This is a genomic window from Alkalicoccus daliensis, from assembly GCF_900103955.1.
In the GTDB taxonomy this organism is placed as follows: Bacteria; Bacillota; Bacilli; order Bacillales; family Salisediminibacteriaceae; genus Alkalicoccus; species Alkalicoccus daliensis.
On sequence record NZ_FNIL01000002.1, the window covers coordinates 1 to 230,686 of the forward strand.

Sequence of the window (230,686 nt, forward strand, 5' to 3'; positions counted from 1 at the left end):
CACTCGGATCAAGGCTGGCACTACCAACACAAAAAGTGGGTAAAAACCTTAAAGAAACATCGAATCTTTCAAAGTATGTCCAGAAAAGCAACCTGCGCAGATAATGCCATGATGGAGAATTTTTTCGGGATTCTCAAACAGGAGATGTATCACGGAGAAGACCTGGTTTCGTATGAAGAACTGAAACGAAAACTGGAGAGCTACATGGAGTACTATAATCATGAACGTGTAAAAGCAAAATTGGACGGATTGAGCCCCATCCAATATCGGAATCAAACCATCCAATCAGCTTCATAAGAAAACTCTAACTTTTAGGGGTCACTACCTTGCCGTGGGGCTTGCCTTCAGCTATTTGCAATGCCTGCCGGCATTACAAAGGATCTTCAGACTTCGCTTGAATCCCGCTGTCCCCGCCGAGCGCTATGCAGAAAAGTTATTTTCGAAGAAAAAATGTTCGTATTTATGTGGTTTCGTATAAAAGCCTTTGTCTTCTTTAACTATGCTGCAGGCGCAGAAGAGTCGACTCCTGGAGGATTTGAACGATTCGAAGATCCACTGCCGACGGCAGGTTAGCTGAGAGAGTTCCCTCCGGAAAGCGACTCTTCGGAGACAAAAGCATAAAATCGTATACTTATACAGAAAAATCACTTTTTCAACAGCCTGGAAAAAAACCTGTCCAACTTTTTGGACAGGTTTTTTTTATGTTTTTTTATTCGTCAGCGGGATTTTCCTTCAGAGATAAATATTATACGAGATTCTCCGGATTCAATCCTTTTAAATCTTCCACTACAAAGCGGCCGTTTTCCCGGATCACTTCGCCGTCAAAAGAAATGGTTCCGCCGCCGTATTCAGGGCGCTGAATATTTACTATATCCCAGTGAATAGCAGAATCGTTCCCATTATAGGCGTTGTCATAAGCCTGGCCTGGAGTAAAGTGAAAACTGCCGTCAATTTTTTCATCAAATAGAATATCCTGCATTGGATTCTTAATAAAAGGATTTACACCGATAGCGAACTCTCCGATATACCGTGCCCCGTCATCTGTATCCAGGATTTCATTGATTTTCTTGTTATCATTTGAGGAAGCCGCAATAATTTTTCCATTTTTAAAGGTAAATTGTATCTTTTCAAAGGTTGTTCCCTGGTAGGGAGAAGCTGTATTATAGGTAATGGTACCATTAACAGAGTCACGCACAGGAGCTGTATACACTTCCCCATCAGGAATATTTAATCTGCCGGCACATTTTATAGCTGGAATATCTTTTATGGAAAAAGTAAGATCTGTATTTTCTCCCTGAATGTGGACAGTTTCGGTTCTGTTCATTCGATCTACAAGTGCATCCATTGCTTTGTCCATGTTCGCGTAATCCAGGTTACATACATCAAAATAAAAATCTTCAAAAGCTTCTGTGCTCATATTTGCCAGCTGTGCCATGGACGGAGTCGGATACCGCAGCACCACCCACTTGGTATCAGGGACGCGGATTTTTCGATGTACTTCGGTTCCTACTGTCTTTTGATGCAGACTCATTTTGTCAGAAGGAACATCAGAAAGTTCACTGATATTGTCACCGGCGCGCAGGCCGATATAGGCATCCATTTCTTTCATCACATCTGCTTCAAACTTTGCCGTCAGCTGCTGCTGAGATTCAGTAGCACCCTGAAGTAACGAACGGTTTACATCGTGCTCTTTAAGGGAAACAAAAGGTATACCGCCTACATCATATGCTTCTTCAACAAGGCTTTTTACGAGTTCTTTCTGCAGGCCGAAATTTTCTATCAGTATTTTTTCACCTGGCTGCAGATCGGTTGAGTAGCGTATTAAATTACGAGCTAAAGTACGGATACGGGGGTCTCTCATACACAAAACACTCCTTCGAAAAAATATGTAAGTTATCCGCTCCCAATTTTACCTGTACTAAAATAGAATTGCCAGTAATGAGTAGGAGGAAGCAGGATTTTGACAATTCATCCAGAATCCTGTTCAATAAAGAAAGAGTTTCTATGATAATCAATGATCTTAAAAGGAGGAATAGAAAATGGAATGGCTATTATACGTAAGTGCAGCAATTGTAGCAGTAGCATTTGCTCTGCTGGTAGTTTTTATTATTACAACTTTAAAAGCACTGAAGCAGACAATGGAAAGTGTATCGAAAACGGTGGAAGATCTTCAGGGGCAGGTAGACGGCATTACCAAGGAGTCCAATTCGTTATTACATAAAACGAATGCACTTGCTGACGATCTGCAGCGGAAATCTGATTCTTTAAATTCAGTATTTTCAGCAGCGCAGGATCTGGGTTTAACGTTTCAGACATTAAACCATTCTGTGAAGAGAGTATCAGACTCTGTATCACAGCAGGCGGATGAACGTTCTGAGCAGGTGGCAAAAGCAGTCCAGTGGGGAAATGCAGCGTTGACACTATGGACAAAATATAAAGTCAGAAAAGATACGAAAACTGCACAAACTGGCTATAGACAAGCTAAATAAAGGAGGAATATACGATGAGTGAAGAAAGCGTTATGAATACAAAAGACTTTTTTATTGGGGCCCTCATCGGTGGTCTGGTTGGAGCTTCCACTGCTTTTCTGGTGACGCCGAAATCAGGCAGGGAAATTCGAGAAGGTATTAATGAACAAGCAAGAGAGAGTACTACGAGCCTGGTGGATAAAATGAAAGATTTGTCACGTTCCATGCGTAAGGACATGAAAGAGTTAACGGATTCAGCGGATTATCTGATCGAAGATTTCGACGATCTGTCTGAAGATATTGCAGCTTCCGTAAGACAGGAAGTAGAAGATCTGCAGCGCTCTGTGGAACAATTAATCCGGGAAGTAGAGGAACGTGAGAAAGCAAAGAAAAATGGAGAGGGCAGAGTCTGATGAAAAAAGTTGAAACAGTAGATGCGCTGAAGCAGGTTTACCAAAAAGAAAGTTATGTGCTGCTGAAGCATAGTATTACTTGTCCTATCAGTGCAGAGGCCTACAGTGAAACAGAAGCTTTTTCAAAAGACTCAGATATTCCAGTATATTATCTGAATGTGCAGGAATTAAGAGAAGGTGCAAATGACGCAGCAGATCATTTTGGAATAAAGCATGAATCACCGCAGGCATTTCTCGTGCACAATCAACAGCTTATATGGAATGACTCTCATTGGAGAGTGACGAAAAAAAATTTACAGGAGCAGGTTTCTCAACTCTCGTAAAAATTATTCGTTTCAATAAAAATAGTGAATAAAAAAGAAGCTGCTCCCACGAGGGACAGCTTCTTTTTCTTTTAATGCCAGGTAAGTGTCAGCTCATCCCCATGGCGTATTTCTGATGAAAAATCTGCAGGTTTGTTATTGATAAGAGTAACAAGCTTTTTATTACTTTCTTTCGGCTGTTCAATAGTTACCTTCGTAAAAACATCCTGATAAATAAATGGAGCTGAATGCTTTTTCACTGCTTCCAGCCGGCTGCCGGTGCTTAATTTATTCTCCAGACTGATCTGTTGGTCCTGAATAAAACAATCATACTTCTCCTTCAATAAATAAACCGGCTCCCCATTAAAAGTTACTTTTATTTCATGAATTGCATCTTGGTCATACATCAGCAGAAAATCTTTTGCAGATGGGCTGACTTTAGATTTTGGATGTATAGTAAGTGCATCTTTTGGGTTTACAGCATCAGTTAACGTCGCTGCAAGTGTATTCTTTTGTATGGATACAGAGGCAGTCTCTATAGCAAGCGGTTTATTATTGATAAATACCTTCACTGAATGATGCTCTAAGGGATACTGCAGAAGTTCTAAAGCTTCCTGAATTGTTTTTGGAAAGTCCACACTAACAATATCGTGATCTTGCAAGGAGTATTCCAGGGAAGCTTCTACCTTATTTACATAGATAGCAGCCGGTATTTCTCTAAGTTTATTATTTATATACACTGGCATCCTGCTGGATTCTTCCAATATGTCTTGCAAGGCTGCTTTTCCTTCTCTGCCATTTTCCCCCTTCGTCACAGTAAGAGCGTCCTTATGAGAAATAGGTGTATCAAGGGAGGCAGGGGCTCCATTTAACTGGATTAGGGGAGATGTTCCCATAGTGCCGGGAATAGAAATGTAAGACCCGTTCAGCTTTATCATTTTGGCAGGACCTGGTTTTCCATAGAGATCAGCTATCTCCATACCGCTTGCAAGTAAAGCATCTGCAATAGTAAGCTGTTTTGCATCAAAGAGTCTGGTTAACTGCTGGTTCACTTCTACACTTACATACTCTATCGGGCTTTCTCTGGCTGTAACAGCGATACCTACAGGTGTTACTAATTCAGGAGTCATTGCAATATGGTCTGCAAAAGAAACGGACTTAATTGCGTCCAGCCCTCTGATAGCTACTCTATTTTCCGGGAGCTCCAGCTTTTGTGCGATTTTCGCAGGAAGCAGGGGAGTCAGCGAGCCGCCTCCTACCAGCATCACTGCTTTAGGAAGGCGTCCATTCAGCCGGAGGATCTCAAGCGTTATTTCTTCCGCAAGTGATTCAATCTGCTGCTCCACAGCATTAATGATGTCTTCTGCTGAAATAATGGATTCCATCCCGAGAATATCTGTCACAGCAATTTCGCTTTCGTTATGAAGCTTCTTCTTAACTTCTTCAGCTTCAGGGAAATCAAGCAGGAAATGATCGCTCAATGCTTCCGTAATTTCGTCACCTGCACTCGGCACCATGCCGTAGGCTGTTACGGTGCCTTCCTCAGTAAGTGCAATGTCAGAAGTACCTGCCCCAATATCTACAAGCGCTACATTTAATCTGCGCATGGAAGAGGGAATAAGGATGTTGATGGCGGCAATTGGTTCGAGAGTCAGCGCTTCAAGCTCCAGTCCGCTTCTCTGGAGCGCCGTCAGTAAAGATTCCACTACTACTTTCGGCAGGAAGGTGGCGATCACTTCTACAGATGCAGTTTCGCCCTGCTGGTCAATGAGACTCCCAATCGGTTCTCCATCTAACTCATAATGCATCACAGAGTAGCCGACACAATAATCTTTTACTTTTCTTTTTTCAGTGACTCTCTCTTTAGCAAGTTCGTGCTGCGCTTTTTGCACTGCTGTTAATTCAAGGTGAAGAAGTGCGCTTCGATCAACAATCGTGTTATCACTAATTGGAATTTCAATTTTCGCTTTTTTTGTCTGCAGGGATCTTCCGGCTGCTGCTACGCAAACGCTGCTGAGCTCCCCGTATTTTTCTTCGAGTGTTTCTTTTACGGCGCAGATGGTTTTTGCAACTTCCTGAACGTTATGTATCTGTCCATCCAGCATTGAGCGTTCACTGTGCTCAATACTCAGCACATCTGCTACATGATAGGAATTCCCGCTTTCTTTCAGAAGCAGACCTACTACGGAACGAGTTCCAATATCCAGACCAAATATATATTTTTGCGTTGTCATTAACGGCCCACCTTATCAAAATAATCTAATACAAGCATGTGAAATTTATAAAAATAATATAATATTTTATTATACACGATTTAAAAACCCTTGTCAGACAAGGGTCAGAAGTAAATTTTATCGCTTTAATGCTTAAAAGCGTTTAATTATTAAAGAAAAAGGGCTGACAGGAGCAGCATTATCATATATAATGGTCATTAAATCGATTGCTAGCGAGGGCTGGACAGAATAAGAGAGGAGTTTTTTATAATGAGTAACGAACAATTAGAAGAGTTGAGAGCACAATTAGATGAGGTGAACGACCAGCTTTTTGATTTAATTACAAAGCGGGCAGAGTTAGCACAGGAAGTTGGAAGAGTAAAAGCAGCACAGGGGATTAATCGCTTTGATCCGGTCAGAGAGCGAAAAATGCTGAATGATTTAGCTGCGAAAAATCAGGGACCATTTCAAACTTCTACGGTGCAGCATATATTTAAAGAAATTTTCAAAGCAAGCCTGGAACTTCAGGAAGACGATCACAGTAAACTAATGCTTGTTTCCCGTAAGAAGAAGCAGGAAGATACAATTGTAGATGTTAAGGGTGAGAAAATAGGAGACGGTGAACAGCGGATTATTGCAGGTCCTTGCTCAGTAGAAAGTGAAGAGCAGGTTGATCAGGTAGCAGAAGTATTAAAGAAACAGGGTATTAAGCTTATGCGTGGAGGTGCGTTCAAGCCACGGACTTCTCCTTACGACTTCCAGGGGCTGGGAGAAGAAGGCTTAAGAATTCTAAAAAAAGCATCTGAAAAACACGGACTTGCTGTTATAAGTGAAATTGTAACACCACATGATATTGAAAAAGCAGTAGAATACCTTGATGTTATTCAAATTGGTGCGCGTAATATGCAGAACTTCGAATTGCTTAAAGCAGCAGGCAGAGTAAATAAACCAATTCTGTTAAAACGCGGACTTTCCGCAACGCTTGCTGAATTTATCAATGCAGCTGAATACATTGCTTCACAAGGAAACGATAATATCATTCTATGTGAGCGTGGAATCCGTACCTACGAAACAGCGACACGAAACACGCTTGATATTTCTGCAGTACCGATTCTTAAACAGGAAACACATCTCCCGGTACTGGTGGATGTTACTCATTCTACGGGCAGACGTGACCTGCTTCTTCCGGCGGCGAAAGCAGCACTCGCAATTGGAGCAGATGGGGTAATGACGGAAGTACACCCGGATCCGGCGGTAGCTTTATCAGATTCTGCGCAGCAGATGGACTTCCCGCAGTTTGATGAGTTTCTTACAAAACTTACTGAATCCGGTCTTTATAAAAAAGGCCAGGTTACAGCAAAGTAATACACTGAAGCAGACAAAATAAAGCAGGAAGAAAGGGACAGCCTGGAACTCAGGCGTCCCTTTCTTTATGGAAATGCTGCCGATAATCATTTCCTTACAGATGACATTAATTCCTTATGTTAACTGCACGCCGCAGGAAGAACAAAAAATTTCAATAATGTCTGCAAATCAATAAAACAGCAGCAGAAGATATTTAATTAATATACATGGTTCATTAGGCACAATAAACATGATGTGCAGTAGGACTTTTCTGGAATTTTAAAAAGAATTTTCATTATTTCCTTTAGGACTAAAGGTGTGCAGACGATATAATTAATAGTTTGCGTGCCTCCTGAAAGTGTCGTATGATTAATGTATATTATGAAAAAATGAAAGTAATAATTTGGATATATACGTTAAGGAGGAGCAATAGAATGAATGTAACAATTTACGATGTAGCAAGAGAAGCAGGAGTGTCAATGGCAACTGTATCAAGAGTTGTAAATGGCAACCCAAATGTGAAACCGACAACAAGAAAGCGTGTGATGGAAGCAATTGACCGGCTTGGTTACCGGCCGAATGCAGTAGCCAGAGGACTTGCCAGCAAACGTACTACTACAGTAGGAGTGATAATTCCTGATATTTCCAGCATCTTCTTTTCTGAACTGGCGAGAGGGATTGAGGATATAGCTACAATGTATAAATATAATATTATTCTCAGTAATTCAGACCAGAATAAAGATAAAGAAATTCATCTTATAAATACCATGCTGGAGAAGCAGGTCGATGGTATTGTATTTATGGGTGGAGAAATTACAAAAGACCATGAAGAAACGTTTAAGAAGTCACCAGTGCCTGTAGTATTGTCGGCTACCATTGATGAAAAGAAAGAGTTCCCTTCAGTGAACATTGACTACATCCAGGCTGCATACGATGCAGTAAGTGCTCTTATCAAACAAGGACATAAGCGGGTAGCAATGCTTTCAGGTACACTTGAAGATCCTATTAACGGGTATCAAAAATATTCAGGATATAAAAAAGCACTTCAGGAAGCAGACATAGAGCTGGATGACAGCCTGATTGTCATTGGTGATTACACTTACCAATCAGGACTTGAAGCAATGAATCAGCTGCTTGAAATGAAGGAGAAGCCTTCTGCAGTTTTTGCTTCTACCGATGAAATGGCACTGGGGTTAATTCACGGTGCGCAGGATGCAGGCTACAAAATTCCTGAAGATTTTGAAATTATCGGCTTTGATAATACAAGACTGGCTACTATGGTGCGGCCGACGTTAACTACCGTAGTACAGCCCATGTACGATATTGGCGCTGTATCCATGCGTCTGCTGACAAAATTAATGAACAAAGAAGAAGTGACAGAAAATGCTGTCGTTTTACCTCACCGCATTGAATACCGCCAGTCAACTTCTTTTAGTGAAGAGGATTAATTAATGCAGAGGTGAAATGAAGACAGCCTGGGGAGAGTACTATGAAAAAAACAGATTTATTAACACCGATAGGGATTTTTATCGGTATGACAGCTATGTTTCTCGCGATCTTTTCCAACTCGGCAGGTACTGGTAACCTGACTGACTTTCTTCAAATTGCCTCTATATTAATTGTTCTTGGCGGAATGTCCGCTGCAATAATGATTAACTTTTCACTTGCTGATTTAAAGCTGCTTCCTAAAGTGATGAAGGAAACATTTCAGACAAGGGAACATAATCTGCAGGGACTGATTGACACATTTGTAGATTTATCAACAAAAGCTAGACGGGAAGGCCTGCTGGCGTTGGAAGCAGCGCTCGATGAGGTGGATGACCCTTTTATTGAAAAAGGTGTACTCCTTGCTGTAGACGGTATTGAGCCAGATATCATAAAAGACATTATGATGGCAGAGGTCGTGGCCATGGAAGAGCGCCATAGAAAAGGAAGAGTAATATTGGAAAAAGCTGCAGAATATGCTCCGGCATGGGGAATGATAGGGACGCTTGTAGGACTTGTTCTTATGCTGCAGAATCTAAATGATCCTTCAACGCTTGGTCCTAATATGGCAGTAGCTCTTCTTACAACTTTGTATGGAACATTACTTGCAAACCTTGTTTTCAGTCCTATGTCACACAAATTAATGCTGAGCACGGAAGACGAAGTTTTTGTGAAACAAATTATTATTGAAGGAGTTATCGGAGTACAGTCCGGACAGAATCCTAAAGTGCTGCAGGAAAAACTAAGTGCTTTTCTTCCGAATCATTCTAAGAAAGAAGAAGAAGAAATAGTGCAGGAGCCTGTTACAAATGAATAGGCGCAGACAGAATGATACGGATAAAGGGGCTCCGAAATGGATGGTTACTTTTTCCGACATGATGACGCTGATCCTTGTATTTTTTATACTGCTGTTCTCGATGTCGGTCGTGGATGCGAATAAATTCAGAGCAATAGCTGACTCTTTTCAGGACCGGGCAGTATTTGATTCGTTTCCTTCGATCATTCCTTTTGAAAATCCTTCAGATGAGCGTGAAGTGCTCGATATTGATGATTCACCGAATGAAGAAACGGAGACGTACGACAGCTTGGAAGACATGGAAGAAGAAGAAGTGAATCGGCAGCTTGATGATCTTTTGGAAGATGTAAATGAATATCTGGAAGAAAATGAATTTACAGAAGAAATAACAGCTTCCCGGGACGACCGTGGAGTAGTTCTCGTATTGCAGGAACAAGCACTTTTCGAATCGGCGAGCGCTGACTTGATCAATGAAGCGCAGCCATTTTTAGATAAAGTCGGAGAATTATTAAATACGATTCCAAATATGGTAAAGGTAGAAGGACATACAGACAGCCGTCCGATCAGTACGCCTCAGTTTCCCTCCAACTGGGAACTTTCAGGTGCAAGAGCGAGCAGCGTCATTCGTTATTTATCCTCTACTGAGGATTTAGAGCCACAGCGCTTTATGGCTGCTGGATATGGAGATACGAGACCCATTGCGCCAAACACTACAGAAGAAAATTTGCAGCAGAACCGCCGGGTAGTGATAGTTATCTCTGATCCTTCCTATGAAATAGATGACTTGTATTAGTTTCATTCATAGACAGAAGCTGTCCTTTTTATAATGAGGGACAGCTTTTTTAAAGGAGTGGATAGAAATGAAAATTGGTATAATCGGGGCAATGGAAGAGGAGATTGCCCACTTTACACATTTATTTACTATAGAGGAAAAGTTTACTCTTGGTAAAAATAAATATGGAGAAGGAAAATATGGCTTCTGTGAGGTGGTTTTAACAAAAGCCGGCGTGGGAAAAATTAATGCTGCTGCAGCTGCACAAAAAATGATTGATGTTTTTCACGTTGATCTTATTTTATTTACTGGGGTTGCAGGAGCTGCAAATCCAGGCTATGAAATTGGTGATGTTGTCATCAGTACAGTGTGTCAGCAGCATGATATAGATGCAAGTCCTTTAGGCTTTCCAAGAGGTACAATTCCTATGTTTGAAGGACCGTCTGAATTTGCAGCGGATCCAGCCTGGAAATCTATTTTAAAGGAAGCAGCAGAAGAAGCAGGAGATGTGAATGTACATGAGGGGAAAGTCGTGAGCGGGGATCAATTTGTGGCAGATAAAAAGGCCGTACAATATATCCGTGATACATTCGACGCGGATTGTGTTGAAATGGAAGGAGCAGCAGTAGCACAAATTGCATGGATGCACGACGTGCCCTATGTAGTTTTACGGACAATTTCTGATAAAGCCAATGGAGAAGCACCGCAAATGTTCCAGCAGTGGCTTTATGAAGCAGCGGAACGGTCTGCAGATATTGTAACGCGTGCCATTCAAAAGTTTATGCAGGATGAAAAAAAGGATCAATAAAATATTCATGGGGTTCCACTCATTTCTGAAGGAAATATATCATTAGCATCTGGAAAGGCCTGAACTAATAAAAGTTCAGGCCTTTCCGCGGCTTATTTTTTACTTAACAGCTTCAACGACTGTTTTACAGTTCTTGCATTTTTTTGGTTAATTTCTTCTCTGCGGGGGATTTGAGGATAGAGCCCTTTTGGATCATTCCATTCCGGCGGCAGCTTTACCGGCGCTTCTTCCTGCCAGCGGTTCAGCCATTCTGCCGGAAGCGGCTCTTCTCTAAGGTGAGTCTGACCGCTCATTTCAAGCCAGATACTGGCCCAGGCTCGGGGAACAACCCGCCAAATATCATACCCGCCTCCTCCAACTGCGATCCATTTCCCATTACAATATTCGTGCGCGAGTTCATGTGCGAGCTTAGGGACGTTATGAAAGAAGTCCAAGGTGCCGCATAGATGGGTCAGTGGATCATAATAGTGTGAATCAGCACCATTCTGCGTTAATATAACGTCCGGCCGGAAATCTTCAATTACTGCACGGAGTACTCTTTCATAAGCCTCGAGCATTGTATCATCCTCAGAAAAAGCTTCAAAGGGAACATTGTAGGTGCTGCCATATCCTTTTCCGTGGCCGCGCTCAGACACATGACCTGTTCCAGGAAACAAAAATCTTCCGCTTTCGTGAAAAGACACTGTGCATACATCAGGATCATCATAAAAAGCCCACTGCACTCCATCTCCGTGATGGGCATCGGTATCCACATATAGTACACGTGCTCCGTATTTTCGCCGAATGTATTCTATTGCGATAGAACTGTCATTATATATGCAGAATCCTGATGCTTTTCCGCGAAAACCATGATGAAGACCGCCGCCTAAGTTAAGAGCATGCTTATACCCTTTATCGAAAACAAGATCGGCTGCTTGTAATGTTCCTCCAACAAGCCAGGAAGCTGCATCGTGCATCATGGGAAAAACAGGAGTATCATCTGTTCCGATACCGTATTTAGTACGGAACGAAGATTTTTGCTGTCCGTCCGTCGCACTGATTACGGCAGAAACAAAATCTTCATCATGAACAAGCAGCAGTTCATCGACTGATGCCATGCGTGCAGGGTGAATATCAGCTTCTTTCAAAGCACCGCATTTGAAGAGAAGATCGTTCGTCATACTTAAGCGACGTTGGTTAAAAGGATGTTCTTCATTAAATTTGTAATCCAGTTGTTCTTTTGAAAATATAAAAGCTGCTTCCTGTTTCATGATTCCATCTCCGGTTCTTCCGGCCAAACAATATCATATCTCTTTACTTTCAAAGCCTGTACGAAGATATGAGGATTGATAGTTTGCAGCCTCATTACAATTCTCATTCTTTCTTCCTCAGCAGGTATTGCAAAAATACTTTGAATATTCTGTTTGGTTTCTTTTGCCACCATCATTAAATCTGCCAGCTGGCCACTCTCATCAGGAACCTCAACTTCTACGCGGGAAGAAGGGCGATCGGCACCGGTAAGCTTTACAAGAGTCGTCAGCAGGTCGGTGTCGGTCAGCATACCGATTACTTTTTCATGCCAGTCTACTACAGGCAGGCAGTGAATTCTGTTCTCCAGCATCATATAAGCTGCTTCTTCAACAAAATCACCTGGGAATGCTGTATGTACAGAAGTAATCATTATGTCTTTCATTGAATTCATTTCTGTTTTTTGTAAATCCCGGTCAGAAACAATTCCTTCCAGTTCTTTCGTTTCCGGGTGAAGGACTGGAAGATGACGAACGCTTTTCTCTTTCATTATCTGTCTCGCTTCTGTCAAACTGGTGGCAGGAGAGACTGAGATTATATTTTTCTGCATTACTTCTTCTACGCGCATAGGGAATACACCTCCAAGAAAAATTAAATCATATATCTGTTTTGAAAACGCACCCGGTCGAACTCGTGTACAGAGTCGGTGGAAACACGGCTGCCTACTCTGGCCATTAAACAATTGGCAGGGTGGGAGGTAATTTCAGGGTCATCTGTGGCATACCAGATTAATCCACCGGATTTCATAACTTTTTCCATGATGTCGCGGTATTCCCAAATAGAAAGACCGGTACCGCGAAGATCCCAGTGCCAGTAATATTCAGTTGTAATAATAATATAATCTTCCACTGCATCATCCATCATAGAAACTTTAAGGATCTGCTTCGCCAGTGAATGACCGCGGTATTTCAGCGAAACCTCAATTGCACCGAGCTCTATCAGGTTTTCCAGCTGATACTGCGACCATCTTTCCATCTCATCCGGATATAAATAAACTGCGTATCCAACAATCTTATTGCCGTCCATTGCAGCAATAATCCGGTTTTCTTCCAACTTTGATACATCGATAAGTGCTTTTTTCTGCTGTTCAGGCTTGCGAAAGGCTTTTAATCCATCGTCAAACTCTGCCTGTTCAATCATTTCAGTTGTAAGGGGCCCGGAAATTACAAATTTCCGGTTGTCTTTACCAGTATGTTCAATCGAATGGAACGTTTTCCGGTGCTTCAAAGCCATCCCCACTTTCCACATTGATATTCTTAATATATCATAATTCTTTCTTGCCTCCTATGCTTCAATGAAAACGGTTTAAAAAGAACTGTTCCTGGAGAAGTACCGCAGCAGCTATGAAGAAAAACTTTATCGCAGTTAGACTCTATGTTTTCTGCTTCGAAGGATAAGGGTGTAGACGCCTGCGGAAAAAATAGCGGGATCATCACAGATTCGTTCGGGTCTTTGAACGAATCTCCAGCAGGAAAGAAGGCAGCCGCGGACCTGCCATCCAGGTATGACGGTTTTTGGCTTACTTGGCTGGTGTGTACGGCCCCCTGCAACCTTAAAAGAGGGGACAGCGGAAGGATTTTTCCACCATGAAGTATGAAAATTAATACTGCTGTGTAACGAAGAAGAGGGCGCACCAGCGCAGTTTGAGAATTTATGTTGAAGGATGTTCTTTCCGTCAAAATTAGTGGAGAACAAGTCCTTGGGTAAGGCGCTCCGAAAGTGAAGCAGTATGATTACTTCTTTTTAGCAAAACTTTTATTTTCAAGGTAGCCAATAAAAAAAGAACCAGCCACTTTGGCCAGTTCTCTGTACATCGTTCAATTTTCGTTTGAATTCCCGGTGTTGTTATTTGAACCATCAGTGTTATTGCTGCTATTATTTCCAGAATCAGCTGTTTCATTGGGTTCGGTAGAGTTTGCTTCTAAATTCTCTGAGGAATTCTCCTCCTGATTGTTGTTCTCGTCATTGGATTCACCCGCACTATTGTTTTCGCCGGTGTCCGCTTCGTTTTCATTATTTTGTTCGTTTTCCGCATTATTTTCGTTCTCGGGGCTGCTATTATTTCCGGCATTGCTGCTTTCAGTGCTGCTGTTCCCGGAGTTATTATTTCCACTACTGGAATTATTGCTGCCGCCGCTGGAATTACTGCTCCCAGAATTATTACTGTTTCCTGAATTCCCACTGCTACTGGAATTATTACTGCTTCCTGCGTTACTGCTGTTACCAGTATTGTCATGTTGATTATCGGCATTATTATCACTTGCTGCAGCAGAACCTCCGGAGTCATCGTCTCCGAAGGTATTATAAGCTGCTATTTCACTATCTTCATCTTCTGTGCTGCCGGTATCAGCATTATTTCCTAAATCAGCTGAGTTATTTTCATTGCTGTCGTTATCTCCGTTGTCTTCGTCATCATCATCATCATCGTTTCCGGAAGTAGTGCCGATAGAAACTTCATTACTGCTGCCTGATTCTCTGCCGGCTACATCTACTGCCGTAATGTAATAAGTTCCACCGCTTCCCGCATACTCATAATCTTCATCCCAGCGCACGCTGTCTACTTCTGAACCAGAACTGGAATAAACCCTGTAGCCTACTACATCACCATCAGAACTCTCATTCCAGGTAATCGTATCAGAACTTGTTGAAATGGAGGGACTCGAAGGAGTCTGGCCGTTGTCAGGAGCTTCTTCATCCGCTGAAACAAGATTTTCCCAATCTTCAGGGAGGTATTCAGAAATATCTTCATCCCCAAGATCGAAATACTCATCACTTACACTTGCTCCCGTTTTTGTAAACTCAGACGGTGTACTGTCCAGTGCAAGATAATGTTCTCCATTTACACGTACATAACGAACTTCTTCCAGGCTGTCATCTACTTCTGTAGGAGCAAAATCCGCATTGAAAAGGTCCGTCGTGACAAAACCGGCATCACGGCATAGATCAGATGGGAGTTTTCCTGAGATTCCACATATCGTTTCTTCTACAATACCGGAGGGACGTTCGAAATCTTCTTCCGGAGCCATCAGATCAGGTTCTGCTTCATAGGCTGCGTTTGCTAATTCAGCCCATAACATCTGTGTTCTCGGTCCGTATCGAATTCCGTTAAGTTCCTCGACTACTCTAAATTCATTCGTATCATAGCCTATCCAGATTCCCTGTGTCACATTTGGGTTTAATCCCACAAACCATGAATCGCTTATTTCCTGTGTAGTACCGGTTTTACCTGCAAGGTCTGTTTCAAAGTCCAGGTAGCCTGGTAAACTCGGTGCTGTACCAATTCCAGATTCCATTACATCACGCATTACGTCAATCATTAAATAGCTTGTCTGAGGAGACAAGATCTCTGTTTCTGCTTCAGAATCCTGTTCAAAAACCATTTCGCCATCTGCCGTTTCTATTTTCTGAATCATGTAAGGCTCTTTTCTGGTACCGCCGTTACCAAATGCAGAATAAGCACTTGTATTTGCTTCAACTGTAACATCGAAAGTTCCTAATGGGCTGCTTTCATGTGGAAGGTTTTCTCCATTAAAAAATGGCTCAAAACCGAAATCTATCATTTTATCCTGCACATACTCATGGTCAAGGCGGTTTAATTCACGAACAGCCGGAACGTTTCTTGAACGTGAGAGTGCTTCTCTTGCTGTAATAAGTCCGGAGTGCTCTCCATCGAAGTTAGTTACTTCCTGGTCCTCTCCTTCTGCATTGGGCGTATCATAGTAGTAAGGAGTATCCGGAGTAATAAATCCGGGCTGCAGCACTCCTTCTTCAAAGCCAAGTGCATAAGTAAGAAGAGGTTTCATTGTAGAGCCGGATTGACGTCCGCCGGACATGGCACGGTTGTATTCACTCTGCTCAAAATCTCTTCCGCCTACAAAACTGAGGATAGCGCCGGTCTTGTTATCAAGGAGTACTGAACCTACTTCCTCCGGATAATCCACTTCGATAGTTTCGCCTTCTTCATTTTCATCAGTAGCAGTCCGGGTAGGGCCGAAATGTTCAAACTCCTGTACTGCTTCCTGCTGCCCGTCATAAATATCTTTATTAATGGTAGTATGGATGCGGTACCCATCCCGCTGCAGACTTTCCTGCGCAGCTTCAGAATACCGGTTGATCATCAGCTGGCGGTATTCTTCATCTTCAATTTCAGAGAGATCAATGCCATCCTGTTCAAGAAGGTGCTCCAAAATAATGGTTTCAGCACGGTCACGAACGCTGTTTACGATAAGCGGATAATCTTCATAACTGGAAGGGGTAGGCTCTGTAAATGCTTCTCTGATATCATAATCGAGTGCTTCCTGCTTCTCTTCTTCCGTTATATATTCACTGCGCGCCATTCTGTCCAGCACGGTATTCATTCGGTTCATCGCTGCATCGATAGACTCTTTCTGTTCTCCTCCAGATAAGAAGGGAGTGTAGGCAAAAGGACTCTGTGGAAGCCCAGCAATAAAGGCTGCCTGGGGAATATTCAGCTCTGCAGCCGAAACTCCAAATATGCCCTGCGCTGCTGCTTCTGCGCCTGCGATCTGGCGCCCGGATGCATTTCTGCCAAATGGCACAATGTTTAAGTAAGCTTCTAAAATTTCATCTTTCTCCATAAACTGCTCTAACCGCATAGCAAGAAGAATTTCACTGGCTTTGCGATCATGTGTTACTTCATTTGTCAGCACCTGATTTTTAACAAGCTGCTGTGTTAATGTACTTCCGCCGGTTTGGGTTGCTGCATTTGAAAAATCCTGAAATACAGCACGGAACAAGGCTTTTGGTACAATTCCTTCATGCTCATAAAAGTATTCGTCTTCCGTCGCTATCACCGCATTTATTAAATGGTCGGAAACATCTTCCAAAGCGACTTCCCTGCGCTCCAGAGTAGTGGGTAAGGCACCCAAATACTCCTCGTCAGCAAAATAAACTTCTGTGGTTTCTTCATAATTATAAATTTCCGTTTCAAGTTCATCCACCTGGCGTACAGTTTCGTCCTGTACAAGAGAAGCAAAATATCCTGCACCTGCTCCTCCGGCAAAGGCGAGTCCTACGAGTCCTATAATAAAAAATATAAGTAATAAATTCCAAAATACTGCTGTTGTTACACGGACTCCTTTGACCACTGTAAGTGTCCCTTTACTTTGGAAAAGGTTTTTCCATGAAGACCGGTCTTCACTCACCGCAAAACCCCCTCTAATAAAATATCATTCACCATTATACCATAGCTTGTATTAGGAGATATAGGATTCAGGACTTAATTATCTCCTGCGCTTCTTGACATCTTTTCAAGTTTCGTGATAAAAATGAAAAGGATTAATAAACTAAAAGCGATGAAGAGAATGAGTAGCAAAATGGATCCCTGTTGCAGAGAGCTGATGGTAGGTGAGAATCAGTATAAATTCATTTGTGAATTACGATCTCGGAGTATTTCTGCAGAAATGCAGAACGTGAGGCGTGCGTTAAACGTTAGAGTGAAGAAGGAATCCTTCTTAACATGGGTGGTACCGCGGTAATTATCGTCCCTTGTCTAAATGACAGGGGACGTTTTTTGTGCGAAATTTCATTTTTTACCACTAGAAAGGTAATTTATAAATATTAAAGGAGATGGAACAAATGACATTATTGGAAGATCTGCAGTTTAGAGGATTAACCAACCAGGTGACAGATGAACAAGGATTAGCTGAATTATTGAAAGAGGAATCTGTAAAGCTGTACTGCGGGTTTGATCCTACTGGTGACAGCCTGCATATTGGTCATCTTATTACCATTATTACACTGCGTCGTTTTCAGCTTGCCGGACATAAGCCGTATCCTTTAGTCGGCGGTGCCACAGGACTGATTGGGGATCCAAGTGGGAAAAGCGCAGAACGTACGCTGAATGAACAAAATGTCGTAGAGCATTTCAGTGATAAAATAAAGGCACAATTAGAGAGGTTTCTTGATTTTGAAGGAGAGCATGGAGCTACGTTAGTGAACAACTACGACTGGATTGGCCAGATGACAGTTATTGATTTTCTGCGTGATACAGGAAAGCATTTCGGAGTGAATTACATGCTGGCAAAAGAATCCGTTGAATCCAGAATTCAAAGTGGAATATCTTTTACCGAGTTCAGTTACCAGATACTGCAGTCCTTGGATTTTTACTACCTTCACAAAAATCATGGAGTGAAGCTGCAGATAGGCGGAAGTGACCAGTGGGGAAATATTACAGCTGGATTAGAATTGATCCGCCGGATGTATGGAACTGAAGAAGGATCCCGTGAACCAGCTTTCGGATTTACAATCCCGCTTGTAACAAAAGCTGATGGGCAGAAGTTTGGTAAAACAGAAGGTGGAGCTATCTGGCTGGATCCTGAAAAAACTTCCCCATACGAATTTTATCAATTTTTATTGAATACAGATGATACAGACGTAGTGAAATTTCTGAAGTTTTTTACTTTCCTTTCTCAGGAAGATATCAACCAGCTGGAAACAGAAGTTGCAGAACGGCCTCATGAAAGAGCAGCCCAGCGGAGGCTGGCGGAAGAATTGACAGCATTTGTACATGGAGATACAGCATTGCAGCAGGCAGTAAATATAACAAATGCACTTTTTGGAAAAGGAGATTTAAAAGAACTCAGTGCAGAAGAAGTTCTCCAGGGATTTAAGGATGTACCTTCCTTTCATGTGGAGGCAGAAGAGATAGAATTAATTGATCTCCTCCTGGATAGTGGAATTGCTCCATCAAAGCGCCAGGCAAGAGAAGATATTAAAAATGGAGCAATTTATATTAATGGAGAACGATGTCAGGATCTTGACAAAGCCGTAGGGAAGAACGAGAAGCTTGATAACGCGTTTACGATTCTTCGCCGGGGCAAAAAGAAATTCTTTCTTATTAAGTGGTAAAAAAAGGAATACTAAATAATGAAGACATTCTTATATACGATACATCAGAAACAAAATACTTTTCTCCACAGCCTCCGGCATGAGACAGCGGGATTGAAGCGCAGTCTTCCGCTGGAGAGCGGAGGAGAACAGTGATAAATACAAGAAACATCTTACTTTATAAACAATCTGAAAAAACCCCGCAGAGAAAATTTCTCTGCGGGGTTTTACTATACATATTAACGAGAATACCACTCAACGATAAGCTGTTCGTTGATTTCAGCTGGAAGCTCAGAACGTTCTGGGTAGCGAGTGAATGTACCTTCGAACTTTTCAGCATCAAATTCAACGTAAGATGGTGTGAAGTCATTAACTTCTACTGCTTCTTTTACTACGTCAAGGTTCAAAGATTTTTCGCGAAGAGAAATCTTCTGCCCTGGAGTAACGCGGTAAGAAGGAATGTCCACGCGCTTGCCATCTACAGTGATGTGACCGTGGTTTACAAGCTGACGGGAAGCACGGCGTGTGCGTGCAAGACCGAGACGGTAAACGAGGTTATCAAGACGTGATTCCAGGATAATCATGAAGTTTTCACCATGAATGCCATCCTGCTTGCCGGCAATTTCAAACATTTTGTAGAACTGACGCTCGTTCATGCCGTACATGTAACGGAGCTTCTGCTTTTCCTGAAGCTGAAGACCATATTCCGTAGTCTTTCTTCTTGAGTTGGGACCGTGCTGACCTGGTCCGTAAGGGCGCTTCTGTAATTCTTTACCTGTACCGCTTAGAGAAATTCCAAGACGACGGGAAAGTTTCCAGCTTGGTCCTGTGTATCGAGCCATAATTGACTCCTCCTTCATATTTAAAAGTATTAGTGAAATAAACAGGTCGTAATCCCGATCTCGCAGACATTTCATTTTAGGTATCTTCGCCTCGACAGCTAGAGGTTACACAATACCCCTCGAACACATGCGGGAATGAAATGAACTGTAAGCTGTTTACGCAGGCTGTCTTATTTGCACAACGTATAGTGTATCTTTTTAAAGAAGGTATGTCAAGAGAGCATTTCGACATTCAGCGAAAGCTCTTTTTTTTCATTAGCTGCCTTGAAAATAAAAGTTCCGCTAAAAAGAAGTAATACTGCTGCTTCACTTTCTGAGAGGCTTACCCAAGGGCTTGTTCTCGACTTATTTCTCTCCCAGGGCACGGCTTTCATCGATCCACAGACAGCAGAACAGAGACCGCCATGCTGTCATAAAAAACCAGGATCGATTCCGCTCGTGCTTCAGTTTTATAAAGAGAGTAACGAAGCGGAAGCCGGCGGAAGCTTGAGAGTGTTGTTCCGCTCGCCCAATACGTCCGGCTGAGATAGGTCACTCAGCCTCTGGAAGAACGAGCTGACAATCCCTTTTGAAGAGTGTATCTTCACAGACTAAAGCCCGGAAGCATAAAGCTATGCTGGTAAAAATTTTAAACAGTATATTCTTTTCGTTTTTGCACCTGCCTGAGGAGATTTTCCAAGGGAAGATGGAAAAATTTCTTCTATTAAAAAAGAATCCTTTCCAAAAAGTATTTCTTTTATGAGAAATGTCTATATAATGAATAGAAGATTCAGAATTCATCAGGAATAGAAAGGCGGCTATGAATGAAGAATGTGGCAGGTCAGAGATTATCCGAATCTCTTAATATAGCTGTAAAATTTACAATGGAACACAGTCTGCAGTGGAAGATAGAAGCTTATACCGATGATAAAACAAGAACAGCCATTTTCGACACTTTGATCGAATCGTCTTCAGTGCTAGAAGAAAAGCATGTGAAATGTAAAGAAGGACATTTAATAATTTACGTTACTGAAGAAACCCGTTCACAAGTTACGGCACTTGAAATAGAACTGCAGCAGGAGAAATACAAGGAATCTCCTTATGTAATCCGTCTGCTGGAAGGGTGGAAGAATCTGCAGAACTTTTCTTCTTTTACGGAAAGTATATGTTCCTGTATAGAAAAGGATTTATTTATCACCTGTGGTTTTTACATAAAAAATAAATGCACAGATAATTACCAGTTGAACAGACCAGAAAAAAGCAGCATCCAGGAACTGAACATATCTCCAGCGCATGCCTTATACTTAACACACCTTTTCAGCTCAGAAGAATATGAAATGCTGGTTCAGTACAGTCAAAAATTATTTAACAAATTATTGATACCCCTCGCAGAAAATGAAGAAGTTACTGGATTTTTTGTATTGGAAATAAACAAAGGTGAGAAGCCGCTTTATTGGATGGATGTTATAAAAACGCTCACTCCTATTTTAATAAAGCTTGATCAGGATACTATTATGAAAAATGAAATTATCCGCAGCAGGCTTCTGCTAAATGTGAATAAGAAGCTTCACAGCTATATGAACACCAGTGATATATTTTATGAAGTGCAAAAAGCTGTAAAAGACGCCTATCCGAAATTTAAAGTAAAACTTCTTCTCGTCAATGACTGGATGGAGAAGAAAGGCCTGGCTGCAGAACACCTGGATATTCAAAGCAATCCTGACAGCCCCGCAGTGAAAGCATATTTAAATGCTGAGTTTTTAAGCGTCAATGTGAATGGAGAAAAAAAGTTGTTCATTCCGATTAATGGGAAACAAGGGGTATATGGGGTGGGAGAAATCACCTTACCATCAGATAATCTGATGCTTCAGCATCACGATGAAGTGTTTTTAGCAATGCTTGCTGACACAGCAGGAATTGCAATTGAAAATGCCGATTTATACCGTCAGTCGAGGCAGTATGTAGAAGATTTACAGGTGATTAATTCCACTTCCCGAAAGCTGAATACAAACCGCAGTACGAAAGAAGTGATTAAACTGATGGAGCAGGAGTTGAAATCTGCTTCAGATGCGGATGAAGCTGGGGTAATTCTAATTGATAAGAGATGGAGAAGCAGCTGTGAAATGGATGATTCGTCAGCTGAATGGCAGGATTCTCCAGTAAGTACCTATCTTCCATCTTTAATTGAAAGCGTTTGTGACAAAAGAGAAGATTTGTTTATTGGACGCTGGGAAGAAACGGAGGACGGAGCACCTTATCAATCTATTATGGGAATTCCAATGTTTCACGGTAAAGATATTATCGGTGCAGCATTAATCTTTGGTGCAGCTCCTTATTCTTTCAGTTTTGATACATTTAAACTCAGCCAGTCCCTGGTGCAGCATTCAGCATTAGCACTTGTGAATGCTGTGCTGCATGAAGAATTGAAGTCACTGATTATTACAGATTATTTAACAAAACTTTTCACGAGAGAACATATGGATGAGCAAGTGAACTTTTCAATCAAGACGGATGAAGAAGGTTCTTTCTTTCTGTTTGATATCGACCATTTTAAGCTGGTAAATGATCAATATGGACATCAGACAGGAGATGAAGTGCTTATACAGACCGCACAAATCATTAAAGAAGAAGCGTTAAAGCATGAAGGCATGGGTGTACGCTGGGGTGGGGAGGAACTGGCACTTTATGTTCCTCTCATGGACGAAGAGAAAGCAGCAGAGACAGCAGAAACAGTACGAAGCAGAGTTGAAAAGGAAACCTCTCCGAAAGTAACAATTTCCTGTGGGATCTCTCACTGGAGAGCTCAGGAAGAAAGACCGTCCTTAACGCAGTTATTTGCAAAAGCAGATGAAGCTATGTATAGAGCAAAAAGCGAGGGAAGAAATAAAGTAGTTTTAGAGAGATAAAAGAGAGAAAAAAGTGCAGATCTATGCCTCCGCATAAATCTGCACTTTTGCACATCCTTATAAGTGTTTTTCGAGCGTTGCAGCAAACTGCTCGATACCCTGCTGATCCACTTCGCTAAAGCGTTCTTTGGAAGGACTGTCAATATCAAGTACTCCAAAAATTTCACCATCTTTAAACAGGGGCACTACAATTTCCGAGTTGGAATTGGCATCACATGCAATATGACCCGGAAAAGCATGAACATCAGCGATCCGCTGAGTTTTCCGTTCGCTGACGGCAGTACCGCACACACCTTTTCCATAAGCAATATGCACACATGCAGGCAGTCCCTGAAAAGGGCCAAGGAGAAGTTCATCATTTTTCCATAAATAAAAGCCCACCCAGTTTACGTCATCCAGAAATTGGTTCAGTAAAGCAGAAGCATTGCTTAAGTTAGCGGTTTGATCAGTCTCCCCTTCGAGAAGAGCATCCAGCTGTTTGGAAAGCATATTATATTGTGACGCAAGTGATCCTTTTTTGGCAGTAGTTTCAAACATTGAGCATCCATCCTTTTGTAATCTGTTTTCAAGGAGTATATCATAATCGCTTTAGCAGAGAAAAGAATTGAATTTAAAAATAATCAGCCACTTTCTCTCTTTCTCCTCCTACTCCGCTGCTGGCATGTGCATCGGAACCGTAAACAAAGGGGATGTGCAGCGCCTGTGCTTTCTTTAAAGTACCTGCAGGCGGATAATGCTCCCGGCAATGTTTTTTCAGCAGTCCGGCTGTATTGACATCGAGAGACATGTTATTTTTCTGTACTTCCTGCAGTACCTCATCAATGAAATATGAATCGTTAAAATCAGCCGGAAACAGCTTTTGGAATTTATGAACCAGTGTCATATGACCCACCCTTTCAGGCTTAAAACGTCCCAGATCTGCTTGCACAGATTGAATAACTGTTTCATAATACAGTTGATAGACTTTTTTAAGAGAACCTGCGGAGGATATTAATTTATGAAAGGTGTCTTCATGATAATCGAGACACCAGTAGCCATCCTTTGTCTTTAAAAAATGTACCGACAGAATAGCATCGTCTATTTGAGGGCCGATGGCGTTTAAGAATTCTTTGGTTTCTTTTTCATAGCCTTCTATAAAGTCAACTTCGAGTCCAATGCGGATGCGGATCTGGTCTTCGTAGTGTGATTGCAGAGAACGGACTGCCTCAATATAAGGAAGTAAGTCTTCCGCACGCATGGCACTGTCTTTTTCCGGCACCGGATCAATAAATCCTCCGGGAAGCGGGGCGTGTTCTGTGAAAGTAATATCTGTTAAGCCAGTATTTAAAGCCTGCTGCACGTATGCATCGAGTGAATCAGCACTGCCATGCGGGCAATAAGGGGTATGAATATGTCCATCTCGTTTAATCACCATATAAGAACGTCCTTTCTAAAAATGAAAATCTTTGAAAAACAGTATAGAAATTCAATAAATTATCTAATATATTATTCCATTTACGGTTTGGCATGATAAGATAAGAAAAGGTACTTATAATAAATCAATATAGTATTAGGATCATTTTAAAATTTCAACAAACATTTTACGAAACTGTACCAGGAAAAATCTACTGTAGAGGAAGGCGGAAAGGTGAGCCTATCTCTGCTGTTGGAAGATAATAGAGTAATGGTTTATAAAATTGATATTTATAAATAAATTATGAACTTATACATAGAGTACGTCAATGAGGGCATACAGAGATAAGGGAATAATCTGTATGCAGCTGAAGGAGGGTCCCGATGAGCTACGTTATATACTCGATAATCGCCTTGCTCATTATCGGTATTATTTACGGAACGTGGGCAAGAAAACAAATATACCGTGATGTGGATAGATTAGGCATTCGAAAAGTGGAATTAATGAATCGACCTGTTACTGAAGAATTATCCCGAATGAAAAGTCTGAAATTATCTGGTGAAACAGAAGAACGATTTGAAGAATGGCGTACCGAGTGGGACCAGCTTGTAACAGTACAGCTTCCGGATATTGAAGAAAAGCTGTTTGATATTGAAGAACTTGCAAACCGTTATAGATTTCCGAGAGCTAAACAGGAAATAACAAATGCGGGTCAAGCTTTAGATGAGATTGAAGCACATATTGATCATTTGATTAAAGAAGTGCACGAGCTGGTACATAGTGAGGAACAGAATCGTCACGACATAGATCGCCTTCAGGAATTTTATGAAGAAACCAAGAAAAAACTCTGGGTGCAGAAAGGCACGCTCGGAACAGCCGCTGGGGAAATCGATGCCTCTCTGAAAGAAACGGTAAAGAGTTTTGAAGATTTTCATGAGCTTACAGAAGAAGGGAATTATTTTCAGGCGAGGGAAGCACTCATACAAGTCAGAGAATCACTCGAAAAAATCAATCATTGGATTGATGAAATTCCATCTAAACTTCTTCAAGTATCCCGGGACCTGCCGGCACAGGTGAGGGAGCTTGAAAATGGTATTCTGGAAATGAAGCGCACTGGATTTGCTATGGATTTGTTTAATTTCGAAGAGGTAATTCAGGAGCTTCGTAATGAGCTGGAAACTGCGCTGAAAGACCTTAGAGAACTTCGGGTGGAAGAGGCGAAAGAAAAAACCTTGAAAGTAGAAGAGACACTTGCCGCGGTTTATGAGGAACTGGAGCAGGAAGCATTATCCAAAAATGAAGTGGAGAAAGCTTTAGATGTAGATGGGAAACGGCTGCATATTATTGCAGATCGTCTGCAGCTCCTTCAGGAAGAACTGGACGCTGTGAAAGCAAGCTACAGATTATCAGAAGAAAATGAAAAAGAAGTAGAAGCTTATCTGGATCACTGGAAGGAACTGAGTGCTTCTTTTGCTGTAATGGAAACTGCAGCGAGGGAGGGTGGCCAGACCTACACCATTACATCTGTTCAATTAAAAGAATGGGAAGAACAGGTGGAGGGTCTGGAGCAGGCGATGGAAGAAACGAAAGGGAATTTTGACCACCTGCGGCAGGATGAAAGAAGTGCAGCAGATAAAGTAATAGAAAGACGACGGTTCCTTAGAAACTTAAAAAGAAAGCTGAAACTTTCGACTCTTCCTAAAGTACCGCAGCTTACGAAAGAATTAATTATAGAAGCTGAAAAGAAATTATCGCATGCGGAGAAAGTGCTCGAGGAAGTTCCTCTTGTTATGGAAGATGTTAGGTCAGCAGTATCTGAAGCAGAAGAAGAAGTAGATAAAGCTGAAAATGCGGTGGAGAAAATTTTAGCAGATGGAAAACTGGCTGAAAAAGTAATTCAATACGGAAACCGTTATCGTTCCAGAAATGATCATGTGAATATTCTTCTTCTTCAGGCGGAAGACAAATTCCGTCAGGGCTATTATGAAGAAGCCCTGGAACAATCGGTAGAAGCAGTGGAAAAAGTAGACAAGAATGTATTAGAAAGAATGCAGCAGGAAGTTGACAAGTAATCGTTCATGTTAAATAAGATGCTAACTTTATCAACACTTTGAAAAAAGCTGTGCAGCCTTGCACAGCTTTTTCCAGTATGTTTATAGAGTAAGGAATTTCTTATAATTATTATATACGATGTATAAGGTTCTCCTTCGCTTACCGGCGGAAGCTTGCCGTGGGGCTGGTCTTCAGCTATTTCTCCTGCCCCGAGGGCAGGAGAAAGGATCTTCAGACTGCGCTTGGATCCCACTGGCGTCACCGCCGGACACTCCGGTGAAATCACAGTTTCTTCGCAGAAAGATCAGTCTCTCAGTACTTTTCTTCCGGTAACATTTCTTCTCCATTTTAGTGAATATAGATAAATTCATTCGTCAATTACACTTCGTGGTGAGGAACCTATTTTTAGATTAATTGGAAAATAAAGCTTATTCTCACCTAGTGTGCGCAAGAGCTAAGGCTGGCGGGAAGATTTGTGAAGGGCTAAAAGAAGCTGCAGTATTGCCTGGCTTTAATGAAACTTTTACGTTTAAATCTATCTTATGTAAAAGAAAAATAGGTACAAAGTTCTTGTTAAAGAGAATTAATTTTAAAAAATTGTTTCTATTAGTGAACAAAAGGGGTATAATATCCACAATAGGGAACGACAGGGAGGTCTTTGGGCTGATGAAAAAAGAGTGGTGGATAGTAGGGGGAACGGGATTGGCCTGTGCGGGGATATGGCTGACTTTATTGTTTACTATCTTTGTAGACGATGAAACGGCAGAAAGCTCCATGAGTGCTGAGGCAGACAGTGAGCTTACAGCATTTTTCACTGAAGAATTTAAAGAGGAAACTGATATGGAGCAGCAGGAGCCCCCTTTAACTGAAGAGAAAGATATTAATGAGCCGGAAGAGTTTGCAGAAGAAAATGCGGAAGATGCCTACACAGTAGAAGCCCCAGTTGAAATCGAAAATCTGAACTTGGAAAGAATCCAGGAAGATGGCTTAGCTGTGAATGACGTGAAACTTATCTCTCCAGATCAGACAATGTCCATTGATGAGATATTGGAAGTACTCGTAGAACTTGAAGATCAAATAGAAGAAGTAAACGAATAGTACTAAGTAAAAAGTGCCTTAAATCAGGGCGCTTTTTATTTTGCTGATAGATCCTGAAAAATCAGTACTATTTTTACAGTGCAGTTTAAGAAAAAAATCACCCGTTCAGGTATACCTTTCCAGCAAATATAATGAAACACTAAACTGTATGTGACGAGGATGAGGACGCAGAGAGAAGCCAGCACAGTATGAGAAGCCATTAAGTAAAAGCCGGACAGCGCCTAAATTAGAGGGAACCACCCTCCTCCGAAAGTACAACAGCGATTTAAACTCAATTATTTGCAAGAGGATAAATAAAAGTCTGACGGAAATAAAATCCCTAAGACCCAGAGGCAGAAGTTTCCGGTTAATAGTGCTTAACTGACAGGATTTATAAATAATAGTGCTGCTATAAGAAAAGCAGGTCTGCAACTCTTTCCCTGCAGCGGAGGACCTCGTCCAGGAAAGCTCGGTTTCGAGGGAAGTTTCTTTTTATCAATAATGAATATTAAGAGAGTTGAAAAATTTTTCAGCAGTGTTCCACCTGTTCAAAAGCAAAGGTATGTGGTACTATCAATCGTTGAATCAGCGTTAATAAAGGAGCAGTCTAAATGATTTACTTAGATAACAGCGCTACTACTAAACCTTGGAAATCTGTGCTGGAAACTTATACGCAGGTTTCAGAAAAATACTTTGCGAATCCTTCTTCACTTCATCCACTGGGGGCAGAAGCAGAAAGACTGCTGATGCAGGCAAGAAAACAGACTGCAGAACTGCTGAAAGTGGCTCCTGAAGAAGTGATTTTTACCTCTGGAGCGACAGAAGGAAATAATATAGCAATTCAAGGAGCGGTCAATGCTAATAAAGGACGAGGACGCCATATTATTACTACCGCTATAGAACATCCTTCTGTTTTAAGGACGATGAATCACCTGGAAGAAAGAGGGTTCGAGGTCACCTATCTCTTTCCGGATAAAGAGGGAAGAGTGAAGGCTTCCCAAGTGGCAGAGAAAGTGAGAAAAGATACTATTCTCGTATCTGTAATGCATGTTAATAATGAAACAGGCAGCATTCAGCCGATCAAAGAAATTGGAAAGGTTCTTACAAATCATTCTAAAGTGCTTTTTCACGTAGATAATGTGCAAGGCATAGGTAAGGTTCCGTTAAATATAAAAAATGCAGGAATTGACCTTCTTACTATTTCCGGCCACAAGTTTCATGGAGTAAAAGGGAGCGGAGTTCTTTTCGCAAAACGGAATATCAATCTTGTTCCACTTTATTTTGGAGGCACACAGGAAAGAGCGCTGCGGGCAGGGACTGAAAGCACTGCAGGAGCAGCAGCATTAGCGAAAGCGCTGCGAATGACGCTTGATAGAGAACCTGAAAATAGAAATATGAAAAACAGACTGGAAAAGTTAGCATCTGAACTATCGAAATACAACGAAATTATAATTAATTCACCAGTTTTGCGGGCGCCGCACATACTAAACTTTTCGGTCATTGGGAGAAAGCCGGAATCAATTGTATCCGCCCTTGCAGAGAAAAATATTTATGTGTCGACAACTTCAGCCTGCAGTTCCAAAGATTCGGAAGAAAGCATTGTATTAAAAGCAATGGGGTTACCTGAGGAAAGAACAACTTCTTCTTTAAGAATTTCCCTCAGCCTCGATACGACAGATAAAGAAATATCAGATTTTTTAAAGAGCTGGAAAGAAATTTATTACGAGGTTTTAAAAGTGGGAGGATAATAATGAAATATGAAATGATTCTGGTACGCTATGCTGAGATGGCAATCAAAGGGAAAAATCGGAAACACTTTGAAAAGCAGCTCGAGCAGAATATCCGCAGGCAGTTAAAGGATTACGCTGACGTGAAAATTAAGCGTACCTTTGGAAGGATGTATATTGAATTAAACGAAGAACCGCTGAAAGAAGTATGCGAACTTTTGAAAGATATTTTTGGCATTTCTTCGTTCAGTCCAGTAGTAAAGACAGAATTAAACGAAGCTGCGATTGCAGAAGCGGCTCTTATGGTGACAAGAGACAGTTTAAATGAAAAAGAAGGATCATTCAAAGTTGCTGTAAGGAGAATAAATAAGAAATTCCCTACAGGTTCACAGGAGATGAATCAGCGGATCAGTAAAGCCGTATTGATCCAGATGGAAAACCTGTCAGTGGACCTTCATCAGCCGGATGTGGAGCTGAAGGTAGAGATTCGGGAGGAAGCTGCTTATATTTCCGGCGGGGTGATCCGCGGAGCGGGCGGGCTTCCCGTAGGGACAGGAGGACGCGCTCTGCTGCTCCTTTCAGGTGGTATCGACAGTCCAGTAGCCGGCTACCTCGCGATGAAGCGGGGAGTTACTTTGGAGGCGATTCATTTTCACAGCCCGCCTTATACGAATGAACGGGCGCTGCAGAAAGTTGAGGACCTCACGAATATTCTTACACGGTACGGAGGAAAGATTAAGCTGCATATTGTGCCTTTTACAGAGTCACAGCTCGCGATTCATCAGCAGATCCCGGATAATTGCGAGATTACAGTTATGCGCAGGTTTATGCTTCGAATCGCAGCGGAAATGGCAGAACAAAATAACCAGAAAGCTTTGATTACCGGAGAAAGCCTCGGACAGGTAGCGAGCCAGACGCTGGACAGCATGTATACGATTAACAGTGTCACTGCTATGCCGGTACTGCGTCCACTTATTACAATGGATAAAATGGAAGTAATTGAAATTGCCGAAAAAATTAATACTTATCAAACTTCAATTCTTCCCTATGAAGACTGCTGTACTATTTTTCTTCCTGCGGATCCAAAAACGAAACCAAACGAGAAAAAAGTTTCGTATTATGAAAGTTTTATGGACGTAGACGAGTATGTTAATAAAGCAGTAGAAGGCATCAGAACGATTGAATTAACTGGAAAAAGAGAGCAGGATATAGAAATGGAAAATCTGCTTTAGCATTAACATTGAAGAAACCGTCCAGCTTTCCTCTGAGACGGTTTCTTTGTCGTTTTGCTTGCGAAAGATATAGTGTAAAAGCATAATATAGGAAGAGAGGAGAGAGAATGGATGGGCACAATTTGGTATGGAGGATTCGTACGTCCGCTGACCGATAAAGAAGCAGCAGCAAATGCAGTTTTCACGGAAAACGGAACGATTATTGCAGTAGGAGAAGAGAAAAAAATAAGAGAACTTCATAAGGACAAGATTGAAAAAGAAGTAGACTTAAATGGACATACAATGTATCCAGGCTTTACAGATAGTCATTTACATATGATCGGACATGGAGAAAAACTGCTGAAATTAGATGTGTCGGAAATAACGAGCCTGAAAGATCTGAAAAAAATCTTAAAGGAAAAAGCCGCTGCAACGCCTGCAGGGGAATGGGTAATGGCAGAGGGATTCAATGAAAACCTTTATGAAAATCATACGGTACCTGACAGGGAATTCCTTGATACAGTGACATCAGAGCATCCGGTAATGCTTACTCGTGTCTGCAGGCATGCCATGGTTACGAATTCAAAAGGACTTTCACTGGCTGGAATTACAAAAGCCGCTTCCGATCCGGACGGAGGAAGAATTGAACGCTTTTCAAATGGAGAGCCCACAGGCTATCTGCATGATCAGGCACAGGAATTCCTGAAGAAAGTACTCCCTCCGATTGATAAGAGCTATGTAAAACGGGCACTCGAGGTAAGTCTGGAGGATTTGTACAGGAGCGGTTTCACAGGCGGCCATACAGAAGACTTGTTTTATTATAACGAACCGCAGGAAACACTCGATGTATTCAACGAAGTGATTTCCGGTTCAAAGAAATTCAGGGCAAACCTGCTTGTCCATCACGAAGCTGCCGACACAGTTTTAACACAAAAACACACAAATCCATTCGTTGAACCAGGATCGGTAAAAATATTTCTGGATGGAGCGCTTGGAGGAAGAACAGCCCTGCTGAGTGAGCCATATAATGATGATCCGTCTACCAAGGGCGTAGCGATTCATTCGCAGGAGGAACTTTCTGCTATCGTTTCTGCAGCAAGAAAGTTTGATATGCCCGTAGCAATCCATACGATTGGAGATGCAGCTCTTGAAAGAGCTGTAACTGCTTTGGAAGCACATCCTGTGCCAGACGGAAAGAGGGACAGACTTATTCATCTCCAGGTAACAAGGCCGGAACTCAGGGCCAGACTGCAGAAGCTGCCAGTAGTTCTGGATATTCAGCCGAGGTTTGTAGCTTCTGATTTTCCCTGGGTAGTAGAGCGGCTTGGAAAAGAAAGATTAAGGGACTGCTTTGCATGGAAAACGCTATTGAAAGAAGGACTGATGTGTGCAGGAGGATCTGATGCACCGATAGAGCCAATTCATCCGCTGCTTGGGATTCATGCGGCGGTGACGAGAAGAAAGCCGGAAGAAGCACATGAAGGCTATCAGCCGGAAGAAAAACTCAGTTTATTTGAAGCACTTCAGCTCTTTACTGCGGGAAGCGCAAAAGCAGTCAGCCGTGAACATGATCTTGGTCTGATAGCGCCAGGATATAAAGCAGATTTTACCATTTTGGAAAAAGATTTATTCGCGCTGGCACCTGATGAGTGGCTGAATGTAAAAGTTACAAAAACGGTGGTAGATGAAACAGTAATGTATGAGCTGAAGTAATTCAGGTGAACTGCTGGAGTCTTAAAAAAGTCAACTGCAAAGAAAAGCAGCAGCTTTATTTATATAAAGCTGCTGCTTACAGGATTAAAGAAAACTTCTTTTTACTTTATGATAAAACAGGTTGTCCTTCATGCGGAGAGTCTTTACCACTCTGTCTGAAACTTTTACTTTCATATCATAATTATGGCGGACTCCCATTGCTTCGTTATCAATCCCGACAATAGGATGATCATTTCCATCCTGAACAATTTTCAGGTGAAGTTCTCTTTCTTTCCCGAGTACCAGCGGAGATCCGAGCGTTCTATACTGGTTATTATTCACAGAAGCCATTTCCGTCAGCTGCATGGAAGGAAGTTTAGGATCCACTATTGCGCCGCCGAGGGATTTGTTATAAGCAGTGCTTCCAGTCGGGGTTGCTACAAGAAGTCCATCTCCCCGGAAAGTTTCAAAGTACAGATTATCAATATATACATCTATAACGAAAGTTTTAATAATATTGGAGCGCAGAGACAATTCATTAATACAATGGAAACTATTTAAGCCGTCAATCGTAACTTCAAGAGTAGGATACTTGAGTACTTCCACATTATCTGACTGCATCGCCAGTTCCATACGCTCTAAATCATCAATCGAAAAGTCTGTATAAAAACCCATACCTCCATTATTAACGCCGATGTAGAGTGCATCTTCACGGAAATGTGTTTTTTGAAGTGCCTGGAGGAAAGTGCCATCATTTCCAAAGCTTATAATTATATTTGCATCCTCAGGGCGTTCTACTTGCTGATAGCCATATTTGCGGCCGAGTTCACGGACTTTTTGTACTTTCTTTTCAAGTTCTTCATCTTTTTTGTAAAACAGATATACCTTTTTTCGATCAGTCATATATTGCAGCATCCTTTCTGTCTCAGTTTTCTCGGAAGTACAATATTATCATATCAAACTGAGGCATGATTCGCAGTAAAAGAGAGTTTAGATATTATGAAGGAGGAATTACACATGGATTTAAAAAGATGGATAGCTCTGATAGCAGTATTCGCTATCATTGCAGTCTCAGCTGTTATTGGCTTCACTACTGCCGGTACCCAGACGGAAGAAGAGGGGGGAGGATTTTTTGGAATGGCAGATGAACCTGTCCAGGAACGGACAATTGATGCAGGTACCGAAAGCGGCAAAATCGCTGTCATCCGGATCGAAGGAGTGCTCCAGGATGGAGCCGGCGGTGGGATTTTCAGCCCTGGCTACAATCATCAGCTCCTGCTGGACCAGCTTGAATATGCAGCGCAGGATGGCAGTGTAGACGGTGTTATACTTAGAGTCAATACTCCTGGTGGAGGAGTAGTGGAAAGTGATGAAATTCATAATAGAATTGTGGAGCTGCGGGATGATTATTCTAAGGACGTATATGTATCCATGGGTTCACAGGCGGCAAGCGGCGGCTACTATGTAGCTGCTCCGGCGGATCAGATTTTTGCAAATGGCCAGACAATCACAGGATCACTAGGTGTGATTATGCAGTCAATCAATTTTGCAGAATTAGCAGAAGAATGGGGAATTGAAGATAATACGATTAAAAGTGGAGAATTCAAGGACATTATGTCAGCTACCCGTGAAATGACAGAAGCAGATGAAGAAATTCTTCAGTCGATTGTAGATGATGCGTATGAGCAGTTTGTTGATGTGATTGAAGCAGGACGTGATCTCAGCCGAGAGGAAGTATTGGAATTAGCGGACGGCCGCATTTATACAGGTTCTCAGGCAATGGAAAACGGACTCGTAGACCAGCTTGGTAATTTGGATGAGACAATCGATGCGATGCGGGAAAACTTAGGTAGAGATGCAGATGTAGTTGAATATGAACAGGGATTTGGCATAGGCTCTTTTCTTAATATGACTGCAGATAATATTTTTGAACAGCGGCAGGTGAATCAACTCACTGACTGGTTGAATAAAAATCAGGGCAGCAGACTATTATATCTTTATACAGACTGAGGTGAAGCAGGATGACAGAAGAACATGAACAGTTCGAAGAGAGAGAGTTAAATGAGCAAGCGCAAATAGAAGAATACGCACGAGCTGGATTCTGGATGAGATTCTGGGCTTACTCGGTGGATATTTTAGCCACATTTTCCATAAGTGCAGCTGTACTTAGTATATTTTTCTTGACCACAGGCGGTGCTGATCCTAACCTGCTTACATTTTCTCTGAGTGGGATGCTGAGCGGTGCGGTTACCTTCTTATACTTTATTTTACTTACGAAATTTTTTGGGCAGACGCTTGGGAAAATGCTTTTTGGTCTGCGGGTAATAAGTAAAAGCAAAACAGAAGTAACATGGGGAGATATTTTATTCAGAGAATTAGTGGGGCGATTTTTACACCGCTTCCTGTTTGTGACGAATATTCTCTACCTGATTGTAGCTTTTCACCCGGAAAAGCGCGGAATTCACGATTATTTGGGGGGTACCGTAGTAATTCTGGAAAAAAGAGGGATAGTGAAAGTTTATCGGGAGCATCCTCCTGTGGAATCCGCCGCGCACGTATGATAGGGTAATAATATAAAGGAGGACGAACTTATGACACAAATAACATTTAAACAAAATCCAGTTACACTAACAGGAGAGCAGAAGCAGCCAGGTGATAAGGCACCGTCCTTTACCGTGCTCGGGACAGACTTGTCAGAAGTGAACTTTGAGCCGGGGAACGGGAAAAAAATCCTGCTGAGTGTGGTGCCGTCTATCGACACAGGCACTTGTGATAAACAAACAAGAAAATTCAACGAAGAAGTATCTCAGGTGGAAGGAGCAGAAATCTGGACGATCAGTGCAGACCTTCCGTTTGCCCAGCGGCGCTGGTGCGCAGCAGCAGACCTTGAAAATGCGAAAGTTTTCTCAGACCACCGCGACCTTGATTTCGGAAAGAAATTTGGTGTGGTGATTGATGAAATGAGATTATTATCCCGCTCTGTGTTTGTTATTGACGAGCAGGGAACGATCACTTACGTTGAATATGTAGAAGAAGTAAGCGAACATGTAAATTATGAAAAAGCATTGGAAGCGTTAAAAGCATAACCTGGAAGACCGGTGTAGTTCCTTACATCGGTTTTTTCATTTGTAATCGCTTTACAATCAGGCGGTTTGCAGCGCAGAAAGAATATATAGGGGAGAAGGGAACGACGTGAAAAAGGTTTTTTCGAAATTATACATTCTTTACGCGGGTGTATTAATTGTTTACATAATGAATATATTTATGGATAACAGTTATTTACACAGCTTTTTAAATATAGCGGCAGTTATATTACTGGTTGTTTCATTTCCGGGTGCTCCCCGTCTGTTTAAAATTCTCGGTACTGGTTTTATGGCTGCAGGATTGTATTTTCACTTTTCGACCGGCGGAGATTTCATTCAAATTCCTGCTTTATTAACGGACAATTATCCGCTGCTGGCACTGCTTTTAATGCTCCCCTGGATGAAAAGCGTAGTGGAAAGCGGGAAGTTTGATAAACAGCTTTCCCGTATACTGGAAATGAACACCAAGGATTTAGGCAGGCTTTATCAAAGAAGCTTGTTTACTTCAGTGCTGCTTACAGCTTTTTTAAATTTATCAGCAGCGCCTGTGGCACAGGGTGTTTTACGTAAGAATCTGAAAAACATGGAGCAGCGTCAGCGTAACGCTTTTATTAGTAAAGCTACGCTGAGAGGGAATTCTCTGGCGCTGGTCTGGAGTCCTCTGGAAGTGCTGATAGCATTGACTATCTTCATTACAGGTGTAGCATATGTAGAACTTCTTCCATGGCTGCTGCTTGTAGCTGTAATAATGTTTACCCTCGATGCTTTGTGGAATGGTTACAGCCTGCGCAAACATGAATTCCAGCCTGTAGAAACAAAAGTGCTTTCGAAAGGGCAGTTAAGAACACTAGCAGTGAAAATGATTCAGATGTTTGCTGCGTTAAGCGCATTTTTAACGGCTGTTATTATAACGGGCAACGCCACCGGCCTCGATTTTATTCTTACAGTTACATTAATCATCTTCCCATTTGCTTTCCTGTGGGCCCTCTTTATGAAACGTGTGAGAAGGTTCTTATATTTAGGCTGGCATAACTGGAAAGACAGAACAAATAAGATGCAGAATTTCTTTGTATTATTTATATCGCTATCCTTTTTTGCGAATGCCCTCGGGGAAACAGAGCTGCTTGAACTGCTGCGAATGCCAATTCAGGATTTTGCAGATTATCCTCTTGTGATTTTCGCTATTATCCAGGGGAGCTTTATTGCAATGAGCTTGTTTGGGGTACATCCCATTGCAACCATAGGGATTTTAAGCGGTGTGGCTCCTGTTATTCTGGAAACGATCAGCCCTATGAGTTTTTCTATTTTGCTGATTACAAGCTCGATTGCTACGCTCACAGTAAATACTTACGGTTTATTTGTACAGATGACTGCGGTGAATATAGGAGAAAACCCCTATCGAATTACGATGCATAATTTATTTTTTGCATTTTTATACTGCGTTACAGGAATGTTTGTTGCTTATTTGCTGTTGTAAGAAAATGGATCTTCACTAAACTATGAAGTTGAAATAGAACGGACAACATTCTATTCTCGACCAGCAGTCATCTGCACAGAGACCGTGAAGATGACTTTAAGATCATTTGGTCGGCTGCCCTCCGAAAGTGAAGCAGCAGTATTACTTCTTTTTAGCGGAACTTTTGTTTTCAAGATAGCTTTCAAAAAAGAGAGGCGTGCAGCAGGCGCCCATGGAGGACGATTAAAAGATCCGGCTGGACTAGCGGAGAGAGTCCTCCTCCGGAAAGCGTCCGGAGGGAACAGAGCATCCTGCCGGATTTTAAAGAAGAAGCTTCTTCTTTCCGCTGTGCTGAAATCATGTTATCCTTTATCGTTGGAGCATAGATCTAGAAAGTAGGGATGAAAAATGTCGGAAACAACCAATACAGAGCAATATTTCTTAGCGCTGGATGAAGGTGCAGAAACCATTCAGAAAGCGGAGGACATTTTATATTTGGAAGCACTCGGAATCATGGGAGAAACTTTATTTCTGCAGGAAGCACCAGCACACCTGGCCGGGGAAATAAAAACTTCCTTAAATAAATCAATGAAAAAACTTCCGGCTGAAGTTCATAGAGAAGAAGTCCGGCGGGCTATGCAGCTGGCAATATTAAAAGGTATGAAAGAAGCGACGCAGCCTCATCATACGCTCACTCCGGATGCAGTATCGCTGTTCATTGGATATTTAGTAGAAAAAATGCTTTCTAAAGAAACAGAAGAACCACTTGTGCTTCTTGATCCGGCAACCGGTGCAGGAAACTTAATGACTGCTGTACTAAACCAGGTTTCAAAAGAAGCACATTTTATCGGTGCGGAGCCGGATGAAACACTGTTAAAGCTAGCTTATGTAAACGCAAATCTGCAGGAACACAAAGTGGATCTTTTTCATCAGGACAGTGTAGCGGCGAAGGCGGTAGATAACGTGCATGCAGTCATATCAGATCTGCCTGTCGGTTATTATCCGGATGATAATACGGCAAAAGAGTTTAAAACAGGAGCAGAATCAGGTCACACCTACGTACACCATTTATTAATAGAGCAGAGTATCCGGCACGTCCGGGAAGGCGGTTTCCTGGTGTTTCTCGTTCCGAATACTTTATTTCAAACGGAACAGGCAGATAAGCTGCAGCCGCTGCTGAAAGAAGATGCTGATATTTATGCATTGCTGCAGCTGCCGCAGACGATGTTTAAATCAAAGGAAGCTGGAAAAAGTATTCTAGTGCTGCGCCGTAAAAAGCAGGGAATTATTCCGCCGAAGCAGGCACTTCTTGCTGAACTCCCTTCCTTTACTAGAGAAGCCTCGCTGGCCGATATGATGAAACGGATATCCCAGTGGTTTGACGATCATCTATAAAGGCTATGTTATGCATAGAACCATTTGTGCAGATTTTTGAGAATAGAACAATGGCTGCAAAATATACTGCAGCCATATTCTTTTAATCATGAAAAGAAAGAGTGAACGCAGTTCATTTAAAGCTGAATATAATATTTATCTGTACCATTATAAGAATGAATACGATTACAATAGTTTTTTAGTAGAGATAAAAACCTTTGTATTATAAGGTTTTATTAAATTTATGTGTTATATATGTATTTATTATAAGCAGTAGCACAGAGGTTGCATTCTGCTTCTCGCAGTGGTTTAATAATGAATGACGAGTTAACGTATATCTTATGAAGGAGCGATGACGATATGTCTAAAATAATGGCAATTAATGCTGGAAGTTCATCATTAAAATTTCAGCTGTTGGAAATGCCGGAAGAAAAAATAGTAACAAAAGGTCTTGTGGAAAGAATCGGAATGGACGATGCCGTTTTTACCGTGGAAGTAAAGGGCGAAAAAAGAAAAGAGACAACAGAAATTAAAGACCACGCGAAAGCGGTGGAAATTCTTTTAGATAAACTGACGAAGTATCATATCATTTCTTCTCTGGATGAGATTGAAGGAATCGGTCACCGTGTCGTTCACGGGGGAGAGAAGTTCAATGATTCGGTACTGATTACGGAGGAAGTGGAAAAAGGGATTGAGGACGTCTCTGAACTTGCTCCTCTTCATAACCCTGCAAACTTAACAGGAATCCGGGCATTTAAGGAAGTACTGCCGAACGTTCCTTCTGTAGCTGTGTTCGATACAGCTTTTCATCAGACGATGCCGGAAGAATCTTATTTATACAGTCTCCCTTATGAGTATTATGAGAAATATGGCATACGGAAGTATGGCTTTCATGGTACTTCCCACAAATATGTGTCCGAGCGGGCTGCAGACATGCTGGGACGTCCAGTAGAGAACCTGCGCCTCATTTCCTGCCATTTAGGTAACGGGGCCTCTATTGCAGCAATAGACGGCGGTAAGTCGATTGACACTTCTATGGGCTTTACCCCGCTTGCAGGTGTGACGATGGGAACAAGGTCAGGGAATATTGATCCTGCTTTAATTCCGTATATCATGGAAAAGGCTGATCTTACTGCAGAAGAAGTAATGGACGTATTGAATAAAAAAAGTGGAATGCTTGCACTGTCCGGATTTTCAAGTGATTTAAGAGACATTGAAATAGAAGCTTCTGACGGCAGTGAACGAGCGAAGCTGGCACTCGAAGTATTTACTTCAAGAATTCACAAGTATATTGGTTCCTACGCTGCCAGAATGCATGGACTTGATGCGGTAGTATTTACAGCTGGAATCGGGGAAAATAGTGATGTGATTCGTGCGCAGGTACTGAAAGGACTTGAATTTATGGGGATTTACTGGGATCCTGCACTGAACAAAATCCGTGGACAGGAAGCATTTATCAACTATCCTCACTCTCCGGTAAAAGTTATTGTTATCCCTACGAATGAAGAAGTAATGATCGCCCGCGATACAATGCGTCTTGCATAAATAAAACGGTGCTCCTGAAAAAAAGGGAGCACCGTTTTCAGGATGTTGAAAAGGTGATTTTTCTGTATAAGTATACGATTTTGTGCTTTTGTCTCCGAAGGGTCGCTTTCCGGAGGGAACTCTCTCCGCTAACCTGCCTTCTTAAAAGAGGAGCATGGCTTCACGCAGCCAAATTACTGGAAAGCAAAGAGCTCTTTCCAGTGATTTCAAGATCATTGGCTGGTTTCGCACATGCTTACTATATCTTCCCAGTAAGAACGCCTGGGAAGATATAAGAATCGTTCAAATCCTCCAGGTATCGACTCTTCTGCGACTGCAGCATAATTAAGGGAGGCAATGGTTTTATACGAAACCGCAGAGCTACGAACACTTTTTCTTCGGAAATAAATTTTCTCCATAGCGCCCGGCGGTGACGCCAGTGGGATTAAAGCGCAGTCTGAAGATCCTTTGTAATGCCGGCAGGCATTGCAAATAGCTGAAGACTAGCCCCACGGCAAGCTTCCGCCGGAAAGCGGAGGAGAACCTATACACAGCAAATCATAAATATATAAAATTTCTTACTTTATAAACAGTCTGAAAACGGTGCTCCTGAAAAAAAGGAGCACCGTTTTTTTAGATTGCACTATTCTTTCGGATCTGTACGGACGATCAATACATCACAGGCGGCATGCCGGGTGATATGCTCAGAAACACTGCCAATCAAAAATCTCTCTACAGCATTCAGGCCGGTAGCCCCGGTGACGATTAAATCAACCTCGTGCTTTTTTGCCACATCTTTTGCGATTTTTACTTTTGGAGAACCGTAATCAAGGATAAGTGTCACATCTGTCAACCCCTGATCTTCAGCAAGCTTCTTATAATCGTTCAGCATATCTTTGGCGTACTGCTCTGCCTCTGAAAATATGGTGCGGTCATAATGCTCTACTGAAGCAAAAGTTCGTGTATCCACGATATGAGTGAGTAACAGCTTTGCTCCCTGATCTTTTGACAACAGCACGGCTTTTCGAAATGCTCTTTTAGCCTCGTCTGACCCATCGACTGCCACAAGAATAGTGTTATAGCGGACTGTCATGTCAATCTCCTCCCCATCGTACATATTGATACTCCTAATGAAATTAAGAGGACCTTTATACTTATTATATTCCCTTAGACCGGTTAATGGAAACGTTTTTTCAAGAGGAATCGCTTCAGAGGCAGCGGGAAACTAAAGCATAAGACCTAAAATAATTGATGAAGGAAATATTTTTTGAGAAATAAGAATCAGGAATAATTTTTTCCTGTTCGAGTTTGCATCAGCAGTATTTTGTGCCTGAAAAATTTTGCCTGTACTTTATCCATTCCATGCAGTCACCTATGTAAAACTCGCCTAAAATATTTTCGCTTCCGGGAAAAGTGGGGTAGAAAACCTTCAAATAATCTTTAAAACAAACTTCCGCAGAAACAGAACTGCATAAAGAATTTCACCTGTTTAGGAAGGACATCTACTTCACGAGGAAGTTATTAAAATATGATTGAACCAACAGAGATTGAAAATACAAAAATCAGCTTAACTCACTTTACAAAAATTTATCATAATTAAAAGACGTGAGAGTTGAGAAATAAGATAGGTTTATATAACAATAGGATATAGGACATAGAAGTGAAGGTGGTTTATGAGCATGAGACATGTACTTATTACTGCAGGGACAAAGGGTCTGGGGAAAAAGATGACAGAAGAACTGCTGCAGGCAGGGTATTCAGTATCAGTAAATTATCGCTCTGATGAACAAGCGATGCTTGCCCGTAAAGAAGAGTGGAAACAATATGCGGATCGTCTTCAATTCGTACAGGGTGATGTACAGCGTAAAGAAGATTTAGTGAATTTTGTAGAACAGGCTGTGGTGAAATTTGGCAGAGTTGATGCGTTACTATTAAATGCAGGGCCATATATTTTCGAACGGAAAGCAGTAGCAGATTACGAGGATGAAGAGTGGCATGAAATGATTAATGGAAATCTGAATGCTGCATTTTATTTACTCAAAGAAATAGTTCCCTTGATGCGCAATCAGCAGTTTGGTCGGATTATTACCTATGGTTTTCAGGGAGCCGATCATTCGCCAGGGTGGCTTTGCCGCGCTGCTTTTGCTGCTTCCAAAGCCGGGCTGGCTTCTCTAACCAAGTCGGTTGCGATCGAAGAAGCGTCGAACGGAATAACAGCAAATATGGTCTGCCCGGGGGAGATTCTTGGAGACATGAAAGAAAGTTCGATTGAGGAAGCAAGAAAAACGGGAGATGAAAAAACTCCAGTGGGCCGGTCGGGAACAGGAGAGGATATTGCCAGAACCGTGCTGTTTCTGCTGGATGAAAAAGCAGATATGGTGACTGGAAGTGTAATAGAAGTAACCGGAGGACTGGATGTGCTGCACAAACACCGGTCTTGAAATTCTCAAACTCAATAATTTTATTCAGTAAAAATCCGCCTGTTACAAAAGAGTACAGGGCGGATTTTTTACAGTTTATTATGAGAGCATCTTTTTTAAGAAGAGGATGCTGCTACCGGAAGAATTATTTTTCAGCAGGTATTATTGTGAGTTCTTTCGGATAACTTGTAAGACTGCGAGCGCCATCTTCAGTAACCAGGATATCGTCCTCAATTCGAACACCGCTTTTATCAGGTACGTATATACCAGGTTCAATTGTAAAAGTCATTCCTGCTTGCAGAAGGTCAGTATTTTCAGCATTCATGGAAGGAAATTCATGGACTTCAATTCCGAGTCCGTGGCCGATGCGGTGTGGGAAAAATTCACCGTAGCCTGCTTCGGTTATCGTCTCTCTCGCCGCAGTATCAAGCGTGCCTATTTTTTGGCCGGGTTTCACTAAATCCAGTGCATTATGCAAAGCCGCAAGGACTGTGTCGTAAATTTGCTGCTGTTCCTCATTTACATGATCAAAAAATACGGTTCTTGTAATATCCGAAGCGTATCCTTTCCACATAACCCCCAGGTCAAAAAGAACGCCATCGCCTTTCTTAAGTTTGCGGGCACCGGGATTCCCGTGTGGATCTCCGGCTTTTTCACCGAAAAGGACCATAGGACTGAAGGACATTTCCCGTACTCCCTTTCGTTTTAACGCATATTCTATCGCTGCGATAACTTCCATTTCTGTAATTCCCTCTTTTAAGCTGTCAATGCCGGTCTGGATTCCCTCGTCAGCCAAAGCTGCAGCTTCCTCCAGATAAGTAATTTCTTCGGGGGATTTAATTACTCGCTGTTTTAACAATAGAGAGTCGGCTTCACTGAAATGAGCATCCGGAGCAATTTTTTTCCACTCCTCCAGCCTGCTCCAGGAAATGGAAGATTCGAGCGCTATGTTATTCGTGGAAAGGTTATTATCATCTATGTAGGATTCCACTTTAGCCCAAGGGTTTTCGGAATCGGTATAACCTATAATCATGCCCTGTGTGAAAATTTCTTTTATCTGGTTTACTTCCATATTCGGACATATAAGCATAGGTGCAGCATCCTTGAAGATCACCATCCCCAACAGACGTTCATGTGGATCTGCGTTAAAGCCGCTTAAATAAAATACGTTAGGCTGTGTCTGCACCATTAATACATCCCAGTTATTTTTCATCATTTCTTCTTGAAGCACTTCAATTCTTGTCATATTAAAAACCCCTTTCAGCTGAACTTATCAATTATCTTACCATATGGAACAATAAATCAGATGCATAGGTGTCGAAAGGAACGGGTAGAGACTAGATGATAAATATTTTAGGAGGAGTTAACGATGAAAATTTCTTACCATGGACATTCAGTAGTAAAAATTGAAACGAACGGCACAAATATTTTTATTGATCCATTCATTACAGGAAATGAAACTACTGACCTTGAAGCAGATAATACGATGGCTGATGTCATCCTGCTTACACATGGGCATAATGACCATGTAGGGGACACAGTGGAAATGGCAAAGCGTAATGACGCCCTGGTAGTTGCTCCATTTGAACTGGCTACTTATTTAAGTTTTCAGGGAGTAAACACGCATCCTATGCATATTGGAGGGAAACATGAATTTGCTTTTGGAACAGTAAAGCTGACTCAGGCTTTTCATGGATCTGCCTACACTGAAGAAGAAAACCAGCGGATAGTTTATACAGGAATGCCTGCTGGAATATTATTCAGTGCAGAGGGTAAAACAATTTATCACGCTGGCGATACTGGCTTATTCTCAGATCTGCGGCTGATCGGGGAAATGAATGAAATAGATCTGGCATTCCTGCCGATCGGAGATAATTTTACGATGGGGCCGGAAGATGCTGCAATTGCTGCAGACTGGCTGAAAGCTAAGAAAGTGGTGCCGGTGCATTATGATACTTTCCCTGTCATAAAGCAGGATCCGCAGGCATTTGTGGATACCTTAAAGCAGGAAGGGATTGCAATGAAAGCAGGAGATGAGCTTGATTTATAAAACCGCGAAGATGACTTTAAGGTCATTAAGGCGGCTGTGAAAGTTCCCATATCCTTCGGAAGAACGAGTTACGGAGCACCTCAACGGCAAAGCCTGTCGGAGCGAAGTTTCTTCTTAAATAACTTCAGAGGGTTTTACAAGAGTTCATTAAAAAAAGAACCGTCGCAGCTGCGATGGTTCTTTTGCTATTCTGCAAAGGGTATAGAATGAAAATCAGGACCGTTGCTTTGTATCGAATGAATAACCTCTTCACTGTATCTGCGCGCAACAGAAACTGTGTCTTTGTTTTCTTCATCAGCATACTCCTGCTGCAGTATTGGAAAAAGCTGTTCCCAAATTACTGTTCTCTCCACATGGTCTTTGTCAAACTCCTTAAAAAATTCCTCGATCGTAAGATTAAGGCCGTCCGCCATTCCCTGCACAGAAGCAGGCGTACTGGACTCATATAACTCAATATTATATTCTGCCTGCGCCTCAATAGCTTCCTCTGATGCTGTTATTTCATATCGTGCCTCTGCATAATTTCTCCACTGTGTTTCGTATTTGCTTCTTTCAGAAGCGAGCAGAATCATTTCATCTGTGGACCAGCTTTCGTTATATTCATGCTTCTGAATATAATAACGTATAAACCAACGTTCGAGCTGTTCCTGATCATCTCTATATACGGGCAGTTCTTCATGAAATAAATTTAAGGCTTCCTGTGTCATAGTCGCGTAGTGTTCCGCCGTGAAACTGACTTCCTGTTCTCCGAAGATGAGCTCTACAGTGTTGTCTTCTTCGCTGATAAGTGCTTCCGGGTCTGAATTGCTGCAGCCGTTTAGGAACAGAAGCGATGCTGTTATAGCTATCAGCTTTTTATACCCTTGCATCATCTTCACTCCTCTTTAATAAACATACTAAAACTATTTTCCCTCTTGCACTATACCCATAACAAGTAAAAAAATATCGTAAAAAATAAAATTTATTGTAAAAATCTATAAAAACTTTACCCTGGTCAAAACCTTATTCCAGAAAGGATTAAATTTTCTGGCAGTTTGACTTGAAGAACATCGATAATCCGATTATACTTGTGTTAGTACAGAGGGATAAAATTAATTAAACAGGTCATCAAAAAAGGAAGTGCGCCTTACTATGACAAAGCATGAACAAATACTACAGTTTATTAGAAGCTTAGAAGTAGGCAGCAAGATTTCTGTTCGGCATATTGCAAAAGAACTTCATGTCAGTGAAGGTACAGCATATCGGGCAATTAAAGATGCTGAAAATCAAGGTCTTGTAAGCACAATTGAACGTGTAGGGACAATCCGGATTGAAAAAAAGCAAAAGGAAAATATAGAAAAGCTTACTTATGCAGAGGTAGTAAACATCGTTGAAGGTACGGTGCTCGGCGGGCGAACCGGCCTGCATAAAACATTAAATAAGTTTGTAATTGGTGCAATGAAATCAGAAGCAATGATGCGCTATGTAGAAGCTGGAAATCTGTTGATCGTCGGTAACCGGGACAAAGTGCATAAGATGGCATTAGAGGAAGAATCTGCAGTTCTTATTACCGGAGGTTTTGATACAACCGAAGATGTAAAACAGCTGGCAGATGAGCTGGAACTGCCTATCATTTCCACTTCCTACGACACCTTTACGGTAGCCACAATGATCAACCGGGCTATTTATGATCAGCTTATTAAAAAAGAAATTATTTCTGTAGAAGACATTCTTATTCCGCTCGAATCTACCGACCACCTGACATTAAACCATACCGTGGAAAGATATCAGGCGTTAAATCAAAGAACAGGCCACAGCCGTTATCCTGTGGTGGATGATAATTTAAGGCTGCACGGGATCGTGACTGCGAAAGATATAATTGGAGCGAGTCCTTTCACAGAGATTGAAAAGGTAATGACAAAGCAGCCTATTACAGTGACGCAAAAAACCTCCGTAGCGTCCGCAGCGCATATTATGGTCTGGGAAGGCATCGAGCTCCTGCCTGTGATCAGTTCAGCGAAGAGGCTTCTGGGGGTTATCAGCAGGCAGGATGTACTAAAAGCGCTGCAGATGATTCAGAGACAGCCTCATGTAGGAGATACAATTGAAGATTTAGTTACGAGACATCTCGAAGATATCTCGGAAGGAAGAGATACCGTTTATCAGCTGGAAGTAACACCGCAGATGACAAATCATCTTGGTACAATTTCCCACGGAGTAATTACTACTCTTGTCACAGAATCGGCCAGCCGGGTATTGAGAAAGTACAAAAAAGGAGACTTGGTTGTTGAAAATATGACTATCTTCTTTATGAAGCCGGTGCAGATAGACGCTAAGATTCAAATCAGGCCCCGAGTACTTGAAGTGGGGCGGAAATTCGGCAAGGTGGATGTAGAGTTATTTTATAACGAACAGATGGTAGGGAAAGCAATGCTGATGGCACAGCTCATCGACCGATAAAAAACTGCATCGGAGGAAAGTTCCCCCGGTGCAGTTTTGTACTTTATTGTCTCTGCGGCTGTCAAAAAACCTTCTTATTTTGCTGATTTTTTTTCTTTCGCTGCGATTGGTTTATAATGCTTGTAGCGTTGAAGACCGAAATAAAGATTTGCTATTCCGAGTGCAGCGAAAATTAATGCAATGATTGCAGCCGTAGTCGTCTGTAAAGTAACATAGCTGTTAATTCCAAAGGCGAGGATAAATACGCCGAGGGAAATATTTGCTTTGGCATTATTTAACTGACTGTCGCCTGGCCCCTTTCCACGGGACTGGGCCACTTTAAAATAAACAAATAGAAATAAGGCTACTACAATAATTATGGGAAAAATAATCATTCTTCATTTACTCCTTTGTGTCAGAAGAGAAGACCTATTTCAGCAGATGAACGCTGTGAAGAAATACGGATCATTTTACTGAAAGGATGCTTCAAACTGCAAATATTAAATGGACATACTCTCACAATTGTAGCGGAGCATAACGTGGGAAGCAACTATTCAAATGGTGGAGGAATAAATTATGACAAGAGAAACCTTATTTAATATCTGGGAAACAATTGGCCGGTATCAAAAGGTGATAATACATCGTCATGTCCGTCCTGATCCGGATGCAGTAGGATCTCAGGCAGGGTTAAAAGAAATTATTTTATGTGCATATCCTGAAAAGGAAGTTAAACTGGCTGGGGAAACAGAAAACGGCCTGGCATTTTTAACAGAAATGGATGAAGTAACTGCAGAAGATTATCAAGGGGCGCTTGCCGTTGTCTGTGATACAGCAAATACAGCGCGAATTGATGGAGAAGGCGTGGAACAAGCCGATACAGTTATTAAAATTGATCATCATCCAGAAGTGGAGATGTACGGGGATCTGCAGTGGGTGGATACAGAAGCGAGCTCCACCTGCGAAATGGTATATCGTCTTGCGGAAGCAAACGGGCTTGAAATACCGGCGGCAGCAGCCAGGTTTCTATACGCGGGAATTGTAGCAGATACTGGCCGCTTCCGTTTTTCCAACACGACTAAATCAACTTTTTCTTCTGCGGGGTCGCTGCTGGAATACGAATTTGACAGAGATGCGCTTTACAATGATCTGGACGTCACTACAGAAGAATTGCTGCGGCTCCAGGGATATGTACTGTCACACGTGCAAATTACAGAGAACGGGGCAGCCCAGGTTACGCTGACGAAAGAAACACTGGATAAGTTTAAGGTAACATCAAAAGAAGCATCTGCAATCGTAAATTGCTTCTCGAATTTAAAAGGATTAAAAGCATGGGTGTTTTTTGTAGAAGAGGATGACATTATCAGAGTGAGAATGCGTTCAAAAAAACCTGAGATTCATCATCTTGCTGCAGAACATCAAGGCGGCGGCCATCCGATGGCTTCAGGAGCCCAGGCGCAGAACTGGGAGGAAACAAAAGAAATTTTTAAAAAGCTGGATGATCTCTGCAAAGATGCCTAGCTTACCGGCAGGAAGTTTCTCTACTATGAGCTTCTCCGGAGAAATCACATTTATAGAATTATTTAAAGAAACCTCCATTTCAACCAATGGAGGTTTTACTTATACGTATTCAGGGACGGCAGGCTATTTTTGACGAACAAAAGGGAAAGTTTAAATTAAATATGATTGTGCCTGCTTGCAATCGAATCGCAGGAGAAGGAAAATAAAAGAAAGTCATACTGTAATAAGAATATACGTTCGTGTTATGATCAATATAAAAAGAAGAAAGGAGGAGAAACTATGGCATTTGTACATCTGCATATTCACAGTGAATACAGTCTGCTGGAAAGTGGAGCAAAAATTGAAGACTTAGTACAGAAAGCCAAAAAAGAAGGTTTTACCTCCCTGGCTTTAACAGACCGCAGTGTAATGCATGGAGCTGTTCCTTTTTATCAAGCATGCATACGTGAAGGCATTAAACCCATCATAGGAGTCGAACTGCCTTTTCGTTTTTCTGAAGAAGGGCCGGCGTATCAATTGCTGCTGTTAGCCCTTAGTACCACAGGATATCAGTGTCTTTTAAAGTTAACTACAAAAGTAAAAACCACTGAAAAAAAAGAACCATTTATGGACCTGAAGGATCTTCAGCAGACAGAAGATATCATTGTCATTCAGCCCATGGAAAAGGGACCTGTGCAGACGCTCCTGCAGGAAAAGGATTTATTCGGGGCAGAGGAAGTACAGGATCTGCTGAAACAGGCTGCTCCCAATGATGTTTACATAGAAGTACAGCAGCACTATCATCAGGAAGAGCGAGAGAAGTTACTTGCATTAAGGAATTGGCTTTCAGACAGGAAGGAAAAAGCAGTAGCATCTAATCACCTTCATGCGGTGGAAGCAGAAGATACAGATATTTTCCAGCTGCTTTCTTCCATCAGAACTGGAACACCGCTTTCCCAATTTGACAATGAGGAGCACACCGCACATTACTACATGAAATCTGAAGCAGAAATGAGAGAAGCACTTCGCGGCTGGGAAGGTGCTTTGGAAGAAACAAATGCCATTGCAGAAAGATGTGAGTGGGAGCTTCCGCTTGGTCAGATGGTGCTCCCTGAATACCCTGATACAGAAAATGCTTCTCTTTTGCTGCGTAAATGGTGTGAAAAAGGAATGTACAATCGGTACAAAACACCATCTGAAGAAAGCTGGAGCAGACTGGAACATGAACTGTCCGTCATTGAGTCGATGCAGTTTGCAGACTATTTTTTGATTGTTGCTGATTTTATGAACTTCGCCCATCGTGAAGGAATAACTACGGGTCCCGGAAGAGGTTCTGCAGCGGGCTCTCTCGTCGCTTATGTACTGAAGATTACGAACGTGGACCCGATAAAATACCAGCTGTTATTCGAAAGGTTTTTAAATCCCGAAAGAATTTCCATGCCGGATATTGATATTGATTTTGCTGATACGAAAAGAGACAAAGTCATTCATTACGTGGCAGAAAAGTATGGGAAAGAGCATGTTGCACAGATTGTAACGTTTGGTACATTTGCAGCGAAAGCAGCAGTCAGGGACGCAGGCCGCTCGCTGGGTACAGATCCCTATGAAGTAGACAGAGTAGCAAAAGCGATCCCTGCTAAACCCAATATAAAAATTGCAGATGCGGAGAAGCGTTCTTCATTTATCCAGGCCGTTTCCGGAAGTGAATCAGCTGAAAAGCTAGTCTACTATGCAAAGAAACTGGAAGGACTTCCAAGGCACAGTTCCGTGCATGCCGCCGGCATTGTAATGAGCAGAGATCCGCTGACAAATATTGTTCCATTGCAGACTGGAAACGAAGGCATGATGCTCACACAGTATCCTATGGGAGATCTCGAGAAGCTCGGACTGCTGAAAATGGATTTTCTGGGACTGCGCAATCTGACTTTGATAGACAGAATTCAGGAACTGTCCGGAATAGACGCTGAAGAGCTTCCACTTGATGAACCCAAAGTTTTTAAGCTTCTCAGCCAGGGGGATACCTCCGGAATTTTTCAGCTCGAATCGCAGGGGATGCAAAAAGTACTGAAACAGTTAAAACCTACTAATTTTGAAGATATTGTAGCCGTCAATGCTTTATACCGTCCGGGTCCGATGGAATTTATATCAGTTTACGTGGCTAGAAAGCATGGGCAGGAAGAGACACATTATATTCATCAGGATCTTAAACCGATTTTGGAGAAAACGCATGGAGTATTAATTTATCAGGAACAGATTATGCAGATCGCTGCGAAAATGGCAGGGTTTAAGCTGGGAGAAGCTGATCTGCTGAGGAGAGCTGTAAGCAAGAAAAAAAGGGAGGAACTTGAAGAAGGAAGAAGAAAATTTGTCGAAGGAGCTGCTGAAAAAGGATATAGGACGGAAGAGGCGGAAGAGGTATACGACCTAATTGTCCGCTTTGCTGATTATGGATTTAACAGAAGCCATGCGGTTGCTTACAGTATGATTTCCTATCAGCTTGCTTATTTGAAAACGATGGCACCGGAAGCGTTTTATACAGGCTTAATGGAGGGAGCAGTTCATGATCAGGAAAAACTCGCCGGAATCATCCATGAAGCAAAATTAAGAGGTATTAACATCCTTTCTCCATCGGTACAGACTGGAGATGCCTCTTTTACCCTGAAAGAAGGCAGTATCCAGATTGGTCTCGCTTCCATAAAATATATGAATTATAGAACGGCAGAGGAAATTGTCAGGTGGAGAAGCGCAGGAGGTTATGAGGGACTGTTTGAGCTTTGTGCAAAACTGCCGAAGCACCTGCGCGCCCGCAGAATGTTCGAATCTCTTATTTTGAGCGGTGCATTGGATGAATTTGGTGAAAATCGTGCTACGCTGCTTGCTACAATTGATTCAGCTCTTGAATATGCAATCCAGGAAGACAAAAAAGAAGAGTTAGGAGAAGTGCTTTTTCCTGATGAAGAAATTAATATTTTTTATGAGAAAATGAAGCCATTAAAACGGGAAGAAGAATTAAAAATGGAGAAAGAAGTCCTTGGCTTTTACGTGAGCGGTCATCCTTTGGAAGAAGCTGCAGAGCTGCTGGTTAAATACAAACGTGTGCCGATTATGGAAGCGCTGAAGCAAAAAGATAAATCCACCGTGCGCCTTGCAGGCCTGCTGACTGATATCCGTTCAATTCAAACAAAAAAGAAGGAACAGATGGCATTTCTGCATATAGAGGACGAAAGCGGTGAAACTTCAGTAACGGTCTTTCCCAAAGCCTATAAACAATATCAGCTTCTTTTCGGAAAAAACGAAAAAGTGTTTATTGAAGGGACAATAGAGGAATATGAAGGGGAACGGAAAGTAATATTAAATAAATGTACAACAATTCAGCATCTTCTCGAAAAAGAAGAGCAGCAGCAGGAAGAAACTTTATACTTATATATTACGGTAATAAATGAAAGAGAAAGACTTGCTGAGCTGAAAAATTTATTGGAAAATACGCCGGGAACGGTGCCGGTAGTGCTGAAATATGAATCTTCTGATAAAATTGTCCGCTTATCAGAAATGTGGAACGTTGCAGTCACAGAAGGCTTTTTAAACAAACTGCAGGCCATCTTAGGGAAAAATCATGTCTATTTAAAAAAACCGAGGGTGTAACAAGTCCTGCTTTTTGTTATAATAATGATTGGCGAAGGGGTGGTCAGACCACCTCTACTACGTATAACATACGAGGAGAGTGGCGACAGTGGCGACATTAAGAGAAGAAGCATTGCATATGCACCGTGTGAAAAAGGGGAAAATTGAAACAAAACCAAAAGTACCAGTTCGGAATGCTGATGACTTGTCGTTAGCTTACTCGCCGGGAGTTGCAGAACCATGCAAAGCGATTTTCGAAGATCCGCAGACTGTATATGACTATACGGTAAAAGGGAACATGGTAGCAGTAGTTTCTGATGGTACAGCTGTGCTTGGTCTTGGTAACATCGGGCCGGAAGCAGCAATGCCGGTAATGGAAGGAAAAGCTGTACTGTTTAAATCTTTTGCCGGAGTGGATGCTTTCCCGATATGCCTGAACACAACAGATGTAGATGAAATCGTAAATACGGTAAAACTCATGGAACCGACCTTTGGCGGTGTGAATCTTGAAGATATTGCAGCACCGCGTTGTTTTGAAATTGAAGAACGCTTAAAAAGAGAAATGAATATTCCTGTATTTCATGATGATCAGCATGGAACAGCGATCGTCACCGCAGCAGGATTAGTGAATGCACTGAAGCTCAGCGGCAAGCAGATGAAGGATATAAGCGTAGTAATTAATGGCGCAGGGGCAGCAGGTATTGCAATTATGAAGCTGCTTAAAAGTTTGGGATGTAAAAGCATTATTCTCTGTGATTCTAAAGGCGCTATTTTCGAAGGGCGTACTTACGGCATGAATAATCTCAAACATGAAATCGCCCAGGTGACGAACTCTGAAAAACTGGAAGGAAAGCTGAGTGAAGTCATTCAGGACAGCGACGTGTTTATCGGTGTATCTGTAGAAGGGGCCCTCACTCCTGAAATGGTAGAATCAATGAACGAAGCTCCCATCATCTTTGCAATGGCAAATCCGGTACCGGAGATTATGCCTGATATTGCTAAAAAAGCAGGAGCAAGCGTGATTGGAACAGGCCGGTCTGATTTTCCGAACCAGGTAAATAACGTACTTGCATTTCCCGGTATTTTCCGAGGTGCCCTGGACGTAAATGCAACACATATAAACGAGGAAATGAAGGTTGCAGCTGTGGAAGCTATTGCAGATCTTGTAGCGGAAAAAGATCTTACAGCTGATTACGTAATTCCAGCACCTTTTGATAAAAGAGTAGCACCAGCAGTAGCAAAAGCAGTTGCGAAAACAGCGATGGAAACTGGAGTAGCACGGAGAAAAGTAGATGCAGAAGAAGTCGCTGAAAAGACCCGTCAGCTTACAATGATTGAAGATGACGCATAAAGCGCAGATGACCGCAAAAGCTGTCCTGGCTCTGCAAAGGGCAGCTTTTTGCTATGGAGAGGGGACGCGAAAACAATGAGTCAGCCATCCAAAGTTTACGTGCGTATTCTGCAGCACATTGAAAGCTTAATGATCGAAGGATATATCGAAGCAGGCGACAAACTTCCTTCTGAAAGAGAGTTAGCTGAAAAGCTGGGAGTAGGAAGGTCCTCTGTAAGAGAAGCACTGCGGGCACTGGAATTATTAGATTTAATTGAAACACGTAAAGGGGAAGGCACCTTCCTGCGGCAGGCAGGAAGCCACCGCCTGGCCGAAGTGCTTGCCGGTTTCTTTTTGAAAGATGCCAAAGCACGGCAGGACCTTGCAGAAACGAGAAGGATTTTAGAAGTAGAAGCAGTGAAAATAGGCTGTGAAAGAGTGTCAGAGGAGCAGCTTCAATATTTAAAAGAATTATTAGATCAATCTAAAGAAAAATGGAATAATGGATACATTCCTGTAGAGGAAGATATTCAATTTCATAAAACAATTGTCTCTCTCAGCCAGAATAACCTGATATTAAATATATGGAGGCCGCTGGTGGAATACAGCAGGGCAGCCCTGAAAGAATCGCTGTCAAGAGAAGGCCGGATGCCTTACACCTGGAGTGAACATGAAGAAATATATAATGCCATTGCAGCAAGAGACAGTGCGGGTGCAGGGGAATTGTTATCAAAACATTTATATAACAGCAGTTTTTAGCCGCTGAAAGAATGGAGGAAGTACACGATGATTCGAGATCTTTTTTCAAAAAAGAAAAAATACGCAAAAATCCCTTCAGAAGGTGCAAAGCAGGAAGTTCCGGAAGGATTGATGGCAAAGTGTCCGGAATGTAAGGCCATATGCTACATAAAGGAACTGCGTAAAAATGATATGGTATGCGAACAGTGCGGCTACCATCACAGGCTTACAGCTGGAGAAAGACTGCACTGTACCATTGATGAAGAAAGTTTCGAAGAATTTAATGCAGGCATGATTGCCATGGATCCATTGAATTTTCCGGAATATAAGGAAAAGTCTGCAGTGGACCGTGAAAAAACAGGTCTCAGCGAAGCGATCGTAACAGGCTATGCGAAAATTGACGATCAGCCGGTAGTCATCGGTGTAATGGATGCGCGTTTTCGAATGGGCAGCATGGGCTCAGTAGTAGGTGAAAAAATTGTGCGGGCTGTGGAAAAAGCGATAGAAAAACGTGTTCCGTTGATTTTATTTGCAGCTTCCGGAGGGGCACGTATGCAGGAAGGGGTAGTCAGCTTGATGCAGATGGCAAAAACGAGCACCGCTCTCCGCCGCCTGCATGAAGAAAAGCTTTTGTTTATCAGCGTAATGACGCACCCTACAACGGGAGGCGTTTCGGCAAGCTTTGCCTCTCTTGGTGATATTAATCTGGCAGAACCAGGTGCGTTAATCGGTTTTGCAGGAAGAAGAATTATAGAACAGACGATCAGGCAGAAGCTTCCGGATGACTTTCAGACTGCAGAATTTTTAATGGAACATGGACAGCTGGATCAGGTAGTACACCGGCATGATATGAGGCAGACACTTTCTGCTGTTATCGCAATACACACTCCACAGGGAAAGGAGGCATAACAAAGTGGCAGAACAATTACCATTCGAAAAGCCAATTGTAGAACTTCGGAATAAAATAGCTGAATTAAGAATTTTTACAGAAGAAAAAGAAATCGACTTATCAGGAGAAATTGAAAAACTTGAAAAACGCCTGGAGCAATTGGAAGAAGAAATTTACGGCAACATGAAACCTTGGGACCGTGTGCAGCTGGCCAGACACTCTCAGCGGCCGACTACTAAAGATTACATTAATCATCTTTTCTCCAATTTTCTGGAGTTTCATGGAGATCGTCTTCATGGCGATGATGCGGCAATCATTGGCGGTATCGCTACATTTGATGGCAGTCCGGTAACAGTTATCGGGCATCAGCGCGGAAAAGATACAAAAGAGAATATCCACAGAAATTTTGGTATGCCTCACCCGGAAGGCTACCGTAAAGCACTGCGTCTCATGAAACAGGCGGAAAAATTTTCCCGTCCAATTATCTGTTTCATTGATACGAAAGGAGCTTTTCCCGGGCAGGCAGCTGAAGAGCGGGGCCAGAGCGAGGCTATTGCACGGAATTTGATTGAAATGGCAGGTCTGCGAACGCCGATTATCTGTGTTGTCATAGGAGAAGGAGGAAGCGGTGGAGCGCTTGCTTTAGGAGTAGGTGACCGGATGTATATGCTGGAAAATGCTACATATTCCGTAATTTCTCCTGAAGGTGCAGCTGCGCTTCTATGGAAAGATGCTTCCCAGGCACGGAGAGCGGCTGAAACAATGAAAATTACTGCACCGGATTTATTTGAACTCGGAATAATTGATCATATGATTGCAGAAGTCCGCGGCGGAGCTCACCGGGATGTAGTAAGCCAGGCAGAGGAAATCCGCGCCGTATTGAAAGAAGGGCTGAAGTCTCTTGCCGGTTTAGACAAAGAAACGCTTGTGAAACAAAGGCATGAAAAATTTAATCAAATAGGAGAGTATTCCGATGTAAACGATAACAACGTTGAAGGATAGGGATATTTGTCGAATGCAAATTGTTGCGCAGATTTTGGAAGAGTCTGCTCTCTATTGTTTTTAAAAATTGAAAGTGTTATTTTAAAAACATGCAAAGAAAATCGACGCAATACTATGGGGTGACTATATCTTATGAAACGTATCGGAGTACTAACCAGTGGTGGAGACTCACCAGGAATGAATGCAGCTATCCGTGCTGTAGTAAGAAAAGCGATTTATCATAATTTAGAAGTTTACGGTATTTATTACGGATATCAGGGACTTATTAATGGCGATATTGAAAAAATGGAAATTGGCTCAGTCGGTGACATTATTCACCGTGGCGGGACAAAACTTTATACAGCGAGATGCGAAGAGTTTAAAACGAAGGAAGGCCAGCTGAAGGGAATTGAACAGCTGAATAAATTCGGGATTGAAGCACTCGTAGTAATTGGGGGAGACGGGTCTTTCCGAGGTGCGGAAAAGCTTACTGAGCATGGTTTCCCAACGATTGGTGTACCTGGGACGATTGATAATGATATTCCGGGGACAGATTTCACTATCGGATTCGATACAGCATTGAATACTGTTATTGATGCTGTGGATAAAATTCGTGACACTGCAACGTCTCATGAACGCACGTATGTGATTGAGGTCATGGGCAGGGATGCCGGCGATCTGGCACTCTGGGCAGGTCTTGCCGACGGGGCAGAAACGATTATGATTCCGGAAGTTAATGAAGATATGGAAGAGATTATTAAACGTTTAAAACGGGGGCATGACCGGGGAAAGAAACATAGTATCATTCTTGTTGCTGAAGGAGTGGGCTCCGGTGTTGAAATCGGCCAGCAGATCCAGGACAAAACTGATTTGGAAACCCGTGTCACGGTTCTTGGACATATACAGCGCGGAGGAACTCCGACTGCAGCAGACCGCGTTCTTGCGAGCAGGCTTGCTGCTAAAGCAGTAGAACTCCTTCTTGTCGGAGAAAAAGGACAGATGGTAGGAATTGAAAACAATAAGCTTGTGTACCATCCAATAAATCAGGCACTAAAGAAAAAGAAGTCCCTGGATCAGGAAATGTATCAATTATCCAAAGAACTTTCTATCTAACTGGTGCTGAAGCACGGCAGCTGGGACGTCGCATTTGACGGTCCTGGCTTTTGTGCGGAAATGCACACAGTGAATACCAAGGAGGAAATTAAACGATGAGAAAAACGAAAATTGTTTGTACGATAGGACCGGCAAGTGAGTCGAAAGAAAAGCTTACGCAGCTGATTGATGCAGGAATGAACGTAGCACGCTTGAATTTTTCCCACGGTGATTTTGAAGAGCATGGAGCACGTATCAAAAATATCCGTGAAGCATCTGAGAAGGCAGGCAAGGATACAGCGATTCTTCTGGATACAAAAGGTCCTGAAATACGCACGCAGACCCTTGAAGGTGGAGCAGTAGAACTTGAAAAAGGACAGACGCTCCGCGTGTCGATGGAAGAAGTAGTAGGAAATAAAGATGTGATTTCCGTTACTTATCCAGGATTGGTAAATGACGTGCAGGCTGGTTCGAAGCTGCTTTTGGATGACGGGCTTTTAGAGCTTCTTGTTACGGAAGTGAAGGAAAAAGAACTCGTGACGGAAGTGCTGAACAGCGGTACCCTCAAAAATAAAAAGGGTGTCAACGTGCCGAACGTAAGTGTAAGTCTTCCTGGGATCACCGAGAAAGATGCAGCAGATATTATATTCGGTATTGAACAGGATGTTGATTTTATTGCTGCTTCGTTTGTACGTCGTGCATCTGATGTACTTGAAATCAGGGAACTTCTTGAAAAGCATAATGCTGCACACATCCACATTATTCCTAAAATCGAAAATCAGGAAGGTGTAGACAATATTGAGGAGATTCTGGAAGTTTCAGACGGCCTCATGGTAGCACGTGGAGATCTTGGAGTGGAAATTCCACCGGAAGAAGTACCACTTGTACAAAAAGATCTTATTAAACGCTGCAACCGTCTTGGCAAGCCTGTTATTACAGCTACACAAATGCTCGATTCCATGCAGCGCAACCCGCGCCCAACCCGCGCAGAAGCTTCCGACGTTGCGAATGCTATTTTAGATGGCACAGACGCCATCATGCTTTCCGGTGAAACGGCTGCGGGAATTTATCCTGTAGAATCTGTCCAGACGATGCAGAATATAGCACTGCGTGCAGAAACTGCGATGCAGCATGAAAGTGTACTCAAAAGAATTACGGAGGAAAGTGACCGTACAATCACAGAAGCAATCAGCCAGTCTGTTGCACATACTGCAATGAACCTGAAAGCTACTGCGATTTTAACAGCAACACAAAGTGGCCATACTGCAAGAATGATCTCTAAGTATCGTCCGGAGTCACTGATTATTGCTGTAACGAGCAGTCCAAGAGTGAGCCGTACGCTTTCACTTGTGTGGGGCGTACATGCGCAGCTCGGCAGTACAGTAAGTTCTACTGATGAAATGCTGCAGCTCTCTGTAAATGAATCACTTAAGTCCGGTTACGTGAAAAACGGGGACCTGGTAGTAATTACTGCCGGCGTACCAGTTGGAGAGCAGGGAACTACGAACCTGCTGAAAGTTCATGTAATTGGTGAAGTAATCGCGAAAGGTCAGGGAATCGGCCGCAAAGTGAAAAAAGGATCTGTGGTAATTGCAAACAGTTCTGAAGAAGCAATTGCAAAAACAAAACAGGGAGATATCCTGGTAACGAATAATACAGACCGTGACATGATGGAAGCTTTTGAAAAAGCGGGTGCTGTTATTACGGAGCAGGGCGGACTTACTTCCCACGCAGCTGTCGTAGGATTGAACCTGGGAATTCCAGTAGTCGTCGGCGTTGAAAATGCACGCAGCAAATTTAATGACGGTGACCGTGTTACTGTAGATGGAACGCAGGGGAAGATTTACAAAGGATCAGCAAGTATCTTATAATAAACCGAAAGAGATTTACCGACGTGAGAAAGAGTCCGCTCTTTTTCACGTCTTTTTATTGAACCTTTGAACGAAAGAACTTTTCAAATATTAGTTAAATACCTGAATTCGAAAAAAGGTCTTCACCAACTCAATAAATGAAACTCTTTTAAAGATCATCACGTAAAGAGATTACGCTCATTAAAATGGAGGCGCCGTTTTACGATTTCAGCGCAAAAATATATACAATTAAATTTCGGATTTTACCAGCATGAATAAAAAAGTGAGGTGTGAAAAATTGAAAAAAATACTATTGCTACTGCTTATCGTAGTACCAGCACTTGAAATAGCTGTGATCTTTTTATCATGGAACACTTTCGGTCTGCTGCTGACAGTATTGTTTATTATAATTACAGGTGTACTCGGCGCTGCTTTAGCTCGTAAAGAAGGACTGCAGGCAATTCGAAAAGCACAGCTGAGAACCTCCCAGGGCCAGGTCCCGGGAAATGAACTGCTTGATGGTATATGCATTCTGGTCGGTGGAGTTGTATTGTTAACACCGGGATTTATCAGTGATGCTTTAGGATTTCTCCTGCTTATTCCCGCAACACGGGAGATGTTCAAAAAGCTGATGCAGAAAATGTATGAGAAAATGATCCGATCAGGGAATGTGTATGTGATCAGTGATCAGAACGGCCGTAAATTCTAAAAATACATCCGCCCATCAGACCTTTTCTGATGGGCACTGCTTTGTTTATCGAAGCTTTTAATCGGCAAATCGGTTTAATATATAAATGCTTTCAAAGACTTTAAATGAGGGAAGGAAATTTGAAATATGAACCAACCGTTAATTTTTATGCTGCTGCTTCTTGCTGTCGGTTTTTTTGCTAAAAATCAGACATTAATGATAGCTGTAGCTGTACTGCTCGTAATTCATTACTCAGGGTTTGGGAACAGTGTACTTCCTTATATTCAATCAAAAGGAATTCAAATAGGGGTAACGATTATTACGATTGCTGTTCTTGTTCCTATTATGACCGGTGATATTGGATTAAGAGACCTGCAGGAAGCAATGGGTTCCTCGTACGCCTGGATCGCACTTGTATCAGGGATTTTTGTAGCAGTAATAGCTGCAAATGGAATTGATCTTCTGCAAAGTGATCCTCATATCACAGTAGCATTGGTTTTTGGTACAATTTTAGCAGTTGCAGTTTTTGGAGGAGTAGCTGTAGGACCGGTAATTGGAGCTGGAATTGCATACCTTGCTATGCGTATAGTGGAATTCTTCAGTACATTAGGTGGATAAAGTGCGCTCCCGGCGCACTATTTTCCAAAAAGATTGAATCTTCTTACGTATTTCAAAACTTTTGCGTTCACAAAAAAGTGAAAAATGGTATAATAGGTAACGTGACATTACCAAATACATAGGAAATGATGGTTTGGTCCCTGCGGTTAAGCACTTTGGTAACCGCTTTCTAATTTTCAGGAACTGCCGCAGCCAATCTCTACAAGAAGTCCCTTTGCGGAATCCTTCATTTACCAACGGGCACGTCCCGCATATTTGTTTGTAAAGGAGAGATAGCATGAGTCATACAAAAGGTTTAGAAGGTATTGTTGCTACAACCTCACAGGTCAGTTCAATCGTAGATGGTGTGTTAACATATCACGGTTATAACATCGATGATTTAGCTGATAATGCAACATTTGAAGAAGTAGTTTATCTGTTATGGAACTACCGCCTTCCAAATAAGGAAGAGCTTTCATCTTTCTCCAAAGAGCTTTCCCAGGCAGCAACGGTGCCGGATGAAGTGATTGATCAGATGAGATCCTTCCCGATCGACAAGGTGCATCCGATGGCTGCCCTTCGCACCGCAGTTTCGAACCTGGCGCTGTTTGATGAAGAAGCAGATGAAATGGATGAAGAAGCAAACCGCCGGAAAGCAGTAAAACTTCAAGCGAAAATTCCAACAATTGTTACGGCGTTTGCCCGTATCCGTCAGGGAAAAGACCCTGTAGCACCCAAAGAAGGATTAAGCTTTGCAGCTAATTTCCTCTATATGCTGAACGGTGAAGAACCAGATGAAACCTCTGAAAAAGCATTTAATAAAGCCTTGGTAATCCATGCGGATCATGAATTGAATGCTTCTACATTTACTGCCCGCGTTTGTGTAGCAACTCTTTCTGATGTGTACTCCGGAATCACTTCTGCGATCGGCGCACTTAAAGGCCCTCTTCACGGAGGAGCAAATGAGCGTGTTATGTCTATGCTGAATGAAATTGGCGACAGTGAAAAGGCAGAGGAATATATTAAAAAAGCACTTGAAAATAAAGTGAAAATTATGGGCTTCGGTCACCGTGTTTATAAAGATGGGGACCCTCGTGCAAAGCACCTGAAAGAAATGTCACGACAGCTCACAGAAGTTACCGGAGAATCAAAGTGGTATGACATGAGCGTGAAAATTGATGAAATCGTTACAAATGAAAAAGGGCTGCTTCCAAACGTAGACTTTTATTCCGCATCGGTTTATCACAGCCTGGGTATTGAACACGATATTTTCACTCCGATCTTTGCAGTGAGCCGTGTTTCCGGCTGGCTTGCTCATATTCTTGAGCAGTATGCAGATAACCGGTTGATCCGTCCGCGGGCTGAATACACAGGTCCTGAAAAACAGGAATGGGTACCGCTTGAAAAAAGATAAGATTTTGTGATAAAGGTTAAATAGGAGCTGTGTTTATTGCAGTTCCTGCCTTTACTATATTTATGTGAAGAGTCGAACTATTCGAATTATTTCTAGGAGGTTTTTGTTTTATGTCAGGAGAAAAAATTACCGTAACTAATGGAGAATTACACGTACCAAATACACCAATCATCCCGTTTATCGAAGGTGACGGCATTGGACCGGATATCTGGAAGGCAGCTTCTAAAGTAATCGAAGCAGCTGTAGATAAAGCTTACAACGGTGAGAAAGCAATCGAGTGGAAAGAAGTACTTGCCGGGCAGAAAGCACACGACACTACTGGTGAGTGGCTTCCAAATGAAACTTTGGATACGATCCGTGAATATATGATTGCTATTAAAGGTCCGCTTACAACACCAATCGGCGGCGGTTTCCGTTCTTTGAACGTGGCACTGCGCCAGGAGCTTGATTTGTTTGCCTGCGTGCGTCCAGTACGTTGGTATGAAGGAGTACCTTCTCCAGTTAAGCGTCCTGAAGATACGGACATGGTTATTTTCCGTGAAAACTCAGAAGATATCTACGCTGGAATTGAGTTTCAGGAAGGTACACCTGAGGCAAAGAAATTAATTGATTTTCTTCAAAATGATATGGGAGCTGACAAAATCCGTTTCCCTGAAACTTCCGGGATCGGTATTAAGCCGATTTCTAAAGAAGGTACAGAGCGTCTTGTACGTTCCGCACTTGAATATACACTGGAGCAGGGAAGAAAGAGTCTTACTCTCGTGCACAAAGGGAATATCATGAAATTCACTGAAGGAGCGTTTAAAAACTGGGGCTATGAGCTTGCAGAGCGTGAATTCGGAGATAAAGTATTTACTTGGAGAGAGTACGATGAAATCGTAGAGCAAAAAGGAAAAGATGCGGCGAATGCTGCGCAGGATGAAGCGGAAAAAGCCGGCAAGATCATCGTAAAAGATGCAATTGCGGATATCTTCCTGCAGCAGATCCTTACTCGTCCAAAAGAGTTTGATGTAGTAGCTACAATGAACCTGAACGGGGACTATGTATCTGATGCACTTGCAGCACAAGTAGGCGGAATCGGTATTGCACCTGGAGCGAACATTAACTATGATTCAGGACACGCAATTTTCGAAGCTACTCACGGAACTGCGCCTAAATATGCTGGAGAAGATAAAGTAAACCCATCTTCTGTTCTTCTGTCTGGTGTATTAATGCTTCGTCACCTCGGCTGGGGAGAAGCAGCAGATATGATCGAAAACGCAATGGATAAAACGATTGCGGAAAAAACAGTAACATACGACTTTGCCCGTTTAATGGACGGCGCAACAGAAGTGAAATGTTCTGAATTCGGAGATGCTCTAATTAAAAACCTGGGTTAATAAATTGTTCCGCAGGAATGTTTAAGCAGAGGGAGCGTGTATAAATATGGCTTCAATCAAACGCAGAAAAATCACTGTGGTAGGAAGCGGCTTCACTGGTGCCACTACTGCGCTTATGACAGCGCAGAAGGAACTTGGTGATGTAGTGCTTGTAGATATTCCAAACAACGAAGATCCCACAAAAGGTAAGGCACTGGATATACTTGAGGCAGGTCCGGTACAGGGTTTCGATGCAAGGATTACCGGGACTTCCAACTATGCGGATACGGCAGATTCCGATGTAGTAGTGATTACTGCCGGTATTCCCCGTAAGCCTGGAATGAGCAGGGATGATCTCATCAGTACGAACGCTGGCATTATGCGCAGTGTTACGAAAGAGATCGTAAAGTATTCTCCGGAATGCTTTATCATCGTGCTTACCAACCCGGTGGATGCAATGACTTATGCTGTATTTCAGGAAGCAGGATTTCCTAAAAGCCGGGTAATCGGCCAGTCAGGAGTTCTGGACACTGCCCGGTTTAACACATTTGTAGCGGAAGAATTAAATGTATCAGTGGAAGACGTGCAGGGATTTGTGCTGGGCGGCCATGGGGATGATATGGTGCCGATGCTGCGCTATAGTTCCGTAGGCGGAATTCCAGTCAGCAAGCTGATCCCGGAAAAGCGTCTTCAGGAAATTGTGGAACGAACTAGAAAGGGCGGAGGAGAAATTGTAGGCCTTCTTGGTAACGGAAGCGCCTACTATGCTCCTGCTGCCTCTATCGTCCAGATGGTAGAAGCAATTGTGAAGGATAAAAAACGTATCCTGCCCGCGATTGCCTATTTGGAAGGGGAATATGGCTACTCTGATATTTATCTGGGAGTCCCTACCATTATAGGTGGAGCTGGGTTAGAGAAAATTTTTGAGCTGGAGCTTACAGATGAGGAAAAAGCAGATCTGGATAAGTCTGCAGATTCTGTTAAAACTGTAATGAAAGCTTTATAATAGTAAGAAGTGGACGGCTGGGGCTTACCCGGCTTTCCCTTGCATCAATATTGTAAGCGCTTTCTTAGAGAGGGGAGGATATGTATGTTTTCGAAAAGAAAACGTTTGGGAAAACTGATTGAAGAAGTAAAATCCGGGGATACATTTATTGCAGAATACAAAATTAAAGACAAAGATATTCTGCTGTATTTAGGATTCAGTGATGATTCAAACCCGGCTTATATTCAGCATGACTATGCCGCAAGAACTCCGTATAAACGCCCCATTGTGCCGCAGCTGATGCTTACCGGCTATATTACATCCGCAGTATCGATGCATTTACCGGGGCCGGGCAGCGTGATGAAAGAGCAGAATATCCGGTTTTTAAAACCGATGTACCATTATGGCCTATTTAAATTAAAGCTTGTTGTAACTGAAGTGAATAAAGAGCTGAACGAAGTTACATTGGATGCAGAAGGTCTGGATGAGTATGATGATTTAGTATTAACAGCAAAATTAATAGTAACTCCACCGTATCCCTGGAAACCAATGACAGAGGAAACAGGTACATTCGAGAACTTCTAGCTTGCTCTGCTGTAAATCACGAAACGACTGCAGTGAAGTTTTACCATATCCATTATGGAACTGAACAGAGACACTCATGCAAAATTTTTGCACCATGAAGTATGAAAATTAATACTGCTGTGTAACGAAGGAGAGGGCGCACCAGCGCCGTTCAAGAATTTATTTTGGCGGACGTTCTTTCCGTCAAAATTAGTCGAGAACAAGCCCTTGGGTAAGCCGCTCCGAAAGTGAAGCAGCAGTATTACTTCTTTTTAGCGGAACTTTTATTTTCAAGGTAGTAAAACAATAAAAGCTCTTCACTACAGAAAGAGGTGGATTGCTGAATGGAAGCAGAAAAATTTTTGAAATGATCTTCACTCCGGACGGGGGTTGTCTGCCACTCATTATTCCCCCGTTAAACGCGACCGCATTTTCAGATTTTGCTTAACCCGTACGATTTGAAGATCAACCCAGGCAGATTAGCTGAAAGAATATCTTCCGGAACTCGTACATTCGAAGACAGAGAATAAAAGCGTATATTCTCTCAGAAAATTACTGTTTTAACGCCTGAAAAGATCCTTTCCACTTTCTGGAGAGGATTTTTTAATGGAATCTTGTCATAAGAAAAAAGTATAGTAAGATAAAAGGACGGGGAAAGTTCGTATATTTCAGCTTAAAGAAGCCGGGGGGCTTTGAGCAGACGGGGAGGATTAACGTGGTGCAAAAACTACTAGTGGTAGATGACGAAGAATCAATACTTACATTACTGCAGTTCAATCTGGAACAGGGAGGGTTTGAAGTAGACCTTGCCATGGATGGACGGGCTGCGCTTAACAAAGCAACAGAAGAAAAATTCGACCTGATTGTTCTGGATCTTATGCTGCCTGAATTAAATGGGCTGGAAGTCTGTAAAGAATTAAGGCAGAATAAAATAACTACACCTATTCTGATGCTGACGGCAAGAGATGATGAATTCGACAAAGTGCTTGGACTGGAACTTGGAGCAGATGATTATTTAACAAAACCGTTCAGTCCCCGCGAAGTGGTAGCTAGAGTACGGGCAATTCTCCGGAGGTCACATTCCGCAGTGCCGCCAGTGGAAAAGCAGGAAGAAGATGCGAAGCTTACGATAGGAAAAGTAGAAATTTTTCCAGATAATTATGAAGTGTTTTTGGAAGGAGAAGCTTTAGAGCTTACGCCTAAGGAATTCGAGCTTCTACTGTACTTAGTAAATAATAAAGGCAGAGTGCTGACAAGAGACCAGCTGCTTAATTCGGTCTGGAATTATGATTTTGTCGGAGATACGAGAATCGTAGATGTTCATATCAGCCATCTTCGGGAGAAAATAGAACCAAATACAAAAAAACCTGTCTATATAAAAACAGTTCGTGGTCTTGGGTATAAGCTGGAGGATCCGGCAAAAGATGAATAGCTACAGATTTCGCCTGATTGTTCCTTTATCACTGATTATTTTAATTGTGCTGTCGAGTCTCGGAGCACTGCTTGGACCTTTTATTCAGGAATTTTATCAGGAGCGGATGAATGACCGTGTACAGAAAGAGGCATCTATTGTCTCTTTTGCATTGGCACAGGTTGATTACACAGATGAAGAAATTCTGCAGGAGACGACTATGGAGCTCTCGCAGAGGCTGGATGCAAGAATTACGATTATCGCAGCGGATGGGGAAGTACTTGCAGAAAGTGCTGTCGATCCGGCACAAATGGAAAATCATCTGGATCGTCCGGAAATTATTGGTGCGCAGGATGATACTAATCCTTTCGAAGTCCGTTACAGTGACACGATAAACAGAGAGCTTTTATTTTACGCAGAACCTCTCGTAATTGAAGAGGAAAACATAGGGTATCTGCGGCTTGGCCTGGAAATGCGGGAACTGAACGAGGTGTATCAGAATATCTGGACCCTGCTGATCATTTCTTTTTTTATTGCATTTATTGTCATTCTTTTATTTATTACGAAAGTTACTAATCAGCTGATCAAACCAATAGAAGATGCGCGGCGTGTGGCAAATGAACTGGCAAGAGGAAATTTCAGTGCGAGAACCTATGAGGGGCTGCATATTGAAACTGGGGAATTAAACCGGTCTATTAATGTCCTTGCAGAAAATCTTGATCAAATTACAAAAACTTATGAAAATCAGCAGGAGCGATTAGAAACACTCATTGAAAATATGGGGAGCGGCTTAATCCTTATCAATTCAAAAGGTGATATTACCTTAATGAACAGATCCTGTAAGGATATTTTTGAGGAAGATACGGACGAATGGAAAAACCAGCTCTATTACCACGCTATTCAGCAGAAAAAAGTCATCAAATTTATACAGGAATTATTTCTGATTGAGAAGCCAATCAGAAAGCAGATGAAATGGTCTGCGGGTATTTATATTCGACATTTTGATGTACATGGTGCTCCTATAGTTGGGAATGATGGACAGTTAAAAGGTATGGTACTTGTATTTCATGACATTACAGAGCTGAAAAAGCTGGAACAGGCACGGAAAGATTTTGTAGCAAATGTTTCCCATGAGCTGAAAACACCAGTTACCTCATTGAAAGGATTTACAGAAACACTGTTAGATGGGGCAATGCATGATGAAGCGCTCCGGGAAAAATTTCTCACAATTATTGCAAAAGAATCTGTGCGCCTGGAGGAGCTTATCGGTGATCTGCTGGAGCTTTCCCGAATTGAAGGAGAGCATTTTGAATTAAATTGGGAAGAAGTGAATCTGCAGGAATTAACTTCGGAAGTCTCGCTGATGCTGTCTGAAAAAGCACGCGCCAAAAAAATGGAAATTCACACAAAGTCTGAAGGGGATGTGACTATCCCTGCGGATGCTTCCAGACTGAAGCAGGTAATGATTAACTTAATCAATAACGCTATTGTGTATTCCCCGGAAGGCGGAGAAATTTTCGTTCGTCTAAAAGGGCAGGAAGAAAATGTTGTAATGGAAGTGACAGATACCGGAATTGGTATATCCAAAAAAGAGATTCCCCGTATTTTTGAAAGATTTTACCGGGTGGACAGGGCAAGGAGCAGGAATTCCGGGGGGACCGGACTGGGTCTTGCAATTGTAAAACACCTTGCAGAAGCCCATCATGCAAAGCTTTCAGTAGATTCAAAACCTGGGAGGGGCACTACTTTCCGTATGGTATTTTTAAGAAAACCGTTTGGAGATGAAAAGTAAATTTACATTTTCTTAACGCTGTCTTTATAATTACTTATTATTGGAAGTTTATAATAAAGGTGAACTAGATATCTGAAGGACACACATCCCCTCAGATACATCCCCTATAAAAAGAGAGAAGGCCATCCCCCCTGAGCCTTCTCTCTTTTTTGATTTGGCTGTATTGAAAATAAAAGTTTTGTTTTAAAGGAATAATAACGCTGCTACACTTTCGGAGAGGCTTATCCATAGGCTTGGTAGCGACTAATTTGGGAGGAAAGAAAGTTCGGCAATACAAATTTTCAAACAATGCGACTGAGGGTCCTTTTCTTCGCTTCCCGTGGAGGAATCTTTCAGCTGTCAATCACTTTCACCTGTAAACACTGCACATTAATAGAGCCGTTGTTTTACACCTGCAGAGAGAAGACATGCCATCTGAATTGTTTCATGATAAAATAGCAGAACAGAAAAGAATCTATGAATCGGGGTGTTCAGTTTGACGAATAAATTAGTACTGGTGGACGGGAACAGTATTGCATACCGTGCATTTTTTGCGCTTCCTTTGTTAAACAATGATAAAGGAGTTTATACAAATGCTGTTTACGGATTTACTACCATGCTGTTAAAAGTATTAGAAGATGAAAAACCGACACATATGCTTGTAGCTTTTGATGCCGGGAAAACTACTTTCCGTCATGATACTTATAAAGAATACAAAGGAACCCGGCAGAAAACGCCGCCGGAATTATCTGAACAGCTTCCCTTGATGCGGGATCTTCTGCAAGCTTTTAATATTGCCTTTGAGGAAGTTGAAAATTATGAGGCTGATGACATCATTGGGACCCTTGCAAAACGGGCAGCAGCTGACGGATGGGACACAAAAATATTCACCGGAGATAAAGACCTGCTTCAGCTGGTAGACAAAAATATTCTCGTCTCTCTTACTCGTAAAGGAATTACGAACGTAGATACATATGATCTGGCTGCTTTAAATGAAAAATATGGATTGAAGCCTGCACAGATTATAGATCTGAAAGGATTAATGGGGGACAGCTCAGATAATATTCCCGGCGTTCCGGGAGTAGGGGAAAAAACTGCCTTGAAACTCCTTGCTGCGCACGAAACAGTGGAAGGGGTATATGAAAATATTGAAGCAGTTTCCGGAAAAAAAATGAAAGAAAAGCTGATTGAAAATGAAGATCAGGCTTATATGAGTAAAAAGCTTGCTACTATTTTGACCGAAGTTCCCCTGAAAACAAAGCCGGAAGATCTTCCACTGGGAGAACGCAACATGGAGCAGCTGACAGAATTGTTCAAAGAACTTGGTTTTCAATCTCTTTTAACCCGCATCGGCGGCGAAGAAGCAGAGGAAACAATCGAGATGGAAGATCTGGAAGTGGAAAAAGTTACCGAGCTGACTTCCGGCATGTTTACCGAAGAGTCGGCCCTGGTTATTGAATCGCTCGAAGACAATTATCATCATGCGGAAATTATCGGCGGGGCTGTAGCAAATGATAAAGGAGTATTTTATCTAACGCCGGAATTAATAAAAGAAAACAGTACTTTTAAAGAGTGGGCAAAAGATCCTGATAAGAAAAAAATTGTATTTAACGCAAAACGTGCAGTAGTAAGCCTTGGATGGCAGGATATCCCACTTGCCGGCGCTGCTTTCGATGTGCAGATGGCTTCTTATTTACTGGATCCTGGTGCTTCCTCGCATGACATGGCAGATATTGCAATACGCAAAAACGGAATGCAGGTGCAGGCAGATGAGGCAGTGTACGGAAAAGGCAAGAAGCAGCAGGTGCCTGGAGAAGAAGTACTCTCACAGCATCTGGGTCGAAAAGCTGCCGCACTGCTGGACCTGAAAAAAGAACTGGAAAAAGAGCTCGAGGAAAATAAACAGCTGGAATTGTTAACGGAACTTGAAATGCCGCTTTCCCTGATTCTTGGAAGAATGGAAAAGCACGGGGTAGCTGTCGATAAAGAAGAGCTTCGAAAACTTGGAGACAGCTTGACAGAACGGCTGAACGAGATGGAAGCAAAAATTCATGACCTGGCAGGCACATCTTTTAACATTAACTCTCCAAAACAGTTAGGAGAAATATTGTTTGATAAACTGCAGCTGCCTGTAATCAAAAAAACAAAAACAGGATATTCTACTTCTGCAGATGTATTGGAAAAACTCGCAGATCAGCATGAAATCATCCAGGAGATTCTGTTATACCGCCAGTTGGGCAAGCTGAATTCAACTTATATTGAAGGCCTGTTAAAAGCAATTAATGATAAAACAGGTAAAATTCATACGATGTTTAACCAGGCACTCACGCAGACCGGACGCTTAAGTTCGACTGAGCCGAATCTGCAGAATATTCCAATCCGGCTGGAAGAGGGGCGGAAGATCCGTCATGCATTTGTTCCGTCAAAAGATAATTGCTTGATTCTTGCAGCGGATTATTCCCAGATAGAGCTGCGTGTACTCGCGCATATTTCCCAGGATAAAACGCTGATTGAAGCATTCCGGCATGACATGGATATTCATACGAAGACGGCGATGGATGTGTTTGAAGTAGAGAAAGAGGAAGTAACCTCTGAGATGAGACGGACTGCGAAAGCAGTTAACTTCGGCATTGTTTATGGAATTAGTGATTATGGCCTCTCCCAGAGCCTGGGTATTAATAGAAAACAGGCACAGCGGTTCATTGATAAATATTTGGAAAGCTATCCCGGGGTTCGAGATTATATGCAGAACAGTATAGATGAAGCCAGAGAAAACGGCTACGTAACGACAATGATGCAGCGCCGCAGGTATCTTCCTGATATGACAAGCCGTAATTTCAACTTGCGCAGCGCAGCAGAAAGAACAGCAATGAATACGCCGATCCAGGGCACCGCAGCAGACATTATTAAAAAAGCAATGGTGGACATGGATGAAGCACTGGAGAAATCAGGGATTGATGCAAAAATGCTTCTGCAGGTACACGATGAATTGATATTTGAAGTGCAGGAATCCCAGGTAGAGGAGCTCTCAAAGCTTGTAATCAAAGTAATGGAACAGACACTGGAACTCGATGTTCCCTTAAAAGTAGATGCTGATTACGGGAAGACCTGGTACGATGCGAAGTAAGAGTAAGGAGGAAAAAAGAAATGCCCGAGTTACCTGAAGTAGAAACGGTCAAGCGCACCCTTTCTGCACTGATCATTAATAAACAGATTGAAGATGTAGTAATAACACTGCCACGCATCATACAGCGTCCGGATGATGTGGAGGAATTCCGTTCGGAGCTGCAGGGGCAGACTTTTGAAAGCGTGGAGAGGAGGGGGAAGTTTCTCCGTTTTATCCTTTCAGACAGTGTAATGGTTTCGCACCTGCGAATGGAAGGAAGGTACGGTGTATTTGAAAAAGGAGAGCCGGTAGATAAACATACGCACGTAAGATTTGTGTTTACGGATGGATCTGAACTGCGCTATACAGATGTCCGTCAATTCGGCACCATGCATATTTTTGAAAAAGGTACGGAATTTGAGCATCTTCCTTTAAGCCAGCTTGGTCCCGAGCCTCTGGAAGAAAGTTTTACAGTAGAAGTATTACGTTCGAAGCTGGGTTCGACAAGAGCGATTAAAACTTTGCTTCTTGACCAGACAAAGCTAGTTGGACTTGGAAATATATATGTGGATGAAGCTCTTTTTCTCGCGGGGATTCATCCGGCTGTACCTGCACATGATTTAACTCAGGAAAACACAGAAGCTTTATACAAAGCAATTAAAACAACGCTTCAGGGAGCGGTAGATGCAGGGGGTTCTTCTGTAAAATCATACGTGAATGGCCAGGGTGAAATGGGAATGTTCCAGCAGCAGCTGAGAGTTTACGGCCGCAAAAACGAAGCGTGCCGGGAGTGTGAAGATGTGATAGAGCGGTTCGTTCTCGGCGGACGCGGCACCCACATTTGTCCAAGCTGCCAGCCTATGCAAAAGCAGGTGCGTGTATGAGATTAGGCCTTACAGGAAGCATCGCTACTGGTAAAAGCACAGTTGCAGAAATGCTGAAGCAGCGGGGATGTCCTATTATAGACGCAGATGTTATAGCCCGGGAGGTGGTAATGCCGGGAACCGGGACGCTGCAGAAAATCAAGGAACATTTCGGAGATGAAATTCTTCAGGAAGACGGGACGCTTAATAGAGAAAAACTCGGCAGTATTGTCTTTGAGAATCCTGAAGAAAGAACACATTTAAACGAGATAATTCATCCTGCAATTCGTGGTGAGATGAAAAGGCAGGCAGAAGCAGCTGAATCGCAGGGGGCAGAAATAATCGTTCTCGATATTCCGCTTCTTATGGAAAGCAAACTGGAGTATCTTGTAGATAAAGTATTAGTTGTATATCTACCGGAAGAGCTGCAGAAAAAGAGGCTGATAGAAAGAAATGGGTACTCTGAGAAGGAAGCAGTGCAGCGTATTTCTTCCCAGATGTCTATTGAAGAAAAGCGCCAGAAAGCGGATGAAATTATAGATAACAGCGGTTCGATCGAAGCAACTGAAAAGCAGGTAAAACAGCTGATAGAGAAATGGGAAGCGTCGTCTTAAACAGGACGGCGTTTTTTTGTGGTCTTTTCACAGCAGCAAATATCTCTATAGAAAAAAGGGCTCCTCACCACGAATTGTAGTTAACGAATGAATTTATTTATATTCACTAAAATGGAGAAGAAATGTTACGGGAAGAAAAGTACTGACAGACTGATCTTTCTGCGAAGAAACTAGGTTTTCACCGGAGTGTCCGGCGTGTACTCCGGGATTTAAGCGAAGTCTGATGCAGACAGGGAAATAGCTGAAGAGGAGCCCCACGGCAAGCTTCCGCCGGTAAGTGCAGGAGAAACCCCTGCCATAAAGATAAATAATAATACGCTGAAGGAAATCATTTTCGCTTCGGTTTTCTTTCTTTATTATTGTCATCTACATGTTATGGTAAATAACCGAAAAAAAGAAATAATTTCCTGGGAAAGGTATAGTCATATATAATATTAATGTGCTATACTAAATTCATGAAAACGCTTAATAGAATAACACATTAGCCTGGAGGGGTATTCTATGGTACGAGTAGCAATTAATGGATTTGGCAGAATTGGGCGGATGGTTTTTAGGAAAGCAATTCTTGACGAAAAGGTGGAAATCAAAGCTGTGAACGCAAGTTATCCTGCTGAAACACTTGCCCACCTTGTCAATTATGATACAATTCATGGTCCATTTTCAAAAAGAGTAGAAGCTGAGGGAGATCAGCTCCTGGTGGATGGAAAGGTTATACAGATCGTACATTCCAGAAATCCGGAAGAACTGCCTTGGAAAGAGCTTGATATTGATATCGTTCTGGAAGCTACAGGGAAATTCCGGGAAAAGAGTGAAGCGGAAAAACACCTGAAAGCAGGAGCAAAAAAGGTGATCATCACCGCACCTGGAAAGAATGAAGACGTCACTATTGTTTACGGAGTGAACGAGGGCGATTATGATCATGAGAAGCACCACATCTTATCAAACGCTTCCTGCACTACTAATTGTCTGGCACCGGTAGTAAAGGTGCTTGATAAAGAGTTTGGAATTATTTCCGGAATGATGACAACGATCCATTCCTATACCGGCGATCAGAGAAATATCGATAACCCTCACAAAGATCTGCGAAGAGCCCGTGCCTGCGGCCAGTCTATTATTCCGACTACAACGGGAGCTGCAAAAGCGATTTCTTCCGTGCTTCCTGAAATGGCAGGGAAACTTCACGGCTTGGCGTTGAGAGTGCCGACGCCGAACGTTTCGCTGGTGGACCTTGTCATTGATGTAGAAAGACATACAACCTCCCGGGAAGTGAATGAAGTCCTGAAGCTTTCCTCGGAGAATACCATGCAGGGAATTATAGGATACACTGACGATCCTCTCGTATCTGTAGATTTTAATGGAGATGCCCGATCCGCAATTATTGACGGCCAGTCTACAATGGTAATTAATGATAAACAGGTGAAGGTGCTTGCCTGGTACGACAACGAATGGGGTTATTCCTGCCGGCTGCTGGACCTTGTATATTACGTAGGAAGCTATCTGCATGTGGAACAGAACACATATGCTTCCTGAGCCTTTCCAATATCTTTGGAGACTGGAAACAGCGGGAGACCGGCCGGCATCAGTTTATCATGAAGGAGCTCGTCCACGGCAGGCCGGATTGCAGCGCAGTTTTCTCTTATTAACAATAAGCATTAACAGAGCTTTTTTCTAAGCTGCAGGTGAGAGAGTTCCCTTCGAAAACAAAGGACAGAAGTGTCTACTTATTAAGAAAAAGTGCTTTTTCAACAGCCTTACAAACTGCCTCTTGAGGGGGCAGTTTTTTTGTTGACGGAAAAGAAAATAAAAAACAAAATGATTGCATTCGACATAGAAAGACAGTATACTGATTTTCGTAAACTCCTCGCAGATGGCGTGATGATGTGAAAGGGTCAGGATCTCTTAGGACTAACTTTCCCCCGTGAATCATTACGATGTATAACAAAAGTGCTGAGGATGATTTATCGCTTAATATAAGGGGGAACCGGAATGGATACTATGGGCAGACATGTAATTGCTGAATTATGGCAGTGCAATATTGATAAATTAAATGATATAAATTTTATTGAACGAGTATTTGTAGATGCTGCGCTCGAAGCAGGAGCAGAAGTACGTGAAGTAGCTTTTCACAAATTTGCTCCACAGGGGGTAAGCGGTGTTGTAATTATCAGTGAATCACACCTGACAATTCACAGCTTTCCTGAGCATGGTTATGCAAGCATTGATGTGTATACGTGCGGTGACCGCATTGATCCAAATGTGGCTTCTGATTTTATCGCAAACGCGCTCGGTGCAGGTAAATCTGAAGTGGTGGAAGTACCAAGAGGCATCGGGCCTATTGAAGTAACTCCACGAAAAACAGAAAAAACCTATACGAAATAATTTTAAAATAAAATAACACAAAGCTTTCTCCCATATCCGCCGGCTGAATCCGGCGGGTATTTTTTATATTCAATTGCCAAAGACACTGATTGAAGTATCTTAGTTTTCTTGCTATGATTTAAAGAGGTGAGGTGGAGACTAATGGGATTAAAACAAACACTACAAAAAATCGGGAAGAAAACAGAAACAGCAGAAGATCATTTTGATAAAACGCTTCAAACTCATTATTATAAAGCGATGAAAGATAATGTTATTAAGGAACTGCAGACAATGTTCGGACAGCGTCAGGGCTTTGAGGTAGCTTCAGTCTCTGATGAGCATGGCGAAGTAATTGTAAATGTAAGAAAAGGTAAAAAGGCATTTATGGTGATTACAGTAATTATGGTTCGTCCTTACCGTACTGCGGTGGATTTTTCCGTGAATACGGATACTGTATTATTTACTGATTTTGGCTACAGTGCAAAGCTCGTCCGTGAACTTTATAAGGAACTGAACGGAAGACTCACGTTTGTCGGGACCGCTCTTGGCAGTGAGCTGAGCCGTTAAAGAGAGGGGAACCCGCCATGAAGTGTCCGCACTGTGATCATAACGGCACGAAAGTACTTGATTCACGGCCAAGCGATGAAGGCCGGGCGATACGCCGGAGGAGAGAATGTGAAAGCTGCGGCTATCGGTATACTACATTTGAACGTGTGGAAAAAACACCTCTCATTGTAGTGAAAAAAGACGGTAATCGGGAAGAGTTCAGCCGGGAGAAATTGTTGCGCGGCCTTGTAAGAGCCTGCGAAAAACGGCCGATTCCGCTTGAACGCCTGGAAAAACTGACGACAGAAGTAGAGAAAGAAATGCGTAACCGCAGTGTTTCCGAAGTCAGCAGCAATGACATTGGTGAATACGTAATGCAGCACCTTGCAGATATTGATGATGTTGCATATGTAAGGTTTGCATCTGTGTATAGACAGTTTAAAGATATTAATGTATTTGTAGATGAATTAAAGGATTTAATCAATCGTGAAAATAAATAAAGTTTAGCCAAAACCGGGGCTGTCCCAAATGTGTTTCGGGACAGCTCCTTTCCGCGTGGAGGGATGAATATGCAGTGGCAGGAAATTGTTCCGGCGACTCCATTTACTGCGTTTGCAACAGGGACTTTTTCAGAAGAACGGATGCAGTCAATGACTATGCTTTACCAGCCTCTCATTGGTCCCGTAGCTTTCAGCTTGTACGTCACGCTGATGACCGAAATAGAAATGACGCCGAAACATTGTATTAAAGGAATTCACAAGCAGTGGATGACGCAGACCGGGCAGCACCTTTCCATGCTGTTTGAAGAACGAAAAAAGCTGGAAGCAATCGGGCTTCTGGAAAGCTATAAAGATGATGCGGAAGAGCCGGCAATGGTATATGAACTTCTGATGCCGCTCCTACCCAAAGAATTTTTTCTGGATGAAATGCTGAGTGTATACTTATATAACAGGATAGGAAGTAAAGAAAGATACAGGAAACTGCGCGGGTTTTTCACCCGGGAGCAGGTAGAACTGGAAAAGTATCAAAGGGTTACCAAAGGATTCAGCGACGTATTTACGTCTGTGCACCCTTCCGAAATGAAAAGCACGTCCAGTGAAATGCAGGGGATTATTTCTCCTTCAGCGAATATCAGCGGTACAGATAAGACAGCCTCCTATGATTTTCAATCAGAGTCTGTTCCTATGCAGGATATTGCAGCGTTCCTCCCTTCTTTTGTGAACAGGGACGAATTATTTAAACCAGCGAATGAAAAATGCATACAGCAGATAGCATTTTTATATAAATTTACCGCAGAAGAACTTGCCTACATGATTCAGGACACGATGCTCCATACAGATTACCTGGATATTAAAAAACTCAGGGAATCTGCAAAACGGAAATACCGGCTGCAGGAAAGCGATAAACCTCCGATGCTTGGACTTCGTACACAGCCGCCGGGGCTTCACAGTCTGAAAGGCGAACCGAAGACAGAAGAAGAAGCGCAGATGCATTATTTTGATACGACTTCGCCTATTGAATATCTGCACGCATTAAGTGACGGAGCAAAAGTATTTCCCGGGGATATCGATATTATTGAAGAATTAATGCACGACTATGCGCTGCCTGCGGGTGTGGTGAATGTACTGATAGATTACATTTACATGGTCAATAACGGAAACCTTGCAAAAGCCTATGCTTTTAAAATAGCAACCCAGTGGAAAAGGAAAAAGATAAATACAGTAGCAGAAGCTATGACCCTTGCAAAGCAGGAGCATGAAGAGCGAAAAAACTTTAAACAGAAGCAGACTTCAAAGACAAAAACGCAGGAGCCGCTGCCAAAGTGGATGAAATCGAAAGAAGAAACTACTCTGGAAAAGCAGGCACCTGAAGAAGATCTGACGAAATCAAAAGCAGAAGCTGCAAAATACCGCGAGCTTTTAAAACGTAAGAAAGAGAAGAAAGGGTGATCCAGCATGGATCCAATTAATGCAGCTCTCCACCGGTTCGGAGGCGGGAAGTTTCAGGAACAATTCCAGGCGTTGAAAAATGAAGTGACTGCAGATCCGCGGGTGAAAGCTTTTTTAAAGGAGCACCCGGAGCTTGGGCAAAATGAGCTGGAAACCGGGCTGAATGATCTTTATCAATATAAAGAACAATGGCAGAATTGTGATAACTGTCCGGGACTGGACAAATGTCCGAATTTAATGCAGGGTTATCAGCCGATAGTGAACGTGAGCCGCGGGAAAATAAACCTCACTTATCAATCCTGTCCTTTAAAGCGCAGAGATGATGAAAGAAAAAGGCATCAGTCGTTTATGAAAAGCCTGTATATCCCGAAAGATATGCTCACAGTAACATTTGATGATTTTGAGGAAGATAATAAGTCCAGAACGGAAGCTTGTGTAAGAGCTCTTGCTTTCTGTTCAGAAGCAAAGCCCGGGGAAAAAGGCGAAGGATTGTATATTCACGGGCCTTTCGGGGTTGGGAAAACCTTTTTGGTAAGTGCGATTGCCAATGAGTTTGCCGACCAGGAAGTTGAAACGATGCTCGTCTATACCCCGGATTTTCTGCGGGAATTAAAATCGGGAATTTCCGATGGGTCCTACCAGGACAAACTGGACAACGTGAAGCGGGCAAAAGTATTGATCCTTGATGATATCGGTGCGGAAACAATGACTCCCTGGGTCAGGGATGAGGTGCTTGGTGCACTGCTGCAGTTCCGTATGATGGAAAAACTTCCGACGGTTTTCACCTCGAATTTTGATCTGGAAGAGCTGGAACTCCATCTGGCTTCTACACAGAAGGGCGGAGCTGAAAAGGTGGATCAGCTGAAAGCAAAAAGGATCATGGAGCGGATTCGTCATTTAACGGAAGAAATTCCTATGCAAGGTTCCAATAAAAGGTTGACATAATTTGGATGTTTTTTCGATGAATGAAGCTCTTTATTTTTATTGAAGTCTTTATTTATGATAGGATAGTGGCAGAGATCGTTAGAAATGGTGAATGGGGGATACGAATATGAGTATAGATGATATTCTTACGCGAGCCAGAAATGGAGAGCGGATTACAACTGAAGATGCTATTCGCTTATATGAAAGTGATGAAGTAGAAAAGATGGGTGAGGTGGCAAATGAAAAGATGCTGCAGTGGCACCCGAAGCCGGAGACAACATTTGTGATCGGCCGAAATGTAAACTACACAAACTTCTGTGATACTTACTGCCGGTTCTGTGCATTTTACCGTCCGCCTACAGCGGATGACGGCTACGTGCTGGATAATGAAGTGATTTTTGAAAAGATTCAGGAAACAAAAGATTTTAACGGTACCGAAATACTTATGCAGGGCGGAACAAACCCAAATCTGTCTTTTGACTATTACACGAATTTACTGCGTGAAATTAAAAAGCGCTTTGATATTACAATGCATGCATTTTCTCCAGCGGAAATTTATAAAATGGTGGACGTTTCCGGTCTGCCGCTGGATGAAGTACTCGCACAGCTCAAAGAAGCCGGGCTTGATTCTGTTCCGGGCGGCGGCGCGGAAATTCTTGATAACCGTACACGCCGGCGTATCAGCCGTTTGAAAGGCACTTGGGAAGAATGGATTGACTGCATGAAAGCTGTTAAGCGTGCGGGAATGCATGGCACAGCCACAATGGTGATCGGTTTTGGAGAGACAATGGAAGAACGTGCGCTGCATTTACAGCGTGTCCGTGATGCGCAGGATGAGTCTGATTGCTTCCTTGCATTCATTTCCTGGACATTCCAGCCGGAAAATACAAATATGAAAGGTGTAAAAATTACGCCGCGTGAATATTTGAAAAACCTGGCGATTTCCCGTATTTTCCTTGATAATGTACCAAACTTCCAGTCCTCCTGGGTAACGATGGGCCCTGAAGTTGGAAAGCAGTCTCTTTCCTACGGCTGTAATGACTTCGGCAGCACCATGATTGAAGAGAATGTTGTATCTGCTGCAGGGGCAACCTACAAAGTTGATACAAACCTGATTCTTCGTCTTATCCGGGAAGCAGGAAAAACTCCTATTCAGCGGAATACGAAGTATGAGCACCTTAAGGTGTATGAAGAAGGAGAAATTGTAGAAAACGACTTTACGATGCAGAACTAAATCATCTTGATTTTCATATTAAGTAGAGCTATACTGTTGCAAAGAGATGTTAACAGCACGGAAGAGGACATGAGTATAAACTAGCGGATCCGCCAGAGAGGGAAGCAGCCTGCTGAGAGCTTCCTGGATTTCCTTTTATACTTACCACCTTTGAGCTTTGTTTCTGAACAGATGAGTAGGAAGCAACGGATCCGCCGTTACCGGAAGAATGAAGCGGGCACCCAGGTGTCCGGAACAAGGGTGGAACCACGGTTACACACTCGTCCCTTACGATTGTTAAGGGACGAGTGTTTTTTTATGTAAATTTTGAGGAGGATGAACTGATGGCACAGGTAACATTAACTTTCCCGGATGGAGCAAAAAAAGAATTTGAGGCTGGAGTAACTACGGAAGAAATTGCGCAGTCCATTTCCCCGGGACTGAAAAAAAATGCGTTAGCAGGCAAGTGGAATGGAGAAGATATCGATCTTCGTATGCCGATTCAGGAAGACGGCGATATTGAGATTATTACTTATAATTCTCCGGAAGGACTGCATATTCTGCGGCACAGCACTGCACACCTGCTTGCACAGGCGGTGAAGCGTCTTTACGGACAGGAAAACGTACAGCTGGGAGTAGGTCCGGTAATAGAAGAGGGATTTTATTACGATATTGATGTAGACGAAACAATTACAAGTGAGGATCTCCCAAAGATTGAAAAAGAAATGAAAAAAATCATTGATGAAAATCTGGAGATCAGACGGGTGGAAGTAACAAGAGAAGAAGCAGTGGAGCGCTATAAAGAAATCGGAGATGAGCTGAAGCTCGAACTGCTCGAGGATATTCCGGAGGGAGATAAGATCTCCATATATGAGCAGGGGGAATTTTTCGATCTCTGCCGCGGGGTACACGTGCCGCAGACGAGCAAATTAAAGAAATTTAAGCTGATGGCAATCAACGGTGCTTATTGGCGCGGGAACAGCGACAACAAGATGCTGCAGCGAATTTACGGAACTGCTTTTGTAAAACAGCAGGAGCTGGATGATCATCTGCAGCTGCTCGAAGAAAGAAAGGAGCGGGACCACCGGAAATTAGGAAAAGAGCTCGGCATTTTTGCTTTAAATCAAAAAGTAGGGCAGGGTCTGCCTCTTTGGCTTCCAAACGGTGCTACAATCCGCCGTATTGTAGAACGCTATATTGTAGATATTGAAGAGCGCCTCGGCTATAACCACGTGTATACACCGGTGCTCGGCAGTGTCGACCTTTATAAAACTTCCGGTCACTGGGACCACTACCAGGATGATATGTTCCCGGTAATGGAAATGGATAACGAAGATTTAGTGCTCCGCCCGATGAACTGTCCGCACCATATGATGGTGTATAAAAATGAGAAACACAGCTACCGAAATCTTCCGCTGCGAATTGCAGAGCTTGGTACCATGCACCGGCACGAAATGTCCGGAGCGCTTGCTGGACTGCAGAGAGTACGCGCAATGACACTGAATGATGCCCATATTTTCTGCCGTCCGGACCAGCTGAAGCAGGAATTTATCCGCGTAGTAGAGCTGATCCAGGCAGTTTACAAAGATTTCGGTATCGACGATTACTACTTCCGTTTATCCTACCGTGATAAGGAAAACAAAGAAAAATACGTGGATAATGATGAAATGTGGATCAAGGCCCAGGACATGCTCAAGGAAGCAGTAGATGAGATGGGTGTTGAATATGTTGAAGCAGATGGAGAAGCTGCTTTCTACGGTCCGAAGCTGGATGTACAGGTGAAAACAGCACTCGGAAAAGACGAAACGCTTTCCACAGTGCAGCTTGATTTCCACCTGCCAAACCGCTTTGACCTGACATATACAGGAGAAGACGGCAAGGACCACCGTCCGGTAGTAATTCACCGCGGTGTAGTTTCCACAATGGAACGTTTTATCGCTTTCTTAATCGAAGAATATAAAGGTGCCTTTCCAACCTGGCTTGCCCCTGTGCAGGTAAAAGCAATTCCTGTAAGTGAAGTCCACATGGATTATGTGCGGAAAGTGGAAGACAGACTGCGTGCAGCAGGAATCCGCATTCAGCTGGATACGAGAGATGAAAAGCTCGGCTATAAAATCCGCGAAGCGCAGATGCAGAAAATTCCTTACCTGCTTGTATTGGGAGATAAGGAAATAGAAGCAGAGGGTGTAAATGTAAGGCGCTACGGAAGCCAGGACACGGAAGAGCAGAGCCTGGACGCATTTGTAGAACATCTGAAGCAGGTAATCGATTCAAAAGCTTAACTCTTTTCTTCATGCTCTAACGGCGCAGCTTGTGGACATAGTAAGTAGTGTGTATAGGTGTGATTTTCTCTGTATAGGTTCTCCGTCGCTTCCCGGCGGAAGCTTGGGTGGGGCTTGTCTTCAGCTATTTGAAATGCCTGCTGGATAGAACAAAATAAGAAGAGCATGGGTCCGCGCAGCCACCTCCATCTCGGAAAAAGCATACGAGATGGAGGCAAATCCCTGGCTGGCTTCCCTCATGCTGTGAGAAAATGTCCCAAAAAATCGTTTGGACATTCTCTCACAGACTGCGTTTAAATCCCACAGGCGTCCCCGCCGGGCGCTATGGAGAAAAGTTATTTCCGAAGAAAAAGTGTTCGTATCTCTGCGGTTTCGTATAAAACCATTCTCTCCCTTAATTATGCTGCAGTCGCAGACGGCCGACTCCGAGAGGGATTAGAACGATTCGAAGATCCATCTGCCAACGGCAGATTAGCTGAGAGAGTTCCCTCCGGAAAGCGTGCCTTCGGAGACAAAAGCATAGAACCGTATACTTATACATAAAAATTACTCTTTCAAAATCTGAAGTTGACATGCCATCTTAGAGTTGATATACTAATTTGGTGAACATTATACGGAAACCAAAGCAAGAAGAAGCGCCCGCTTCTCACCTGTATCGTCAGCATACGTTCAGGTTACTGAATTAATACATCGATGTGATGAAGTGTGGGCGATTTTTCTCCCGCGCTTTTTTTATGCTGTTTAAAATAAACAGCAGCAGAACATCTTGCTTTGCTCCGCAAAATCATGGAGGTGGCTCAATATTAGTAAGGATACGTTCGTTAACGAAAACATTCGTGCTCGAGAAGTCCGTTTGATTGGTGCCAATGGAGATCAAATCGGCGTAAAGTCGAAGCAGGAAGCATTGGAAATGGCCCGCACTGCTGACCTGGACCTCGTCATGGTTGCACCAAACGCGAAGCCGCCCGTATGCCGTATCATGGACTACGGAAAGCATCGTTTTGAACAACAAAAGAAAGAAAAGGAACAGCGTAAAAAGCAGAAGATTATTCATCTCAAAGAAGTTCGTCTCAGCCCGAACATCGAAGAGCATGACTTTAATACAAAGCTTCGAAATGCACGCAAGTTTCTTACAAAAGGAGATAAAGTAAAAGCTGCGATCCGTTTCCGCGGACGTGCGATTACTCACTCCGAACTCGGACGCGACGTGCTTATGCGCCTTGCAAAAGAGTGTGAAGATGTAGCGGTCATCGAATCAAAACCGAAAATGGAAGGCCGCAGTATGTTCCTGATACTTGCGCCTAACGCAGAAAACGAAAAATAAGACGACCGTGATTCAGCCCGCGGCCTGATTTTATTTCACCAGACAACGACAACAATAACCTTGTATAGGAAGGATGTTCAACATGCCAAAGATGAAGACGCACAGCGGTGCATCAAAACGTTTTAAGAGAACTGGTACAGGCAAGCTTAAGCGTGGCCACGGCTACACAAGCCACCTTGCAGCAAACAAATCGCAGAAGCAGAAGCGTAAGCTTCGTAAAGCAGGACTTGTATCCAAAGGTGATCAGAAGCGCATCAACGACATGGTTCAGTAAAACCGTTCGGGTAAAAATAAATTAAACAATAAGAGGAGGGATTACGATGGCTCGAGTTAAAGGCGGATATGTTTCCCGTCGTCGTCGTAAAAGAGTATTAAAATTAGCAAAAGGTTACGTGGGTTCCAAACACCGTTTATTCCGTACAGCACAGGATCAGGTAATGAAGTCCCACCTGTACGCATACCGTGACCGCCGTCAGAAAAAGCGTGATTTCCGTAAGCTTTGGATCACACGTATTAACGCGGCAGCTCGTATTAATGGTCTTTCTTACAACCGTCTAATGCACGGTTTAAAGACGGCAGGAATTGATATGAACCGTAAGATGCTTGCAGATCTTGCAGTAAATGACGAAAAAGCATTTGCAGATCTTGCTTCAAAAGCAAAAGAAAACTTAAAGTAATAACACAGAGGGGGCTGCTTTCAGTAAAGTAATTTACTGAAGGAAGCCCCTTTTAAAATTTCACTTTTTTATGGCAGCCTGCGTTTTTAAAGAGTGAATTAATACATAGGTGGCATACGAAAAGATTAATTTGCAGAGGAGACAGCGCTCATGGGGTGGATAATATTATGGGCTGCGCTGAATATTTATGGCGGAATTCTTTTTGTATTTGATAAAAGGCGTGCGGTTAAAGGTGGAAGAAGAGTATCCGAAAAATCACTGCTCACATGGGCAGCTTTCGGAGCTGCTCCCGCTATGTGGTTTGCTTCAAAAGCAGTAAGGCACAAAACAAGAGTAAAGAAATTCGTAATTATGCTTCCCTTATTTATATGTATGCAGGCAGCAGCCGTTTTGATTATTTTATGGCAGCTTGGTTTATTAGCAGTATAAACATTTATCCAAAGTATATAAATATTTGAGGGAGAAGGAGGGGCGTATGGAAGATATACAGGAAACTATTTTTAATCTTATAGATCAGACAGGGTGGCTGGCTCCCGTTATTTTTATCCTGCTTCATCTGCTGCGCCCGCTTCTTTTCCTGCCTGTAGTGCTCGTATGCATGGCAGGAGGCTATTTCTTTGGGCTGGTGCAGGGAAGCATTTATTCTATTGCAGGACTGAGCCTGATGAGCGCCGTATTTTATCTGATCGTGAACCATTTTCCGAGATTCAGGGACCGGATTGCACGCTTAAAAAAGAAAGTGTTTCAGGACAGGGAGATAACAATTGGGCAGGTAATGGTCTTACGAATGCTTCCGTTTGTGCATTTTCATCTCCTGTCTCTGTATTTAATGGAAATGACGAGAAATTTCCGTGAATACATGATTTTTTCCATTTTAGGAATTGTAATTCCGGCAGTTTTATTTACTGGATTCGGACATCTGCTGCTGGAACTTACCTGGGGGATGACAGTTCTTCTGGTAGGACTGCTTGCAGTCATTTTCTTTTATCTCGGAAAACGCGCAGAACGCCCGGAAAAAAGAATACCAAAAAAGAGTCTTTCCTCATAAAAGGAGAGACTCTTATTAATTACTTATGCTCTTTTTCAAGTTTGCGGAGAATGTCAGCAATGGGCTGCCGCCACTCTATTTCCGCTTTTGGATAGCGAACTGTTAATTCCTTTTCTATCGAATGAAAATCCTGGCTTGTCATACCGCGGAGTTTGTCTAAATCTTCTGTCTGCATAGTAATAGAAGTGACTTCAACAGACTGCTCTGTTGTTCCAAGAAATTTTTCTCCTTCAAACATGGCGCCGCGAACAGTAAGAAAAATATTTTTACGCACATTGTCGGAATCATCAAGAACATAAAAGTCTTCATTACGGTGGGCACGTTCTAATTTCCGGCGCGGATCAGTCAGATACCGCATCACGCTGTACAATATAATGCCGACAGCAATCAATAGGAACAGGCGGAATATTAACACCGTAAACATAGTCATCTCCCCTTCTCTGGCTCCTGCTATATAACCTCTGGATATAATCGTACACCTTAAAGATTTCACGCGTAAAGAAATCGCTCTTATATGTTACGATGGAGTCTGTAGAAAGTTTCAGAAACAGAGAAATAAATTTAAGGAGATGTGGATTATGCAGTTACAGGAATTATTTGAAAAACAGCAGCAGCTGGATACATATATTGAAAATAAGCGGGGAATCGAGAACAATGAGGTGTTTGAAGAAAAGCTGCTCGCCTTTATGGTAGAAGCAGGAGAACTTGCAAATGAAGTGCGCAGCTTTAAGTTCTGGAGCAGCAAAGCCCCTTCAGAGAAAGAAATCATACTGGAAGAGTATGTAGACGGCCTGCATTTTCTTGCTTCCATTGGAAATACGCTTGAAGTGCAGCCGCAGTCAGATTCGGTGGATACGGAGGTCCAGGAAGCTTCTAAAAAAGAAATTACCAGCGCGTTTCTGGAGATTTTTGGTACGGTTTCCTTACTTAGAATAGAACCTTCTCCGGCAGTATTCGGCTCTCTTTTCAGCGCCTACATTGAACTTGCCGGCCTTCTTGGATATTCATGGGAAGAAGTCACTGCTGCTTATCAGGAGAAAAACAAAGAAAATTATTCGCGCCAGGAAAACGGCTATTAATTCGAATCCCGAAGGAATTGTTTCTGAAAATTAAAACCGTTATACTAAAAGAGTACATATAAAAGATGCAGGAGGTAATAAGATGAATGAAATGCTGAATATGCTGAAAGATTTAACTGATGCAAACGGTATCCCCGGAAATGAAAGAGAGCCGAGGGAAGTAATGAAACGCTATATTGAGCCTTTTGCTGATGAAGTAGAAACAGATCAGCTGGGAAGCCTGATTGCTAAAAAACATGGTTCTGTAAACGATGGACCAAAGATAATGGTAGCCGGACATTTAGATGAAATTGGATTTATGGTGACAAATATTGACGATCAGGGGTTTATTAAATTTCAGGCTGTCGGCGGCTGGTGGGAGCAGGTAATGCTTGCACAGCGCGTAACAATCATGACGAAAAATGGAAATATTCCCGGCGTTATCGGCTCCAAGCCGCCACATATTCTTGCGCCGGAAGCACGGAAAAAATCAGTGGATAAAAAGGAAATGTTTATCGATATCGGGGCCGCAAGCAAAGAAGAAGCGAAAGAGTTCGGTGTGCGTCCCGGAGATTCCATTGTACCGGTCTGTGAATTTACCGTAATGAAAAATGAAAAGCTGCTGATGGCTAAAGCATGGGATAATCGCATCGGCTGCGCCATCGCAATTGAAGTCCTGCGCAGACTGAAGGATGAAGATCACCCAAACACAGTGTATGGGGTAGGTACGGTACAGGAAGAAGTTGGACTGCGGGGGGCAAGAACTTCTGCCCATCAAATCAAGCCGGATATCGGCTTTGGAGTAGACGTTGGTATTGCAGGCGACACGCCGGGAGTATCTGATAAAGACGCTTTGGCAAAAATGGGAGAAGGGCCACAGATCATCGTTTATGATGCTTCCATGGTATCTCATAAAGGACTGCGTGATTTTGTTACTGATACAGCGGATGAAAAAAATATTCCGTACCAGTTCGACTCTGTACCAGGCGGAGGAACTGATTCAGGAGCAATTCACTTAACTGCCAATGGTGTACCTGCACTTTCCATCACGATCGCTACAAGGTACATTCATACACATGCAGGAATTTTACACCGTGATGATTTTGAAAATGCGGTAAAACTGATTGTAGAAGTAATTAAAAAGATGGACCGGGACACAGTGAATAAAATTACTTTTGATTGAGCAGTTTACCCCAGAAAACAATTGGAATAAATTTTATATGTCTCGCTTGCAGCACTGCTGCATCTCAGAAATAATGTTTCTGCAGACGTAATTTTTGCGTGGAGGATTCGACTAATTCTGCCGGAGAGATTGATTTTCAGGCTCCGTCGAACTCCTGCTTCATTCGATTGTTCGTAATGTAACTGACCACACTTCAAAAATAATTTGTTTTCCATGATGATCGCGAAAAATTTTTGTGTAGTTTAATTTCCAATGCCCTTTGATGAATTTTGTCAGAGGGCATTTTTATGTGTGCGGAAATAATGAAACAACTCAGCAGAAGGAGTGGCGGAGACTGCTCGATGGCCTGCAGAAGATATTGTTTCTTCCCGCGGGGCTTCCGGGTAGAAATTTATGTCAGGTGCGCAAAATCTAAAAATGCGAAAACCTTTAAGTATTGACGAACTCTTCCTACTTGCCTATAATGCAAGAGTTGTCTACTAACAGAAGAAACGAGGTGCCCCCATGAACTATTTTGGTAAACTATCCATTATCGTCGCAGCATCTATTTTACTCGGAGTTGCCTTTAACGTATTTTTACTTCCACATGAAGTTTTAACAGGCGGAGTAACCGGTATTGCCATGATTTTTGGTCTTTTAACACCAGTGAACTCAGGAATTTGGATTATTGTTTTAAATATACCGATCATTATTCTTGGGTGGATGAAACTCGGCAAAGAATTTATTATGAACAGCATAATTTCAGTTGCAGTTACTGCTGTTTCCATGCTTTATATTCCTATTGTCAGCCTGACAGAGGATGCGCTGCTGTCTTCCGTATTCGGTGGTGTGATTACAGGGGTCGGTATCGGACTGATTATTAGAAATTACAGTTCGACAGGCGGATTTGATGTTGTCAGTCTTATATTAATTAAGAAGTGGGATATGCCGCTCGGCGGTCTGATTTTTGTATTAAATTCCATCGTAGTTGTTATTTCAGGTTTTTTCTTCGGATGGGAATTAGCGATGTATACGATGTTATCTATTTATATTACAGGAATAGTAATTGACAGAATTCATACTCGTCATGTAAAACTTAATTTAATGGTAGTTACAAATAAAGGTGAGGAAGTGCGTCAGGCATTTTTAGATAACCTGGTCCGTGGAGTTACAATTATTGATGGACAGGGTGCTTTTTCCAGAGAAGAGAAAAAAGTTTTGTTTTCTGTAATAACACGATATGAGCTCGCCGTAATCCGAGCAGTGTTAGCTGATAAAGATCCGGATGCTTTCGTAAGTATCAGTCAGAGTATGCAGGTGATGGGGAACTTCCGAAAAGACGATTAAAGCAGGACGGAGGAAGGAGAGTTAAGAAGATGGAGCCAATTTCATCGATTCAAAATGCTCGCATAAAAGCCTGGAGGAAACTGTTTAAGAAAAGAGAGCGGGACCGGTCCGGGCTCTTCCTCGTGGAAGGGGTGCATCTTGTAGAAGAAGCACTGAAAGCACCTGTGAATGTAAAAGTGATTGTGCTGGTGGAAGGTAAAGATATACCGGAACAATGGAAAGTGAAGAATACAGAAATTGTTTACGTGACAGAAAGAGTACTGCAGGAACTTTCAGAAACCGAAACGCCGCAGGGAATGATTGCGGTGTGCGAGCAGCCAGAGCTGAAAAACATTGTATTTGATCAGGGGAAATATGTGCTGCTGGATAATATACAGGATCCAGGCAACTTAGGAAGTATTCTCCGTACTGCAGAGGCTGCAGGAATACAGGGAGTTATCTTCGGAGAAGGCTGTGCAGACCCTTACAACGGCAAAGTGGTGCGTGCTACACAGGGAGCGCTGTTTCATATTAGTGTGCAGCGTATGGACCTTTCTGAAGCAGTGGACCTGTGCAAAGAAAATAATATCCCGGTGTTTGGCACCAGCCTGTCCGGAAGTACGTATTCAGCCATTGCTCCGCAGGATTCCTTTGCACTGATATTAGGAAATGAAGGCGCCGGGGTACATCACGATTTATTGCACAAAGCAGATCAAAATTTATACATTCCTATATACGGGCAGTCAGAATCCCTGAATGTAAGTGTGGCAGCCGGGATTCTCATATACCATCTCCGGGGAGATTAATAAAAAATTCATTTGAAATAACTTGATAAACCTTATATAATTAGCGACATACGAATGAAAGACGTTGAAAGAGACAAGTAGGCGAATTATTTTTTTGACAGGGAGACTGTGCCATTGATTGAAAGCACAGTTCAAAAAAACCGCTGAATTCACTCTGGAGTTGGTGCTGTAATGGTACCCCGGCAAAAGGCCGTTATCCTTTCTTGACCAAATGAAGCGAATGGAGGAAAGATCTCCATTAATAAGGGTGGTACCGCGAAGTCTTTCGTCCCTTGATAAGAGGGAAGAAAGGCTTTTTTTCGTGTTCATAAAGTATAATTTGCAGCAGAAGCTGCAGAATAGGGGAGGCAGAAGCGATGATAGAACGATTACAGGAACTGCATGATGAAGCAATGATAAAAGTAGCAGAAGCAGAAGATCTCAATTCGCTGCAGCAGGTGCGTATCGCTTACTTAGGTAAAAAAGGACCAATCACAGAAGTAATGAAAGGGATGGGAAAACTTTCAAACGAAGAACGCCCATTAGTCGGAGCGAAAGCGAATGAAGTGAGACAATCCCTGCAGAGAATGATCGAAGAAAAAGAAAAAGCATTCGAAGAAGCAAAAGTGTTAAAACAGCTGGAAGAAGAAAGTATTGATGTAACGCTTCCAGGCAGGCCGGTGACAAAAGGAAGCCGTCATCCGCTGACGTCTGTAGTGGAAACGATTGAAGATGTATTTATCGGTATGGGGTTCCAGGTGGCAGAAGGCCCGGAAGTAGAAACGGATTATTATAATTTTGAATCTCTCAACCTGCCAAAGCATCATCCGGCAAGAGATATGCAGGACACTTTCTTTGTTTCCTCTGATCTATTGATGAGGACCCAGACTTCTCCTGTGCAGACAAGAACCATGGAGAAGCACCAGGGCAAAGGGCCAGTTAAAATTATCTGTCCCGGGAAGGTATACCGCCGTGATGAAGATGATGCGACGCACTCTCATCAGTTCATGCAGATTGAGGGGCTTCTTGTGGACGAGGGAATCCGCATGAGTGATTTAAAAGGAATTTTTGAAGCATTTGTAAAAAGCTATTTTGGAGAAGACAGAGAGATTCGTCTCCGCCCGAGTTATTTCCCGTTTACAGAGCCTTCAGCTGAGCTGGATATCTCCTGCGCTATCTGCGGAGGAAGCGGATGCAGAACCTGCAAAGGCACCGGCTGGATAGAAGTATTAGGTTCCGGAATGGTGCACCCGAACGTGCTTCGAATGGGTGGATTTGATCCGGAAAAATATTCAGGTTTTGCTTTTGGAATGGGAGTGGAGCGGTTTGCTATGCTGAAATACGGCATCGATGATATCCGTCACTTCTACACAAATGACACCAGATTTTTAGACCAGTTTAAACACGAATAAACATACAGGGAGGAAACAGTTTTGCTAATTTCTTATGAATGGCTGAAAGAATATATAGATCTATCGGACGTTTCGCCGGAAGAGCTGGCAGACAAACTTACACTGCATGGTGTAGAAGTGGATGCTGTCACACATCTTGATGCAGAAATTTCGAACCTGGTAGTAGGAGAAGTCATCTCATGTGAGCCGCACCCGGATGCAGATAAGCTGAAAATATGTGAAGTAAATATTGGCGAAGAAGAGAATGTGCAGATTGTCTGCGGAGCAGCAAACGTTGCCCAGGGACAGTTTGTACCTGTAGCAAAAGTGGGCGGCAGACTGCCTGGAGGCGTAAAAATAAAGCGGGCAAAACTCCGCGGCCAGGTGTCTGAAGGAATGATCTGCTCGCTGCAGGAATTAGGTTTTGAAGGAAAGGTAGTTCCGAAAAAATACAGCGAGGGTATTTATGCTTTTCCAGAAGAAGTAATTCCAGGCATGGACGCGGTGGAAGTGCTTGGACTGCGCGACACAGTACTGGAACTTGATTTAACACCGAATCGTTCTGACTGCTTAAGCTTGCTGGGTGTAGCATATGAAGCTGGGGCAATTCTGGACCGCGAAGTACATGTGCCGGAACCTAAAATTGTGCCGGCAAAGGAAGCAGCGGAAGATTATGTGAAAGTTACAGTAGAAGCGAAAGATGCAAATCCTTATTATGGAGCAACAATGATCCGTGATATTCATATCAGCGAATCGCCACTTTGGCTGCAGACTGCTTTAATGGCAGCGGGGGTGCGTCCGTTAAACAACGTAGTGGACATTACGAATTATGTGCTGCTTGAATACGGACAGCCGCTCCACGCATTTGATTTTGATCGTTTCGGCTCAAATGAAGTTGTTGTAAGACGCGCACGGGAAGAGGAAAGCATGACTACCCTGGACGGAGAAGAGCGGACGCTGTCAAGCAGCCATCTTGTCATCACGAACGGCCAGGCACCAACTGCACTGGCAGGAGTGATGGGGGGCGCCACTTCAGAGGTAGAAGATGACAGTGTAAATATTTTACTGGAGGCTGCATACTTCGATCCTGCAGTTGTTCGCCAGGCGCAGCGGGATCTTGGTATCCGAAGCGACTCCAGCATCCGTTTTGAAAAGGGAGTCGATCCGAACCGTGTAGTAAAAGCGGGGGAGCGTGCTGCATCACTGATTCAGCAGCTTGCCGGGGGAAGCGTACTTTCGCAGCCGGTGGAATATGATGAATTAAACAGAGAAGAAAAAGAACTGGATATTACGTTAGACCGCATTAATCATTCGCTGGGCACATCGCTCTCAGAGGAAGACACGATGAACATACTGGAGCGGCTGAAGTTTGATGCAACTGTTAAAAATGGAACGTTCAGCATTAACGTTCCTACAAGACGCCAGGATATAAGCATTGAACCGGACATCGTGGAAGAAGTAGCCCGTCTGTTCGGTTACGACAATATTCCTGTGACACTGCCTAATACACCATCAACTAAAGGAGGCCTGACTGCTGCGCAGAAACAAAAGCGCAGTGTAAGACGCTATCTTGAATCCTGCGGTCTGCATGAAGCGGTCAGCTATTCGTTAACTACGCCGCAGAAAGAAGCAGCATTCGAAGCATTGTCAGCTCCCCGCGTGCATGTAGCACTGCCGATGAGCGAGGAAAGAAGCAGCCTGCGAACAACATTACTTCCGCACCTTCTTGATGCTCTCAGTCATAACAGAAACCGGAATTTATATAATGTTTCTCTTTATGAGATCGGCTCTGTATTCCATACGGATGCAGATATTGTGACGGAACAGCCGGAGGAAAAAACGTATCTGGCCGGAGCTTTTACGGGACTGTGGGAAGAACATGCCTGGCAGGGAGAAAAGAAACAGGTAGATTTCTTTGTCGTAAAAGGTATTTTGGAAGGATTGCTTGCTGAGCTTAAAGCAGACGTTGCTTTTGAAAAAGCAGAACAGCAGGGAATGCATCCAGGCAGAACGGCAAACGTTCTAGTAAATGGTGAAGTTGCAGGTATTATCGGACAGCTTCATCCAGTGACTGCAAAAGAATGGTCGCTTCCGGAAGTGTACGTATTTGAATTGAATTTAGCTGGGCTTCTTGGAAAGCAGGAGGATGTGATGCGCTATCAGGCAATTCCCCGTTATCCTGCAATTGAACGGGATATAGCACTGGTAGTTGATAAATCAGTGAGTGCAGGGACGCTCGAAAGGGTTATCCGCGAAAACGGTGGAAATCTTCTTGCAGATGTCCGCTTGTTTGACCTTTATGAAGGGGAACATGTTGCCTCTGATAAAAAATCAGTCGCATTTTCACTGCGCTACCTTGACCGGGAAAAGACACTGACTGATGAGGACGTAGCAGCAGTCCACGAACAAGTACTGGAAGGACTAAGAGAAGAAACCGGCGCAGTACTGCGTGCTTAGCAAATAAAATAGATACTTTCATTATTGCAGTTTGACAGAAAAAGAGAGCTGGCCTTTATAAGGTCAGCTCTTTATCTTTATAACACCCGCTGTGTATTGGAAAAGTGCCATTTGACAGATTTATAAAGGGCGTCTTTCCCATGGGAAAGATAAATTTCTTTTGCGATTTTATCTACATGGGCGCCTGCTCCTTTGGGAATAGGTACACCGAGCGAAGCAGCAAGCTTGTCCATTTCCTGCAGAAATGCATAACGTGCCAGAATAGAACCGGCGGCAACAGAAGGATGCAGCCCTTCTGCTTTTGTGGCAAAATAAATTGGTATTTCTCCAGGCCACTTTTTACCGCTTTTTCTGAGATAATTAAAATATCCTTCGGGCTTTACAAACTGATCAATCAGCACACCGCTGAAAGGGGCATTCTCATTCCTGAGCTTCGTTACTACATTTTTAATCGCTTCGTGGTGAAGAAGTGCTTTCATCTGTCCCTGATTCATTCCCTCGGCCTGTAACTTATTGTACTTTTCATTTCTAAGTACAGTTAAGCTGTAGGTACACAATTTTAAAAGTTTCGGCGCAATTTGCTTGATTTCAGGATCTGTAATTGTTTTGGAGTCACGCAGTCCCAGTGATTCTGTTTCTTTCAGCTGTGTTTCGTTTAAATGTGCAGCTACTACTGTCATCGGGCCAAAATAATCTCCGGTACCTGTTTCGTCGCTTCCGATTAAAAGGGAATTTTGAATATCTTTCGGTGGAGCATACTGATGCTGGTCAACTCCCGGCTTTTTCACAGCAGCCCCTGCCTTCTTCCCTGCAGCCGTGTTCCATTTAGCAGCTTCATGTGTGCTAGCAGGACCTTGAAAAAGCACTTTGCCGGATTTATATGCCGTAATGTGACAGCCATCAGTTTTTGCTGCGAAGACGGCTCCCGGAGGGAGATTGCGGACGGACCCCTTTTTATAGAAATCACTGATTTTTTTTATGTCTGCTGGTGAAGCTTTAATAACCTGCTGGCTCATTTATAACCCTCCTGCAAAATTTCTATGTACCCTGATAGATTGTATCAGAAAAACGAAAATATGCCATCTGCTGCTTTTATAGTGAATTTATTTTATTCCTGCGCATGTCATGTTATGATAAAAAGTAGAATTTCTACGCATTGTCAGGGGGGAACGCGGTGGAGCAGAAAGACGGAAGAATTCGTACAGTTGTCAAAATCGGCAATCAGACGTATACGGTGGTAGGAAAAGAACCATCTGATCACGTTCTTGAAGCGTCCGGGCTCGTTGATGATAAGATAAAAGAATTAAAAAATAAAAATCCGTATCTTACTACAACACAGCTTGCTGTTCTGGCTGCGTTAAATATTAGTAACGAATATGTTGCACTGATGCATCGTATCGAGGAAGAAAAGAAAGAAGAGGATTAACGACTATGTTGAGTTTATTTTTGCTTATTTGGCTTGTGATCAGTTTTTTCGTTGGATACCGCCGTGGTTTCGTGCTGCAGGCTGTACATATTGCCGGACTCGTATTGGCGTTTATAGCTGCCTGGCTTTATTATGAAGAATTAGCGAATATTATACAATTGTGGATTCCTTTTCCGCAGCTGCCGGATGAATCATCATGGTCTTTGCTAAATGAAGCGTTTGGCAGAGAAATGGTCTATTATAACGGCATTGCTTTCGTATTGATTTTTATCGTGGTAAAAATTATTGCACAGATTATAGGGTCAATGTTTGATTTTATCGCGAACCTTCCAATTCTGCACTTTTTTAATAATTGGCTCGGCGCAGTATTAGGTTTTATCGAAGGGCTGATTATTTTATCCATTCTGCTTCATCTTGCTGCTTTGATCCAGGTGGATCTTGTGCAGGAAATACTGCAGACTTCATCAATAGCACAGTGGATTTATTATTATACTCCGATCGTTTCCGAAGAAATCCGGGATCTTTGGATTGAAGGAACAAGGAATTAAAGCTAGTTAAAGCCTGTTTTACTGTCTGTGCCCAGTGCACGTAGGAAAACAGGACTTTTTTTCGTCTGTGGAAATCTTCGTTAGGAGAGTCTTGGTTTCTGCCTGGGAGACGCCGGCATTAAATAGATGAAGCTTTAAATTAGTGAAAAGCCTCTAAATCGAAAAAATAATTTTTGCTGGCGCAGCGGAAGGGAATAAGAATGAGAATGCATTTATATAAATCCAATTTATTTTTATTACAAGCTTTTCTATCAACAAAATGAAGACAAGGCGATTTGACAGCTGAAGAATTTCTCTGCGGCAAGCGCAGAAAAAGGAGCCGCAGTATTACTTCTTTTTAGCGGAACTTTTATTTTCAATGTAGCCTTATTAAAAAATGCAGGAAATGTGAAGGAGGAAGCTATGAATAAAAAACAGGTTTTACAAAAACTTGAACTGATTGCGGTGCACCTGGAAATACAGGGGGAGAATGCCTTTAGAGTTTCAGCTTACAGAAAAGCTGCGCAGGCATTGGAACGGGATGAAAGAAGTCTGGAAGAAATAGATGACTTAACGAAAATCAGCGGTATTGGAAAAGGTACTGCAGGTATTATTGAGGACCTGAAAGCAACGGGAACTACCGAACTGCTGGATGAGCTGCAGGAAGCAGTGCCGGAAGGGTTGATTCCGCTTCTGAAGCTTCCTGGACTCGGTGGAAAGAAAATTGGAAAGCTGTATCAGCAGTTAGGAATCACGAGTGCAGAGGAACTGAAAAAAGCCTGTGAAGCTCATGATGTGCAGGGGCTTGCAGGATTCGGCAAGAAAACGGAAGAAAAAATTCTTGCTGCAGTAAATGATATGGGAACGCGTCCAGAACGCCTGCCTATTTTTGACGTGATGCCTGCTGTGGAAGATATCAGTGCGCAGCTGAATAAAACAGAGAAGGTGCAACGGTGGGAGTTGGCAGGAAGCTTCCGCAGAGGAAGGGAAACTGTGAAGGATCTTGATTTTATTATCTCCACGAAAGATCCTGCCAAGGTGAAAGAAGCACTGCTGGCGTTTGAAAATATAGAAGAAATTATCGGCCAGGGAGATACAAAAATTTCTTTGGAGCTCCGATATGACGATATTATTGTACCTGTAGATTTCCGTTTAATAGAAGATGAATCATTTGCTACGACCCTTCACCATTTTACCGGTTCAAAAGATCATAACGTTATGCTCCGTCAGCTTGCAAAAGAACGCGGAGAAAAGATCAGTGAATATGGAGTGGAGAAGGAAGAAACCGGGGAAGTACTCCACTTTGAAACGGAAGAAGAATTTTTTGCCCACTTTAACCTTCCTTTTATTCCTCCGGAAGTACGGGAAGGAATGTACGAGCTGGAAGAAAATCACGATAACTTAGCGGTTCTGGAAGATATTCAGGGAGATCTGCATATGCATACGACCTGGAGTGACGGGGCGCAGTCACTGGAAGAAATGATCGATCAGTGTGCTTCCAAAGGTTATAATTTCATGGCAATTACGGACCACTCCCAGTATTTAAAAGTTGCCAATGGCCTTACAGTAGAACGCCTGGAGCGGCAGCATAAAGAAATTAAAGAACTTCAGAAGAAAAAAGAGATCCGGGTATTCACAGGAATTGAAATGGATATTCTGCCGGATGGGTCGCTCGATTATGAAGATGAGGTATTGGAAAAAGTGGATTTTGTTATTGCTTCGATCCATTCTTCCTTTCAGCAGAGCGAAGAAGAGATCATGGCAAGGCTGGAAAATGCCTGCAGAAATCCTAATGTAAATATGATTGCCCATCCTACCGGACGCCTGATTGGCAAAAGGGAAGGATATGCTGTAAATATAGAACGCCTGTTAAAAATAGCGGCAGAAACAAATACTGTCCTGGAGCTTAACGCGAACCCGCACCGGCTTGATTTATCTGCAGAAGTATTAAAGAAAACGATAGATGCAGGTGTAAAAGTCGCAATTAATACGGATGCGCACCATTACGATATGCTGGAAGATATGGCTGTAGGAGTAAAAACTGCACGCCGGGCAGGGCTGCCGAAAGAAAATATCATTAATACCTGGTCCGTGGAAAAGCTGGAAAAATTATTTAAGATATAAAATGCGAAACGGATCGTAACTATTTGAGAGAAGGGAAGATTTTCATGTTAGAAAGAGTCAGTCGTGTGCTAGAATACGACAAAATGAAGGAGCAGCTGCTTCCCTTCGCCAGTTCGTCGCTGGGAAAACAAAAAGTAAAGCAGTTACAGCCTTCTTTTGATTATGAAGAAGTAAAAGAAAATCATGCAAGAACCTGGGAAGCTGCAAAAGTGCTCCGTTTAAAGGGAAATATACCGTTAGGCGGACTTCGTGATATTAGAGCTTCCATCAAACGAGCAGAAATTGGCGGGCAGCTGAACGCCGGAGAACTGCTCGAAGTATCTTCCACAATTTACGCAAGCAGAAGGTTTAAATCTTTTATCGCTAATATGGTGGAGGATGGGGTGGAACTGAACATCTTTCCAGCACTTACAGAAGAGATTGCTGACCTTAAAGAACTGCAGCAGGAGATCAATGCGGCAATTGATGAAAACGGCGGAGTGCTCGACTCTGCGAGTACAGAGCTGAGGTCGATCAGGCAGCAGATCCGCTCGCATGAGTCTGCAGTACGCTCCCGCCTGGACAATATTACCCGTTCTTCTTCGGGAAGGAAAATGCTTTCTGACGCTATCGTGACCATCCGTAACGACCGGTATGTCATCCCGGTAAAAGCAGAATACCGCGGACATTTCGGCGGTATTGTTCATGACCAGTCTGCTTCCGGCGCTACGCTGTTTGTGGAACCGGAAAGTGTTGTACAGACAAATAACCAGCTGAGAGAAGCAAGAACGAAGGAAAAATATGAAATTGAACGGATTCTGCAGGTGCTTTCCGGCAGCGTAATGGAATATACAAGTGAACTGAATTTCATTGTACAGACGATGACCGAAGTAGATTTTATGTTTGCGAAAGCCTTGTATGCACATTCAATTAATGCGACAGCACCTAAATTAAACGAGACCGGATTTTTAGAAATGAAAGGGGCGCGGCACCCTCTTATTCCTGACGAAGAAATAGTGCCTATAGACATTGAGCTTGGCGGAGATTTTTCCTCTTTAGTCATTACCGGACCCAACACGGGTGGTAAGACAGTTACCTTAAAAACGGTGGGACTGCTGACGCTGATGGTGCAGTCAGGACTGCATATTCCTTGTAAGGAAGGTTCTACTGCAGCCGTTTTTCAGCAGATTTTTGCTGATATCGGAGATGAGCAGTCTATTGAGCAGAGTTTGAGTACGTTCTCCTCTCATATGACGAATATCGTTCAGATTATGGAGAAGGTCGATTTTCAGTCCCTGGTGCTGTTTGATGAACTCGGGGCCGGCACAGATCCTACAGAAGGGGCGGCCCTTGCAATTTCCATTCTGGACCACGTTTATAATGTAGGTGCAAAAGTAATTGCTACAACACACTATAGCGAATTAAAAGGGTATGCCTACAACCGGGAGGGCGTAGTCAATGCAAGTGTGGAATTTAACGTGGAAACTCTTCGTCCTACTTACCGCCTGCTTATTGGAGTACCCGGAAGAAGTAATGCATTTGCAATCAGCAGCCGGCTTGGACTGAGCGAAAAAATTATAGAAGCAGCAAAAGGACAGATTTCGACCGAAACAAATAAAGTGGAAAATATGATCTCTTCTTTGGAAGACAGCAGAAAAGAAGCAGAACAGGAACTGGAACATGCTGCAGAATTAAGAGAAGAAGCTGCCCGGCTGCATCGGGAACTGGAAAATAAACTGCTGCAGTGGGAAGAAGAAAAGGACCGGCTGCTGCAATCTGCAGAAGATCAGGCCGCCGGGTATGTGTCGAAAGCGAAAAAAGAGGCTGAAGAAATTATCAGTAATTTAAGAAATATGCAGAAGAATAATCCGGCAATAAAGGAGCATCAACTGATTGATGCAAAAAAACAGCTGGAAGAAGCGGAACCTGACTTTGCTTCCAAACGTAAAAAGCCTAAGCCGAAAAAAGAAAAGCCGACAGTGCACACATTAATTGCCGGAGATGAAGTAAAAGTCGAAAGCATTCAACAAAAAGGAACGATTGTAGAAAAGGTAAATGAAAAAGAATATACGGTGCAGCTTGGCATGATGAAAATGAAAGTAAATAAAAACGACCTTGTTTATCTCAGCAGGCCGAAACCTGTAGAGACGCGCCCGATGGCAATGGTACAGGGAAGAAACGCAGCAGTAAAAACGGAGCTCGATTTGCGTGGGGAGCGTTATGAAAGTGCAATGATGGACGTAGAAAAATATATTGATGAAGCGACACTTGCGGGTTATCATCAAGTTTCGATCATTCACGGGAAAGGTACAGGAGCGCTTCGTAAAGGAGTGGAAGAGCTGTTGAGAAGCCACCCGAACGTGGCAGAAATGAGAATGGGGTCACAGGGAGAAGGCGGCTCAGGAGTCACTATCGCTAAGTTGAAGTAAGGGGTTCTCAGAATGAAAACAATATTTGAACACGAGTATCTCTATACCGCAGGAATTTACAGCATTGTTGTTGTCTCAATAATATTGGCGCTTGCTGTGTTTGAATGGATTACTTCTTATAATACGTGGGAAGAATTTCAAAAAGGAAATGTTGCGGTCGCATTAGCTACTTCCGGAAAAGTATTTGGATTAGCCAACATTTTCCGATATTCTGTAGAAGCTAATGATGCAGTGCTTGAGATGCTCGGCTGGGGAGCATTTGGATTTTTACTGCTGCTTTTTGTATATTTTATTTTCGAGTTTATGACTCCCAGCTTTAAAGTGGATAAAGAATTATCTGCAGATAACAGAGCGGTAGGGCTCCTCTCTTTTATTCTGTCCGTGTCACTCTCCTATGTGATAGGAGCGAGTATTTAAGTTAATTGGGGGATTAGTATATGGAAAGGCTTGCTAAGATACTCATGGTTCTCTGCGCCGGATTCCTCATCGGTGGAATAATTTACTGGGTATGGTTTATTTAAATCGGAAGCATAAATACTGGTACAACGCAGAAAGGCATAAAGCTTCCGGCTTTATGCCTTTCTACGTGTTTGTAAAGCAAGAAATTTTTTATATTTATGATTTGCTGTGTATGGGTTCTCCTCCGCTTTCCGGCGGAAGCTTGCCGTGGGCTGGCCTTCAGCTATTTGCAATGCCTGCCGGATAGAACAAAATAAGAAGAGCATGGGTCCGCGCAGCCACATCCATCTCGGAAAAAGCATACGAGATGGATGCAAAACCCTGGCTGGCTTCCCTCATGCTTGGATCCCGCTGTCACCGCCGGGCGCTATGGAGAAAAGTTATTTCCGAAGAAGAGAGGAACGATAAATAGAAGAATCAGTTTCTAGCAAAGTTATTATCATTTCAGCAATACAATTTTAAAAATATAAGAATAATTCATATTAAAGAATGAACATTCATTCAGAAATTTCAAGAAAATGAAAGATTCCTATTTCTTTTTGAATGCGTTTTCATTACAATGACTATAAGAGGGAATGTTTGACTATTTTGTGACGAATAAGAAACTTTACTGCATTCTCAGAGAATAGTCTCGAGGCATCTAGAGCTGTCAGAGGGAGTGATAGGAAAAACAGGGAGGGTATTGTCATGACAACACTGATGCAAAAGCCGTGGCTGGAATCTTATCCACAAGAAATACCGGAAACGATTGATTACGATAAACAGACACTCCAAAGTTATCTTAAACGTGCCGCAGAACAGTTTCCTGATAAAGGTGCATTTCATTTCATGGGGAAAGAAATGACATACAGCGCTGTTTATGAGGAAGCTTTGAAGCTGGCGAATCAGCTGAGAAAATACGGTATCACACAGGGAGACAGGGTTGCTGTTATGCTTGCAAATACACCGCAGGCAGTAATCAGTTATTACGGAGCACTTCTCGCAGGAGCAGTGGTAGTGCAGACAAATCCTCTATATGTAGAGAGGGAAATTGAGCATCAAATGAATGATTCCGGTGCCAAGATCATGATTTGTCTGGATCTCGTGTATCCGCGTGTAGCGAAAGTAAGAGAGAAAACTTCACTGACGCATATTATTGTTACAGGAATTAAAGACTATCTGCCTTTTCCAAAAAATAAAATTTATCCATTCATTCAAAAGAAGAATACAGGGATTAAAGTAGACCTGACTTATTCAGATACTCTTTTATCTTTCAGCAAAGTGATCGAAAGCGGAGCAGCTAAAGAAATCGAGCTTGATATTGACCCGGTGAACGACCTTGCGCTCCTCCAGTACACAGGGGGGACCACAGGGCCGGCAAAAGGAGTAATGTTAACGCATTATAATCTTGTGGTCAACACGCAGCAGTGTGAAGAATGGATGTATAAACTGGAACCTGGAAAAGAAGTTGTAATGGCAGCACTTCCATTTTTCCATGTGTACGGCATGACCACGGTGATGAATCTCGCGGTCCGGATGGCGTTTAAAATGATTATTATGCCAAAATTCGATCCGAAGGGAATACTGAAGGCAATTGAAAAACATAAAGCGACTCTTTATCCTGGAGCGCCTACTATGTACATCGGGCTGCTGAATCATCCTGATATTAAAAAGCATGATCTATCTTCGATTAAAGCTTGTATCAGCGGTTCTGCACCGCTGCCTCTGGAAGTCCAGACGGGATTTGAGGATACTACACATGGGCGGCTGGTAGAAGGCTACGGTTTAACAGAAACTTCCCCAGTTGCTATTGCAAATCTGCTCTGGGGAAAACGAAAGCCGGGATCGGTTGGAATGCCCTGGCCGGATACAGATGTGAAAATACTTTCTGCTGAAACCGGGGAAGATGCAGCACCAAACGAAGTTGGAGAAATTATGATTAAGGGCCCTCAGGTAATGAAAGGCTACTGGAAGCAGCCCGAAGCAACACAGGCAAGCTTCCGCGGAGAGTGGTTTTTATCGGGGGACATGGGTTATATGGATGAAGAAGGTTTCTTTTATATCGTTGACAGAAAAAAAGACATGATAATTGCAGGCGGATTTAATATTTATCCGCGGGAAGTGGAAGAAGTATTATATGAGCATGAAGCTGTTCAGGAAGTCTGTGTAATCGGAGTGCCTGATCCTTACCGTGGGGAGACGGTAAAAGCATTTGTTGTGCTGAAAGAAGGAGCATCGGCAACTGAGGATCAGCTGGATGAGCACTGCAGGAATGAACTTGCTTCCTTCAAGGTGCCAAAATACTACGAATTCCGTGAGGAGCTGCCGAAAACAATGGTCGGTAAAATACTGCGGCGGGTTCTGGTAGAAGAAGAAAAAGAGAAAAGAAAATAAATTGCCGGAAGCACTGCCTGTTTACAGGGGAGGGCAGTGCTTCCTTTAGTAACAAAAGAGGCACTTCCATCACAATGTGCAGTTGACAGGTATAGAAAGAATAGTAACGAAGTAAAGGTCCAGTTAATTTAAAAAATACTTTTTCTGCAGCCGACGTGGAAATGGAGCGGCTCCAAGGCGGGTAAGGCCGAATCAAAGATTTGTTCCTCCCGACGAGCCGGGGGAGCGGAATGAGCAGAGATCGATCCGCCGGGAAAGCTTCCCCATGGATACAAAGGCTTTGTGAGAAAGGAAAGTTCTTCGTTGTATTTCAATTGCATATTATGGAGAAGACCATATAAAAAAGAGAGAGTTCTTTCAACTATTGGTAAGGAATTTCAGGAGGAATACACATGCCATCAATATCATCTGCAAGACCATGGTTAAAACAGTATCCGGAAGAAATTCCCGAATCAATACAATATGAAAAGAAAACACTGCCCGAATATTTGAAAGAAGGGGCGGAGGAAGAACCTAATAAAGAATTGCTTCATTTTATGGGGAAAACTATGACATTTGGGGAAGTTTATAAAGCTGCCTGCGCATTCGCTGCAGGTCTGCAGAAACTGGGAGTACATAAGGGTGACCGGGTTGCGATCATGCTTGCGAATACGCCGCAGTCAGTAATCAGCTATTATGGCACACTGCTTGCGGGAGGAGTGGTTGTACAGACGAATCCGCTGTATGTAGAGCGGGAGCTGGAGCACCAGCTGATAGATTCTGAAGCAAAAGTAATGATCTGCCTGGACCTTGTGTATCCAAAAGTACAGGCAGTGCAGAAAAAATCGAAGCTTGAACATGTAGTGGTGACAAAAATTAAAGACTATCTTCCTTTCGTAAAAGGACTTATTTATCCTTTTATCCAGAAGAAAAATACTGGCATCGATCCGGATATTTCTTATGGCAATACGACACATAATTTTCAGTCGTTTCTGCGTAATGCTCCCAAAATGCCAACCCCGGTGGAGGTAGCACCGGATAAAGATTTAGCATTGCTGCAATACACTGGCGGCACGACCGGGGCCGCAAAAGGCGTGATGCTGACGCATCTGAATCTGGTGGCCAATACCACCCAGTGCAGCCAATGGATGTATAACATGAAACAGGGAGAAGAAGTAATTCTCTGTGCACTGCCATTCTTTCACGTTTACGGCATGACAGTCGGTATGAATTATTCAGTAATGGAACGGTCGAAAATGGTTATTCTGCCGAAATTCGATACCACGCAGACTTTAAAAGCCATTCAATCTCAGAAGGTAACAATTTTTCCTGGTGCTCCAACGATGTATGTTGGCCTGATCCATGATGAGAATGTGAATAAATATGATCTGTCTTCCATTAAAGTATGTATCAGCGGTTCTGCGCCCCTGCCATTAGAAGTGCAGCAGCGATTTGAACAATTGACGGGTGGAAAGCTTTCTGAAGGCTTTGGGTTAACAGAAGCTTCACCGGTAACGCATTTTAATCTCATGTGGGGGAAAAGACCTCCGGGCAGTATCGGCCTGCCATGGCCCGATACAGATGTAGTCGTATGGAATGCAGAAGCGGAAGAAGAAGCTGATCCGGGAGAAGTGGGAGAGTTATTAATACGCGGCCCTCAGGTGATGCAGGGCTACTGGAAACGTCCGGAAGAAACTGCTTCTGCGCTTCAGAATGGCTGGCTGTACACAGGAGATATGGGCTATATGGACGAAGAAGGCTATTTTTACATTGTGGATCGAAAAAAGGATATGATTATTGCCGGAGGATTTAATATTTATCCACGGGAAATTGAAGAAGTTCTCTACGAGCATGAAGCTGTAAAAGAAGCAGTCGCAATGGGCATTCCCGACCCTTACCGGGGAGAAACCGTAAAAGCCTATATTGTCGTAAAAGAAGGGCAGAAAGTAACTGAGAAAGAATTAGATCAATACTGCCGTTCACAGCTGGCTTCCTACAAAATTCCGAGAAAGTATGAGTTCCGTGAAGAGCTGCCAAAAACAATGGTGGGGAAAGTTCTCAGACGGGCGCTCCAGGAAGAAGAAAAGGAAAAAGAAAAGGAACGCCAAAAATCTGGCTAAACTGCAGATAATAACGTATGATAAAAAAAGATGATTATTTTCCACTCCGGTAATTGACACACGGGGTGGAATTCGATATGATCATTATATGAATGAATGGTCATTCATTTTCAACTGAGGCTGAATGGGAGTCGGTAAAGATGGGGAAAAAAAGAGGACCTAAATACGATAAAATTATTGATGCCGCTGTAAAAGTAATTGCGGAAAACGGCTATCACCATTCGCAGGTATCAAAAATTGCAAAAGAGGCCGGTGTGGCTGATGGAACAATATATCTCTACTTTAAAAATAAAGAAGATATATTAATCTCGCTTTTTGAAGAAAAAATGGGAATATTTGTAGAGTTTATTGAAGAAGAAATAAAAAATGCGACTTCTCATGAAGAAAAGCTGTTCATATTAATCAATATGCATTTGGCACAGCTTGAAAAAGATCACGATCTTGCACTGGTAACCCAGTTGGAATTGAGACAGTCCAATATTTCCATCAGGATTAAAGTGAATGAAGTTTTAAAGAACTATCTTGGCTTGATCGATTCAATAATTGAGCAGGGAAAAGAAGAAGGAAAATTTGATACTGACATTGATACGAGAATGATGCGTCAGGTTATATTCGGAGCGATTGATGAAGTAGTAACGAACTGGGTAATGAAGGAACATCGGTATGATCTGACCCCATTAGCTGACTCTCTTCATAAATTTTTGCTTAAAGGTTTGCAATCTCCCCAGAGAATGGAGGAAACGACATGACCAGCTGGCAGCATATTTCTACAAAAGTCGAAGACAGAATCGCAGTAATTACATTGGATAAACCACCTGCAAATGCGTTATCCCGCAATATGATTGTGGAAATTGGAGAAGCAGTGGAAGGATTTATGGAAGATAATGAAGTAAAAGTAATTGTAATGCACGGAGAAGGCAGATTTTTTGCAGCCGGGGCTGATATTAAAGAATTTACTGATATTAAACACGGAAGCGAGTTCGCTGACTTAGCGAGAGACGGCCAGCGGATCTTCCGGCAGATTGAAACTGCGCCGAAACCAGTAATCGCCGCTTTACATGGAGCTGTACTAGGCGGAGGCCTGGAGCTTGCAATGTCCTGTCATATGAGAATTGCCTGCGAAAATACAAAGCTGGGTCTTCCGGAATTATCGCTGGGATTAATTCCGGGTTTTGCCGGAACCCAGCGGCTGCCTAAATTTGTCGGAAAAGCAGTAGCAATGGAAATGCTGCTATCTTCAGATCCTATCACTGCTGAAGAGGCCGCAAAGCATGGGCTGGTAAATCGTGCAGTAGCGGAAGGCACTCACTTAGAGGAAGCTATGAAGCTGGCGGGTATTATCCGCCGTAAAGGATCGAAAACGATTCAGGCAGTGGTGGAACTGCTCCAGCATGCAGAGACTGATCCGATAGAAAGAGGACAGGAGAAAGAAGCTGTAAGATTTGGAGATGTGTTTGAATCCAGCGATGCGAAAGAAGGAATAAATGCATTTTTGGAAAAGAGAAAACCACAGTTCAAAGATAATTAAGCTGTTCAGGCAGCTTTATTATAAACAAGTAAATAAACGTATTTACTTTTGGAAGCGTTATCTTAAAACATCAGCTCGATTTCAATATGAAACGAGTTTTTCCAGATGTTATTTGTAAACGCTTAAATAAAATGAATAACTATTAGGAGGGTAATATTATGAATATTTTTGTAATCATGAAAAGAACTTTTGATACAGAGGAGAAAATTCAAATTGAAAATGGAGAAGTTGTAGAAGATGGAGCGGAATTTATCATTAACCCATATGATGAATACGCTGTTGAAGAAGCCATCCAGCTGAAAGAGGAACACGGCGGAGAGGTAACTGTAGTATCTGTAGGTGATGAAGAAACTGAAAAGCAGATCAGAACTGCACTTGCGATGGGAGCGGACAAAGGCGTATTGATTGAAGATGAGGAAATTGACGGTGCAGATACATTCACGGTCCAGGAACTGCTGAAAGCTTACTTCAAGGAGCAGGAAGTAGATATCATTCTTGGAGGAAATATCGCAGTGGACGGTGGATCAGGACAAATTGGTCCACGGTTGGCTGATCAGCTTGGCATCAATTATGTAACTTCTGTAACAGACCTGAAAATCGAAGATGGAACTGCAAAAATTGAAAAAGATGCGGAAGGCGATCAAATCATGATTGAAGTACCGCTTCCAGTTCTAATAACTGCACAGCAGGGGTTAAATGAGCCGCGCTATCCTTCTTTACCAGGAATTATGAAGGCGAAGAAAAAGCCGCTGGAAACTTTGGACCTGGATGACCTTGATCTCGATGAGGAAGACGTGGAGCCAAAAACAAAAACAGTGGACCGCTATCTGCCGCCAGAGAAACAGGCAGGGAGAAAGCTGGAAGGCGAATTGGACGAGCAGGTTGCTGAACTCGTATCTCTTCTTAAAAACGAAGCAAAAGTAATTTAATCGCACATTACTAATAGATGAAAGGGTGACTTTATATGTCGAAGCAATTAGTTATCGGAGAAGTAAGTGATGGAGGATTTCGTAACGTTTCCTTTGAAGCAATTGCAGCAGCAAAGCAGCTGGATGAAAGTGCGGAGGTTGTAGGAGTAGTAATTGGAGAGTCTGTAGCTTCTATTGCTGAAGAAATGGTAAAGTACGGTGCAGACAGAGTTATTACTGTGGAGTCTGATAAATTAAAAGAATATACGCCGGAGGCCTATTCTCAAGTGTTAATGGAAGTTATTGAAAAAGAATCTCCGGAAGGCATCGTAATGGGCCACACCTATATTGGACGTGACATCGCGCCTAAGCTTGCAAGCAAACTCGGCTCCGGTCTTGTGTCTGATGTTACAGCGATTGAGGGAAGCTCACAGTTTATCCGTCCGATCTATTCTGGTAAGGCTTTCGAAAAAGTGGAAATTGAAGAAGGACTGCAGTTCATAACGATTCGTCCAAACAATATTCCTGCATTGGAAAAAGATGAGGGCAGAAATGGAAACGTCGAGGCGCTGGACGTAGAAGTAAAAGATCTGCAGATGATCATTAAGGATGTAGTAAAGAATACAACTTCGGGTGTTGATCTATCGGAAGCTTCCATTATTGTTTCCGGAGGAAGAGGTTTGAAGAGTATGGAGAATTTCAAGATTCTCGATGAGCTCGCTGAGGTACTGGGAGCTGCAGTAGGAGCATCCCGCGGCGCCTGTGACGCAGAATACTGTGACTACGCCCTTCAGATCGGACAGACGGGGAAAGTAGTAACACCGGACCTTTATATTGCAGTCGGACTCAGCGGAGCAATCCAGCACGTAGCAGGGATGTCTAATTCCAAAGTGATCGTGGCAATCAATAAAGATCCGGAAGCAGAAATCTTCCAGATTGCTGATTACGGAATTGTTGGCGACTTGTTTGATATCGTGCCGAAACTGACGGAAGAGTTTAGAAAAGCAGTTGTTTCATAACACAGGGGGTTCAATATAAACACGGCGGGCTTTCCCGCCGTGTTTTCAGGGTGTTTATAAAGTAAGAAATTTTGTATGTTTATTATTTGCTGTGTATAGGTTTTCCTCCGCTTTCCGGCGGAAGCTTGCCGTGGGGATAGTCTTCAGCTATTTGCAATGCCTGCCGGCATTACAAAGGATCTTCAGACTGCGCTTAAATCCCACAGGCGTCCCCACCGGGCGCTATGGAGAAAAGTTATTTCCGAAGAAAAAGTGTTCGTAGCTCTCCGGTTTCGTATAAAAGCGATTGCCTCCCTTAATTATGCTGCAGTCGCAGTAGAGTCGACTCCTGGAGGATGAAGAACGAATCTTATATCTTCCCAGGCGTTCTTACTCGGAAGATATAGTAAGCATGTGCGAAACCAGCCAGTGATTTGGCTGCGTGAAGCCATGCTCCTCTTTTAAGAAGGCAGGTTCGCTGAGAGAGTTCCCTCCGGAAAGCGACACTTCGGAGACAAAAGCATAAAATCGTATACTCATACAAAAAGTACTTTTTCTACAGCCTGTACACACGGCGGAAAATCCCGCCGTGTGTTTGTTATTTCTTTCTATGATTGTAATGTTTAAAAGTGTTCCTTAGTGAAAGAAGGCTGCTTTTAATAGATGAATTTACAGATAATAAGCGCAACATTAAAAAATCAGCCTTAGGTGAGGCTTTCCGGTTGGTTTATTCTCCTCGAATTAGAAAAAACGCAGGAAATTGATTATGTTTTGTTTTTAATATGACTGGGAAAATAAAATTGAAAGTTCATTTAAACAATATTTTTATTCGCAATCCCAAATACAGGCAGTTTTTTTGCAAGATCAATTCTGTTGCGATAAAATAAACTCAGCGCTGAAAAAAAGCTTTGAGCAGGGTGTTTTCAACACTGCGGCGTTCAAGTTATACTGTATTTAACAGCTGAGGCTGATATATGAAGGAGGAATTTTAAATGGCAATTACAAATGTAACTGATCAAAATTTTGGAACTGAGACAAGTGAAGGCGTAGTACTCGCAGACTTCTGGGCACCTTGGTGCGGACCTTGTAAAATGATTGCACCAGTTCTTGAAGAGCTGGATGGAGATATGGGTGACCAGGTGAAAATCGTAAAACTCGATGTTGATGAAAACCAGGAAACAGCGAGTAAATATGGTGTAATGAGCATTCCTACACTTCTTGTAATGAAAGATGGAGAAGTGGTTGACCAGGTAGTAGGATTTAAGCCGAAAGAAGAGCTTGCAAATACACTTAATAAGCACCTTTAATTTACTGAGGATCTGTATCTGTTTTTAGGGACTTTACAATTGTTTCGAAAAAGCAGTATTTATCCAAAGCCAATAAGAAAATACACCGGAACTCCGGTAATTGGAGAGGCTGTCCCCTGCTTTGACGGGCAGCCTCTTTCTGTACTTTCACGCAGGAGGAATTGTGATGGAATCATTGAAAGATAAACTGCAACTGCTGCCGGCACAGCCGGGATGCTACCTGATGAAAAATAAGCAGGGCATAATCATTTATATCGGAAAAGCAAAAGTACTGAGAAATCGTGTGCGCTCTTATTTTACCGGTTCTCATGACAGGAAGACCCAGCATCTTGTCAGCGAAATTCACGACTTTGAATATATCGTTACTTCGTCCGATCTGGAAGCACTGGTGCTGGAGCAGAATCTCATAAAAAAATATGAGCCGCGCTATAATATTTTATTAAAGGATGATAAATCCTATCCATTTATTAAAATAACGAAGGAGAAACATCCTAGGCTGATTACTACCCGCAAGGTGAAAAAAGACGGGGCGAAATACTTCGGGCCTTATCCGAATGCACAGGCAGCTAATGAGACGAAAAAGCTACTGGACAGGCTTTATCCGCTTCGAAAATGCAGAACGATGCCCGACCGGGTCTGTTTGTACTATCATATAGGCCAGTGTCTCGCGCCGTGTGAGTTCACCGTGACGCAGGACCAGAACCAGCAGATGATCAAAGAAATGGCGCAGTTTTTAAACGGCGGACACAAAGAAATCAAAAAGAATATTACACAAAAAATGTACGATGCATCTGAAGCGATGGATTTTGAAAGAGCGAAAGAATATCGTGACCAGGTGAAGCATATTGAATCAGTGATGGAAAAGCAGAAAATGACGATGACGGAGCAGACGGACAGAGACGTATTTGGGTACTATGTAGACCGTGGCTGGATGTGTATTCAAGTATTTTTTGTCCGGCAGGGAAAACTTATTGAGCGAGATGTTTCGATGTTTCCAACCTACCAGGATCCTGTCGATGATTTTTACACTTTTCTCGGTCAGTTTTACCTGGAAGAGCAGCACAAAAAGCCTTCTGAAATTTTTGTGCCGAACGAAGCGGATGCAGACATGATCAGTGAGTTTCTCCAGATAAAAACATTGCAGCCGAAGCGGGGACAGAAAAAAGAACTTGTTGAACTTGCAGTGAAAAACGCAAAAATGGCGCTTTCTGAGAAATTCCAGCTGATTGAACGAGATGAAAAGAAAACAATTCATGCAATAGATAAGTTAGGGAAAGCAATGCAAATTGATACACCTCATCGAATAGAAGCATTCGATAATTCTAATATTATGGGAGTGGATCCGGTCTCTGCGATGGTATCTTTTCTTGATGGAAAGCCGGATAAGAAAAATTATCGTAAATACAAAGTGAAAACAGTACAGGGGCCGGATGATTATGAATCGATGCGGGAAGTCGTCCGAAGAAGATATTCCCGGCTTTTGAAAGAGGAGCAGCCGCTGCCGGATTTAATTGTCATTGACGGCGGGAGCGGACAGATTTCTTCTGCACAGGAAGTATTGGAACATGAACTGGGATTGGATATACCTGTCTGCGGCCTGGCAAAGGATGACCGCCATAAAACATCGCAGCTTATGATGGGAGATCCGCCGACACCAGTGGAATTATCCAAGACAAGTGAAGAATTTTATCTGCTGCAGCGGATTCAGGATGAAGTGCACCGCTTTGCCATAAGTTTTCACAGAAATGTTCGAAAGCAGTCTATGTTTACCTCCGTCCTTGATAATATCGAAGGAATAGGAGAAAAAAGAAAGCGTATGCTTTTAAAAGAGTTCGGCTCACTGAAACGATTAAAAGAGGCGTCTGCGGAAGAAATCGAGAGAGTTGGAATCCCTAAGCAAGTTGCCCGGTCCTTAGCGAAGGCTATACAGGAAGAAACCGATAAATAGACGATTAAGCGATTTGTCAATAAACCTTCCCTTTGTTACGCTTTTATAGGTGTTGTTTTTACCAGAAAAAAAGAAATATTCAGGTTTTCTTTTGCGCGTAAGCAGGTAATTAATAATTGAAGCGCAGCTGTGTAAATATGTGAAGGAGGGCGTACAAATTGGCTACAATTGTTCAAAAATTCGGTGGTACTTCCGTCGGAGATACCGACAAGATCAAACGGGTTGCTCAAGGAATTAAGCAACGTATGGATGAGGGGCACAAAGTTGTCACCGTCGTATCTGCGATGGGAAAATCAACGGACAAGCTAGTTGAATTAGCAGATGAAATTACGGAAGATCCAGATCCTCGTGAAATGGATATGCTGCTGACAACAGGGGAACAAGTAACAATTTCACTTGTCGTAATGGCGTTAAAAGAAATTGGCGTTGATGCAGTTTCTCTGACAGGCTGGCAGGCTGGAATTGTCACGGAAGAAGTTTATCAGGACGCACGTATCACAGATATTCAGACAGAAACTCTGGATCAACATTTGAATGAGGGAAAAGCGGTGCTAGTAGCTGGATTCCAGGGGGTAAGTGAAGAAGGCAATATTACCACCCTTGGGCGTGGAGGCTCTGACACGACAGCGGTAGCACTTGCTGCTGCACTGGATGCAGAATCTTGCTCTATCTATACTGACGTAACAGGAGTTTATACTTCTGATCCAAGGTATGTAAAAAATGCGCGGCAGCTCAGCAGTATTTCTTATGATGAGATGCTGGAACTCGCTTATCTTGGAGCAGGTGTCCTTCATCCGCGTGCAGTGGAATTTGCGAAGAATTACAATGTGAAGTTAGTGGTGCGTTCCAGTATGGAAAATGTGGAAGGCACAATTGTTGAGGAGGAAGCTTCAATGGAACAAAATCTTACGGTGCGGGGACTTGCTTTTGATGATAACATTACAAAGGTTACAGTAGAGCGTCTTCCAAACCATTATGATACGATGTCAAATCTGTTTAAACTTTTGTCTGAAGAAGGTATCAATATAGACATTATCATTCAGCAGATGACTTCTGACCATGGAATTAATGTGTCATTTACCATTGATTCCTCTAAACTGGGGAAAACAATGGACTTAATTCATGCAAACAGAGAGACACTCTGTTACAGTGAAGTGCATCACGAGAGTTCTTTATCGAAAGTTTCTATCGTTGGCTCCGGGATGATTTCCAACCCGGGCGTAGCTGCAGATATGTTTAAAGTACTTGCAGAAGAAGAAGTAGCTATTAAAATGGTAAGTACTTCAGAAATTGCAGTATCTTCTGTAGTACCTGAAAAGGATATGATACGTGCTTCGGAAGCACTGCATTCCTTCTTCGGACTGGATGCACAGGAACAAGAAAAAATTGAGCTTGCAAAACAAGCATAATAAAACGCCCGTCTTCTGCTGTAAAAGCAGGAAACGGGCTTTTTTTTGCTATGTTGAGGATTGGTCTGGGGAGGCAGTATAAGTCGCTGATGAAAGGAAATATTCCTCCTCTGAGGCACGTGCTTAAGATTCTTTCCAAGGACTTAAACTGCTGAAAACAAGAGATATAGGAGCTGGCAGTCTGCCGAAGGAAAACAGAGGCGGCCCCATACATAAATATACAAACTTCCATACTTCATAAATAATTTGAAAAGCACTGCTTCAGGAATGAGAAGCAGTGCTTGTTATTACTGAGTTTCTTTATTTTCTTCCAGGCGCTTTGAATGGCAGCCAGTTATTTTCCCCAAACAGGCGAACCATTAGAGGGATGAATAATGGCAGCATTACAAACGCATAGAGCAGCAGTCCAGTAAGCACCAGCGTACCTATTTGCACGAGTGAAAGTACGCCGGATGGCATCATTGCACCGAACGTTCCCGCTAGTATAATCGCTGCGGAAAGAATGACTGTCCCTATTTTCGTCATGGCACCGAGCAAGGCATCATGCACAGAGTGGTCTTTCATATTTTCTGCAAAACGGCCCATTAAGAAGATAGAGTAATCGACCCCGAGAGCCATCAGCATGACAAATCCAAAGAATGGTACGGCCCAGCTGATGCCGGGATATCCCAGGATTGTCACAAAGATAAGTTCAGTGACAGCCATTGAAATTATATATGTTCCGATAAGAGAAGCTAATATATAAACGGGCATAATCAATGAACGGAGCATAACAACAAGTACGAGAAAAATACCACTCAGCATTATTGCCGCTGTACGATAAAAATCCTGATCAGATATTTCTGCAAGGTCTGCATTTGTGGCAGGAAGACCTCCCAGGGAATATCTAAACTCATCCGGCCATTCAGACAATGCACGAGCAATTTGTTCATCTATTTCGTTTACCGTATCCATCGCAGCATTGCTGTAGGGATCAATTGCCAGTACTACGTCAAGCGTCGTGACAAGTTCATTTGGTGTAGTGAATGCAGAAGTAAGCTCATCCATCTCATCATCCTCGAATGCTTCCGCAGGTACATAGAAGCCTTCGAGCGGATGCGCAGGCTGGGAGGCAATTTCATCTAGCAGTTCATTAACCTCTTCCATTCCTTCAAGAATTTCTTCTGTTCCTTCAGCGATTTCATCTACTGCATCAGCAATTTCAACAAATGCTTCGCCAATATCAGAGAAACCTTCAGCGAGATCTGTCTGGCCATCGCTGATTTCTGTCTGTCCTGCAGCGGCTTCAGAAATGCCGTTTTGAATTTCTTCCTGCCCCTCTGCAAGTTCATTAGTACCGCCGGCCGTTTCCTGGAGTCCTGTTTCCAGTTCATTTAAGCCGCCGCTTAATTCTTCCAATGTTCCGGCAGTCTGGGGATCAAGTGCTGGATTTTGAGCAATTTCAGCAATAGCACCCTGAATACCTGCCATTTCCTCTGCGATATTTCCCTGCGCAGCAGCAAGTTCCCTTGCCCCCGCTGCTGATTCTTCCAACCCATCGGCAGACTCGTTCAGACCTTCCTGGAGTTCTGCAGAGCCTTCCGCAAGATCTGCGGCACCATCTGCGGCTTCATCTGTCGCGTCCTGTTCTTCCCGCAGATTTTCACTGAGTTCATTTAAGCCGTCTATAATTTCTTCCAGGCCTTCTTCCATCTCTTCCGTGCCATCCGCAGCTTCTCCCATTAAATAAGGGATGCTGAACTCTTCAACCGTTTCTCCATCCGGGCGGGAAAAACTTCTCACTTCTTCAACTTCTTCAATCATCGATACCTGTTGAGAAACTTGTTCGATGACCGGCAGCATTTCAGATTGATTCCACGGTTCTTCCGACTCCATGACTACCTTGACCGGGAAAGAGTGCCCGACACCAAAACGGTCGGAAACAATTTCTATCGCTTCCACAGATTCAAAATCGCTTCCTATTTCATCAAGTGAGTGGAAAGAAAGCCGCTGTTCATAAAATAAAAATGAAGGGACCAGGAGGGCAATCAGGATCAGAGAGGTCCATCCTGGACGGACGAAAGAAAATTTTCCTAACCCTTTCCAGATTCTGCTGTCCGTATCTTCCAGCGCACGTTTCGAAGGCCAGAAAATTTTCTCTCCAAGAAGCAGCATTGCTACAGGGACCCAGACGACTAAAGCTAAAACGAGCAGTACAATTCCCACTGCCACACCTGCGGCAGACTGGTACAGATCAAAATCTGCCAGGCCAATTGCAGCAAAGCCGATAAATCCTGTTAATGCACTTGAAAATACAGTAGGTCCCACAGCGCGATAGGTTTCTTTTACAGCCGTGACACGATTATCCTGTTTCGCAAGCTCTTCTTTAAATCGATTTAAAAGAAGAATACAGTAATCAGTCCCTATACCGAATAAAATTGCTACGATAAAAATCTGCGTAAAGTTGGATACAGGGAAGTCCCAGCCGTCTATCATAAAAGAAACGACCGGAATGGTAATAAAATAAGCAGCTCCCACAGTAACTAATGGTACTAATGGAGCTACCACAGAACGGAATACAAACAACAGGATAGTGATTACAAATACAACTGTAATAATTTCCGTGGTTGCAAGGCCTTCTTCCGAACTGATAATTACGTCATCTTCTATAATTGCTTCCCCGCTGACGAAGGTTTCCACCTCTTCGTTTAATGCAGCAGCTTCTACATCAGGCCGGACAGTCGGGACATCGTTCAGTGTCATATCAAGTGTAATGACTGCCATCAAGGTAGTTTCATCATCACTGATCAGCGCACTGCTTTCTTCGTTTTCAAAGGGGGAGGTAATATCCACTACCGGGAATCCCTGAATTTCTTCCGGGAAATCATTCAGCGTATCTTCTACGGAGTTAAGCTGATCCTCGGTAAAGCCGTCATCTTCCACATAAACCAGCAGGATTTCTTCTCCGGAAGCTCCTTCATTCTCGGCAAGAATATCTGCTGTGACAGCAGTCTGGTAATTATCAGGTATATCAAATTGTCCTCTTTCCCTGACTAGCTGATCGAGATCCGGGCTCGCGAGAAACAGCCAGATTCCAAGGCCGATCCAGAGAAAAGGAAATATATAAATCAGGCGGCGCATTAAAATTCCTCCTCGTGCAGCATTTGATTCAGTTTATGATAAACACTTAAAAAAACTTCCAGTTCTTCTTCATCCAGTCTGGAAAAGTAGGGTTCAATAAAATCAGTCATTGCTTTTTTTCCTTCTTCCAGAGCAGCTTCTCCAGCAGCAGTAAGTTCGATTAAAATACTTCGTCTGTCTGCATGGCCGGAAGTGCGCTGCACAAATCCTCTTTCTTCCAAACGCGCCACTTTACTTGTCACGGCACTTTTATGTACATCCGTTTCCTGCGCTACTCTCTTCGCAGAAATGGCACCTTCTTTTTTCAGCACTCTTAATATTCCGAACTGTTCCAGTGAAATAGGCATTGCCTGATCTACGAGCACCCGGTCTATTTTTTTGGTGGCAAACAAGTATACATTTGCATACTGATCGATCAGTTCCTGTAATCTTTCTTTATCCATTCTAATCACTCCTGAAAAATATCAACTGCAAATTAGTTTACCCCATAAACTAAAAATGTTCAAAATAAACACCTGAAAAATAAATTTTCAGGTGTCAAGTCTGTTAAAAAATTTTTCTATATTAAGTATGCGCTTTTATGCTTTGCCTTCGAAGGTACGCTTTCCGGAGGGAACTCTCTCAGCTAACCTGCCTCTGGCAGGTGGATCTTCGAATCGTTCTAAATCCTCCCGGAGTCGACCTTCTGCGACTGCAGCTGAGAAAAAAGAGGACTAGATTTTATATAGTGTCTCCAGTACAAGCGCAGTCTTCAGCTATTTCTTCTGCCCCAGGGGACAGTAGAAATAGCTGAAGACGAGCAGGCAAGGTTCCGCAAGAGAGCGGAGGAAAACCCATACATAGCAAATCATAAATATACAAAATTCCTAACTTTATAAACACTCTGAACACCTGAAAAAATAAAATTTTCAGGACTCAGGTTTTATTAAGTTTCAATTCAAGGGCTCATATTGGATACTTTGCGCTGCAACCCTTAATTAATTTAGTTAGCCTCAAAAAATTCACCGCAGTTCATATGTCTCCGGGCTTAGGTAAGGGGAGCATTCGGTGCTGTCGGGTCTTTCTTATCCCAGCGGACAGTGATTTGAAAAACTACTGGCTTTTTCTTTTTGACTTCGTAGGAAGCTTCAGCGAGCAGCTCTTTTTCCAGCTCCACCATCTGGGCGATAAAGCCTGTTTCCAATGAATATGGACGGTCCGCCTCATAGCTTGAGGTCGTCACTTCATATGTTCGTTCATTCTTTTTATCTTTAATAAGCTCCAGCCGCCCCCAGTTTGCTTCCTGAAACCAGTTTTGCAGGGCTTCTGTTTCCATCAGCTTATGCTTTCTTGCGAGAGATTTCCCTCCCCAGTATAAAATGATATTTTCTTCTTCTCCGAGCAGAATTGGAAGCAGCTCATGTCTCAGTACATCATAACTGTAAGGGGAAATTAGATTTTGCGTTTCGTCTGGCATGCATCTCATCCTTCACTGATTAATTATCTTCATATTTTAACATACTATTGGATTTTACAAAGTCCTCAGAAAAGAAACTGAGAAATAACGTGGAAGAAGCAGGAAGAACATGATATACTAAAGCGCGAATTCACTGGAAAGATAGGTGTTACATATGCGCCTTGGGCTCAATAAATTTTTAACGCCGTTTCGTATTATTGTAATTTCCTACGTAGTGGCGATGTTTTTTTTCAGTCTGTTATTATATTTACCTTTTGCCTCTCAAGCTGGCGTAACTGTGTCATATTGGGATGCACTTTTTACCTCAGTCAGTGCAGTGAGTGTCACAGGGCTTAGTGTAGTAAACGTATCAGAAACTTATAATTGGCTCGGAGTAATTTTTCTTGCACTGGGAATTCAATTGGGTGGAATTGGAGTTATGACGCTCGGTACATTTGTGTGGATGGTACTGGGGCGGAAAATTGCCCTCTCCCAGCGAATGCTTATCATGGTGGACCAGAACCAGATTTCTTTTTCCGGCCTGGTAAGGCTCATGCGGGGGATTCTCGGGGTTGCAATAGGAATTGAACTTATTGGCGCAATGATTCTCGGTACTTATTACCTCAACTATTTTGATACTGCTTTTGAAGCTTATTATCAGGGGGCGTTCAGCGCACTAAGTGCTTTTACGAATGCAGGATTTGATATTACCGGTCAGTCTCTCATTCCTTTTGCGGATGACTATTTCGTGCAGCTTGTTCATATTCTGCTTATTTTTTCGGGAGCTATCGGATTTCCTGTACTGATGGAGCTGAGGGAATATTTTTCACCGAAAAATCCAAATTTCCGCTTCAGCTTATTTACCAAAATTGCTACTTCCACTTATTTTATCGTTTTCTTTTTTGGAGTAATTATTTTATGGCTGATTGAAAGAACAGAATTTTATGACGGCATGCCTTGGCATCAGCAGCTGTTTTTTTCGATGTTTAACTCAGCAACAGCACGCAGCGGCGGGCTGGCAACCATGGATATGAATGAACTTACCCTTGCAAGTCTTCTGCTGCTTTCAGCATTGATGATCATCGGTGCAAGTCCCTCCAGTGTGGGCGGGGGGATTCGTACGACGACGCTCGCAGTCATGTTTCTGACAATCCGAAGCTTTGCTATGGGACGCGGCGATGTAAAAGTATTCGGAAGGGAAATTCATCCGGAAGATCAGCAGAAAGCCTTTATTGTCCTATCGGTTTTTGCGGTGGGATTGGTTGGAGCGATCATATTGATTGCAGGCTTTGAGGGCACCGGGCAGTTTCAGCTGATGGCAATCATCTTTGAAGCAAGCTCTGCTTTTGGAACATGCGGACTGTCGATGGGGATCACCCCGGACTTGTCCAAACCGAGCCAGGTAGTTCTCATGATTCTGATGCTTATCGGCCGGGTGGGTCTGGTGGCATTTATGTTCTCGATCCGGGCAGAAGAAAAGAAAACTCATTACAAATATCCAACAGAAAGAATCATTATCGGTTAATGCAGAGACGGGGACTTCTCCTCGTCTTTTATTTTTGTAAAAATTTAGATCTAAAAAGAATGGGTTTTCAGGAAATTCATAGGACCATAATAAAACGAAAGTAAAAAACTCATATTTGTGAGGATAAAAGCACTTTATATAGAATCTTTTAATTAGAAATATTCTCTTTTAAGAAATTATCTTTTATTTCCGGAAAAGTCTTAAATTTTACTATATTTATGGTACAATTTTAATCGGAAAACGCGTTCGCTGAATTATGGTAAATATTTACATATGAAAGGTACTCTGAATCCGCTTTCTTGACGAAGAAGTGGTCGAGGAGTAAAATTAAGTTTGTTAAGTGTCATTGGATTAAAGGTTTATTTTCAGCTTTCAGGCCGCTTAACAAACACTGTATTTATTGTAATTCATCGATCGTAATCATCGTTTAGGGGGAAGAAAGATGTCATCAAATCGTGAGTTTTTGTACCGCAGGCTTCATTCACTTTTGGGAGTAATTCCAATTGGAGTATTTTTGATCGTTCACCTGACTGTTAACTGGTTTGCCACTCGTGGGCCGGAAGCTTATAATCAGGCCACCACTTTTATGGAGGGACTTCCTTTCCGCTACGTCATGGAAGCATTCATCATTTTCATTCCTATAATTCTCCACGCAGTTTATGGTTTATACATTGCTTTCCAAGCGAGAAACAACACATCTAAATATGGATACTTCCGCAACTGGATGTTCCGTTTACAGCGTGTTACTGGAGTCCTGGTGCTGATTTTTATTACCTGGCACGTCTGGGAAACACGTGTAGCTGCTGCATTCGGCGCAGAAGTAAATTTCCAGATGATGGAAGATATCGTTTCCAACCCTGTAGCGCTTATTGCTTACATTATTGGTATTACCGCAACAACTTTCCATTTCGCAAACGGCCTCTGGTCCTTTGGGGTAACATGGGGTATTACTATTACGCCAAAATCTCAGCGTATTTCCAGTTTCGTAAGCTTAGCAGTATTTTTAGCGCTGACGTTTATCGGTATCCGTTCCATCCTCGTATTCGCAGGTATCTAGCATAATAGAAGGAGTGTCGTATCATGAGTAAAGGTGATGTGATTGTTGTCGGCGGCGGACTGGCCGGATTAATGGCAACAATTAAAGCAGCAGAAAAAGGTAAGCACGTGAAATTATTTTCAATCGTTCCTGTAAAACGTTCTCACTCTGTATGTGCACAGGGAGGAATTAATGGAGCGTTAAATACAATGGGGGAAGGCGATTCCACCTGGGAACATTTTGATGACTCTATATACGGAGGAGACTTTCTTGCGAATCAGCCGCCGGTAAAGGCGATGGCAGATGCAGCGCCTGGAATTATTCATCTTCTGGACCGCATGGGAGTTATGTTTAACCGGACACCGGAAGGGCTTTTATCACTTCGGCGTTTCGGAGGAACTCAGCATCACCGTACAGCTTATGCCGGTGCGACTACCGGCCAGCAGCTTTTATATGCCCTTGACGAGCAGGTGCGCCGTCATGAAGCCAACGGTCTTGTAACAAAATATGAGGGCTGGGAATTTCTTCACGCAGTACTTGATGATGATGGTGCCTGCCGCGGTATTACAGCGCAGAACCTGAATTCTTCCGAGATTGAATCTTTCCGGTCCGATGCTGTAATTATGGCAACCGGCGGTCCTGGAATTGTGTTCGGTAAGTCAACGAATTCCATGATCAATACAGGGTACGCTGCTGCGGCTGTGTACGAGCAGGGTGTATATTACGCGAATGGGGAATTTATTCAAATTCACCCAACTGCGATCCCGGGAGACGATAAACTTCGTCTGATGAGTGAATCTGCCCGAGGAGAAGGCGGCCGTGTATGGACATATGATGAAAACGGTAAGCCGTGGTACTTCCTGGAAGAAAAATATCCAGCTTACGGAAACCTTGTCCCGCGTGATATTGCAACACGTGAAATTTTCCACGTATGTGTGGATCTAAAGCGTGGTATTAATGGAGAAAACATGGTATACCTGGATCTTTCCCATAAGGATCCAAAGGAACTCGACATAAAGCTTGGCGGTATTATGGAAATTTACGAAAAGTTCATGGGCGACGATCCGCGTAAAGTTCCGATGAAAATTTTCCCTGCGGTTCACTATTCAATGGGCGGCCTTTGGGTGGATTACGATCAAATGACAAATATCCCTGGTCTTTTTGCTGCCGGCGAAGTGGATTATTCTATCCACGGTGCAAACCGCCTCGGCGCAAACTCGCTTCTTTCTTCTATATATGGAGGAATGGTTGCCGGGCCGAATGCGGTGAATTATATTAATGATCTGGAGCATTCTGCTGAGGACCTTCCAAGCGAAATTTATGATCGTCAAGTGAAAGAAGACCAGAATCTTTTCGATAAAGTTCTCAATATGAAAGGGAACGAAAATGCGTTCCAGATTCATCAGGAGCTTGGGCAGCTGATGACGGAGAATGTTACTGTTGTCCGTGATAATAAGAAGCTTAAAGAAACAGATGAAAAAATCAAGGAACTGCTGGAACGCTTTGAAAATATTAATTTGGCTGATACAGCAAAATGGACGAATCAGAGTGCGATGTTTGTCCGTCAGCTGAAATCTATGCTGAACTTAGCGCGCGTAATTACCATTGGCGCCTACAACCGTAATGAAAGCCGGGGGGCACACTATAAGCCGGAGTTCCCTGAGCGTAATGACGAAGAATGGCTCAAGACTACGAAGGCGAAGTATAACCCTGTCACTAAAGATCCTGAGTTCGAGTACGAAGAGGTTGATACTACATTAATTAAACCTCGTAAGCGTGACTATAGTGCGAAGAAAAAGGCGGGTGAGAAAGCATGACTACAGAAACACAAAATAAAATGATTGAAATGATCATCGTCAGGCAGGCTGATCCAGAAAGTGAACCTTTTGAAGAAAAGTTTTCCATTCCTTACCGCTCGAATATGAACGTGATTTCAGCTCTCATGGAAATTCGCCGTAACCCTGTAAATGCTGCCGGTGAAGATACTACCCCGGTAGCATGGGATGCAAGCTGTTTGGAAGAAGTCTGCGGCGCCTGCTCTATGATCATAAACGGAAAACCCCGTCAGTCATGTACTGCATTGATTGATAAATTGGAGCAGCCGATCCGGCTGGAGCCGATGAATACTTTTCCAATCATGCGGGACTTAACGGTAGACAGAAGCCGAATGTTCGATTCGCTGAAAAGGGTAAAGGCCTGGGTACCAATCGATGGCACGTATGATCTTGGACCGGGACCGCGTATGCCGGAAGCAAAACGCCAGTGGGCGTATGAACTTTCCAAATGTATGAGCTGCGGTGTATGTCTTCAGGCATGCCCGAATGTGAATGATAAAACTGAATTTATCGGTCCAGCAGCACTTTCACAGGTGCGTCTGTTCAATGCACACCCAACAGGTGCAATGCATAAGGCAGAGCGTCTCCAGACAATTATGGATGGTGACGGAGGACTTGCGCAGTGCGGTAACTCACAGAACTGTGTAGAATCCTGCCCGAAAGAAATTCCATTGACAACTTCTATTGCAGCCTTGAATAGAGAAACTACGCTGCAGTCGTTTAAAAACTTCTTTGGTTCTGACAATACTGTGTGATCTGCATCATAATCTCCGGCCGTTCTTTTAAAGGACGGCCGGTATTTAACAATTATTATGAATGAACAATCATTCAATAAAGGGAGTGAATATAATGGCAACACCTGTATACATAGAAAATTTTGAAAGCTGGCAGGAAGACTTTAGTTATTTTGATTCTATTTCTGTGCGTTTTTCTGAAACAGATGCTTTCGGGCACGTAAACAATACAGTGGCTTTTATTTATTTTGAACAGGCGAGAATTAATTATTTTTATTCCCTCGGCTTAATGGATGAGTGGGTGAAAGGGCCTTATATGATAGTAACCGGAGATCTGCAGTGTGATTACCGGCGCCAAGTAGCGTTTGGAGATAAACTACAGGTAGGAGTGAAAATTGCTTCCATTGGCAGAACTTCCATTGATGTACATTACCTTGTGAAGAACCAAAAGAATCAAATATGTATGACAGGCAGGGGGAGGATTGTGCAGGTGGAAAAAAAGACAGGCGCTTCCACTCCGTGGCAGAACGAATTATTAGGAATGCTGGAAAAAGCATAACTACTTGCACCGTCTTTTCGAACTCGATATGATAAAGAGATAAGACAGCAGGAGGCGGGCAGTATGGATGGAACTTTCTCAGTGACGAAAGCGCTTAATAATAACGTGGTTATATGCGAAGCGTCTTCCGGCAGTGAGGCGATTTTTATTGGGAAAGGCATCGGCTTCGGAAAAAAGCGGGGAGATACGTTTGATGAGACTACGTACGACAAAGTCTATTCCCTCGTCAGTGAACAGGAAAGAGAGCAGTATTCAAAGCTGGTCACCCGGGAAACAGAAGAAACAATGCTGTTAATTCATGAAGCCATCTCAAGAATTCATGACGCAATAGGGAGGCAGCTGAACGAAAGAACTTTATTTGCGCTGACACAGCATATTGTGCTTGCACTGCAGCGGACCAGGGATCAAACAGAAATTCAAAATCCCTTCCTGATTGAAACGAAATGGCTGTATCATGAGACATATGGTATCGCAGAGGAAGTAGTTGCATTTATAGAGGCGGAGACAAAAGTGAAGCTCCCCGAAGCAGAAATCGGCTTTATTACGCTTCATATTCAAAGTGCGATAGATCCGCCGGACAGGCATGCACCCGATCTAATTACAAGGTGCATCCACTATGCAGAGGAAAAATTGGAAAAGGCTTTTATAAGAGATTCAGAAGCGTTCCGGCGTCTCGTGCAACATCTGCGCCAATCGGCAGAGCTTCCTCTTACCAGCCCGGAAACAAATATTGATCATCAGATATATTTATTGTTGAAAAAAGAACATCCGCTGTGCTACAATATTTCTCGGAACGTTATCCGCATGATTGAGAAATCTACAGGTGTTCCCGCGGCAGAAAGAGATATTGTACAGACAATGTTTTATCTGCTTACAGCGGCTTCCTATTCATATGAAAATGCGTAATTTACGTGTTACTGATACGATCAGGCATAAGTAAATGAGCAGGATTATCAGTGTACTGGCAGTATTCCGATAAATTCCTCCGTTTACTTATGTCTTTTTTTATGTGCAGAAACTTGCGAATGAAAGCGTTCATTTGTATGATAAGAAGCAGGTACATGATGATTTCCTTTTCATCGGAAATAAAAATAAATTTCAACTAATTTGAAGGAGTGTTTTAACATGGCAGAACAAACTTACAAAATCACAGCAGAAACAGGGATTCACGCTCGACCAGCTACACAGCTCGTTAACAAAGCAGGACAGTATGAGTCTGAAATTACACTTGAATACAAAGGGAAATCTGTAAATCTTAAATCTATCATGGGCGTAATGTCTCTTGGTGTCGGCCAGGGTGCGGAAGTAACAATCAAAGCGGAAGGCCCAGATGAAAAAGAAGCACTCAGCGCGCTTGATGAAGTAATCAAGAAAGATCTGGCTGAATAATGAGTAAAACGCTGACGGGAATTGCAGCTTCTGCTGGAATCGCCATCGCAAAAGCTTTCCGCTATGAAGAGCCGGACCTTACGGTAGAAAAGAAAACAGACGTAGATGTTAAATCTGAAATCCAGACTTTTGACGCTGCACTTGAAAAATCAAGAGCAGAGCTGGAGGACATTAAGACAAAAACAATGGAAAGCATGGGCGAAGAGCATGCGGAGATTTTTTCTGCGCACCTGCTTGTCCTGCGTGATCCGGAATTTGTTGATGCGATCCGCCAAAAAGTACAGGACGATGCTGTCAATGCTTCGTTCGCACTTGATGAACTTACTACACAGTTCGTTACTATGTTTGAGAGTATGGACAATGAATATATGCGCGAAAGAGCTGCAGATATCCGTGACGTTTCCAAGCGTCTGCTTTCTCACCTTCTCGGTAAGCCAATTGTCTCTCTGGCAGAGCTGAATGAAGAAGTAATTATTGTGGGAGAAGATTTAACACCATCTGACACTGCGCAGCTGAACAAAGAATTTGTAAAAGGATTTGTCACAAATATCGGCGGACGTACTTCACACTCTGCGATTATGGCAAGATCCCTGGAAATTCCTGCGGTCGTAGGGACGAAAACAGTCACTTCTGATACAGCACAGCATGCCACAGTAATTATAGATGGCATTTCAGGAACGGTGATTATCGATCCTTCCCCGGAAGAATTGAAAGAATACGAAGAAAAGCATAAGCAGTATGAAGAACAGAAAAAAGAATGGGCGAAGCTGAAAAATGAACCTTCTGTTTCTAAAGACGGCACCCATGTAGAACTTGTTGCAAATATTGGTACACCGGAAGATCTTGTAGGTGTTCATGATAATGGCGCTGAAGGTGTCGGTCTTTACCGGACGGAGTTCCTGTATATGGGAAGAGATGATTTCCCTACAGAAGAAGAGCAGTACGAGGCTTATAAGAAAGTCGTGGAATCTCTTGATGGGAAACCGGTAGTGATTCGAACGCTTGATATCGGTGGAGATAAGGAACTTTCCTACCTTGATCTTCCGGAGGAAATGAATCCGTTTCTTGGGTTCCGTGCGATTCGGCTCTGTCTGGAAATGACGGATATGTTCCGCACACAGCTCCGTGCTTTATTAAGAGCAAGTGCCTTCGGCAACCTGAAAATCATGTTCCCGATGATTGCAACTCTGCAGGAATTCCGTGAAGCAAAAGCTTTGCTTGAGGAAGAAAAGCAGAAGTTAATTTCTGAAGGGGTCGAAGTGAGCGAGGAGCTGGAAGTGGGTATAATGGTAGAAATACCATCTACCGCAGTGATGGCTCCGCAGTTTGCGAAAGAAGTTGATTTCTTCAGTATCGGTACGAATGATTTGATTCAGTACACGATGGCTGCCGATCGTATGAATGAAAGAGTATCTTACCTGTATCAGCCATACAGCCCGGCTATTTTAAATCTTGTGAAGATGGTAATTGATGCCTCTCATAAAGAAGGAAAATGGACTGGAATGTGCGGCGAAATGGCAGGAGACGAGGTAGCAATTCCTTTACTCTTCGGTCTCGGCCTGGATGAATTCAGCATGAGTGCTACTTCCGTGCTTCCTGCACGAAGCCAGCTGCTGCAGCTGACGAAAGAGGAAGCTGCGCAGGTGGCGGAACAAGCACTGACGCTGCAGACGGCAGAAGAAGTTCAGGACCTGGTAGAAAAGAAATTCTTATAAATATGTTTATCCGCTCTCTGATCTTTCAGGGGGCGGTTTTTTAAAAGAACGAAAGCATCAAGCCCATGCGCATATGCGTGAAAAAATGTGTGAAGATTACCCGGTATTCAGTCGGTGCTTTTTCCGCGGCAAGGGGAGAAATTGAAGCTGTATGAAGTTTTTTTTAGTAAATGGATGATCTACTGTCGTGCTATTAGGCAGTACATAAAATAAACATAAAGGATTATTCGCTGACCTGGAAAGTCCAATGAGAAATTAGAGATATTCACAAAAATGATAAAAAATATTTATAAAATATTCATTAAATTATCCAATTTAGGAAGAGACCCTGTTAAAATGAAGAAGATCAAAGATGAGAAAGTGCAAATTTTCTCTGGGGACTTTGGGTAATTATTTAAAAAGGACAACATAAAAAGATAATATTCGCTTTTCAACGAAAGGGAGAGGGAAATGACAAATAAGCAGGAAGCTTTAAAAACAGATCTGGAGCAGGTAGCGGTAATCGAAAAATCATTACGAATGGTTTCAGATATAATCAAGCAGAAGGGGCGGGAAATTTTAAATGAATTCCCTATTACGCCGCCGCAGTTTATTGCGCTCCAATGGCTTCATGAGTTTGGAGATATGACAATTGGGGAACTTTCTTCAAAAATGTACCTTGCCTGCAGCACGACCACAGATTTAATCGATCGTATGGAAAAAAATGAACTGGTCGAACGTGTCAAAGATACAAATGACCGAAGAGTTGTGCGAATTCACCTGCTGGATAAAGGAAAGAAAATTATTCGTGAAGTGATCCAGCAGCGCCAGGTGTATTTACAGAATGTGCTTGAAGATTTTTCGCAGGATAACGTAGACTTTTTAGAGCAAAGCTTAAATGTTCTTCTTGAAGAAATGAAAAAAGATGCAGAAACATGGAAATCATTTTAAAGATGGAAAGAGGAAGTTGATGTGAAAGCAGAAGATTTGCAGACGCGGCCGATTGGTGTGATCGACTCCGGTGTCGGCGGTTTAACAGTGGCTTCCGAACTGATGCGGCAGCTGCCGAAGGAAGAGATTATTTATGTAGGGGATACATCCCGCTGTCCTTATGGACCGAGGCCTGAGGAAGAAGTAAGGTCTTATACATGGGAAATGATAGATTATTTACGTACGAAAAATATTAAATTACTTGTCATTGCCTGCAACACTGCTACGGCAGTCGTACTGGAAGAAGCCAAGCGCCTGCTTCCCTTTCCTGTGCTCGGAGTAATTCATCCAGGTGCAGTCGCAGCATTGAAAGTCACTAAGCAGGAGCATATTGGGGTAATAGGAACAGAAGGAACAATTTACAGCGGTGCCTATCATAAAGAACTTACAAGTATTAACAACCGGGTCCGCGTGGTAAGCCTGGCCTGCCCGACACTTGTACCTCTCGTGGAATCAGGTGATTTCAAAGGTGAAGCTGCAGAAAACATCGTAAAAGATGCACTTGCGCCGATGCTTTCGTATGAAATTGACAGCTTAATTCTCGGATGTACGCATTATCCGCTGCTTGCGCCGCTGGTGAAAAAAGTAGTAGGCGCTGAGGTGGAAGTGATTTCTTCCGGTGACGAGACAGCGCGTGAAGTAAGTTCACTTTTATATTTTAAAGATCTCCAATATAACGGAGATCGCGTGCCGGAACATCAGTTTTACACAACAGGCGGACTGAGGGCATTTGCACAGATTGCCGAAAGCTGGCTGCTGAAAAAGCAGCCGATATATGAGCTGGATCTGCAGTCTGTAAGTCAGTACACAACGTAAGGAGTGTGCTGGCTTTTTTGCTGTCCAGGAAATGAAAAAGTTACTTTTCTGCAGTCAAAAAGCTTGGCGTATGAGTGGAATGGGAAGGAACCATGCTCCACCACCATAGATGAGTCGCATAAAATGCAGGCGCTTTTGTTTTTTTCGGCAGTGGGCAGGCGGCAAAAATGAATTAATGGAATTTCGGCGTTTTAAAAATGAGAAAAACATGCCAGTGCGGGAATAAACGGCTTACGCGGGAGTAAAGTCTGTTCAAAAGGAGTAATTCACCATAAGGCGGGAGTTATGCGCTGCATCATGAGAGTAAATCAGCAAATAAACATTAAGCAGGCAAAAATTAACCTTGTAATGAGAACTTTTATGTTTTTGGTGCTGTTACCGTACATCGTTACCAGAAACGGGTGCGTCACTCTAGACTGCCTGTCGAAAAAGCATCAGCTGTCAGAGTAAACAAATTCGAATTCAAAATATTTTTTCTCTGCGCAGAAACATATTTTTTTCAGGTTTCTGTATCATTTAAAATTTTCAAATGGTGTTGATTTACGCAGTAATAAACACTGAATTTCTATGAAGAGCCTTTATATCGAAGCTGTCGAGAGTTTGAAAATTTGCAGAGGAACACGTATGATAATGGAGAAAGAAAATCGATCTTAATAAATGTATTTTTTGAAGGAGAGTGACAATATGCGCGCAAATGACCGGCAGCCGCATGAGAAACGTGAAATTGAAATTGTGCCACATTACATTAAACATCCGGAAGGATCTGTATTAATTTCATTTGGTGATACAAAAGTTATCTGTTCTGCAAGTGTGGAGGACAGAGTGCCTCCATTCCTCCGAGGAAAAGGGCAGGGATGGATTACAGCAGAATATGCCATGCTTCCCCGGGCGACTTCACAGCGGAATATAAGAGAATCTTCTAAAGGAAAAGTGGCCGGCAGAACGATGGAAATTCAGCGGCTGATCGGAAGAGCGCTGCGGTCTGTAGTTGACTTGGAAAAACTGGGTGAAAAAACAATCTGGGTGGACTGCGATGTCATTCAGGCAGACGGCGGGACAAGAACTGCTGCTATTACAGGGGCATTCACCGCAGTAGGTCTTGCTGTAGAAGAAATGCTGAAAAAAGAAAAGATTAAAGAAAATCCACTGACTGGTTTTCTTGCTGCTGTATCTGTCGGCATGACGAACGAAGGCAAGGCAATTCTTGATTTGGATTACCAGGAAGATTCTACCGCAGATGTTGATATGAACGTAGTAATGAAAAGCGGAGGAAGACTTGTAGAAGTGCAGGGAACTGGAGAAGAAGCAACATTTTCCCGTGCAGAACTGAATCAGATGCTGGATATGGCAGAAACAGGCATCAATGAATTATTTGCTGCGCAGAAAGAAGTGCTTGGGAACTTCGGTGAAAGCCTCGCAGAAAGTGAAAGAAAAGAGGAAACGACAAATGCTACATGAAATTTTTATCGCTTCGAATAATAAAGGGAAAATAGCCGAATTCAAACAGTTTTTTCAGAAAAAGGGGATTGAAGTAAAGTCTCTGCAGGATCTGCCTGAATCAATAGATGTAGTGGAAGATGGAGAGACCTTTGAAGCAAATGCCCAAAAAAAAGCAGAAGAAATCGGCAAGAAGTTTAATATCGCTGTCCTCGCTGATGACTCAGGCCTGGAAGTAGATGCGTTGAACGGAGCGCCGGGGGTATATTCTGCCCGGTATGCCGGAGAAGAAAAAGATGATGCAGCTAACAATCAGAAGCTGTTAAAAGAATTATCGGAGGAAAATAATCGTACTGCCAGGTTTGTCTGCGCATTGGCAATCTATCGTCCCGGGAACGAAACAAAAATTGTCAGAGGCACAATTGAAGGAGAAATCGGTAAAGAAATGCACGGCAGCCACGGGTTTGGTTATGATCCTTTATTTTATGTCACTTCTGAATCACGTTTTATGGCGGAGCTGACCAGGGAAGAGAAAAATATGCTTAGTCATCGGGCAAATGCACTCCACAAATTAGACAATGAATGGAATTTACTTTAAACAAAACAGGAGGGTTCATGTTGAAGGTACTAATCATGAGCGACAGTCATGGGTGGAGGGAAGAAGTAGCAGAAGTTATCCACCGTCATGCTGACGAAGCAGCAGGGATTATTCACTGCGGAGATTCTGAATTGCAAGCAGACGCCGAAGTATTTGAAGAAACGCAGGTAGTTCGTGGAAACTGTGATATGGATGGAGCGCTTCCGGAAGAAATAAAGAAAAAATTCGGGTCCCTGACTTTTTTTGTCGCCCACGGCCACTTATTGAATGTGAAAACTACAGCGATGAATTTGTTGTATAAGGCCGAGGAAACAGAAGCGGATATTGTATGCTTCGGACATACGCATGTGCCTGCAGCTGTGCAGGAGAAGGGGAAAATTTTAATTAACCCCGGCAGCATGCGCCTTCCAAGGGAATATCCTGAGGGAACTTATGTATTGCTGGAGCATTCTGAAAACGTGGTCCGTGTGAATTTTTATGATATGAAAGGCAACCAGGTAGAAGAACTTTCAAAAACTTTTTCAGTATAAGGTTGACACATTCGAAGGAATTGTTTATATTAAGTATTGTCGCTGAAACAAAAACATGGTGACAGCAATTCCTTCTTTTACATAATGAAATATGTCTCAGTAGCTCAGCTGGATAGAGCAACGCCCTTCTAAGGCGTCGGTCGCAGGTTCGAATCCTGCCTGGGACGCCATTTACTCAAGTAACGCCTTCTTTTATTCTTCCTTTATATACAGGGAGAAAAAAGAAGGCTTTTTTTGTGTTTGCCCTGCTAATGTTCAGCATGATAGGAAGGGACAGCCCAATGAATCCCGAACGGTCTTTCTCCTGACCCTTGGGCAGAGAAAAGGATCTTCAGTCTCCGCCGGACGCTTTGCAGAGGGAATTTTTCAAGGGAAATGGTGGATAAATACCAATCGGATTCTGTATGCAAGCTGCCGTTGCAGAAGATCGAATTCTGAAGGATTATGAAAAATCTGAAGAACCTTCCGGACAGATCAGCTGTGAGGCTCTCTTCCGGAACGAGCCCATTAGAGACAAAAGCTTAAAACCGTATGCTTATATAGAAGTAGTCTTTTTTCAACGGACTGAAAAAACGACCTGCATCAGCAGGCCGTTTATTTTATCCTTCATTATTTTCCATATCTGTTTCGATACCATCTTCTCCATCATCGAAGTTATTGTTTACACCGTTCTCTTCTTCGATTTCAGTGGTATTTACACCATTTTCTCCATTATCAAAATCATCATTTACATCATTTCCGCCGCATGCAGCAAGTGAACCTAGTACAAACATGCTGGAAAGTGCAGAAATCATCATTTTCTTTTTCATTATTATACCTCCTCCTTAATATTAGCTCCAACAGCTTTTTATTAAGCTGCAGGCTGTCTTTATTACTATCTTTAACACAAGTTTGCTGTAGTTAAACGTAAAATTTATTTAGAGATGTGAATGTTCCTATGTATTCCTACGCAGTAAAGGCGCAATGGAAGACTTTCCAGGAAATTCTGGCAGGCGAGAAATTTCCTTCACGTATATTGGGACAGAAATATAGAAAAGTGGAAGCATCATAGAAAAATAAAAAGGAGTTCCTGCCTAAAGAAAAGAATACTTATTTACGAAGACTGTCGATAAGAGAAACGTCACTGCTGCGGGACGCAGAGAAGTACGTACACAGTCTGAGAACACGTTTTGCGAAGAACGGCAGGATAGTTCTTAAAAGAAAAGCTTCCGGGCAGGCATTTGTCCAGAGTGGAATGCAGCAGGAATTCTTCAAATTCATAAAGAGTTTTGTTTTTATAGTATCTGGCTTTGGTTTTATACAGCCTCAAACAGGGTAAAAAGTATTTAATCTTTAATGGCGTAAATCTAAGTAATGATTGTAAGATTGTCTTTCATACCGGCAATTGGTACACTGTAAGGATAATGATCATTACAACTACATAAAGGAGGTGAAATGATGGGAAATCAGAAGCGCGAAGATAATGTAGTGCTGTTTCCTGGACTAATACCGAGGCTTGTGGAAAGAGGAATGACTGCGCTCAAGGAAAAAAGATATTATGATGCCTTATCCTGTTTTCAGCAGACGACAGATCTGGAAGAGGGACATCCCCAGGCAAGGTATGGACTGGTGATAACCAACATAGAACTGAACCGGCTTTCGCAGGCGAAGGAACACTGCAAGTCAATGCTGGAAGAAGGTATTGGGGAGTATTATGAAATACTTCAGGTGTATATATCTATTCTTGTGCAGCTCGGACACTACGAAGAAGTCGTCACCATGCTTGAAGGAGTAATTGAAGAAGAAAAAATGCCGGCAGATAAAGCAGAATCTTTTTATCAGCTGCTGCAGTTTGCAAGGCAGATGTCGGGAGATTCGGGCGAAGTTGAAGAAGAACTTGAAGAACCGGTGTTTGCGCCTCCTGCCGAGGAACTTTTACATCAGCTGGAAAAAGGGGATGTCGATCAGCAGCTTGGTGCAATTCAGCAGCTGAGCAAGTATGATATAAACAACGTAAAAGAGACATACCGGAAGTTTTTGGCGGATGAAGAGCAGAATCCTGTATTAAAAAGTTATATATTGCAGCTGTTAAAAGAATTAGGCTGTGAGGATACATTTGAAGTACATAAATTTAACGAGAAGTATGAAGTACATATTGCCAGCCTGGAAGAAGTATTCCATGAAAGGTTCGGCCGTGCAGTTTTTGAAAGACTGGAAGATGAACTGGCACAGGAGAATCCAACAATGCTAAGTATGATCGGGCAGATGTGGTGGCATTTTCTTTTCGCCATTTATCCAAAGTCCCCACAGCCGAGAGATGTAAACGTCTGGGCATGCGCGCTCCACCGCACCGGAAGACATATGCTTGGGGAAACAGCGGAAGATGTTACAAAGTTGTACGAGGTGGAACTGCAGGAAGTTGAAGAAGCAGAAAAATTGCTTCAGGAAATGGAAGCGATCGTTCTTCCCACTGAAAACTAACATACATAACTTGCACTGCTGTGAAAGAATCAAATAGAAATCGTTGAAATGATATAGCGCTATGTTATAATAGAATGGTTGTCAACAAAGGTAAACGATAAAATTGAACATGAATGTTGGAGGGAATATATCCTATGTCAGTAAATTGGGAAAAGCAAGAAGGTAATACAGGCGTTTTAACTGTGGAAGTTGACAGTAAGCGTGTAAACAAAGCACTTGATGAAGCGTTTAAAAAAGTTGTTAAATCGGTAAACGTACCAGGTTTCCGTAAAGGAAAGGTACCTCGTCCGATTTTTGAACAGCGCTTCGGTGTAGAAGCACTTTATCAGGATGCACTGGATATTCTTCTTCCGGAAGCTTATGGAGAAGCTGTGGAAGAAGCAGGAATTGATCCAGTAGATCAGCCGGAAATCGATCTCGATGATATGGCGAAAAACGAACCGCTTACGTTCCGTGCTACTGTAACAGTAAAGCCGGAAGTAGAACTTGGTGAGTATAAAGGCCTGGAAGTAGAAGAAGAAACTATAGAAGTTACAGACGAAGAAGTGGATGAAGAAATCACCCGCCTGCAGAACGAACATGCGGAACTGTCTGTTGTTGAAGACGGGGAAGTACAGGAAGGCGACACTGTCGTAATGGACTTCGAAGGTTTTGTGGATGGAGAAGCGTTTGAAGGCGGTCAGGCGGAGAACTATTCTCTTGAAATCGGCTCCGGTCAATTTATTCCCGGCTTTGAAGAAAAGCTTGTAGGAGCGAAAGCGGGAGAAGAAACGTCTGTAGACGTGGAATTCCCGGAAGAGTATCACTCTGAGGATCTTGCTGGCAAGCCGGCAACGTTTAAAGTAACAGTACACGACATTAAACGAAAAGAACTGCCTGAGCTTGATGATGAGTTTGCAAAAGATGTAGATGAGTCCTACGAGACATTTGAAGACATGAAAAAAGCTATCCGCGAGCGTCTTGAAAATGAGAAAAAGCAGCAGGCAGAAATGGCTGTAAAAGATAAGCTTGTAGAAAAAGCTACAGAAAATGCAACAATCGATATTCCGGAAGCTATGATCAACACAGAGATTGACCGCATGCTTCAGGAATTTGGACAAAGACTTCAGTCTCAGGGAATGTCCCTTGACATGTACTACCAGTTCGCACAGACAGATGAAGAAGGAATGAAAGAGCAGTTTAAGGAAGATGCAGAAAAGCGTGTACGCATGAACATGACGCTTGAAGCTATTTCTAAAGCTGAAAATCTGGAAGCTTCTGAAGAAGATGTGGAACAGGAACTTGAAAAAATGGCTGAAATGTATCAGCGTCCAGTGGACGAGATCAAGCAGCTTCTTGCTATGCAGGGCGGCACAGACGTCCTGAAGGGTGATCTTCAGATCCGTAAAGCAATTGAATTTCTTGAAGAACAAAGCAAAAAAGTTCCAGCAACAGAATAATAATTTATAAAAGAGCAAGGCACGGGAATTTCGTGCCTTGCTCTGTCCATACATAATGATGATTTGACAATTGCGAACTGCCTCCATTACGCTGGGCAAACCTGAAACTAAGGCGAGAGGCTATTAATAGGAAGCAGCCGTAAATTATGATACAATTTACATGTTGAATAACTCGTTCAGGCCTATCCTGTATTATGCGCTTTTAATCTGCTGCATTTTCCGGCTAAGTCTTCTTTATAAAGAGATATGTTTTGAGTATTCGCCAATCGTATGTTTCAATACTTACTAAGAGGGGTGAAAGTTGATGTTTAAATTTAATGAAGAAAAGGGACAACTTAAATGTTCTTTCTGCGGCAAAACACAGGATCAGGTACGTAAACTTGTTGCTGGCCCAGGTGTATATATATGTGATGAGTGTATTGAACTCTGCACGGAGATTGTGGAAGAGGAACTTGGCTCTGAAGAGGAAGTGGAGCTGGAGGATATTCCGAAGCCGCAGGAGATCCGTGATATCCTGAATGAATATGTTATCGGGCAGGATAAGGCGAAAAAGACTCTTTCTGTAGCCGTCTATAATCATTATAAGCGTATTAACGCAAGCAGTAAAAATGACGAAGTAGAACTTGCGAAAAGTAATATTTGTCTGATTGGTCCGACTGGAAGCGGGAAAACACTTCTTGCGCAGACGCTCGCACGTATCCTGAATGTTCCGTTTGCAATTGCAGATGCGACTTCTCTCACAGAGGCAGGCTATGTAGGGGAAGATGTAGAAAATATCCTGCTGAAACTGATTCAGGCCGCAGATTATGATGTGGAAAAAGCAGAACGCGGCATCATTTATATCGATGAAATTGATAAAGTTGCCCGTAAATCTGAAAACCCATCCATCACCCGTGATGTTTCCGGGGAAGGTGTTCAGCAGGCGCTGCTGAAAATTCTTGAAGGTACTACTGCAAGTGTACCTCCGCAGGGAGGACGCAAGCATCCTCATCAGGAATTTATCCAGATTGATACTACCAATGTGCTGTTTATTATCGGCGGTGCGTTTGATGGCATCGATGCTATTATTAAACGCCGTCTCGGTAAGAAAATCATTGGTTTCGGCTCTGAGACAGAAACGTCCCAGCTGGAAGAGCACCAGTATCTATCGAAAATTCTTCCGGAAGATCTGCTGCGCTACGGCCTGATCCCTGAATTTATCGGACGTATGCCTGTAATCGCAAGTCTGGAATATCTGGACGAAGAGGCACTCGTAGAAATTCTGACCGGTCCGAAAAACGCACTGGTAAAGCAGTACAAAAAACTGCTTGAATTAGATGATGTGGAGCTTGAATTCACAGAAGAAGCTTTGAAAGAAGTAGCACATCTGGCAATTGAACGTAAAACAGGAGCCCGGGGTCTGCGCTCGATTATTGAATCTCTTATGCTCGATGTAATGTATGATCTGCCTTCCCGTGAGGATATTGTAAAATGTATCATTACCGGAGAAACTGTGGCAGATAACAAAGCACCGACGCTGATTGATGAAGATGGCAGCGAGATCCAGATTGAACCGAAAGAAAGCGCGTAAACAACCATAGTGTAAGGTGTGCAAAACCGGCGTTGGAGAACAAATCCGGAGGGCGTCCTGCGCCTTTCCGGATGACGCCCGGTATGCATGCCTTTTTTTGTTTCCTGCGTGTATAAAAAGTGGCTGCCATTTAAAAACAAAGCGCAGCACTTTTGCTGTGACGATAAAATATAATATTTCAAATTCATGTGTCAGAATTTGATTTTATGGAGGTGCAATCTATGTCAAATGAAATGAAAACAATCCCACTTCTGCCTCTCCGCGGACTGCTTGTGTATCCGACGATGGTGCTGCATCTGGATGTTGGACGCAAAAAATCTGTCAGCGCACTGGAGCAGGCGATGGTGGAAGATAACTTTATCTTTCTTCTTACGCAGAAAGAAGTAGCGACAGAAGAGCCGAATGATAAAGATTTATATACGGTAGGTACCGTGGCGAAAGTAAAACAGATGCTCAAGCTTCCGAACGGAACCATCCGTGTCCTGGTGGAAGGAATTGAACGGGGGCGTGTAAAATCCATCAATCATGGAGAAGATTTCGCTTCAGCCGAAATTGAAACGATCGATGAGCGGCAGGAAGCTACTGTAGAAGAGCAGGCTTTAATGCGTAATGTGCTGGAGCAGTTCGAGCAGTATACCCAGATCTCCAAGAAAATTTCCCAGGAAACATTCGCTTCCGTAGCAGATATTGTAGAGCCCGGCCGGCTGGCAGATATTGTTTCCTCCCATCTGCCATTAAAAATAGTCCAGAAGCAGGAAGTGCTGGAGACATTGTCCCTGGATGAAAGGCTGAAGCTGATGCTGCGGATTCTTTCCAATGAGCGGGAAGTGCTCGGCCTGGAAAAGAAAATTGGCCAGCGAGTAAAGAAGTCAATGGAACGTACGCAGAAAGAATACTACCTGCGGGAGCAGATGAAAGCGATTCAGAAAGAACTGGGAGACGGCGCAGGCAAAGAAAGCGAAGCAGAAGAACTGCGGGAGAAAATTTACGACGCCGAAATGCCGGAGGCCGTGGAAGAAAAAGCATTGAAAGAACTGCAGCGCTATGAAAAAATGCCTGCCAATGCTGCCGAAAGCTCTGTGATCCGTAATTACATTGAATGGCTCGCGCAGATTCCATGGAGTGAAGAAACAGAAGATCTGCTTGATATTCACCGCTCTGAAGACATTTTAAATGAAGACCATTACGGTTTGGAGAAAGTAAAGGAACGAGTGCTGGAATACCTTGCAGTTCAGCAGCTGACCCGTGAATTAAAAGGGCCGATTCTTTGTCTGTCCGGGCCTCCCGGCGTAGGGAAAACTTCGCTTGCCCGTTCGATTGCACGGTCCCTCGACCGTAAGTTTGTGCGTATGTCTCTCGGCGGTGTCAGAGATGAAGCGGAAATCCGCGGTCACCGAAGAACATATGTCGGAGCGATGCCGGGAAGAATTATTCAGGGTATGAAAAAAGCAGGCACAGTCAATCCTGTTTTCCTGCTGGATGAAATTGATAAAATGGCGAATGATTTCCGGGGAGACCCATCTTCTGCACTGCTGGAAGTACTCGATCCGGAACAGAATAATACGTTCAGTGATCACTTCATTGAAGAGCCGTATGATTTATCTAAAGTAATGTTTGTAACGACAGCGAATAATATCGGCGCCATTCCAGCTCCGCTGCGTGACAGAATGGAAATTATTCATATTGCCGGCTATACAGAAGTAGAAAAGCTGGAAATAGCAAAAGCCTACCTGCTTCCAAAGCAGATCAGAGAACATGGTCTTTCCAAAGGAAGCATGCAGGTGCGCGACGAAGCACTGCTGAGCATTATCCGTTATTACACAAGAGAAGCAGGGGTGCGGAATTTGGAGCGCCAGCTTGCTACTGTCTGCCGGAAAGCGGCAAAACAAATCGTTTCCAAAGAAAAGAAGCGTGTCGTAGTTACGGAAAAAAATATTGAAGACCTGCTCGGAAAGAAAACATTCCGCTATGGAAAAGCGGAGCTCGAGAATCAGGTGGGCGCAGCGACCGGCCTTGCATACACTACTGCCGGTGGAGATACGCTCACAATTGAAGTGGCGTTAACGCCTGGTTCCGGAAAACTGACGCTTACCGGAAAGCTTGGGGATGTAATGAAGGAATCAGCACAGGCTGCATTCAGCTATATCCGTACAAGAGCAGAAGAGTTAAATATTGATCCGGAATTCAATAAGAAAAACGATGTCCATGTGCACGTTCCTGAAGGAGCCGTACCAAAGGATGGTCCTTCTGCAGGTATTACAATGGCAACTGCACTGATCTCTGCTTTAACAGAAGTCCCTGTGAAAAAGGAAGTTGGGATGACAGGAGAGATCACCCTCCGCGGCCGGGTACTCCCGATTGGCGGTTTAAAAGAAAAATCAATGAGCGCACATCGAGCGGGACTGACGCATATTATTATGCCGAAGGAAAACGAAAAAGATTTGGATGACATTCCGGAAAGTGTCCGGAAAGACTTAACTTTTATCCCGGTGTCTCATTTGGACGAAGTACTAAAACATGCATTAGTGGGGAAAAAATAATGAAAATAAAAACTGCAGAATTAACAATCAGCGCAGCCAGAGTGGATCAGTTTCCGAGCAATCCTGCACCGGAGATTGCACTCTCCGGGCGTTCCAATGTAGGAAAGTCTTCTTTTATTAATACACTGCTTGCCCGGAAAGGACTTGCGAGAACTTCGCAGCGTCCTGGAAAAACGCAGACACTGAATTACTACTGGCTGAATGAACGATTTCACTTTGTGGATGTTCCTGGTTACGGTTATGCGAAGGTGTCAAAAAGCGAGCGGGAATCCTGGGGCAAGGTAATGGAAACATATTTTCAGTCGCGTGAACAGCTGAAAGCAGTAGTACAGCTGATAGATGCCCGTCATAAACCTTCTGAAGATGACATGATGATGTATGACTGGCTCAAGTATCACGAACTGCCGGTAATCGTTGTAGCGACGAAAGTGGATAAAGTTCCTAAAAATAAATGGGGCTCCCACACCAAGCGGATTAAAGAAGATTTACAGATGGAGGAAAGTGATCCCTTGATTCTGTTTTCTTCAGAAACTGCCCAGGGAAAAGATAAAGCATGGAGTGCAATTCAAAGTGCACTTTTCGAAAAGTAGAAAGGACGTAAGCGGATGATCCGAGTGGAGGATTTATATAAATCGTTCAATGGCACACCAGTGCTGAAAGGGATAGACCTTACTGTACAGGAAGGTGAAGTAGTCTGCCTGATCGGTTCGAGTGGTTCCGGGAAAAGCACTTTGCTTCGCTGCCTTAACTTTCTTGAAGAAAAAGACAGCGGCGTGATCGAGATTGGCGGAGAGCGTTTTGAAGCCGGCGGAAAAAATATTAACAAACTTCGGCAGCGGGTCGGTATGGTCTTTCAGCACTTTCACCTTTTTCCGCATAAAACCGTCCTGGAAAATGTGATGGAAGCCCCGGTTCATGTAATGAGTATCCCGAAAAAAGAAGCGGTGCAAGAAGCAGAGGCACTGCTGCAGAAAGTAGGACTTCAGGATAAGCGGGATGTTTATCCTGCAAGTCTCTCCGGCGGCCAGCAGCAGCGGGTAGCGATTGCAAGGGCACTTGCGATGAAGCCGGAAGTGATGCTTTTTGACGAACCTACTTCTGCTTTGGATCCGGAGCTTGTCGGTGAAGTACTCGATACGATGAAGCAGCTTGCAAAAGAAGGAATGACCATGATCATTGTCACGCATGAAATGAATTTTGCGAGAGAAGTGGCCGATTATACCATGCTGATTCACGAAGGGCGAATTGTAGAAAGCGCCCCTTCCAAAGAGTTGTTTGCAAATCCGAAAGAGGAGCCGACCAAGGCGTTTTTAAGTAAAATTCTTTCGTAATGATCTCTTCCTGAACACTGTGCGGTTGTACAGAAATCAGGAGGGGGTTATTTTTTTATGTGAACAGCACAAAAAAACAGCTGAAGGTTTCTCCACCGTTAAAAAAATAAACAGCCGCAGACAATTACAGCACTTACAGAGATTGCAGTCATAAAAAAACTTCTTGTACTGTTATTACTTTTTACAAGTAACAGTACAAGAAGGAAGAAAGCTGAATATTAATTTATCTGGATTATTTCCCGTCAGCGAGGACTTCTAATGCCTGTTTTACCGTAGAATAGAAGTTCCCACGGCTTACATTAATTCCACTCTGTACTACTTTTAATACAGTTTCCGGGCGCATCCCAGTCGTAACTACTGAAATGCCCATTAATTTTAGAATTCTGCCTATCTGGTCAAAGGTATAAATGACCTCGGGAGTTACTTCAGAAATTCCCGAATAATCAGCAATTACTACTTCCGCTCTCATTTTAACAATAGCGGGCACAGTTTCTTCCATCATATATCTTGTTCGTTCCGGAGTAATGTTCCCTATAATGGGAACAATTACAATACCCTGCTGTACAGGAACAATAGGTGCCGAAAGCTGTAAAAGCTCTGCTTCCTGTTTTTGTCTGTATTCTTCGGAAAGCTGCTCATAGCTGTGGAATGTTTCCATCAAGCTGGCATCCAGCAGCTGGTTAATTTTCTTTAACAGCATACTGTGCTGCTGCAGCGTGAGGGTAAAGGAGATGCTGAGTGCAGTAAGCAGGTCTGAGAACACATCGCGTGTAGGAGGATAGCGTCTCACGATTTTGGAGATGCTCTCTGCAGAGGTAACTTGTCTTTCTGCATTTTGCTTGCTCCATGCAAGCATTGATTCAGGCACCGCTTCTTCACTTTGATTCAAAATTGAAAAGCTGAAAAACTCAAAAAAATCAGTATACATAATTACAGCTTCTTCCCGTTCCCGAGAGGAAATAGAAAGCTTCATTTTTTGAAGTACCTGTGAAACGACTTGTTTCGCAAGCGTTGCTTTATTATCACGCAGATAAATGGAAATTTCCTCATTATAAGACATTCGCAGCACACCTTTGGGGTTGGTCTTCCTCTAAATGTAAGGGAAGCCTCGTTCGGATGCAAGGGCAAATGAAAAGAAATAAAAAAACAGGGAATTTTCCCACCTTTACAGCAGGCATTATGAATGAAACTGTAGAAGAGAATCACACAGAGATACCTTTATCCTCTGCATATATAAAAGCTCCCTCTGTTTCAGAGGGAGCTTTTAAAAATTTGGGTCTGGTGTTGATAGAAGAAAGGTACGCCTGCGCGGAGAAAACCTTCCGCTTGCCCTCTGAATAAGCAGGGTTCCGAGCAGCCAATCCAAGCATGACAAAGACCGTTTTGCTTGGATGCAAGATATCGGCTGGCTTCCCACCTGCTTTTTGAGAATAATAACTACAGGGAATTAATAACCATAAAAATAAACTGATTTTAATCATACAGGGGCCTCAACATGAACATAGCTGAAAACTTTAATATCTGCGTCCTTTTCTGCTTCTTCCAAAAAAGATTAAATATACTCCTGCGATAATAAATAAAAGCGGCCAGAAGGGAAGGACAGCTTCAGGAATAAACTGAAGCAGCTGCAGAAGATGAGCAGAAAACAAAGCGGCTGCTGTAATTGCCAGGAGAATCAATCCAGTGCCGAGCCCATCACGTTTATTTACGAAATATTTAAGCAGAAAGGCGATGCCGATCACGAGAGTAAAATAAGGCCAGTCGTGCTGCCACAACTGGAACGTGTAGGAACCGTGGAACAACACACCGAGTCCCGTAAGCACAGCTCCGGAAAACATATGCTGGGCGTCTTTATTGGAGAACCCGAGCCACATTAATACTGCGCCGATTCCAAGCAGTATCGTCGGCCAGCGGAGAAGTTCTTCAGTAAACGGAATAGCCACTTCCCACTGCCCTGCAAGAAAATACAAACCTGTTACAAGGAGAATGATACCTGGAAGAATATTATTGGATTTCATAAAAGTGCCCCTTTAAAGAAGATTTGCTGTTAAAATAACAGGAGAAATAATTAGTAAGTCTGAAGGCGCAGGAGATTACTTTTTTTCTTTGCCAGTAAGTAATAGCAGTGGACGGATACGTTAGTAAATACATACAACAAGCGACACAAATCCTTCATAAAAAGAAAAGCTTAATCTCTAACGGAGCCAGATTAAAAATGTTATAATGTAAAAAGAATAATAAATAGCGAAAAACAGATGCGAATCTTGTAAGACATATTAAAATCGTGTAGAATTAATATCGGTTAAAATCAGGGGGTGTACCCGCAGTTATGCATATATTAGTAACCAGTTTGAATTATAAATCAACTCCAGTGGAAATACGAGAGAAATTTACATTCACTAATGATACGGAGGCAGCTTTAAAAACACTGCGGCAGTCCAAAAGTATTCTTGAATGTGTCATTGTTTCTACTTGTAACCGCACGGAGTTGTATATTGTAGCTGACCAGCTGCATACCGGGCGTTATTATACGAAATTATTTCTTCAGGAATGGTTTAATATTGATAAAGAAGAATTCAGCCACTATCTTCAGGTTCGTGAAGATGAACATGCGATTGAACACTTATTCCGTGTGACAGCAGGACTGGATTCAATGGTTCTCGGCGAAACGCAGATTCTTGGGCAGGTAAGACAGAGTTTTGATCTCGCCAGAAGCACCGGTACGACCGGAACAGTATTCAACCATCTATTTAAACAGGCGGTCACCGTTGCAAAACGGGGGCATTCTGAAACAACAATCAATGCGAACGCAGTCTCTGTCAGCTACGCAGCTGTAGAACTCGGGAAAAAAATCTTTGGTGATTTCAAAGATAAGCAGGTTCTTGTAATGGGTGCCGGCAAAATGAGTGAACTGACAGCACAGCATCTTACTTCCAGCGGAGTTTCCAACATTACGGTAATGAACCGTACGAAAGCCAAGGCGGAAGAGCTTGCTGCAAAATTTTTCGGGAAAGCGGAAAGCATGGATACGCTGCAGGATTCATTGACGCAGACAGACATTCTTATCAGCTCTACCGGTTCTAAAGATTATGTGATCCGCAAAGAAGAAGTAAAGAACCTGCTGAAGAAACGAAAAGGCCGTCCGCTGTTTCTCGTGGATATTGCAGTGCCGCGTGATCTGGATCCGGAACTTGCGGAGCTGGAGAATGTATATTTATATGATATTGATGACCTGCAGGGAATTGTAAATGCGAACCTGGAGGAACGGAAGCAGGAAGCAGAAAAAATTGAGCTGATGATTGAAGAGGAGCTTGTAGCGTTCAGCCACTGGCTGGATACGCTGGGAGTCGTCCCTGTAATCAGTGCACTGCGTTCCAAAGCTGCCACAGTACAGGAACAGACGATGGAAAGCCTGGAGCGGAAGCTATCCAGTTTATCTGACCGGGAGAAAAAACTGATCCGCAAGCATATGAAGAGCATCGTGAATCAGCTGCTCCGCGATCCAATTACTGCACTGAAGGAAATTCCGGAAGAAGAAAGCCCGGAATTAATGCTTGATTATATGACAAAAGCGTTTGGCCTGGAGGAACACGTTCAGGAAGGTGAATCTCCGCTGACGCACGATATAAGAATCAATAAAGCAGAACGGGAATGGAGCATTGAGCAGCGCCGCATGCGCATTGCCGCGCAGGAGAAAGATTTAGTTCGGACGTTTCTCCGATGAATCTGATTTATCTGCTTATCCTGGTATGTTATTCTGCCAGCGTTCTCGGATACTTTATTGATTTCATGCAAAACAACCAGAAGGTCAATCGATTGGCTTTCTGGTTGCTTTCGATTGTCTGGATATTACAGCTGGCGATCTTTTTATGGCGCATCTTTACCTTAGAGCGTGTCCCGCTGATGACTTCCCTGGAGGGCATGTTTATTTATGCATGGATTCTGGTAACAATTTCTCTTATATTAAATAAAATGCTGAAGATGAACGTTTTCATGCTTCTCGTAAACTCGATTGGTTTTACGCTGCTTTCCATCAGCATGATCGCACCGCGCAATGACATTTCCGAAGAGCTGGCACAGGTATTGATTACGGAGTTTCTCGTAGTCCATGTCGGTTTACTGATGTTCTCCTATGGTGCATTTACGATCGCGTTTGCTTTTTCCCTGCTGTATATTGTGCAGCACAAACTTCTTAAGAAAAAGAAGTGGGGCGAGTGGATGGAGAAATTCGGCAGCTTGTCCCGCCTGGAAAGAAACTCTTATTATGCTTCGCTCATAGGGGTGCCGCTTTTATTTACGGGGCTGATTTTAGGAATTGTGTGGGCCTCCGTAACCGTGGGTGCAGTTCCGTGGTTCGATCCGAAAATTATTTCTTCTTTTTTCGTAATGATCGTGTATGGGGTTTACCTGGTACAGTACCAATTTATGAAAAGAAGAGGTTACAGTGTGGCGCTGCTGAACGCTGCGGCGTTTCTGATTTTATTAATTAATTACTTTTTGTCCAGTGCCTTTTCAGAATTTCATATCTGGTAAGAGGCGCGGAATCTTTTATTCATGATACAATAGATGCGGAAAAAGAAGCATACAGCTTTAAGGAGGCAGTCAAAACTATGCGTACAATCGTGATCGGCTCACGCCGAAGCAATCTGGCGATGACCCAGACAAGATGGGTGATTGATCAATTTAAAAAACTGAATGTTCCTTATGAATTCGAAATCAAGGAAATAGTAACAAAAGGGGATAAAATTCTGGACGTTACACTTTCGAAAGTCGGAGGAAAAGGACTTTTCGTAAAGGAAATAGAGCAGGCAATGTATGATAAGGAAATTGATATGGCTGTCCACAGCATGAAAGACCTTCCATCTGAAATTGCAGAAGGCTTAACTGTAGGAGCAGTTCCGGAGAGAGAAGATCCGCGGGATGCGTTTATTTCCAACAGCGGGGCAAAACTTCTGGATCTGCCGGAAGGCGCAGTGGTCGGTACGAGCAGTCTCCGGCGCGGTGCCATGGTATTAATGCAGCGTCCAGATATTAAAATTCAGTGGATCCGTGGAAATATTGAAACCCGCCTGCGTAAGTGCCGGGAAGAAGATTTTGACGCGATCATTCTCGCAGCTGCCGGGCTTAAGCGTGTCGGCTGGGATCCTTCGATCGTGTCCGAATTTCTTCCTCCGGAAACATGTCTTCCGGCAGTTGGACAGGGGGCACTTGGAATTGAGTGCCGTGCAGATGATACCGAGCTTCTGGAACTGCTGAAGAAAATTGATGATCCTGATACAGCGAGAACGACTGCGGCAGAGCGGTCCTTCCTGCATACAGTAGAAGGCGGCTGCCAGGTGCCGATTGCAGGCTACGCAACACTGACAGAGGATAATCAGGTGAGTCTTACCGCGCTCGTAGCTTCACCGGACGGCAAGCAGGTATTTAAGGAACAGATCACGGGCCATGATCCTGTAGCTATCGGAAAACAGGCAGCTGAAAAAATGCTTGCAGAAGGCGCAAAAGAGGTACTCGATAAGGTGAAAGCAGACCTCGAAGAGTAGAGGAGAGATGGCAGTGAGACCGCTGACCTTGTTAAATACGAGAGCGGAGCATCAGCTTGCCTCTCTTACGAAAAAAATTGAAGCAGCAGGTGCCCGGAGTTTAGAGGTGCCGCTGATTCGGATTGAAGCAGTTACTCCTCCAGCTGTTCCCACGCTGCGAAAGGAAGACTGGCTTGTGTTTACGAGTGTGAACAGCGTGCATTTCTGGGAAGCACTCGTGCCGGATAAACAGGTGCATACTGCCTGTGTCGGTGAAAAAACAGCTGCAGCTGCTAGAGCAAAAGGATATACTGTGTCGCTTATACCTTCGCAGTATGACGCGGAATCTCTCGCAGAAGCGCTTATTCAGCGTACCGATGAGGAAACAAGAATTGTTTACCCGAGAAGTGCAAAGTCACGTATGGTGCTGAAAGAGCAATTAACAGCTGCAGGCAGACATTTTGCAGATCCTGTTGTCTATGACACAGTTCCAAATGAAGCTTCGCAGGAAAATTTGAAGAAAGCCGTGCACGAAGTAGACGGGGTGTTGTTTTTAAGCCCTTCTGCAGTTCACGCTTTTTTTCATTTCTGCGGCACTCATGAAATACCGCCGTTGTTTTACGGATGTATCGGAGGGGTAACGGAAGAGGTGTGCAGAAGCTATACAGACAGGCGTATTATCGTTCCGGATACATATACGATAGAAGCGCTGCTGACTAAGATAATGAAGGAGAAGGTGAAAAAATGACACAATCATTTGACCGCCACCGCAGACTGCGCAGATCCGCAGGTATGCGTGATATTGTTCGGGAAACACATGTACACACAGAAGATTTAATCTACCCTTTATTCGTAAAGGATGGGAAAGATATTAAAAATCCAATTCCTTCCATGCCGGAGGTTTATCAGTGGTCACTGGACCTGGTGGATGCAGAAGTGCAGGAAGCGGTGGATAAAGGAATCCGCGCGATTATATTGTTCGGCCTCCCGGCGGAAAAGGATCCGATTGGCACAAGCGCTTACGATACAGAAGGCATCGTACAGAGAGCAGTGCGGCAGATTAAAGCAAACCACCCCGATCTGACTGTCATCGCGGATACCTGCCTGTGCCAGTTTACAGATCACGGTCACTGCGGCGTTGTGCATGAGGGGGAGATTCTGAATGATGAATCCCTGGATTTATTAGTGAAAACAGCTGTGTCCCAGGCAGAAGCGGGAGCAGACATTATCGCTCCTTCCAACATGATGGATGGATTTGTCGCAGCAATCCGGGAAGGCTTGGATGAAGCAGGATATAAAAATATTTCTGTAATGAGTTATGCAGTGAAATATGCTTCTGCTTTCTACGGCCCATTCCGTGATGCCGCAAATTCCTCCCCGCAGTCCGGGGACCGCAAAACGTATCAGATGGACCCTGCAAACCGCAGAGAAGCATTCCGCGAAGCACGTTCCGACGTGGAGGAAGGCGCCGATTTTCTCATCGTAAAGCCTGCTTTGTCCTACCTGGATATTATCAGGGACGTGCGGGAAAGAGAAGATCTGCCGATTGTCGCATATAACGTCAGCGGAGAATATTCCATGGTAAAAGCAGCGGCGCAGAACGGCTGGATTGATGAAAAAGCTGTCGTAATGGAAAAAGTAACGAGCATGAAACGGGCCGGTGCAGACTTGATCTTAACGTATCATGCAAAAAATATCGCAGACTGGCTGAAACACTAAACTGATGAAGAGGTGATAGATATGAATTGGAATCGATCTTCTCAAGCATTTGAAAAAGCAAAACCGCTCATGCCGGGCGGGGTAAATTCTCCTGTACGTGCGTTTAACTCTGTCGGCAGAGACCCGGTCTATTTTGAAAAAGGAAAAGGCTCCCGTCTCTGGGACCTGGACGGCAATGAATATATCGATTACGTCCTTTCGTGGGGCCCGTTAATTCACGGGCATGCCGATGATAAAGTCATCAAGGCAGTAACATCAACTGCAGAAAAAGGGACAAGCTTCGGGGCGCCGCATGAGCTTGAAACAAAGCTTGCAGAACTTGTAATTGAACGCGTGCCGTCGGTGGAAGTAGTCAGAATGGTAAGCTCCGGTACGGAAGCTACGATGAGTGCGCTTCGTCTCGCAAGAGGATATACAGGGCGCAATAAGATTTTGAAATTCGAAGGCTGCTACCACGGCCATGGAGACTCCCTGCTGATTAAAGCAGGCTCAGGGGTGGCAACACTCGGTCTTCCCGACAGCCCGGGCGTGCCTGAATCTGTTGCATCCAATACGCTGACGGTACCTTACAACGACTTAGAGAGCCTGAAGCTCGCATTTGAAAATTACGGGGATGATATTGCCGGAGTAATTCTGGAGCCGGTCACAGGCAACATGGGAGTTGTCCGGCCGGAAGAAGGATACCTGGAAGGAATCCGTGAAATTACGGAAGAATACGGCTCCCTGCTTATTTTTGATGAAGTAATGACAGGGTTCCGCGTGGGCTATCACTGCGCACAGGGAGAACTCGGCGTTACTCCTGACCTGACGTGTCTTGGAAAAGTGATCGGTGGCGGACTGCCGGCGGGAGCATTCGGTGGAAAGCGGGAGATTATGGAACAGATCGCACCTGCAGGTAACATTTATCAGGCAGGAACGCTCTCTGGAAATCCGCTTGCGATGGCAGCAGGGTATGAAACAATCAGCCAGCTGACGCCGGAAAGCTATGATTACTTCGATAAAATCGGAGACAAGCTGGAAAAAGGGATGGCTGCCGCTGCGGAAAAGTACGGTATTCCGCACTGGACGACGCGCGCAGGCTCAATGGTCGGCTTCTTCTTTACGAATGAAAAAGTAGTGAACTTTGAAACTGCAAAAAGTTCCGATCTTGATATGTTCAGCCGCTATTTCAACCTGATGCTGGAGCAGGGTGTATCTGTGCCGCCATCTCAGTTTGAAGGCTTGTTCCTCTCCACGAAGCATACAGAAGCGGATATTGATGAAACGCTTGCTGCTGCAGAAAAAGCATTTGCACAAATTCAGAAGGAACAGCAGTAATTTGATTTAAATTTCAAGCCACCGCGGCAAAAATACGCGGTGGCTTTTTTCAACGGGATGAAAGCTATTAATCCCTATTTTCATACACGTTAATTTGCTGGGGATGGTCTTTATAATACCCAAAAGGAGGTTCTGCGATGTTTGAAATACTTATTATTATCATCAGTTTCCTTGTAATTTTCACTGGGTTTTACAGTATAAATAATGAACCGAATACCATCTCGGCTGTGAGCCTTGGTATTTTCCAGAGCTTGTTGTTCGCTGTGATAGGAAGGAGAGAATGGATGCGTAATCACCGCATCGCAGGTGTTATTCTTTTTGCTGGAACGCTTTTTATCGTTTTACAGATGATCAGGTACAACGTTGCATTGTCTTAATCACTCTCCAATGAATCTATTTTCCTCGGCTGGATAGTAATAGATTCTTCCATGGGGAATCGTTCGCTGTAACCATAGTAACTTAATTTGAGGTCTGTTAAGTCACTGCTTCCAATTTCGAAAATGACTTCATTCTCATGCTGCAGCGGCGCTTCCAGCTCTTCATATACATGGTGGGTCAATTCTTCCAGGGGATAAACTTCGTGATGTTTGTCAGAGAGAAAGCTTTCCTGATGATCTGTTGCACGGTCCAGGCTTTCTTCCCGTTTTGTAATATCCAGATGAAGGCTCCCTGTATCCAGATTCTCTTTGTCGGGGGAGAAGGCGGTGAGCTGTGTTTCAGCGGTTTGTTCAATTATTGCTTCCCCGAGAGCGGTATCGACAGTAACTGTATCTCGATCATTGAAATCCAGCTCAGTTTCATAGAAATTCAAATCAGTCACCAGAAAATCATCAAACTGAAATTCGATTGCAGACATTTCTCCGTAAAATAATGACTCATATGTAACCATATATTCATTTCTGTACTGGCTGATCATTTCGCCTGTAAAACCGCCGGATTGAACCGCTGCGGGATGATGATAGCTCAGATCATTTTCCCACGTCTCTGAGCTGAGCCGGTAAACTAAAGTGGTGGCAGCAGGGCCGACTTTCATCTGTTCGAAAATATAAGAAATATCGTCATGAAGGAGTAACTCTGTATCATGCAGATCATAGCGTGTGCTCTCTTTTCTTTCGAAAGGCACTTCCAGTGATATGTCGGCGGGCAGCGGCTCTTCCTGGGAAAATAACTCATAAGAAACAAAAGTATCTATGTGCAGCTGCAGCACGCCGTTTTCCACATCTGGTGCAGGAAAAGCAAAGCGTCCACGCGTCACTCCTTCCTCAGTTTCTTCGAGTATTGTGTGGTTTTCAATATGAATAAACCTTTCATGGTCATTTTCCGGTGAAACATCCCAAATATCTTCCTTGTTTGTAATGTTAAATCCTTCGATATGTGAGACGGGGACGTAGTGATTTTCTTCAGTTACATGTTCTGACTCATAGTACACATGCAGCTGGCTTTCATCCGCTACAACTTCCGTTATCTCAAAGCGGATCTCTTCTGTTGTTTCCTCTGCATTCACCTGCAGGGCATAACCATCGCTTACGAGTCTTTCCAGTGGATCGTAGCTTAGCGGGGTGCGGTCTCCGACCCAGTAGTAAAAGGAGTCGGAAGCGAATAAGGCAGCAGTGAAACCTGCAGGCAGAAGTACCGCTGCAGCTGCAATTTTTTTCCACAGATAAAAAGGTTTTTTCTCCGGCTTCTGTAGCTCTTCATTCTGCATCAGTTCCTTCACTTTTATGGAAGGAGGTGGAACAGACTGTGCCTCTTTTTGAAACGACTGCAGCTGTGTTTTCACTTCTTCCAGTGTTTCCCTGCAGGAAGGACAGCTATTAAGGTGTCCTGTAATGTCGGATGCAGAGTCAGGACCAGTAAGATAAGTAAGTATTTTTTTCTGGCAGACAGAACAGTCCATGCGATCCCTCCCTTAGTTATAACAAGCCTGTATGTATCGGATCGAGCGTATCAATTCTTCCTCCAGCAATTCTTCTGTTTTATTGCTGATGCGGGCGGCCAGATTCATAGACAGCTCTCCATAGCTGTAAGCAATTAAATCTGCTTTCTTTTCAGCATCCAGGACCTGCAGCTTCTCTCTTTCCCCTGCATTCGGGATGCTGTCATGGATGGCACACTCCTGGAGAAACGTTTTCCATAAATAAGCTTCTGTATCTTCTGGAAGCTTATTTTTATTGGCAAGACAATGCTCCAGCCACATTTTCAGCCTGGTTTCCAGTTCGTTTTCGAGGCCATAGGCGAATGCAATCCCAGTAAGTGCAGCTTTATTTTCTTCTGTCCATGCTGTAAGAGTTTCCAGCGTACTTTCTATTAAATCTGTACAGAGTAATTCATTTACCGGCATTTGTAATTCCTCCCTTTTAATTACCATATCATAACTTTAAATTAGTTTCAGGTGCATTTTTCTTACACATGAAACCTATACTCTGCCAGCATCGTATTTTTAACAGGAAGAAACTAGGAGGGTTGATATGCTGAAACGTTTGAAAGAAGCAGATGCAAATTCACTTCTGCCTTACGTGCTCACTGCCGGGCCGCTGTTAATGATCATGGCATTTTTCGTGCCGTTCATTGCGGTAATGATGATCCAGGATCTGCTTTTCTTTTCCCGCAGCCACTGGTCCTTTATCCGTCCGCGGGAAGCCTATCTCGGATTTGGAGCAGGCATGATCTGGCTTGCGGTCTGTCTTTTTTCACTTTTTGCAGCGAAAGTTATTTTTGAACGAAAGAAGCGGGAAGACTGGTTGTCGGGACTGCATATCATTTTAATGCTCCTGGCACTGCCGATATTCGTGCTATCTATCTATCATTATGCGTATCTTGACGAACACGGGGTGCAGGTAAATTCTTTCTGGAGTATGTCGGAAGAGAGCCTGGCGTGGGATAATGTCGTGTATGTATCCAGAGTCGAAAGAGAAGGATCACGGGAGGTATTATCCTATACTTTCTCAGATGGCGAGAAGTCACTTACCATTCCTTATACGACAGATGATTACCAGACGAGACAGGCGGTCAACGAGGTAATAAATGTTTACGCATGGGAAGTGGAGACCGTTATTGAAGGTGAAACATAAGAACGCGCTTATAAAAATTCAAAGGAAGTTTTTTATTCTCATGCTCGTTGAAGGCCTGTGCAAGCTAGAGGTTTTCTCCCTGCCGAGTGCAGCAAAGTTTTCTCATATTATCAATAAGGAACATTATCAACCCTTAAACATCAACCATTAAGGAAGCATGAAATGCATTTTCTATAAATTTTCTCCATTCTCCGCTACAATATTTACAGGAGGTGTATGTATGAGTTATTTTGAAAATATGCGGAAACACGTAGGAAAAGAGCCGCTGCTTTTACCGGGGGCGGCGGTTATTATACATACGGCGGAAAACGATATTCTGCTGCAAAAAAGAAACGATGGACATTGGGGACTGCCGGGAGGACTAATGGAACTCGGGGAAAGTTATCTGGAAACGGCGCTGAGAGAAACAGAAGAAGAAACTGGGGTAAAGCTGCCGGAGGAAGAGATGCATTTATTCGGGGTGTTTTCCGGAAAGGATTACTATGTGGAAGCGCCGAATGGAGATCCTTATTATGCAGTAACCGGACTGTATACGTGTAAGGACCCGGGACAGCCGTTAAACGATGCAGACGAAGAAACGCTGGAACTCCGCTATTTTCCAATCACTGCGCTTCCACAGGAGCTGCGGCCGTCACATAAGCATTTTCTCGCTTTGTTTGATAAACACGGAGAGCAGAGAGGACTGCTGGATAAATAATTTAACTTTCTGCAAAATGATTATTCGCCAAAAGTGGAGCAGCAATACGAAGCTGCTATATTAAAAAAGAGTTTTATTTTCCTCGCAGTTGATTCTTTCAAGCCAGCGTTGTAAACTAGAAGCAGAATAAATGCTTGGATGGGGAAGAGTAGGAAGGGAATTCTGACAGAGAGGACGATCGGCTTGCATGCCGCTGAAAGATTGTCCCGGAAGGAAATTCTGAAGGTCGCCCCGGAGCAGCCGCAGTGAATGCAGTAGCTGTGGACGAGTCAGCCACGTTACGGCCGGGAGTGTACTGAAGACGGGAGGATTCCCGTTTCAGTAAACAAAGGTGGTACCGCGAGGATTCTAACCCTCTTCGTCCTTTGACGCAGAGGGTTTTTTGTTGTGTTTAAAATCAAATTATTTAAAAAGCATATTGGGAGGTCAACAGCATGGCAGAGCTGAATCAGGAAATTTCAATGCCGCCGAAATATGATCCGCAGGCGACAGAAGCAAAATGGTATCCGTACTGGGTGGACGGAAAATTCTTTGAAGCTACAGGAGACAAGGAGAAAGAACCTTACACGGTGGTAATTCCGCCGCCGAACGTAACAGGACGGCTGCATCTCGGGCACGCCTGGGACACGACGCTCCAGGATATTTTAATCCGCACGAAGCGGATGCAGGGGTATGACGCACTCTGGCTTCCAGGGATGGACCACGCGGGTATTGCCACGCAGGCGAAGGTAGAAGGAAAACTCAAGGAACAGGGAATTTCCCGCTATGACCTGGGACGGGAAAAGTTCCTTGAAAAAAGCTGGGAGTGGAAAGAGGAGTATGCTTCTTTTATCCGGGAGCAGTGGGCGAAAATGGGACTTTCCCTCGACTACTCCAGAGAGCGTTTTACACTGGATGAAGGGCTTTCGGATGCGGTGCGCGAAGTTTTCGTGCGTCTGTATGAAGAAGGACTGATTTACCGCGGTGAGTACATCATTAACTGGGACCCGTCCACAAAAACGGCCCTCTCTGATATTGAAGTTATTTACCAGGACGTAAAAGGCGCATTTTATCATATGCGATATCCCTTAAAAGACGGCTCCGGCCATATTGAAGTAGCGACCACACGTCCGGAAACGATGCTCGGAGATACGGCAGTGGCAGTGCATCCGAAAGATGAGCGGTACAAGCACCTAATCGGCAAGACAGTAGTCCTTCCAGTAGTCGGAAGAGAAATTCCGATCGTTGCCGATGATTATGTAGATATGGATTTTGGTTCCGGTGCTGTAAAGATCACGCCGGCGCACGATCCGAATGACTTTGAAATCGGCAACCGCCATGATCTGGAGCGGATTCTCGTGATGGATGAAGGCGGCGTTATGAACGAGCTTGCTGGAAAGTACGAAGGAATGGACCGCTTTGCATGCCGGAAAGCGATCGTAAAGGATCTGCAGGAGGAAGGCATTCTTTTCGATATTGAAGAGCACGATCACAGTGTCGGCCATTCTGAACGAAGCGGTGCCGTAGTGGAGCCTTACCTTTCCACGCAGTGGTTTGTAAAGATGGGGCCGCTTGCCGAGCAGGCGATTGAGCTGCAAAAGCAGGAGAAAAAAGTAAACTTTGTGCCGGACCGTTTTGAAAAGACGTACATGCACTGGATTGAAAACATCCGGGACTGGTGTATTTCCCGCCAGCTCTGGTGGGGACACCGTATCCCGGCATGGCACCATAAAGAAACAGGCGAAATATTTGTAGGAAAAGAAGCTCCTGCAGATATGGAAAACTGGGAGCAGGATGAGGACGTACTGGATACGTGGTTCTCTTCCGCACTCTGGCCGTTTTCTACGATGGGCTGGCCGGACGAAAATGCCGAGGACTTTCAGCGCTATTATCCGACAGATGCGCTGGTAACAGGCTACGATATTATTTATTTCTGGGTGGCGCGCATGATTTTCCAGGGAAAGCAGTTCACTGATGAACGTCCGTTTAAAGACGTGCTGATTCACGGACTCGTGCGGGATGCAGAAGGACGAAAAATGAGTAAATCCCTCGGCAACGGTGTTGATCCGATGGACGTGATCGACAAGTACGGTGCAGATGCGCTTCGTTTCTTCCTGTCGACCGGAAGCTCGCCGGGACAGGATCTGCGTTTCTACTGGGAAAAGGTAGAAGCTAACTGGAACTTCGGCAATAAAATCTGGAACGCTTCCCGTTTTGCTTTGATGAACATGAACGGCCTGAAACATGAGGAAATTGATCTTTCCGGGAAAAAGTCAATTGCGGATGAATGGATTTTAACCCGTCTGAATGAAACGATTGCGCACGTAACAAAATATATTGATGCCTATGAATTTGGGGAAGTCGGGCGTGCCCTGTATAACTTTATCTGGGACGATTTCTGCGACTGGTATATTGAAATGGCCAAGCTGCCGCTGAACGGGGAAGACGAGGAAGCAAAGCATACGACCCGCTCCGTGCTAGCGTACGTGCTCGATCAGACGATGCGTCTCCTGCACCCGTTTATGCCGTTTATTACCGAAGAAGTGTGGCAGCACCTGCCGCATGAAGGCGAGTCGATTACCGTTGCTTCCTGGCCGAAGGAAAATGAACATTCGAACGGACAGGCAGTCAAGGATATGCAGCTGCTGCAGGAAATTATCCGGTCGGTAAGAAATACCCGGTCAGAACTGAACGTTCCGATGTCCCGTGAAATTACGCTGCAGGTAAAAGCCGATTCCACACAGGTACTGGATCAGCTGGAGCGCGGCAGAGCGTATATTGAAAAGTTCTGTAATCCATCGGAGCTTGTTCTCGGCACAGATTTAAAAGCGCCTGAAAAATCGATGAGCTCGGTACTTTCCGGCGTGGAGCTTTACATGCCGCTCGAAGGCCTGCTGGATCTGGACGCGGAAGTGAAGCGTCTGGAAGCAGAAGTAAAACGTCTGGACGGGGAAGTAACCCGCGTACAGAAAAAGCTCGGCAATGAAGGCTTTGTCGCGAAAGCACCGCAGAAAGTAGTCGATGAAGAGCGTGCGAAAGAAAAAGATTATGCAGAACAGCGGGAGAAAGTACTTGCCCGTTTAGAAGAACTGAAAAATTAGGGAGGCAGTATCATGCCTGAAATTGCATTTTATCAGGATCGTTTCGTCGACGTAGACGAAGCGGTCATCCCCATTCAGGAACGGGGGCACCAGTTTGGAGACGGGATCTATGAAGTCATTCGTATTTATGACGGAAAGCCATTTACGATGCCGGAGCACATGGCAAGACTCGAAAAAAGCTTAGCAGCAATAAAGATGCCGCTCCCTTATCCAATCGAGGAAATAGAGCGGATCGCACTGGAAGCGCTGGACAAATCAGGCTTGAAGGAAGCGGAAATTTATATGCAGATTACACGCGGCATTTTTTTGCGCCAGCATCAATTTCCGGAACCGAGTTCCCCTGTGATTTCCATCGTTGTGAAAAACGCCCGTACAGTAAGCGAGGAGAAGCGGGCTGCAGGAGTGCCTGTCATCACGACGGAAGACGTGCGCTGGAAACTCTGCCATATTAAGTCGCTGAACCTGCTGCCAAACGTGATGGCAAAACAGGAGGCTTATGAAGCAGGAGCGCATGAAGCTGTGTTTGTGGAAAAAGGAATCGTCAAGGAAGGTTCCAGTACAAATATCTTCTGTGTAAAAGACGGCGTAGTGCAGACACATCCTGCCACAAACGGGATTCTGCACGGCATCACCAGACAGGTAGTGCTCGATTTAGCCGATGAGTTGGGAATCCCGGTGGAAGAGCGGACATTTTCTCTCGCAGAGCTGAAAAATGCAGAAGAAGTGTTTTTAACTTCTACCACAATGGAAGTACTGAAAGTATCTTCTGTCGATGGAGAAAAACTTTCTGAAGAGCGCACAGTGATCGATCAGCTGTATACGGCATTTCAGGAGAGAAAACAAATGGCGAAGAAAGCTTTATAAAAGAAAGACCCGCACAGCCGCTTATCTCAGTGGCTGTGCGGGTCTTTTCGTATGGAAAAAATACAGCGTGCTGTACTAAAGCTGTAATTTACTCCCGCGTCACGGGGGTTTGCTCATTTTTAAGAGGATTTACTCATTTTTCATCAGGTTTACTCCCGTGCAGCCACTTTACTCACGCGCTGAAGAAGTTTACTCATTTTTAAAAGGAGGAAATCCCGGGAATTCATTTTTTCAGCTGCATTTACTCTTATTTTAAATTTTCCTGTAGGAGTGGCGGATTGTGTTTATTTATTAAAAGTATGTGGAGAAAAAAACCCCAATGTAGATAATTGAATTACTCTTCTTCCGGAAGCACAAATCCATAAGCTTCCATCACGTCCTGCCCCTCTTCAGAAAACAAATACTCTATAAACAGCGCTGCTTCCTCCGGATGCTCACTTCGTACAGGTACCGCCAGCGCCTGCAGCAGCGGCTCGTGGGCAGATGAATCTATCGGCGTATAGGAAAGCTCCGACTGCATCGAGAGCGCAGTTGCGACGATCCCCACGTCCACATTGCCGGTTTCTACAAACTGCAGGGCTTCCCGGATATTGTTTGCATAGACGAGTTTTTCTTCAATTTCTCCCCACATGTCCCATGTTTCCAGTGCTTCCTGCGCGGCTTTTCCATACGGCGCGTGCCCAGGGTTTGCGATCGCTATCTGCTGCACGTCCTCGGAAAGAAGGTCTTTCGGGCTGAAAGAATCGTACATTTCTTCGTCATATAAAAATCCAAGAGAACCTTCTGCATACAGCTGCCTAGAGTCTTCCAGCACATCTTCTGACTCGATCAGGCGGTCTATGTAGGATTCATGCGCTGCGGCAAAAATATCAAAGTCTGCACCCTGTTCTATCTGCTGGGTGAGCTGCCCCGTGGAACCGAAAGAAAAAACGATTTCTATATTATATTCCGCTTCAAAATTCTCCCCCAGTTCTGAAAAGGCATGGTACAAATCAGACGCTGCCGCTATGTGCAGTTCCACCGCTTCTTCTGCGTTTCCGCAGCCGGTGAGCAGCAATCCCGGCACCCCGAACAAAAACAATTTCTTCACGATGTTCCCTCCAATAAGTATATCTTTGTCTATTTTAGCGTACGAAAATTAATTTGGCTAACACCTTCTAAGACTCCGGGCTTAGAAACAAATACGGCGAAGGCTCGTTACCTGAAATTGCGGGAGAAAGTAAGATAAAGACAGAAAGAAACAAAGGAGGAAATGATGATGAAATTCTTACTGTTTTTAGCCGCAATTGTTCTGGTGATTGTCGCACTGGCAAACCTTGGCCCGATGATTTTGTTCGCAGTGGGGGCGTGGCTTCTCTATCTTATCTACAAACAGTTCATGAAGGCGGAGTCCACCGCGGGGAAAGTTGTCTGGATCATTATCGGCGTGATGGTGCTCAGCATGACACTCAGCAATATCACCGCACTTGTCGGCGTACTGGCAATTTATTTCTTGTATGTACTTTACCGCAGCTGGGATGACAATAATAAAAAAGGAGCACGAGTATATGAGTAACGTATGGGAAAGATTCACAAAGACGATTAGAGAAGATATGGAAAAGTTAAGCGGCACTTCCGTTAAAGAAGCAGTGAAAGCCCAGTCGAATGAACAGGAAAAAAAAGCTGGCAAAATTGACAGACAGCTGCGGGAGCAGAAGCAGCTGATCCGCCAGTTTGAAAAAGAAAAAGACGAAGTGGATGTCATGATTGCTTCACGCAAAAGACAGCTGCACCTTGCAAAAGAAGAGGGAGAAGAAAAGCTCGCTGAATTTGCGGAAAAGGATCTTGCGGCCTATGAGAAGCAGGGAGAAAGACTGGAGCGGATGATCCACGCAGCCAAAGAGCAGCAAATGGAACTGGAGCATATGTTTCAGGAAATGACTCATCAGCTGAAGGAGCGGAAGCTGGAGCAGCTGGAAATCCAGGGGAAAGAAAAAGCGGCTTCGCTCCGTCAGGAAATGCGCGCTATGAATGCGGGAAAAGAAGCTCCTGCAGCGCCGGAGGCAGAATCGCCAGGCGATATGCACGATCTGGAACGCCAGCTGCTGCTGCTGGAAAAAAGGCATGCACCGAAAGAAAACCCTGCCGATTATATGAAATAAGTGATAAAATGCAAATAGTGTAAAAAAAGTAGAGGAGGGGGCAGCCATGGTACGAGATATTCCAACGAGAAGATTGAATCTGATTATCCTGCTCTCCCTTCTTTTTTTAGTAATAGAATTATTAGGAAGCGGCTCCGGCAGAATCATCGGAGTCGCCATTCTTATATTTATGATGTACATTGGCTGGAAGCAGTATGAAACTTCTGTCGGCAAGCTCATCTGCTGGATTGGAATTATCGGTTTTGTGATCCAGGTGCTGAGCTTGTTTGCAGTCCAGTTTTTTGTCATAGCCTTCCTTGTACTGCTCGTTCTTGAATATAAAAAGCAGAAAAAGGAGCCGCAGGTCATTGCACCGCAGATGAGCGATTCCCTTGCCCAAAAGAAAAGTGTGATCCAGTCCTCCACGCTGCTGCCGCACCGGCTGATTGGAACACAGACGACACAGGAAGAGCCGTATCAGTGGCGGGATATCAATATACAGACGGGAATCGGCAGCAAAGTGATTGACTTAAGCAATACGGTCATCCGGGACACTGCTGTGGTTTCCATCCGCCATCTGATTGGCCCTGTAACAATTCTTGTGCCGTATGATCTTGATCTGCAGATCGTGCACAGCGCGATGTACGGGAGGCTGCAGATTTTTTCGGAGCCGGAGCATAAACTGTTGAATGAAACAGTCATGTATGAAACGCAAGACTATGCAGCGGCGAAAATGCGGGTGAAAATAATCACTACCGTCATCTCCGGCGATGTGGAGGTGAAGCGGGTATGATGACTCCCACAAAGCTGGTAATGCTGCTCAGTATGCTTTTTACCGCTGCATTTTTGGTCGTGGCAGGGATAACGCTGCTGCTGTTTCCGCCGCCGGTCTGGAGTATATTATGGATGACCTCCGTCTACGGCCTCCCGTATCCGGCGTTTCTGGCAGCAGTGCTCATCATGGTCACTTTGTTTACCGGGTTGATTGTCCAGGCCCAGTGGAAAAAAACCGCCGAGCAGGTGGGCAGGCGGCTGGATGACGCAATGAAAGGCACGATGCCGGAAATAACATCAAAAGACACTCTGCTGCAGAAAATTGACCAGCTGCAGGAAAAGCTGGCGAAACAGACCCAGCGCTCCCAGCAGATTGCTTCTGAAAAAGCGTCGGAAAGAGAAAAAAGCCTGCAGGAAGTAGTGGTGCAGGAAAGAACGCGGCTGGCCAGGGAGCTGCATGACTCAGTCAGCCAGCAGTTGTTTGCTGCGTCTATGCTTGCCGCAGCGATTAACGAAACAAACGAGCTGAATGGAGAAACGAAAAAGCAGTTTGCGCTGGTAGAGAAAATGATTAATCAGAGCCAGCTGGAAATGAGAGCTTTACTGCTGCATTTACGGCCGGCGGCCCTCAAAGGAAAGTCCCTGCAGGAAGGAATGCAGGAGCTGCTAAGCGAATTAAAGCAGAAGGTGCCTCTGTCGGTGGAAACAACGATTGAAGAAGTGGTACTGGATAAAGGGGTGGAAGATCACTTATTCCGTATTCTGCAGGAAGCAGTTTCCAACAGCCTGCGCCATGCAGATGCAGGGGAAATGAAAGTGACACTGCTGCAGCGAGATAAAAAAGCGATCCTTCAGGTTATAGACAACGGAAAGGGCTTTAAGGTTGAGGGATCTGCCTACGGATCCTATGGACTATCGACCATGAAAGAGCGGGCAGAGGAAGTAGGCGGGACCCTGCGCATCGTAAGCGTCCCGGGGGAAGGGACACGAATAGATGTGCAGATACCAATACTGGTAGAGGGGGAAGAACTATGATTCGAGTCGTTTTTGCAGATGACCATGAGATGGTGCGGATTGGTGTAGCAGCGTATTTGAAGGCCCAGGCGGATATAGATGTAGTTGCTGAAGCAAGCGACGGAGCCGAGGCAGTCAGGCTGGTGGAAGAGCATCAGCCGGATGTTGTGCTGATGGACCTTGTTATGGAGCCAATGGATGGGATCGAAGCAACTAAGCTGATTGTAGAAGCAAATCCGGAAGCGAAAGTGCTGATTATGACGAGTTTTTTAGATGATGAAAAAGTGTATCCTGCACTCGAAGCGGGTGCATTCAGCTACATGCTGAAAACTTCGCGCGCTGCAGATATAGCCAAAGCGATCCGGGATACATATGAAGGGCAGTCTGTGCTGGAACCGGCTGTAGCGACGAAAGTGATGACAAAGATGCGGAAGCCGAAAGAGCAGAAGCACGATGCGCTTACGGAGCGGGAAAGAGAAGTACTGAAGCTGATGGCGGATGGAAAATCCAATCAGGAAATTGCAGATGAATTATTTATTGCCGTAAAAACTGCAAAAGTACATGTGAGCAATATTTTAATGAAGCTGGATGTGCACGACCGCACGCAGGCAGTTATTTATGCACTGAAACAGAAAATGTTTTAAAAGGCTGTTTGGAAAGTAAAAGATATTGTATATTTATGACTTTTATTTATTGGGTTCTCCTTCGCTTCAATCCCGCTGTCACCGCCGAGCGCGATGGAGAAAAGTTATTTATGAAGAAAAAGTGTTCATATCTCTGTGGTTTTGTATAAAAACCATTGTCTCCCTTAATTATGCTGCAGGCGCAGAAGAGTCGACTCCTGGAGGATGAAGAACGATTCTTATATCTTCTCAGGCGTTCTTACTGGGAAGATATAGTAAGCATGTGCGAAACCAGCCAATGATCTTGAAATTACTGGAAAGAGCTCTTTGCTTTCCAGTAATTTGGCTGCGTGAAGCCATGCTCCTCTTTTAAGGAGGCAGGTTAGCTGAGAGAGTTCCCTCCTGAAAGCTACTCTTCGGAGACAAAAGCATAAAATCATATACTTCTTTAGAAAAATCACTTTTTCAACAGCCTTAAATGTTTCTCAAGGATTATCTCATTTCCTCCGCTACATAAGTTAAAAATACTTCTGCAATATTTATATCACTGTTCATGTATAAACTGCGGCAGCCGACAGCGTCTTCCATTTCGTTAAACAGCAGGCTTCCATCTTCTGCGAGGAGAAAATCAATGCCTGCAAAGTCGATCGGAAGTGCTTGGGTGATTTTTTGGACGATCGTGATATCCTGCTCTTTCAAGTGAAACAGCGAAGCAGCGGCCCCGCCTGAAATATTCGCTTTAAAATTTGTTTCCGATTCGCGCAGCACTGCTGCAACAATTTCTCCTCCCACAATATACACGCGCACGTCTTTTCCGCGCTGGCCGCCGACAGGCTGCATCAGCAGATCATTTTTTCTGCGGCTCATATACAGCTGCTGGGGGCGTGATATCCATTCTACGCCGGTCCCGCCGCGCCCGAGCGGGTCTTTTAATATGTATGGGTAGGAAGGGCTTATTCTTGTCAGGGCATCCCGGTGTGCTGCCGTAGAAGAAAGCATCGGCACTCCGAGAGTGTTTACAAACGCATGGCTGAGCCGTTTGTCATTTGCAATTCTGCTTACATTGGCACGGTTGAAGACCCGGATCCCGCGGATTTCTGCAGCTTCATTCAGCCAGGGGGTGCATGTGCGGATAATGAGAAAATCAGGTATTCTCCTGCTGTGGAAAAGAGGAGCATTTCCGGAAAGTGTCATGACGAGCGTTTCATACGTGACAACATCCAGCTCAATGTTCTCCTGCTCTGCAGCCTCCTGCATCCACTGAATAAATCTTCCGTTTCTCCTGCGGTCTTCTTCCTTGTAAACAAGCCATCCGATCATTTTCTGTCTCCCCCTCGCTGCATATGTTTGATCATCGCATCTTCCACATGAATTCCTGTACATTCAATAATGCTCCGCACGTGCGGATTCGAGTTAATCTCACAGACGAGCGGCGGCCCATCATTTAAAAATAAGTCGACGCCTGCCATATCTGCCCCTACCGCCTGCGCTGCAGCTATGGCCGTATAAATCTGCTCCGGTGAAGGCGTATAAGGAACTGTCTTGCCGCCAGCGGTGACGTTTGCCCGGAAATCATCTGCGGAAACACGCTTCATTGCTGCAACCACCTGGTTTCCTACGACGTTCAGACGCACATCTTTCCCAAAACTGCTTGTCACCGCCTGCTGATAAATATGCGGGGTTCCCTGCAGTTTATGGGCCATGTCAGTTAAATCTTCCATTGATTCTATCCAGTATACCTGTTCACCAAACGAGCCGAATGCTTCTTTCACAATTAAAGGAAGCCCCAGCTGCTTCGTTACTTCATTTAAATAACCAAAATCCTTACGTCCGATATTCGCATATGCCATCGGCGCGAGAATTGTTTTCGGCTGCGGCACCCCTGACGCCTGAAACGTCTGGTGCATGAGCCGCTTATCGTCACACAAAGCGATGGTCCGGGAAGAATTATAGAGGCGGTGTCCTTCTTGTTCCAGCGCTTCTGCCAGAAAAAGATCTTTATCCGCAAAATGTACAAACTCCGGTACCGGCAGTTTTTCTTTGAGGGAAATAACTCCTTCAGAGGAAACGAGCAGTGAATCATTCGCCAGTGCGCACAGCTCTAGGCCGTTTCTTTCCGCCGCCTCCCGCATCAGCGCTTCGTAGTCCTGAAATTTTTTAGTATAAAGCCCGCCATTATAGACGAGCCAGCACGAACGTGTCGTCATAACCAGACTCCCTTATGTATAATAGATGTACTTAGATTTTTTCATTAATCCGTACAAAAAGCAATGTTGGAAAAGGAGCTTTGCAGTATGACTGAAGCAGATAAAGTATTTACAGCGCGTGAAGACGCAGGAATCGCTTATACGCTGGATAGAATCACAAAAGTAATGAAGGAGCTGGGAGAGCCGCAGAATACGCTTCCTGTCATTCACGTAGCAGGAACAAACGGAAAAGGCTCCACCGTCGTTTATATGGAAACAATGCTGCGAAAAGCAGGAAAAACAACTGCTGCCTTTATGACGCCTTCGCTTGGGGAAAGACATGAGCAGGTGCTGGTGAATGGGGAACCGGTCACAGAAGCAGTTTTTGCAGAAGCAGTTGCACGGATCATGCCTGCCGTGGAAAAAGTGGAAAACGAAAGAAAGGAAATGGTCAGCCCGTTTGAACTGCTGACTGCTGCCGCATTCGTAATAGCAGCGGAGATCGCGGAAGCAGATGTATTCCTTGTCGAAGCTGGCATGGGAGGAAAACGGGACGCTACGAATATTGTTCATGCGCCGCGCGCTGTGGTGCTGACATCGATCGGTACAGATCATGCAGAATTTCTCGGCGGGACGAGAGAAGCAGCAGCAAGAGAAAAAGCAGGAATTATGCGAAAAGGAGTCCCCTGTATTTCTGCGTGTGATAAAGAAGCAGAATCCTGGCTTTCGGAAGAGGCAGAAAAAATCGGTGCGTTATGGGAGCCGATTTCTCAGGACTGTGATTGGAAAGCGCCGAACATACTGCTGACATCAGGAAAAACAATCCATCTTCCTGCACCGGGAGCTCATCAGGCGCGTAACGCAATCGCTGCGATTGCTGCAGCCTCCTATATTACAAAGGTATATGAAGAAGATCTGGAACAAGCTTCTCTGCCGGGGCGCTGGGAGCCGTTTGCGGAGAATGTGTATCTGGATACTGCACACAACAAAGAAGCAGTAGAAGCAATGATGCAAAGTCTTCCGAAGGGGAAGAAGATTACTTTTTTAACTGCTGTGATGCGGGATAAGCCAGTTGCTGACATGATCCGCCAGTGGGAAAAGCAGGGGACCGTATTTGTCAGTGAAATGCCGGACCCGCGGGGAATGACAAAAGAGGAATGGAAGAAAAAATTTCCTCATTTACATGTAGTAACATCGCCGGCTGACTGGATCGAAAACTGGATAAACAGCAGCACTGCCGGAGAACTGCTTGTGATCACAGGTTCCCACGATTTTATCCGATTTATTAAAAGTATTCGGTAAATGCCGGGAAAGGAAAGATGTGACTGCTGCTCTATCTTTTTCATGAGCTGCGGGAAAATCTTTCCGCTGACGTTCGGTTAGTTCTGTGAAGCCACTTGATACAAGCCGAAGAGCGGTATTCCTGGATGCAGGAGCCTTCTTGGTTCACCCTGTTTTTTTACAGGAAAGAGATTTTTCTGGGAGTTTTCTTAAGGAAAAATCTATCTTTACCTTGTTTACTGCGCTAAAATAGGAATAACTATGCAAGTATATGACAGCTCAGGAGGCTTGTTTGCTTTGATGTATATCTTTATTACTATCGCTTTTGTATTATTACTAGGAATTATGCTGCTGATCCCTTCCGTATTTACGAGAAAAATGACAACGCTGTTAGTAAGTGTCGCTTTTTTATTCTCTCTCGGGGGATACTGGGCACTGGAAAACTTTTATTGGCCTTTTGTACTCGGAAGTCTTGCACTCGTAATACTCGTTACTGCTTTTGCAGTCTCCAGATATATTCCTGAAGGAGATCCGGATGCGCTTGAGGAACCGGATGAAGTTGAAAATGAAGTGCAGGCGGAGAAAACAGCAGCGCCGCAGGAAGAGAATCAGGGAAATGATACAGCAGAAAATCCTGAAGAAGAAAACGCTGCGCTGGAGGAAGAAAATTATTATTATGACGCTTCCAGAAAGCCATTGCAGGGAGAAGACATAGACGAACAAAGCGAAGAGGAAGATACAGAAGATCTGCCGGAACGAACGGACCGCGGAGAACATACAGAGGAGCGTGAAGGATCCCCGGAGGCTGAGGAGGAAGCACTTTCACGCAGAGAGCGTTTATTCAAACAGCTGGAAGACGAACGATAGGAGGAGCAGGAATGACAACAAGACAATGGTTTGCAGCGTCCTTCCTTGTAATTGCAGGAAGTGTAACTTTTATACTTATTTTTGCTTATACTGGTCTGCTTATGTACCAGGTAGCGTTTCAGGAGCCCCGCTTTCCGGAAGAGACGAGTGTTGCCGGCGTGGACATTTCCAATATGGACCGGGAAGAAGCAATCGATGCTGTCAATATATCGATGGAAGAAAGGGAAACGGATTCTTATTATGCAGTAACCTGGTTTGATATGGAAGTGCCTGTTCCCCCGGAAGCGGTAAATTTTTCAGTGGAATCCACCATTGATGAGGTAATGGAAAGCGGCCGCACGGAAACAGATCTTGCCGTTACAGTAAATCACGGCAGATTAGAGGAAGCACTCAGTGAATTCTTTTATAATAATAATGCCGAAGGAGCAGTGAGAACAGAGGAGCTGGCTGCGGCGCTGGAAGAGGAAGCGGGAACGCTGCCTGAGGATGGCATCAGCTTAATGCTTCATCCGTATCTGATAGAAACGGAGCGCCCGCAGGAAGTTTATATTCATGGGGCTTCCCGCAGCGGGATTGTGACTCCGGGAGTAGAAGAAATTTTGGGAAGTTTAAGCAGTGTAACCATTGAAAGCAAATCTAATTTTTCTTTGCTGGAGGAGCTGGATTTATCTGCCGGTGATCTGGTGGAGGAAGAAGTACTGGCTGCAATCAGTTCTGCTGTGTTTGAAACGGTTGCTTCTACTAATTTTGCAATTGAGGAGCGCCATCAGCGTCACGCGCTGCTGGACATTGTGCCTGCCGGGTTCGATGCTCATATCGCAGTGGATGCAAAGGATTTTCAGTTTTATAATCCCAATGATTACAATTATGAATTAGAAGTAAGTACGAATGGCAGTGATTTGGAAGTCAGTTTGTACGGCTACGAATTTCCTTATAATATTGAAGTAGCTGTAGAAGAAACAGATCGTTTAGGTACGGAAAGGCGAATTATTTATACGAAAGAAGGGGAAACAGCTTCTTCTGATATGTCTTCCTTCTCAAACACAGAAACTGAGGAAGAAATTTCCGGAGACACCGTAGAAGCCGGTGAAGAAGGGTTCAGAGTAGAAACTGTCCGCACCATCTCTTATGCCGGCGATCTGGAAGAGTCTGCGGTCCAGCTACTGGCAGAGGATTATTATGCTCCTTTCCACGTGCTGGAAGAACGGGATATTAACGTCCGTGAACCGGAAGAAGAGGAGCCCGCAGATGAATTTCCATGGCAGGAAGATCAGTGGAATGGCAACGGCGGGATGGACCAGGAAGACTATGAAAACTGGATGAATAATGGCGGCGGAGACGACTTTGAAGACTGGCTGGATGAAGGAAGCCCCGGCAATTATGATCAATGGCTGGAAGAAAACGGCCGGGAGGAAAGCAGCGGCTTTGAGTTTGACAGAAACAACGGCTTCGACTTTGGCAGCGGTACAGGTAACGGCTACCCAGGGTATGACGGAGGCCCCGGTGGCGGTTTCCCCGGGTATGATGGAGGGAACGGCCCCGGCGGAGGATTTCCAGGGTATGGCGGCAGCAATGGACCAGGAAACGGTTATCCTGGCTACGACGGAGGCGCCGGACCGGGATTTCCGGGATATGACGGCAGCAATGGAACAGGCAGCGGTTTTCCTGGTTACGACGGAGGCAGCGGTACGCAGCCTGGCGGTTTCCCCGGGTATGATGACAGTGGAAACGGCAGCGGTTTCCCAGGATATGACGGCGGAACGGGAGAAGGATTCCCGGGCTATGATGGCGCTGGACCGGGGAGCGGCTTTCCCGGGTACGGCGGCAGTAACGGATCTGGGGGAGAATTCCCTGGGTACAACGGAGATACGGGAGAAAGCATTCCGGGCTATCATGATGGAGCCGGAACAGGAAATGGTGTGCCAGGGTACGGCGGAAGCAATGGTACCGGAGACGGCTTTCCAGGCGGTGACAGCACTGTGCCAGGAGGCTACCCAGGATATAATGGCGACGGCATCCCGGGCTATCCTGGAGGACCAGGAACTGGAATACCGGGATATAACGGAAACGGCGAAGCTCCTCCTGTCAAAGGAGAGTAAAAACTGCTGAATAAGGAGAGCATCCGATGAAAGAAAACCGCAGGCGTCTTGGAGATATACTGGTAGAAGCGAATGTGCTGACGAAAGACCAGGTGGAAGAAACGGTAAAGAATAAAGGAAATAAAAAGCTTGGGGATGCGCTGAAAGAGGCAGGGCTTATTTCAGAAGAACAGCTGCTGGAAGTGCTGGAATTTCAGCTGAACATTCCACGTGTTAAGCTGAAAAGCTACCCGATTGATTCGCAGCTGACAAAACTCACGGCACTCGAATTCGCAGAACGCAACAGCGTATTTCCCATCGATAAAAAAGATGGACGTCTGATAGTGGCCATGGCAGATCCGATGGATTATTTCACGCTGGACGATCTTCGGATGGCCACTGGTTTTGAAATAGAGCCGGTGATTGCCAGCTATAAAGAAATCCAGGAAGCGATTAAAACGTATTATGGAAACAAACAGGAAGTAAGCGATCTGGAAGTGGAAGACCCGGAAGAATTAAATGTAAACACGCAGATAGCCGATGATGAAACGGATGCGCCGGTGATCAGAATGGTCAACCAGGCACTCGTGACAGGGCTGGAGAAAAAAGCGAGTGATATTCATATCGATCCGCAGGAGACGAAAATCGTCATTCGTTACCGGATTGACGGCATTCTGTTTACGGAACGTGCAATTGCCAAACAGCACCACAATGCAATGGTAGCAAGGGTAAAGATTATGGCTAACCTGAATATTACAGAAACGCGGCTGCCGCAGGATGGTCGGGTGAAAGTGACCCTGCAGGGAACGCGTGCAGATTTACGTGTTTCTTCCATGCCAACGGTTTTCGGAGAAAAGATTGTTATCCGGATCCTTGATATGAATCAGGCGCAGATTAACCTGGAGGACCTGGATTTTAATGCGATTAATCAAACGGTGTTCCAGGAATTAATTCACCGCCCGGGCGGCATGGTGCTGATTACCGGCCCGACCGGATCAGGGAAAACAACTACGCTTTACGCGGCGCTGAATAAAAGAAACAACGAAGAAATGAATGTAATTACTGTGGAAGATCCGGTGGAATACCAAATCGAAGGAATCAACCAGGTGCAGGTAAATCCAAAAATCGGTTTAACTTTTGCACACGGGCTTCGGGCGATTCTCCGCCAGGATCCCGATTTAGTAATGGTAGGAGAAATAAGAGACAGTGAAACTGCAGAAATTGCTGTCCGTGCTTCTCTCACGGGTCACCTTGTACTGAGCACGATCCATACTAACAGTGCCATCGCGACAATCCCCCGGCTGATAGATATGGGCGTGGAACCGTATTTGGTCATGTCTTCCTTAAGCGGTATTGTCAGCCAGCGCCTGGTGAGAAAGATCTGCACTCATTGTAAAACCTCATATGAACCAACGAAAACAGAGCTGCAGGCGCTCGAAGAAAGAGGAATAAAAGCGGAAGTGCTCTACCGCGGGCCAGGATGCGAAAACTGTAACGAGACAGGCTACGAAGGAAGAATGGCGATACATGAGCTTCTTTCCATCGATGACGAAGTACGCCGGCTCGTATTAAATCAGGAAGCAGTTTCGGTGATTAAAGCATATTTGCTGGAAAAAGATATGCTTTTTTTAAAGGATGATGGGTTCTTTAAAGTGAAACAAGGCTTTACCACAATGGAGGAAGTATTCCGGGTGGCAAGTGATGATTAATGGAGGGATACAGATGGGGCAGGAAGTAGATAATATGCTTACAGAAGCTTTTCATATGGGAGCTTCTGATATTCATTTAACTGTGGGGACTCCGCCCGCACTGCGTCTGAACGGCGAACTGACGAGAAGAGAAAAGGCTGCTTTAAAACCTGCTGACACTGAAGCGGTCGCGAAAGAAATGATTCCAAAAGCAATGTGGAGTACATTTGAAAAACGGGGAGAACTTGATTTTTCCTACGCAGTCCGGGGACTGTCCCGATTCCGGGTAAACGCTTACTACCAGCGTTCGTGCATAAGCCTTGCGATCCGGGTCGTTCCTACGCACATCCCTTCTATCGAAGATTTAAAAATGCCGGAGATATTGAAGTTAATCGCAGGAAAGCCGCAGGGACTCGTGCTAGTGACCGGTCCGACCGGCTCAGGCAAGTCGACAACGCTTGCGGCAATGATCCGCTATATGAACGAGGAAATGAACAGACATATTATTACGCTGGAAGATCCGATCGAATATTTACATACGCATAATAAATCTTTAATTGATCAGCGGGAAATCGGGTTTGATACCCAAAGCTTTGCCAACGGGCTCCGCGCAGCGCTGCGGCAGGATCCGGACGTGATACTTGTCGGGGAAATGAGAGATCTGGAAACGATCAGTACAGCGATTACCGCAGCAGAAACCGGCCATCTCGTGCTGGGAACGCTGCACACCTCTGACGCGCCTTCTACGATTGACCGGGTTATCGATGTATTTCCGCCGGAACAGCAGGACCAGATTCGTATCCAGCTCTCTGCGGTTCTGAACGCCGTGATTTCCCAGCGCCTCCTGCGAACACCGGATGGAAGCGGGAGAAGGGCGGCAACCGAAATTTTAATTAATAACAGCGCCGTAAAAAACCTAATCAGAAACGAAAAAATCCATCAGATTCCAAGTGTGATCCAGACGGGAAAAGCACAGGGAATGCACACGATGGAAATGTCTATAAAACAGCTGCTGCAGCAGGGAGCAGTAAATCAGGAAGCTGCTGCTTATTTTCTTACAGATTAACAGGAGGGGAACCGCATGCCATTTTATCAGTACTACGGAAGGGACGGCGGCGGAGTGCCTGTCCAGGGAAAAATAAAAGGAGCCACAGAAACAGACATCCGCGCAAAACTCGAACGAAAACAGATTTATCCGAAAGAAATAAATCTGCTGGAAGGCTGGCTGTATCAGGATATTAAGCTGTTTCAGAAAGCCAGGCCGAAAGACCTCGTGCTTTTTTTACGGCAGATGGCAACGCTGCTGCAGGCAGGAATTTCTTTAGTTGAAAGTATCCAGCTGCTGGCAGACCAAATGCAGAATAAAATATGGAAGGACACGCTGCGAACAATGGAGGAAGATATTCGCGGAGGCACTCCCTTTTCTGCCGCAGCTGAAAAACACCGCCACATGTTTCCTGCTCTAATGACGAACATGATTAAAGCGGGAGAAGCAGCGGGAGACCTGGATGAAGTCATGGACCGGCTTGCTTTTTATTACGAGAAGCAGTACCGGCTCCGTCAGAAAGTGATTTCCTCTGTTTCCTATCCGATTATTTTAAGTGTTGTCGCCTTTGCCGTTGTCATCTTTCTTCTGGCGGTGGTAGTACCGACGTTTGTCGACATGTTCGCAAGCTTTGGCTCGGACCTTCCCTGGATTACCAACCTGGTGCTGCAGACAGGAATGATCGTCACAGAACTTTACTGGCTGGTGTTTCCTCTGATTATATTGATCGCAGCAGCAGCTGGTGCGGTGAAGAAAAACCCGCAGGCAAAATATTATCTGGATTATGCCCTGCTCCGCCTTCCGGTACTCGGCAGCGTGCTTCAAAAGGCAGCACTTGCAAGAATGAGCCGCACGTGGAGCTCTCTTTTTGCCAGTTCCGTGCCCGTGCTGCACGCAACCTCCATCGTAGAGCGGGTCGTAGGAAACGAGGTATTGGCAAGAGTGATCCGCGACTCCCGGCAGTCACTGGAAAGAGGAGAGTCATTAACCACCCCGATGAAAAGCCACTGGATTTTTCCCCCGCTTGTCACACAGATGGTGAACGTGGGAGAAAAAACAGGAACGCTGGATCAGATGTTTGGAAAAATAGCTGATTTTTACGAGCAGGAAGTGGACCAGGCGACAGATCAAATGAAAAGCTTGCTGGAACCTGCACTTATAGTACTTATGTCAGTGGTTGTTGGGATAATCGTCGCAGCTATTGCCATTCCAATGTTCGAAGTTTTTGAAGTTATACAGTAAAATAGTTTCAAGGGTGAAAGTTGTGGGTATATAGTATGTATAAGTTGATAAGAGAGTAATATTCATGATAGAATAGTAAGAAATCATGATGAAATAGGTAGTTTGTACCTGTCGTTCAGCTCTAATTACTTATACACTTTAGAGAACATAGTATGATAAGAGCGATGAAATTCCTATTGTATCTGGGCACTTGATAGGAGAGGAGCGAGTAGTGCAACCGGCTTATTCCATGATGATGGGGGAAGTCGGTTTTTTTGTACTTATTTTTATATTGTTCACTATTTTGAAAAAAGAGGAGAGATGGAAAATGAGAAACATGAAACAGAAAATGCAGAAGCTGTTAAAACAGCAAAAGGGTTTCACGCTCGTTGAGTTACTCGCAGTAATCGTCATCTTAGGAATCATCGCAGCAATTGCAATCCCGGCGATTGGTGGGATTATTGACAACTCGAAGAAAGATGCACACATTGCCAATGCAGAGGCACTAGTTAGTGCAGCGAGGCTTGCCGTGGTGAGTGATGAAAGTATTTTTGACGGGGATGGAACTGTAACTGATGCGGTGTTAGTAAGTAATGGATATTTAGAGTCAGAATTAGAGGATCCAGATGGTGGCAGTTATAGTCCTGCAGAAGTGACATATGTAGATGGAAATTATGAAGTTAATCTAAATAATGGAACAAGAAAAGCTTTAACAGGTAATATAGAAAATATTCGTAGTGCTGGTAGAAGTTACTTTGATGCAACTCCAGCCTCCGGAGATGGGAATTAATTTAAACTATTAATTAATTTTCACATGATAAGTTTAGGTTATAAGATATAAGTATCAGAGTATCCTACGTTATAGACGGATGCTTTCCCGAGGGCTTGTCTTCAGCTAAATAGGCCGAGAAAAACCCTCAGCCTATTGGATCTTCAGACTGCGCTGATCCTCCGGGAGTCACCGTCTTTCACTTCGGATATCTTCTTTCTAAACTTTGGTTCGTTAATACTTAACTTAATAAACAATTATGAAATTGATTCACTTAGATTTAGCAGTCCAGTAGAAATTGGGCTGCTTTTTATTATTTGAATTTAGTTATAGTAACCTTAAATACAAATAAAGAAAGATGGATGATTTGTTGCAAGAAACTTTCGATCTTATAGAAGCAAATCAATGTTGGTTTTTCTTTAATTCCAAAATCATTTTCTAGGAGATTTTTTAAGAAAGCTAATTTCTTAAACCGGCTTCTTCATAAAAACTATCTTCATAATTTAGTGTACTGCTGCTTTGTAATCCTTCTTTATAGTATCTTTCAAGTTCTGATTACCAAAGTAAAATGATTGAAACGAAAGACGGCGACTCCAGCGGTGATGAAGCGAAGTCTGAAAATCCATTCTGACAGCGCAGAGCGCTGGAGGAATTAGTTGAAGACAAGCACCGCGGAAAGCGTCCGTCTGAAGTGCAATCATTCACCTTAACCAAACGCACTATTTATACAATCCTAATCAACTTGAGTCAATTATTTTTTAAAGATAAAATTGCTCAAAGTATTAAAAAAACAAAAGGTCATTCTGTATAATCACCTGTTATTGTCATAAGAAACTGATCTGGAAGGATTCAGCTAATTTCTATCAACGGCCTCCGGAATGAAATAAATATTCCACTTCTATTTCTGTTATAAAAGTAGATTATTTTAAGTGAAGTTGCTTTTATTAATTTATACCCCGTTGTTTGTACTGATCATTCCTTTGAAACTCTACATTCTGATTACCAAAGTAAAATGATTGAAACGAAAGACGGCGACTCCTACGGTGATGAAGCGAAGTCTGAAAATCCATTCTGACAGCGCAGAGCGCAGGAAGAATTAGTTGAAGACAAGCACCGCGGAAAGCGTCCGTCTGAAGTGAAATCATTCACCTTAACCAAACTTACAATACAAGCAGTCCCAATCATCTTAAATCAATTAAATTCTTAATTACTAGGTTGAAAAACCCCTTCAGAAAAATTAATAACAGAAGTGCAGCATCCTCCCTAAAAAACCATTCCTTTCTACCTGCACAAAACCGCGTTTCTTCCTGTCAATTTTTAGAGAAAATGGTTTCTTCCCTCCGGCAAAAAGACTATAATAAAACATAAGTGTAAAAGAATACAGAATGTTCGGTTTGGAGCTGGCGGGGATGGACATCTTTTGGTACATATATTTTTTTCTTGCCGGGCTGGTGCTCGGATCTTTTTATAACGTCGTCGGTCTGCGGCTGCCGCAGAAAGAATCACTCGTTCATCCGCGCTCGCACTGCACCGCTTGCGGCCACACACTTTCACCCTGGGAACTGATCCCGGTAGTATCCTACATACTGCTGCGAGGGAAATGCAGATCCTGCGGGGAACAAGTCTCCCTTATTTATCCGATGTTCGAACTTGCCTCTGGAGTTCTATTTGTGTGGAGCTTTCACGTGTTCGGGTTTTCTGCAGAAACAATCGTCGCAGTGTTATTTGCTTCACTATTGATAATAATCAGCGTAAGCGATCTTTCCTACCGCCTCATCCTGGATAAAGTGCTGCTCTTTTTTCTCCTGCCGCTGCTTCTGCTTCGCTTAACTGCCGCGCCGCTAGATCCTTGGTGGGATGCTTTTGCAGGCGGGGCAGGGGGCTTTTTATTACTGCTGCTGGTGGCAGTTGTTTCCAAGGGAGGCATGGGCGGAGGCGATATTAAGCTTTACGGGGTTATAGGTCTGGTGCTGGGCTTATCGAATATGTTCCTCTCTTTATTTCTGGCTGCAGCCATCGGTCTGCTTGCTGGAGTGATCGGTATGATCTGGAAAGGCTGGGGACGAAAAACGGAGGTGCCGTTCGGTCCGTTTATTGCCATAGGGGCCCTTGCTGCCTATTTTATTGGAGAAGACCTTATTCATTTTTATCTGGGCATACTTACAGGACTGATAAACTTATTTTAAGAAAAGGAAGCGGATATACATGGCAATTCAACTAGGAAATAAAACGCAGCATGCGCTTCTTCTTTCAGACCACGTAATTCGCTACGCGCGGGTAAAAGGCCGGAAGCTGGACGGCGTGGAGATAATAGAGGAGCGTTATCTGCCGCAGGGGGTTTTTGCGCAGGGAGAGGTAAAAGAGGTGGAAACTTTGCTTACGATTCTTTCTGAATGTGTGGAAAAATGGAAGCTGCGCAATCAAAAAGTGGTATTTTCCATCCCGGATTCACTCTCACTTGTACGCCGGCACGAAGTTCCTTTAAATATTGCGGAAGCAAGCATTACCGGCCATTTATATATGGAGCTGGGAGAATCCCTTCATCTGCCGCTCGAGCAGCCGGTGTTTGACTGGCATGAAATCGGCCGTACGGCAGAATACCGGGATCTGCTTATTTTTGCGGCTCCGGAACCGGCTGTCACCACGCTCGCCCGTTTAATGCGCGAGGTGCGCTTAAAGCCGGTCGCAGCTGATATTTCTCCATTAAGTCTGTATCGTCTTTACGATAAAATGTACAATACGGAAGAAAAAATACATACGATGTTTCTGCAGATGGCGCCTTCTTATATGCAGGTGAGTATTTTTGAAGAAGAGCTTCCGTTAGTGATCCGGACGATGAATTTTCAGCTGGATGCTTCTCAGTGGCAGGTGACTGAGGATGCATCGGAGCCGCTTGTCTGGCAGGGGGCCGAGGAAGATATCCGTTCCTCCTGGCAGGATACGCTGGAGGAGCTCAGCAAGCTGCTCAATTTTTATCAGTACAATTACCAGCAGGGGAAAGCAAGGGTGGATAAAATCGTCGTTACCGGGGATCATCCTTATGCAGGCCATTTCGTAAAAGATGTAAAACAGCGGCTTGAGCTGCCGGTAAGCACGTTTGCGGAAAGCGACTGGGTTACCAAAGATAACGAAGAGATACCTTCAAAATATTATGCAGTCATCGGGCTCGCGCTGAAAAAAGAGGTGTAAGGATGCCGATAGAAATAAATTTACTTCCTGGAAAAAAACGAAGAACGAGAACGCTTCCGATGCTGCTTTTACTCATTGGTGTCCTTGGTTTAATCGGGCTTCTTGCCATTATCTCCATTGGTTCTTCCATGGAAAACGAACGGCGAATGGCGGAAGAGGAACTGGCGGAAGCCCGGATTGCATCCGCTGAGCTTGAAAATGAGCTGGAGGAGCTGCAGGAAAGCGATATTCTGCTCCTGAATACCGTAATCGGGGAGCTGGAGGAGAAGGTAGTCCCGGCATCTTCTGTACTAATGGATATTGTTTCAAGGATGCCGGCGGACAGCGGGCTGACGATGTTTGAGTATGAATATCCTGATCACATCACGCTCGAAATACTTTTAATGAGCATGCCGGATCTTGCTCGATTTCAGCATGAACTCGAGGACTCTCCGTTAATTCAGCAGGCAGAAATTGATATCGTGATGGGAGAAGCAATTCTCGAAGAGCTGGATGAAAATATCTTCTGGTATGAAGAATATCTTCCGCAGTATTTTGCTACGATCGTGTTGGTGCTGCATCCTGACGCCATCCGTGCATACGAACAGGAAGAAACAGAATTATCTATTCCAAGAGAGCTGGAGGAGCAGGAAGGTTCATTTGATTTCCCGGAGGAAAATGAGGAAACAGAAGAGCTGGAAGAACCGGCCGGATCACCATTTGATAATGAGAATGCTGAAAACAATGAAGAAGAAAGTTTCCAGCAGGCACCTGGGGATAATGTGGAAGAAGACACGCCGGTAAACCGAGAAGACGATGCAAATGATCAAGAGGGCTTTTCAGATAATAATGACTGGGCAGAGGAAGAGATAGAAGAGGAAGACTTCGACTTCAATTGGGAAGATAATGAAGAAAATGAGGTGGAGCTGCCGTGACAGAAAAACAGAAGCAAATATCTATTATCGGAGGCACTTCTTTTCTGATCATTCTTGCGCTGGTCCTCTTATTTTTCACCATGGTAAATCCACATATACAGGCAGCGAATCAGGCGGGGCAGCAGCTGGAGGAAGAGGAAGAGCATCAGGTGCGCCTGGAACAGCAGCTTCAGGAAAAAGCAGCGGAAAATGCGGAGCAGCCGGAAAGCACAACAGATCAGCAGCGCCGGCTTCCCGTCGTAAGGCTGACAGATCAGTTTATCCTTGATTTAAGCATGGCGGAGGAGCTTGCAGACATTCGGATTATGGATCTGCAGATGAGTTATGATCATCCGGTATATCAATACGAAACTGTAGAAGTAACGCCTTCAGAGGATATTCCGGACAGTGGGACAACCGTTAATGAAGTGCGTGAAGAAGACGAGGACGAACCGAATGATCCGGACGAAATGAATGAAGAAGATATGAACGAGCAGGATGTCTCGGAAACGGACGAAGAGATAGAGCTCGAGGAAACAGAAGCTGCGAGTGATCTCGAGGAACGACAGGCAGAAAGTGACGAAGAACGGACACGGGGTGCGCTGCAGCAGGAGCAGATGGAAGGTTTGAGCAAACAGACCGCAACGATTGAATTGAAAGTAAACAATTTCAGTTCTCTCGGACGCTTTTTAATAGAACTGGATTCTCTGCAGCGGTTTGTGAATATTGAGTCGATTCTTTTTCTCGGAGAAGAGGAAGACCGTATTTTTGACGGCCAGACAGATATTTTTTATGAAGTCCAGGTATCTTCTTTCTATTATCCGGAACTGGAGCATCTGGAATTCGAAGCTCCGGTCGTGGACTACCCGGATGACGGGGAAAACACTTCACCATTTCTTAATTAAGCGAACAGGCTTTCGCATCAGGCAATTTTGTGGTATGTTAATTCATACCACTTCTTTTTTATTTACAGAGCAGAAACAAAGCGCTCTCAATATTTCTAAAAAGGAACTGTCAGCATGAAAACAGTCGTACTGGCTTCGCAGTCACCGAGAAGGAAAGAGCTGCTTACACAGGCGGGGATAGAATTTACTGTTCAGCCGAGTGTAAAAGAAGAAATTTATGATCCGGCAGAGACCCCGGATAACATCGTTGCCTCATTGGCGCTGCAGAAAGCAGAAGAGGTGTTTGCACAGCATCCCGAAGCGGTCGTGATCGGTTCCGATACGATGGTGGCCATAGATGGGAAAATGCTTGGAAAACCAAAAGATGAGGAAGAGGCAGCGAGGATGCTGAAGCAATTATCCGGACGTACGCATCAAGTGCATACCGGGGCTGCGATTCTGTCCAAAGAAGACCGTACTGTGTTTACTGAAACAGTGCAGGTGACGTTTTATCCATTAACGGAAAGTGAAATTAACACATACATACAATCAAAGGAGCCGGCAGATAAAGCCGGTGCCTACGGGATACAAGGTCTCGGCGCTGTATTGGTGGAACGGATCGAGGGAGATTATTTTTCGATCGTCGGCCTGCCGGTGGCGAAAGTTGTTCGTGCGCTAAAAAAGCACGGAATTCAGCTTTAGCTGAAGTTCGAAAGGGGACCTTGTATGTCAAAAGCGATGATGATCCGGGATGTGCCGAAAAGTGAACGGCCAAGGGAGCGGCTGATCCGTGACGGGGCGGAAGCGTTATCCAACCAGGAGCTGGTAGCGCTGCTCCTCGGCTCCGGAACGAGACAGGAGTCTGTACTTGACCTTGCTGGCAGAGTCGTGCAGCATTTTGACGGGCTGAAGCTGCTGAAAGAAGCAACGGTGGCAGAATTCATGTCAATCCGCGGTATTGGAGAAGCAAAAGCAGTGCAGCTGCGCGCAGCCATTGAAATCGGAAAGCGCATCAAGCAGTTTCCCGTAGAGGAAACGCACGTGGTCAGATCTCCCCAGGATGTTGCGGATTATATGATGGAGGAAATGCGACATTTAAAGCAGGAACACTTCGTTGCCTTGTATTTAAATACGAAAAATGCCGTTTTACACAAAAAAACACTTTTTATCGGCAGTCTGAACGCAAGTCTCGTTCATCCGAGAGAGGTATTCAAGGAAGCACTGCGCTATTCCAGCGCTTCCATTGTCTGTCTGCATAATCATCCTTCCGGCAACCCGGAGCCGAGCCAGGAGGACATTGATGTCACGAAACGGCTCGTCTCTACCGGAAAAATGCTTGGTGTGGAGCTGTTGGACCACGTGATTATCGGCGACCGGAAATTTTATTCGATGAAAGAAAAAGGCTATATTTAAAAGGAACTTCTGCCGCCGGGTCACTGCACCCGGCGGTTTTTCTGCAGCAAAAAAATGGGAAGCGGAAGCTTATTTTCTTTAAAGAATACTCTCACTCTATGCTTATCTATTCACTTCGGTTTTCTCGTCTTTCCCAAGGTTTTCATAAATAGAAGCATCTTTGGCTATATGTACATAAAAACAGGGGTGTGTTAGGATAAAGTGAGGATTTTTGAACAGAGAGCGGAAAATGCTACTCTTTGGAAGTTACTTTGAGTATAATAAAACGTATCGGTCAAAAATACGATAATAATTAATATAAAAAATGAACTTGAGGTCGAAGGGAGATTACATAGATGTTTTCAGGATTTTCAAAAGATTTAGGAATTGATTTAGGAACAGCAAACACGCTTGTATATGTGAAAGGAAAGGGAGTTATTCTGCGGGAGCCGTCCGTTGTGGCGATCCGGTCGGATACAGGCTCTATTGAAGCTGTCGGAAGCGACGCGCGGAATATGATCGGCCGAACGCCGGGAAATATTGTGGCGATTCGTCCAATGAAAGACGGCGTGATTGCAGATTTTGATACAACTGCAACGATGATGAAGCATTTCATTCAGCAGGCGCTGAAGCAGCGGTCATTTATGATGAAAAAACCGAACGTAATGGTTTGTGTTCCGTCCGGCATTACTGCCGTGGAAAAAAGAGCGGTGGAAGATGCAACGAAGCAGGCTGGAGCAAGAGAAGCGTATACGATTGAAGAGCCTTTTGCGGCGGCAATCGGCGCAAATCTTCCTGTCTGGGAGCCGACAGGCAGCATGATCGTGGATATCGGCGGAGGTACTACAGAAGTAGCAATTATTTCTCTCGGCGGGATTGTGACAAGCCAGTCAGTACGGGTTGCCGGTGATGAAATGGATGAGTCCATTATTCAGTACGTGAAGAAGAATTACAGCCTGATGATCGGGGAAAGAACAGCTGAAGCGATTAAATTTGAAGTCGGTGCAGCTGGAGAAGTCAGCAGTGACGAATCCATGGAAATCCGCGGACGGGACCTTGTAACCGGACTTCCGAAAACAATTACCATCACAGGAAAAGAAATTTCCGGCGCACTGGTAGATACGGTTACTTCTATTATTGAAGCGGTGAAAAACACGCTGGAGCAGTCACCACCGGAGCTTGCAGCAGATATTATGGACCGCGGAATTGTCCTTACAGGGGGCGGCGCGCTTCTGCGTAACCTGGATAAAGTATTAAGTGATGAAACAAATATGCCAGTTCTTGTATCTGATGATCCGCTTGACAGTGTGGCAGTCGGTACAGGGAAAGCACTGGAAAATCTGCATTTATTTCGTTCCAAAGCAGGAATTACTGCCCGCTCGAATCGAAAAGGGTAAGTGGGTGTTGTAAATGTCCCCATTTTTCTCTAATCGGCGGCTGATTGTGCTGCTCGTGTGCCTGATATTTCTTGTAGGGCTGATTGGATATTCTTTAAGTGATCAGCGGAATTTATCCTGGCCGGAGCAGTTCGTGCAGGATTCTGTCGGCACTGTGCAGTCTATATTTTCACGACCTGCCTATTTACTGTCTAACTCAATTGATGCGGTGAATGATCTGCGAAATGTGTACCAGGAAAACCAGGTGTTGAAATCACATCTGGATGAATATGCTTCTCTACAGGTGGAATTAGGGGAGCTCCAGCGGCGGAACCAGGAGCTTGAAGATATGACGGATATGGAAGAGGATCTGCTGGATTACTCTGTCCGCAACGCCATGGTAATTCACCGCTCTCCGGACCGCTGGAATGAATTGATCGGAATTAATCAGGGAGCCCAGCACGGCATTGAGGAAGATATGGCTGTGATGACTTCCGAAGGGCTGATCGGTAAAATTCGTGAAGTATCCCAGTTTTCCTCCTCCGTGCAGCTGTTAAGTGATCAGGATGCAGGAAACCGTATTTCAGCTATGGTGGATGCTGATGAAACCGTATATGGTTTTATGGAAGGTATTGATGACGAAAGCGGCCATCTCCGCTTTACAAAAGTGGATATTGATATTGAAATTGAAGAAGGACAGATCGTTTCTACTTCAGGTCTCGGCGGGGTTTTTCCGGATGGTCTTGTGATAGGCGAGATTGTAAATGTAGAAACGGATGAATTCGGTCTCAGCCAGACAGCTTTAGTAGAGCCTTCTGCAAACTTTTATCACCTCGATTACGTCATGATTATTGAACGCAGTGCTTCTGCCATGGAAGATTTTGACGCTGTGGAAGAAAATGAGGAAGATGCAGCGCTGGAAGAATTACTGGAAAATGAACAGGATTCAGAAGAGGAGGGTGAATGATGCGGTTTGCTCTCCCCGCTGTCATGTTCCTTCTTTTCATATTGGAAGGTACGGCGTTTCAAATATTTGCCCCGGATTACCGGGGATCAGAGCTGCAGTTTATTCCCAGATTTATGTTCCTGCTTATTTTAATGACAGGTATCTTCCGTGGGAGAAGTCATGGACTTTTTTACGCCGTTATTTTTGGAATTCTTTATGATATCGTATATTCCCCGGTTCTCGGGGTGTACACTTTTGGAATTGGTTTACTTACTTATTTATTTTCCATGTCGACCTCTTATATTAAAAGAAGACTCGGTCTCGTTCTTCTGCTGGTGCTGATGGCCGTGATCGGATTTGAATATTACGTGTACGGCATGATGTCTCTGCTTGGTATCACTTCATTGGCGCACGAAGCTATTTTCACAACCCGGTTACTCCCTTCATTTATAATGAATGGGCTGGTCGCAGCTCTTATGGTGTACCCGGTTCGCTCGTGGTTTTATTCAGTAGATGGATTGGATGACAGATAACTATGCTCGCGATCGGAGGTAGAGGCCTGTGACAAAGCAACTTCAACAGCACGTCACGTTAAAAGGAACGAAAGAAGGACTGCAGCTGCAGCTGGATGATCAGTGTACATTTGAAGTCCTGCTGAAGGAAGTCGAAGACAAGCTTTCAGAACAGAAAGAGCAGCTCACGTCGCCGAAGGGAGAACGTCTTCAGGTGAAAGTGGATGCAGGGTACCGCTATCTGAAAGAAGGCCAGCAGGAAGCCCTGACAGCGATGCTCCAGGACACCTTTCATATTGATGTAGCAGAAGTAAGGTCGAACGTCATCTCCAGAACACAGGCCGAAGCCGCACGAAAAGAAGATCATGTTATTCGAATGGCAAGAGTAATACGATCCGGCCAGGTGCTTGAGCTCGAAGGAGATGTACTGATCGTCGGGGATATAAATCCGGGGGCGGTAGTGAAGACAACAGGAAGCATCTTCGTACTCGGGAGTTTAAAAGGGGTGGCGCATGCCGGCTGCAACGGAAATGTCCGGGCAGTGATTTGTGCTTCTTTTATGGATCCGGCACAGCTGCGCATCGCACACATTGTCCGTCATCCACCGGAAGAAGAAGAGTGGCGTGGGATGTTTGAATCTGCTTTTGTAAATGACGAAGGCACCCTCGTGCTCGAACGCGGGCAGAAGCTTGGGTTCTTCCGGCCGGAGCTGGCAGAGGATGATGACTAGTTTTTCTGATCGTTTATGATAAAATGGAACGTAGAATAGGTTTGTCTGAAAGGGGAGAATGTTGTGGGAGAAGCCATTGTAGTCACATCAGGGAAAGGCGGCGTCGGAAAAACAACGACGACAGCGAATTTAGGTACCGCACTCGCGCTGAATGGACATAAAGTATGTCTCGTTGATACCGATATCGGACTCCGGAATTTAGACGTAGTAATGGGGCTGGAAAACCGGATTATCTACGATCTTGTTGATGTGGCGGAAGGTAACTGCCGACTGCAGCAGGCACTCATCAAGGATAAGCGGTTCGAATCGCTGTACCTCCTGCCCGCGGCGCAGACAAAAGATAAAGACGCCGTTGCTCCGGAACAGATTAAAGAATTGATCACCGAACTGAAAGAATCCTTCGATTACATATTGATCGACTGTCCGGCAGGAATTGAACAGGGATATAAAAATGCGGTGGCAGGAGCTGACCGGGCGATTGTCGTGACAACTCCTGAAATTTCCTCCGTACGTGATGCGGACCGTATTATCGGTCTGCTGGAGAAGGAAACCCATGTGCAGACGCCGGCGCTCGTTATTAACCGTATTCGTAATCATATGATGAAATCCGGAGAATCCATGGACGTAGACGAAATTGTCTCGATCCTTGCCGTGGATCTTCTGGGAATCGTTGTAGATGATGATTCAGTTATTAAATCCTCCAACTCCGGAGAACCGGTGGCACTCAGCCCGAAAAGTAAAGCTTCTATTGCCTACCGCAATATCGGCCGCAGACTGACGGGCGAAAATGTTCCTTTAATGAATTTAGAAGAAGATACCAGCGTGCTGACGCGAGTAAAAAAGTTTCTCGGTATGCGCAGCTGATATGAAGAACCCCTGCAGACGGCAGGGGTTCTTTTTTTAGCAGAGTTAGAAAATAATATAAAGCCAGCGGGTGCAAAAGGAGCCACATAAAGAAGTAAATGAACTTCTCTCCATAAAGAAGAAAAGGACTAAATCATGGAACTACCCGTTTTTGTGTCTTTTAAAATCACAATATCAGCACGAGTAACTTCAAAAGTTGTATGGTTTCTGTAAAGTTCAATATATTTCCCGGCAAAATTCAAGAAAAAATCTTCTTTAGTTACGAAAGAATTATTATAAAAAAATCCGCATTATTATTCTTTTGTAATTCGAAAGAAGGTGCTGAAAAATACATCTGGAATTCTAATGAAAGTGCTATTTTTAACTAACTAAAGTGGAATTAAGCAGTATATTTTAAAAATATTTTAACTGTAAAACGTTGGGGCTCTAAGAGGAAATTGAATATGCGAAAAAAAGTAACGAATTTTTAAAAAATTTACTTGAAATCGTTTTCATATGAGAATATACTAGGTCTATGAAAACGGTATCAGTTGCCCATACAAGTGAAGGATGATGATTATACAGCGAAGTTTGTGTAAGCACATCTCTCTTTTTTACAGGTATCTGAAATCGTTATCACACATTTCAATTCTTTTAAGGGGGATTTACAAAATGCAGATTAAAAAGAAAGTGTTGACGAGCGTATTGGCTTTTTCAATGGTAGGTGTACTGGCAGCGTGCGGAGATAACGGTGATACCGACAATAATGGAACTGATACAAACGCCGGCGGCAATGAAAATGTGAATACAGAGAATGATGGTGCTGATAACGCAGACCCGGAAGCAGAGAATACTGGGGATGACGAAGAAAATATGAATGACGATGCGGAAGCTGAAAATGACGGGGAAGCAGCGGGGGACGGAGAAGAAGTTACGCTGACTTACGCGAGAGGCCAGGATGCTACAGGTGCTACAGATGTACTCGTGGAAGCATTTATGGAAGAAAATCCGAACATTACAGTGGAATTCCGGGAAATGCCATCAGATACCGGGCAGTCGCATGACCAGTATGTGACAGAGTTCAGCGCAGGAGATACGACAATTGACGTTTTTGATGCAGACGTCATCTGGCCGGCAGAATTTGCGCAGGCAGGCTATGTACTTGAACTGGATCGTTTTATTGAGCGGGACGGCATCGATATGGAGGATTACTTTGAAGGGACAGTGGAATCAGGTACGTTTGACGGCCGTATGTGGGCGATGCCTAAGTTTACCGATGCAGGATTGCTTTACTATCGTTCTGATATCGTTGATGAAGCACCGGCAACATGGGATGAACTGATTGAGATGTCCCAGGAATACCAGGGAGAAGAAGGAACAGATTTCGGGTATTTAATGCAGGCGAACCAATATGAAGGATTAGTAGTTAATGCGATTGAATTCTTTGGGGCATATGGGGCACAGGTAATTGACGAAGATCAAAATGTTACCATCAATTCTCCTGAAGCTGTAACAGCGCTTGAAAAAATGATGGAAATTGCGCAGTCCGACTTTGTTCCGGGTGACATTCTTAACTTCGATGAGCCGGCTACACATACTGCTTTCCTTGAAGGACAGGCTGTGTTTGCCCGCAACTGGCCATACATGCAGGCGATGACGGAAGATGAGGACGTTTCTCAGGTGCAGGGCAATGTTGACTTTGCGCTTCTGCCAGCGGGCGATGATGGCAGTGCGGCTGGTCTTGGCGGCTGGATGTCAATGATTAACCGAAACTCTGAACACCCGGAAGAAGCCTGGGAACTGCTGAAATTTATGACAGGTCCGGAAGGGCAGAAAATCACTGCGATCGAAGGTGGATCTGCACCGACACTGCGTGAACTGTATGAAGATGAAGAAGTGCAGAATGCTGCTCCGTTATTTGCAAATGATGAATTTGTAGAAACGCTGGAAAATGCAGTACCGCGTCCAATTACACCAATTTATCCACAGATTTCCGATATTATGCAGATTGAGCTTTCCCGAGCACTTTCCGGTGATATTTCTGCAGAGGAAGCAATTGAAAACATGGAAGAAAATATTGAATCAGCATTAGCTGAATAAAAGAATTATGAGGGAGTGGACACTCTGTTCACTCCCTCTTTCTTTAAAAGTCCAGCGGTGCAGTGAAAGGCAGGTGAGATTAATTTGGCAACGATAAAAGAAGTAGCTGCAAAAACAGGTTTGTCCCCGACTACTGTTTCCCGTGTTATTAATAACCACCCATACGTCGATGCGAACAAAAGACAAATTGTGCTGGAAGCAATGGAAGAGCTGGGGTATGTTCCAAACTCTTCTGCCAGAAGACTGCGGGGGCAGCGGACCGATACAATTGCTGTCATCATTTCACGTATCGTCAATCCTTTCTTCAGTCATCTGATCGATGCAATGGAACATGTTGCGGCAAAGGAAGGATATCAGTTAATTCTTTGTGATTCGCGGCTCGATAAAAAAAGAGAGCTGCAGCAGCTGGATCTGCTGAAAACGAAGCAGGTAGATGGAATAATACTCGCCTCCCTGCAGAATAAATGGTCGGTGATCGAGCCGTTTACGAAGTTTGGTCCGATCATTTGCTGCAATGAATATGATTCAAATGCAAAGCTGCCTATGGTTATCTGTGACCAGGAGCATGGAGGGTATCTCGGTACACGCCATTTAATTGAACAGGGACATAAAAGAATTGCTTATGCCGGAGGAACGGACAGAATTGAACTGACAAGAGACCGTTACCGGGGATTTGAAAGAGCGATGAAAGAGGCGGACCTTGCAATTGACAGGGCACTGCTGTTTCCAAGCTTTTACGGGATTGAAGATGGGAAAAACATTTTCCAGCAGATTATTTCCATGAAACAGCCTCCCACAGCTATCTTTGCCGGGGGGGACGAGGTAGCTGCAGGTATCATCCGGGAAGCAAAACAGTTTCAGTACAGAGTACCGGAGGATCTGGCGGTTTTAGGATTCGATAATCAGCCATTAGCCGAATTAATCGATCCTGGGATTACAACAATTGATCAGCCCATTAAGCAGATGGGCACAAGAGCAGTAGAGCTGATGGTGGAGATGATTAAAGAGAATCATGAAGTGACTTACTCGAAGGAAACGCTGCCGCTGCAGCTGATCAAAAGAGAATCAACCTAATTTCCATCTACAAATGTAAAGTATGGTAATACAGGCATCATGTAAAGGAGGATAAAAGATGGGGGATAAGAAAAAACGCTTTCAGCTTAATGAATCACAATTAGGCTATGTGATGGTAATGCCGGCGCTTATCTTAATTTTTGCAATAACTCTCTGGCCGGTAGGGCAGTCATTCTGGAACAGTATGTTTGATTATCGCCTGAACGATCCTACACGTAATCAGACGACCCTCAGTTATACAATTGACCTTGAACGTTATGCTGATAATTATTTTTATTATGAGCGTGACATTGAAACGTTAATTGATTCCGTGGAAGGGACGGAAATGGAGCCGACTGTACGTGAGATTGAGGCGACAATTGAGGAGTTTCATGAACAAATTGTCACTTCTGATAACCTGGCGGAACAATATGCAGTCGTTGATGAAATGGTAATGAATTTTCAGCCGGTAAATGATGATGATTTAAAATATGGCTCGATCAGTAATGAGTTTTCTGAGAATTATATTGATGCAATTGAGGCAGCCGATGCAGAGCTGACAAACTACTTTGAGCAGACAGAAGATGAAGAACTTGCTACTGCGATTGCTGATGCAAATGCCCAGCTCGGACAGCTGGACCGGAGTTTGATCAGGCCGAACTTTATCGGGCTTGCCAACTATGGTAAATACTTAACAGAAGCAAGAACATGGTCCGCCATGTGGAATACGGTTTTCTTTACCGTGGTTTCGGTATTTTTCGAACTTGTCATAGGTCTCGCGGTCGCGCTTGTCATCAACCGGGCATTTATCGGGCGAGGGGCAGTGCGCGCTGCGGTGCTTATTCCCTGGGCGATTCCTACTGCAGTAAGTGCAATGATGTGGAGTTATTTATACGATGGACAGTCTGGAATCGTGGCTCATTATTTCGAACAGCTTGGATTTATTTCAGATGCTTCCGTACTATTAAGTACAGGATCTGGAGCAATGTTTTCGATTATTTTAGCAGATGTCTGGAAAACTATGCCTTATATGGCGCTTCTTCTGCTCGCAGGGCTGCAGACAATATCAGAATCACTGTATGAAGCAGCAGAAGTAGACGGCGCCGGTAAGTTTCAGCAGTTTTTATATATTACGCTTCCCATGCTGAAATCAGCCATTCTTGTCGCACTTCTTTTCCGTACGCTGGATGCATTCCGGGTATTTGACTTAATTTACGTATTAACCGGCGGTGGGCCGGCAAACAGCACAGAATCTGTTTCTGTTTATGCCTACCAGGTGCTTTTTGCACAGCAGAATTTTGGAGAAGGCTCCGTACTGTCTGTGATTATGTTCCTTTCCGTCGCGTTGATCAGCATTATCTTTATTAAATTAATCGGGTCAGATCTTTTTGAAGACAAAAAAGGAAGCAAATAAAAAGGAGGCAGCTGATATGAGAAAAAAAGCAGGAATCTGGTTTTATATTTTTCTAAGCATTTTTATCTTCGTCACGATGTTTCCCTTCCTTTGGGTCTTCCTGACGTCGATTAAACCACCGGCAGAAATTTTTAATAACTTTAACTGGTTCACTACCAACCCGACAGGTCAGTCTTATTTAAACGCAATCCAGACGAGGCCGCTGTTTCTTTATATGTGGAACAGTATTGCCGTCTCCACTTTAACTACTGTGCTTGCGATTTCGGTGGCATCTCTTGCAGCATATGCTGTAACCAGGCTGCCGATTAAATTCAAAGGGACGATTCTTGGCATTGTGCTCGCTGCTGCCATGTTCCCGCAGATTGCAATTATTTCGCCGATCTTCAATCTGATCTCTGGACTTGGTCTGCGTAACAGCTATATGGGGCTGGTTATTCCTTATATTACAATCAGTCTTCCGCTTGCAATCTGGATTCTGGCTACTTTCTTTAAGAAAATACCTTATGAGCTGGAGGAGTCTGCGAAACTGGACGGAGCAACGCCGTTTCAGACGTTCCGAAAAATTATTTTTCCGCTGGCTGCACCAGGTGTTTTTACGACCGCAATTCTCGTATTTATCGCTGCGTGGAATGAATTTTTGTTCGCGCTGACGATTAACTCTGATGATAACTGGCGCACGGTGCCGGTCGGACTTTCCCTTTACCAGTCGCAGTACACCATTCCCTGGGGGGATATAACTGCAGCGACGGTACTCGTGACAATACCGATTGTGATTATCGTGTTAATTTTCCAGCGTCGTATTGTAGCTGGACTAACATCAGGTTCCGTAAAAGAATAACAGTTATAGAGGAAGAGCGTCTGTGTAAACAGCAGGCGTTCTTTTTTTTATGAAAAATTCGTATCATTTTCCCTCTCCAAGCTCAGGAAAACTGCCGTTTCTTTTCATTTGAAGGCTGGAAAGATATAATAAGTACAGTTTACCGGAGACTGCGCGGAGATTTGCGGAGCAGTGCCGGGGAAAGGACGTTGTTGCTAATGAATCGACAGGTAGTAATTGAAAAGATACGGGAAGGCCACCGCGGCGCAGTACTTGAAAATGAAAAAGTACAGGAATGGATGCTGGATGATCCTGGGGCCCCACTGCAGGATGGGATGATCCTCAGCGGAAAAGTAAGCAATGTGATCGGCAATATGGAAGCAGCTTTTATTGATATCGGAGCGGCAAAGCATGGATATTTACATAAGAAAGAACATCCCGCGCACCAGCAGTGGAAAATCTCGCAGGAGGGCAGGGAACCGAATATAAGTTCACTGCTCCAGCCTGGGGATAAGGTGCTTGTGCAGGTGAAAAAAGAAGCTGCCGGTACAAAAGGCGCTACGCTTACGATGCTGCTTAATTTCCCGGGGAATTATGTGGTGTTTATGCCTTACGGCGGCTATGCTGCAATTTCCAAAAAACTCGATGATGAGAAGCGTTCGGAGTTGCGGACGGCAGCGAAAACCTGGCTCCGCGGAGATGAAGGTCTGATTGTTAGGACGAATGCTGGAGAGCAGCCGGCAGAGGTGCTGGAAAAAGAATTCTACGCATTGAAAGAAGATTTTGAAGCACTTGCGGAGCAGGGACCGGGGGCACCGGGCACGATTCATCTGGATCAGTCGTCTGTCGTGTCGCGCACAGAAAGAGATTTTTTAACAGATGGAGAAACGGAAATTTTAACAAATGATGCTTCACTAGTGGCAAGGTGGAAGCGGCAGCATCCGGAAACAGCTTCCCGGATTCACTGGAGATCAGAAGTGAGCCTGTTTATCACGATGGGACTGGACCGGGAACTCGAAAAAGCACTCCGCCCATTTGCCTGGATGAAAAACGGGGCCTCGCTGATGATAGAGCAGACAGAGGCAATGACAATTATCGATGTGAATTCTGCAAAGTATACCGGTAAAGGAGCAGGAGAGCTCAGTGGCACAGCAAAAGAAGTAAATCTGGCTGCGGCGCTGGAAATCGCAAGACAGCTCCGTCTTCGGAACATTGGCGGCATTATCATTATTGATTTTATCGACATGAAAACAGACGAGGAAAGAGAAGAAGTGCTGAGCGCCCTAAAGCGGGCTGTCAAACTGGACAGGACGATTACGAATGTGATCGGGTTTACCGGGCTCGGGTATGTGGAGATGACGAGAAAGCAGTCCCGCCGCACGCTGGAATATATGCTGACAGATACTTGTGACACATGCGGGGGTGCGGGCAGAATCGTAAGAAATTCCGCGTTGGGTGAAGATCTGCACCGGACGCTCCTCGCACTCGACAGCGTGGAAGCCGCACTTATCGACGTTTCCCCGCGGTTCTACCGCTGGCTTTTGAGGGAAGGAAAAGAGAGAGTATTGGAAGGGGTAAAAACAGAAGTGGTGCTCCGCGAAAATCCTGCTGCAGGACACTTTCAGCTGGCACGTACAGGTACAATGGAAACGCTTCGCACGAAAGGGGATTTAATTCAGGAAAACAATTGACTCGCTTGAAATAAATGTGATATGATTTCCTTTGTTAGTTATTTGGCTGCGCCCAAATGACTGTAACCGCACGGAGCAGGTTTAAAGCGTTTTACGCACCTGCAATGGCGAGTCTGAGTCCAAGAGGAGGTGCGCAACGTGTACGCAATTATTGAAACTGGTGGAAAACAAGTGAAAGTAGAAGAAGGCCAGGAGGTCTACGTAGAGAAATTGGACGTAGAAGCTGGGGAGACTGTAACTTTTGACCGTGTACTGCTTGTAGGTGGTGACGAAACAAAAGTAGGAGCTCCATTACTTGAAGGTGCTACAGTAACAGGTAAGGTTGAAAAGAATGGCCGTGCGAAAAAGATTACTGTATTCAAGTATAAGGCGAAGAAGAACTATCGCCGTAAGAAAGGTCACCGTCAGCCTTACACAAAGGTAACGATTGATTCAATCAGCCTGTAAGGGGACGTTCCATGATACAAATTCGATTTGATCGAAATAACCGTGGAAAAATTACATCGTTTACGATGAGCGGCCATGCAGAATCAGGTCCTTACGGATATGATCTGGTCTGTGCCGGTGCATCCGCTGTTTCCTTCGGAGCTGTCAATGCGATTTACGCACTGACAGAAACGGAGCTGGAACTGCAGATGGAAGGCGGAGGCGGCTACTTATCAGGAAAAGTTCCGGAAGGACTTTCCGAAACGGTGTATGAGAAAATTCAATTATTGCTCGAAGGAATGCTCGTTTCTTTCTTAACGATGGAAGAGCAGTACGGAGAGTTTATTTCAGTAAAATCCTAGAATCCAGGAGGTGAAGACTATGTTATTGAAGTTGGATCTTCAGTTTTTCGCACAGAAAAAAGGTGTAGGTAGTACGAAAAACGGTCGTGACTCTATCTCGAAGCGCCTTGGTGCCAAGCGCGCAGACGGACAGTCTGTCACTGGCGGTTCGATCCTCGTGCGTCAGCGCGGGACTCGTATTTACCCAGGTGTGAACGTTGGTAAAGGCGGAGACGATACTCTTTTTGCGAAAGTGGACGGCGTGGTTAAGTTTGAGCGCGTTGGACGTGACCGTAAGCGAGTGAGCGTATACCCAGTACCAGCTGCAGAAGCAGTAGAAGCTTAAATAATAAATCCCGGTATTTCCTTTCGAGGAAGTACCGGGATTTTTTTGTGGCCTGTATTTACTGGGAAAAGAAAGTTAGGAAATCTGTTAAATGAATGTTATTAAATTGTAAATGGGAGGTATGGAAAAAGTAAGGAGGGGTTATAGATGAAAAAAATCCGTGGAAGCGCAGGATTTATTGCAGCCTCGCTGCTTATCGTCGGATGCCAGAATGCAGAGGAAACAGAAGAAGGGAATGCTGCACCGGCAGAGGGGAGTGTTGCAGAGGACCGGGAACTGAATGAAAATGAAGATGTTGAGAGAAAAGATGAAAGCAATGAAAATATTGAAGCGGATGCTGCTGCAGAAGATAACAAAGGAGCAGAGAACAGCGGGAATGAAGAAAACGTATCTTCAAATACAGAGGACGACGGTGATGAAAATACAGAAGAAGCGTCTGGAAACAATGACAGCGGTAATAATGGGGAAGCTGCTGCTGAAATTCAGGAAACTTCTGGTTACTTTATTGATACAAACACTTTAGAAGAGGAAGTCGACGGTATTGTGCAATTTTATACAGCAATTTCTTTTGCGCGAGCAGAAGAAGAGCAGCTGCCGCTGGAAGAACAAATAGAGCAGTCACTGACCGATGGAGACCCAACAGAACAGGAGATTCTCCGTTCCTACGCAGATATTTCCACAGATGGGCCTGCGCTTGATCTGCAGTTTCAGGAAGATGGAAATCAGCTTTCCACCACTACTGCACAATCGGGTTTGTTTTATACATCGCTTTTTACAATAAGTGATTTATACGGAATGGAAGAAATATCTTTTTTTAATCCGGAGGAAGAGTTGGATATCATTGTAGCAGAACGCGGGATTCAGGAGCCCTTAAACGTGCAGGAGGAAAGAGACATGACGCGCGGTTATTACACGGTCTATGACGAAGAATTAGAGGAAACCCTGTTTCTGGCCGGCGGAGAAGTAGAGGAACAAATAACAAACGAAGCGGAAGATCCGTTGAATTTTCCGGAAACGATTGAAACAATGACAGCGGTCGAACGTGAAGATGCATTTTACTCCTCAGCGATGGCAGAAGGAATCGAGGTCACGCAAGTAATGCTTGAGGACGGGAATGCTGCCGTAAACTACACGATGGAGGAAGAAAGTGTTTCGGAAGCAGACCGAATCGTATTCGAAAAAGCCGTGCAGCTTGCAGCACTTGATTTTCACGCGGAGGAAATAATTCTGATCAATGAGACGAAGGAAGAACGAATCATATACCCATTAATAGAACAGTAATACACATAGAGGAAGCTGCTGAAGGCTGTGCTTCAGCTGGCGCAGTAGATGTGGATGCTGATAATTCTCTAAAAAAAGCACCTGGAAAAGGATGTGTTTAAATGAAATTGACAGTTGCAGGATACTGGGGAGGCTATCCGGAAAAAGGCAGTGCAACGAGCTGTTACGTGGTGGAATCCGGGAGCGAGACGTTTTTGCTCGACTGTGGCAGCGGTGCGCTCGCTGCGCTGCCGTATATTACTGAGTTAACAAATATCAATTCTATGGTGATCAGCCACCGCCATCACGACCATGTGGCGGATATCGGCTCCTTTGTCTACAGCAGGCTGGTCGCACTGGCACTGAAAAAAACCTCAAGCCAGCTGCAGCTGTATGCGCCGGCAGAGGAAGAAGAATTTTTCCGGTCCTTTGAGAAAAAACAGACGTGTAATATTTACACCTACGAGCAGCCGGATACCGTACAGATCGGGGACACAGAAATTACGTTTCTGCCGACAGGGCACCCGGTTCCCTGCTACGCCATGCGTTTAATTGAAAATAACACGAAAATCGTTTACACAGCGGACGCGGTATTTGATGAAGGGCTGATTCCATTCTGTAAAGATGCGGATCTGCTGATTGCCGAATGCAGCTTCTACGGGGATCAGGATGCAAAAGAGTATGGCCACATGAACAGCCGGGAAGCTGCAGAAATCGCAGAGCGTGCCGGAGTGAAGGAACTCTGGCTTACACATCTTCCTCATTTCGGAGAGCATACGGATCTGCTGAAAGAAGCGGCCGAGATCTTCAGCGGGACGATTCAGCTCGCACACCGGGAGCTTTCCTGGGAAAATTATTAATTATAAACTGGCCTGTCTCTCCTGCAAGGGCAGACAGGTGTTCGGAGTGTTTATAAAAGAAGTTAAGTCCATATTTTTATAAATTTCTATAGATGGATGCGCCTTCGCTTACCAACGAAAATTTGCCTGCTCGAAAAGCATTCCCAGTGGAATAAAGGCTGCAAGTAAAACGTGAAATTATATATGATAAGTTCCGCCACGTCTGTTGATTATCCATTTATTTGAAAAAAGGCCGTTAGGTTACGATAATGCAGTATCTGCGGTTTCTATTTCTTCGCTTGCCGTGGAGAAAGCTTTCAGCTTCCCCGGGAGTACACCGGGGTGATCTTCAAACTTTCTTTTTCCACAGGCGTCTCGAAATAACACCTTGCCACTGCGAAATGTCTTTTATTACGAGTAAAATATAATGGCAACTCCTCCCTTCATAAAACTACAGCATCACTTTTCTAAAAGTAATTAAAAAAAGCAATACGGTCAAAAAAGAGCGGCGCGCAGCTGGCTGCTCCGGGAGGAAATAGGACGATTCGAAGATCCGGCTGCCGAAGGCAGACTAGCTGAGAAAGTCCCCTCCGGAAAGCGTCCAGCGGAAGCAGAGCGTCTTACCGTATTCCAGATAAGAAGCTCTTTCGTTCGTTTTTAGATAGGAAACACGAGATATTATTTGGATAATATTGGCTAATCAACAGACGTGAAGTTCCGCATATATATTGAAAAATTATTTTTAAAGCCCGTACCTGTTACTCCCCCAAGGGAGCAGACAGGTTTTTTTGAATTGTGAAGCAAATCTTTACATATCATTTACAATCCTTTACATGAAATTCATGCTGGATTAACAAACGGAGACTATACTCGGACTTGTGAGAGAGATTATTAAACAGCTTTTTAAAACCAAGGAGGAATTGTACTGTGAAAAAGTTTGGTCTGAGTTTAGTTGCAATGAGTTCGATTGTATTTATGGCAGCATGCGGAGGAAATGAAGGAAATACAGGCGGTAACACGGATAACGCCAACGCTGCTTCTAATAATGAAGCGAACGCAGAAGAAAACAATGAAGCGAATGCAAATGCAGAAGCAAACGAAAATGCTGATAACGCGGAAGCTGCAGAAGACATTTCAGGTTCTGTCAGCATCGACGGTTCCGGTACAGTGTATCCTTTGATGTCCCGAATTGCAGAAGATTATATGACAAATGTGAATAGCGAAGTAAGTGTAGAAGTAAGCCGTGCAGGTACAAGTGCCGGTATGCAGCGTTACGTGCAGGGAGAAACAGATTTCTCCAATGCGTCCCGTGAAGTAAAGGACGAAGAGCTGGAAGAAATGGAAGCAAACGGAATTGATTCAATGGAATTTCCGGTAGCACTGGACGGTATGACTATCGTAATTCACCCGGAAAATGACTGGGCGACAGAAATGACAGTGGAAGAAGTTGAATCTATCTTTATCTCAGGTGCTGTCAATGACGATGATGTAGTAATGTGGTCTGATATCAATGCTGACTGGCCGGAAGAAGAAATTAATACTTACGGGCCGAACGAAAACCACGGCACGTACGAGTTTTTCGTTGATGAACTACTTGATGAGCAGCCGCTGAAGGAAGGTACAAACCTGCAGCAGGAGTATCCGACACTCGTGGAACTCGTAAATGATGACGAAAACGGAATCGGCTTCTTCGGCTTCGGATACTATGAAGCGAATACAGATAACCTCGGCGTTGTTTCTATCGATTTCGGTGAAGGCAATATTACTCCTGCACTGGATAACATCGACTTAGAAGGTGACTATGCACCGTATACACGCCAGGTATTTACAAACTTGAATCTTGATTCCGCCCGTGAAAATCCTGCGGTAAAAGACTTTGCGACGCACGTTTTCGATGTAGCTGATGAACTTGCTGCAGACGCTGGATTTGCACCGCTGCCGGAAGATGAACTGGAAGAATACAAAGCGGAAGTTGAAGCAATCAATTAAGGGAATACGGGCAGGTGCCGGCGATTCAGCTTGCTCCTGCTTTCTTTTTCATCCACAGGGGATATTTAGAGAGGAGATTTAGGGGATGGCTCAATCAGTAAGTGAAATGATCAGAGAGAAAAGAAAATCAAGTAAGAGGCAGAAGCTGGAGAAGCTTGTACCAGGGCTTTTATTTGCAGCAGCATCTGTATCAGTATTAACAACGGTAGGAATATTGCTCACCTTAGTCGTTGAAACGTTTATGTTTTTTACAGAAGTTCCGTTCAGTCAATTTTTCTTCTCCACAGAAATGCAGCCGCTCAACCGTTCAGAACCGACGTTCAGTATTCTGCCACTGCTTTCGGCAACCCTGCTTTCTACAGTAATTGCGATGCTTGTGGCAATACCAATTGGTCTGACAACTGCTGTATATCTTAGTGAATATGCAACAGACAGAGCGAGAAGAGTGTTAAAACCGATTGTCGAAGTTTTAGCAGGAATCCCAACAATTGTATATGGATTCTTTGCATTTACATTTGTCACACCGGTGCTTCAGAATATTATACCGATTCTGGACCGGACGAACATTCTCAGTCCCGGAATAGTGATGGGAATCATGATTATTCCAATGGTTGCTTCCTTATCGGAAGATGCGCTCAGCTCTGTACCGCTTTCGATGCGGGAGGGTGCGATGGCGTTCGGGGCTACGAAGTTTGAAACGACAGTCCGTGTTGTGATTCCTGCTGCAATTTCAGGAATTATTGCTTCCTTCGTTCTCGGAATTTCCAGGGCGATTGGTGAAACGATGATCGTGACAATTGCGAGCGGAAGTAACAAAAACCTGACGTTTGATATTACCCAGTCCATGCAGACAATGACTGCCTACATTGTAGAAGTAACAAGCGGAGATGCAGGAGCTGGAACCACAGCTTATTACAGTCTGTATGCAGTGGCTATCACACTTTTTGTCTTTACATTAGCGATGAATATGCTTGCGAAATATATTTCAAAACGTTACCGGGAGGAGTATTAAATGGAACAGAACTACATTAATCAGGAAGAAGTGTCACGCCGCATTCCCGGAAGACTTGCGGTCAATAAAGTGGTCCGAGGATTATTTCTTACCTCGACGCTGTTCGGCCTGGTAGTACTGGCAATACTGCTGTACGACGTAATCACCGACAGCTGGGGCTGGATTGACTGGCAGTTTTTAACGAGCGTGATGTCCTTCAATGAAGAAGCAGCAGGAATTATCGGTGCAATCAGCGGCACCCTCTGGCTGATGCTGATTGTTGGGCCGGTTACGATGATCATCGGCGTTGCAACAGCAATTTACCTGGAAGAGTATGTGAAAGAAGGAAGAGTACGGACCTTTTTTGAAACGAACGTAGCCAACCTTGCAGGAGTTCCTTCTATTGTTTTCGGCCTGCTGGGACTTACCGTTTTTGTACGCTTAATGAATATGGGTTCTGTTGTGCTTGCCGGGGGGCTCACAATGTCACTGCTCGTGCTGCCGATTGTAATCGTGTCGGCGCAGGAATCCCTTCGTGCCGTACCTTCTTATTTAAGGGAAGCTTCTTTCGGAATGGGGGCGACACGCTGGCAGACGATCCGCAGTGTGGTTCTTCCAGCAGCACTGCCGAGTATTTTAACAGGGATGATCCTTGCTATGTCGCGCGCGATTGGGGAAACTGCTCCATTGATTGCACTTGGCATTCCGGCACTGCTGATTCCACTGCCATCCGGCCTGTTTGACAGCTTTACCGTACTGCCGGTGCAGGTGTACTACTGGACGATTGACGCCGCGTTAAATCAGAACTATGCATCACTTGCTGCCGCAACGATCGTTGTACTGCTCGTACTGATGTTTATCTTAAACTCTGCTGCTATCTTAATCCGAAATAAATTCCAGCAGCGGTTTTAAATAGTGCACAGCATAAATTTCTATCAAAGGGGATGAAGAAAGATGAGTATAAATTCACTGCAGGAACGTCCATCAAGAGAAGAAGCAACAGTAACACAGGAGGAAGCAAGGGAAGCTGTCTTTCGCACAGAAGGGCTGAACCTGTGGTACGGGAATACACAGGCACTTCATAATATTGAACTCGATCAGCGCGCCAATGAAGTAACGGCAATTATCGGTCCATCCGGCTGCGGAAAGTCCACTTATATTAAAACGCTGAACCGCATGGTGCAGATGAATCCGATCGTAAAAGTAACCGGCAAGGTATACTACCGGGATCAAAACATTTTTGACCGGAAATTCCCGGTGGAAGAACTGCGTACCCGTGTAGGAATGGTATTCCAAAAGCCGAATCCGTTTCCAAAAACAATTTTTGAAAATGTTGCCTATGGGCCGAAAATTCACGGGATCCGCAATAAAAAGCTGCTTGCAGAAATTGTGGAAGAAAGCCTGAAAGGTGCTGCAATCTGGGAGGAAGTAAAAGACCGCCTCCAGGAAAATGCATTCGGGCTTTCCGGCGGGCAGCAGCAGCGTCTCTGTATTGCACGCTGCCTTGCGATTGAGCCGGATGTAATTTTGATGGATGAGCCGACTTCGGCGCTTGATCCGAAATCCACCTTAAAAGTGGAAGAGCTTGTGCAGCAGCTGAAAAGTAAATACTCCATTATGATTGTGACGCATAATATGCAGCAGGCAGCGCGGATTTCTGACAGAACTGCATTTTTCTTAAATGGAGAAGTAATTGAATTTGACGAAACTGATAAAATTTTCTCCAACCCTTCTGACAAGCGGACAGAAGATTATATTACAGGAAGATTCGGTTAAGGAGGGACAGCAGGAATGAGCAGAGAAATTTTTATTACAGAGCTGGATGAGCTGCAGCAGGAAATTTATGCGCTTGGCAGACATATTGAATCAACGTTTAAAAAAGTAGTGCAGGCAATGAACAAAGGAGAAAAAGCGGTGCTGCAGGATTTAATTGAAGCAGATGAAGAAGTAAATGAAGTAGAGCTGAAAATTAATGAACAGGCGACGCTGATGATTACAAAACAGCAGCCGGTGGCAAGTGATCTGCGGCATATTATCGTCTGCCTGAAAATCAGCAGTGATTTAGAAAGAATGGGAGATCTGAGCGTGGATATGGCAAAAGCATATCTGCATATGCCTTCCAATCAGGCGTACCAGGCATATCGCCCGGAGCTTGATGCGATGGTAAGCAAAGTGGAAATCATGGTCCGCCAGGTGATGGAGGCATATGATTCCAAGGATATGCTGAAAGCCCAGCAGCTTGCGGCTATGGATGATGATATTGATCAGGCTTACGGAAAGCTCGTAAAAGATTTATTCCGTTCGGAATACAGCGTAGACCAGACAGCCCAGCTTGCTTTTATTGCCCGCTATATGGAGCGAATCGGCGATTACTGCACGAATATTTCCGAGTGGATTATTTATGAGGTGAATGGCAAACGTTTTGACCTGAACTAAGGTGACAGGTGGTGGAGCAATGAGTGAACAGACCATTTTAATCGTGGAAAAAGAAGCATCACTGCAAAAGGAAATTGAACATGCGTTTCAGCAGGCTGGTTTCCGAAGCTGGAAAACGAGCCTGCAGGAAGAAGCAATGAATATGATCCAGCAGATGAAACCGGCAGGTGTTGTCATTGGTTCGGAATTAAAGGATGGAAGCGGTCTGGATCTCTGCCGCGCCATACGTCAGGCGAAAAATTGGACCCCGCTGGTGATGGTGACGGAAGCAGCCAATGAAATAGACTGTGTCCTCAGTCTGGAACTTGGTGCGGATGACTATGTAACAAAACCGCTCCGCTTAAAGGAGCTGGTCGCCCGTATGAAAGCAGTTCTCCGGCGGGGAAGTCTCTGCTGCGGTACGGAAGTGGAACGCACTGAGCCAGGTATTTTAAGAAATGGTGAACTGAAAATAAACAGTGAGCAGTTTGCGGTATCTTTTCGAGGAGAATGGATTGATGTCACCAGAAAGGAATTTGAACTGCTTGTGTTTTTTGCGAATCATCTGGACCAGTCTTTTTCAAGAGAAGAGCTGCTTGAAGCCATCTCCACAGAAGAACAGGGAATGGATAAACGGATTATTGATGTATTTGTCAGCAGAATTCGGCAGAAGATTGAACCGAATAAGCAGCATCCGAATTATATTAAGACAGTCAGAGGCGTAGGTTATATGATGCGTTCCCAGACCTCTTCCATCGCCAGGTAATAATTTTCATAAACTTTATGTGATCTTTACACAACCCTAATATCTGCTTCATAAACAGGGTGTAAAATAAAATTATGTAATGGGACCCCCCTTCTTTCATTGCATATCCCCTTATTCCAGGTCATTGCGGCCTGGTTTTTTTATTGGTTTTAATAAGAATCTTTAACTGAGAGAGCAGAAAGATTAAGCTTGATAGGGCTTTCTTTTCAGCAGCAAAAACCCCTGCGGACTTTCGCCTGTTCTCTGGGGTTTTTGCTGCGTTTTAAATTTATGGTATGCTGAAAGATAAACGTTCAGGGGAAGTCCGGCAGGCAGCTTGTGCTTAGCATAAATTCAGTGTAAAACGGGTAGTGGAATTAGTATTCTGAGCATTTTATAATATACGGAACAAATTTATAGGAGTCGGTAGAAGATGACAGCAGGAACAGAAATAATACACAAGAAAATAATAATAGATCAGGTGGAGATCCATTGTGAAGCAGCGGTAAATGAGAAACCGGCTTTATTACTCGTGCACGGTTTTATGTCCTCCACCTTTACCTTTCGCAAAGTTATTCCGATGCTGGCAGAACATTTTTCCGTCGTGGCAATTGATCTTCCTGGATTCGGGCAGAGTGAAAAATCTGTTTCCTTCATTTATTCTTATGAGAACTACGCACGGATCGTTTTAAAAGCCATGGATTATTTTCAATTTGATAAAGTGTCTCTTATTGGTCATTCCATGGGAGGACAGATTGCCTTGAACGCAGCCAGACTTGCGCCTGACAGAATAGAAAAGCTGGTGCTGCTTGGAAGCTCGGGTTATTTAAACAAAGCGAAAAAATATATGGTATTAAGCACGTATCTGCCGTTTTTTGATAAATATATATACTATTACATTCAAAAAAGAGGCGTGAAAAGTGCCCTGGAAAACGTTTTGTTCGACTCGTCCAACGTCACTACGGACTTAATTCATCAATTCGGCGAGCCGCTGAAAGACAGGAACATGTATAAAGCGCTTGTCAGATTACTGCGCTACCGCGAAGGGGATCTGTCTTCCGAACAGCTGCAGCAAATTCATACGCCCTCCTTATTGATATGGGGAGAAGAAGATAAAGTAGTGCGTCCGCAGGTGGGAAGAAGGCTTGCAAAGGATCTGCCGGGTGCAGAATTTATTACTTTTCAGCAGGCAGGACACCTGATCACAGAAGAACGTCCAAAAGAAGTATTTGAAAAAATTCTGCAGTTTCTTGGAGAGGGGAAGGAGCTGGAGCATGCTTTCGGACAGGTGTAATATGAAAATTAGAAAAAACCTGCTGCCAGTACGGCGATAATACAGGAGCTGGCACTGCCGATAACCGCACCGATCAGGCAGTCTGTCGGATAATGCAGACCGAGATACATTCGGGAAAAGGCAACGGTTGCTGCTGCCGGAAGAAGCAGGAAAGCCAGTAGAGGAAGGTAGATGGAAAACATCACTGCCAGGGAGAAGGCTGCTGTAGAATGTCCGGAAGGAAAAGAAAAATCCTTGAGTGCTTTGGAAGACAGCGTCACGTTTTGCAGACGCTCATAGGGTCTTGGTCTTGAGAATCTTTTTTTAATTACATGCACAATCAGGTGGCTGAAAACCAGAGAAAACAGCGCACTTAATATCCACCGTGCTTCTAAGCTGTTTGGATACAGAAATAAAAAACCGAGCATGGAAATAGTAAAGACAGCACCGCCTAAATGAGTGATTTTCGGTAACGCATGATCGAACAGCCTGCATCTGAACTGCTGGTGGCACGTATGAAATATCTGCAGATCGTATTTCACTACCCAGTCAACAAAGCGTTCCATCGTTCCGCCTCCTTTATCTTTCCTGGATTCATAATTTCATTATAACCGGCAGATATTAAGGGAACGTTAAGGGGATGTTTAGTTTCTCCTGTAATTTTTACATGAAATCCATTTTCCTTTTACATTCATCTGCTACATTGGTAGTGAAAGCAGTAGCGATGATATGTGAGGAGGAAAAAGAATGCGGATAGCGATTTTCTCAGATACTTATGATCCCGATGTGAACGGTGTGGCGAAAACCTTGAAAAGATATACAGATTATTTAAAAAATCAAGATGTCGAGTATCGGATTTACGTGCCTGCGAATCAGCAGGGAACGTCAGACTTTCCCAATGTAGAACGATTTACAAGTATTCCATTTCTGTTGTATCCTGAATGCAGAATTGCCCTTCCAAACCTGCTTCATATGAAACACTCCCTCGATAAATTCCAGCCGGATCTTATCCACGTGGCCACTCCTTTTAATCTTGGACTTTACGGAATGTATTATGGTAAAAAACACGAGATTCCGATGGTTGCTTCCTACCACACCCATTTTGACCAATATTTAAAATACTATCATGTTCCTTTCTTAAAGCAGCTGTTATGGCGGTATATGAAGTGGTTTCACTTTCCTTTCGACCGTGTGTTTGTGCCCTCCCCCAGCACAAAAGCTGCATTGGAGGAAGAGGAGCTGCATCAGGATATAGGCATTTGGGGAAGGGGCGTGGAGCACCAGTTTTATGCCCCGTGGAAACGCTCGGAAGCAGTGAGAAATCGTTACAATATTCAGGAGAAATCGATTCTGCTGTATGCAGGAAGGCTGGCTCCTGAAAAAGATATTGATACGCTGCTGAAGACGTTTCAATCCCTGCCGGAAAACTTGAAGAAGGATACACATCTCTTAATAGTAGGAGACGGACCGATGTATGACCGAATTTTCAAGGAAAAGCTAGCGAATGTGACACTCACCGGGTTTTTAAAAGGAGAAGCCCTGGCAGAGGCTTACGCTTCGAGTGATGCCTTTCTCTTTCCCTCTTCGACAGAAACTTTTGGAAACGTTGTGTTGGAGGCACTTTCTTCCGGACTCCCGGTTCTCGGTGCCGATGCAGGAGGCGTCAAACATTTGGTCGATCATGGGAAAAACGGTTTTCTGTCAGCACCGGGAGATGTTACCGGCTTCGTTTCCAATACTTGCAGGCTGCTTGAAAATAAACAGTTAAGAGCGCAGATGGGCGATGAAGCGAGACAATCGGCTCTGAGTCAATCCTGGGAGGAAATTTTTTCTCAGCTGCTCGTAAGTTTTGAACAGGTAAGGAAATGGAGAATAAAACGGCCAGCCTGACAAGAAAAGCGCTGCTGGAGACTTTTCAGCCTGCATCACCTATACACGAACACTATTCTGGAATGTTACTTTTCCCCAGTCTTTCTTTACTGTTTATGCGGCAGAGGCACACAATCCTCTGCTTATTTTTATTGCTTCAGAAAAAAACGATCAGCAGTCTTAGGGTTTTCAGTATTAGACAACAGGAAAAAATTTAGAAAACTTTTACAAAAGATTTATAAAAGGTTTATAAATTTCTTATAAAATAGATGTACATAGTTTTTTTACAGGAGAAATTCATAAATATACTTGCTGAGCCAATTCATCATGCAATTTTATGGCTGTTTTAAAGAAACAATAAAGACGTTCGTATAAAAGGCAGAGATCGAAACGTAAGACGGCGACTCGGATGGAGAAAAGTGAAGCCTGAAAATTCATTTTGGCAGCGCATAGCGGTGGAAAAATTAGTGGAAGCTGAGCCCGATGGAAAGAATCCGTCTGAAGAGGAAGCCGTTTTCAGTGTTCGAAAATAATACTGCGACATCAACTGATGAAATTGATTTTACTGTAAGTATTAATAAAAGGAGGAAAATCTATGACACATCCATCACTGGATCACCCAAAACTATACAATAACCGTGAACTCAGCTGGCTCGCTTTTAACCAGAGGGTATTGGAAGAGGCCATGGATGAAAGAAACCTGCATCTGGAGAGGTGTAAATTTCTGGCGATTTTCAGTGCCAATCTGGATGAATTTTTTATGGTGCGCGTTGCCGGACTGAAAGAGCAGGTGAAGGCAGGATTTACAGAGCCGGATAATAAATCAGGATTAACACCAAAGCAGCAGCTGGGAAGAATCTCAGAAAAAACAAACACGCTGATCCAGCAGCAGTACAATACATACACGAATCAACTTCTGCCTGCATTGAAAAACAAACAGATTCACATAACGAAAATGAAAGATTTAAAAAGCACGCAGCGGAACAGGCTGGAAACGTATTTTACGGAAGAAATATATCCTGTGCTGACGCCCCGTGCAATTGACAGCTATCACCCATTCCCCCAGCTGTTAAGCAAAAGTTTAAATTTAGCGGTGATTTTAAAGGGGCGGCGCAGTTCCAGTGAAACCCTCAGCCAGCTGGGAGGGAAATTTGCCATTCTGCAGGTGCCTGGGGTGCTGGATCGTCTTGTAAAAGTACACGGGACAGAAAGAACTTTCGTACTGCTGGAAGATGTCATTGCTTATTTCTCCGCTGATTTATTTCCAGGGCATGAGCTTGTCAGCGTGACGCCATTCCGCATTACGAGAAATGCAGATTTAACGATAGAGGAAGACGGGGCATCGGATCTGCTCAATGTGATTGAAGAAGAAATTAAAAAGCGGCGCTGGGGTGCAGAAATCAGATTAGAAGTGGAAGGGCCGGATTACGATAAAAAGGTACTCCAATACCTGCAGCGGAGATTAAATATTCACGTACGGGATACGTTTATTCTCCAGGGGCCGCTGGATATGACCTTTCTCTTTTCTTTATACAGCTGGGCGGAAAAACAGGTGGAAACGCTCGTAGAAGCACCTCTTCCCGCGAGAATTCCCCCAGGTCTACAACATGGCAAAGAATTATTTGCGACAGCGCTGAAGAAAGATATTTTGCTGTACCATCCATACGATTCGTTTATTCCCGTTGTCGACTTTATTGCCGAAGCTGCAGCGGATCCTTCTGTGCTGGCAATTAAACAGACCTTATACCGGGTCAGTAAAAATTCCTCAATCATTCAGGCATTGAAGCAGGCAGCGATGAACGGGAAACAGGTAACGGTACTTGTGGAGCTGAAAGCAAGATTCGATGAAGAAAACAATGTCGGCTGGGCAAAGGAACTGGAAAAAGAAGGATGCCACGTGATTTATGGCGTGACGCATGTAAAAACGCACAGCAAAATTACGCTTGTGGTGCGTAAAAGACAGGGAAAAATAGAACGGTTTGTCCATCTCGGCACAGGAAATTACAATGACGCTACTGCGAAGCTGTACACAGATACGGCGATCATTACGACGAATAAAAAGATCGGCATTGACGCAACGAACTTCTTTAATTATTTAAGCGGCTACAGCTCCAAGCCCGATTATTATTATTTGTCAGTAGCGCCGCTGGATATCAGAAAAGATCTTATTCAGCTGATAGACAGGGAAATTGCTTATCATAAAGAGCACGGTGATGGCCATATTATCATTAAAATTAATTCGTTTTCTGATAACGTCCTCATAAAAAAATGTTATGAAGCTTCGATAGCCGGGGTGAAAATTGATTTAATTGTACGCGGTATCTGCTGCCTGCGTCCTGGAATTCCGGAAGTAAGTGAAAACATCCGGGTCATCAGCATTGTGGGCAGATTTTTGGAACACAGCCGTATTTTTTACTTTTATCATCATGGGCAGGAAAAAACATTTTTCTCTTCCGCAGATTTAATGACGCGGAATATGGAAATGAGGATTGAAATCTTATTTCCTATTTTAGAAGCACCGCTGAAAAAGCAGGTGAAGGAATGGCTGTTTTTATATTTAGCAGATAACGTAAAGGCAAGGGAGCAGGATGCGTCCGGAAATTATCATTATGTGCAGCAGGAAGAAGGCGCTCCATCCATTAACAGCCAGCTTGCGATAAAAGACCAGATCGATTCGGCAGTGGAACTTCCCGAAGAGATCAGAGAAATACAGGAAAAAAAGCAGCTCCGCATGTTTGACGGGCTGCTGCATTTATTACAAGGCTTCTCCCGCAACAAAAAGTCCTGGTAATGGAAACAGTGGTTTAGGAGCAAAATGTGGAGTTATTAGCAGCCGTGGGAATTAATTCTTTCCCTGCAGCTGTGAAATCTTAAAAGCAGCTCAGGTGCCGCTGAAAATGGAATATGAATTGTTATGTACAGAAAAATAGACAGGTCTGAACAAAGAAACCACCTTTCTAAAACAGTTTTGCACAGAAAACCTTTTTCCGATATAATGATGCGAGGTACGACTGTTTTTAGAAGGGAGGGACACATTTTGAACTATAGTGTATTTTTACATTCACATTCTCTATTTTGGCTTGTAGCGGTTATTTTATTCGTATTAATTACGACATTTTATCGTTCCGGGAAAGCAAAGCCAGCAAAAATCATGCATATGGTGCTGCGCTTATTTTATATACTGCTGCTTATTACAGGAGTCAGTATGGTGATTATGAATTTTTACTGGGCAACAGCGGTAAAAGGGGCACTGGCGATCTGGCTGATTTATACAATGGAGCTGATTGCAACACGTATGGGCAAAGGCACATTAACCGGCGCAGCAAAAACGAACTTCTGGATTCAATTTGCGCTTGCACTGCTTGCAGTGCTTGTATTTGGATTTGTACTGACTTAATAAAACAATCAGCGGCCTGGAAACAGAAATGTTTCCAGGCCGCTTTTAACGTGCTGAAAAACCTGAACGGGGGTACGCTCAGGTTTTTCAGAAATATATGTTGCATAATTCCGTCTATGGGATGCATTTTCCAGTAAAGAAAATAGGGTTCTTCCCTTTTTTAAGGAGATAAGTACGTATTTCTTGTTTAGAAATTCCCTGTTTCTTTGCTTGAATAATCAGCCCGCCCCAATCCAGGTACTCTGCCACTGTCCTTTCCCTCATTCAGATTCGCTCCTTCCCCAGTCTAGACTGCTAGGCAGCAGGACATCCATAGCAGAGACACACCGTAGGATCCTGCATTTGCGCAGCTTTCTTTCAAAAGCCTGGCCTTTTTCTAGAGTCGAATCGCCCAATAAATTTGATACTTTATACTTATAATATAGACGATATCTTTCGTTTTAAAACCTATATCGTGAATTTTTTCATATTTATAAGGGGATTTTACATAAAAAAATAAATAAAGAACTGGTGCTTTTGTATGTATTATTAGAGATAATCCATCTGGTTTATCCATAAAATCCAAAATTATCCTTTACATTATTTTCTTTTTCCCGTAAACTGGAAATATTCAAAATATTAAATGAAAGGAGCGTTGTCCCATGTTGGCATTAACTGCGGTATCTCAAAGTACAAGATTTCCATTCATGGGCGACGTTTCCTTGCTTCTGTAGCATTACAGAAGAATATAAAGGCCGGAGTCCATTCCCCGTGTCCAGTGTATTTGTCGATGAAACATCAGTCGCCCGGCTGATTGGAGACAAAGAGCTGCACGGGAAGGACTCCGGCTTTTTATTTTTGACTGCAGAAGGCAGGTCTTCGGCAGGCACATAGAAAGGAGGAACTAAAAAGAGAGCGAGCCTTCCGCGCAGAAGCACAGCGGGCGCAGGAGGGATATAAGATGCAGCTGAATTTATTTTTTTTCTCTATTATTATTCAAAAACGAAAACTCTCTGCAAAGGAATTGAAGCGCGAACAGCAATTGATGGAAAAGCAGAAAGCATTCAAACAAGCACAGGACCGCAGCATAGAGCACCGGCGTATGCTGTAAAATTAAAGGAGGAGATAGCTATGCTATTATATGAATGGACGAAAGTGGTAATGATAGGCGATATTCGGACGGGATTTATATAGCAGAAGCAGCGGTTGTAAAAGTTGCTGCATCTGGAAAGCACCGGCGGAGGACTGATCCTTTGCCGGTGTTTTTTCATTTCTTAAGGTGGAACGGTTGTGGAAAATTATGTTAGCATTTAAAGAAGAGAAGATACATAATAATCGGAGGAAAGCAGGGGAGGGGTGAATGATTATGGGAGTTGAGCCTGTATTCTGGGTGGAACTGATCCTGCTGCTGGCTGGAATGATCATGATGATAATGGCTTTTAATTCTGCCATGCGAAAATTTTTCAAAGTGGAAAAGCAGAAGCCGTTTACGAATGTACATATGAATGATGTGCATAAGAAGGCGGATTGGACCGTAAGAGGCTTCGTCATCCTTTATTTAATAGTAGGACATTTTGCGAATATTCATAGAGAGCCTGCAGAGCAGATCTGGTATTTTAATTTTATATTTATTCTGGTTGTTTCGATCGTCGCAACAGAAGGAGTCCAGGCAGTGATGGAGAAGAAGTATGCGGAAAACCCCAATGCCTATAAACTGACACTAAGCCGAATGATATTTGTAGTTTTGTTATTACTAGTGCTGATTATTACAGATTTTTTTGGTCTGATTTAGTGGTGGGTTATTTTAAGGCTTTGTGAAAAACAAAAAGGTGAGCCAGCGGCTTCTCTACCTGCCGCGGAGTTTCCTTAGGAAATAAGCAAGGTTCCATGTAGTGAACTCCAAGCGGAACAAACACCGTTTTCTGGGATGTAAAAATCGCAGCTGGCTTCGTACTGCAGCTGTCTTGGTTTTCTCGTTATTGTATTTCTATAGTAAATGTGTAGGAGTTAGTACCGTTTTCCCAATCCGCCACCACTTCATAAATATAAGTACCAAAACCAGGAGGAGCAGTAAATTGCGCATGCTGGTGTTCTACTTTTTCTTTTGTTCCGCTCTCGTCCCAAAGGTATAGAGTTATATCAGGATTTTCTTCCACCTGAATGTTGATAGTTTCATTTGGCTGAACAGCAATTGCTTCGAGCTCCACAGCGATCTGGAGGGGAGAGGCATGATCAGTCTGGACCACTTCTGTTTCCGTACCTTTCTGCCTTTCCCATTCCTACCCGCCAGGTTCCATTTCATATTCCGTATCATTAATCACAACTTCTCCAGTGAGCGATGGGGGGAACTCATTATCGAGCATGCCTGTTCCGTTCGCTGTGCAGCCGACTGTTACAAATAATCCGCACAGTATTATGTTAAATCGTTGAAATCTCATAATATTCCCCCTTAATTTTTTTGATGAAAGCTGAATAATATGGTTTTTTCAGGACTTTTACTTTCTGGCAGTGATGCAAAGAATACAATAGTGACTTTTAATATATGATTGAAATCAAAGCATTTTGCTTCGGATTTCTTCAGGTATCATGATTACTTCCGGTGTTAAATCTATCGGTGTAAAGGTTTCATCAATGCATTCTTTCCAGAACTCCAAATGCTTTTTATCAATCCAGTGGGTAGAGTCAGTTACCTCTTGTCCGCCGTGACCCTGCACAGAGTACCAGTACATAAATTCTTCCCCATGTAAATCCTCTCTGAAAATCGTCTCCACATACATTTTTTCATCATCTAATGTAAGAAGTACCTCTTCCATATGTTCGTTTAAAAACTTAATCCATTCATCTACGCGTTTTGTTTTATCTTTTTTTACTTTGAATCTGGTTAATTCTACAGTTAATTTCATTGAAAGCTCCTTCACTGATTATCTTATAGGTAGGACAGTATTAATTTAGTTAGTTTCTGTTTTATTTTGAGAAAAAACTTTTTCCTGCTTTATCGTTATTAATATATGCCAGGAAACTAGAAGAGTAACAGCAGGAAGAATTAAATTCCAGGAGGAATAATTTGTTGCAGCTCCAGAATAAAAGGTGTAATGATACATAATTTCGTAAAGCAGCGTCAGAAACAGCGTAACAATGGGACCAAAAATCAATTTTCTAAACACAAGCAACGCTGCAATACCTAAACCGACAGCAGTAAATGGAAGAACAATTAGCTGTTCCACGAATGGATCCAGACCGGGTATAAATGTCATAGTACAACTCCTTAAAGTGAATTAAAAAATACATTTTTTTCCTATTAAAGGTATAATACACTGCGAACAAAGAAATAGACAGCTTAAATAAAATATTTTAGGGGGTATAGTTTTTAATTTCGATCATCACCTGAAAATTTCTATAGTGAAAGAACTGCACGGAGAACAGGAATCGCCACGCAGATTATCTTTCGCATTAAAAAAAAATTGACAGATCACTTATAAGAAGGTATGTTATTTATTAAGTGATATTGATAATCATTCTCATTATCAATATCAGCAAATAGATAGTAATTATCATAAAGGGGATCTGAAGGAAGATGAAATTGAAAAATATGCTGTACGCAACATCTATGTTATTTTTATTTACTGCCTGCTCTGACGGAGAAGATGCCGAGACAAGTGCAGCGGAGGAAGATGGAACGATTACATATGAGTCAGAGGCCGGTCCGGTGGAAGTGCCAGCAAATCCTGAGCGAATTATTACGCTGACGAACGGACCGAATGTGCTGGCACTGGATGGAAATGTGGTAGGCGTGGACAGCTGGACAAAAGCGAATCCGTTGTTTACAGAAAAGCTGGAAGACGTAGAGGAAGTATCTGAAGAAAACCTGGAGAAAATTATTGAATTGGAGCCGGATCTTATTATCGGCGGTACGCATATGAATAATGTGGAGCAGCTGCAGGAAATTGCACCGACAGTACTTTTTACCTGGGGCGAGCTTGATTATCTTTCCCAGCAGGTGGAGATTGGGAAGCTGCTGAATAAAGAAGAGGAAGCACAGGACTGGGTGGAGGATTTTGAAGCGCGTGCAAAGGCAAGCGGCGAAGAGATTAAAGAAAAACATGGGGAAGATGTGACTGTGTCGGTGTTTGAAAACGGAGACAAGGAAGTGTATGTTTTCGGAAATAACTATGCCAGAGGCACAGAAATTCTTTATCAGGCGATGGAACTGGAGATGCCGGAAAAAGTAGAAGCAGATGCACTGGAGGCAGGCGTGCATACGATGTCTTCTGAAGTAGTTCCTGAATATGCAGGAGATTATATTGTGCTCAGCAGATCGCAGCAGGGAGATAATTCCTTTATGGAAACGGACACGTGGAACAACATTCCTGCTGTAGCCGATGGAAATGTGATTGAAATTGATACAGAGGCTTCCACCTACAGTGATCCGATTACGCTGGAGCATTTACTGGAAGTGTTTGAAGAAGGATTTTTAGAAGAATAAAAGCTGAATATGGTGCAACAAACAAAGAAAGACAGCAGATTTCTGCTGTCTTTCTGTTATTTTATCGACAATGCTTTTTCCGGAGGCAGATAGTCGAAGCCGAGATCGTTTGCGACCGCTTCGTAGGTTACATGCCCGGCAGCTGTGTTGACACCTTTCATGAGCGGTGGGGACGATTGCAGTGCTGGAAGTAATCCTTTATTGGCAATTTTCAGCGCATAGGAAACAGTTACATTTGTCAGGCCGGTCGTGGACGTTCTCGGCACGGCCCCCGGCATATTTGCTACAGCGTAATGCAGTACGCCATGCTTCGTATACGTGGGATCGTCGTGCGTCGTAATATGATCTATCGTTTCTACAATGCCCCCCTGATCAATTGCCACATCCACGATCACAGAGCCTGGGTGCATCGTTTTTACCATATCTTCTGTGACGAGCCTTGGCGCTTTCGCACCCGGAATCAGTACTGCGCCGATCAGCAGGTCAGATTCCTGCACAGATAAAGCGATATTGAGCGGATTGCTCATCAGGGTATTAATTTCCGCGCCGAACAAATCATCCAGCTGCCGCAGGCGGTCGGCATTCAGATCAATGATAGTAACGTCCGCACCGAGCCCAATGGCAATTTTTGCAGCGTTTGTGCCCACGACACCCCCACCGATAATTGTTACTTTCCCGCGTCTCACACCGGGAATTCCCGAAAGCAGGACGCCGCTGCCTCCGCGTGATTTTTCTAAAAACTGTGCTCCGATCTGTGCTGCCATCCGGCCGGCAACCTCGCTCATCGGCGTCAGCAACGGAAGTGTATGATCTACCTCCACCGTTTCATAAGCAATAGCCGTCACTTTATGTTTTGTCAGAGCTTCTGCAAGCTCGGGGACATTTGCTAAATGGAGATAGGTGAATAAAATCAGGTCTTCCCGAAAGAATTTATATTCTTTCTCGAGCGGTTCCTTCACCTTCATAATCATCTCTGCTTCCTTCCAGACGTTTTCTGCGTCTTCACGCAGGAAAGCACCTGCCTCTTCATATTCCCTGTTAGAAAAACCGCTTTCGATTCCGGCACCATTTTCTATGAGCACCTGGTGTCCTGCCTGAGTGAGTGTCATGACGCCTGCGGGGGTTAAAGCAACTCTGTTTTCGTTGTTTTTAATTTCTCTGGGCACACCGATAATCATTCATATTTCCTCCCTTGTAAAAAAATAAATTTTTATTTCAGGGTGTTTCGCTGGATATCTACGGTGAGGTCCTGTGACAGCTGGAGAAGAGGCATGGTACAGGAAAAGCCTATCTGACAATATGTCATGATAGGCGAAGGATCTCCGTATGAAAATGATCCTTATTTGGATTCTCCTTCTGTAAGATCCCGGTAAGGAAATTTCGGTTTAATTTCATTCTCGAAGTAAGCAGTCTTATCATCACTGGACAAAAGACCGACGTACTGTTGATCCTGCACTTCATAGTAAATCACATAAGCACCGGAGTTATAACGAATGTGTAACTGTTTCAACTCTTCATCAAAGCCGATTTCTTTCATATCTGCAGCAGCAATATTCGTCCATTCCATTATTGACTACCCCCTTTAGTATATATAATTCCATTCCCAGCCGGTTATTTTCATAAACCTGAAGTGAAACAGAAGGATGCAACGATTTAGAAAAACAAGGAGAAAATTTACATTAATTATGAAAATATTTCCTTCCGTAAGTCGAAAGATATGGTAGGATAGAAGGGTGTATAAAGAATGAGGGAACGGGGCGATCAAAGTGAGTGATTTACATAATGAAAGTCTCAGCCAGGAGGTTGAGAGAAATACACTAGCTGACCTCCTTCCTGTATTGAACGAAGCTGACTTACAGCGAATGCTTCAATTGCTGGATCAGGCTGCCTGTGCAGCGGTTGTAGATGATACCGGCATAATCGTCCATGCAAGCAGGGAATTTGCCGGTAAGTTAAAGGCAGACAGGCAGGATCTTGTTGGTAAACTTTACGGGGATATTATAAACACGCAGGGATCTTCTGCCCCTTTTGACGGGGAATACCAGCATTTTAATTTGCCGGACAAGGGAACTGCGAAAAGAAAAGATGGGTCGAGAATTTATTTCGAGATAAAAAGCACTCCGCTGGAATTTAAAGACAATCAGCGAAAAGGAAATCTTCTGCTTCACTTTGACGTAAGTGCATTAATTGCAGCGGAAGATAAATTTGAAAAGCTTGCAAAAATAGATCCGTTGACAAAGCTGAAAAACCGGAAGCAGTTTCAGCGGGAGGTAAACAACGCGGTTTTTGGCAGAGAAGCGATTACCCTTTTGTTTATTAATCTGGACAGATTTAAATATTATAATGATACACTTGGCCATTTTACGGGCGATGCATTGATTTTATCCATTTCCAAAGCGCTGCAGAAACTCGAAACAAAGCATTTCCGTGTGTACCGTTATGCGGGAGATGAATTTGCGGTGCTGCTTAGGGGTGTTCATCATGAAGAAGCGGCAGCAAATTTTGCGCAACGAGTAATGAAAGTATTTGCGAAGCCTTTTTCCATTCAAACTAAAGAGTTGAAAGTTTCTGCCAGTATCGGAATTTCCCGTTTTCCGGGAGGTGCTTCCACTGCCGCTGAGCTGATACAGCAGGCAACGACCGCAATGCAGTCGGCAAAGGAAATGGGGCGGGACAGCTACAAATCCTATGCGCCGCAGCTGACGACGAAATATGATCAAAAGCTATTGATTGAAAAGAAGCTTCGGCATGCACTGGAACTGCGTTCATTTGAGCTTTTTTACCAGCCACAGGTCGATTTGAAAAACCAGCAGGTGGTAGGTGCGGAGGCACTGCTGCGCTGGCATGATAAAGAGCTTGGAACGCTGCCGCCGGATGTGTTTATTCCTATCGCTGAAAAGTCAGGGCTGATTATTCAAATCGGGGACTGGGTGCTGGAGGAAGCGTGCAGGGAAGCAAAAACATGGGCAGATAACGGACAGGCGCTGCGCGTCGGTGTGAATATTTCACCACTCCAGTTCCAGCGGCCGGATTTTGTCAATAAAGTGAAAAAGGTGCTGCAGCGGACAGGGCTGGATCCGTCGCTGCTGGACCTGGAAATCACAGAAAATGATCTTTTATATCATCAGGAAGAAAGTCTGGATACGCTGCGCAGGCTGAAAGCCGAAGGAATCCGCATTTCCATTGATGATTTTGGAACGGGCTACAGTTCGTTAAGCTACCTGCGCCAGTTCCCAGTCGATACACTGAAAATCGATAAATCTTTTATTAAAGATGTGCTCATGAACAAAAAAGATCAGGCAATCGTCACTTCGATTATTCAGCTGGCACATAATATGAAAATGCGCGTCATTGCAGAAGGTGTGGAAACAAAAAACATGCTCCCATTTTTATTTGAGCAGCAGTGTGACGAAATGCAGGGGTTTCTTTACAGCAGGCCCGTCCCGGCGGCTTCGCTGGCAGAGTATATGGAAGCTTCCCGGTCTGCACAGCTGTTTGTCAATTAAATCAGCGGAGGCAGAAGGGAGAATACATTGCTGAGTTATTATAGTAAGCTTTCAGCGGAAGTTTATGATCTGGATAAATATGTAGGGAGATCTTTTGGAGATGTGGAGTACTACCAGGAACGGCTGGCCGACTGTAAAGGACCTGTATTGGAACCGGGTGCAGGAAACGGCCGGCTGTTAATTCCCTTGTTGGAAAAGGGTTTTGATGTAGATGGTCTTGACGTTTCCACCGACATGCTGGATATCTGCCGGCATCACTGTGAGAAGCGGGGGCTGGAAACAAATTTATTCACTGGCAGGATGGAATCTTTCTCCCTGGAAAAAAGGTATGAAGCAATTATTATTCCTACAGGATCTTTTCTGCTCCTGCATCAAAGAGAAGATGCCGTCCGGGCGCTGGAAAACTTCCAGAAGCACCTTAATAAGGACGGCAGGCTGCTCATAGATATATTTCTGCAGAAAGACGTTTCTCTTCATACAGTATCTACTCGGTCATGGGAGACAGCGAACGACGAATTGATTACACTGGAGACAAAACTGGTGGAAGTAGATTATGTTCATCAGTATTCCCTGTCTCATCACCGTTACGAAAAATGGAAAAAAGGAGCGCTTTTAGAAACGGAGCTTGAGCTGTTTCCGCTTCGCTGGTTTGGGGTAGAGGAATTCAGGCTGCTGCTTCTGCAGCATGGCTTTAAAGACATTACGATTTCAGCGGATTACCAGTATGGACAATATCCAACGAATACCAGCGAAATCATTACTTTTGAAGCCCGGGTGTAAAGTACGCAATAAAGCAGCTGTGCGGAAACAGCTGCTTTTTTCGTGAAAATAACCAGTGGAACTTTTGCTTCAATTACAATGTTTCGTCCACTGATAATGGACAAATTGACATAGCTCGCCGTTCATTTCAAAATGTTCTTTGTCTTGAGAGATCCATTCAAACCCGTTTTTCTCAAGCACTTTTTGAGAAGCAATATTGTTGGTGGTAGTTTTCGCAGCGATTTGCTGGATGGGCTCTTTCTGCATCAGCTGCAGAAGTATGGCGAGGGATTTCTTAGCAATTCCTTTCCCTGCAAAAGACTCACCGATACGATATCCGAGAAATCCTGATTGATGTGAAGCGTCCACATCACCGATATTCATCCGGCCGAGGATGGTGCCTTGTGGGTTCTTTACGAGATAATAATAGCCCTCTTTCTTTTCCTGCTCCAGCAGCAGTGCCTGATGTCTGAGAAGGAACTCATCGTACTGATAATAGCTTTCTCCGCGTCCCGGCACCATTTTTTCAAAAAAACTTCTGTTGTCCCCTTCAAATGCAAACAGCTTTTCAGCATCTCTCTCCGTTAATTGTTCCAGCAGTATGTTCATTTGTTTTTCCTCACTTTAAATTTTATGTATTGGATGAAATTGATTTTATAAAGGTTGCTTCCCCTTAGTAGGGCATCTTTCATTTTATCATTTTAAAAGTTACCTTGAAAATAAAAGTTCCGCTAAAAAGAAGTAAGACTGCTGCTTCACTTTCGGAGCGGCTTCCCCAAGGGCTTGTTCTCGACTAATTTTGACGGAAAAAACGTCCGCCCAAATGGATTCTCCAGCTGCGCTCGTGCGTCCTCTCCTTCGTTACACAGCAGTATTAATTTTCATACTTTTTTAAAGAATATAGAAGCCAAGGGGATTTTTCGAGACGCCTGCGGGAAAAGAAAGCGTGAAGATCAAAGGTTCGTCTCGAACTACAGACGAACTCGTAAAACAGGTGTGCAGCCAGCCGGGATCTTGAATCCAAGCAAGGCGGTTGGATTGGCTGCGCGGAACCCTGATTATTCCGAGGGGATAGCGGAAGGATTTCTCCGCGGCAAGCGAAGAAAAAAAGAGCCGCAGGCGTACCTTTCTTATATCAACACCTGCTTTAACAGAGCCATTTTAAAAGACATGGAAGGAACCGGAACTGCGCCTGCTGAAGCTAAAGAAAGCTAACATTTTTTCTGACACAGGACGTTTATCCTTTCCTTTACAAAAGAAAGTGAATTCGCTATAGTTTTACTAGAATAGGGGAGAGGTCAATGGAAAAACAATTGGAAGCTCTGCTTGCGGGAGCCTGGGCAGCAGCGCTCGCAGCGACACTGGGATCTTTATATTTCTCGGAAATTATGGGGTTTGTGCCCTGTGAACTCTGCTGGGTCCAACGGATATTTATGTATCCACTTGCGTTGACTTTGGCAATTGCCACTGTGAAAAAAGACGCGAAGCATGCGTATTATGCGCTGCCGCTTTCTATCATCGGCGCTGGTTTTTCAATGTATCATTATTTGATTCAGAAGGTGCCGGCACTGCAGGAAGCTGGAACGGCCTGCGGCATTGTCCCTTGTAATGCCCAGTACATAAATGTATTTGGGTTTATTACGATACCGTTTCTAGCGTTTACTGCTTTTACAATTATTTCTGTGCTGCTTATTTTTGTGATTATTGTGGATAAAAGGAGATAGAGGGATGAAAAAGATTTTAATCATTGGCGGGGCGATTATTGTTATATTTGCAGCGCTCATATTTGTAACAAACTATCAGAACCAGCAGCAGGCGGAGGGGAATCCGTTTGGACTGGACACACTTGAACAGGAAACGATTGATCAGCTGGATGATCCAAACTATGAAAATATCATTCTGCCTGATGAGCTGGAACGGCGTCTGGCAGCCGGTGAAGATGCGACTGTTTATTTTTACAGCGGCCAGTGCCAATACTGTAATGAAACTACGCCTGTTATCGTTCCTATGGCAGAGGAAATGGGTGTAGATCTGGAATTATACAATATTCTTGAATTTGAACAGGGATGGAACACTTTCGCAATTGAAGGCACCCCGACCGTGATTCATTTCGAAGACGGAGAAGAAGAAGCACGTGTGGAAGGTGGCCAGGAGCCTGCCGTGTATGAACAGTTTTTTGAGCAGGTGAATGATTAAAAGGCACGAAAATGTGGAAAAGAACCTATAGAAACTCTTTTCTTAATTACAAAGATAGAAAGGATAATTTTCATGAATCGATTAGTAATGTGGATCGGTATCACGATTTTTCTCGGCTGGACTGCGGCAATGATCGTAAATTACGGAATTTACAGTCAGGATCCCGGACCGGCAGTGATTACTCCATTTTTTGACGGTATTTTGTTTATGGCATTGATGCTCGGGATGTATTTTTTAATTTACTATATTTATCAGACGCGCCGGCGGCTGGCAACGATGATTCTCTCCATTACCGGAGCGGTGGTGCTCGTCTTTGCCGTGCTGATGTGGTAACATTTTTTATTAAAAAACGCCTTTTCCATTTCTGGAAAAGGCGTTTTTGCTACTTAGCTTTTAATACTATCTTCTCGTCTTCTACGAAAACTTCCATACTCGTCAGCTGGTCACTCGCCAGCATTTCATCAACAATTTTGTCTTCAATATGCTCCTGAATCGTTCTGCGCAGCGGACGGGCACCGTATTTCGGATCGTATCCGTTCTCTGCAAGCCATTCAACAGCTTCTTCGGTAAAAGTGATGGCTACATTTTGCGCTTCGCTGTGCTGCTTTACTTCTTCCAGCATCAGCGTAACGATTTTCTTCAAGTCTTCTTTCTCAAGTGCTTCAAATCCGACAACGCGGTCAAGGCGGTTGAGAAATTCCGGCTTAAAGTATGCGTCGAGCGGATTGGCGTTTGTTGTCATAACGATGATCGTATCCTTAAAGCTGACGGTGCGGCCGTGGCTGTCCGTCAACCTGCCGTCTTCAAGCACCTGCAGGAACATATGCTGCACGTCCGGATGCGCTTTTTCCATTTCATCAAGAAGAATAATGGAATACGGCCGGCGGCGGACCTGCTCGGTAAGCTGGCCGGCTTCTTCATGCCCGACGTAGCCCGGCGGAGAGCCGATCAGTTTGGAAACGGTGTGTTTCTCCATATACTCACTCATATCAAGCCGGAGCATGGCTTCCCGGCTGCCGAACATTTCTTCTGCAAGAATGCGGGTCAGCTCTGTTTTGCCGACACCCGTTTGTCCATGGAACATAAAGGAGGCAATTGGCCGGCCTTCCCGGCGGAATCCTGCACGCCCGCGGCGGACTGCTTTGGCAACTGCTTCGACAGCTGCTTTCTGGCCGATGACCCGGGATCCTAGCCGTTCTTCTAAATGCTGCAGCTTTTTTTGTTCCGAAGCTTCCAGCTTCTGCACCGGTATTCCTGTTTTCTTCTCGATAATCTGCTGGAGGTCGCTAATTTTCACTTCCGGTACAGTTTTATTTTCGCTGCTGTGCAGCTTATCCTGCAGCTGCAGTTCTTCCTGGCGCAGTCTCGCTGCTTCTTCATACTGCTCTGCTTCCGCTGCCTGCTGCTTTTCTTTTTCAATTTCTCTTAGCCGGCGCTCCAGTTCATCTTTACTGCTCGTGCCGTGCCGCAGATTCAGCTTCGCTCCGGAAACGTCCATTAAATCAATTGCTTTGTCCGGCATTCTTCTGTCCTGAATATAGCGGTCGGAAAGGCGGGCACATGCTTCCAGCACTTCCTCAGAATAATGGACGCCGTGATACGCCTCATATTTCGGCGCAAGTCCTTTCAGGATTGCAATCATGTCTTCCACTTTTGGCTCTTTCACGGTAATCGGTTCAAAACGGCGTTCCAGCGCTGCATCTTTTTCTACGGTGCGGTATTCCTGGAAGGTGGTCGCGCCGATCACCTGAATCTGGCCGGCTGCGAGTGCCGGCTTTAGAATGTTGCCCGCGTCGGTGGAGCCTTCTGTTTTTCCAGCGCCGACAAGCTGATGAATTTCATCGATAAACAGGATGATGGCCGGATCATCTTCCAGCTCCTTGACGATCTGCTTCATTTTTTCTTCAAACTGTCCGCGGTAGCTGGTGCCGGAGAGGATAGATGCGACGTCCAGAGAGATCAGCTTTTTGTTCTTCAGCTTTTCCGGCACATCTCCTTCATTGATTTTCAGCGCAAGGCCTTCTGCGATCGCTGTCTTGCCGACACCCGGCTCTCCGATGAGCACCGGGTTATTCTTGTTGCGGCGGTTTAATACTTCCGCTACCTGCTCCATTTCCTCGTCCCTGCCAATAACCGGGTCTATCAGGCCTTTTTTCGCCTGCGCAGTTAAATCTCTGCCGAATGTCTCCAGCATGCTTTCTTCTTTTTCCTGTGCAGGTGCTCCCTGAGAAAATGATCCTTGCTGCGGCTGGGAGAAAGACTGCCTGCCGTTCTGCTGTGCCTGCTTTGCCAAGCTTTCATAGCAGCTGCTGCAGAGCTGGGCTGCCTGCTCTTCTCCATTAACATTGACGCGATAATAAATCGTTGCTTCGCTTTGATGACAATGTTGACATTTCATTGAAATTCCTCCTTTTTTCTATCTTGGATGGCATCGTTTGACCATCTTTGACCTTTTATTAACTTTAGTATAATTCATTAGTCAAAGAAGGTCAATAATTATTTGACCAATTTTGACCTTTAAAATAAATTTGTTAGATGCTTTTGAAAAAAATTATAATAAAGAAAGAGAAAATGTTTTTTGAAGGAGGAAAAGTATGCTGACATTAATTAAAAACGCAGAGGTTTTTACACCAGAAGCGCTTGGGAAAAATGATGTGCTGCTCGGAGGCGGAAAAATTATTGCGGTAAAGCCGCAGATAGAAGCAACGGCAGAAATGGAAGTCATGGAAGGAAAGGGAAAGCTGCTCGTACCGGGGCTGATTGATGGACATGTACATATTTCCGGAGGCGGTGGAGAGGGAGGATTTTCCACAAGAACGCCCGAGCTGCAGCTTTCTGACTGTATCGCCGGAGGAGTTACTACAGTCATCGGCGTGATCGGAACAGACGGAATTTCGAGAACGATGGCGGAGCTTGTGGCAAAAGCAAAGGGACTTACAGAAGAAGGAATTACCTGCTGCTGCCTGAGCGGGAATTATTACGTGCCGGTCACCACACTGACAGGATCGCTTCAAAAAGACATAATGATGGTACAGGAAATTATCGGAGCAGGTGAAATTGCGGTCGCAGATCACCGGTCCTCTCAGCCGACAGTGCAGGAGCTTGCCAGACTTGCAAGCGAAGCGAGAATCGGGGGACTGCTGGCAGGAAAAGGAGGAGTGGTCAATATTCACACAGGGGACGGCAGTGATTTGCTTTCTTCGATAGAAGCAGTAGTGGATACAACTGACATTCCGATTTCCCAGTTCTGGCCGACGCATATCAATCGCAACGAAAAACTTCTCGAAGCAGGGATCGCTTTCGCAAAACGAGGAGGCACGGTGGATTTAACGACGAGTATTGCTTCCGGTGATCCGGTATTAAAGTGCAGCCGTGTGTTGAAAAAAATGCTGGAGGCGGGGGTGCCGGACAGCCAGATTACATTTACTTCAGATGGACAGGGAAGTCTGCCGCAGTTTGATGCGGACGGAAATTTCACAGGACTCGGTATTGGCAGAGTCTCTTCCTTACTGGAGGAGCTGCGCGATGCCATATTCACAGAAAAGCTGCCGCTCTCCCAAGTGTGGAAAACAGCAAGTGAGAATCCTGCGCGTCACTTAAAGCTGCGTAATAAAGGAACAATTGCTCCAGGGAAAGATGCAGACTTACTTTTATTGAAGAAAGAAGACTTGAAAATCACAGATATTCTTGCAAAAGGCGAGTGGCTGCAGCAGGGGACGGTAAAAAGAAAAGGAACCTTTGCACAGTAATATTTTTCTCGAAAAAGTTTAACTGCGGAGAAAAAGGTGAATCTATCCTTACAATCTGTTTCTTGAAAGGAGGTTTTTCCCATCGCAGCAGAGAGCAATGCTAAATACGTAAAGATAGGAAGTTTCTTACTCGGCTTCGGTTTTCTCGGAGCAATGGACGGTATTGTATTTCACCAGCTCCTCCAGTGGCACAGTGTGGTGATGGATACATCGAGAACGATGCAGATCGTAAGCGATGGCATCTTCCATTTTGCAGTAACCCTCACACTAATTGCAGGGGCAATACTTATCTGGCTTGGCGGTAATCCCGGAAGCTTTCGTTACGGTGCCCGCCTGATCGGCAGTTATTTTCTGATGGGAGGCGGGATTTTTAACTTTGCGGAGGGCATCATTAATCATCATCTGCTGCAGATTCACCGGGTGCATCCGGATGCAGCCAATCCGCTGTTTTACGACCTGGCGTTTTTAGCAAGCGGCCTGGTGCTGTTTGCTGCAGGTTTCCTCCTGAAAAAAGGATTGAAATAATATGGCTTACCGTATATTAAGTTTTATTGTATTGTTCCTGTTTGTCACTGTGACGCTTTATTTTTATACGATGAACAGCCACTTTGTGATGGAAGCGGCCGGCGGGCACGATCACGGCATGATCGAAGTGCCGGAAGAAACAGAACATCCGCCGCAGATTACTGCAGAAGTGAAAGAAAAAGAAGATGGTACAGCGGTGCTGCAGACGACAGTAAAACATTTTGTTTTTGTCAGAAACAGTGAGGGGGAAGCAACTTTCCGCGAAGGACATGCCCACGTGTATATTAATGGGGAAAAAGAAGGCCGGCTGTATGGAGCGGAGTATCCACTGGGCAGGGTGGAAGAAGATCTGGACATCCGTGTTGTACTAAGCACCCATGACCACCGGCTGCTTATGTGGAACGGTGCAGAAATTGAAGCAGAGCTTGTGTACAATGCAGGAAACGTGGAAAAATAAATTTTCATTTTTTGTAAACATTTTTCTGAAATAAAGGTAATATATAACTAACAGCTGTTAAAAATAAGGAGGGTTTGCCATGCAAGTGAAACAAGTGTCCGAGAACGTCTGGAAGCTGAGCGTCTGGATGGGAATTACGATCAGTGTGTGGCTGGTGAAGGAAGAAGATGGAGTGACACTGGTGGACTGTGGCATCCCCTCGATGGGTACAGGGATTTTAAAAGAAATAGAAGCACTGGAGCTCGGTCCGCTCCATCGGATTTTGCTTACCCACGGGCATTCAGATCACACAGGAGCGCTGGAGAAACTCCGGACAGAAGCTTCAGTGACAGTATTTGCGCATGAGAAAGAAATTCCTTATATGGAAGGAAAAAAGCCTTATCCAGGGCGAAGCAAAGCGACAGCTGTGGCGAAGCGGGGGACAGTGAAGCCGCTGAAAGAAGAAAGTGACACATTTACTGCGGTCGGCTCCCTGCAGCCTTACTATACTCCCGGCCATTCGCCGGGCCATATGGTGTATTATCATGAGCAGGATAATGTACTGATTGGAGGAGATTTATTTACCTCCTTTAAAAACGAAAAGCTGCGCCGTCCGATCCCGATGTTTACCGCAAACATGGGAGAAGCGATTAAGAGCGGGGCGATCGTAAAACAGCTGGAACCGGAAATTCTGAGTCTCTGCCACGGGACGGAAATACCTAAACCGCATACACAGTATGATGAATATAAGGAAAAATGGCTTTCTTAAATAGAGTGGAGTAGGGAGTACTGCTTCTTCAAAATATGATAGTGTTTTCCTTCGCTTTCCGGCGGAAGCTTGCCGTGGGGTTGTCTTCAGCTCTTTGGAACACCTCCTGGCATTCCAAAGGATCTTTAGACAGCGCTTTATCCCACAGGCGTCACCGCCGGACGCTTCGAAGAAACATTATTTATTTGTAGAGGAGATCTCCTGTCATATTTTTTCTTGAAATTACTTTTTAAGGGGACGCTGAAAGGATAAAAAACGATTCGAAGAGCACTCATGCAGTTCAGTTGAAAGAGTTTCTATCGGAAGCGTTATTTGAAAGCGAAAGTATACTTTTACATGAAAATCTATTTTTTACACTCTGAAATCAGCTCCATCAGCAGGGCTGATTTTTTTACATAGGAGGTATTCAAGATGATGAAATTATCTATCGCAGGGTTAATGATTTTTGGACTTCTTACTGCTGGATGCAGCTTTGGTTTATATGTAAATTCTTTCAGCGTGGATGAAATCAGGCTTTATGAAACAGACAGTTTTTACTCAGAAAATCTGGAATTATTTGAAGTATATGAAGAATCGAAAGATATCAAACGATTCCTCCGGGCGGTGAATAATACATCAAAGCTGGATGGGGCTGTGGATATGGCAGATCCTGATTTTGAAGTGGATCTGATAAAAGAGGGAGAACTGTTCAAAGGATATTATCTCTGGGTATCGGAGGACGGTGCTTCCCTTATGGATAGAGATGATACACATACTTTATACAGAGTTAAAGAGAAAGGACAAGAAATCTTTCGGGGGGTAACAGCAGTAGAGGAATAATTTTTACGCAGGAACATATTTTTTATGGAAGAGGCTTTTATTTATTCCTCATCCACATTCTTCAAAGACCTGCATTCATTTCGATTCTCCAACAGGCGGCATTATCCTGAAAAAGGCCAGTTTTCGTATGTATACAATTGAGGAAGGGTCTTTTAAAACGAATATTGTTAAACAGACTTGACCCTTCTTCTGTACCGCAGCACTCCTTCGCAGACAAATCCTGCTGCAAATCCTCCCACAATCGGCAGGAGGGAAACCTCCGTGTAATCAAGGGAAATGTGTAATTGTAAAACAGCTATATTAAAGAAATAACCCACGCCATATAACACGATCATTACACCAAAGGCTGCCAGCAGTGGCATCCAGAAAGGCCTCTTCATGTTTCTTCCCCCTCCAACAGGCAGGAATTCTCCTGCAGTTTTTTCTTTTCTTCCTATAGTAAATTTTACCATAGATAAGCACTTGGCTGACCGTTAGCTTTTTCTTTTTTCGTCCACAACTCTCATTCTGGGAAATATATTTCTCCTGAAATTTATTTGCTGATAAAATATATGCTACTCCAATGTGATCAAAATGAGCTGGTCTGTAGTATCTTGGCAGTTTTCGAGAATGTAATCAGCTCCTTCTCCAGTTTCGACTGTTTGAATGGAGTTGCAGGTCGCAGTAGTTATACTTCCTTCACCATATTCATCTCTTCTTGAATCCATTGTTAACTTTATCTCTCCTGCATCGTAAGCAAGGTCATAAAGTATTGGATCGCCTTCTGTTGTATATCTGACAAGTCTTAAATTATCTTTTTTCTCTTCTTCCACATGATTAAGAAACTGCTTAAACCTTTCCTCATTTTCAATTTCCCCGTGCATATCTACCACATCTTCAGCTGAAGGAGTGTAAGCAGAAACCGTATGTTCTTCCTGATTGCCGGCAGAGGAATACTCCGTATTTTGACAACCTGCAATAAAGAATATAAGTAATAAAACAATGGAAAATGTAATTTTTTTCACTATGTATACCCCCTTCTTGCAACACATAGACGTTTTTCTTTCAGGGAAGTTTCATGTCGCACTTTTTCCCGGCAAGAGAAAATAACTATGATTGTTTCGACTGAAAATTAACAAAAACAAGTTTAAAAGTGAGGAAAGTAAATGAATCAAGTGTGCGAAACGCAGCCGGCGACTCCCTGGAGGACTGTGGACGAATTGAACATCCAGCTGCTGAAGGCAGCTTAGCTGAGAGAGTCCCCTCCGGAAAGCGTCCGGCGAAAGTGGAGCACCCACCACATTTCATAAAAGAAAATCATGTCTTAATGTTCTTTATAAGAAGTGAAGTTGTTTTTTATTTTCCCCTTCACAAAACCGACATATTTTTCCGAGGTGTCGTCTTTGACTATGAAAAAAAGTTACTTTATAGTTTAGAAAGTTAACAGTTTAACAACTTAATAGTTTACGGGGTGTATAGATGAAAAAACTGGAGTATATTGATCAGATCGACCAATTTATTATTGATATCAGTCTGACGATGTCCCACGAATTCGGCGCGGATGTGGAGGTAGATCTTTCCTCCAACCAGCAGTTAATGATTTATTTAATTGCGAAAAAGAATATCGTGAGGGTGAAAGAACTCGCTTTTTATATGAATGTTTCTGCCAGTGCGATCAGCCAGATGGCAGGAAAGCTGGAACAGCTCGACCTGCTTGAGCGGTCCATTGATGAATGCAACCGGCGCCAGACGGTGCTGCGCCTGCTTCCCAAAGGAGAAAATTTTGTAAAAGAGATGGAAGAAAAACGCCACGCAATCATGCGGAAATACTTATCCAGACTGCCGGAAGATGAGCTGGAAACAATGCGGGATACATTCGCCAATTTGTCGCAGCTGATTCTGGAAAGCCAGAAAGAAGGAGAGGAATCATGAAAATAACAAACTTTTCTATTGCGCGCCCGGTTTTTACAATGGTTACGATGGCCTTGTTTCTGCTGCTCGGGTTCGTATCACTTACAAATATTCCATTAAAATTAATCCCGGACATTGATCCGCCGATTGCGGCAGTAGTAACATCATATGATGATGCAGGACCGGAAGAAGTAGTGGAGCAGATATCGCGGCCGATGGAGCAGAATTTATCTACCGTCGGCGGTTTGAATAATATCTCCACCATTTCCATGGAGGGGCAGTCCCTCACAATCCTGGAGTTTTCCTGGACGACTTCGATTGATGATGTGGAGAATGACATTATCACTTCGATGAACCAGGTGCCGCTGCCAAATGATGCGGGACAGCCGCAGTTTATTAAATTTGATCCGGCACAGTTCCCGATTATTCAGCTTTCCCTTTCTTCCGATAATGGCGGGGATATGCAGGCGCTCGTGGAAGACCTGGAAAGGGACCTGCTCCGTGTGGATGGAGTAGCAACGATTGATCTTATGGGAGACGCAGTGGAAGAAATTTCTGTCACCCTGGACCAGGAAGCCCTGGAAGAAAATAATCTCGTGCAGTCTGATATTGTGCAGGTGCTGCAGACACATAATATCACTGCACCGGGCGGCGTCGTGGAAGACGGTGGCGATGAGCTGACTACCCGGGTGCTGTTTGAACTCGGCAGTCTGGAAGACATAGAAAATATCGTCGTTACAGAAACGATTACGGAGGAAGAAGAAACGGAAACGGTCACGCTTTCGGAAGTAGCGGAAGTGGAAAGAGGACCGGAGCCGACAGATATTATTACCCGCACAAATCAGGAAGATGCCATTTTATTAAGCGTACAGCAGCAGGCAGATGCAAATACTGCCGGGGTCGCTTCAGAAGTAATGGCGGAGCTGGATGAACTGCTGGAAACAGGAGATTACGAGGACCTGCAGGCAGATGTCCTGTTTAATCAGGGCGAATTTATTGAAGATGCCATTTCCAACGTCGCACTTGCATTAATCGGCGGGGGAATTATTGCGATGGTCGTGCTGTTTTTCTTTTTGCGGAGCTTTAAAACACCATTACTCATCGGAATCGCTATTCCGTTTTCTGTAATTGTCACGTTCGTACTGCTGTACTTTACGAACTTCTCGTTAAACATCATGACACTCGGCGGACTTGCGCTCGGGATCGGGATGCTTGTTGATAACTCCATTGTGGTAATTGAAAACATTTACAGGCATTTATCGATGAAAAAGTCACCCCGGCAGGCGGCGGCAGACGGAACGAAAGAAGTCGCAACTGCGATTACCGCTAGTACACTGACGACGATTTCCGTATTTTTACCGGTCGTATTTATCAGTGGAATTGTCGGAAATTTATTCCGGGAATTTGCGCTTACCGTATCCTTCAGTCTGCTTGCTTCTCTGGCAGTGGCCCTTACGGTTGTGCCGATGATTGCAAGCCGCTGGCTGAAGGCGCCGAAGGAAGATGTAGAAGAAAAGCGCCAGAAATCACGATTTATCACCTTTTTTGATAAAACGGCCCGCTGGTCGCTGAAGAACAGAATGATTGTCTTTTTAGTCACGGTGGCGCTGCTTATAGCAGGCGGATTTGGCATCACGACTGTCGGCACACAGTTTTTGCCGGCCACTGATGAAAGCTTTCTGCAGATTGAAGTGGAAAATGAAACAGGTACACCGCTTGATACAACGTTTGAAGATGTCCAGGCAATTGAGGAAGTATTGGACGAGCACGGGGAGATTGAAGCGTATACTTCTGTCACAGGTTCCGGCGGAGACCAGGGACCAATGGCGGAAGGCACCCAGGGGAACCAGGCAGTCGTGTATGTAACGATGGTTCCGGTCGGGGAGCGCGACATCTCCACGATTGATTTCGGCGAAGAAATCCGCCGCGACGTGGAGAACGCAGCACCGGATGCAGAAGTAAATCTTGCAGTGGAAGCTTCCTTTGGCGGGGATCCGAATACGTTCAGCTTTGATTTAACTGATCAGGATCCCGTCCAGCTGCAGGAAGTGGCAGAGGATCTGCTGGCAGAATTTGAAGATATGCCAGAGTTTACAGAAGTAACGAACACGTATGAAGAAACAACACCGGAGCTGCAGGTGCTGATTGATGAAGAAGCAGCCCGGGAAGAAGGCCTTACGCCGGCCGAAATTGCTGAGGCAGTGGATACAAACACCCGCGGCGCCTTTGCGACTCAGATTGTCACAGAGCAAAATGACGTACTGGAAGTAAACGTCCGGCTCGCAGAAGAGTTCACGGAAGACGTGGAAGCGCTGGAAGACTTGCTGCTGCGTAACCAGGAAGGGGAGTTCGTCGCCCTGAATGAAGTGGCAGACATTGAACGCGGAGAAGGCCCGGAAACAATTAACCGGATCAACCAGGAAGAATCTGTGCAGTTCTCGCTCACGTATTCTACAGATTATAACTTAGGGGAAATTAATCAGCTCGTGGACGATACAGTAGAGGATTACGGTCTCCCATCCGGTACGACGCTTTCCTACACAGGGGATCAGCAGCTGCTGGACGATGCGATCAGTGATTTAACGCTCGCTTTAATCCTTGCCGTAGTATTCGTTTACTTCGTCATGGCAGCGCAGTTTGAATCATTGAAATATCCGCTTGTTGTCATGTTTACGGTGCCGCTCGTATTAATCGGCGTGACGCTCAGTCTCACGCTTACGAGAACGCCGATCAGCGTGACCGCCTTTATTGGGCTCATCGTCCTCGTCGGAATCGTCGTCAATAACTCGATTGTACTTGTCGACTACATTAACAGGCAGAAAGAGTACGGCTTAAAGAGTTATGATGCTATTGTAGAAGGAGTGAAGGATAGAGCACGTCCGATCCTTATGACAGCTTCTACGACAATTCTGGCGCTGATTCCGCTTGCGATGGGTCTCGGAGAAGGATCGGAAATTCAGCAGCCGCTTGCGATAACCGTGATCGGCGGCATGGTGAGTGCTACTTTCTTAACACTTGTACTGATTCCGGTCGTTTACAGCTTTTTTGATAAAGAGACACGGAATTTAAACAAAAAGTATATGACACCGGACGGGCAGATTGTTCCTGCCTACCTGCTGGAAGATTCATATAGGAAAGAAGATGGAGCCTCCCGTAAGCACTTTTCCATCGAATCAGAGGACCGGCCGCTCGATAAAGCAGAATTGAATGATTTTTATAAAGGCATGGACGACGAACTCGATCCAGCCTTTAAGGAAGCAACTTCTGCAGAAGAGGCCGGCGATGAAAGTGAATTTTTAACAGAACGCAGGGAAGACAAAGACACGTCGAAAATGTCGAAGGAAGAATTGCTGGAGGTACTGGAAGAATTAATCAAGCGTAATAAAAAAGAATAAGACATGCAGGCAGCGCAGACAAGAAAGTCTGCGCTGCCCGTTTGTTTATAAAGTTATAGGTATGATATATTTATAGCTTTCTATATATTGGGTTCTCCTTCGCTTTCCGGCGCAAGCGTTCGCCGAAAGTGAAGCAGCAAAGAAAGCTATTAATTTACAAAAAACAGTTTTGTTTTCAAAGAAGCTTTAAATAACAACCTGCTGATACCTTTCCGACAACGAACAGGAGAAAATTGTAAAGTTTTCCTAGGCAAATGGATTCTCTTTTTGTATGATGGATAGAGAGAATTGGCAAAGAAAAGAGGGCTGGACCGTGAAAATGAAACATTTACTATTGGCAGCTGCGCTGATCAGTCTTGCCGCCTGTGCAAATAATGAAGACGGGGAAGAGGCTGCCCAGCAGGACGAAGAAAGGGAGCTGGAATCACTGCGGGAAAGTGAAGCGGCGCTTGCGGAACAGCTGGAAGAGGAACGGGAACGCACCTCGGAACTGGAAGAAAGAGTCGAAGACCTTTATGAAGAAAACATGCAGTTAAAAGATGATTTACTGACGTATAAACAGGACTTAATCGACCGGCAGGCGGAACATGAGCAGGAGCTTGCGGAACGCCAGGAACTCGATGACACAGCGAGACAGCTTTTTCAGGCAATGCACGAAAGGGATACGGACCTGCTGGCTGAGCTTCTGGCAGAGGAAGTGCAGATTGACAGCGACGCAGAGCTGCTTACTTTTACAAGAGATGAGATGGAGCGGTCGTTTCATTTTCTGCAGCTGGAACGAGTGAATTTTGTCCGGCAGCGTTCCCTTGAGGTGAATGAGGGCGAAGCAGTGGCAGAATACGAATTTTACGACGCGGACGAAGAGGAACTTTATTTGGATGGCGCTGTGGAAGTCAGCTTTGAGCAGATCGAGGAAAATGACTGGTCAGTCGTCTATGTACAGTTTATCAACTAAATGAAGGGCCCTTCCTGGCAAGCAGGAAAGGCTCTTTTTCTAATTAATGCAGATGATTTTCCGCTGGGCCGGGAGGTTTTAATTCCGGGGGGAGCGGTCGTCCGGCAGCAAGGCTGAGGATGGAACGGTTAATCGTATCAAGCTTCTTTTCCATCCGGTAGAGCAGATAAAAAGTGATCGTGACCGGAAAGCCGAATTCCCCCAGTACCTGTATCCAGAACTCCATGGGCGCATCTCCTTTCTGCTGGGATCCGTGGCTGCACTGCTTGCAGATATCTTCTATGAAATACATCGGACAGCTTGTGTAATTGATCGGGAAAAGCCACTCATAAGCTGAAAAGAGTAAAAATCTCATAATAAAAAGCTCTCCCGTCACAAAGGCAACGGGAGCAGCTCGGAAAAACTTATATACCGATATCGATTGTGTCTACGTTTCGTTCCACGAGACGGGCACCGCGTTTTTCAACGAAGTTGCCGCTGGCACCGAAAAACACATCCGCAGCGAGGATCTCATCCATCGCCTGTGTGACTGCTGCTGCATCTACGGGTTCTTTCGGAGAATCCACTGCAATCGTAGCGCTGGTACCTGCTTCTGTAGTAAACAAAAGTTCTAAACGTTTTGTCATCTTTTATCCCTCCTTATTATTCAGATAGTTCGTACACGTTATTTCGTTCTACACTGTACACCAAGTGCTGCTGCAGGGAGGCAATTGCCATCCCGGCCTGGTAAAGTGCTGCATCTTCCGACTGAGATTTTACATTGCGGAAATTGCGTGTCTGAAACAGGATGTTGCCGTCTTCATCATAACCAGCATTGAAAGTAAGAATCAGGCGAGTCTGCGTTAAATGATTCATTGTGTCACCCCCTTTCACTCCATAAGTACATCGAAAGTAAAAAAAGGGAGGAAGGAAACTTGAAAAAAATTTGAAAACAGGAGAAAATAGACAAAGAGACAGGGGGGCCACTTCGTGAAGATACTGCTGACAGGGTTTGAGCCGTTTGGAGACATGGATATAAACCCATCGCATTTATTAATGGAATGGGCTGCGACACAGGAATTTGAGGGAGTGGAGATAAAAACGCTTTCTCTGCCGGTGGTGTATGCTCTCTGTGCGGAAAAAGCACTGGAGGAAATGAAACGCTGGGAGCCGGACGCAGTCGTTCATTTCGGGGTAGCCGCCGGACGGGAAGCGGTAAATGTGGAGAGAATTGCGGTGAATCTGGAAGATGCTGCATCGTTCCCCGATAACAGCGGGGATACGCCCCAGGACAGACCGGTCGTAAACAACGGGCCGGATGGGATATTTGCAACACTTCCTGTACGCAGATTGACAGCGCAGCTGCAAAGCAGGGGAGTGCCGGCAGTACTTTCCTACAGTGCCGGTACTTATATCTGCAATACGACGTTATACCGCACGCTGCACCTGATTACACAGGAGAACCTCCCCTGCCAGGCCGGATTTATACATCTGCCCGCGCTGCCGGAAATGGTAACTGGAACACGGCTTCCTTCCATGGCAATGGAAACGCAGCAGCAGGCGCTTCGTATTATAGTAGAAACAATAACGGAGGAGAAGAGCCATGATAAAAGATAAAATGAGCTATGAAGATGCAGCTGTATTATTTAAGCTACTTGGGGATAAAACCCGGTTGACGATGGTGTCACTGCTGTCCGCTGATGATGTATGTGTCTGTGAATTTGTAGAGATTTTTCAGACGAGCCAGCCTTCCGTGAGCCAGCATCTGAGAAAACTCCGTGATAAGGGACTTGTGAAAGAAAGAAAGCAGGGACAGTGGGTTTTTTATTCGCTGAATGAATCTTCCATTCATTATCCGATGGCGATGGCACTCGTGCAGGAGCTGCCGGATCCGAAAATTATGCTGAACCAGATTGAAGCAGATGGCCTGCGCGTTACCTGCTGCTGATTTTCTTCATACTTTCTTTACATTTTGATAAAAGAAATCATGTTATTATATAAGTGAATGATTATATGAAAAATACTGGAGGCTTTCGAATGTCAAAACGAACAATTTACTTTTTATGTACAGGGAATTCCTGCCGCAGCCAAATGGCAGAAGGCTGGGCGAAACACTATCTCGAGAATGGATGGGATGTGTACTCCGCAGGCATTGAAGCACACGGAGTCAACCCGGATGCGGTAAAAGCCATGGGGGAAGTGGATATTGATATTTCCAGTCAGTCTTCTGATAAAATTGATCCGGAGCTGCTGCAGCAGGCAGATCTCGTCGTTACGCTCTGTGACCACGCAGATGAAGTCTGCCCGGCAACGCCACCGAATAAAGAACGTGTACACTGGGGATTTGAAGATCCTGCGAAAGCCGGCGGCACCCCGGAGGAACGCTGGGCGGTATTTCAGCGTGTACGTGATGAAATCGGAGAACGCATCCGCTTATTTCAGGAAACAGGTCAATAATAAAATCCCCGGCCATTAATTGGTCGGGGATTTTTTTTGGTCCTTTTCTTTTTCCACATATACATAGTCAGCCAGAAAATTTTCCAGCCGCTGCTTTTCTTCATTCGGTACTGTCGTTTTGATCCGCTGTCCTTTTACAAGTTCCATAATCAGCTGCCGCCTGTGCCTGCGCTGCTTTCCCCATTTAATAATACGGATTTTTGACCACTTGGCGTGGTAGCCTGCGAAAATAACCGCATCCCCCTGAACCTGGAAAACTTTATCCAGCGTAAGCAGAATAAACATGCCAAGCAGAAATACGACGACAAATAACAGCGTCGCAGTAGTGAAATTGGTGAACAACTGCATAAACAGCAGGATCGACAGCAGGAACACTATATAGCAGGCATAAATAGAGCTTTTATAAATGATGGAAGAAGTCGATATTTTTTTCGGATCGTCTAATTCAAAAAGAACGGTATTGCCCGAAAGCTTCCGGAATCGGTCGGTAAAAAGATGATACACAGCAAGTATGGACATGACAACTGCTGTAATAAGATAAAGCCACTGCATACAACACTCTCCCTCGTACGAAACGTCCTGTCTATCATACCATTTCGCAGATGGAGAAAAAAGAAACTACGTATATTTCTGGAACAGCCGGTCGTAGGCGTGGGCAGATTCAAAATCTTTCTGGGTTAACCCTCCTTCATCAATCGTACTTAACTTCAGCGTCACCTGTTTATGATCAATAATTGTGTATGGATGGTGCTGCCGGTCC

General features: G+C 44.0%; 216 protein-coding genes, 1 tRNA gene, 2 riboswitches and 6 other annotated features (1 of these 225 cut by a window edge). Of the genes, 173 read left to right on the plus strand and 44 right to left on the minus strand.

Going from position 1 to position 230,686, the window contains the following annotated elements:
* Positions 1-297, plus strand: a 297-nt coding sequence (locus tag BLP92_RS04660; RefSeq protein ID WP_139148916.1) for an IS3 family transposase, incomplete at its 5' end; no start/stop codon positions are given.
* 448 nt (positions 298-745) lie between these two features.
* Here the strand turns inward: BLP92_RS04660 and BLP92_RS04670 are convergent.
* Entirely contained in the window at positions 746-1,861 is a 1,116-nt protein-coding gene (locus tag BLP92_RS04670) for an aminopeptidase (RefSeq protein WP_090841112.1), read from the minus strand.
* 178 nt (positions 1,862-2,039) lie between these two features.
* Between BLP92_RS04670 and BLP92_RS04675 the strand changes: the two genes are divergently transcribed.
* The 3 genes from BLP92_RS04675 to ytxJ are packed head-to-tail and all read left to right on the plus strand — an operon-like array spanning position 2,040 to position 3,204.
* Complete coding sequence (locus tag BLP92_RS04675) at positions 2,040-2,489, plus strand: DUF948 domain-containing protein (RefSeq protein ID WP_090841114.1); 450 nt, start codon at positions 2,040-2,042, stop codon at positions 2,487-2,489.
* 14 nt (positions 2,490-2,503) lie between these two features.
* Entirely contained in the window at positions 2,504-2,881 is a 378-nt protein-coding gene (locus BLP92_RS04680) for a YtxH domain-containing protein (protein ID WP_090841116.1), read from the plus strand.
* Positions 2,881-3,204: a bacillithiol system redox-active protein YtxJ gene (gene ytxJ, locus BLP92_RS04685; protein ID WP_090841118.1), complete on the plus strand. Its 324-nt coding sequence runs from the start codon at positions 2,881-2,883 to the stop codon at positions 3,202-3,204. The genes BLP92_RS04680 and ytxJ overlap by 1 nt, the downstream gene beginning before the upstream one ends.
* Before the next feature lie 71 nt (positions 3,205-3,275).
* Here the strand turns inward: ytxJ and BLP92_RS04690 are convergent, their stop codons facing one another.
* A complete protein-coding gene (locus BLP92_RS04690) occupies positions 3,276-5,417 on the minus strand; it encodes a cell division protein FtsA (protein ID WP_090841119.1) in 2,142 nt (713 codons plus the stop codon).
* Between the two features lie 249 nt (positions 5,418-5,666).
* Between BLP92_RS04690 and BLP92_RS04695 the strand changes: the two genes are divergently transcribed.
* The 5 genes from BLP92_RS04695 to BLP92_RS04715 all read left to right on the plus strand — a co-directional run bounded on the left by BLP92_RS04695 (position 5,667) and on the right by BLP92_RS04715 (position 10,601).
* On the plus strand, positions 5,667-6,761 hold the full coding sequence (locus BLP92_RS04695; RefSeq protein ID WP_090841121.1) for a bifunctional 3-deoxy-7-phosphoheptulonate synthase/chorismate mutase: 1,095 nt from the start codon (positions 5,667-5,669) through the stop codon (positions 6,759-6,761).
* A gap of 413 nt (positions 6,762-7,174) precedes the next feature.
* Positions 7,175-8,188 (plus strand): catabolite control protein A, encoded by a 1,014-nt coding sequence (gene ccpA, locus BLP92_RS04700; RefSeq protein WP_090841123.1) that lies wholly within the window; start codon positions 7,175-7,177, stop codon positions 8,186-8,188.
* Between the two features lie 41 nt (positions 8,189-8,229).
* On the plus strand, positions 8,230-9,042 hold the full coding sequence (gene motP, locus BLP92_RS04705; RefSeq protein ID WP_090841125.1) for a flagellar motor protein MotP: 813 nt from the start codon (positions 8,230-8,232) through the stop codon (positions 9,040-9,042).
* Complete coding sequence (motS, locus tag BLP92_RS04710) at positions 9,035-9,814, plus strand: flagellar motor protein MotS (RefSeq protein ID WP_090841127.1); 780 nt, start codon at positions 9,035-9,037, stop codon at positions 9,812-9,814. Before motP ends, motS begins: the two co-directional genes overlap by 8 nt.
* 67 nt (positions 9,815-9,881) lie before the next feature.
* Positions 9,882-10,601, plus strand: coding sequence for a 5'-methylthioadenosine/adenosylhomocysteine nucleosidase (locus BLP92_RS04715; protein ID WP_090841129.1), 720 nt, complete (start codon positions 9,882-9,884; stop codon positions 10,599-10,601).
* 92 nt (positions 10,602-10,693) lie between these two features.
* On the opposite strand, the gene BLP92_RS04720 is transcribed toward BLP92_RS04715, so the two are convergent.
* The 4 genes from BLP92_RS04720 to BLP92_RS04735 form a co-directional block, all read right to left on the minus strand.
* Positions 10,694-11,851: an acetoin utilization protein AcuC gene (locus BLP92_RS04720; RefSeq protein ID WP_090841131.1), complete on the minus strand. Its 1,158-nt coding sequence runs from the start codon at positions 11,849-11,851 to the stop codon at positions 10,694-10,696.
* Complete coding sequence (locus BLP92_RS04725) at positions 11,848-12,456, minus strand: CBS and ACT domain-containing protein (RefSeq protein WP_090841133.1); 609 nt, start codon at positions 12,454-12,456, stop codon at positions 11,848-11,850. Before BLP92_RS04725 ends, BLP92_RS04720 begins: the two co-directional genes overlap by 4 nt.
* A gap of 23 nt (positions 12,457-12,479) precedes the next feature.
* Positions 12,480-13,115, minus strand: coding sequence for a GNAT family N-acetyltransferase (locus tag BLP92_RS04730; protein WP_090841794.1), 636 nt, complete (start codon positions 13,113-13,115; stop codon positions 12,480-12,482).
* A 590-nt stretch (positions 13,116-13,705) separates the two neighbouring features.
* Positions 13,706-17,053 carry a transglycosylase domain-containing protein gene (locus tag BLP92_RS04735; RefSeq protein ID WP_090841135.1) on the minus strand — a complete coding sequence of 1,116 codons (3,348 nt, stop codon included), beginning with the start codon at positions 17,051-17,053 and terminating at the stop codon, positions 13,706-13,708.
* A 141-nt stretch (positions 17,054-17,194) separates the two neighbouring features.
* Positions 17,195-17,400: a binding site (T-box leader), on the plus strand.
* A gap of 86 nt (positions 17,401-17,486) precedes the next feature.
* Between BLP92_RS04735 and tyrS the strand changes: the two genes are divergently transcribed.
* The gene (gene tyrS, locus BLP92_RS04740) at positions 17,487-18,758 is read left to right on the plus strand and encodes a tyrosine--tRNA ligase (RefSeq protein WP_090841137.1); all 1,272 of its coding nucleotides are present in this window, start codon (positions 17,487-17,489) and stop codon (positions 18,756-18,758) included.
* Positions 18,759-18,976: 218 nt separating this feature from the next.
* Here tyrS and rpsD read toward each other — a convergent pair whose 3' ends face one another.
* On the minus strand, positions 18,977-19,579 hold the full coding sequence (gene rpsD, locus BLP92_RS04745) for a 30S ribosomal protein S4 (protein WP_090841139.1): 603 nt from the start codon (positions 19,577-19,579) through the stop codon (positions 18,977-18,979).
* An 803-nt stretch (positions 19,580-20,382) separates the two neighbouring features.
* On the opposite strand from rpsD, the gene BLP92_RS04750 reads away from it, so the two are divergent.
* Positions 20,383-22,464 carry a sensor domain-containing diguanylate cyclase gene (locus BLP92_RS04750; RefSeq protein WP_090841141.1) on the plus strand — a complete coding sequence of 694 codons (2,082 nt, stop codon included), beginning with the start codon at positions 20,383-20,385 and terminating at the stop codon, positions 22,462-22,464.
* A 57-nt stretch (positions 22,465-22,521) separates the two neighbouring features.
* Here the strand turns inward: BLP92_RS04750 and BLP92_RS04755 are convergent, their stop codons facing one another.
* Together BLP92_RS04755 and hisJ are read right to left on the minus strand one after the other, a co-directional pair.
* Entirely contained in the window at positions 22,522-23,001 is a 480-nt protein-coding gene (locus tag BLP92_RS04755; protein WP_090841143.1) for a GAF domain-containing protein, read from the minus strand.
* A gap of 73 nt (positions 23,002-23,074) precedes the next feature.
* Positions 23,075-23,878, minus strand: coding sequence for a histidinol-phosphatase HisJ (gene hisJ, locus BLP92_RS04760; protein WP_090841144.1), 804 nt, complete (start codon positions 23,876-23,878; stop codon positions 23,075-23,077).
* Positions 23,879-24,240: 362 nt separating this feature from the next.
* Between hisJ and BLP92_RS04765 the strand changes: the two genes are divergently transcribed.
* The 5 genes from BLP92_RS04765 (at position 24,241) to BLP92_RS04785 (ending at position 31,637) form a co-directional block, all read left to right on the plus strand.
* The gene (locus BLP92_RS04765) at positions 24,241-25,929 is read left to right on the plus strand and encodes a septation ring formation regulator EzrA (protein WP_090841146.1); all 1,689 of its coding nucleotides are present in this window, start codon (positions 24,241-24,243) and stop codon (positions 25,927-25,929) included.
* 646 nt (positions 25,930-26,575) lie between these two features.
* Complete coding sequence (locus BLP92_RS04770) at positions 26,576-27,007, plus strand: hypothetical protein (protein ID WP_090841148.1); 432 nt, start codon at positions 26,576-26,578, stop codon at positions 27,005-27,007.
* A 590-nt stretch (positions 27,008-27,597) separates the two neighbouring features.
* On the plus strand, positions 27,598-28,734 hold the full coding sequence (locus BLP92_RS04775) for a cysteine desulfurase family protein (protein WP_090841150.1): 1,137 nt from the start codon (positions 27,598-27,600) through the stop codon (positions 28,732-28,734).
* 2 nt (positions 28,735-28,736) lie between these two features.
* The gene (gene thiI, locus BLP92_RS04780; RefSeq protein WP_090841152.1) at positions 28,737-29,945 is read left to right on the plus strand and encodes a tRNA uracil 4-sulfurtransferase ThiI; all 1,209 of its coding nucleotides are present in this window, start codon (positions 28,737-28,739) and stop codon (positions 29,943-29,945) included.
* Between the two features lie 111 nt (positions 29,946-30,056).
* The gene (locus BLP92_RS04785; protein ID WP_090841154.1) at positions 30,057-31,637 is read left to right on the plus strand and encodes an amidohydrolase; all 1,581 of its coding nucleotides are present in this window, start codon (positions 30,057-30,059) and stop codon (positions 31,635-31,637) included.
* 84 nt (positions 31,638-31,721) lie between these two features.
* Here BLP92_RS04785 and BLP92_RS04790 read toward each other — a convergent pair whose 3' ends face one another.
* Positions 31,722-32,519, minus strand: coding sequence for an NAD kinase (locus BLP92_RS04790; RefSeq protein WP_090841156.1), 798 nt, complete (start codon positions 32,517-32,519; stop codon positions 31,722-31,724).
* 114 nt (positions 32,520-32,633) lie between these two features.
* Between BLP92_RS04790 and sppA the strand changes: the two genes are divergently transcribed.
* The 6 genes from sppA (at position 32,634) to BLP92_RS04820 (ending at position 39,074) form a co-directional block, all read left to right on the plus strand.
* Positions 32,634-33,626, plus strand: a complete 993-nt coding sequence (sppA, locus tag BLP92_RS04795) for a signal peptide peptidase SppA (protein WP_090841158.1) — start codon at positions 32,634-32,636, stop codon at positions 33,624-33,626.
* An 11-nt stretch (positions 33,627-33,637) separates the two neighbouring features.
* Positions 33,638-34,177, plus strand: coding sequence for an RDD family protein (locus BLP92_RS04800; RefSeq protein WP_090841160.1), 540 nt, complete (start codon positions 33,638-33,640; stop codon positions 34,175-34,177).
* A gap of 30 nt (positions 34,178-34,207) precedes the next feature.
* Positions 34,208-34,702, plus strand: coding sequence for a thiol peroxidase (gene tpx / locus BLP92_RS04805; protein ID WP_090841161.1), 495 nt, complete (start codon positions 34,208-34,210; stop codon positions 34,700-34,702).
* Positions 34,703-34,808: 106 nt separating this feature from the next.
* Complete coding sequence (locus BLP92_RS04810) at positions 34,809-36,176, plus strand: hypothetical protein (RefSeq protein WP_090841163.1); 1,368 nt, start codon at positions 34,809-34,811, stop codon at positions 36,174-36,176.
* A gap of 387 nt (positions 36,177-36,563) precedes the next feature.
* Positions 36,564-37,550 (plus strand): class I SAM-dependent methyltransferase, encoded by a 987-nt coding sequence (locus BLP92_RS04815; protein WP_090841165.1) that lies wholly within the window; start codon positions 36,564-36,566, stop codon positions 37,548-37,550.
* 339 nt (positions 37,551-37,889) lie between these two features.
* Positions 37,890-39,074 carry an acetate kinase gene (locus tag BLP92_RS04820; RefSeq protein ID WP_090841167.1) on the plus strand — a complete coding sequence of 395 codons (1,185 nt, stop codon included), beginning with the start codon at positions 37,890-37,892 and terminating at the stop codon, positions 39,072-39,074.
* A 622-nt stretch (positions 39,075-39,696) separates the two neighbouring features.
* Here BLP92_RS04820 and BLP92_RS04825 read toward each other — a convergent pair.
* The gene (locus tag BLP92_RS04825) at positions 39,697-40,146 is read right to left on the minus strand and encodes a universal stress protein (RefSeq protein ID WP_090841795.1); all 450 of its coding nucleotides are present in this window, start codon (positions 40,144-40,146) and stop codon (positions 39,697-39,699) included.
* A 586-nt stretch (positions 40,147-40,732) separates the two neighbouring features.
* On the opposite strand from BLP92_RS04825, the gene BLP92_RS04830 reads away from it, so the two are divergent.
* Positions 40,733-41,494 (plus strand): SDR family oxidoreductase, encoded by a 762-nt coding sequence (locus BLP92_RS04830; RefSeq protein ID WP_090841169.1) that lies wholly within the window; start codon positions 40,733-40,735, stop codon positions 41,492-41,494.
* Between the two features lie 124 nt (positions 41,495-41,618).
* Here BLP92_RS04830 and BLP92_RS04835 read toward each other — a convergent pair whose 3' ends face one another.
* A complete protein-coding gene (locus BLP92_RS04835) occupies positions 41,619-42,719 on the minus strand; it encodes a M24 family metallopeptidase (RefSeq protein WP_090841170.1) in 1,101 nt (366 codons plus the stop codon).
* A 123-nt stretch (positions 42,720-42,842) separates the two neighbouring features.
* Here BLP92_RS04835 and BLP92_RS04840 point away from each other — a divergent pair, with 123 nt between their 5' ends.
* Complete coding sequence (locus tag BLP92_RS04840; protein ID WP_090841172.1) at positions 42,843-43,523, plus strand: metal-dependent hydrolase; 681 nt, start codon at positions 42,843-42,845, stop codon at positions 43,521-43,523.
* A 185-nt stretch (positions 43,524-43,708) separates the two neighbouring features.
* Here BLP92_RS04840 and BLP92_RS04845 read toward each other — a convergent pair whose 3' ends face one another.
* Entirely contained in the window at positions 43,709-44,395 is a 687-nt protein-coding gene (locus BLP92_RS04845; RefSeq protein WP_139148917.1) for a hypothetical protein, read from the minus strand.
* Between the two features lie 259 nt (positions 44,396-44,654).
* On the opposite strand from BLP92_RS04845, the gene BLP92_RS04850 reads away from it, so the two are divergent.
* Positions 44,655-45,962, plus strand: a complete 1,308-nt coding sequence (locus tag BLP92_RS04850; RefSeq protein ID WP_090841176.1) for a DRTGG domain-containing protein — start codon at positions 44,655-44,657, stop codon at positions 45,960-45,962.
* A gap of 74 nt (positions 45,963-46,036) precedes the next feature.
* Here BLP92_RS04850 and BLP92_RS04855 read toward each other — a convergent pair whose 3' ends face one another.
* Complete coding sequence (locus BLP92_RS04855; RefSeq protein ID WP_090841178.1) at positions 46,037-46,336, minus strand: YtpI family protein; 300 nt, start codon at positions 46,334-46,336, stop codon at positions 46,037-46,039.
* 181 nt (positions 46,337-46,517) lie between these two features.
* On the opposite strand from BLP92_RS04855, the gene BLP92_RS04860 reads away from it, so the two are divergent.
* The 33 genes from BLP92_RS04860 (at position 46,518) to BLP92_RS05015 (ending at position 83,631) form a co-directional block, all read left to right on the plus strand.
* Entirely contained in the window at positions 46,518-47,459 is a 942-nt protein-coding gene (locus tag BLP92_RS04860; protein WP_090841180.1) for a DHH family phosphoesterase, read from the plus strand.
* A gap of 279 nt (positions 47,460-47,738) precedes the next feature.
* Positions 47,739-51,080, plus strand: coding sequence for a DNA polymerase III subunit alpha (gene dnaE, locus BLP92_RS04865; protein WP_090841181.1), 3,342 nt, complete (start codon positions 47,739-47,741; stop codon positions 51,078-51,080).
* An 88-nt stretch (positions 51,081-51,168) separates the two neighbouring features.
* Positions 51,169-52,410 (plus strand): NADP-dependent malic enzyme, encoded by a 1,242-nt coding sequence (gene ystJ / locus BLP92_RS04870; RefSeq protein WP_280138082.1) that lies wholly within the window; start codon positions 51,169-51,171, stop codon positions 52,408-52,410.
* 75 nt (positions 52,411-52,485) lie between these two features.
* A complete protein-coding gene (locus BLP92_RS04875; protein ID WP_090841183.1) occupies positions 52,486-53,148 on the plus strand; it encodes a FadR/GntR family transcriptional regulator in 663 nt (220 codons plus the stop codon).
* Between the two features lie 27 nt (positions 53,149-53,175).
* On the plus strand, positions 53,176-54,036 hold the full coding sequence (gene accD, locus BLP92_RS04880; protein ID WP_090841185.1) for an acetyl-CoA carboxylase, carboxyltransferase subunit beta: 861 nt from the start codon (positions 53,176-53,178) through the stop codon (positions 54,034-54,036).
* A 4-nt stretch (positions 54,037-54,040) separates the two neighbouring features.
* Positions 54,041-55,018: an acetyl-CoA carboxylase carboxyl transferase subunit alpha gene (gene accA / locus BLP92_RS04885; protein WP_090841187.1), complete on the plus strand. Its 978-nt coding sequence runs from the start codon at positions 54,041-54,043 to the stop codon at positions 55,016-55,018.
* A gap of 132 nt (positions 55,019-55,150) precedes the next feature.
* A complete protein-coding gene (pfkA, locus tag BLP92_RS04890; RefSeq protein ID WP_090841189.1) occupies positions 55,151-56,110 on the plus strand; it encodes a 6-phosphofructokinase in 960 nt (319 codons plus the stop codon).
* 95 nt (positions 56,111-56,205) lie between these two features.
* Positions 56,206-57,960, plus strand: coding sequence for a pyruvate kinase (pyk, locus tag BLP92_RS04895; RefSeq protein WP_090841191.1), 1,755 nt, complete (start codon positions 56,206-56,208; stop codon positions 57,958-57,960).
* A gap of 277 nt (positions 57,961-58,237) precedes the next feature.
* Positions 58,238-58,648 (plus strand): FxsA family protein, encoded by a 411-nt coding sequence (locus BLP92_RS04900; protein ID WP_090841193.1) that lies wholly within the window; start codon positions 58,238-58,240, stop codon positions 58,646-58,648.
* A 126-nt stretch (positions 58,649-58,774) separates the two neighbouring features.
* Positions 58,775-59,245, plus strand: coding sequence for a DUF441 domain-containing protein (locus BLP92_RS04905; RefSeq protein WP_090841196.1), 471 nt, complete (start codon positions 58,775-58,777; stop codon positions 59,243-59,245).
* A 277-nt stretch (positions 59,246-59,522) separates the two neighbouring features.
* Entirely contained in the window at positions 59,523-60,638 is a 1,116-nt protein-coding gene (gene citZ, locus BLP92_RS04910; protein WP_090841198.1) for a citrate synthase, read from the plus strand.
* Positions 60,639-60,748: 110 nt separating this feature from the next.
* The gene (gene icd / locus BLP92_RS04915; protein ID WP_090841200.1) at positions 60,749-62,017 is read left to right on the plus strand and encodes an NADP-dependent isocitrate dehydrogenase; all 1,269 of its coding nucleotides are present in this window, start codon (positions 60,749-60,751) and stop codon (positions 62,015-62,017) included.
* Between the two features lie 46 nt (positions 62,018-62,063).
* Positions 62,064-63,002 (plus strand): malate dehydrogenase, encoded by a 939-nt coding sequence (mdh, locus tag BLP92_RS04920; protein WP_090841202.1) that lies wholly within the window; start codon positions 62,064-62,066, stop codon positions 63,000-63,002.
* 84 nt (positions 63,003-63,086) lie between these two features.
* Complete coding sequence (locus tag BLP92_RS04925) at positions 63,087-63,566, plus strand: hotdog family protein (protein ID WP_090841204.1); 480 nt, start codon at positions 63,087-63,089, stop codon at positions 63,564-63,566.
* Between the two features lie 694 nt (positions 63,567-64,260).
* On the plus strand, positions 64,261-64,977 hold the full coding sequence (locus tag BLP92_RS04930) for a response regulator transcription factor (RefSeq protein ID WP_090841206.1): 717 nt from the start codon (positions 64,261-64,263) through the stop codon (positions 64,975-64,977).
* Complete coding sequence (gene pnpS, locus BLP92_RS04935) at positions 64,970-66,748, plus strand: two-component system histidine kinase PnpS (RefSeq protein WP_090841208.1); 1,779 nt, start codon at positions 64,970-64,972, stop codon at positions 66,746-66,748. Before BLP92_RS04930 ends, pnpS begins: the two co-directional genes overlap by 8 nt.
* Positions 66,749-67,223: 475 nt before the next feature.
* Complete coding sequence (polA, locus tag BLP92_RS04940) at positions 67,224-69,854, plus strand: DNA polymerase I (protein ID WP_090841210.1); 2,631 nt, start codon at positions 67,224-67,226, stop codon at positions 69,852-69,854.
* A 20-nt stretch (positions 69,855-69,874) separates the two neighbouring features.
* Positions 69,875-70,717 (plus strand): DNA-formamidopyrimidine glycosylase, encoded by an 843-nt coding sequence (mutM, locus tag BLP92_RS04945; RefSeq protein WP_090841212.1) that lies wholly within the window; start codon positions 69,875-69,877, stop codon positions 70,715-70,717.
* Positions 70,714-71,310, plus strand: a complete 597-nt coding sequence (coaE, locus tag BLP92_RS04950; RefSeq protein WP_090841214.1) for a dephospho-CoA kinase — start codon at positions 70,714-70,716, stop codon at positions 71,308-71,310. The genes mutM and coaE overlap by 4 nt, the downstream gene beginning before the upstream one ends.
* A gap of 501 nt (positions 71,311-71,811) precedes the next feature.
* A complete protein-coding gene (locus BLP92_RS04955) occupies positions 71,812-72,840 on the plus strand; it encodes a glyceraldehyde-3-phosphate dehydrogenase (RefSeq protein WP_090841216.1) in 1,029 nt (342 codons plus the stop codon).
* Complete coding sequence (locus BLP92_RS18120) at positions 72,812-72,982, plus strand: hypothetical protein (protein WP_210184561.1); 171 nt, start codon at positions 72,812-72,814, stop codon at positions 72,980-72,982. Before BLP92_RS04955 ends, BLP92_RS18120 begins: the two co-directional genes overlap by 29 nt.
* A 314-nt stretch (positions 72,983-73,296) precedes the next feature.
* Positions 73,297-73,689, plus strand: a complete 393-nt coding sequence (gene speD, locus BLP92_RS04960) for an adenosylmethionine decarboxylase (protein ID WP_090841218.1) — start codon at positions 73,297-73,299, stop codon at positions 73,687-73,689.
* Positions 73,690-73,830: 141 nt separating this feature from the next.
* Complete coding sequence (locus BLP92_RS04965) at positions 73,831-74,235, plus strand: DUF1499 domain-containing protein (protein ID WP_090841220.1); 405 nt, start codon at positions 73,831-73,833, stop codon at positions 74,233-74,235.
* A gap of 17 nt (positions 74,236-74,252) precedes the next feature.
* Positions 74,253-74,714, plus strand: a complete 462-nt coding sequence (gene nrdR / locus BLP92_RS04970) for a transcriptional regulator NrdR (protein ID WP_090841222.1) — start codon at positions 74,253-74,255, stop codon at positions 74,712-74,714.
* Positions 74,715-74,783: 69 nt separating this feature from the next.
* Entirely contained in the window at positions 74,784-76,163 is a 1,380-nt protein-coding gene (locus BLP92_RS04975) for a replication initiation and membrane attachment family protein (RefSeq protein WP_175444179.1), read from the plus strand.
* Between the two features lie 6 nt (positions 76,164-76,169).
* A complete protein-coding gene (gene dnaI, locus BLP92_RS04980) occupies positions 76,170-77,108 on the plus strand; it encodes a primosomal protein DnaI (RefSeq protein WP_090841226.1) in 939 nt (312 codons plus the stop codon).
* 106 nt (positions 77,109-77,214) lie between these two features.
* Complete coding sequence (gene mqnC / locus BLP92_RS04985; protein WP_090841228.1) at positions 77,215-78,321, plus strand: cyclic dehypoxanthinyl futalosine synthase; 1,107 nt, start codon at positions 77,215-77,217, stop codon at positions 78,319-78,321.
* Between the two features lie 49 nt (positions 78,322-78,370).
* Positions 78,371-78,592: a binding site (T-box leader), on the plus strand.
* Positions 78,593-78,644: 52 nt separating this feature from the next.
* Positions 78,645-80,582 carry a threonine--tRNA ligase gene (thrS, locus tag BLP92_RS04990; RefSeq protein WP_090841230.1) on the plus strand — a complete coding sequence of 646 codons (1,938 nt, stop codon included), beginning with the start codon at positions 78,645-78,647 and terminating at the stop codon, positions 80,580-80,582.
* Positions 80,583-81,203: 621 nt separating this feature from the next.
* Positions 81,204-81,321, plus strand: a sequence feature (ribosomal protein L20 leader region).
* A gap of 27 nt (positions 81,322-81,348) precedes the next feature.
* Positions 81,349-81,906 (plus strand): translation initiation factor IF-3, encoded by a 558-nt coding sequence (infC, locus tag BLP92_RS04995; protein WP_425284416.1) that lies wholly within the window; start codon positions 81,349-81,351, stop codon positions 81,904-81,906.
* Between the two features lie 82 nt (positions 81,907-81,988).
* A complete protein-coding gene (gene rpmI / locus BLP92_RS05000; protein WP_090841231.1) occupies positions 81,989-82,180 on the plus strand; it encodes a 50S ribosomal protein L35 in 192 nt (63 codons plus the stop codon).
* A gap of 46 nt (positions 82,181-82,226) precedes the next feature.
* Complete coding sequence (gene rplT / locus BLP92_RS05005; protein ID WP_090841233.1) at positions 82,227-82,583, plus strand: 50S ribosomal protein L20; 357 nt, start codon at positions 82,227-82,229, stop codon at positions 82,581-82,583.
* A gap of 150 nt (positions 82,584-82,733) precedes the next feature.
* On the plus strand, positions 82,734-83,012 hold the full coding sequence (locus BLP92_RS05010) for a DUF1294 domain-containing protein (RefSeq protein WP_090841235.1): 279 nt from the start codon (positions 82,734-82,736) through the stop codon (positions 83,010-83,012).
* 46 nt (positions 83,013-83,058) lie between these two features.
* Positions 83,059-83,631, plus strand: a complete 573-nt coding sequence (locus BLP92_RS05015; RefSeq protein WP_090841236.1) for a TVP38/TMEM64 family protein — start codon at positions 83,059-83,061, stop codon at positions 83,629-83,631.
* 19 nt (positions 83,632-83,650) lie between these two features.
* Here BLP92_RS05015 and BLP92_RS05020 read toward each other — a convergent pair whose 3' ends face one another.
* Positions 83,651-84,055 (minus strand): sigma-w pathway protein ysdB, encoded by a 405-nt coding sequence (locus BLP92_RS05020; RefSeq protein WP_090841238.1) that lies wholly within the window; start codon positions 84,053-84,055, stop codon positions 83,651-83,653.
* Positions 84,056-84,209: 154 nt separating this feature from the next.
* Here BLP92_RS05020 and BLP92_RS05025 point away from each other — a divergent pair, with 154 nt between their 5' ends.
* The 6 genes from BLP92_RS05025 to pheT all read left to right on the plus strand — a co-directional run bounded on the left by BLP92_RS05025 (position 84,210) and on the right by pheT (position 91,810).
* Positions 84,210-84,710: a dUTP diphosphatase gene (locus tag BLP92_RS05025; RefSeq protein WP_175444180.1), complete on the plus strand. Its 501-nt coding sequence runs from the start codon at positions 84,210-84,212 to the stop codon at positions 84,708-84,710.
* An 82-nt stretch (positions 84,711-84,792) separates the two neighbouring features.
* Positions 84,793-85,872: a M42 family metallopeptidase gene (locus BLP92_RS05030; RefSeq protein ID WP_090841242.1), complete on the plus strand. Its 1,080-nt coding sequence runs from the start codon at positions 84,793-84,795 to the stop codon at positions 85,870-85,872.
* A gap of 504 nt (positions 85,873-86,376) precedes the next feature.
* Positions 86,377-87,198 (plus strand): YitT family protein, encoded by an 822-nt coding sequence (locus BLP92_RS05035; protein ID WP_090841243.1) that lies wholly within the window; start codon positions 86,377-86,379, stop codon positions 87,196-87,198.
* A gap of 29 nt (positions 87,199-87,227) precedes the next feature.
* Positions 87,228-87,983: a TrmH family RNA methyltransferase gene (locus tag BLP92_RS05040; RefSeq protein ID WP_090841245.1), complete on the plus strand. Its 756-nt coding sequence runs from the start codon at positions 87,228-87,230 to the stop codon at positions 87,981-87,983.
* A gap of 55 nt (positions 87,984-88,038) precedes the next feature.
* Positions 88,039-88,259, plus strand: a binding site (T-box leader).
* An 80-nt stretch (positions 88,260-88,339) separates the two neighbouring features.
* Positions 88,340-89,374, plus strand: a complete 1,035-nt coding sequence (gene pheS, locus BLP92_RS05045; protein ID WP_090841246.1) for a phenylalanine--tRNA ligase subunit alpha — start codon at positions 88,340-88,342, stop codon at positions 89,372-89,374.
* Between the two features lie 21 nt (positions 89,375-89,395).
* Positions 89,396-91,810 (plus strand): phenylalanine--tRNA ligase subunit beta, encoded by a 2,415-nt coding sequence (gene pheT / locus BLP92_RS05050; RefSeq protein ID WP_090841248.1) that lies wholly within the window; start codon positions 89,396-89,398, stop codon positions 91,808-91,810.
* Positions 91,811-91,887: 77 nt separating this feature from the next.
* On the opposite strand, the gene rnhC is transcribed toward pheT, so the two are convergent.
* Positions 91,888-92,826, minus strand: coding sequence for a ribonuclease HIII (rnhC, locus tag BLP92_RS05055; protein WP_090841250.1), 939 nt, complete (start codon positions 92,824-92,826; stop codon positions 91,888-91,890).
* 158 nt (positions 92,827-92,984) lie between these two features.
* On the opposite strand from rnhC, the gene zapA reads away from it, so the two are divergent.
* The 14 genes from zapA to BLP92_RS05135 all read left to right on the plus strand — a co-directional run bounded on the left by zapA (position 92,985) and on the right by BLP92_RS05135 (position 111,324).
* The gene (zapA, locus tag BLP92_RS05060) at positions 92,985-93,236 is read left to right on the plus strand and encodes a cell division protein ZapA (protein ID WP_090841252.1); all 252 of its coding nucleotides are present in this window, start codon (positions 92,985-92,987) and stop codon (positions 93,234-93,236) included.
* A 5-nt stretch (positions 93,237-93,241) separates the two neighbouring features.
* Positions 93,242-93,784 (plus strand): CvpA family protein, encoded by a 543-nt coding sequence (locus BLP92_RS05065; protein ID WP_090841254.1) that lies wholly within the window; start codon positions 93,242-93,244, stop codon positions 93,782-93,784.
* Between the two features lie 402 nt (positions 93,785-94,186).
* Positions 94,187-95,887, plus strand: a complete 1,701-nt coding sequence (polX, locus tag BLP92_RS05070) for a DNA polymerase/3'-5' exonuclease PolX (RefSeq protein ID WP_090841256.1) — start codon at positions 94,187-94,189, stop codon at positions 95,885-95,887.
* 44 nt (positions 95,888-95,931) lie between these two features.
* Complete coding sequence (locus BLP92_RS05075; protein WP_090841257.1) at positions 95,932-98,295, plus strand: endonuclease MutS2; 2,364 nt, start codon at positions 95,932-95,934, stop codon at positions 98,293-98,295.
* Positions 98,296-98,307: 12 nt separating this feature from the next.
* Entirely contained in the window at positions 98,308-98,712 is a 405-nt protein-coding gene (locus BLP92_RS05080) for a DUF350 domain-containing protein (RefSeq protein ID WP_090841259.1), read from the plus strand.
* 729 nt (positions 98,713-99,441) lie between these two features.
* Entirely contained in the window at positions 99,442-101,127 is a 1,686-nt protein-coding gene (locus tag BLP92_RS05090; RefSeq protein WP_244516656.1) for a long-chain-fatty-acid--CoA ligase, read from the plus strand.
* A gap of 392 nt (positions 101,128-101,519) precedes the next feature.
* Positions 101,520-103,226: an AMP-binding protein gene (locus BLP92_RS05095; protein ID WP_090841263.1), complete on the plus strand. Its 1,707-nt coding sequence runs from the start codon at positions 101,520-101,522 to the stop codon at positions 103,224-103,226.
* Between the two features lie 140 nt (positions 103,227-103,366).
* Positions 103,367-103,975 (plus strand): TetR/AcrR family transcriptional regulator, encoded by a 609-nt coding sequence (locus BLP92_RS05100; RefSeq protein ID WP_090841265.1) that lies wholly within the window; start codon positions 103,367-103,369, stop codon positions 103,973-103,975.
* On the plus strand, positions 103,972-104,754 hold the full coding sequence (locus tag BLP92_RS05105; protein ID WP_090841267.1) for an enoyl-CoA hydratase: 783 nt from the start codon (positions 103,972-103,974) through the stop codon (positions 104,752-104,754). Before BLP92_RS05100 ends, BLP92_RS05105 begins: the two co-directional genes overlap by 4 nt.
* Before the next feature lie 158 nt (positions 104,755-104,912).
* Positions 104,913-105,683, plus strand: a complete 771-nt coding sequence (locus BLP92_RS05110; RefSeq protein WP_090841269.1) for an electron transfer flavoprotein subunit beta/FixA family protein — start codon at positions 104,913-104,915, stop codon at positions 105,681-105,683.
* Positions 105,684-105,718: 35 nt separating this feature from the next.
* The gene (locus tag BLP92_RS05115; protein ID WP_090841270.1) at positions 105,719-106,681 is read left to right on the plus strand and encodes an electron transfer flavoprotein subunit alpha/FixB family protein; all 963 of its coding nucleotides are present in this window, start codon (positions 105,719-105,721) and stop codon (positions 106,679-106,681) included.
* Positions 106,682-107,652: 971 nt separating this feature from the next.
* A complete protein-coding gene (gene trxA, locus BLP92_RS05125) occupies positions 107,653-107,967 on the plus strand; it encodes a thioredoxin (RefSeq protein WP_090841274.1) in 315 nt (104 codons plus the stop codon).
* Between the two features lie 163 nt (positions 107,968-108,130).
* Positions 108,131-109,915 carry an excinuclease ABC subunit UvrC gene (gene uvrC, locus BLP92_RS05130; RefSeq protein WP_090841276.1) on the plus strand — a complete coding sequence of 595 codons (1,785 nt, stop codon included), beginning with the start codon at positions 108,131-108,133 and terminating at the stop codon, positions 109,913-109,915.
* 158 nt (positions 109,916-110,073) lie between these two features.
* Positions 110,074-111,324 (plus strand): aspartate kinase, encoded by a 1,251-nt coding sequence (locus BLP92_RS05135; RefSeq protein ID WP_090841278.1) that lies wholly within the window; start codon positions 110,074-110,076, stop codon positions 111,322-111,324.
* 300 nt (positions 111,325-111,624) lie between these two features.
* Here the strand turns inward: BLP92_RS05135 and BLP92_RS05140 are convergent, their stop codons facing one another.
* The 3 genes from BLP92_RS05140 to BLP92_RS05150 form a co-directional block, all read right to left on the minus strand.
* Positions 111,625-114,444 carry an MMPL family transporter gene (locus BLP92_RS05140; RefSeq protein WP_090841280.1) on the minus strand — a complete coding sequence of 940 codons (2,820 nt, stop codon included), beginning with the start codon at positions 114,442-114,444 and terminating at the stop codon, positions 111,625-111,627.
* The gene (locus BLP92_RS05145) at positions 114,444-114,887 is read right to left on the minus strand and encodes a MarR family winged helix-turn-helix transcriptional regulator (RefSeq protein WP_090841282.1); all 444 of its coding nucleotides are present in this window, start codon (positions 114,885-114,887) and stop codon (positions 114,444-114,446) included. Before BLP92_RS05145 ends, BLP92_RS05140 begins: the two co-directional genes overlap by 1 nt.
* 584 nt (positions 114,888-115,471) lie before the next feature.
* A complete protein-coding gene (locus BLP92_RS05150) occupies positions 115,472-115,900 on the minus strand; it encodes a DUF2507 domain-containing protein (protein ID WP_175444181.1) in 429 nt (142 codons plus the stop codon).
* Between the two features lie 154 nt (positions 115,901-116,054).
* Here BLP92_RS05150 and BLP92_RS05155 point away from each other — a divergent pair, with 154 nt between their 5' ends.
* The 14 genes from BLP92_RS05155 to BLP92_RS05220 all read left to right on the plus strand — a co-directional run bounded on the left by BLP92_RS05155 (position 116,055) and on the right by BLP92_RS05220 (position 129,192).
* On the plus strand, positions 116,055-117,404 hold the full coding sequence (locus BLP92_RS05155; protein WP_090841285.1) for a TrkH family potassium uptake protein: 1,350 nt from the start codon (positions 116,055-116,057) through the stop codon (positions 117,402-117,404).
* Between the two features lie 442 nt (positions 117,405-117,846).
* The gene (locus tag BLP92_RS05160; RefSeq protein ID WP_090841287.1) at positions 117,847-118,461 is read left to right on the plus strand and encodes a succinate dehydrogenase cytochrome b558 subunit; all 615 of its coding nucleotides are present in this window, start codon (positions 117,847-117,849) and stop codon (positions 118,459-118,461) included.
* A gap of 23 nt (positions 118,462-118,484) precedes the next feature.
* Complete coding sequence (sdhA, locus tag BLP92_RS05165) at positions 118,485-120,257, plus strand: succinate dehydrogenase flavoprotein subunit (RefSeq protein ID WP_090841289.1); 1,773 nt, start codon at positions 118,485-118,487, stop codon at positions 120,255-120,257.
* Positions 120,254-121,030, plus strand: a complete 777-nt coding sequence (gene sdhB, locus BLP92_RS05170; protein WP_090841291.1) for a succinate dehydrogenase iron-sulfur subunit — start codon at positions 120,254-120,256, stop codon at positions 121,028-121,030. The genes sdhA and sdhB overlap by 4 nt, the downstream gene beginning before the upstream one ends.
* A gap of 94 nt (positions 121,031-121,124) precedes the next feature.
* Positions 121,125-121,568: an acyl-CoA thioesterase gene (locus BLP92_RS05175; RefSeq protein ID WP_090841292.1), complete on the plus strand. Its 444-nt coding sequence runs from the start codon at positions 121,125-121,127 to the stop codon at positions 121,566-121,568.
* 63 nt (positions 121,569-121,631) lie between these two features.
* The gene (locus tag BLP92_RS05180; protein ID WP_090841295.1) at positions 121,632-122,474 is read left to right on the plus strand and encodes a PRD domain-containing protein; all 843 of its coding nucleotides are present in this window, start codon (positions 121,632-121,634) and stop codon (positions 122,472-122,474) included.
* A 219-nt stretch (positions 122,475-122,693) separates the two neighbouring features.
* On the plus strand, positions 122,694-122,957 hold the full coding sequence (locus BLP92_RS05185) for a phosphocarrier protein HPr (protein ID WP_090841297.1): 264 nt from the start codon (positions 122,694-122,696) through the stop codon (positions 122,955-122,957).
* Complete coding sequence (gene ptsP, locus BLP92_RS05190) at positions 122,957-124,672, plus strand: phosphoenolpyruvate--protein phosphotransferase (protein WP_090841298.1); 1,716 nt, start codon at positions 122,957-122,959, stop codon at positions 124,670-124,672. The genes BLP92_RS05185 and ptsP overlap by 1 nt, the downstream gene beginning before the upstream one ends.
* A gap of 450 nt (positions 124,673-125,122) precedes the next feature.
* On the plus strand, positions 125,123-125,602 hold the full coding sequence (locus BLP92_RS05195; RefSeq protein WP_090841300.1) for a MarR family winged helix-turn-helix transcriptional regulator: 480 nt from the start codon (positions 125,123-125,125) through the stop codon (positions 125,600-125,602).
* Between the two features lie 21 nt (positions 125,603-125,623).
* Entirely contained in the window at positions 125,624-126,457 is an 834-nt protein-coding gene (racE, locus tag BLP92_RS05200; protein WP_244516657.1) for a glutamate racemase, read from the plus strand.
* Positions 126,458-127,141: 684 nt separating this feature from the next.
* Positions 127,142-127,915 carry a ribonuclease PH gene (rph, locus tag BLP92_RS05205; RefSeq protein WP_090841302.1) on the plus strand — a complete coding sequence of 258 codons (774 nt, stop codon included), beginning with the start codon at positions 127,142-127,144 and terminating at the stop codon, positions 127,913-127,915.
* Positions 127,905-128,492, plus strand: a complete 588-nt coding sequence (locus BLP92_RS05210; protein ID WP_090841304.1) for an XTP/dITP diphosphatase — start codon at positions 127,905-127,907, stop codon at positions 128,490-128,492. The genes rph and BLP92_RS05210 overlap by 11 nt, the downstream gene beginning before the upstream one ends.
* 17 nt (positions 128,493-128,509) lie before the next feature.
* A complete protein-coding gene (locus tag BLP92_RS05215) occupies positions 128,510-129,022 on the plus strand; it encodes a metallophosphoesterase family protein (RefSeq protein WP_244516659.1) in 513 nt (170 codons plus the stop codon).
* A gap of 93 nt (positions 129,023-129,115) precedes the next feature.
* A tRNA-Arg gene (locus tag BLP92_RS05220) sits at positions 129,116-129,192 on the plus strand.
* A 429-nt stretch (positions 129,193-129,621) separates the two neighbouring features.
* Here BLP92_RS05220 and BLP92_RS05225 read toward each other — a convergent pair.
* Positions 129,622-129,831, minus strand: a complete 210-nt coding sequence (locus tag BLP92_RS05225) for a hypothetical protein (protein WP_090841308.1) — start codon at positions 129,829-129,831, stop codon at positions 129,622-129,624.
* 628 nt (positions 129,832-130,459) lie between these two features.
* Between BLP92_RS05225 and BLP92_RS05230 the strand changes: the two genes are divergently transcribed.
* The 6 genes from BLP92_RS05230 (at position 130,460) to BLP92_RS05255 (ending at position 138,362) form a co-directional block, all read left to right on the plus strand.
* A complete protein-coding gene (locus BLP92_RS05230; RefSeq protein WP_090841310.1) occupies positions 130,460-131,482 on the plus strand; it encodes a tetratricopeptide repeat protein in 1,023 nt (340 codons plus the stop codon).
* Between the two features lie 134 nt (positions 131,483-131,616).
* Positions 131,617-132,921, plus strand: coding sequence for a trigger factor (gene tig, locus BLP92_RS05235; protein ID WP_090841312.1), 1,305 nt, complete (start codon positions 131,617-131,619; stop codon positions 132,919-132,921).
* 304 nt (positions 132,922-133,225) lie between these two features.
* Complete coding sequence (gene clpX / locus BLP92_RS05240; RefSeq protein ID WP_090841314.1) at positions 133,226-134,491, plus strand: ATP-dependent protease ATP-binding subunit ClpX; 1,266 nt, start codon at positions 133,226-133,228, stop codon at positions 134,489-134,491.
* Positions 134,492-134,712: 221 nt separating this feature from the next.
* On the plus strand, positions 134,713-137,031 hold the full coding sequence (gene lon, locus BLP92_RS05245) for an endopeptidase La (RefSeq protein WP_090841316.1): 2,319 nt from the start codon (positions 134,713-134,715) through the stop codon (positions 137,029-137,031).
* On the plus strand, positions 137,031-137,621 hold the full coding sequence (gene yihA / locus BLP92_RS05250) for a ribosome biogenesis GTP-binding protein YihA/YsxC (RefSeq protein ID WP_090841318.1): 591 nt from the start codon (positions 137,031-137,033) through the stop codon (positions 137,619-137,621). Before lon ends, yihA begins: the two co-directional genes overlap by 1 nt.
* Before the next feature lie 15 nt (positions 137,622-137,636).
* Positions 137,637-138,362, plus strand: coding sequence for an amino acid ABC transporter ATP-binding protein (locus tag BLP92_RS05255; protein ID WP_090841319.1), 726 nt, complete (start codon positions 137,637-137,639; stop codon positions 138,360-138,362).
* A gap of 232 nt (positions 138,363-138,594) precedes the next feature.
* On the opposite strand, the gene BLP92_RS05260 is transcribed toward BLP92_RS05255, so the two are convergent.
* From BLP92_RS05260 to BLP92_RS05270, 3 genes are all read right to left on the minus strand, one after another.
* Positions 138,595-139,422 (minus strand): STAS domain-containing protein, encoded by an 828-nt coding sequence (locus BLP92_RS05260; RefSeq protein WP_090841322.1) that lies wholly within the window; start codon positions 139,420-139,422, stop codon positions 138,595-138,597.
* Positions 139,423-139,564: 142 nt separating this feature from the next.
* Positions 139,565-139,843, minus strand: coding sequence for a hypothetical protein (locus BLP92_RS17855; RefSeq protein WP_139148918.1), 279 nt, complete (start codon positions 139,841-139,843; stop codon positions 139,565-139,567).
* Positions 139,844-139,876: 33 nt separating this feature from the next.
* Complete coding sequence (locus BLP92_RS05270; protein WP_090841326.1) at positions 139,877-140,380, minus strand: LiaI-LiaF-like domain-containing protein; 504 nt, start codon at positions 140,378-140,380, stop codon at positions 139,877-139,879.
* 311 nt (positions 140,381-140,691) lie between these two features.
* Here BLP92_RS05270 and hemA point away from each other — a divergent pair, with 311 nt between their 5' ends.
* The 7 genes from hemA to BLP92_RS05305 all read left to right on the plus strand — a co-directional run bounded on the left by hemA (position 140,692) and on the right by BLP92_RS05305 (position 147,297).
* A complete protein-coding gene (gene hemA / locus BLP92_RS05275) occupies positions 140,692-142,086 on the plus strand; it encodes a glutamyl-tRNA reductase (protein WP_090841327.1) in 1,395 nt (464 codons plus the stop codon).
* 92 nt (positions 142,087-142,178) lie between these two features.
* Positions 142,179-142,895, plus strand: coding sequence for a cytochrome C assembly family protein (locus tag BLP92_RS05280; protein ID WP_244516660.1), 717 nt, complete (start codon positions 142,179-142,181; stop codon positions 142,893-142,895).
* 77 nt (positions 142,896-142,972) lie between these two features.
* Positions 142,973-143,905 carry a hydroxymethylbilane synthase gene (hemC, locus tag BLP92_RS05285; protein ID WP_090841331.1) on the plus strand — a complete coding sequence of 311 codons (933 nt, stop codon included), beginning with the start codon at positions 142,973-142,975 and terminating at the stop codon, positions 143,903-143,905.
* Between the two features lie 13 nt (positions 143,906-143,918).
* The gene (locus BLP92_RS05290; RefSeq protein WP_175444182.1) at positions 143,919-144,632 is read left to right on the plus strand and encodes a uroporphyrinogen-III synthase; all 714 of its coding nucleotides are present in this window, start codon (positions 143,919-143,921) and stop codon (positions 144,630-144,632) included.
* Positions 144,629-145,603: a porphobilinogen synthase gene (gene hemB, locus BLP92_RS05295; RefSeq protein WP_090841335.1), complete on the plus strand. Its 975-nt coding sequence runs from the start codon at positions 144,629-144,631 to the stop codon at positions 145,601-145,603. Before BLP92_RS05290 ends, hemB begins: the two co-directional genes overlap by 4 nt.
* A gap of 21 nt (positions 145,604-145,624) precedes the next feature.
* Positions 145,625-146,920, plus strand: a complete 1,296-nt coding sequence (gene hemL, locus BLP92_RS05300) for a glutamate-1-semialdehyde 2,1-aminomutase (RefSeq protein ID WP_090841337.1) — start codon at positions 145,625-145,627, stop codon at positions 146,918-146,920.
* 137 nt (positions 146,921-147,057) lie between these two features.
* Positions 147,058-147,297, plus strand: a complete 240-nt coding sequence (locus BLP92_RS05305; RefSeq protein ID WP_090841338.1) for a hypothetical protein — start codon at positions 147,058-147,060, stop codon at positions 147,295-147,297.
* Here BLP92_RS05305 and BLP92_RS05310 read toward each other — a convergent pair.
* Positions 147,294-148,817, minus strand: a complete 1,524-nt coding sequence (locus BLP92_RS05310; protein WP_090841340.1) for a DUF4179 domain-containing protein — start codon at positions 148,815-148,817, stop codon at positions 147,294-147,296. The genes BLP92_RS05305 and BLP92_RS05310 overlap by 4 nt on opposite strands.
* A gap of 12 nt (positions 148,818-148,829) precedes the next feature.
* Positions 148,830-149,261 (minus strand): hypothetical protein, encoded by a 432-nt coding sequence (locus tag BLP92_RS05315; protein WP_090841342.1) that lies wholly within the window; start codon positions 149,259-149,261, stop codon positions 148,830-148,832.
* A 127-nt stretch (positions 149,262-149,388) separates the two neighbouring features.
* Here BLP92_RS05315 and BLP92_RS05320 point away from each other — a divergent pair, with 127 nt between their 5' ends.
* The 4 genes from BLP92_RS05320 to dat all read left to right on the plus strand — a co-directional run bounded on the left by BLP92_RS05320 (position 149,389) and on the right by dat (position 154,632).
* Entirely contained in the window at positions 149,389-149,991 is a 603-nt protein-coding gene (locus tag BLP92_RS05320) for a hypothetical protein (RefSeq protein ID WP_244516663.1), read from the plus strand.
* 220 nt (positions 149,992-150,211) lie between these two features.
* Entirely contained in the window at positions 150,212-150,688 is a 477-nt protein-coding gene (locus tag BLP92_RS05325; protein ID WP_090841344.1) for an NUDIX hydrolase, read from the plus strand.
* Positions 150,689-150,814: 126 nt separating this feature from the next.
* Positions 150,815-151,057: a binding site (T-box leader), on the plus strand.
* Positions 151,058-151,122: 65 nt separating this feature from the next.
* Positions 151,123-153,768, plus strand: a complete 2,646-nt coding sequence (locus BLP92_RS05330; protein ID WP_090841346.1) for a valine--tRNA ligase — start codon at positions 151,123-151,125, stop codon at positions 153,766-153,768.
* Positions 153,769-153,780: 12 nt separating this feature from the next.
* Complete coding sequence (gene dat, locus BLP92_RS05335; RefSeq protein ID WP_090841348.1) at positions 153,781-154,632, plus strand: D-amino-acid transaminase; 852 nt, start codon at positions 153,781-153,783, stop codon at positions 154,630-154,632.
* 334 nt (positions 154,633-154,966) lie between these two features.
* Here the strand turns inward: dat and modA are convergent, their stop codons facing one another.
* The gene (gene modA / locus BLP92_RS05340) at positions 154,967-155,722 is read right to left on the minus strand and encodes a molybdate ABC transporter substrate-binding protein (RefSeq protein ID WP_175444183.1); all 756 of its coding nucleotides are present in this window, start codon (positions 155,720-155,722) and stop codon (positions 154,967-154,969) included.
* Positions 155,723-155,890: 168 nt separating this feature from the next.
* Between modA and BLP92_RS05345 the strand changes: the two genes are divergently transcribed.
* From BLP92_RS05345 to BLP92_RS05365, 5 genes are read left to right on the plus strand one after another with little or no spacing between them, the layout of a single operon-like run.
* Positions 155,891-156,187: a lmo0954 family membrane protein gene (locus BLP92_RS05345; RefSeq protein WP_244516665.1), complete on the plus strand. Its 297-nt coding sequence runs from the start codon at positions 155,891-155,893 to the stop codon at positions 156,185-156,187.
* Positions 156,180-156,773: a hypothetical protein gene (locus BLP92_RS05350; protein WP_090841354.1), complete on the plus strand. Its 594-nt coding sequence runs from the start codon at positions 156,180-156,182 to the stop codon at positions 156,771-156,773. Before BLP92_RS05345 ends, BLP92_RS05350 begins: the two co-directional genes overlap by 8 nt.
* Positions 156,774-156,819: 46 nt before the next feature.
* The gene (gene liaF, locus BLP92_RS05355; RefSeq protein ID WP_090841356.1) at positions 156,820-157,545 is read left to right on the plus strand and encodes a cell wall-active antibiotics response protein LiaF; all 726 of its coding nucleotides are present in this window, start codon (positions 156,820-156,822) and stop codon (positions 157,543-157,545) included.
* Entirely contained in the window at positions 157,542-158,561 is a 1,020-nt protein-coding gene (locus tag BLP92_RS05360; protein WP_342028375.1) for a sensor histidine kinase, read from the plus strand. Before liaF ends, BLP92_RS05360 begins: the two co-directional genes overlap by 4 nt.
* Positions 158,558-159,184, plus strand: coding sequence for a response regulator transcription factor (locus BLP92_RS05365; protein ID WP_090841358.1), 627 nt, complete (start codon positions 158,558-158,560; stop codon positions 159,182-159,184). The genes BLP92_RS05360 and BLP92_RS05365 overlap by 4 nt, the downstream gene beginning before the upstream one ends.
* A 471-nt stretch (positions 159,185-159,655) precedes the next feature.
* Here the strand turns inward: BLP92_RS05365 and BLP92_RS05370 are convergent, their stop codons facing one another.
* Entirely contained in the window at positions 159,656-160,483 is an 828-nt protein-coding gene (locus BLP92_RS05370) for an ATP-grasp domain-containing protein (protein ID WP_175444184.1), read from the minus strand.
* On the minus strand, positions 160,480-161,370 hold the full coding sequence (locus tag BLP92_RS05375) for an ATP-grasp domain-containing protein (RefSeq protein WP_090841362.1): 891 nt from the start codon (positions 161,368-161,370) through the stop codon (positions 160,480-160,482). The genes BLP92_RS05370 and BLP92_RS05375 overlap by 4 nt, the downstream gene beginning before the upstream one ends.
* 87 nt (positions 161,371-161,457) lie before the next feature.
* On the opposite strand from BLP92_RS05375, the gene BLP92_RS05380 reads away from it, so the two are divergent.
* The 35 genes from BLP92_RS05380 (at position 161,458) to BLP92_RS05550 (ending at position 198,784) form a co-directional block, all read left to right on the plus strand.
* Positions 161,458-162,651 (plus strand): bifunctional folylpolyglutamate synthase/dihydrofolate synthase, encoded by a 1,194-nt coding sequence (locus BLP92_RS05380; RefSeq protein ID WP_175444185.1) that lies wholly within the window; start codon positions 161,458-161,460, stop codon positions 162,649-162,651.
* Positions 162,652-162,927: 276 nt separating this feature from the next.
* Complete coding sequence (locus tag BLP92_RS05385) at positions 162,928-163,497, plus strand: ICP22 family protein (RefSeq protein ID WP_139148919.1); 570 nt, start codon at positions 162,928-162,930, stop codon at positions 163,495-163,497.
* 11 nt (positions 163,498-163,508) lie between these two features.
* The gene (locus tag BLP92_RS05390) at positions 163,509-165,596 is read left to right on the plus strand and encodes a VanW family protein (protein ID WP_090841369.1); all 2,088 of its coding nucleotides are present in this window, start codon (positions 163,509-163,511) and stop codon (positions 165,594-165,596) included.
* 26 nt (positions 165,597-165,622) lie between these two features.
* Complete coding sequence (locus BLP92_RS05395) at positions 165,623-167,284, plus strand: GspE/PulE family protein (protein WP_090841371.1); 1,662 nt, start codon at positions 165,623-165,625, stop codon at positions 167,282-167,284.
* Between the two features lie 13 nt (positions 167,285-167,297).
* Positions 167,298-168,329 (plus strand): type IV pilus twitching motility protein PilT, encoded by a 1,032-nt coding sequence (locus tag BLP92_RS05400; RefSeq protein WP_090841808.1) that lies wholly within the window; start codon positions 167,298-167,300, stop codon positions 168,327-168,329.
* A gap of 15 nt (positions 168,330-168,344) precedes the next feature.
* A complete protein-coding gene (locus BLP92_RS05405) occupies positions 168,345-169,550 on the plus strand; it encodes a type II secretion system F family protein (protein ID WP_090841373.1) in 1,206 nt (401 codons plus the stop codon).
* Positions 169,551-169,699: 149 nt separating this feature from the next.
* Positions 169,700-169,782, plus strand: a riboswitch (cyclic di-GMP riboswitch).
* Entirely contained in the window at positions 169,762-170,319 is a 558-nt protein-coding gene (locus BLP92_RS05410) for a prepilin-type N-terminal cleavage/methylation domain-containing protein (RefSeq protein WP_342028376.1), read from the plus strand. Its footprint overlaps the riboswitch before it by 21 nt.
* A 1,388-nt stretch (positions 170,320-171,707) precedes the next feature.
* A complete protein-coding gene (locus BLP92_RS05415; protein ID WP_090841375.1) occupies positions 171,708-172,484 on the plus strand; it encodes a prepilin peptidase in 777 nt (258 codons plus the stop codon).
* Positions 172,485-172,503: 19 nt separating this feature from the next.
* Positions 172,504-173,487 (plus strand): type IV pilus biogenesis protein PilM, encoded by a 984-nt coding sequence (pilM, locus tag BLP92_RS05420; RefSeq protein ID WP_090841376.1) that lies wholly within the window; start codon positions 172,504-172,506, stop codon positions 173,485-173,487.
* 2 nt (positions 173,488-173,489) lie between these two features.
* Positions 173,490-174,401 carry a hypothetical protein gene (locus tag BLP92_RS05425; RefSeq protein WP_090841377.1) on the plus strand — a complete coding sequence of 304 codons (912 nt, stop codon included), beginning with the start codon at positions 173,490-173,492 and terminating at the stop codon, positions 174,399-174,401.
* Complete coding sequence (locus BLP92_RS05430; protein WP_090841379.1) at positions 174,398-175,285, plus strand: hypothetical protein; 888 nt, start codon at positions 174,398-174,400, stop codon at positions 175,283-175,285. The genes BLP92_RS05425 and BLP92_RS05430 overlap by 4 nt, the downstream gene beginning before the upstream one ends.
* Positions 175,286-175,399: 114 nt before the next feature.
* Positions 175,400-175,966 (plus strand): Maf family protein, encoded by a 567-nt coding sequence (locus BLP92_RS05435; protein WP_090841381.1) that lies wholly within the window; start codon positions 175,400-175,402, stop codon positions 175,964-175,966.
* 24 nt (positions 175,967-175,990) lie between these two features.
* Positions 175,991-176,677: a RadC family protein gene (gene radC, locus BLP92_RS05440; RefSeq protein WP_090841383.1), complete on the plus strand. Its 687-nt coding sequence runs from the start codon at positions 175,991-175,993 to the stop codon at positions 176,675-176,677.
* Positions 176,678-177,012: 335 nt separating this feature from the next.
* Positions 177,013-178,053: a rod shape-determining protein gene (locus BLP92_RS05445; RefSeq protein WP_090841385.1), complete on the plus strand. Its 1,041-nt coding sequence runs from the start codon at positions 177,013-177,015 to the stop codon at positions 178,051-178,053.
* A 13-nt stretch (positions 178,054-178,066) separates the two neighbouring features.
* Positions 178,067-178,999 carry a rod shape-determining protein MreC gene (gene mreC, locus BLP92_RS05450; RefSeq protein WP_090841387.1) on the plus strand — a complete coding sequence of 311 codons (933 nt, stop codon included), beginning with the start codon at positions 178,067-178,069 and terminating at the stop codon, positions 178,997-178,999.
* On the plus strand, positions 178,996-179,511 hold the full coding sequence (gene mreD, locus BLP92_RS05455; protein WP_090841389.1) for a rod shape-determining protein MreD: 516 nt from the start codon (positions 178,996-178,998) through the stop codon (positions 179,509-179,511). The genes mreC and mreD overlap by 4 nt, the downstream gene beginning before the upstream one ends.
* A gap of 28 nt (positions 179,512-179,539) precedes the next feature.
* Positions 179,540-180,220 carry a septum site-determining protein MinC gene (minC, locus tag BLP92_RS05460; protein WP_090841391.1) on the plus strand — a complete coding sequence of 227 codons (681 nt, stop codon included), beginning with the start codon at positions 179,540-179,542 and terminating at the stop codon, positions 180,218-180,220.
* Positions 180,221-180,283: 63 nt separating this feature from the next.
* The gene (gene minD / locus BLP92_RS05465) at positions 180,284-181,084 is read left to right on the plus strand and encodes a septum site-determining protein MinD (protein ID WP_090841393.1); all 801 of its coding nucleotides are present in this window, start codon (positions 180,284-180,286) and stop codon (positions 181,082-181,084) included.
* A gap of 651 nt (positions 181,085-181,735) precedes the next feature.
* Positions 181,736-183,163, plus strand: coding sequence for an ABC transporter substrate-binding protein (locus tag BLP92_RS05470; protein WP_090841395.1), 1,428 nt, complete (start codon positions 181,736-181,738; stop codon positions 183,161-183,163).
* 84 nt (positions 183,164-183,247) lie between these two features.
* Positions 183,248-184,237 carry a LacI family DNA-binding transcriptional regulator gene (locus tag BLP92_RS05475; RefSeq protein WP_090841396.1) on the plus strand — a complete coding sequence of 330 codons (990 nt, stop codon included), beginning with the start codon at positions 183,248-183,250 and terminating at the stop codon, positions 184,235-184,237.
* A 58-nt stretch (positions 184,238-184,295) separates the two neighbouring features.
* A complete protein-coding gene (locus BLP92_RS05480) occupies positions 184,296-185,630 on the plus strand; it encodes a carbohydrate ABC transporter permease (RefSeq protein ID WP_090841400.1) in 1,335 nt (444 codons plus the stop codon).
* A 16-nt stretch (positions 185,631-185,646) separates the two neighbouring features.
* Positions 185,647-186,468 carry a carbohydrate ABC transporter permease gene (locus tag BLP92_RS05485; protein WP_090841402.1) on the plus strand — a complete coding sequence of 274 codons (822 nt, stop codon included), beginning with the start codon at positions 185,647-185,649 and terminating at the stop codon, positions 186,466-186,468.
* A gap of 197 nt (positions 186,469-186,665) precedes the next feature.
* On the plus strand, positions 186,666-188,138 hold the full coding sequence (locus tag BLP92_RS05490) for an Rne/Rng family ribonuclease (protein ID WP_090841404.1): 1,473 nt from the start codon (positions 186,666-186,668) through the stop codon (positions 188,136-188,138).
* A 54-nt stretch (positions 188,139-188,192) separates the two neighbouring features.
* Positions 188,193-188,263 (plus strand) — a sequence feature (ribosomal protein L21 leader region).
* 13 nt (positions 188,264-188,276) lie between these two features.
* Positions 188,277-188,585 carry a 50S ribosomal protein L21 gene (gene rplU / locus BLP92_RS05495; protein WP_090841405.1) on the plus strand — a complete coding sequence of 103 codons (309 nt, stop codon included), beginning with the start codon at positions 188,277-188,279 and terminating at the stop codon, positions 188,583-188,585.
* 11 nt (positions 188,586-188,596) lie between these two features.
* On the plus strand, positions 188,597-188,926 hold the full coding sequence (locus BLP92_RS05500; RefSeq protein WP_090841406.1) for a ribosomal-processing cysteine protease Prp: 330 nt from the start codon (positions 188,597-188,599) through the stop codon (positions 188,924-188,926).
* A gap of 19 nt (positions 188,927-188,945) precedes the next feature.
* A complete protein-coding gene (rpmA, locus tag BLP92_RS05505) occupies positions 188,946-189,251 on the plus strand; it encodes a 50S ribosomal protein L27 (RefSeq protein WP_090841408.1) in 306 nt (101 codons plus the stop codon).
* A 147-nt stretch (positions 189,252-189,398) separates the two neighbouring features.
* The gene (locus tag BLP92_RS05510; protein WP_090841410.1) at positions 189,399-190,532 is read left to right on the plus strand and encodes a hypothetical protein; all 1,134 of its coding nucleotides are present in this window, start codon (positions 189,399-189,401) and stop codon (positions 190,530-190,532) included.
* A gap of 101 nt (positions 190,533-190,633) precedes the next feature.
* Positions 190,634-191,371, plus strand: coding sequence for an MBL fold metallo-hydrolase (locus BLP92_RS05515; RefSeq protein ID WP_090841412.1), 738 nt, complete (start codon positions 190,634-190,636; stop codon positions 191,369-191,371).
* Between the two features lie 906 nt (positions 191,372-192,277).
* Positions 192,278-193,339, plus strand: coding sequence for a substrate-binding domain-containing protein (locus BLP92_RS05520; RefSeq protein ID WP_244516667.1), 1,062 nt, complete (start codon positions 192,278-192,280; stop codon positions 193,337-193,339).
* Positions 193,340-193,424: 85 nt separating this feature from the next.
* Positions 193,425-194,351, plus strand: a complete 927-nt coding sequence (gene pstC, locus BLP92_RS05525) for a phosphate ABC transporter permease subunit PstC (protein WP_090841415.1) — start codon at positions 193,425-193,427, stop codon at positions 194,349-194,351.
* Positions 194,352-195,242, plus strand: a complete 891-nt coding sequence (pstA, locus tag BLP92_RS05530; RefSeq protein ID WP_090841417.1) for a phosphate ABC transporter permease PstA — start codon at positions 194,352-194,354, stop codon at positions 195,240-195,242. It abuts the gene before it with no gap.
* A gap of 42 nt (positions 195,243-195,284) precedes the next feature.
* Positions 195,285-196,106: a phosphate ABC transporter ATP-binding protein PstB gene (pstB, locus tag BLP92_RS05535; RefSeq protein ID WP_090841418.1), complete on the plus strand. Its 822-nt coding sequence runs from the start codon at positions 195,285-195,287 to the stop codon at positions 196,104-196,106.
* Positions 196,107-196,121: 15 nt separating this feature from the next.
* Complete coding sequence (phoU, locus tag BLP92_RS05540; protein ID WP_090841420.1) at positions 196,122-196,766, plus strand: phosphate signaling complex protein PhoU; 645 nt, start codon at positions 196,122-196,124, stop codon at positions 196,764-196,766.
* 19 nt (positions 196,767-196,785) lie between these two features.
* Positions 196,786-197,511 carry a response regulator transcription factor gene (locus BLP92_RS05545; protein WP_090841422.1) on the plus strand — a complete coding sequence of 242 codons (726 nt, stop codon included), beginning with the start codon at positions 196,786-196,788 and terminating at the stop codon, positions 197,509-197,511.
* A gap of 412 nt (positions 197,512-197,923) precedes the next feature.
* The gene (locus BLP92_RS05550) at positions 197,924-198,784 is read left to right on the plus strand and encodes an alpha/beta fold hydrolase (RefSeq protein ID WP_090841424.1); all 861 of its coding nucleotides are present in this window, start codon (positions 197,924-197,926) and stop codon (positions 198,782-198,784) included.
* Between the two features lie 8 nt (positions 198,785-198,792).
* Here the strand turns inward: BLP92_RS05550 and BLP92_RS05555 are convergent, their stop codons facing one another.
* Positions 198,793-199,329 carry a phosphatase PAP2 family protein gene (locus tag BLP92_RS05555; protein WP_090841426.1) on the minus strand — a complete coding sequence of 179 codons (537 nt, stop codon included), beginning with the start codon at positions 199,327-199,329 and terminating at the stop codon, positions 198,793-198,795.
* A 181-nt stretch (positions 199,330-199,510) separates the two neighbouring features.
* On the opposite strand from BLP92_RS05555, the gene BLP92_RS05560 reads away from it, so the two are divergent.
* The 6 genes from BLP92_RS05560 to BLP92_RS05590 all read left to right on the plus strand — a co-directional run bounded on the left by BLP92_RS05560 (position 199,511) and on the right by BLP92_RS05590 (position 205,800).
* A complete protein-coding gene (locus BLP92_RS05560; protein WP_090841428.1) occupies positions 199,511-200,653 on the plus strand; it encodes a glycosyltransferase family 4 protein in 1,143 nt (380 codons plus the stop codon).
* Between the two features lie 574 nt (positions 200,654-201,227).
* Entirely contained in the window at positions 201,228-203,423 is a 2,196-nt protein-coding gene (locus tag BLP92_RS05570; RefSeq protein ID WP_090841431.1) for an RNA degradosome polyphosphate kinase, read from the plus strand.
* A gap of 246 nt (positions 203,424-203,669) precedes the next feature.
* Positions 203,670-204,029, plus strand: coding sequence for a DUF1516 family protein (locus BLP92_RS05575; RefSeq protein WP_244516668.1), 360 nt, complete (start codon positions 203,670-203,672; stop codon positions 204,027-204,029).
* A gap of 294 nt (positions 204,030-204,323) precedes the next feature.
* Positions 204,324-204,410: riboswitch (cyclic di-GMP riboswitch) on the minus strand.
* Positions 204,411-204,779: 369 nt separating this feature from the next.
* Entirely contained in the window at positions 204,780-204,902 is a 123-nt protein-coding gene (locus BLP92_RS18250; protein ID WP_280138083.1) for a hypothetical protein, read from the plus strand.
* A gap of 67 nt (positions 204,903-204,969) precedes the next feature.
* Entirely contained in the window at positions 204,970-205,119 is a 150-nt protein-coding gene (locus tag BLP92_RS05585; RefSeq protein ID WP_090841434.1) for a YrzI family small protein, read from the plus strand.
* 249 nt (positions 205,120-205,368) lie between these two features.
* Positions 205,369-205,800, plus strand: a complete 432-nt coding sequence (locus BLP92_RS05590; RefSeq protein ID WP_090841436.1) for a DUF4181 domain-containing protein — start codon at positions 205,369-205,371, stop codon at positions 205,798-205,800.
* 184 nt (positions 205,801-205,984) lie between these two features.
* Here the strand turns inward: BLP92_RS05590 and BLP92_RS05595 are convergent, their stop codons facing one another.
* The 4 genes from BLP92_RS05595 to BLP92_RS05605 form a co-directional block, all read right to left on the minus strand.
* Complete coding sequence (locus BLP92_RS05595) at positions 205,985-206,254, minus strand: hypothetical protein (RefSeq protein WP_090841438.1); 270 nt, start codon at positions 206,252-206,254, stop codon at positions 205,985-205,987.
* A 33-nt stretch (positions 206,255-206,287) separates the two neighbouring features.
* Positions 206,288-206,446: a hypothetical protein gene (locus tag BLP92_RS17950; protein ID WP_175444186.1), complete on the minus strand. Its 159-nt coding sequence runs from the start codon at positions 206,444-206,446 to the stop codon at positions 206,288-206,290.
* Positions 206,447-206,560: 114 nt separating this feature from the next.
* Positions 206,561-206,911, minus strand: coding sequence for a DUF6176 family protein (locus BLP92_RS05600; protein WP_090841440.1), 351 nt, complete (start codon positions 206,909-206,911; stop codon positions 206,561-206,563).
* A gap of 45 nt (positions 206,912-206,956) precedes the next feature.
* On the minus strand, positions 206,957-207,262 hold the full coding sequence (locus BLP92_RS05605; RefSeq protein ID WP_090841442.1) for a hypothetical protein: 306 nt from the start codon (positions 207,260-207,262) through the stop codon (positions 206,957-206,959).
* A 320-nt stretch (positions 207,263-207,582) separates the two neighbouring features.
* Between BLP92_RS05605 and BLP92_RS05610 the strand changes: the two genes are divergently transcribed.
* Complete coding sequence (locus BLP92_RS05610; RefSeq protein WP_090841444.1) at positions 207,583-208,491, plus strand: iron-hydroxamate ABC transporter substrate-binding protein; 909 nt, start codon at positions 207,583-207,585, stop codon at positions 208,489-208,491.
* A gap of 56 nt (positions 208,492-208,547) precedes the next feature.
* On the opposite strand, the gene ald is transcribed toward BLP92_RS05610, so the two are convergent.
* The gene (gene ald / locus BLP92_RS05615) at positions 208,548-209,669 is read right to left on the minus strand and encodes an alanine dehydrogenase (RefSeq protein WP_090841446.1); all 1,122 of its coding nucleotides are present in this window, start codon (positions 209,667-209,669) and stop codon (positions 208,548-208,550) included.
* Between the two features lie 161 nt (positions 209,670-209,830).
* The gene (locus tag BLP92_RS05620) at positions 209,831-210,058 is read right to left on the minus strand and encodes a KTSC domain-containing protein (RefSeq protein ID WP_090841448.1); all 228 of its coding nucleotides are present in this window, start codon (positions 210,056-210,058) and stop codon (positions 209,831-209,833) included.
* A gap of 199 nt (positions 210,059-210,257) precedes the next feature.
* On the opposite strand from BLP92_RS05620, the gene BLP92_RS05625 reads away from it, so the two are divergent.
* Together BLP92_RS05625 and BLP92_RS05630 are read left to right on the plus strand one after the other, a co-directional pair.
* Positions 210,258-211,997, plus strand: coding sequence for an EAL domain-containing protein (locus BLP92_RS05625; RefSeq protein WP_090841450.1), 1,740 nt, complete (start codon positions 210,258-210,260; stop codon positions 211,995-211,997).
* Positions 211,998-212,024: 27 nt separating this feature from the next.
* Positions 212,025-212,777 (plus strand): class I SAM-dependent methyltransferase, encoded by a 753-nt coding sequence (locus tag BLP92_RS05630; RefSeq protein ID WP_090841452.1) that lies wholly within the window; start codon positions 212,025-212,027, stop codon positions 212,775-212,777.
* Positions 212,778-212,846: 69 nt separating this feature from the next.
* Here the strand turns inward: BLP92_RS05630 and BLP92_RS05635 are convergent, their stop codons facing one another.
* The gene (locus tag BLP92_RS05635; protein WP_090841454.1) at positions 212,847-213,365 is read right to left on the minus strand and encodes a GNAT family N-acetyltransferase; all 519 of its coding nucleotides are present in this window, start codon (positions 213,363-213,365) and stop codon (positions 212,847-212,849) included.
* Between the two features lie 429 nt (positions 213,366-213,794).
* Here BLP92_RS05635 and BLP92_RS17955 point away from each other — a divergent pair, with 429 nt between their 5' ends.
* The 4 genes from BLP92_RS17955 (at position 213,795) to BLP92_RS05650 (ending at position 215,285) form a co-directional block, all read left to right on the plus strand.
* Entirely contained in the window at positions 213,795-213,971 is a 177-nt protein-coding gene (locus tag BLP92_RS17955; RefSeq protein ID WP_175444187.1) for a hypothetical protein, read from the plus strand.
* A gap of 86 nt (positions 213,972-214,057) precedes the next feature.
* On the plus strand, positions 214,058-214,480 hold the full coding sequence (locus BLP92_RS05640) for a disulfide oxidoreductase (protein ID WP_090841455.1): 423 nt from the start codon (positions 214,058-214,060) through the stop codon (positions 214,478-214,480).
* A gap of 4 nt (positions 214,481-214,484) precedes the next feature.
* Positions 214,485-214,952 carry a thioredoxin family protein gene (locus BLP92_RS05645; protein WP_090841457.1) on the plus strand — a complete coding sequence of 156 codons (468 nt, stop codon included), beginning with the start codon at positions 214,485-214,487 and terminating at the stop codon, positions 214,950-214,952.
* A gap of 72 nt (positions 214,953-215,024) precedes the next feature.
* Complete coding sequence (locus BLP92_RS05650) at positions 215,025-215,285, plus strand: hypothetical protein (protein ID WP_090841459.1); 261 nt, start codon at positions 215,025-215,027, stop codon at positions 215,283-215,285.
* A 49-nt stretch (positions 215,286-215,334) separates the two neighbouring features.
* Here BLP92_RS05650 and BLP92_RS05655 read toward each other — a convergent pair whose 3' ends face one another.
* Positions 215,335-217,350 (minus strand): ATP-dependent Clp protease ATP-binding subunit, encoded by a 2,016-nt coding sequence (locus tag BLP92_RS05655; protein WP_090841460.1) that lies wholly within the window; start codon positions 217,348-217,350, stop codon positions 215,335-215,337.
* Positions 217,351-217,546: 196 nt separating this feature from the next.
* Here BLP92_RS05655 and iadA point away from each other — a divergent pair, with 196 nt between their 5' ends.
* From iadA to BLP92_RS05680, 5 genes are all read left to right on the plus strand, one after another.
* Positions 217,547-218,701 (plus strand): beta-aspartyl-peptidase, encoded by a 1,155-nt coding sequence (gene iadA / locus BLP92_RS05660; RefSeq protein WP_090841462.1) that lies wholly within the window; start codon positions 217,547-217,549, stop codon positions 218,699-218,701.
* Positions 218,702-218,815: 114 nt separating this feature from the next.
* A complete protein-coding gene (locus BLP92_RS05665) occupies positions 218,816-219,226 on the plus strand; it encodes a DUF2243 domain-containing protein (protein ID WP_342028380.1) in 411 nt (136 codons plus the stop codon).
* Position 219,227: 1 nt separating this feature from the next.
* Positions 219,228-219,683 carry a hypothetical protein gene (locus BLP92_RS05670; protein ID WP_090841465.1) on the plus strand — a complete coding sequence of 152 codons (456 nt, stop codon included), beginning with the start codon at positions 219,228-219,230 and terminating at the stop codon, positions 219,681-219,683.
* Positions 219,684-219,762: 79 nt separating this feature from the next.
* A complete protein-coding gene (locus BLP92_RS05675; RefSeq protein WP_090841467.1) occupies positions 219,763-220,431 on the plus strand; it encodes an MBL fold metallo-hydrolase in 669 nt (222 codons plus the stop codon).
* A gap of 411 nt (positions 220,432-220,842) precedes the next feature.
* Positions 220,843-221,250, plus strand: a complete 408-nt coding sequence (locus tag BLP92_RS05680) for a YhfM domain-containing protein (RefSeq protein ID WP_090841469.1) — start codon at positions 220,843-220,845, stop codon at positions 221,248-221,250.
* 167 nt (positions 221,251-221,417) lie between these two features.
* Here the strand turns inward: BLP92_RS05680 and BLP92_RS05685 are convergent, their stop codons facing one another.
* On the minus strand, positions 221,418-221,630 hold the full coding sequence (locus BLP92_RS05685; RefSeq protein WP_139148920.1) for an ATPase: 213 nt from the start codon (positions 221,628-221,630) through the stop codon (positions 221,418-221,420).
* A 174-nt stretch (positions 221,631-221,804) separates the two neighbouring features.
* A complete protein-coding gene (locus BLP92_RS05690; protein ID WP_175444188.1) occupies positions 221,805-222,254 on the minus strand; it encodes a DUF4362 domain-containing protein in 450 nt (149 codons plus the stop codon).
* Between the two features lie 454 nt (positions 222,255-222,708).
* Here BLP92_RS05690 and BLP92_RS05695 point away from each other — a divergent pair, with 454 nt between their 5' ends.
* From BLP92_RS05695 to BLP92_RS05705, 3 genes are all read left to right on the plus strand, one after another.
* The gene (locus BLP92_RS05695) at positions 222,709-223,161 is read left to right on the plus strand and encodes a MarR family winged helix-turn-helix transcriptional regulator (RefSeq protein WP_090841475.1); all 453 of its coding nucleotides are present in this window, start codon (positions 222,709-222,711) and stop codon (positions 223,159-223,161) included.
* The gene (locus BLP92_RS05700) at positions 223,158-226,535 is read left to right on the plus strand and encodes an efflux RND transporter permease subunit (protein ID WP_090841477.1); all 3,378 of its coding nucleotides are present in this window, start codon (positions 223,158-223,160) and stop codon (positions 226,533-226,535) included. The genes BLP92_RS05695 and BLP92_RS05700 overlap by 4 nt, the downstream gene beginning before the upstream one ends.
* A 313-nt stretch (positions 226,536-226,848) precedes the next feature.
* Complete coding sequence (locus BLP92_RS05705; protein ID WP_090841479.1) at positions 226,849-227,490, plus strand: hypothetical protein; 642 nt, start codon at positions 226,849-226,851, stop codon at positions 227,488-227,490.
* Positions 227,491-227,533: 43 nt separating this feature from the next.
* Here BLP92_RS05705 and BLP92_RS18160 read toward each other — a convergent pair whose 3' ends face one another.
* The 3 genes from BLP92_RS18160 to BLP92_RS17960 are packed head-to-tail and all read right to left on the minus strand — an operon-like array spanning position 227,534 to position 228,345.
* Positions 227,534-227,845 (minus strand): YvrJ family protein, encoded by a 312-nt coding sequence (locus BLP92_RS18160; RefSeq protein WP_244516670.1) that lies wholly within the window; start codon positions 227,843-227,845, stop codon positions 227,534-227,536.
* A gap of 49 nt (positions 227,846-227,894) precedes the next feature.
* Positions 227,895-228,116, minus strand: coding sequence for a DUF2922 domain-containing protein (locus tag BLP92_RS05715; RefSeq protein ID WP_090841481.1), 222 nt, complete (start codon positions 228,114-228,116; stop codon positions 227,895-227,897).
* Between the two features lie 16 nt (positions 228,117-228,132).
* Positions 228,133-228,345, minus strand: coding sequence for a DUF1659 domain-containing protein (locus BLP92_RS17960; protein WP_175444189.1), 213 nt, complete (start codon positions 228,343-228,345; stop codon positions 228,133-228,135).
* Positions 228,346-228,459: 114 nt separating this feature from the next.
* Here BLP92_RS17960 and BLP92_RS05725 point away from each other — a divergent pair, with 114 nt between their 5' ends.
* From BLP92_RS05725 to arsC, 3 genes are all read left to right on the plus strand, one after another.
* Positions 228,460-229,086 (plus strand): pyroglutamyl-peptidase I, encoded by a 627-nt coding sequence (locus tag BLP92_RS05725; RefSeq protein WP_090841483.1) that lies wholly within the window; start codon positions 228,460-228,462, stop codon positions 229,084-229,086.
* Positions 229,073-229,417 (plus strand): ArsR/SmtB family transcription factor, encoded by a 345-nt coding sequence (locus tag BLP92_RS05730; protein ID WP_090841484.1) that lies wholly within the window; start codon positions 229,073-229,075, stop codon positions 229,415-229,417. Before BLP92_RS05725 ends, BLP92_RS05730 begins: the two co-directional genes overlap by 14 nt.
* Before the next feature lie 89 nt (positions 229,418-229,506).
* Complete coding sequence (arsC, locus tag BLP92_RS05735; protein WP_090841486.1) at positions 229,507-229,926, plus strand: arsenate reductase (thioredoxin); 420 nt, start codon at positions 229,507-229,509, stop codon at positions 229,924-229,926.
* 15 nt (positions 229,927-229,941) lie between these two features.
* On the opposite strand, the gene BLP92_RS05740 is transcribed toward arsC, so the two are convergent.
* Positions 229,942-230,478: a PEX28-32 family peroxisomal membrane protein gene (locus BLP92_RS05740; protein ID WP_090841488.1), complete on the minus strand. Its 537-nt coding sequence runs from the start codon at positions 230,476-230,478 to the stop codon at positions 229,942-229,944.
* A gap of 66 nt (positions 230,479-230,544) precedes the next feature.
* On the minus strand, positions 230,545-230,686 hold the 3' portion of the coding sequence (locus BLP92_RS05745) for a 4a-hydroxytetrahydrobiopterin dehydratase (protein WP_090841490.1). It continues 149 nt past the right edge of the window; only the last 142 of its 291 coding nucleotides appear in the window; its start codon lies beyond the right edge, outside the window; its stop codon occupies positions 230,545-230,547.

Coding starts and splice junctions, on each gene's coding strand:
- arsC (WP_090841486.1), top strand. CDS start 229,507: ATGTCAAAACGAACAATTTACTTTTTATGTACAGGGAATTCCTGCCGC.
- BLP92_RS05025 (WP_175444180.1), top strand. CDS start 84,210: ATGCAGTTACAGGAATTATTTGAAAAACAGCAGCAGCTGGATACATAT.
- lon (WP_090841316.1), top strand. CDS start 134,713: ATGTCAAATGAAATGAAAACAATCCCACTTCTGCCTCTCCGCGGACTG.
- radC (WP_090841383.1), top strand. CDS start 175,991: ATGTCAAAAGCGATGATGATCCGGGATGTGCCGAAAAGTGAACGGCCA.
- BLP92_RS18160 (WP_244516670.1), bottom strand. CDS start 227,845: ATGAGATTTTTACTCTTTTCAGCTTATGAGTGGCTTTTCCCGATCAAT.
- BLP92_RS05360 (WP_342028375.1), top strand. CDS start 157,542: ATGATGACTCCCACAAAGCTGGTAATGCTGCTCAGTATGCTTTTTACC.
- ccpA (WP_090841123.1), top strand. CDS start 7,175: ATGAATGTAACAATTTACGATGTAGCAAGAGAAGCAGGAGTGTCAATG.
- BLP92_RS05395 (WP_090841371.1), top strand. CDS start 165,623: ATGAAAGAAAACCGCAGGCGTCTTGGAGATATACTGGTAGAAGCGAAT.
- BLP92_RS05185 (WP_090841297.1), top strand. CDS start 122,694: ATGGCAGAACAAACTTACAAAATCACAGCAGAAACAGGGATTCACGCT.
- dnaI (WP_090841226.1), top strand. CDS start 76,170: ATGGATCCAATTAATGCAGCTCTCCACCGGTTCGGAGGCGGGAAGTTT.
- pstC (WP_090841415.1), top strand. CDS start 193,425: ATGGCTCAATCAGTAAGTGAAATGATCAGAGAGAAAAGAAAATCAAGT.
- trxA (WP_090841274.1), top strand. CDS start 107,653: ATGGCAATTACAAATGTAACTGATCAAAATTTTGGAACTGAGACAAGT.
- hemA (WP_090841327.1), top strand. CDS start 140,692: ATGCATATATTAGTAACCAGTTTGAATTATAAATCAACTCCAGTGGAA.
- BLP92_RS04790 (WP_090841156.1), bottom strand. CDS start 32,519: ATGACTGATCGAAAAAAGGTATATCTGTTTTACAAAAAAGATGAAGAA.
- BLP92_RS04815 (WP_090841165.1), top strand. CDS start 36,564: ATGTCGGAAACAACCAATACAGAGCAATATTTCTTAGCGCTGGATGAA.
- BLP92_RS05225 (WP_090841308.1), bottom strand. CDS start 129,831: ATGAAAAAGAAAATGATGATTTCTGCACTTTCCAGCATGTTTGTACTA.
- BLP92_RS05110 (WP_090841269.1), top strand. CDS start 104,913: ATGAATATTTTTGTAATCATGAAAAGAACTTTTGATACAGAGGAGAAA.
- BLP92_RS04675 (WP_090841114.1), top strand. CDS start 2,040: ATGGAATGGCTATTATACGTAAGTGCAGCAATTGTAGCAGTAGCATTT.
- BLP92_RS04820 (WP_090841167.1), top strand. CDS start 37,890: ATGTCTAAAATAATGGCAATTAATGCTGGAAGTTCATCATTAAAATTT.
- BLP92_RS05645 (WP_090841457.1), top strand. CDS start 214,485: ATGAAAAAGATTTTAATCATTGGCGGGGCGATTATTGTTATATTTGCA.
- mreC (WP_090841387.1), top strand. CDS start 178,067: ATGTCCCCATTTTTCTCTAATCGGCGGCTGATTGTGCTGCTCGTGTGC.
- accD (WP_090841185.1), top strand. CDS start 53,176: ATGATTCGAGATCTTTTTTCAAAAAAGAAAAAATACGCAAAAATCCCT.
- BLP92_RS05560 (WP_090841428.1), top strand. CDS start 199,511: ATGCGGATAGCGATTTTCTCAGATACTTATGATCCCGATGTGAACGGT.
- BLP92_RS05605 (WP_090841442.1), bottom strand. CDS start 207,262: ATGACATTTATACCCGGTCTGGATCCATTCGTGGAACAGCTAATTGTT.
- BLP92_RS05315 (WP_090841342.1), bottom strand. CDS start 149,261: ATGCCGGTAAATGAATTACTCTGTACAGATTTAATAGAAAGTACGCTG.
- BLP92_RS05610 (WP_090841444.1), top strand. CDS start 207,583: ATGAAATTGAAAAATATGCTGTACGCAACATCTATGTTATTTTTATTT.
- BLP92_RS05600 (WP_090841440.1), bottom strand. CDS start 206,911: ATGAAATTAACTGTAGAATTAACCAGATTCAAAGTAAAAAAAGATAAA.
- BLP92_RS05680 (WP_090841469.1), top strand. CDS start 220,843: ATGATGAAATTATCTATCGCAGGGTTAATGATTTTTGGACTTCTTACT.
- BLP92_RS05175 (WP_090841292.1), top strand. CDS start 121,125: ATGGCAACACCTGTATACATAGAAAATTTTGAAAGCTGGCAGGAAGAC.
- BLP92_RS05270 (WP_090841326.1), bottom strand. CDS start 140,380: ATGAAATCCAATAATATTCTTCCAGGTATCATTCTCCTTGTAACAGGT.
- BLP92_RS05695 (WP_090841475.1), top strand. CDS start 222,709: ATGAAAAAACTGGAGTATATTGATCAGATCGACCAATTTATTATTGAT.
- BLP92_RS05550 (WP_090841424.1), top strand. CDS start 197,924: ATGACAGCAGGAACAGAAATAATACACAAGAAAATAATAATAGATCAG.
- BLP92_RS05210 (WP_090841304.1), top strand. CDS start 127,905: ATGCTACATGAAATTTTTATCGCTTCGAATAATAAAGGGAAAATAGCC.
- BLP92_RS05215 (WP_244516659.1), top strand. CDS start 128,510: ATGTTGAAGGTACTAATCATGAGCGACAGTCATGGGTGGAGGGAAGAA.
- rplT (WP_090841233.1), top strand. CDS start 82,227: ATGGCTCGAGTTAAAGGCGGATATGTTTCCCGTCGTCGTCGTAAAAGA.
- BLP92_RS05390 (WP_090841369.1), top strand. CDS start 163,509: ATGACAACAAGACAATGGTTTGCAGCGTCCTTCCTTGTAATTGCAGGA.
- hemC (WP_090841331.1), top strand. CDS start 142,973: ATGCGTACAATCGTGATCGGCTCACGCCGAAGCAATCTGGCGATGACC.
- BLP92_RS05675 (WP_090841467.1), top strand. CDS start 219,763: ATGCAAGTGAAACAAGTGTCCGAGAACGTCTGGAAGCTGAGCGTCTGG.
- ptsP (WP_090841298.1), top strand. CDS start 122,957: ATGAGTAAAACGCTGACGGGAATTGCAGCTTCTGCTGGAATCGCCATC.
- pfkA (WP_090841189.1), top strand. CDS start 55,151: ATGAAACGTATCGGAGTACTAACCAGTGGTGGAGACTCACCAGGAATG.
- BLP92_RS04955 (WP_090841216.1), top strand. CDS start 71,812: ATGGTACGAGTAGCAATTAATGGATTTGGCAGAATTGGGCGGATGGTT.
- dnaE (WP_090841181.1), top strand. CDS start 47,739: ATGGCATTTGTACATCTGCATATTCACAGTGAATACAGTCTGCTGGAA.
- hisJ (WP_090841144.1), bottom strand. CDS start 23,878: ATGGTGATTAAACGAGATGGACATATTCATACCCCTTATTGCCCGCAT.
- iadA (WP_090841462.1), top strand. CDS start 217,547: ATGCTGACATTAATTAAAAACGCAGAGGTTTTTACACCAGAAGCGCTT.
- thrS (WP_090841230.1), top strand. CDS start 78,645: ATGGCACAGGTAACATTAACTTTCCCGGATGGAGCAAAAAAAGAATTT.
- BLP92_RS05105 (WP_090841267.1), top strand. CDS start 103,972: ATGACCAGCTGGCAGCATATTTCTACAAAAGTCGAAGACAGAATCGCA.
- BLP92_RS04965 (WP_090841220.1), top strand. CDS start 73,831: ATGGGATTAAAACAAACACTACAAAAAATCGGGAAGAAAACAGAAACA.
- BLP92_RS17855 (WP_139148918.1), bottom strand. CDS start 139,843: ATGATTAAAATCAGTTTATTTTTATGGTTATTAATTCCCTGTAGTTAT.
- BLP92_RS04715 (WP_090841129.1), top strand. CDS start 9,882: ATGAAAATTGGTATAATCGGGGCAATGGAAGAGGAGATTGCCCACTTT.
- BLP92_RS04750 (WP_090841141.1), top strand. CDS start 20,383: ATGAAGAATGTGGCAGGTCAGAGATTATCCGAATCTCTTAATATAGCT.
- BLP92_RS05470 (WP_090841395.1), top strand. CDS start 181,736: ATGCAGATTAAAAAGAAAGTGTTGACGAGCGTATTGGCTTTTTCAATG.
- BLP92_RS05180 (WP_090841295.1), top strand. CDS start 121,632: ATGGATGGAACTTTCTCAGTGACGAAAGCGCTTAATAATAACGTGGTT.
- BLP92_RS05370 (WP_175444184.1), bottom strand. CDS start 160,483: ATGATCGGATGGCTTGTTTACAAGGAAGAAGACCGCAGGAGAAACGGA.
- clpX (WP_090841314.1), top strand. CDS start 133,226: ATGTTTAAATTTAATGAAGAAAAGGGACAACTTAAATGTTCTTTCTGC.
- BLP92_RS05320 (WP_244516663.1), top strand. CDS start 149,389: ATGCTGAAACGTTTGAAAGAAGCAGATGCAAATTCACTTCTGCCTTAC.
- tpx (WP_090841161.1), top strand. CDS start 34,208: ATGACACAAATAACATTTAAACAAAATCCAGTTACACTAACAGGAGAG.
- BLP92_RS05115 (WP_090841270.1), top strand. CDS start 105,719: ATGTCGAAGCAATTAGTTATCGGAGAAGTAAGTGATGGAGGATTTCGT.
- BLP92_RS05345 (WP_244516665.1), top strand. CDS start 155,891: ATGAAATTCTTACTGTTTTTAGCCGCAATTGTTCTGGTGATTGTCGCA.
- BLP92_RS05650 (WP_090841459.1), top strand. CDS start 215,025: ATGAATCGATTAGTAATGTGGATCGGTATCACGATTTTTCTCGGCTGG.
- citZ (WP_090841198.1), top strand. CDS start 59,523: ATGAGTCATACAAAAGGTTTAGAAGGTATTGTTGCTACAACCTCACAG.
- BLP92_RS05715 (WP_090841481.1), bottom strand. CDS start 228,116: ATGACAAAACGTTTAGAACTTTTGTTTACTACAGAAGCAGGTACCAGC.
- speD (WP_090841218.1), top strand. CDS start 73,297: ATGGATACTATGGGCAGACATGTAATTGCTGAATTATGGCAGTGCAAT.
- mqnC (WP_090841228.1), top strand. CDS start 77,215: ATGAGTATAGATGATATTCTTACGCGAGCCAGAAATGGAGAGCGGATT.
- BLP92_RS05040 (WP_090841245.1), top strand. CDS start 87,228: ATGGAGCCAATTTCATCGATTCAAAATGCTCGCATAAAAGCCTGGAGG.
- BLP92_RS05075 (WP_090841257.1), top strand. CDS start 95,932: ATGTTAGAAAGAGTCAGTCGTGTGCTAGAATACGACAAAATGAAGGAG.
- BLP92_RS04835 (WP_090841170.1), bottom strand. CDS start 42,719: ATGACAAGAATTGAAGTGCTTCAAGAAGAAATGATGAAAAATAACTGG.
- coaE (WP_090841214.1), top strand. CDS start 70,714: ATGAGATTAGGCCTTACAGGAAGCATCGCTACTGGTAAAAGCACAGTT.
- BLP92_RS05425 (WP_090841377.1), top strand. CDS start 173,490: ATGCCGATAGAAATAAATTTACTTCCTGGAAAAAAACGAAGAACGAGA.
- BLP92_RS04680 (WP_090841116.1), top strand. CDS start 2,504: ATGAGTGAAGAAAGCGTTATGAATACAAAAGACTTTTTTATTGGGGCC.
- hemB (WP_090841335.1), top strand. CDS start 144,629: ATGACACAATCATTTGACCGCCACCGCAGACTGCGCAGATCCGCAGGT.
- BLP92_RS05640 (WP_090841455.1), top strand. CDS start 214,058: ATGGAAAAACAATTGGAAGCTCTGCTTGCGGGAGCCTGGGCAGCAGCG.
- BLP92_RS04725 (WP_090841133.1), bottom strand. CDS start 12,456: ATGCGCGTAGAAGAAGTAATGCAGAAAAATATAATCTCAGTCTCTCCT.
- BLP92_RS04755 (WP_090841143.1), bottom strand. CDS start 23,001: ATGTTTGAAACTACTGCCAAAAAAGGATCACTTGCGTCACAATATAAT.
- BLP92_RS05700 (WP_090841477.1), top strand. CDS start 223,158: ATGAAAATAACAAACTTTTCTATTGCGCGCCCGGTTTTTACAATGGTT.
- BLP92_RS05350 (WP_090841354.1), top strand. CDS start 156,180: ATGAGTAACGTATGGGAAAGATTCACAAAGACGATTAGAGAAGATATG.
- BLP92_RS05095 (WP_090841263.1), top strand. CDS start 101,520: ATGCCATCAATATCATCTGCAAGACCATGGTTAAAACAGTATCCGGAA.
- BLP92_RS05515 (WP_090841412.1), top strand. CDS start 190,634: ATGAAATTGACAGTTGCAGGATACTGGGGAGGCTATCCGGAAAAAGGC.
- BLP92_RS04850 (WP_090841176.1), top strand. CDS start 44,655: ATGACAAAGCATGAACAAATACTACAGTTTATTAGAAGCTTAGAAGTA.
- BLP92_RS17960 (WP_175444189.1), bottom strand. CDS start 228,345: ATGAATCATTTAACGCAGACTCGCCTGATTCTTACTTTCAATGCTGGT.
- BLP92_RS05375 (WP_090841362.1), bottom strand. CDS start 161,370: ATGACGACACGTTCGTGCTGGCTCGTCTATAATGGCGGGCTTTATACT.
- BLP92_RS04825 (WP_090841795.1), bottom strand. CDS start 40,146: ATGACAGTCCGCTATAACACTATTCTTGTGGCAGTCGATGGGTCAGAC.
- BLP92_RS05305 (WP_090841338.1), top strand. CDS start 147,058: ATGTTTGAAATACTTATTATTATCATCAGTTTCCTTGTAATTTTCACT.
- BLP92_RS05330 (WP_090841346.1), top strand. CDS start 151,123: ATGGCAGAGCTGAATCAGGAAATTTCAATGCCGCCGAAATATGATCCG.
- BLP92_RS05480 (WP_090841400.1), top strand. CDS start 184,296: ATGGGGGATAAGAAAAAACGCTTTCAGCTTAATGAATCACAATTAGGC.
- BLP92_RS04695 (WP_090841121.1), top strand. CDS start 5,667: ATGAGTAACGAACAATTAGAAGAGTTGAGAGCACAATTAGATGAGGTG.
- BLP92_RS05620 (WP_090841448.1), bottom strand. CDS start 210,058: ATGGAATGGACGAATATTGCTGCTGCAGATATGAAAGAAATCGGCTTT.
- BLP92_RS05445 (WP_090841385.1), top strand. CDS start 177,013: ATGTTTTCAGGATTTTCAAAAGATTTAGGAATTGATTTAGGAACAGCA.
- BLP92_RS05035 (WP_090841243.1), top strand. CDS start 86,377: ATGAACTATTTTGGTAAACTATCCATTATCGTCGCAGCATCTATTTTA.
- BLP92_RS05670 (WP_090841465.1), top strand. CDS start 219,228: ATGGCTTACCGTATATTAAGTTTTATTGTATTGTTCCTGTTTGTCACT.
- BLP92_RS04775 (WP_090841150.1), top strand. CDS start 27,598: ATGATTTACTTAGATAACAGCGCTACTACTAAACCTTGGAAATCTGTG.
- BLP92_RS05510 (WP_090841410.1), top strand. CDS start 189,399: ATGAAAAAAATCCGTGGAAGCGCAGGATTTATTGCAGCCTCGCTGCTT.
- BLP92_RS04690 (WP_090841119.1), bottom strand. CDS start 5,417: ATGACAACGCAAAAATATATATTTGGTCTGGATATTGGAACTCGTTCC.
- rpmA (WP_090841408.1), top strand. CDS start 188,946: ATGTTATTGAAGTTGGATCTTCAGTTTTTCGCACAGAAAAAAGGTGTA.
- BLP92_RS05100 (WP_090841265.1), top strand. CDS start 103,367: ATGGGGAAAAAAAGAGGACCTAAATACGATAAAATTATTGATGCCGCT.
- BLP92_RS05010 (WP_090841235.1), top strand. CDS start 82,734: ATGGGGTGGATAATATTATGGGCTGCGCTGAATATTTATGGCGGAATT.
- mreD (WP_090841389.1), top strand. CDS start 178,996: ATGATGCGGTTTGCTCTCCCCGCTGTCATGTTCCTTCTTTTCATATTG.
- BLP92_RS04975 (WP_175444179.1), top strand. CDS start 74,784: ATGCAGTGGCAGGAAATTGTTCCGGCGACTCCATTTACTGCGTTTGCA.
- pheS (WP_090841246.1), top strand. CDS start 88,340: ATGATAGAACGATTACAGGAACTGCATGATGAAGCAATGATAAAAGTA.
- BLP92_RS05015 (WP_090841236.1), top strand. CDS start 83,059: ATGGAAGATATACAGGAAACTATTTTTAATCTTATAGATCAGACAGGG.
- BLP92_RS05030 (WP_090841242.1), top strand. CDS start 84,793: ATGAATGAAATGCTGAATATGCTGAAAGATTTAACTGATGCAAACGGT.
- BLP92_RS04720 (WP_090841131.1), bottom strand. CDS start 11,851: ATGAAACAGGAAGCAGCTTTTATATTTTCAAAAGAACAACTGGATTAC.
- BLP92_RS05145 (WP_090841282.1), bottom strand. CDS start 114,887: ATGGATAAAGAAAGATTACAGGAACTGATCGATCAGTATGCAAATGTA.
- rph (WP_090841302.1), top strand. CDS start 127,142: ATGCGCGCAAATGACCGGCAGCCGCATGAGAAACGTGAAATTGAAATT.
- rpmI (WP_090841231.1), top strand. CDS start 81,989: ATGCCAAAGATGAAGACGCACAGCGGTGCATCAAAACGTTTTAAGAGA.
- rpsD (WP_090841139.1), bottom strand. CDS start 19,579: ATGGCTCGATACACAGGACCAAGCTGGAAACTTTCCCGTCGTCTTGGA.
- BLP92_RS05400 (WP_090841808.1), top strand. CDS start 167,298: ATGGGGCAGGAAGTAGATAATATGCTTACAGAAGCTTTTCATATGGGA.
- BLP92_RS04860 (WP_090841180.1), top strand. CDS start 46,518: ATGACAAGAGAAACCTTATTTAATATCTGGGAAACAATTGGCCGGTAT.
- motS (WP_090841127.1), top strand. CDS start 9,035: ATGAATAGGCGCAGACAGAATGATACGGATAAAGGGGCTCCGAAATGG.
- BLP92_RS04830 (WP_090841169.1), top strand. CDS start 40,733: ATGAGACATGTACTTATTACTGCAGGGACAAAGGGTCTGGGGAAAAAG.
- BLP92_RS05020 (WP_090841238.1), bottom strand. CDS start 84,055: ATGTTTACGGTGTTAATATTCCGCCTGTTCCTATTGATTGCTGTCGGC.
- polX (WP_090841256.1), top strand. CDS start 94,187: ATGAATAAAAAACAGGTTTTACAAAAACTTGAACTGATTGCGGTGCAC.
- BLP92_RS04905 (WP_090841196.1), top strand. CDS start 58,775: ATGAACCAACCGTTAATTTTTATGCTGCTGCTTCTTGCTGTCGGTTTT.
- tig (WP_090841312.1), top strand. CDS start 131,617: ATGTCAGTAAATTGGGAAAAGCAAGAAGGTAATACAGGCGTTTTAACT.
- BLP92_RS05590 (WP_090841436.1), top strand. CDS start 205,369: ATGATTATGGGAGTTGAGCCTGTATTCTGGGTGGAACTGATCCTGCTG.
- yihA (WP_090841318.1), top strand. CDS start 137,031: ATGAAAATAAAAACTGCAGAATTAACAATCAGCGCAGCCAGAGTGGAT.
- BLP92_RS05545 (WP_090841422.1), top strand. CDS start 196,786: ATGAGTGAACAGACCATTTTAATCGTGGAAAAAGAAGCATCACTGCAA.
- BLP92_RS05490 (WP_090841404.1), top strand. CDS start 186,666: ATGAATCGACAGGTAGTAATTGAAAAGATACGGGAAGGCCACCGCGGC.
- thiI (WP_090841152.1), top strand. CDS start 28,737: ATGAAATATGAAATGATTCTGGTACGCTATGCTGAGATGGCAATCAAA.
- BLP92_RS05155 (WP_090841285.1), top strand. CDS start 116,055: ATGCGCCTTGGGCTCAATAAATTTTTAACGCCGTTTCGTATTATTGTA.
- BLP92_RS05685 (WP_139148920.1), bottom strand. CDS start 221,630: ATGAAGAGGCCTTTCTGGATGCCACTGCTGGCAGCCTTTGGTGTAATG.
- mutM (WP_090841212.1), top strand. CDS start 69,875: ATGCCCGAGTTACCTGAAGTAGAAACGGTCAAGCGCACCCTTTCTGCA.
- BLP92_RS05065 (WP_090841254.1), top strand. CDS start 93,242: ATGTTGAGTTTATTTTTGCTTATTTGGCTTGTGATCAGTTTTTTCGTT.
- BLP92_RS05585 (WP_090841434.1), top strand. CDS start 204,970: ATGCAGCTGAATTTATTTTTTTTCTCTATTATTATTCAAAAACGAAAA.
- liaF (WP_090841356.1), top strand. CDS start 156,820: ATGGTACGAGATATTCCAACGAGAAGATTGAATCTGATTATCCTGCTC.
- ytxJ (WP_090841118.1), top strand. CDS start 2,881: ATGAAAAAAGTTGAAACAGTAGATGCGCTGAAGCAGGTTTACCAAAAA.
- hemL (WP_090841337.1), top strand. CDS start 145,625: ATGAATTGGAATCGATCTTCTCAAGCATTTGAAAAAGCAAAACCGCTC.
- pnpS (WP_090841208.1), top strand. CDS start 64,970: ATGAATAGCTACAGATTTCGCCTGATTGTTCCTTTATCACTGATTATT.
- BLP92_RS05230 (WP_090841310.1), top strand. CDS start 130,460: ATGGGAAATCAGAAGCGCGAAGATAATGTAGTGCTGTTTCCTGGACTA.
- BLP92_RS05485 (WP_090841402.1), top strand. CDS start 185,647: ATGAGAAAAAAAGCAGGAATCTGGTTTTATATTTTTCTAAGCATTTTT.
- BLP92_RS05415 (WP_090841375.1), top strand. CDS start 171,708: ATGGACATCTTTTGGTACATATATTTTTTTCTTGCCGGGCTGGTGCTC.
- phoU (WP_090841420.1), top strand. CDS start 196,122: ATGAGCAGAGAAATTTTTATTACAGAGCTGGATGAGCTGCAGCAGGAA.
- BLP92_RS04855 (WP_090841178.1), bottom strand. CDS start 46,336: ATGATTATTTTTCCCATAATTATTGTAGTAGCCTTATTTCTATTTGTT.
- nrdR (WP_090841222.1), top strand. CDS start 74,253: ATGAAGTGTCCGCACTGTGATCATAACGGCACGAAAGTACTTGATTCA.
- pyk (WP_090841191.1), top strand. CDS start 56,206: ATGAGAAAAACGAAAATTGTTTGTACGATAGGACCGGCAAGTGAGTCG.
- BLP92_RS05635 (WP_090841454.1), bottom strand. CDS start 213,365: ATGAACATACTGCTGGAACAATTAACGGAGAGAGATGCTGAAAAGCTG.
- BLP92_RS05160 (WP_090841287.1), top strand. CDS start 117,847: ATGTCATCAAATCGTGAGTTTTTGTACCGCAGGCTTCATTCACTTTTG.
- sppA (WP_090841158.1), top strand. CDS start 32,634: ATGGATTTAAAAAGATGGATAGCTCTGATAGCAGTATTCGCTATCATT.
- BLP92_RS04785 (WP_090841154.1), top strand. CDS start 30,057: ATGGGCACAATTTGGTATGGAGGATTCGTACGTCCGCTGACCGATAAA.
- pilM (WP_090841376.1), top strand. CDS start 172,504: ATGGCAATTCAACTAGGAAATAAAACGCAGCATGCGCTTCTTCTTTCA.
- BLP92_RS04840 (WP_090841172.1), top strand. CDS start 42,843: ATGAAAATTTCTTACCATGGACATTCAGTAGTAAAAATTGAAACGAAC.
- BLP92_RS05080 (WP_090841259.1), top strand. CDS start 98,308: ATGAAAACAATATTTGAACACGAGTATCTCTATACCGCAGGAATTTAC.
- dat (WP_090841348.1), top strand. CDS start 153,781: ATGCCTGAAATTGCATTTTATCAGGATCGTTTCGTCGACGTAGACGAA.
- BLP92_RS05310 (WP_090841340.1), bottom strand. CDS start 148,817: ATGGACTGTTCTGTCTGCCAGAAAAAAATACTTACTTATCTTACTGGT.
- BLP92_RS05365 (WP_090841358.1), top strand. CDS start 158,558: ATGATTCGAGTCGTTTTTGCAGATGACCATGAGATGGTGCGGATTGGT.
- BLP92_RS05260 (WP_090841322.1), bottom strand. CDS start 139,422: ATGTCTTATAATGAGGAAATTTCCATTTATCTGCGTGATAATAAAGCA.
- BLP92_RS05655 (WP_090841460.1), bottom strand. CDS start 217,350: ATGAAATGTCAACATTGTCATCAAAGCGAAGCAACGATTTATTATCGC.
- BLP92_RS05405 (WP_090841373.1), top strand. CDS start 168,345: ATGCCATTTTATCAGTACTACGGAAGGGACGGCGGCGGAGTGCCTGTC.
- BLP92_RS04670 (WP_090841112.1), bottom strand. CDS start 1,861: ATGAGAGACCCCCGTATCCGTACTTTAGCTCGTAATTTAATACGCTAC.
- BLP92_RS05195 (WP_090841300.1), top strand. CDS start 125,123: ATGACAAATAAGCAGGAAGCTTTAAAAACAGATCTGGAGCAGGTAGCG.
- BLP92_RS05555 (WP_090841426.1), bottom strand. CDS start 199,329: ATGGAACGCTTTGTTGACTGGGTAGTGAAATACGATCTGCAGATATTT.
- BLP92_RS17950 (WP_175444186.1), bottom strand. CDS start 206,446: ATGAGATTTCAACGATTTAACATAATACTGTGCGGATTATTTGTAACA.
- icd (WP_090841200.1), top strand. CDS start 60,749: ATGTCAGGAGAAAAAATTACCGTAACTAATGGAGAATTACACGTACCA.
- BLP92_RS18120 (WP_210184561.1), top strand. CDS start 72,812: ATGTGGAACAGAACACATATGCTTCCTGAGCCTTTCCAATATCTTTGG.
- BLP92_RS05090 (WP_244516656.1), top strand. CDS start 99,442: ATGACAACACTGATGCAAAAGCCGTGGCTGGAATCTTATCCACAAGAA.
- BLP92_RS05150 (WP_175444181.1), bottom strand. CDS start 115,900: ATGCCAGACGAAACGCAAAATCTAATTTCCCCTTACAGTTATGATGTA.
- BLP92_RS05325 (WP_090841344.1), top strand. CDS start 150,212: ATGAGTTATTTTGAAAATATGCGGAAACACGTAGGAAAAGAGCCGCTG.
- BLP92_RS05140 (WP_090841280.1), bottom strand. CDS start 114,444: ATGCGCCGCCTGATTTATATATTTCCTTTTCTCTGGATCGGCCTTGGA.
- BLP92_RS05730 (WP_090841484.1), top strand. CDS start 229,073: ATGATAAAAGATAAAATGAGCTATGAAGATGCAGCTGTATTATTTAAG.
- BLP92_RS04770 (WP_090841148.1), top strand. CDS start 26,576: ATGAAAAAAGAGTGGTGGATAGTAGGGGGAACGGGATTGGCCTGTGCG.
- BLP92_RS04845 (WP_139148917.1), bottom strand. CDS start 44,395: ATGATGCAAGGGTATAAAAAGCTGATAGCTATAACAGCATCGCTTCTG.
- sdhA (WP_090841289.1), top strand. CDS start 118,485: ATGAGTAAAGGTGATGTGATTGTTGTCGGCGGCGGACTGGCCGGATTA.
- BLP92_RS05435 (WP_090841381.1), top strand. CDS start 175,400: ATGAAAACAGTCGTACTGGCTTCGCAGTCACCGAGAAGGAAAGAGCTG.
- pstA (WP_090841417.1), top strand. CDS start 194,352: ATGGAACAGAACTACATTAATCAGGAAGAAGTGTCACGCCGCATTCCC.
- BLP92_RS05380 (WP_175444185.1), top strand. CDS start 161,458: ATGACTGAAGCAGATAAAGTATTTACAGCGCGTGAAGACGCAGGAATC.
- rnhC (WP_090841250.1), bottom strand. CDS start 92,826: ATGAGCCAGCAGGTTATTAAAGCTTCACCAGCAGACATAAAAAAAATC.
- tyrS (WP_090841137.1), top strand. CDS start 17,487: ATGACATTATTGGAAGATCTGCAGTTTAGAGGATTAACCAACCAGGTG.
- BLP92_RS04765 (WP_090841146.1), top strand. CDS start 24,241: ATGAGCTACGTTATATACTCGATAATCGCCTTGCTCATTATCGGTATT.
- mdh (WP_090841202.1), top strand. CDS start 62,064: ATGGCTTCAATCAAACGCAGAAAAATCACTGTGGTAGGAAGCGGCTTC.
- BLP92_RS04925 (WP_090841204.1), top strand. CDS start 63,087: ATGTTTTCGAAAAGAAAACGTTTGGGAAAACTGATTGAAGAAGTAAAA.
- BLP92_RS05740 (WP_090841488.1), bottom strand. CDS start 230,478: ATGCAGTGGCTTTATCTTATTACAGCAGTTGTCATGTCCATACTTGCT.
- BLP92_RS05255 (WP_090841319.1), top strand. CDS start 137,637: ATGATCCGAGTGGAGGATTTATATAAATCGTTCAATGGCACACCAGTG.
- BLP92_RS04800 (WP_090841160.1), top strand. CDS start 33,638: ATGACAGAAGAACATGAACAGTTCGAAGAGAGAGAGTTAAATGAGCAA.
- BLP92_RS05500 (WP_090841406.1), top strand. CDS start 188,597: ATGATACAAATTCGATTTGATCGAAATAACCGTGGAAAAATTACATCG.
- motP (WP_090841125.1), top strand. CDS start 8,230: ATGAAAAAAACAGATTTATTAACACCGATAGGGATTTTTATCGGTATG.
- ald (WP_090841446.1), bottom strand. CDS start 209,669: ATGATTATCGGTGTGCCCAGAGAAATTAAAAACAACGAAAACAGAGTT.
- BLP92_RS05570 (WP_090841431.1), top strand. CDS start 201,228: ATGACACATCCATCACTGGATCACCCAAAACTATACAATAACCGTGAA.
- BLP92_RS04875 (WP_090841183.1), top strand. CDS start 52,486: ATGAGTCAGCCATCCAAAGTTTACGTGCGTATTCTGCAGCACATTGAA.
- sdhB (WP_090841291.1), top strand. CDS start 120,254: ATGACTACAGAAACACAAAATAAAATGATTGAAATGATCATCGTCAGG.
- pstB (WP_090841418.1), top strand. CDS start 195,285: ATGAGTATAAATTCACTGCAGGAACGTCCATCAAGAGAAGAAGCAACA.